This is a genomic window from Chitinimonas sp. BJYL2 (assembly GCF_027257935.1).
In the GTDB taxonomy this organism is placed as follows: Bacteria; Pseudomonadota; Gammaproteobacteria; order Burkholderiales; family Chitinimonadaceae; genus Chitinimonas.
Genome location: NZ_JANZKW010000004.1, coordinates 1 through 230,686, shown reverse-complemented (window position 1 = coordinate 230,686; position 230,686 = coordinate 1). Strand labels below are relative to the sequence as shown.

Genomic DNA, 230,686 nt, shown 5'->3' with positions numbered 1-230,686 from the left:
GGCGCCACGCGCACGGTGCTGAGCGGTTTGGGCGATGCGCCACCCGATGAGCAGTTCAAGTTGCTGCAAAGTGATCAGCAGCGCAGGCAGCTGGTAACGGTGCATGCGCGTTGGGATCAGATGGGCCGGCGGCATACCGAGGAGTGGCAGGTGCTCGATGCGGCCCAAAGTCGCTGACCACAGCATCGCAACAAAAACGGCCATCTTGCGATGGCCGTTTTTGTTGGATGGGGCGTTATCTCAGCGCCTGAGGTGATTGCGTAGCTGCGTGATCAAGGCCTGAGGGGCAAATGGCGGGTCGGGCAGGACCAGGTCCGGTTGCAGCAGTGGCGTCTGTTGCTGGCCCGATGGGCGGCTGAGGATGAATCTCGGTGCCACGATTTCCAGCCCGGTGTGGGGCAGGGCCTTGACCTGGATGCCGCCGCTCTGGCGCGTACGCACATAGCCCCCGGCGCCGACGAGTTGTGCGATGCCGAAATCCTGCACGGTATTGGCAAACAGCACGGCCGACGAGTAGGTGTGCCGACCAACCAGTACATAAGTCTGACCGCTGAAGTGCAAAGGATGCGTCAACAGCGGCTGCTCCCAGGTGGCGATCTCGCCGTGCACCACATCGCCCACCTTTTCGTTGCCGCTGGCACGTCCGGCAATCACCTTTTTCACATAGCTGCTGCCGGTGCGGTAGGGCTTGCTCGCGATGTACTTGAGTATGCCCGACTTCCACATATCGTCATCACCGCCTTCGTTGTCGCGGATATCGATGATCAGCTTGCGGATGCCGGCATCGCGGATGCGCTGGAACGACTGTTCCATGAAAGCAAAGTAGGCCGGTTTGTCGGGCCAGTAGAAGGCCTTGATGGTCAGCACGGCCGTGGCATCGGACAGCAGGTCGAGGCTGAACTGCTTCGCAAATTCGGCATCGGCCTGCAGCACGACGGGCGTGTGTTTGCTGGCGGCAAGGCTGAGCTGGCGGGTTTTCTTGCCCTGTTGCAGGGTCAGCTCAAACGTATCCGGTGCGCCGTGCAGCTTCCAGTACAGATAGAACCATCGGCGGGCGGCGACATGGTTGCGGAAGGCGGCGGTATCGCCGTGCGTACGCGCCAGCACGGCGGCCACGAGTTTGTCGGCCGGCTGGCCGTTGATACGGGTGATCCGGGCGCCGGCGAACGGGCTGGCCGTGCCATCGGCATCGGTACGTATGAATAGATGGCCTTGCGGGTCGATATACACGGCGAACGGAAACAGCGCGCCACCCGCCTTGAGGAAAGCCGCCGTCTGGCTGCGCCAGTCGGGCTGGGTGATGGCGAGATGCGCATCGGCAAACAGCGGGTTCAGCGTGGACCAGCGTTGCCAGGCCTCGTCGCGCGTCATCGGCTGCGTCAGCTGCGCTTCGACTTGCTGGAAAGCCGTTGCCAGCGCAGCGGGATCGACCGAATGACCGACGTCGGGATGAGTCTGGGCTATGGCTTCTTGCATGAAGCGGAAGTCGGCTTGTAGTTGTTCGGGGGGATAGCTGGGCTGTTGGTCAAGGTTATCGGCGTAGCAGAGATGGGCGCACCACAGCAGGCAGGTCAGCAGCAGGGTGCGCAACGGGGTAGGGGTCATGGAGCGGTCGATGTTGAAAGTGGATGCAGCCTGGGTACCGTATCCGCATCCGGATACGGCTCGGAAACGATTGTTATAGCCGGGTTTCAGCCAACGGCACGACCCGATTGCAACAAGCGCCGCATCGCCGCCTCGATCCCCGCTGGCGTCAGCGCAAACATGCGCTCTCCCATCAGCTCGCGCGTCATCCGCAGCGATTCGGTGTAGGGCCAGTACTGTTCCTCGACCGGGTTCAGCCATACAGCGGACGGAAAATGCTTGAGCAGCCGTTCGAGCCAGACCTTGCCGGGTTCTTCGTTCATGTGTTCGACCGAGCCACCGGGGTAGACGATCTCGTACGGGCTCATGGTGGCGTCGCCCACGATGATGAGTTTGTAGTCGGACGGATAGGTGTGGATCAGGTCGAAGGTGGACAGGCGCTCGGTATGGCGGCGATGGTTGCTGCGCCACAGCTGTTCGTACACAAAGTTGTGGAAGTAGGCGTGTTCCAGATGTTTGAACTCGCCTCGTGCGGCCGAGAACAGGGTTTCGCAGACTTCGATGTGGTCGTCCATCGAGCCGCCTACATCCAGCAGCAGCAAGACTTTCACCGCATTGTGGCGTTCGTGCCGGTACTTGAGCTGCAGCCAGCCGGCATTGCTGGCGGTGGCGTGGATGGTGCCGTCCAGGTCCAGCTCGCTGGCTTCGAGGTTGCGCGCAAACTGGCGCAGGCGGCGCAGGGCGACCTTGAAGTTGCGGGTGCCGAGTTCACGGCGGTCGTCGAAATCGCGGAACTCGCGTTGGTCCCACACTTTCACGGCGCGGCGATGGCGCGAACCATCCTGACCGATGCGGATGCCCTCGGGGTTGTAGCCATAAGCGCCGAACGGACTGGTGCCGCCCGTGCCTATCCATTTGTTGCCACCCTGATGGCGTTCCTTCTGCTCGGCCAGGCGCTCCTTGAGCGTTTGCATCAGCTTGTCCCAGCCCATGCCCTGGAGCTGGGCTTTTTCTTCGGGGCTGAGCTGCTTTTCGATCAGCTTGGTCAGCCAGTCGCCGGGGATGTCGGCCTCGATCTTGTCGAGCACGCTCTCGGCGCCCTGGAAGTAGCTGGCGAATACCTGATCGAAGCGGTCGAAGTATTTTTCGTCCTTGATCAGGATGGTGCGGGCGACCACATAAAAGTCGTCCAGGCTGCCGCTGACGGCGCGTGCGTCCAGCGCACCGAGCAGGGTCAGGAATTCGCGTACCGACACGGGGATGCCGGCATCACGCAATTGGTAGAAGAATTCGATCAGCATGGGGGCTCTGGGTGGCGGCTTACAGCAGGTTCAGCTCACGCGCCTTGGCGATCAGCTGCGCGCTGCTGTTGACATCGAGTTTGCGCATCAGGTTTTCGCGGTGTTTATCCACGGTGCGGACCGACAGCGCAAAGCGTTCGGCAATGGCCGCGCTGCTGTGGCCGTTGTGGATCATCTCCAGCATCTGGAATTCACGGGCCGTGAGGCTGACCTGCGCTTGCTGTATCTGCGCCTTGGCCCTTTCGGCCACCACCTTTTCACCGCGTGCCACGCGGCGCAGGGCGTGCAGGATGGCGTCGGCCGAGCCTTCCTTGAGCAGTACGCCATCAGCGCCGGCATCGACCAGTTGTTGCAGCACCGTGCCCGACTGGGCTGCGGTGAGCATGACGATGCGCAGCGCAGGGTGACGCTGGCGCAGCCAGGCCACCACGGCAGCCGTGTCGTTGCCCGGCATGTGATAGTCGAGCACCAGCAAGTCCGGCGTGTGCTCCTGCACCAAGGCCTTGAGCGCGCTGGCTTCGCCGGCTTCGGCCACCACGGTGAACTCGGGCGACTGGCTCAGGAGCATCTTGAGCCCCTCGCGAAATATCACATGGTCGTCCGCTAGAATGATGCGCATTGTGTCGGTGTTCCTGAATCTTTCCCGCAACGTATCACAGAGGGGGTCAGTCCCCTCCCGATGAGAAACCCATGTTGAGACTGTGGATGGCCTGCTGCTGGGTCCTGCTGGCCTGTGCCGGCATGGCAGCAGAATTGCGTGTGAGCAGCCTGCCTGATGCGGCTGCGCTGCGTATGCATACCGAATTTTACGCGGGAGCGACGTCGGCCAGTGATCTGGATACGGTGCGGGCGTCAGATGCGGTGTTCAAGCCGCTGAGCGAGCGCAAGCCCGACTTCTTTGCGCCCGCACATTGGTTGCGCCTGCGGGTACACAACGATACCGCCCAGTCCGGGCAGTGGCTGCTTGATCTGGGTTTGCCGGATATCCAGCGTTTGTCGGTGTATCAGGTCGGTGCGTCGGGTGTGCGGCAGACCGTGGCCCTGGTGCCCGAAAGCAACTACACGGACAGACCGGTACCGCGCCGCGTGTTGGCCGTGCCGGTGGTCTTGGCGGCGGGCGAGCGTGCGGAGCTGTATCTGCATTACCGCGTGCATGGCGATACCCCATTACAGATGCACTGGCTGACGCCGGCGCAGTTTGACGACAAGCTGGCTGCCTGGAATGGCATCAATGGGGTGTTGATCGGCATCCTGCTGGCGCTGCTGGGTTTTGCGGTGCTGCAGTACCTGGCCCTGAGACGGTCTGCTTACCGGTATTACATCGCCATGCTGGTGTTCGTGATCCTGTTCCAGCTGCAGATCGAGGGCTACACCTTCGCCTGGCTATGGCCTGAGCAGGGGCGCTGGAATCTGTTTGCGCCGGTGGTGATGGCCGCGATGATCCATCTGACCCATGCGCTGTTCAGCATCAGCCTGTTCCGTCTGGGCCGTACTGTGCCCTGGCTGTACTGGAGCTATATGGGGTTTGCGCTCGTCACCTTGGCGGGACTGGGCGTGTTTCTGGCCACGGATGAAGTCGGTCCGCTGCTACTGCTTTTCTTGCTGTTCACGCCGCTGCCGGTGGTGGCCGGGGTGATTGCCTGGCGCAGGCAACTGCCGGCTGCCGGGTACTACCTGGTCGGTGCCAGTGGCTTGGCGGTGTTCATGAACCTGCTGTTCAGTCTCAGCGTGGCGGGGGTGGGTGGATTTGCGGATGTCAGTTTGTTTGTTTATCCCAAGCTCGGTTATCTGCTGGAGGCGATCTTGTTTGCCTTGGCGCTAGGCAAGCAGATCAGTCTGCTGCATGCCCGCCATGAGGCCAATCTCAAACACCGGCTGGCCGAGGCCGAGCAGCTGGCGCAGGCCGAGGCCGACAAGAGCCGCGCACTGGAGGCGGCGCAGCAGCAATCGCTGCAACTGGCAGCCGCCGGGCACGATCTGTCGCAGCCCTTGTCATCCATCCGTTTTGCGCTGGCGGCGCTGCGTGCGCAGGCGGGCAATGAGGCGGCTACCCAGCATATCGATAAAGCGCTCAATTACACCGAAGGCCTGCTGCAGACGCTGATCGCCGAAGCGAAAACGGGATTTGCCGAGCAGGGGCACGTGATCCTGCTGGAAGACTTGCTGGTTGAGCTGCACACCCGTCACCAGCCAGCTGCCGCCGCCAAAGGCTTGTTCCTGCGTTACTACCCCAGTGCGTTGGCCGTGAAGGGCTCCGCCCTGGTGCTGACACGCATACTCGACAACCTGATCGGCAATGCGGTGCGCTATACGGAGCGTGGCGGTGTACTGATCGGTGTACGCCGCCGCCCCGGTGCACTGGAAATTCAGGTCATCGATACCGGGCCGGGGTTCGATCTGGCCCTGCAGCGGCAGCTGATGCAGCCGTTCGAACAGACCGGCCAACTCGCCGCCGAGCGGCTCGGTCATGGTTTGGGCCTGCATATCGTGCAGGCCCTGTGCGCTCAATCCGGCTACACGCTGCTGATCCGTTCCACCAAGGGGCGCGGCACCACGTTTGGCGTCTTGATGCCGATCGGGGAGGCCTGGACCTGAGGCGCAGTGGATCAGCCTTGCGCTGATCCACTTTGCCCGCATGCGCTGGCGTTCAACTGCGTTGTGTGGCGGGTGTCAGCAGGGGCATGGTGTTGCTGTCCAGAGGGCTGTACGCGGTCAGCGCATTGCGCTCCAGCACCAGATTGAAGTCATTGACCCGCTTTCCGAAGCAGCACGGCGGCGGCGGTTCGAAACCTGCGTAGGTGAAGGCAGCGGCAACCAGACGGGTGCGGGCTTCATCGACTTCGAACCAGTCGATGTCGGCCAGCTGAGGTTGATCGAGCTGGTGGATCACATAGTGCAGTGCCAACGCCTCGCCAAAGCAGCCGAAGACCACGCGCTTGTCGAGCATCAGCAAGCGCGAGGAGAGGCGGCCCAGCACGTAGTGCAAGTGGCTGGACCACGCGTTGCCGGCGTCTTGACGGACCACGTCATCGCGGACGATCCGGTAGGCGTCGATATCCAGATTGGCCGGTTCGGCTACATCGATCACCAGCAACTTGCGACCATCGCGACGCAACCGCATCACGCCATGCACACCCAGTTTGGCCGATGTGCTGTGGGTGCAGGCCACGACCACATCCACCTGGCCTACCTCGTCGATGCGCGAGGTCACCGGAATCCCGGTTTCCGCGTGGATTTCGGCCAGTGCCGTTTCGTTGGCGCCGTAACCCACCACCTTGTAGCCGCTTTGTACCAGCTTGCGGGTCATGCACGAACCCAGAATCCCGTAAGGCCCCACAACCAGCACGCGAGCGCGTTCACGATCAAGTCTGGCGCGTTCCAGCGCACGTTCCACATCGGCCCAGAGCATCTGCGCCGTACCGTTGTCGCCGATCGTGAACATCAGGTTCGGGAAGCGCTCCTTGAGCACCGCCCCATCGCGGCCAAACAGGCGTTTGGTGGAGGCGGCCAGCAAAACAATCTTGGCGCCGTTCTGTTCGGCCCATTCGCAAGCGGCAATGAACTGGGCGCGGGCCAGGCGTCGGCCTTCCTTGGTGAGCATTTCAGCGGCCGTGCTGTAAATGCCGCGTACACGACCCGCGACGCCATTGTGATAAATGCGCGGGCCGTTGGCATGGCCCAGCTCGGGCACCCGATTGCCGAAGAAACGCTGGCGTTCCGCTTCATCGCGCAGGTTGGTGATGAACACCACATCCACCATGGGTTTGCCTTGCAGCTTGCGCCACCAGGCGCGGTAATCGCAGGCAGCTACGGTAAAACGCCAGATATCGCTCAACATGTTTTCTCTCCCGATTCCTTGCGCCTTGTGGCGCGTTCGTTGACGGAGCGAACTTTAAGGAAGCGGGCAGGGCGCTTGAATACGCAAAACTGCGTAACTGAGCGATTAAAAAATCGTACATCCGTCCCGTTGTTGCGGGTAGGCCACGGCTGCAAGGCAGGCAGCATGCGGCCTCAGGCTGCGCCTGTCGGCTTTTTGCCCGGACACGATCAGACAGGCCACGGGCGACCAAGCGTTTGCTCTAAAATCGGCCCACGTATCTGGAGACCTCCCGGCATGCAGCCCCATTTCGAACCGCACGACACCGCCGCCGAACTCGCGCATCTTGCGCAGGCCTACGCCGCCCAGCGCGAGGCTTACGCTGCCGCACCTTACCCACCCATGCTGATCCGTCGCGACCGCTTGGGTTGGCTGCGGCATATGCTGCTGACGCATGGCGACGAGATTGCCGAGGCGATTTCGGCCGATTTCGGCCATCGCTCGGCCCATGAGACCCGTGTGCTGGAGATATTCCCGAGCCTTGCGGGTATCGATCATGCGATGAGCAATCTGCGCAAGTGGATGAAACCCAAGCGGCGTGGGGTGTCGATCTGGTTCAAGCCGGCCAGCAACAGCGTGGTGCCACAGCCGCTGGGTGTGGTGGGCATCATCGTGCCTTGGAACTACCCGCTGTTCCTCGCCGTGGGGCCGCTGACTGCCGCTCTGGCAGCGGGCAACCGTGCGGTGGTCAAGATGTCGGAGTTCACGCCGCGCTTTGGCGAGACATTCCGCCGCCTGATTACGCAGTATTTCGATGAGGATGAGGTCAGCGTCATCAATGGCGGTGCCGATGTAGCGCAGGCCTTCTCTGCCTATGCCTGGGATCACCTGCTGTTCACCGGCTCGACCAGCGTGGGCAAGCTCGTCATGCGTGCTGCCAGCGAGAACCTCACACCGGTCACGCTCGAACTGGGCGGCAAATCGCCCACTATCGTCCACCCTGAATTCCCGATTGCCACGGCGGCCCAGCGCATCCTGCACGGCAAGTGCCTCAACGCCGGCCAGACCTGCGTGGCACCCGACTACGTGCTCTTGCCCGAGGGTAAGGAAGAGGCCTTTATTGCCGCTGCCCGTGAGGCGGTGAACGGCTGGTATCCGAATCCCGGCAGCAACCCCGACTACACCGGCGTGGCGAGCCCGCGCCATCTCAAGCGTCTGCAAGGCTATCTCGATGACGCCGCCGCCAAGGGCGCACGCATTGTGCCGCTGGCCGAGGTGGATGCCGCCACCGGCAAGCTCGCCCCCACGCTGGTGCTGGGCGTGAACGACACGATGACGGTAATGCAGGACGAGATCTTCGGCCCGGTCATGCCCATCATCAGCTACAAGACGCTGGATGAAGCCTTGGCCTATGTGAACGCGCGGCCTCGCCCCCTAGCACTGTATTACTTCGATTACGACAACACGCGTATCGGCCGGGTGATCAGCGGCACGATCTCGGGTGGCGTGGCCATCAACGAAACGGTGGTACATGTGGGGCAGGACGACTTGCCGTTTGGCGGGGTTGGCCCGTCCGGCATGGGGCACTACCATGGCCACGAAGGCTTCGAGACATTCTCGAAGATGAAGCCGGTGTTTGCCCAGAGCCGCCTCAACGGCACCTGGATGATTCGCCCACCCTACGGCAAGCGCTTCGAACAGTTGCTCAAGTTCATGCTGCGTTGATCTGCCATCTGATGTTTTCACCCCTGTCCGCACCCTTTCCCGGGTGCGGCAACAAGCACGAATCGACACCATGTTGACCCGACGCCAATTCATCCAGGCCGGTGTGGCCGGCGCAGCCCTGTTGGGGTTCTCGCGCCTGCTCTACGGCCCGATCCGGCCTGATCCCGTTTACACGGTACCGGCTGCCACCCAGTTCAAGGTGCTAGACGAAGCTAGCCGCACCGCCATGGCCGCGATTGCGCGCGTGATGCTCAAGGGCGCCTTGCCCACCGAGCCCGCGCAGCTGCAGGCCGCCTTGCTGGCCGCCGTGCAGGGCTGCGACACCGCCATTGCCGGTTTGCCCGGTACGGTGCAGACCGAGGTGAAGGAGCTGCTGACTCTGCTGGGCAACCGCCTGACCCGCCGCTGGGTGGTGGGCATTACCGATAACTGGTCGGAAGCCAGCGATGAAGCCATTGCCCACTTCCTGAGCCGCTGGCGCTATTCCTCGCTGCTCTTGCTGCGTAGCGGTTATCAGGCACTGCACCAGATCGTGTTTGCTGCCTGGTATGGCAATCCGCAATCCTGGGTGGGGATCGGCTATGCCGGCCCGCCCGCATTCATGAAAGGCTACTGGGATGCCGCGTGACATCATTGCCGAAGGCTTGGCCAGTGGCCGCTGGGATGTCCGCGATGCCGCGGGCTTTGCCGAGAACCTGACGCTGGAGGCCGATGTCGTCATCGTCGGCACTGGCGCTGGCGGTGGCGTGACGGCCGAGATACTGGCCATGGCCGGGCTCAAGGTCGTGCTGCTGGAAGAGGGCGGGCTGCGTTATGCCTCGCGCGATTTCAAGCTCAGCGAAGCCGAGGCCTACCCCACGCTGTATCAGGAATCGGCCGGTCGGCAGACCAAGGACAAGGGCATTACCATTTTGCAAGGCCGCACCGTGGGTGGTTCGACTACCGTGAACTGGACATCCAGCTTCCGCACACCACCGGCCACGCTGGCGCACTGGCAATCGCAGTTCGGGCTCACGGAACTGAGCACGCAGAAAATGCAGCCCTGGTTCGAACGCGCCGAGCAGCGCTTTGGCGTGATTGACTGGCAAGTCGCGCCGAACGTGAACAACCAGGTGTTGATGAATGGTGCTGACCGTGTCGGCATCCACTGGGCACCGATCCGTCGCAATGTGAAGGGCTGTTTGAACCTTGGTTACTGCGGCATGGGTTGCCCGGCCAACGCCAAACAATCGATGCTGGTGACGACGATCCCGTCGGCGCTCGACAAAGGCGCCACGCTGTTGGCCCATGTGCGCGCCGAGCGCGTGTTGCATGAGGGTGACCGTGCGACCGGCGTGGAGTGTGTGGCGATGGATTGGGCCGGCATTTATCCGACGGGCCGCAAGGTCACGGTCAAGGCCAAGACCGTGGTGCTTTCCGGCGGCGCCATCAATACGCCCGCACTGATGCTGCGCTCCAAGCTGCCGGATCCGCATGGCTTGATCGGCAAGCGCACTTTCCTGCACCCTGTGAACATTTCCGGGGCCTTGATGCCTTTCAAGGTGGAAGGGTGGAATGGCGCGCCGCAGAGCATCTACTCCGACCACTTCATTGACCAGCGCCCGCTCGAGGGCGACATGGGCTACAAGCTCGAAGTGCCACCGCTGCATCCGGTGCTCACGGGCATCACCATGAGTGGCTTTGGCGAAAAGCATCGTGCCTTGATGGGGCATTTCGATCGCCTGCAAGTGGTGCTGGCGCTGCTGCGTGATGGTTTCCACGAGCAGAGCCAAGGCGGCACGGTGGAACTCAAATCCGATGGCACGCCGCTGCTCGATTACCCGATCAGCGACTATGTGTGGCGGGGCATGCGCGATTCTTACCTGACCATGGCGGAAATCCAGTTTGCCGCTGGCGCGACGCGGGTGATGCCGATCCACGAGGATGTAGCAGCCGATGGCTATGCCAGCTGGGCCGAGGCCAAGGCGGCGATCAAGAATCTGCCACTGGAAATCCTGCGTGCCAAGGTGGTGTCGGCTCACGTGATGGGCGGTGCTGGCATGGCGGCCAAGGCCGAGGATGGCGTGGTGGATCAGTACGGCCGCTTCCACCATCTGCAAGGCTTGTATGTGATGGATGGCTCGGTGTTTCCGACTTCCATCGGTGCCAACCCGCAGCTGTCGATCTATGGCTTGGTGGCGCGCAATGCAAGCGCACTGGCCACCACGCTGACGCGCAAGGATGTGGTCTGGCCGGCGTAAGTCGCTGTTCGTAGGGTGCCAATAAGGCCGAAGACCGCATTGCACCAAGGTGCATCGCACGGCATGCGGTGTATTGCGCTTCGCTTAATGCACCCTACGTCTTGGCCAATCGGTTCTCGATGGCCTTGCAGATCGTCTGCAAGACCTTGATGCGCGCGTAATACTTGTTGTTGGCTTCCACCAGCGTCCACGGTGCATCGTGGGTGCTGGTGCGTTCGACCATATCGTGTACCGCCTCGCGGTAGGCATCCCACTTGGCGCGGTTGCGCCAGTCTTCCTCGGTGATCTTGAAGCGCTTGAAGCCCGTTTCCTCACGCGCATTGAAGCGCTTGAGCTGCTCGTCCGCGTCGATGGCCAGCCAGAATTTGACGACGATGGTGCCGGCCTCGGTGAGCTGCCGCTCGAAATCGTTGATCTCGCCGTAGGCGCGCATCCAGTCGGGCTCGGCAGCAAAGCCTTCGATGCGCTCGACCAGTACCCGGCCGTACCAAGAGCGATCAAACAGCGCAAAGGTGCCGCGCTTGGGCAGGCGTCGCCAGAAGCGCCACAGATAGGGCTGGGCGCGTTCGTCCTCGGTGGGGGCAGCCACCGGAATCACATGGTAGTGGCGTGCATCGAGTGCACCGGTGACGCGGCGGATGGCCCCGCCTTTGCCGGCGGCGTCGTTGCCTTCAAACACGGCCACCAGCGAGTGCTGCGCGAAGCGCGGGTCGCGGCTTAGCTGGTTAAGCCGGCCTTGCCAGCGCTCCAGTTCCTCGGTGTACTGGGATTTTTCCAGTGGCTGATCAAGCTGGAGACGATCCAGCACGCGGATGCCATCAATCGGCGCCAGCAAGGGTGGCACGGCGGGCGGTATCGGCGCGCTGGTCCTGTCCAGGCGGGTACGCAGGGCCTCGAGCAACAGCTTGCCCACGGTGAGGCTACGGTAGCGCTCGTCCTCACCATCCACCACTACCCACGGCGCTGTACCTGTACTGGTACGCAGGAGCACGCGTTCCGAGATAGCGACAAACTCGTCGTAGTGCTTGAAATGCTCCCAGTCGCGGTCACCCACACGCCACCGGGTTAAAGGGTCTTTCTCGAGGGCTTTGAGGCGCGCCCGTTGTTGCGATTTGCCCAGATGGAACCAGAACTTGAGTAGTTGCACGCCTTCGCTGGCGAGCATGGTTTCGAAGCGAACGATGTCGTCCACGGCGTTATCGAGTGCGGTATCGCCAATGGCGCCGCTGACGCGGTCGAGTATGGGCGGGGTGTACCAGGAGCCGAACAGGATGCCGATACGGCCTTTGGCCGGCAGTACCTGCCAGTAACGCCACATGGTGGGGTGGGCAAGTGCCTCGGGACCGGGTTCGCCAAAGGCGTGGGTGTCGATCAGCCGCGGGTCCATCCACTCGTTGAGAAGGTTGACTGTCTCGCCCTTGCCCGCGCCATCTACCCCATTGATCAGGATCACCAGCGGGAAATCGGGCTTTTCCTTGAGCTCGTACTGGGCTTCGAGCAAGGCTTGCCGCAGTGCGGGTAGCTGGGTGCGGTAGTCTTCCTTGCTGATGTGGTGACCGAGTTCTGCGGCTTCAAACATGGGGGTTCTGCCAGCGGGTGGATACTTCATCCTAGCTGCAAACTGCGCGGCAGATGTTGATCACCAGCAAGATGCCGGTCAGCGTTTCCCCAGCGCGGCCTCGATCTTTTTATCGGTTTTGTACTGCGAGAGGGCATAGGCAGCCCAGATTGCGGCGGGTATCCAGCCCAGCACCGTAATTTGCAGGATCAGGCAAAGCAGCCCGGCAAAGGGGCGGCCGATGGTGAAGAACAGCAACCAGGGCAGGATCAGGGCAATCAGCAGGCGCATACGGGCTTCCTAGGTCGTGTAACGCGCTTCCAGTTCGGCGAAAGCGTCTTGATAGGCATCCTGCACGTAAGGCTGGAACAGCGCCAGCACCTGTTTGGCACCCAGTTTGGAGGTGTCTTCCGACAAGGGCTTGTCGGGATGGATGGTCTGCTGGAAGGCGAACCAGAACTTCACCACGATCCAGATATTGGTCGCGAGCGGGCGGATCTGTTTCTGATCCATATTAATGAAGCCAATTGCCGCAAACTGGCCGAGCGCTTGCGCCAGTACAGGCCCCAACTCATCACGCACATAGCGATGGTAATCCTCGCTCAGTTGCGGATTACGGCTCAAGAGGCCGGGCAGATCGTAAAACATGAAGCGGTACTGCCACATGGCGGCAAACGCGGCATCGAGATAACGCCCTAGATCCTCCGGCGCAAGCACGCGGTGTTCCGGGATCTGCAGGTGCGTGCGCATGTACTCCAGATAGTGGCGGAATATCTGGTAGATGATCTCTTCCTTGTTGCGGAAGTGGTAATACAGGTTGCCGGGACTGATGCCCAGGTGCGCCGCGATATGGTTGGTCGTGATCGGGCGCTCGCCATGCTGATTGAACAGGGCGAGGCTTTCTTGAACGATGCGGTCGAAGGTTTTCATGACGGGCTCGGGCCAGTGCGTTGAAACCAGTTTACTACGAGCCGGACGTGACAATGCTGCGTTGCAACATGTTTAACGCGCAGACGCAACAAAAGTGAGGGCTTTTAGGTGCTGAATACAGAGGGGGGAGGGGGTGGCGAGCCCGACCCCCGGCACTTACCTGCATCGCTGTGGCTGCTTCCTTCCGGACCTGACCAGGTTCACGACTTGGCAATGCGGGGAGACCCGCCATGGTTTTTCAACCTGCGCCGCCAGAACGACAACGCAGGCGCATCATACCACTGCGGCTGCGATGGCGTCGAACACCGCTTGGTGCAATCAGCTTGCCGACATTTCGCCCCGCAGGCTGGTTGCTAACAGATCGGCCGGTTCCAGCACTTCGTGCGGCTGCGATAACACGAAGTAGAGCTTGGCAATCGCGGCCTCTGGCGTGATGTCAAGGCCAGATACCAGCCCTGCGCGTGCCAGGATGGAGCCTGCCGCATAATCGCTGCTGGCCTTGCCCGACACACACTGCGTGACATTGAGCAGCACGCTGCCACGCTGGCTGGCATGGGTAAGTGCCGAGATCAGCGCCGTATCGGCATCAGGCGCATTACCGGCGCCGTAGGTTTCCAGCACGACCCCGACCGGAGCGTCGTCGCTGTTCATGATCTGTTCGATCAAGCGTGCCGCAAAGCCGGGGTAGAGCTTGAGGCCGGTGATGGCGAGATCGGCATTGATGCTGTGCGCCTTGAAGGGCTTGGTAGATTTGGGCAGGCACAGTGCCGGATTGAATTCGTAATGGCCCTGTACGCGGCCCAGAATCGGATAGTTGGGGGAACCGAAAGCACCGATCTCCGCCCCCCAGAGCTTGCGGCTGCGGTTACCGCGCAGCAGCTGGCGGTTGAAGGCAACACATACCTCATGCAGACCATCTTCGGTAGCCCAGTGAAATGCATCGACCAGATTCTGCTCGGCATCGTTGGGATGCTCGCACAGCGGCACCATGGAGCCCGTCACAATCACCGGCTTGCCGAGATTTTCGAGCATGAAGCTGAGTGCCGACGCAGTGTAGGCCAGCGTGTCTGTCCCGTGGATGACCACAAAGCCGTCATAGGCCGCGTAGTTGGCCGCGATATCTGCAGCCATCTGGTTCCAGTGGGCGGGCTGCAGATTCGATGAATCGATCAATGGGGCATATTCGCGCAGCGTATAGGCCGGAAAGCCCGGCGTGCGCGTGGCAATGCGCTGCAACTCTGCAGGCAGATAGCCCGGTACCGGGGCGTAACCTTGCGGGGTGGATTGCATGCCGATGGTGCCACCGGCATAGATCACGAACAGACGCTTCTGGGGCATGGTAGCGGGATTCGGTTAAACTCCGCGCTTCTTGAATCCATCGCGCGGCATGGGTTGACCAGTACCGACTTTACCGCGCACTGCCGTACACAGCCAGCCATGAGCATCGTCGACAATCGCAAAGCCTTTCACGACTACTTCATCGAAGAGAAGTACGAGGCCGGCCTCGTCCTTGAAGGATGGGAGGTCAAGGCCATCCGCGCCGGCAAGGTGCAGATCAAGGAAGGCTATGTGGTGTGGCAGAAGGGCGCGTTCTATCTGATCGGCGCGCATATCTCGCCGCTGACCAGCGCCTCCACCCACGTGCTGCCCGACCCTACCCGCAGCCGCAAGCTGCTGCTGAACCAGGCCGAGATCAACAAGCTGATCGGCAAGGTGGAGCGGTCCGGTTACACGCTGGCACCGCTGGACATGCATTACAAGGATGGCCGCATCAAGCTCAGCGTCGGCCTGGCCAAGGGCAAGAAGCTGCACGACAAGCGCGACAGCGAGCGCACCAAGGACGCGCAGCGCGAGATTTCGCGGGCGATGAAAACCCGGCAGCGCTAAGGCGCAGACGGCAGGGCTGAGACCGGTTTCTGGTGTTGCTTGTCGTCAATTTGCACCGGGTCTGGATGGGGATCAGATAATGCTGGATTACCGCTCGCCGGATTGTCTATAACGGGCTAGCCCTCCCGTCGCACCCAGCCTTGGGTATGTGCACGGGCCAGAGGGTGGACAACCGCGCCCATCGATGAGACTGCCCGATCTCGCTACCCTGATACTTGCAGAGTCCCTGATGCTGCTGCAGCTTGCTGCGCTGGTTTTTGTGACCGGCAGGCGGGTGCGCGGTGTGCTCGACGGCCCCTTGCTCTGGTCGCTGGGCTTGCTGGCTTTTGCCTTGACCCAGTTCTGCGTCAGCCTTGAGTGGAATGGTGTACGCCATATCGGCTTGCTGACGGATGTATTGGCGGCCACGGGTTCGGCACTGTTCGTCACCGGGATGCATGATTTTGCGGGTCGGCCGCGGGACTGGCGACCGGTTGGCGGGCTGTGGCTGGCCAATGGGCTGCTCTTTGGTCTGAGTCACCAATTTCTTCCTACCGACTACGCCCGGCCGCTGGTATTCGGGTTGATACAGCTTGCCTATGGCTATCTCTTGATCCGCGCACTGCGCATTCCGGTCAGACCGCAGGAGCGTCTGGGTATCCAGCTGCTCAAGGCGCTGGCGTGGTCTTGGTGTCTGGTCAACGCCTATCGCCTCGTAGTGCGCCTGGCTTACGCGCCCAGTGGCAGCGGCTTCGAGATGCGTGAGCTGGTTTTCTATGTGCTCGTGCTGTTCTTCGGGATCTGGCTCGCCCTGGGGGTCTTGTTGCTGATCCATGAACGGATTGCGGCGGACCTGAGTTTTGCGACGCGGCTGGACCCGCTGACCCAAGCGCTGAACCGCCGTGGTTTTGCCGAGGCCTTGCGTACTGAGAACCGGCGCCTGATCCGCAACTGGGTGCCGACATCGCTGCTGGCAATCGATATCGATCATTTCAAGCAGATCAACGATCGCTTTGGTCACGCGATCGGTGACAAGGCACTGCAGCAGTTTGCCCAGCTGGTACGCGAGGAGCTGCGCGAAGTGGATGTTTTTGCGCGGCTGGGCGGCGAGGAGTTTGCCATCGTGCTGATGCACGCCCCCATGGAAGGCGCCCACGTGGTGGCCGAGCGATTGCGCAAACGGGCGGAGGACTTGGTCTTGCAGTCGGCTGCGGGGCCCGTCTGGTTCACCATCAGCATTGGTATCGCCTCGCTCGGACGCCACGAATGCGAACTTGAGCCCTTGCTCGGCGAGGCCGACAAAGCGCTGTATGCGGCCAAGCAGGCAGGCCGTAATCGTGTCATCGCCGCCACGGTGCTGACACCCGTGCCGGCGTGAGCGGCAGATGACTGACCATACACTCAGGGTGCAGCCGCATTGATGCTTAGCCTGCCCACCCTGCTCCTGTTGCTGGTCTGCCTTACCTGCCTGATCACGGTGCTGCTGGTGGTGGCGGCAACGTTCTCGGATCGCAGTCCCGAACTGCGGCTGTGGGCTGCCGGCAATGTGGCGGTGAGCATTGGCATGGTGACCAACGGTCTGGACAGCGAGTTGATTCCGCCGTGGCTGGGGATCGTGGTCGCCAATGCCTTGCTGGCCGGCGGGCAGTGCGTGATCGTGAGCGGCATGCGGGCGTTTCTGGGGCTGAAGACACCCGCCAGCGTGATCGTGGGTATCAGCCTGTTCTCCGCCTTGTTCTGTGCCTACTACTTTTACCTGGAGCCCAGCGTGCATGCCCGCATGCTCTTCTCCTCGTTCATGTACGGCGCAATCAATCTTTACGGTGCCTGGACTTTGCGCACCCGTATGGAGATGCCGCTGATCGTCGCGACCCGCACGACGGCCATCGGTTTTCTGGTCATGGGTGGTGCCTTGTTGGTGCGCGGCGTGTACTACCTGTATTTCCCCATCGCGCGTTATGACGATGCCGCACGGCAAATGCTGTTCATCACCATCCTGCTCGCGGTGATGGCGCAGATTGCCATCGCCTTTGGCGGTATTCTCATGGTGACTTACCGCTATGCCGGGGAAATGAAGCGCTTGTCCCGCCATGATGCACTGACGGGCGCGCTAAACCGGGCGGGTATCACCCGCCATGCCTTGGCTGCGCTCAAGCGTGGCATGCAAAAGCAGGCGGATATTGGCGTGCTGCTGATCGATGTGGATCACTTCAAGCAGATCAATGATCGCTATGGTCACCCGACTGGCGACCAGGTATTGCGCCAACTGGTCGATGTCATCAATGCACAGATTCGCCCTAATGATCGGCTCGGTCGTTTTGGTGGCGAGGAGTTTCTGGTAGTGCTCGACGGCGCGGGCCCGCGTGAAGTCGAGATTGCCGCGGAGCGCTTGCGTCAGACGGTGGAAGACTGTCCGGCCGTGGCAGAGGGCAAGCCGATTGCCTACACGATCAGCATCGGCACGGTAACCAGCCGGGAAGTGGGTTACGGCTTTGAGCGTCTGGTGGCCGAGGCCGACGCGGCCTTGTACGAGGCTAAACAGACGGGTCGCAACCGGGTCTGCATGGCGCGCTCGCCACTTGTCGGCAAGCGCCCGGCGGATTGAGTCGGCCCCCGCCGTATGCATCGCGCCGGTCTTGGCGCGATTATGGGTTAAAATACAAGGCTTTCTACCCGCCGAAAGCCTGCCGCCATGGATAAAGTCCTCATCCTCGATTTCGGTTCGCAAGTTGCCCAGCTGATCGCGCGCCGTGTGCGCGAGGCGCATGTGTACTGTGAACTGCACCCGTTCGACATGAGCATGGCGGATATCCGCGCCTTCAACCCCAAGGCCATCATTCTCTCTGGCGGCCCCAATTCTGTTTATGAAAGCGACTACCAGGCTGACCCGGCGCTGTTTGCCCTGGGCGTGCCGGTACTGGGTATTTGCTATGGCATGCAATGGATGGCGCAATCGCTGGGTGGCAAGGTAGAGAGTGGCGACAAGCGCGAGTTCGGTTATGCCGAGATCCGCGCACGCGGCCATTCGCAGTTGTTCAATGGCCTGCAGGACCGGACCAACGCCGAGGGCCATGGACTCCTGGATGTGTGGATGAGCCACGGCGACAAGGTCACCGCCATGCCGGCCGGTTTTGGCGTGATTGCCGAAACACCGTCCTGCCCCATCGCCGCCATGGCCGATGAGACCCGCAAGTTCTATGCGGTGCAGTTCCACCCTGAAGTCACTCATACCAAGCGCGGTACCGACATGCTGCACCGCTTTGTGCTCGGCATTGCCGGTTGCCAGCCAAGCTGGACCATGCCCAACTACATCGACGAAGCCGTGCAGAAGATTCGCGAGCAGGTGGGCAATGAGGAAGTCATCCTCGGTCTCTCGGGCGGCGTGGATTCGAGCGTGGCCGCTGCGCTGATCCACCGTGCGATTGGCGATCAGCTGACCTGTGTATTTGTGGACCACGGCCTCTTGCGCCTCAACGAAGGCGATATGGTCATGGACATGTTCGCGCGCGGTTTAGGCGTGAAGGTGATCCGTGTCGATGCGCGTGAGCAGTTCATGGGCCATCTGGCCGGTGTGACGGATCCCGAAGCCAAGCGCAAGATCATCGGTCGTGAGTTCGTGGAAGTGTTCCAGGCAGAAGCCAAGAAGCTGCCCGCCGCCAAGTGGCTGGCGCAAGGCACCATCTACCCCGATGTGATCGAATCGGCCGGAGCCAAGACCAAGAAGGCGCATGCCATCAAGAGCCACCACAATGTGGGTGGCCTCCCCGAAACGCTGAATCTCAAGCTGCTGGAACCGCTGCGTGACTTGTTCAAGGACGAAGTGCGCGAACTCGGTGTGGCGCTGGGTCTGTCCCATGAAATGGTCTACCGCCATCCGTTCCCCGGCCCGGGTCTGGGCGTACGTATCCTTGGTGAGGTGAAGGGCGAATATGCCAGCCTTCTGCAGCGCGCCGATGCAATTTTCATTGAAGAGTTGCGCAATACGGTGGACGAGCACAGCGGCAAGACATGGTACGACCTCACCAGCCAAGCGTTTGCCGTGTTCCTGCCGGTGAAGTCCGTGGGCGTGATGGGCGACGGCCGCACCTACGAGTGGGTGGTTGCGCTGCGTGCCGTGGTCACCAGCGATTTCATGACCGCACACTGGGCCGAATTGCCATACAGCCTGCTGGGCCGTGTATCGAACCGCATCATCAATGAAGTGCGTGGCATCAACCGGGTCGTGTATGACGTGAGTGGCAAGCCGCCTGCAACTATCGAGTGGGAATGATGACCGTGTAGGAAAGGTCACTTTCTTGCCCGCAAAAACAAAGCCCCGATGCGTTGCGTCGGGGCTTTGTTTTTGCGCAGGTCCGTGAACTGCCTGCGGACCTGTTGCTGGGGACCTTGGTGTTAACGTGACCCGGCAATACCCACCGGTGTCGTTGGTGCCGGCAACATGCGCAGAATGGGCTGCAAGATGCGGTCAGCATCATCGTCGCGGTAACCGTTCTTCATGATGCGACGTAGTACCTTGATCGCCAGATGCAACTCATCGGCATTGCGGCACGACCGGATCTGGTCCTGCAGGGCCTGACTCACCGGCCCCGGAATCAATGCCGCCACCCCCAGCATTTTCTCGGCGGCAGTTTGCGACTTGCCGGTGAGACCCACCGATGCCTCTGGCACACTGGGTGCGGCCGGGACCGGCTCGGAGACGCCGGGCTCATCAATTTGTTTACCAACCTCTTCCAGTGCCTGAGCCAGTAAGGCGGCGGTGGCAGCGCGCGCACTGGGCTCGGCCTCGGCACTGATCTTGGTGGCGGACTTGCTGGCAAGAGGGGGCAGCGGGATATCGATATCGAGTTGCGGGGCCGGTGTTTCGGTTCCCGGCACGATCTCGATCAGCCCCAGTTCGGTAAGCTTGTCGAGGCTGTCTTCCGGGGTGCCCAGCGTCTGCATCAGGGCCAGCAGGGCATCGCGATCGCGCTGGCCATCGACTTGCAGCAACAGTGCCCTCAAGCGCGGCGGGATGCGAACACCGCCCTCGCGGTTCTGCAGGGTGTGCTGACCAGCTTCGGTTTTGCGCAGGATGACGGGCATGTCCAGTGAGTCCTTTTGATACGTGAACCGCGCCACATAATGTGGCGCGGCCAGATTATCGCAAGTCTGTGACTGTTTGCGTGCCGTCGAGTTGCTGCACAGGTCAATTACTGACCGGGAACCCTGACCCAGCCTTCCATCAGCACCCGCGCGCTGCGGCTCATGATGGCGCGTTTAACTGTCCATTGCCCATTTTCCAGCGAGGCTTCGGCCCCGACACGCAAGGTGCCTGAAGGATGACCAAAACGCACGGCTTCGCGCGCGCCACCACCGGCCGCCAGATTGACCAGCGTGCCCGGAATCGCCGCCGCCGTACCGATAGCCACGGCGCAGGTACCCATCATGGCGTGGTGCAATTTGCCCATCGATAGCGCGCGCACCAGCAGGTCGATGTTGGTCGCTTCCACCGGTTTGCCGCTCGATGCCTTGTAGCTGGCCGGCGGTGCCACGAAGGCGATCTTGGGGGTGTGCTGCCGTTGCACGGCTTCGCTCAGGTCCTTGATCAAACCCATGCGCAGTGCGGCGTGTGCCCGCAGGGTTTCAAAGCGGGCGAGGGCGGCGGTATCGCCGTTGATATCGTCCTGCAGCTCGGTGCCGGTGTAGCCGATATCGGCCGCATTGAAGAACACGGTCGGGATGCCGGCGGTGATCATGGTGACCTTGAAGGTGCCGATGCCGGGCACGTCCAGTTCATCGACCAGATTGCCGGTCGGGAACATCGCGCCGCCACCCTCGCCATCGTCCTCGTCGGCCGGGTCGATGAATTCGAGCACCACTTCGGCCGAGGGGAAGGTCACGCCATCGAGCTCGAAGTCCCCCGTTTCCTGAACTGCGCCGTCGCTCACGGGCACATGGGCAATGATGGTCTTGCCGATATTGGCCTGCCAGATGCGCACGGTGCAGATGCCGTTCTGTGGCACGCGGCTGGTATCAACCAAGCCATTGCTGATGGCGAACGAACCGACGGCCGAGGTGATGTTGCCGCAGTTGCCGCTCCAGTCGATCATCGGTTTGTCGATGCTGACCTGGCCGAACAGATAGTCCACATCGTGATCGGGCCGGCTGCTTTTGCTCAACAGCACGACCTTGCTGGTGCTTGATGTGGCACCGCCCATCCCGTCGGTGTGCTTGCCGTAAGGGTCGGGGCTGCCGATCACGCGCAGCAGCAGGGCGTCGCGCGCGGCACCGGGCTGACGGGCGGCTTCGGGCAGATCGTCCACCTTGAACAGGACGCCTTTGCTGGTGCCGCCACGCATATAGGTGGCGGGAATCTTGATCTGGGGAGCGTGGGGCATGATCAGGCGGCCTGGTTGGTGGCAAGGAAATCCTGCGCGAAGCGCTGCAGCACCCCGCCGGCTTCGTAAATGGACACTTCCTCGTTGCTGTCGAGGCGGCAGGTAACCGGTACGTCCACGCGCTCGCCATTGCGGCGGTGGATGACCAGCGTAAGCGTGGCACGCGGCTGGCGTTCGCCGATCACATCAAACGTCTCGGTGCCGTCGAGTGCCAGCGTCAGGCGATTGGTGCCCGGCTTGAATTCCAGCGGCAGCACGCCCATGCCGATCAGATTGGTGCGGTGGATGCGCTCGAAGCCTTCGGCGACGATGGCTTCCACCCCGGCAAGACGTACACCCTTGGCGGCCCAGTCGCGCGAGCTACCCTGGCCGTAATCGGCCCCGGCGATCACGATCAGCGGCTGCTTGCGATCCATATAGGTTTCAATCGCTTCCCACATGCGCATTACCTTGCCTTCGGGTTCCACGCGGGCCAGTGAGCCGCGTTTGACGGCGCCATCCACCACCGCCATCTCATTCGACAGCGTCGGGTTCGCAAAGGTGGCGCGCTGGGTGGTCAGGTGATCGCCGCGGTGGGTGGCGTAGGAATTGAAGTCTTCCTCGGGCAAGCCCATCTTGGCCAGATACTCGCCAGCAGCGCTGCCCGGCATGATGGCGTTCGAGGGCGACAGATGGTCGGTGGTGATGTTGTCGCCCAGCAGCGCCAGCGGCCGCATGCCCTTGAGTGTACGCTCGCCGGCCAGAGCGCCTTCCCAATAGGGCGGGCGGCGGATATAGGTCGATTGCGCACGCCAGTCGTATAGCGGCGAGGCGGCCTTCTCGCTGGCGCGTTTTTCGAACATCGGTACATAAATCTGGTTGAACTGCGCGGGCTTCACGGCTTTGGCGACCAGGGCGTCGATTTCTTCATCGCTGGGCCACAAGTCCTTGAGGCGGATTTCGCGGCCATCGACCACGCCGAGCACATCCTGTTCGATATCGAAACGCACCGTGCCCGCAATGGCGTAGGCCACCACCAGCGGCGGTGAGGCCAGGAAGGCTTGCTTGGCATAGGGGTGGATGCGGCCATCGAAATTGCGGTTGCCGGAGAGAACTGCGGTGGCGTACAGATCGCGATCGATGATTTCTTGCTGAATCTTCGGATCGAGCGCGCCCGACATGCCGTTACAGGTTGTACAGGCAAAGGCCACGATGCCAAAGCCCAGCGCTTCCAGATCGCCCAGCAGGCCGGCCTCCTTCAGATACAGCTCCACTACCTTGGAGCCCGGTGCCAGTGAGGACTTGACCCAAGGCTTGCGCACCAAGCCGAGCTTGCGTGCATTGCGAGCCAAGAGGCCGGCGGCGATCACATTGCGCGGGTTGGAGGTGTTGGTGCAGCTGGTAATGGCGGCGATGATCACCGCGCCATCCGGCATCTGCCCTGCAGCTTCCTGCGCACGGGCTTTGTCCAGATCGACGGCAATGCCGTGCTCGGCCAGCGCGCTGGTCGGCAGGCGCTTGTGCGGGTTGCTCGGGCCGGCCATGTTGCGGACCACGGTGGACAAGTCGAACGTCAGCACCCGCTCGTATTCGGCGCTGGCAAGACTATCGGCCCACAGGCCGGCTTGCTTGGCATAGGTTTCGACGAGTTTGAGCTGCGCGTCGCTGCGGCCGGTGAGGCGCAGGTAAGCCAGTGTCTGCTCATCAATCGCAAACATCGCGGCCGTGGCGCCGTATTCAGGGGCCATGTTCGAGATGGTCGCGCGGTCGCCAATCGTCAGGCTGGCGGCACCATCGCCGTAAAACTCCAGATAAGCACCGACCACCTTCTGCTGGCGCAGGAACTCGGTCAGCGCCAGCACGATATCGGTGGCGGTAATGCCGGGCTGGCGGCGACCGGTGAGTTCGACGCCGACGATGTCCGGCAGGCGCATCCACGAGGCACGGCCCAGCATCACGTTTTCGGCTTCCAGGCCGCCCACGCCTAGGGCAATGACGCCAAGCGCATCCACATGCGGGGTGTGCGAGTCGGTACCCACGCAGGTGTCGGGGTAGGCCACGCCCCGGCCACCATCAATCGATTCGGCGTGGATGACCGGCGACATTTTCTCCAGATTGATCTGGTGCATGATGCCGTTGCCAGCCGGGATCACATCCACGTTATCGAAGGCCGTCTTGGTCCATTCGATGAAGTGAAAGCGGTCTTCATTGCGGCGGTCTTCAATCGCGCGGTTCTTGGCAAACGCATCGGGGTCGAAGCCACCGCATTCCACGGCGAGCGAGTGGTCCACAATCAGCTGCACCGGTACCACCGGGTTCACCTTGGCCGCATCGCCACCCTGATCGGCAATCGCATCGCGCAGGCCGGCCAGGTCCACCAGCGCGGTCTGGCCGAGGATGTCGTGGCAGACCACGCGCGCCGGGAACCAAGGGAAGTCGAGGTCGCGGCGGCGTTCGATGAGCTGCGACAGGTAGGCCGTGAGTTTTTCCGGCTCGGCCTTACGGACGATGTTCTCGGCATGGATACGGGCGGTGTAGGGCAGCTTGGCCCACGCGCCGGCCTGGATGGTATCGACGGCTTCGCGGGCGTCGAAATAGTCGAGCGACGTGCCGGGCAGGGGTTTGCGGTATGCGGTGTTCATGGTTCACCTGGTCAGGTTTGCCCGCTAGGCCGAGCGGGCGAGCAATGTTTCGCTCCCTTCCCCTGCAAGCAGGAGAAGGGAGAGTCTGAATCAGCGCTTCTCGATGGAGACAAACGCCAGATCCTCCGGCCCCGTGTAGTTCGCGCTCGGGCGGATGATCTTGCCGTCGATACGCTGTTCGATCACATGCGCGCTCCAGCCACTGGTGCGGGCAATGACGAACAGCGGGGTGAACATGGCGGTCGGCACGCCCATCATGTGGTAGCTGACGGCGCTGAACCAATCGAGGTTGGGGAACATCTTCTTGATGTCCCACATCGTGGATTCAAGTCGCTCGGCAATGTCGTACATCTTGGTATTACGGGCCTCATCCGACAGCGACTTGGCCACGCGCTTGATCACCACATTGCGCGGGTCGCTGATCGTGTAGACCGGGTGGCCAAAGCCGATCACCACCTCCTTGCGTTCGACCCGGGCGCGGATATCGGCCTCGGCTTCATCGGGTGTGTTGTAGCGCTTCTGGATTTCGAAGGCGACTTCGTTGGCACCACCATGCTTGGGGCCACGCAGTGCGCCGATCGCGCCGGTGATGGCGCTGTGCATGTCCGAGCCCGTGCCGGCAATCACGCGGGCGGTAAAGGTGGAGGCGTTGAATTCGTGCTCGGCGTACAGGATCAGCGAGGTGTGCATGGCGCGAACCCAGCTATCGCGCGGCTTCTCACCATGCAGCAGGTGCAGGAAATGGCCGCCGATGCTGTCGTCGTCGGTTTCCACCTCGATGCGCTTGCCGTTATGGCTGTAGTGATACCAGTACAGCAGCATCGAACCCAGCGATGCCATCAGCTTGTCGGCAATGTCGCGCGCGCCGGCGATGTTGTGGTCGTCCTTCTCAGGCAGCGCGCAGCCCAGTGCCGATACGCCCGAGCGCATCACATCCATCGGGTGGGCGGCAGCCGGCGTGGCTTCGAGCACGGCTTTGACGCTGGCAGGCAGGCCGCGCAGCGACTTGAGCTTGAGCTTGTAGCCGGTCAGTTCGGCGGTATTGGGCAGTTTGCCGTGCACGAGCAGGTAGGCAATCTCTTCAAACTCGCAGGCTTCGGCCACATCCAGAATGTCGTAACCGCGGTAGTGCAGATCGTTGCCGCTGCGGCCCACGGTGCACAGGGCGGTATTGCCGGCGGCAACACCCGAGAGGGCGACAGACTTCTTCGGCTTGGGCAGGACTTGCTCGGTCATGGTGTGTCTCCAGAGTTATTTTGAGAGTGCCGACGGTGCCGTCGGGCAGTTGATTTCGAGTCGCAACCCGCAGGTGTCGCGGAAGAAAAGCTGGGTCTGGCCGCTGTGATCGGCAGGCTTGATGTCATAAGCAATGCCTGCCGTATGCAGACGGGCCAGCAGCGGGTCCAGATCAGTCGCCGCAAACGCAATGTGGTTAAGCATGCCGGTGGGGCTGGGGCCGTCGCTGCCACGTACGCTCACATGCACGAGCGGCGCGCCGCCCGCATACAGCCAGTAGCCCGATGAGGACAAACCCGGTCGCGGCCCGACCTCAAAACCCAGCACATCGCAATAGAACGCGCGCACGGTCTCGACCTGATCGGCCGGCACCCAGAGGTTGTAGTGATCGAGCCGGCAGATGCTCATGGCTGGCCTTTGCGCTTGCGGTACAACACATGCGCTTGCAGCGGATGGCCGGCCTCAAGGAAGGGATGGTTGAAATCGTCAGCCGGATTGCGTGTCATGCCGATGCGTTCCATCACGGCGCGCGAAGGTGTGTTCGTCACCGTGGTCATGGCGACGATTTCGTCCAGACCCAGCTGTTCAAAGCCGTAATCCAGGCACAGGCGTGCTGCTTCGCTGGCGTACCCCTTGCCCCAGGTAGCGCGGCTGAGTCGCCAGCCGATTTCCACGCAGGGCGTGAAGGGGGTTTCGTAGCTTGTGCGCAGCAGGCCCACAAAGCCGGCAAAGTCAGCCACGCCAGGGATCTCCAGCGCCCAGAAAGTGAAGCCGTGTTGCTCGGCATGGGCACGAATGCGCCCCGCTTCGCCCAGCGCTTGTTCCTCGCTGAGCGTGCCGTTGAAATAGCGGCGCACCTCGGGGTCGGCATTCATTGCCACCCAGGCGGGCAGGTCGCTATCGCGCCAGTCGCGGACGATGACGCGCTGACCACGCAGCTCGAATGCCATGGTCAAACCTTGCCTTCGGCGGCGAACAGCGCGTCCAGCTTCTGCTCGTAGACGTGGTAGCCCAGGTGGTCGTACAGCTCCATGCGCGTCTGCATGGTGTCGAGCACATTCTGCTGCGTGCCTTCGCGAGCGATATGCTCATACACATTCAGCTGCGCCTTGGCACCGGCGCGGAAGGCGCTGAGCGGATACAGCATCATGCTCACACCCACGCTGCCCAGCTGATCGCGTGTGAACAACGGGGTCTTGCCGAATTCGGTGATATTGGCGAGCACCGGCACCTTCACCGCATCCGCAAAGGCTTGGTACATCTCTAGGCTTTCCATGGCTTCGGGGAAGATCATGTCGGCACCTGCCTCCACGCAACGGCAGGCACGGTCGATGGCGGCTTGCAGGCCTTCTACGGCCAGTGCATCGGTGCGGGCCATGATCACGAAGTCCGGATCGGTCTTGGCATCGACGGCGGCTTTGACACGGTCAACCATCTCTTCAGCCGACACAATCGCCTTGCCGGGGCGGTGGCCGCAACGCTTGGCCAGCACCTGGTCTTCGATATGCACTGCACCTGCGCCGGCGCGGATCATCTCCCGCACAGTGCGGGCGATGTTGAAGGCGCCGCCCCAGCCAGTATCAATGTCCACCAGCACCGGCAGATCGGTGCGATCGGTAATCCGGCGTACATCGATCAGCACGTCTTCCAGCGTGGTAATACCCAGATCGGGGATGCCGCAGGAGCTGGCGGCAACACCGCCACCCGATACATACAGCGCCTTGTGGCCCGAGTGTTCGGCGAGGATGGCGGCGTAGGCATTGATGGCGCCGACAATCTGCAACGGCTTTTCAGTGGCAACAGCCTGGCGGAAGCGGGCACCGGCGGAACGTGCGGACATGGGGGTGTCTCCTGATGAAGTAGACCGAGGTGTTGCAAAAGCCTTGCCAGCAGCACGCGAGCAAGCGCAGACAAGGTGGAAAAGCCTTGCGATTCATCAGCATAGTGTGCGCTAAGGGTGCCATGGCAAGGACTCTCTCAGCATGGCTTTGTTTCATAATGAAACGGTCGCCATGTTACATTGTGAAACATGAAACATGCCGCCATGCCCAGAATTGCCGCTGTTGCCACGCGGGGCCTTGCCGAATTGATACGCCGCCAGCTGCCGGAGTTTCGTGGCCGCGCGGAAGTCAGCCTGATTGAGCGTTCGGGCGACGAGGCTGTGGATGTGATCCAGGGCCTGGTCCGATCCGGTCTTGTCGATGCCGTGATTGCTGCCGGGCAAACAGCCGAGAGGTTGCGCACGCAGCTGGCCATTCCGGTCAGTCCCATCCCGGTGGCTGGCTACGACATCCTCCACGCCTTGGCGCGCGCCAGCGAGCTGGCGCCACGGATTGTGCTGCTCACCCGCAGCCGACTCGCTGAATCGCTGGTTGCGCTCAGGCCGCTGCTGCGCCCGGATGTGAATGCGCTTGTCTACGACCGCGATGACGAAGCACGGCAACTGCTCCGGGATATGGCTCAGCATGATCGGCCGGTGATTGTGGGTTCCAGCCAGATCGTGCATCTAGCCCGAGAGGCGGGTTTGCCGGCCGTACTCGTGTATTCGGCTGGGTCGATCGCTGTGGCGCTGGAAGCGGCGCTTGAACTCGTTCGTGTGGCACGCGCCGAGGAAGCCAAGCGGCGCCGGCTGGATCACATTCTGGAGAGTTTGTCCGAAGGCGTGGTGGCGGTCGATGCCGACGAGCGCGTACAAACGCTGAATCCGGCACTCGCCCGCTTGTTGGGGGTGTCGCCTGCCTGGGCGGCGGGGCGTCGCCTGTCGGATATCGAACCCCTGTTGTCGCTTGCTGCCGTGATACGCGACGGTGAAGCGCGCCGGGACGAGGTCACGCAGCTGGCCGGCCGACCACTGGTCACACAGCGCCTGCCGCTACGTGAAGGGGATGTCACGGTGGGAGCAGTGCTGACCCTCCAGGACGCCACCGCCATTGAACGCGCGGAGCGCAGCCTGCGGGTGGCAGATCGTCGCAGAGCGTTTCGGGCGCGTTACCGCCTTGAGGATGTGATAGGCGAGTCACCGGCCATCGTCGCAGCTCGCGTGCTTGCGCAGAGCTACGCCGAATCAGATGCAGCAGTCTTGATTGAAGGGGGCTCTGGCACCGGTAAGGAACTGTTTGCACAGGGTATCCATCTGGCTTCGCGTCGTGCTGTTGCACCATTTGTGGCGCTCAATTGCGCCGCGTTTCCCGAGCAATTGCTGGAATCCGAACTGTTTGGTTATGAGGATGGTGCGTTCACCGGCTCGCGTCGTGGCGGCAAGCCGGGCCTGATCGAACTGGCGAATCGCGGCACGTTGTTTCTGGATGAAATCGGCGACATGCCGCTGCCGTTGCAGACCCGGCTGTTGCGCGTGCTTCAGGAGCGTGAGGTGCTGCGGCTTGGGGGCGGTGAGCCCGTGCCTGTCGATGTGCGCATCATCGCCGCTACGCATGCGGACTTGCGCCGCAGCGTGGGGGAGGGGCGCTTCCGTGCTGATTTGTACTACCGGCTCAATATCCTGAGCCTGAGACTGCCCGCTTTGGCGGAGCGCGGCGAGGATCTGCGACTGCTTGCCGGCCGGTTGGCGCGAGACGCCATGCATCGAGCGGGGGCGACCCAAGGTGTGGATGCCCTGCTTGCACCTTTGCTGGAAGCTGCGCGCAGTTACCCTTGGCCGGGCAATGTGCGTGAGCTGCAGAATGTCATCGAGCGGCTTGCAGTTGCACTCCGTGGGCGCGTGGGTCTTGACCAGGAGCACATACGCCAGCTCGTACCCGAGCTGGCATTGTCACCGGCGACACCTGTCGTCGCGCAGAGTCGCCAGAGCCGCCGCGCCATGGCTGAGCAGGCGCTGGCGGCGGCGCGCGGCGATCGGGCTGGCGCGGCGAAGCAACTTGGGATCAGCCGGACCACGCTTTGGCGCTGGCTGGGCGAACCGACCTGAGTGGGCCTGCTCGCCATGCAAGGCAAAAGAAAACCCGGCCGGAGCCGGGTTTGCGGTGGTGCAAGGCGTGGACTGGTCAGGCGCCGTTGCGATCCAGATGGGCGAGCTTGTTTTTGACGCCTGCCCACTGGTCGTGATCGGGCAGGGGGTCCTTCTTCTCGACGATGGTTGTCCAGTTGGGGCTCTTGGAGAGTTCCGCATTGATCTGGATATAGGCTTGTTGGTCAGCCGGCACATCGTCTTCGGCGTAGATGGCTTCCACCGGGCATTCGGCCACACACAGCGTGCAGTCGATGCACTCATCGGGGTCGATCACCAGAAAATTCGGCCCTTCGCGGAAGCAGTCCACCGGACAGACATCAACGCAGTCGGTATATTTGCACTTTACGCAGGCATCGGTCACTACGTAGGTCATGAGGCGTATTCCCTAATCAATAAAGCGGCGTAATCGGCCGCATTGTATCAGAAGCACTTTGTCGCTCCCGCCCCGGATGGTTATTTCCAAAGACACCAGCAGCATAATCCCTCCGCGCTATCGCGGACGTTTCGCGCCCAGCCCCACGGGCCTGCTCCACGCGGGCTCCTTGCTCGCCGCAACGGCGAGCTACCTGGATGCGCGCGCCCAGAGTGGGGAATGGCTGCTGCGGATTGAGGATCTGGACCCACCCAGAGAAATGCCGGGCGCGACCGACGGCATCCTGCGCACACTTGCCGCATTCGGGTTCGAGTGGGATGGCGAGGTGGTTCTGCAAAGCCGGCGCCATGCGCTTTACGCTGCCGCGCTGGCCGACCTGCAAGCACGTCACCTTGCCTATGGCTGCGCCTGCACCCGCAAGGAGATTGCGGATACCAGCAGGCCGGGTGTGGATGGACCGGTCTATCCCGGGACATGCCGTGACGGCGTGGCTGTCGGTCGAATTGCGCGGGCAATCCGGGTCCGGGTAGAGGGGGTGGAAACGATTCAATATCTCGATGCGATACAGGGAATGCAATCACAAAACCTGGCGGATCAGGTGGGTGATTTTGTGCTTCGGCGAGCCGACGGTTTTTATGCCTATCAATTGGCGGTGGTCGTCGATGATGCCGAGCAGGGAATTACCCATGTCGTTCGCGGTGCTGATTTGATCGATTCAACACCGCGCCAAATTCATCTTCAGCGCTGCCTTTCATATCCTTCGCTTCAATATGCGCATGTGCCGGTTTTGGTGAATGCCAATGGCGAAAAGCTGAGTAAACAAACCTTGGCGCCGGCGCTGGATCCGGCCGATGCCGGCCGGCAATTGTGGGCCGCCATGCAAGCACTGGGCTTATCGCCACCGCCGGCTTTATTAAATGAAAAGCTGGCCGATATCTGGCAATGGGCGATTCAGAACTGGCAGATTGACAGGGTGCCGTCCTCGCGGGTGTTGCGGGCGGAACAGCTAGATCATCGGCTATCTCATTGAAATAAAAGCCGCAAATGCAGGTGGTTATTTCACATGAGGTGGCACTATAAATGAGAATGCACGTTAGCTTGCGTGTGTAACTCCATGATGTTAATTTACTTATTGAAATTGTGACTCCGCATAAAGGTGGGAGCCGTGCGAATCAAATCAAAACTCAAAGCCACAGCGATGGCCGTAGCCTTGGCGGCACTGCCGCTGTTTGCCCAATCTGCAGGTCTGGGCAGGCTCAATGTCCTGTCGGGTCTGGGGCAGCCGCTACGTGCTGAAATCGATCTGGTGGCCGTACAGAACTCCGAAGTCGACTCGCTGCGCGCCGCATTGGCCTCGCCCGATTCCCACCGAGACGCGCAAATCGACTTCCCCGCTGCGTCCCTGGGCCTGCGTTTCAATCTGGAAAAGCGCAGCAACGGGCAGCATTTCATCTCGATCATTTCGGCCCAGTCCGTCAACGAGCCTTTTCTCGATTTTCTCGTCGAGCTGAAGTGGGAGGGTGGCAAGGTATTGCGTGAGTACACCGCCTTGCTGGACCCGATCGGTTACAACGCTGCCGGTGTGGCACCGGTTGCTGCTGCGCCTGCTGCCCCCCAGCCTTCTCCGTCGCAGGTGGCGCCGGGAAAGCCGGTAGCTGCGCCCAAGCCGGCCGTTGTGCTGGCGCCGCCGCCCAAAGCACCTGAAGCCAAACCGGCGGAGCCGCCGGCCCAGCCCAAGCCGCAACCAAAGCCCGAGCCTGAGCAGGCGGGTGGTGAGCAGGCTTACACCGTCAAGGGTGGCGATACGCTGGTTGGCGTGGCCAATATGAACATGCCCGAGGGCGTGAGTCTCGATCAGATGCTGGTAGGCCTCTATCGGGAAAATGCCGATGCCTTCGATGGCAATATGAACCGCCTCAAGAAGGGCAAAGTACTCACCATCCCCGCCCGTGAGACCGTCGCTGCAATTGATGTTGCCGAGGCCCGCCGCGAAGTGCGCATGCAGGCGGAAGACTGGCGTGCCTATCGCGCCAAGCTCGCCGACGCTGCACCGGTATCGGCTGCGACCGAAACCGGCGCGAGCGGCAAGATTGCGACCAAGGTCGAAGACAAGGGCGCGAGCAAGGAAACCAGCGCCAAAGATACGTTGAAGCTCTCCAAGGGCGACGAGACCAAGCTCAAGGAGCGGGTCCAGTCACTGGAGGGAGAGGCAACGGCTCGCCAGAAGGCCCTGGCTGAAGCGAATACCCGCGTCGCCGAGCTGGAAAAGACCAACAAGAAGCTTGAAGACTTGCTGGCGCTCAAGAACAAGCAGGGCGCCGAGCTGCAGAAGCAGGCCGATGCGGCCAAGGCACAGGCTGCCAAGCCGCAAGCCAAGGTTGATCCCAAGCCTGCCGAGATCAAGCCTGAGCCTAAGCCGGCACCTGTTGAAGTGAAAAAGCCTGTTGAAGAGAAGCCGGCTGAACCCGTCAAGGCCGAGGAGGCCAAGCCGGCAGAAATCGTCAAGGCACCCGAGCTGCCCAAGCAGCCCGCTGCTGAGCCAGAAGCGGCGAAGCCAAAACCCAAGAAGAAGCCGCTTCCACCACCTGAGCCGGAACCCGAGCCTACCCTGCTGGAAAATCCCCTGGTCCTTGGCGGCGGCTTGATTGCGCTGATGATGGCCGCTGGTGGTGCTATCTGGGCGCTTCGTCGCCGCAAGAAGGGCAATTTTGAAGACAGCGTGATCACCGGCTCCGACCTCAAGTCCAACACCATGGTGGGCAATACCGGTGGCGCCGTGATCAGCACTGGCGTGACCGAGAATTCTTTCCTGACTGATTTCAGCCGTGCGGGTTTGGGCACGATTGATACGGACGAGGTCGACCCGATTGCTGAAGCCGAGGTGTACATGGCCTATGGCCGTGACACCCAAGCGGAAGAAATCCTGAAGGACGCCCTGACGCGCGACGGTAGTCGTCAAGAGGTGCGCCTCAAGCTGCTTGAAATCTACAACGCCCGCAAGAATGCCGGTGCGTTTGAATCTGTTGCGCAGGAGCTCTACACGGCAACGCAGGGGCAGGGTGCCTTGTGGGCACAGGCCGCCGAAATGGGCCGGGTGCTGGATCCGCAGAACTCGCTCTATCAGCAGCAGGCGCCCGTTGATACGGGCGATCTCGACAAGACGATGATCCTGTCGGCCGGCACGCTGGGTGAGCTGAGCGAAACCACGCGCCTCAACAGCCCGATCGCCGCTGAAGTACCCATGCCTGCGACTGATCTGGATTTCCAGCTTGATGTGCCCGCCACGGCCGATGAAGCGGCATCGGAGGCAGGCAACAGCCTCGATTTCGATCTGGGCTTTGGCTCTGAACCCGCTGCTGAAGCCGCGCCGGCGGTGATGGATGACAACCAGATTGCTGATCTGGATCTGGATGTCCCCGGCCTGACGGCAGAGGCAGAGTCCCCCGCTCCCGTGGCTGAATCCATGGATTTTGATATCGGCGGTTTTGATCTGGATGCACCTGCGGAGGCTGCACCCGCAGCGGTTGCTGCCGAGCCCGCTGCGGATGACGGTATCCTTTCGCTGGATATTCCTCTGGACATGCCGGCTGAAGCAGCGCCCGCAGCCGAGGTGGCTCTGGACATGCCGGACATGGGCTTGCCGGATCTGTCGGCACCTGCAGCCGAGGCGCCCATGGCCGAGCTGGATGCACCGGACCTGGCAACGGGCCTTGACTTCAATTTTGATGTGGATGCCGACTTGGCCGCACAACCCGCTTCGATGGCAACGCCGGACCTGCCGCTTGACGATATCAGTCTTGATCTCGATATTGCCCCGGAGGCAGCCAGCACCGGTGATGTCATCGACTTCGGTGCTGAACTCGATGACCCGGTTACCACCAAGATCGATCTGGCTCGCGCCTACATCGACATGGGGGACACCGAAGGTGCTCGCGAGATCCTGCAAGAAGCCTCCAGCGAGGGGAATGCCGAGCAGAAGGCGACAGCAGAGGCCTTGCTGGCACAGCTCTGAGCGTCACTAGCTGGTAAAATCAAAAAAGCGTGGATCGATGAGATCCACGCTTTTTTCTTGGGTGTGTCTCAGGGTTCAGCGGGGTAGATCGGCGCATGCGCATCGCAATCGGTATTGAATACGACGGACGCGCTTATCGCGGCTGGCAATCCCAGCCCGGCGGCAACACCGTGCAGGATGTTCTCGAACGGGCCCTCAGTCGCATGGCCGGCGAACCGATTCGTGTCCATGCAGCCGGACGAACAGATACCGGTGTGCATGCCACCATGCAGGTTGCCCATTTCGATACGCAGGCTGATCGGCCCATCACGGCTTGGGTTCGTGGCGTCAATACCTTCCTGCCCGCCGAGATTGCCATATGCTGGGCCCGTGAAGTAGATGACACCTTCCATGCCCGCTTTTCGGCCACCGCCCGGCACTATCGCTATTTGTTGCTCAATCACCCGGTCCGTTCGGCCTTGCTGGCGGGAAAGGTCGGTTGGCACCATGCGCCGCTCGATATGGCGCGCATGCAGGCTGCGGCCCGACTATTGATCGGCGAGCACGATTTCTCCTCATTCCGCTCGTCTGAATGCCAGGCCAAGAGTCCGGTAAAGACCCTGACCCGCTGTGACATTGCCCATGCGCAGGGTTTGTACACCATCGATTTATCGGCTGGCGGCTTTTTGCACCACATGGTCCGTAACCTGATGGGCACCCTGATCCATATCGGTAAGGGGGCCGCCGAACCCGCATGGATGGGGGAGTTGCTGGCCGCGCGCGACCGCACCATGGCGCCGCCGACCTTCATGCCGGATGGGCTCTACTTTGCCGGCGTGAGCTATCCAGACCGCTTTGCCATTGCCAGTGAGCCCTCGTTCCGCCACTATCTGGTCTGATTTGAGACCGGCTTGATGGCATGACCACACGTATCAAAATATGCGGCCTGCGCGATGTCGCCATGGCCAAATCTGCCGCGCTACTCGGTGCCGATGCAATCGGACTGGTGTTCTATGCCCCCAGTCCGCGCAATGTCACCATGAACCGTGCCCATGAAATTGTCGCCGCTTTGCCGCCGTTTGTGAGTACGGTGGGTTTGTTTGTGGATGCCGATCCGGCCATGGTGAACGGTGTGTTGCGTACCGTGCCGCTGGATATGTTGCAGTTTCATGGTGACGAAACGCCCGAGTATTGCCGCTCGTTCGGTCGGCCCTACATCAAGGCAGTCCGCGTGAAACCGGGGGTGGATTTGCTAGAATTTGCCGATCGCTATGCCGATGCCCGAGGTCTGCTGCTGGATGCCTGGTCCGAAGCGGCACCCGGCGGGACCGGCAAGTCCTTCGATTGGGGCCTGATTCCGCCTGAACTGCCCATGCCGCTGGTGTTATCGGGCGGGCTGGATGCTGCGAATGTCGGCGCCGCCATCCAGCGGATCAAGCCTTGGGCTGTTGATGTCTCCAGTGGCGTGGAGTCCAGTCGCGGCGTCAAGGACGCCGGGCTGATCGAAGCCTTCATTCGTACTGTCCAACAAGCTGCCTGAGCAGCCACTCGTTAAGCGGAAATACCGGATGTCCACCCTCGATTTTGCCATTCCCGATCACTACACCTTGCCGGACCTGCGTGGTCGATTCGGTGACTATGGTGGTGTTTACGTCGCAGAAACCCTGATGGCTGCGCTGGATGAGTTGCGTCAGGAGTACGAACGTGCCAAGGCGGACCCGGCATTCATGGCCGAATATCGCTATGAGCTGGCGCACTACGTTGGCCGTCCCAGCCCGATTTATCACGCCAAGCGCTGGTCCGAGCAGCTTGGTGGCGCGCAAATCTATCTCAAGCGGGAAGACCTGAACCATACGGGCGCGCACAAGATCAACAACACCATCGGTCAGGCTTTGCTCGCGCGGCGTATGGGCAAGAAGCGTGTCATTGCCGAAACCGGTGCCGGTCAGCACGGTGTTGCATCAGCGACCGTAGCCGCGCGCTATGGCATGGAATGTGTGGTTTACATGGGCGCTGAAGATGTTCAGCGCCAGGCGGCCAATGTGTACCGGATGAAGCTGCTCGGGGCGACAGTGGTGCCGGTGACCTCTGGTTCCCGCACGCTCAAGGATGCGCTCAATGAAGCCATGCGCGATTGGGTGACCAACGTCGATTCCACCTTCTACATCTTGGGCACGGCCGCAGGCCCGCATCCGTATCCCATGCTGGTACGTGACTTCCAGGCGGTGATTGGCGAGGAATCCAAGGTGCAGATGCAGGACATGCTGGGCCGTCAGCCCGATGTGGTAGTGGCCTGTGTGGGCGGTGGTTCCAATGCGATCGGCATGTTCTACCCCTACATCCAGGTGCCGGGTGTGCGCATGATCGGTGTGGAAGCAGGTGGTGATGGTGTCGATACCGGTCGTCATGCTGCGCCGCTCTCGGCAGGGCGCCCCGGTGTTTTGCATGGTAACCGCACCTATCTGATGCAGGATGACCATGGCCAGATCATCGAGACCCACTCGATTTCTGCCGGCCTGGATTATCCGGGCGTGGGCCCCGAGCACAGTTATCTCAAGGACATCGGCCGCGTCGAGTACACGGCGGCCAATGACGATGAGGCTTTGGCAGCTTTTCATGAGCTGTGCCGTACCGAGGGCATCATTCCTGCTCTGGAGTCGAGCCATGCACTAGCCCATGCCCGCAAGCTGGCCCCCACGTTGAAGCGTGATCAGGCCATTCTGGTAAATCTGTCCGGCCGAGGTGACAAGGATATCCCCACGGTGGCCCGGATTTCCGGCATCGAACTCTGATCATCCATCTTCAGTCAGCGCGAACAGCCTGCCTCTTGCTAGAATAGCGGCCCATTGTCGGCGCCTTCGGGTGCCGGCAGACGGACCTACTGAGAACTATGCCCCGTATCCAGACGACTTTCGAGCGCCTTCGTGCGCAGAACAAGCAGGCCCTGATCCCCTTTGTAACGGCAGGGGATCCGCATCCTGCTGCCACCGTGGGTCTGATGCACGCCCTGGTGGCAGGTGGGGCCGATATTGTTGAGCTGGGCGTGCCGTTTTCTGACCCCATGGCCGATGGTCCTGTCATCCAGCGCGCCTCCGAACGAGCCCTTGCGCATGGTGTCAGCCTCAGCCAGGTGCTGGATATGGTGCGCGATTTCCGCCGCCGGGATGCAGACACGCCTGTAGTCCTGATGGGGTATGCCAATCCCGTAGAGGCCATGGGCTATTCCGCCTTTGCGGCAGCCGCCGCAGAGGCGGGTGTGGATGGCGTGCTGACCGTGGATTTGCCACCGGAAGAGGCTGGGGCACTGTCCGGTACGCTCAAGGCGCACGGTCTTGACCCGATTTTCCTGCTCGCGCCGACCACGCCACCCGCCCGTGTGGCCGAGGTTGCCAAGCACGCGGCTGGCTATGTGTACTATGTGTCGCTCAAGGGCGTAACCGGTGCGGCCACGCTTGATACCAGCGATGTCGCAGAACGCATTGCGGCACTGCGTGGACAATTGAGCCTGCCGATCGGAGTAGGTTTCGGCATACGTGACGCCGCAACCGCACAGGCCATCGCCCGCGTCGCTGACTCCGTCATCATCGGCAGTCGCCTTGTGCAGGAGATTGAGGAGCATGGTGCTGACGCTGCGCCAAGGCTAACGGCGTTCCTTCGGGAAGTCCGTGGCGCGATGGATGCTGCCCGGGACTAAGACAAAAGAGAGGGCCGCCAGTGCGGCCCTTTGAATTTTCAAGCGCTCGCTAGATTTGCATGCGAGCTGGAGACGACAATGAGCTGGTTGCAAAAGCTGCTACCCCCAAAAATCAAAGCCAAGCCCGCGGGGACAAGCAAATCCGTTCCTGAAGGCTTGTGGAGCAAGTGTTCGGCCTGTGAGGCAGTGCTGTATATCACCGACCTTGAGAACAATCTCGATGTCTGTCCCAAGTGCAGCCACCATAACGCCATCTCGGCGCGCCGCCGTTTGGACCTGATGCTGGATGCCGAAGGGCGCATCGAAATTGGCGCTGAAGTCCGTCCTGTCGACTTTCTCAAGTTCAAGGACTCCAAACGCTATCCCGAGCGGCTGACCGCGGCCCGCGAGAGCAGTGGCGAGGATGACGCACTGGTCGTCATGCAGGGCGCCATCCATTCGCTTCCGGTGGTCGTTGCGGCCTTCGAATTCAAGTTCATTGGCGGCTCGATGGGGTCGGTGGTCGGGGAGCGTTTCGCTCGAGGCGTGCAAGCGGCCATCGAGAACCGCTGTGCCTTCATCTGTGTCTCTGCCTCGGGCGGCGCGCGGATGCAGGAAGGTTTGACCTCGCTGATGCAGATGGCGAAGACCAGCGCCATCCTCACGCGCTTGGCCGACGAGGGTTTGCCCTTTGTCTCACTGTTGACTGACCCGACCATGGGCGGGGTGTCCGCCTCGTTTGCTTTCCTCGGTGATGTGGTGATTGCAGAACCGGGGGCGCTGATCGGCTTTGCCGGTCCGCGAGTTATTGAGCAAACAGTACGCGAGACGCTGCCGGAGGGTTTCCAGCGTGCCGAGTTCCTGCTTGAAAAGGGTGCAATCGACCTCATCATTGATCGCAGGGAGCTACGGCAACGCCTTGCGACCATGCTGGCCGTGCTGACCAAACAGGCCAGCCCGGTATTCTGATCGGCAACCTTTCTTGAAGATGGCAATCCACGACAGGATCTGTCCATCGTGGATACGCCATGCGTTTTGACTCCGACAGCCTGCAGGAATGGCTTGCCTACCTTGAGCGCCTGCACGCTACTGCCATCGACATGGGCTTGGCCAGGGTTGCCGAAGTGGCAAGCCGGATGGAGCTCAAGCCTGCATTCCCAGTCATTACCGTGGGCGGCACCAACGGCAAGGGTTCCACCTGCGCTATGCTCGCCGCGGTGTACCGTGCAGCGGGCTATCGCGTGGGTGCTTATGCCAGTCCACACCTGATTCATTACAACGAGCGCGTCTGTATTGATTTGCAGCCAGCTGACGATGCGGCCATTGTCAGCAGCTTCCGTGCAGTGGAAGCGGCCCGTGGCGACATATCGCTGACCTATTTCGAGTTCGGTACGCTGGCGGCCATGCACCAGTTCATGGCCACGGGTGTTGATGTAGCGGTGCTGGAGGTGGGTTTAGGCGGCCGGCTCGATGCCGTCAATGTCTTTGAACCCGATGTGGCGGCGGTGGTGAGCGTGGATCTGGACCACCAGTCTTATCTGGGTGATACGCGAGAGGCAATCGGCTTTGAGAAAGCCGGTATCTACCGCGCAGGCAAAGTGGCCTTCTGTGCCGATCCTCATCCGCCCCGATCGCTGCTTGATCATGCTGCCAATATCGGTGCTGACCTGCAGGTGATCGGCAAGGACTTTGGCTACACCAATGAAACGACCCAGTGGCGCTGGCGTGGCCGCAACGGCCAGAAACCCGGTTTGCCATTTCCGGCATTGCGCGGCGCGTTCCAACTGGGCAATGCGAGTTTGGTCATCGCCATACTCGATGCGCTGAACGCGCGCCTGCCGGTGAGTATCGGTGCCCTCAAGCGTGGCCTTCTGGAAGTAAGCCTGCCGGGACGTTTTCAGGTACTGCCGGGGCGCCCGTCCATCGTGCTGGATGTCGCCCACAACCCGCATGCGGCTGCAGCTTTGGCTCAGAATCTCGCCAATCAGGGTTTTTTCCCTACAACACATGCGATTTTCAGTGGTCTGGCCGATAAGGACGTGGCGGGCATCGTTGCCTTGCTCAAGGACCAGATCGATGTCTGGCATATTGCTCAGCTCGACGTTCCCCGTGCCGCCAGTGCAGACGATATCGCCAGGCAGATTGTTGCTAGTGGCGCACCGGGTCGGGTACAAGTGTATCCGGATGTGGCAGAGGCCTATGCGGCGGCAAGGCGGGCGGCAGGCGAAAATGATAGAATCGCGGCCTTTGGTTGTTTCAAGGTCGTGGCTGACATGCTTGCATTGAAGCCGCGCTGAGATTTCATGGCAGACGCCCCGATCAGCGAAGAACTTACCGTACTGCGCAAACGTGCGCGCCGCCGTCTGGTTGGCGCTGTTGCGCTTGTCTTCATGGCGCTGATCGCGCTCTGGACCGTGATGGATGACCGGCCCCCGCAAAGCCTGGTCAACCAGTCGGTGGACATTGTCAGCTCCTCACCTGGCCTCTCGAGTACCGTTCCTGCCGCAACCAAACCGCAAACTCAGCCTCTGCCTGCCATGACGGTTCCCGAAGCCAGTTCTGTCGTGCCGGTGGACCCCGCGCCAGCCGTGCCGGCCCCGCAGCCAGAGCCTGCATCGGCGCAGCCACTGAACCCACCCCCAGTCCAGCCGGCGCCGATTGCCGATAAGCCTGCGACTGCCAAGCCGGATGCCGCCAAGCCGGTCTCCAAACCCAAGCCCATCGTTGATCCCGCGCGCATCCTGGACGGGATGGATGAGGAGCCGGCCAAGCCTGCCGCCAAACCCGCTGTAAAAGCCGCCGACACCGGTGGTGAGCGTTATTTTGTCCAGCTTGGTGCCTTTGCCGACAAGGACAAGGCAATGGGGCTAGTAAGCAAGGCTCGCCAGGCCGGCGTGAGCATCCAGACCGAAACCGTGAATACCGACAAGGGCGCGCTGACTCGTTTGCGCGCAGGACCGTTTGCGCAGCGTGAGGCTGCCGAAAAAGTGCGTGGCAAGCTCGCCGCTGCGGGCGTAACGAGTACTGTTGTCGGCAAATGACAGTTTTCGATTATGCCGTTCTGATCATTGTGGGCCTGTCTGTGGTACTGGCCGTGTTCAGGGGTGGTGTATCGGAAGTCCTGTCGCTGGCAGCCTGGATACTGGGTTTCTGGCTCGCCCAGCGCTACGCTGGAGAGGTGGCCGCGATGCTGCCGGCTGATGTGCCTACAGACGAGTTGCGTTTGATTGCCGGCTTCGTGGGCATTCTGCTTGGCGTGTGGTTTGTGTCAGCGATTATCCGTATCACGATTGCCCAGTTTGTGCGCGCCAGCGGGCTTGCGCCGCTGGATCGGTTTATCGGCGCACTCTTCGGGCTTGCGCGGGGCGTGTTGATCGTGCTGGCTTTTGTCATTGTCGGCGGACTCACCAGTTTGCCGCGCCAGCCCATGTGGCGGAATGCCATGTTCAGCCCGCCATTCGAGGCGCTGGCGATTGCCCTCAAGCCTTGGCTGCCTGTGCAGCTGGCGCAGCATATCAAGTTTGAATGACCAGTCGAATTGATCGGCCGGTCCACGGTTCGGAACGTAAGGACGCATCATGTGTGGCATTCTCGGGGTAGTTGCAAAATCACCGGTCAACCAGCTTCTGTATGACGGCCTGCTGGTACTCCAGCACCGTGGGCAGGATGCGGCTGGTATCGTTACCGCAGAGCAGAGTGGCGTGATGCATATGCACAAGGGACAGGGGCTGGTCGCGGATGTATTCCGTACCCGCAACATGCGCTCCCTGATGGGTAACCTCGGCATTGGCCATGTCCGCTATCCCACGGCAGGCTCGGCTTCCAGCCTTGCGGAGGCCCAGCCGTTCTATGTGAACAGCCCCTTCGGCATTGTGCTGGCCCACAACGGCAATCTGACGAACCACAAGGAACTCAAGGAGGCGATGTACCGCAACGATCTGCGGCACATCAACACCAATTCCGACTCCGAAGCACTGCTCAATGTATTTGCTTACGAGCTGCAAAAGCGGGCAACTGGTTTCACCCTCAAGCCCGATACCATTTTTGATGTGGTTGCCGCTGTTCACCGCCGCGTTCGCGGTGCCTATGCAGTGGTTGCCATCATTGCGGGCTACGGCCTTGTGGCTTTCCGCGACCCTAGCGGGATTCGCCCGCTTGTGTTGGGCGAGCATGCGACACCCGAAGGCACCGAGTATCTGGTGGCCAGCGAGTCGGTTGCACTCGATACCATGAGCTTCAAGATGGTCCGGGATGTGGCACCGGGCGAGGCATTGTTCATTACCATGGATGGCAAGCTGCACAGCCGCCAGTGCGCCGACAAGCCCAAGCTGGTGCCGTGCATTTTCGAGCATGTCTACTTTGCCCGTCCTGACTCGGTCATGGATGGCATTTCGGTGTATCAGGCGCGGCTCAATATGGGCGATAACCTCGCCGACAAGATTCGCCGCGATCTTCCCGATTTCGATATCGACGTGGTGATTCCCATCCCGGATACCAGTCGCCCCAGCGCCTTGCAGCTGGCCAATCACCTTGGTTTGCCGTATCGCGAGGGGTTCCAGAAGAACCGTTACATCGGTCGGACCTTCATCATGCCTGGCCAGGCCACCCGCAAGAAGTCGGTACGCCAGAAGCTCAATGCCATCGCGGTTGAATTTACGGGCCGCAATGTACTCTTGGTGGACGACTCCATCGTACGTGGGACCACGTCCAAGCAAATCGTGCAGATGGCGCGCGAAGCAGGCGCCAAGAAGGTGTACTTTGCCTCGGCGGCACCACCTGTCCGTTTCCCGCATGTTTACGGGATCGACATGCCTACCCGCGCCGAGTTGATTGCCACTGGTCGGTCGGATGAGCAGATTGCTGCCGAGATCGGCGCGGATGCAGTGTTCTATCAAGACCTGGATGCCTTGGTGCAGGCCGTGTCGGATGCCAGCTCGGGCAAGATCACCGCGTTCGAGACATCATGCTTCTCGGGTGAGTACATTACCGGTGATGTGGATGATGCCTATCTCGACGAGATGGAAGAGCGCCGTGTCAGCCCGCTGTCACGCGAGGGCGATGGCGGTAGCCAGGTGCTCGACATGAATGTGGGTGTCGCGGAACAGAACCTGATTTGATCCGTGTCTGCCGCAACATCCGGCGAGAGCCGCATGTCCTGCGGCCTACCCAATAGAAAAAGCCCGCGATTCAAGCGGGCTTTTTCTATTGGGGGCTGAGTCATCAGCGCGGCCACGACAAGGCCGGTCGTGGCCTTGCGGGTGTCAGGCGAGATCCGGATCGAGTTCTTCCTCTTCCCGTTCGGCGGGCAGCGGCGCACTGACGCCCACAGCCTGGCGGATCTTGTTCTCGATCTCGCGGGCCAGCGCCGGATTCTCCCGCAGGTACTCACGGGCATTGTCTTTGCCCTGGCCGATCTTGTTGCCACCGTAGGCGTACCAAGCGCCAGACTTCTCGACAATTTTGTGGATCACGCCAAGTTCGACGACTTCCCCTTCGCGGCTGATGCCCTGGCCATACAGGATGTCGAAGTTGGCCTCGCGGAAGGGCGGGGCGACCTTGTTCTTGACGACCTTGACCCGGGTCTCGTTACCCACCACCTCATCGCCCTTCTTGATGGCACCGGTGCGGCGGATGTCGAGCCGGACGGAAGCGTAGAACTTGAGTGCATTGCCGCCCGTGGTGGTTTCGGGATTGCCGAACATCACGCCGATCTTCATGCGGATCTGGTTGATGAAGATCACCAGCGTATTGGTACGCTTGATATTGCCGGTGAGCTTGCGCAGCGCTTGCGACATCAGGCGTGCCTGCAGGCCGGGCAGCTGGTCGCCCATCTCGCCTTCGATTTCAGCCTTGGGTACCAGGGCCGCAACCGAGTCGATCACGATGACATCCACGCCACCCGAGCGGACCAGCATGTCGGCGATTTCGAGTGCCTGTTCGCCGGTATCCGGTTGCGAGATCAGCATGTCGCTGACGTTCACGCCCAGCTTGCCGGCATATACCGGATCCAGCGCATTTTCTGCATCGATGTAGGCAGCCACACCGCCGAGCTTCTGGATTTCGGCCACGGCGTGCAGGCACAGGGTGGTTTTACCCGAGGATTCCGGACCATAGATTTCAACAACCCGGCCGCGCGGCAGGCCACCGACGCCAAGGGCCAGATCGAGTCCCAGCGAGCCGGTGGAGACGACTTGCAGATCATTCTCGATCTGCGCTTCGCCCATCTTCATGATCGAGCCTTTGCCGAACTGCTTTTCGATCTGCGCCAGGGCGGCGGCGAGGGCCTTGCTCTTGTTGTCGTCCATGATGTTTTCCTGTGGTTCGTAGAACAATCGTTCACCAAATTGCGATTGGCCGGACTATAGCACAAGTCGCCCGCGTGTCCATCCATCGCATGCAGACAAGAAAAAAGCAGCCCGCAGGCTGCTTTTTACCCAAGCCGCAACGCGATGATCAGGCGCGCTTCTTGAACTCGTTGGTGCGGGTATCGATTTCGATCTTGTCACCGATTTCGATGAAGGCAGCCACTTGCAGCTCGTAGGGGGTGCCTACCAGCTTGGCCGGCTTCATGACCTTGCCCGAGGTGTCGCCACGAACGGCGGGTTCGGTGTACTCGACTTCACGAACGATGGTGGTCGGCAGTTCAACCGACAGCGCGCGACCTTCGTAGAACACCACTTCGCAGACATCTTCCATGCCGTCGACGATGTAGTTCACGGCGTCGCCCATGTTCTCGGCTTCAACTTCGTACTGGTTGAACTCGGTATCCATGAACACATACATCGGGTCGGCGAAGTAGGAGTAGGTGCACTCCTTCTTGTCGAGAACGACGACGTCAAACTTTTCGTCGGCCTTGTAGACCGATTCCATGCCCTGGCCGGTCAGCAGGTTCTTGAACTTCATCTTGACGACGGCGGCGTTGCGGCCGGACTTGTTGTATTCGGCCTTCTGGACGACCATCGGGTTGCCGTCGACCATCGCGACGTTGCCGGCGCGGAGTTCCATTGCGGTTTTCATGCTGTTTGCCTTGCTGCGAGGATAAGCGGTTGAAAAAACGCAGCATTATACCCGGCCCGCTTGTGCGCGTGCCACTTTGTAGCGCGCGTCGGTCGCGGCTGTTTGCCATCGGGTTTGTCCGGGCTTGCTGCGGCGCGTTGTTGCTTGCAGGGTAGTGTGGACCTGTCACGGCCCGCTCGGCCCACTGATCAGTCGTATCTCACTCAAACGCGGGCCAGGCGGGTCAGCAGATCGGGCTGGGAGGCAAGCTGATCTGCCCAGGCTTTTGCCAGGGTGCGCTGTTGTATCAGGCTGTCCTGAATGGCTGGCCAGTGTTGCCGACAAGCCACTGCATCTTCATTCACCCAGGCCGACCAGAAGGCGCTGACGGCGTTGGCCGCATCCGCTGGCCAATCCTGCAGATAGCGTTCCAGGAATGCCTGCAGCTTGATCAGATGGGCGGCATCCTGCTGCGGGTAGATGTGCCAGACCATGGGTCTAGCTGCCCATTGTGCGCGCACGAAAGAATCCTCGCCGCGAACGAAGTTCAGGTCGCACGACCAGAGCAGATGGTCATAGTCGTCCTGACTCAGAAAAGGCAGCGCATGCAGTTGCAAGGCGCCGATAGTCAGGTTGTCGCCACTGTGCAAGGGTTTGCCCAGCCAGTCTGCGACCTGTGTGCGGGCTTTGCCGTCGGTGACGAAGAGTTGCATGGCCGGGCCTGTCGCCCAGGTTTCCAGCAGCGCGGGGAGGGCGGCATTGGCGTAACAGAAGAGGGACACCCTTGGTAGTGCGTGTTCGATGCCAAGCTGATCCAGCCATTCGGCTTGCAAGGCGGGATCGCGCGCAAAGCGCTGTCGCCGCTCGATCAGCCCGGCCTCCCTGAGTAGCCCACCACTTCGTGCGCTGAAGCCGGGGAAGAAAAATTGCTGTGTCAGCGGCAAGCGTGGGTGACGGGAGGGGAGGCCATGGCAATCCTCGGCCCAGATCTCGGCGCTCAGATAGTCCAGATTGATCCAGACGGGCGGCGGCGTCTGGGTTGCCATTGCGTTCAGGTAAGTATCGGGCAGTCGGCATGCAAAGGCTTCGATGACACGATGTGCCGGTGTCTCTGCCGGAAATTCGCTGGGCCAGGCGCGGATATCAACCCCTCTACAACGTTGAACAGCGAGGGATGTATCCAGCTCGGGCACCAGCTGCTGGCAAACGGCCAGATCATCCACCCAGAGACGCACGGTTTCGCCTCGTTCGCTGGCGATTTGCCGGGCCAGGCGCCACGCCACGCCGATATCGCCATAGTTATCAATGACGTTGCAAAAGATGTCCCAGTCGGCTCTCATGGCCGGCATGTTACACGCTCGCCCGGTCTGTGCTGAACACCAAATGGGGTGGTATCCATTTAGTACTGTACAAAACATTGACTAATGTACAGGGTGACTCTACAGTCTGGGCATGAACACGCTAACGCCCCCATTGCCAGAAGGTGCCCGTATCGCCGTGATTGGTGCCGGCATCAGCGGTCTTGCTGCAGCCTGGCTGCTGAGCAAGCGATACCGAGTGTGTCTGTACGAGGCCAATGCCTATTTTGGCGGTCATACCAATACGGTCGAGGTCACGCTTGAGGGCAAGACCGCGCCGGTGGATACCGGATTTCTGGTCCATAACGACCTGACGTACCCCAATCTGATCCAGCTTTTTGCGCATCTTGAGGTCGCAACCCACCCCAGCGACATGACCTTTGCTGTCTCGCTCGATCGTCCCGATGTCGAGTGGGCCGGCACCAATCTGGGCACGGTGTTCGCGCAGAAGCGCAATCTGTTGCGGCCGGCGTTCTGGTGCATGCTGGTAGAGATCCTGCGCTTCAACCGCCATGCCCCGGCTTATCTCTTGCAGGCGCGTGAGCATGGCTGGACGCTTGGTGAGTTACTGGCGCATCACGGCTATGGCAGCACGATGCGTGACTGGTATCTGCTACCCATGGCCGCTGCCATCTGGTCGTCGTCGGTACAGGATATTCTGGGTTTTCCCGCTGAAACCTTCCTCAACTTCTGTCTGAACCATCGGCTCTTGCAGGTGGAGGGGCGGCCCAAGTGGAAAACCGTGCTGGGTGGCGGCCGCGAGTACGTGAGCAAGTTGCTGGCAGGTATTACCGAGTCGCGGGTGGCCTGCCCGGTTCGTTCGGTTCGTCGCCACGTGGCAGGCGTGACGATCGAGTCCGTACAGGACACGCGCGAGTTTGACGGGGTGGTGTTTGCCTGCCACGCGCCGACCACGCTGGCCCTGCTGGATGCCCAGCCACAGGAACGCGCGGTGCTTGGCCAGTTCCGCTACCAGTCCAACGAGGCTTGGCTGCATACCGACCCTGCGCTTCTGCCACGTCGATCATCCGTGTGGGCGGCCTGGAACTATCTTTCCCAAGCTGGAGACAGCGGCGAGCGTCCGGTCGCGGTCAGTTACCTCATCAACCAGCTGCAGCCCTTGCCCTTCACCACGCCTGTGGTGGTGACGCTCAATCCCCATCAGCCGCCTGCAGCGGCGCACCAGCTGGCACGTTTTGATTATGAACACCCGGTCATGGATGCCCCAGCCATTGCCGCACAAAAGCGCCTGCCATCCATACAAGGCCTGGATCGCGCCTGGTTCTGCGGTGCCTGGGCTGGGTACGGTTTTCATGAAGACGGCCTCAAGGCTGCCCTGAGGGTGGCGCGTCATCTGGGCGTCACCCCGCCCTGGGAAGCTGTCTATGACTGACATCACCCAGAACGCGTCGCGCAACGTGCCACCTGCCCAGCTCTGCGTCGGCACGGTCATGCATGCGCGCAGCCGGCCACGGCTCAACCGCTTCAGCTATCCGGTTTTTTTCCTGCGCTTGCGTCTGGACCAGCTCGATACCCAAGTCCGCAGCGGAAGCTGGTGGTTCGGCATCAACCGGCTTGCCGCGGTGAGTTTCCAGGCGGCGGATCATGGTGCGCGAGACGGTAGCGATCTGCTTGCCTGGCTCGATACCCGCCTCGCGGCGGCCGGCTTGCAGCGGCCCGGTGGTGCCGTGTGGCTGCATGCCTTTCCGCGTGTGCTGGGCTATGCCTTCAAGCCGGTCAGCTTCTGGTACTGCCATGATCACGACGCGCAGCTGCGCATCGTGATTGCCGAGGTCAACAACACGTTTGGCGAGCGCCATCAGTACGTGTTGACTGCCCCCGATCAGGGTCCGATTACTGCCACCACCATCCTGCGTTGCCGCAAAGTGTTTCACGTCTCGCCGTTCTGTGAGGTGCGTGGCAATTATCGCTTCCGCCTCTTGTCCGGCAGCGAGCGCCACGTGATGGTGATTGATTATCACGACGATGCCAGCGACCCGCTGCCTTTGCTCAAGACCGCCATGTGGGGCTCGGCGCAGGCCATCAGCCGGCCGCTCGTGCTGGCGACTTTGCTTCGCATGCCATTGCTGACCTTTGGTGTGGTGGCACGCATTCATTGGCAGGCGCTTCGACTCTGGCTCGGTGGCGTGCCCTTCTTCCGCAAGCCGCAACCGCCGGCTTTTGAACTCACTCATAACAACGAGGTGTCGCCATGAACCGGACCGACCTTGTCCTGCCCTATCCGACGACCAAGCTGCCTCTCCCGGCCCGTGCCTTTGTGGCGATGCTGTCCCGATTGCAAAGTGGTTCGCTGACCTTGGTGGACCCGCAGGGGCAGGTTGGTCATTTCGGACAGATGGGGGCGGAGCCACGTGCCGAGCTGCATGTGCATGACTGGCGCGCCGCCGGTGCGATCCTGCGGCAGGGCGATATCGGGTTTGCCGAAAGCTATCGCCAACACTGGGTGGATACGCCCGATCTGCTCGCCCTGTTCAATCTGGCCCTGGCGAATGAAGCCGTGATGACCCAAGCCGTCAATGGCAGCTGGTGGGCCTTGCTGCTCAAGCGCTTGGCCCACTTGCTGCTGCGCGACAACAATCGGCGCGGCAGCCGGCGCAACATTTCTGCCCACTATGATCTGGGCAATGACTTCTACGCGCTCTGGCTCGACCCCACGATGTCGTACTCCTCGGCACTGTTTTCATCGCCGGAGCAGGACATGGTCTCCGCCCAGCATGCCAAATACGACCGCATCCTGGATCAGCTCGGCGCCCAAGCCGGGCAGACGATTCTGGAGGTGGGTTGTGGCTGGGGTGGCTTCGCCGAGCGTGCAGCCCAGCGCGGCATCCGGGTGCATGGCATCACACTGTCTACCGAGCAGCTCGCCTTTGCGCAGGCGCGCATGGCAAGACTGGGCCTGGATGAGCTGGTCCAGCTCTCGCTAACGGATTACCGCGATGTCCAGCAGTCCTACGACCATATCGTGTCCATCGAGATGATCGAGGCCGTGGGCGAGCGCTGGTGGCCGACCTACTTCGCCATGCTGCGCCGCTGCCTCAAGCCGGGTGGCCGTATCGTGATTCAGGCGATTGATATCCACGATAGCCAGTTCGAGTCCTACCGGGCCGGAACCGATTTCATCCAGCAATACATCTTTCCGGGCGGCATGCTGCCCAGCCCGACCCGCTTCGTGCAAGAAACCCGGCAGGTGGGGCTGCTGGTCCGTGCCGAGATCGACTTTGCGCTTGATTACGCCGAAACCTTGCTGCGCTGGCGTCAGCGTTTCGAGGCCGTGCTCGATGACGTGCGTGCGCTGGGCTTTGATGATGCCTTCATCCGCATCTGGCGCATGTACTTTGTTTACTGCGAAGCCGGTTTCCGCGCGGGCCGTACGGGGGTCAAACAATGGACACTCGAGGCCGCCTGATCATGCCCCGCCTCTACCTCGCATGGCTGTGCAGCATGTGCCTGCTGGTTCAGGCCGAGGCCAGCTGGCGCCATGATCTCCCCGATGTGCAGCCAGTGGGGCAGGGTGCCATGCGCTGGTTCGGCCTGAAACTGTACGACGCGGAACTCTACACCCCGACAGGGCGCTTCGATCAGCGTGCCCCCCACGCACTGCGTTTACGCTATGCGCGCAGCCTCAAGGCGGAGCGGATTGTCGAGGCCAGTCTTGACCAGATGCAGCGTCTTGGTGCGCCTGCGCAGTCGTTCCCCACTTGGGCAAAGCAGATGCGCCGTGCGTTTATCGATGTGGATCAGGGCGACACGCTGACAGGCGTACATCTGCCCGGCAAAGGTGTCCGTTTTTATGCCGGCGAACAGCTCACGGCCAGCATCGACGACCCCGAGTTCGCACGCTGGTTCTTTGCCATCTGGCTCGATCCGGCCACCAGCGAACCGGGCCTGCGTCGTCAACTGATCGGCGAAGCGCGATGAAAACATCCGGCCTGCTCGCCTACGGTGCATTGGGTCTGCCGCTCGCCATGGCGGCCTTGCCCGTGTACGTGGCCGCGCCCCAGTTCTATGGGGCAACGCTGGGGCTGGATCTGGCTGTACTGGGCGCAGTGCTGCTTTTTGCCCGCCTGATCGACACTGCACAGGACCCGTTCATTGGCCGCTGGGTGGACCATCTGCAAGCCCGCCCCCGAGGCTGGCAGATGCTGATGGGCGTGGGTGCCAGCCTGATGGCTGTTGCCCTGTATGCCCTGTTCAGCCCACCGGCGCTGGGTGCCGCGGGTTTGTATGTCTGGCTCGGATTCTGTCTCGTCCTTGTCTACACCGCCCACAGCGCGGTGAATATTTGCTATCTCGCCTGGGGAGCCCGCCTTAGCGACCATACTGAAACCCGTGCACGCGTCACTGCCTGGCGCGAGGCCGCCGGTTTGATCGGGGTGTTGCTTGCCTCGGCGCTGCCCGTCTGGCTGGCCCAGCGCTATGGCAACCGTGATGCCTATGGATTGTTCGGTCTGATCTTCATCCCGATTCTGGCCTTGTGCCTGTTCTGGACCTTGCGTGGCGCACCTGCGCCGCATCTGGCTCGCGCCGCTGCCGGGCCTGACTGGCGCAGTGCATTGCGTCCACCTGCCATCCGCAAGTTGATCATCATCTATCTGGTCAATTCACTTGCGGTGGCCATCCCGGCCACGCTCGTTCTGTTTTATGTCGCCGATGTCATTCAGGCACCGGACGCAGCGGGTTACCTGCTGCTTACCTATTTTCTGGCGGGTGCGCTGACACTTCCCGGCTGGGTCATGCTCGCCGACCTGATCGGCAAGCCCTATGCCTGGCTCGTGGGTATGGTGATGGCCTACGGCGGTTTTTTCTGGGCAGCCGGCTTGGGCAGTGGCGACCTTTGGCAATTTGGCCTCGTGTGCGCTTTGTCCGGGATGGCGCTGGGCGCGGATCTGGCCCTGCCACCGGCCTTGCTGGCTGATCTCATCCCGCCTGAGCACCGTCAGGATACGGGCCTCTATTTCGGCATCTGGGCCATGCTCGGCAAGCTGGGGCTAGCCTTGGCGGCAGGCATTGCCTTGCCGCTGCTGGATGCATTGGGTTACCGCGCGGGCGATGCCAGCGCCGCCGGTGTACTCGCGCTCGTCTATGCCGGCCTGCCCTGCGCGCTCAAGCTCGCGGCGGGTTTGATGCTGTATGCCTGGGCTGCAGATCTGCGCCCGATCTCCGCGGAGTCCTCGTCATGAAATCCTTATTCCTGGCCTTGTGCCTGACCCTGCTCACCGCCTGCGCGGGCGTTGATGTTGATCACTACGCGCGCGAGCAGCCCAAGCTTGACCTACCCGCCTATTTTTCCGGTCCGGTAGAAGCCTGGGGCATTTTCCAGAAGCGCAATGGTGAGGTCGCGCGCCGTTTCCACGTGCAGATCACACCAAGCTGGCAAGGGGACACTGGCACTCTGGATGAGCGCTTTGTCTACGCCGATGGCGAGAAACAGCGCCGTGTCTGGACCTTGCGCAAGCAGGCAGACGGGACTTGGCGCGGCACGGCCGATGACGTGGTCGGGGAGGCGGTAGGTCGCATCGCTGGCAATGCGCTGCGTTGGGAATACACATTGCGTCTGCCGGTCGATGGATCGGTCTACGAGGTCCAGTTCGACGACTGGATGTGGCTGATGGATGAGAAGACGATGGTCAACCGCAGCAGCATGCGCAAGTTCGGGGTGGAGCTGGGTCAGGTCACCTTGTTCTTCCGCAAGCAATAGGCGAGATCATGGCTCGACTCAATCCACCGATCACTGACTGGCAAGGCAAGCGCGTCTGGCTGATCGGTGCTTCCAGCGGCATCGGCGCCGCGCTCGCCAGCCAGCTGCTGGCGCGGGGGGCACGCGTGGTCTTGTCGGCACGCGATGGCGACCGGCTCGCCACCGTGGCAGCCGGGCTTCCCCATGCGCACTGCCTGGCGTTTGACGCAGCACAGGCATCGGCATGGCCCGCAGCGGCGACTGCGGCACATACCACCTTGGGCGGATTGGATCTGGTGGTGTTCCTCGCCGCACGCTACGACCCGTGCCGGGCCTGGGAGGCCGATCCAGCAGTGGCGGATCAAGCCTTCCAGACCAATGTGCTTTCGATCTACCGGGGGGTGGCCGAGATCCTGCCCGGCATGTTGCAGTCAGGGCAGGGCGGTATCGCACTGGTTGCCAGCGTATCCGGTTACACGGGTCTGCCCCAGGCAACGATCTATGGCGCCACCAAGGCGGCGCTGATCAATCTTGCCGAGAGCCTGTACTTCGACCTCGCGCCCAAGGGCGTCTCGGTTTACCTCGTCAATCCCGGCTTCGTCGCCACGCCGATGACGGCCGGAAATCCCTTCACCATGCCCGAGCTGATTACCCCCGAGCAGGCCGCCACGGCCATGCTGGCCGGGTTTGCCCGAGGCGAATTCGAAATCCGCTTTCCCCGCCGCTTCACCCGCGGTCTGCGCTGGCTGAGCCGTCTGCCATATCGCTGGCGCTTCCCCTTGCTGCACAAGGTCACAGGACTATGAGCGAACAAGCCCAACTGGATACCCGGTTCAACGAGATCGTTGCCTGGTTCGAGCAACTCACCCCCGCCTCGCTGGCCAGCATCGATCAGGTCTACGCCAGCCAGGCGCGCTTTGTGGACCCGTTCAACCAGCTCATCGGCATTGATCGGGTGGCGCAGGTCTATGCCCATATGTTTGCCACCCTCACGGGGCCCCGATTCATTGTGGATGAGCGGGTGGTACGGGGTCGCACGGCCTTCCTTGTTTGGCGCTTTGAGTTTGGATTGAACGGCAAGCCTCGCAGCATTCAGGGGGGTACGCACCTGACGCTGGACGAGCAGGGACTGATCAGCAGTCATGTCGATTACTGGGACGCAGCCGCACAGGTCTATGAGCACGTTCCCGTGCTGGGCAGCCTGCTGCGCTGGATCAAACGGAGGCTCGCATCATGAATGGACTACCGATTGCCGCAACCGAGCGGGAAACACGAGTCTCCAAGGAGCTGTTGCGCATGTGGGAGCGCCGCTACGGTTTTCCCTCGCCCCAGCGCGATGAACATGGCGATCGCGTCTACAGCGCCGACGAGATCGAAAAGCTCAAACTGGTGCGCGTCCTCATCGATCGCGGCTTCCGGCCGGGCCGATTGGTGGGTATGGACATCCAGGCCTTGCGGCAGCTTCAGGGGGGGCTGGGCAAGCAACCGGGACAGACTGCAGAAGATCCCGGCCATGAGCTGCTACAGCTGTTGCAGCAAGGTGATGTGAAACGGATACATAGCTGGTTCGCCCGCGAACTGAGCAATCACGGGCTCAAGCATTTCATTACCGTGTCCATGCCGGAGGCAAACCGCTGTGTCGGGGAGGCTTGGCGCAGGGGCACGCTGGCCATCCACGAGGAGCATCTTTACACCGAGCAGGTGCAACAGCTGTTGAGACTCGCCATGCAGCCTTTCTATCTTGGCGGTAATCCGCCCAAGATCCTGCTGACCACGCTCCCGGAGGAGCAGCATGGCTTGGGGCTGCTGATGGTGGAAGTCATGCTCCGCATGAACCAGTGCGAGGTGCTGTCTTTCGGGCCAGGCATGCCCTTGGCAGATACGCTGGAGGCCGCCACGGTACACGGCGTGGATATTGTGGGGCTGTCCATCAGCGCCGCCTATGGCGAGGCGCAGGCCCAGCAGGGGGTCAGTGCCTTGCTGGCCGCACTGCCCAAGGGGACCCAGCTCTGGGTCGGCGGCCAGGGGAGCGCCAACCTGCGCTTGCGCGACCCGCAGTTACTGATGATCCGTGAACTGGGCGAACTGGCCGAGGCCGTCACGCGCTGGCGGGCCCAGCGCGTGGCCAGCGCACACTAGACCGGTAAACGACAAAGGCACCCGAAGGTGCCTTTGTCAACCTAACACTGCAACCCGTTGGCCGGGCAGCGGGGATCAGAAGGTATGGAAAATACCGACACTGAAGACATTAACGTCGGTCTTGTTCTTGTTGTCCAGACCCTTGTCATAGCTGTCTGCCGTGTACTCGGTGTACAGCGCAGTTCGCTTGCTCATGGCGTGCTTGAGGCCCAGGTTGTAACGGATGTAATCCGATCCGGCAGCCGTGACGCCGCCGACCTTGGCCTTGCCATTGAAAATGGCTCCGGCCTTGAGCGTGGTACTGCCCATCGCGTAGGCGATGGTGGTAACAACGCTGTTGCCCTTCTTGTCTTGTGCCGCGATGCCATTTCGTACCTCGGCCATCTGGTAACCCAGACCCAGCTTGACGGCATCGATCTGGTAAGTACCGCCCAGCAGCAGCGATTCGAGTCGTGCACCGTTAACGGCTACAGCACCCGTATTGCGCTGATTGCTGTAGGCACCCGCAAGGGTCAGCGGACCGCTGGCATAGCGCACGCTGGTGGCCCAGTGTTGGCCGGCGTTCACCGTGCTGGTCTTGTTCTCGCCTGCGCCATACATGGCGGCGAAAGTGACGCCATCCATAGTGGGCGAATCGTAGCGAACCGCGTTGTCAAAACGGTTGGACACCGTGTTGCCCAGCATCGCGTGCTTGTAGGTGGCAAGGTTGGAACCGGCATCCACGCTGCTGTCGAACAGGTCAGCCACATTGGTGAACGGGGTCTTGCCTCGGCCCAGACCAAACTTGCCGAAACCGCCTTGCAGGCCTACCCAACCTTCACGGTTGGCAAAGTTGCTTGAGGAGGCATCGTCAGGGCCGATGGCGGTTTCCACCTGCCACCAAGCCTTCATGCCGTCGCCAAGATTCTCGTCACCCTTGAAGCCGATACGGCTGGGCGAGTTCACACCACCGGGGGCCTTGGAGGAGTTGTCCACATTACCGATGACAATCTGGTGGCCTGAAGAGGTCGTCACGAACTCCAGAGGAATATTCAGCTGACCGTAAAGCGTCACCGTACCTTCTGCCATCGCCGGAACAGCGGCGGCACCCGTCAGTAATGCTGCGAGCAGGGTCTTGCGCATTCTTGATTCTCCTTGTTGAGGTCTTGGGGGGTGACCTGTCCGGGACTCAGGCTGACGAGGAGTGTGCGCGCGAGGGTTTTGGCTTCGCAATCGGGTAAACCCGTATTGGGCCGATATAACCGGTATTTACTGCTGATTTTGCAACAATGCTGTCATGTTCACGTTGCCCGCTTGCGACGTTTGCCATGAAAAACGGGCACCCGAAGGTGCCCGTTTGCAGACTGTTCAAGACAGTTTGAGGCGATCAGAAGCTGTGGCGTACGCCGAAGCTGATGATGCGCGGATCGCCACCGGCCTTCACCACAGGGGTGTTCGGCGAGGTCGAATTCTCGAACTTGGCTGCAGCGTCGCGATCGTTGCGGATCTGCGTGAACAGGCCGTAAACAGCGGTGCGCTTGCTCAGGCTGTAATCCACTTCGAGACCGTACATGCTCACATCCAGCTGCTTGGTCGGCGCCTTCAGGTCGTCCACCTTGCTGATGCCGTAGATGCCCTTCAGGGTGGTGTTGCCCATCTTGTGTGACACAGCAAACGACCAGTTGTCCGATTCCTTGGTGTTTTCATTCTCGATGGTCGAGTAGTTGGCACCCAGGGTGGTATCGCCCAGCTTCACGCCGCCATTGAGCTTGTAGCCCTTGCGATCCTGACCAGTTGCCACGGCATCGCGCTGGCCTTCGTAGGCCGCACCCAGGAAGTAGGTGCCATCGTCGTATTCACCCGAAAACGAGAACAGGTTCTTGTTGGTGGTCGACGTCTTTTCTTCGTCCGGGCTGAACTGGGCGCGGATCACCATATTGCTGAACTTCGGCGAGACGTAGTGGATGGCGTTGTTGCGGCGGGTATGCAGGCTCATGCCGGCGGCCTTGCCGTTGTTGATGATTTCGTGCTGCTCGGCGTTGCCCCACATGATGTCAACGTACTTGTTGAGTGCCTTGAACGGCGTGTCGTGACGGCCAAGCAGCAGCGTACCGAACTCACCCTTCAGACCCACAAAGCTGTTGCGATCGGCAAAGGTGGTACCCGAACCGGAATCCACATTGACCTTCTGCTCAACCTGCCACAGGGCGCTCAGGCCATCGCCCAACTTTTCTTCGCCCTTGAATCCGATGCGCGAGGCGTAGCCTTCAACGCGCTGTGCGCTGATACCCTTGCTGCCGTCGGTTGCGTCGCCGTTGTTGTAGAACTCCAGGCCCATTTCGATGCGACCGTACAGGGTGACGCTGCTGTCGTTGGCAAAGGCGGGAGCAGAAATGGCGCCCAGCACGGCCAGGGCGATCAGTTGCTTGTTCATGGATGACTCCGTTTTGTGTGAAGGGTGTTCGTGGCCCGAAATGCTTGGGCGACGGACCGCTTTATACGGAGTCTGGATGACAGGTTTGTTACACATCGCCGGCGTTGCAAGCCAGCAACGGTGCGGGTTTGCTGTCATCAAAATGAAACGGGCAGCCACTATGGGCTGCCCGTCTGGTCTGCGCGGCGGATAGGGATCAGGCAAACAGCGAGGCTAGGGCCTTGCCCGGCGAAGGTTCGCGCATGAACGCTTCGCCCACCAGGAACGCATACACCTCATGCTCCAGCATCAGCGCCACATCGGCGGGCTTGAGAATGCCCGATTCGGTGATGACGATGCGGTTGGCGGGAATCTCGTCCAACAGGTTCAGGGTGGTCTTGAGACTCACTTCAAAGCTGCGCAGATCGCGGTTATTGATGCCGATCAGCGGGGTCTTGAGGGTCAGTGCCTGTTGTAGTTCCTTGGCATCGTGCGATTCCACCAGCACGGCCATTCCCAGTTCCATCGCCAGCGCTTCCAGCTCCTGCATGTGCGGTGTTTCGAGCGCGCCCACGATCAGCAGGATGCAATCGGCGCCCATCGCCCGTGCTTCGTAGATCTGGTACGCATCGACGATGAAGTCCTTGCGCAGCACAGGGAGCGCACAGGCAGCGCGGGCGGCCTTGAGGTAATCGGTATGGCCCTGGAAGTATTGCTCGTCAGTCAGCACTGACAGGCAGGCCGCGCCGTGGGCGGCGTAGTCGGCAGCGATCTCGGCGGGTTTGAAATCGGCACGGATCACACCCTTGCTGGGGCTGGCCTTCTTGATTTCGGCAATCACCGCGGCTTCACCGTCGGCGTACTTGCTGCGTAGTGCACCCACAAAATCGCGCAGATCGCGGTTGGCTTCCGCCTCGGCACGCACGGCTTCCAGTGGCCGCGCTTGGCGGGCGGCGGCGACTTCGTCGGCCTTGGTGGCGAGGATTTTCTTGAGGATGTCGGACATGGCTCAGGCTTTGAAAGTGTGGGTCTTGGCAATCAGGGCATCGAGCCTGGCGCGGGCGCCGCCTGTGGCAATCGCGGCATCAGCGGCTTTGAAGCCCTCGGCCAGACTGACAGTCACGCCCGCAGCATAGATTGCCGCACCGGCATTGAGCACGACAATATCGCGGCAGGGGCCGGGCTCATTGGCGAGCACACTACGCACCTTGGTGGCGGATTCCTGCGGGTTGCTGGCGCGCAAGGCGGCGGGTTCGCAGAGCTCGAAGCCATGATCACGCGGATCAAATTCAAACTCATGAATCTCGCCATCGCGCAGCTCGGCGATCAGCGTCTTGCTCAGCAGGCTGATTTCATCGAGCCCGTCGCGGCCGTGGACGACCAGCACATGGCGGCTGCCCAGCTGGTTTAGCACGCGGGCCTGGATGCCCACCAGATCCGGGTGGAATACGCCCATGACCTGGTTATCGGCATGTGCCGGGTTGGTCAGCGGACCGAGGATATTGAATATGGTGCGTACACCCAGTTCACGACGGATCGGCGCCACATTCTTCATGGCCCCGTGGTGATTGGGCGCAAACATGAAGCCCACGCCGACTTCATCAATGCATTCACCGACCTGCTCCGGTGTGAGTGCCAGGTTCACACCCAGTGCCTCAAGCACATCGGCCGAGCCACTGCTCGACGACACCCCGCGGTTGCCATGCTTGGCCACGCGCGCCCCGGCCGCGGCCGCGACAAAGGCCGAGGTCGTACTGATATTGAAGGTATGGGCACCATCGCCGCCGGTGCCGCAGGTATCGACCAGGTGACGACGATCCTGCACCACCACATGGCTGGCCAGCTCGCGCATCACGGTGGCTGCAGCGGCGATTTCGGACACGGTTTCCACTTTGACGCGCAGGCCGATCAGGATGGCGGCAGTCTGCACCGGTGTCATCTCGCCCGTCATGATCTGGCGCATGACCGACAGCATCTCGTCGTAGAACAGTTCGTTGCCGTCGATCAGACGGTTAAGTGCGGCCTGGGGCGTGATCATGGGGGCGTGCTCGGATGAAGGGTTGGCGAGGATTCTAGCGGCTGCAGGCTGGGCCGACCAAGGAAGGGAAGGGCATGCCGTTATGCCCTAGTCGCGATACCAGTGCGCATCGATCCAGTCGCGTAGCTGGAACCAGGCCATGCCCAGCGTGATCGCCGTGCGCGTGAAGCCGGGCAGGTGCGTGGGCAGGCGGTGCTGTGGCAGCGCGGCAAACTGATCGAACCGTTCAGGCCGGCCCTGCATGGCTTCGGCCACCAGTTTGCCAGCCAAGCCGGTCAGCGCCAGACCATGGCCCGAAAAGCCCTGAGCAAAGTAGATGCCCTCGTCCAGACGACCAAAGTGCGGCAGCTTGTGCGGCGTGACATCCACCTCGCCACCCCAGGCGTGTTCAATCGCGACATCAGCCAAAGTCGGAAACACCGCCAGCATGCGCGCACGCGTATCGGCAGCGCGGTCCGTGGCGGTGCCGCTGGCGCGGCCGCCGAACAGCAAGCGTTGGTCGTCACTGATGCGGAAGTAATTGAGTACGCGATGGCAATCGGCCACGGCGGCGCCGCTGGGCATCAAAGCGCGGGCGCGATCCGCACCCAGCCCTTCGGTGGCAACAATGAAACTTTCCACCGGCAGAAAGTAGCGCGCGAGTGACGGCGCGAGCTTGCCGATGCCAGCGTTCACGGCCAGCAAAAGCTGCTTGGCGAGCACGCTGCCCTTGTCGGTTTGCACGCGCCAAGCCGACCCCTCACGCACCCAGCCGGTAACAGCCGATTGCTCGTGACAGCGCGCACCCGCAGCCAGTGCGGCATCGCGCAGGCCCAGCGTGTAAGCAAGCGGATCGAGATGGGCTTCGTGCGGGTCGAACAGGCCGCCCATGTAAGCATCGCTGCGTACATGGTGTTGCAAGGCATGGTGGTCGAGCAGTTGCAGATCAGGGTAGTCGTATCGGCTGGCGGCATCGGCTTGCCACTGCGCCAGCTCGGCAAGCTGACCGCGGTGCGCGGCGGCATACACATAGCCGGAAGTGCTGAGACCGCATTCAATCTGGTATTGAACCACGCGCGACTTGAGGAGCGCCAATGCCTCGCGGCTCATGGCCCAGATGGCTTGGGCTGCCGGCAAGCCCACGGCCGCTTCCACGGTAGACATGCTCGCCGCCAGCCCCTGCAAGGCCTGCCCGCCGTTGCGGCCCGAGGCCTGGCTGCCAATCCGGTCGGCTTCGAGCAGCACGACCTGCTGGCTAGCCTCTACGAGTGTCAGCGCGGCGGAGAGGCCGGTGAGGCCGCCACCAATGATGACCACATCGGCTTGCGTATCGCCTTCAAGCGCGGCGCAAAGAGTGGACCTAGATTGGCGGTGAGCGTACCAGGAGGGGTTGATCAGGTGCATGCGCGCTGTCGCCAGCCTGGGTCAGCGCCGTGCTATGTGGGCGGCACGGCTGGGCTGCTGGCTCAGGCGTAAGTCTTGAGGAAATTGTCGAGCATCTGGTGACCGTGTTCGGTCAGGATCGCTTCGGGATGGAACTGCACGCCTTCAATCGGCAGCGTTTTGTGGCGCACGCCCATGATCTCGCCATCGTCCGTCCAGGCGGTGATTTCCAGGCAGTCGGGGCAGGTTTCGCGCTCGATCACCAGCGAGTGATAGCGCGTGGCGGTGAACGGCGAGGGCAGATCACGGAAGGTACCCACGCTGGTGTGCGTGACCGGCGAGGTCTTGCCATGCATCAGCTGCTTGGCGTGGATGATCTTGCCGCCAAAGGCCTGGCCGATACTCTGATGGCCCAGGCACACGCCCAGAATCGGAATCTGCCCGGCAAAGCGCTGGATGGCCGCGACCGAGATGCCGGCTTCACTGGGCGAGCACGGGCCAGGGGATACGACGAGGTATTGCGGCTGCTTGGCTGCAATCTCGTCGAGCGTGATCTCGTCGTTGCGGTGCACTTCCACGGTCTGGCCCAGTTCACCGAAGTACTGGACCAGGTTGTAGGTGAAGCTGTCGTAGTTGTCGATCATCAGCAGCATGGTGGGACCTGCACGGTATGGGGTGGGCGCGGCGACGCTCGGGCGTCTGCTCAGCGCAGGAAGTTCGGGATTTCGAAGCCTTTGCGGTGCAGCCAGGTACGCGCTTCCTTGCGGCGGATGAACAGCCGGTGGCAGGCGGGGCTCAGCTTGCCGCTGGCTGCCAGCTCGACCAGTGCCTGCTGCGATTCGTGGTGCGTATCGTCGAGCAGGTTGTCCACGCGGCCGGGCCGATCCAGGCAGCGGATCGGGAAGCCCGAATCCAGTGCACGGGCGGCGATCCACTGGCGCATGTCTTCGTGGCTGCAAAAGAAGGTGGGGGCGCAGCGTTCGGCAAACAGCACCAGACCAAAGTCATTGGGCGCATCCGACTCCGGCTCGCGCCACAGGCGCGAAAGCCAGCCCAACAGCCCGCCTTTGCGGGATGGGGGTGAGGCAGGATTGGACGGTGGCAGGCTCATGGCGGGCTAGGGTCTGTCTGCAAATGAACGGTGTTAGTCCAGCCCCTTCTGGGCCAGTTCCGCAGCACGAAGCACAGCCCGTGCCTTGTTCTGCGTTTCCTGCCATTCCGATTGCGGCACCGAATCGGCCACGATACCGGCGCCGGCCTGTACGAACAGCGTCTTGTTGCGGATGACCGCGGTGCGCAGCGCAATCGCCAGGTCCATATCGCCATTGAAACCCAGATACCCGACCGCGCCCGAATAGATACTGCGCTTGGTAGGTTCCAGCTCGTCGATGATTTCCATTGCCCGCACCTTGGGTGCGCCCGATACGGTGCCAGCCGGGAAGGTAGCCCGCAGGATGTCGATATTGCTGACGCCCGGCTTGGCCTTGGCCTCGACACTGGAAACAATGTGCATCACATGCGAATAACGCTCGACCACGCGGTCATCGGTGACCTTGACGCTGCCGATCTCGGCCACGCGGCTGACATCGTTGCGGCCCAAGTCCATCAGCATCACGTGCTCGGCGATTTCTTTCGGGTCGGCCAGCAGCTCGGCTTCGAGTGCCAGATCGTGCTCGCGATCCTTGCCGCGCGGGCGGGTGCCGGCAATCGGCCGTACCGTGACCGTACCGCCCTCGTGGCGGACGAGGATCTCTGGCGAGGCGCCGACGATATGCGTGTCGCCAAGCTGGTAATAGAACATGTAAGGCGAGGGGTTAAGCGAGCGCAAGGCGCGGTAGAGCGCAATCGGCGGTTGCTCGAAACGCATCGTCATACGCTGGCTCAGCACCACTTGCATGATGTCGCCGTCCAGAATGTATTGCTTGGCCTTCTCGACCGCCGCCTTGAAATTGGCTTCGCCCATTTCGGATTTGGCCGTGGTGGTGGGCGTGGGTTCCACGCGCGGCAGGCGGGCCGGATCGCGCAGTTGCATGCGCAGGGCGTGCAGGCGTGAGTGCGCTTTGGCAAAGGCCTGTGGCTGGCTCGGGTCGGCGTACACAACCAGGTAGAGCTTGCCGCTGAGGTTGTCGAAAATCGCGATTTCTTCGCTGAGTAGCAGCTGGATATCGGGCGCGCCAATCGAATCCGGCTTGTCGGCGCGGGCCAGTTTCCTTTCGATCAGGCGGATCGTGTCATAACCAAAGTAACCGACCAGGCCACCGGCAAAACGCGGCAGGCCACCCATGGGCGGCACCTTGAAGCGCTGCGAGTAGCTTTCGATGAAATCGAGCGGGTCGCCCTCGTGGCGCTCGACGACTTCGCCATCGGTGGTCACCACCGTTTCGCGGCCCTGTACGGTCAGCACCGTGCGGGCGGGCAGGCCGATGAAGCTATAGCGGCCAAAACGCTCGCCACCGACTACCGATTCCAGCAGATAGGAATACGGTGCATCAGCAAGACGCAGATAAACGGAGAGGGGCGTGTAGAGATCGGCCAGGCCTTCCTGGACGACGGGGATGCGGTTGTAGCCTTGACGCGCGAGCGCGTCGAATTCGAGTTCGGTCATGGCGAGCTTTCCGGGCAAAGGGGTGAATGAATAAACCGGGAGGACGCGATTAGCGCCATCGCCATGTCAGCCCGAGGTGCCGCCGAAAAGTCATCATGATGTGGTAGGGGAACCGAAAGAATCGCTGCCGGGCGGCAACGGGATTTAAGCCGAGCCCGCATTCTTCACAAAATCGGCGGCTTCGACAAGGCTATCGATATGCCCATTGCACGCCAAATGCTTAATATCGTCATAACCATATCGCAATAGCAGACACGGCGAACCGGCATTCAAGGCCGCATCGCGGTCAAAATGCGAGTCGCCAATCATCAGCAGTTCGGCCGGTGCGATGCCGAAGTACTCGCACACATGCAGCAGGGGCAGCGGATGCGGTTTCTTCTCCGGCAGGCTGTCGCCGCCCAGTACCAGTGCAAAGAAGGGCAGCAGGCCGGTGCGTTCCAGTACGGGTACGGAGAAGCGGTAGGGCTTGTTGGTGACCACGGCCAGCTTCAGGCCGAGTGACAGCATCTGCTGCAAACCATCTACCACACCAGGGTACGGGCGGGTGGTGTTGGCGAGCATGGCGTCGTAATGGCGGCAGAACGCATCGACACCGGCTTCGAGCAGCTCCGGGTGGGCGCGGCCATCGTGGCTGTCGGTGAGGGCGCGGTGTACCAGCTGCACCATGCCGCCCCCGACAAAGCTTTCGAGCCGTGGCTGTGCCAGCGGGTTGAGGCCCAGCTCGGCGCGCATGGCATTGGCCGCAGCGGCCAGGTCGGCAATTGTGTCGAGCAGGGTGCCGTCGAGATCGAGGGCAACGGCTTTGATGGCGTGGCTCATCGGAAACTGCGCACGTCGAGCAGCTCGCCCACGCCCACATGCTGGCTGTGCAGCAGGCCCAGTATCTCGCTAGCACATTGGGCGGCAGGGGTGAGATCACCGTTACGGTGGTAATCCACAAACTGCGCTAGCTGGGGGAAGTCGGCTACCTCGGCCGCCCGGATATCCGCCTGCATGCCGGTATCGATGATGCCCGGGGCAATAGCGGCGATACGCACCGGCTTGGCCTCGCGTTGCTGCTCTACACCCACGCAGCGGCTGTACATATCAAGCCCCGCCTTGGCGGTGCAGTAGGCGCTCCAGCTCTGGTAGGCATTGCGGCCCGCACCGGAGCTGATATTGAGTATGCACTTGTCGCCGGCGTGATGCTGGAAGTGCCTCAGGAAGGCATTGGCCAGCACGATGGCGCTACTCAGGTTCACGTTGAGGCACTGCATCAGCGCCGCATCATCGTAGCGGCCTGCCGGTGCCACGGGTTTCACCAAGCCGGCGTTGTTGATCAGGTAGATGCCTTGCCAGGCCACCGCCGCCAGCGAGCCCATCAGTTCCTCGGCGGTATCGCTGGTTTGTGCGATATCGGCCAGATCGATGGCCACAAAGCGGTAGCCGCTCGCCGCCGCACCTATCGTGGCCAGCTCGGGCGATTCCTGCCGCGCCAGCGCAATCAGCTGATGGCCTTGGGCGGCAATATCACGCGCCAAGGCCAAGCCCAGCCCGCGCGATGCGCCGGTGACGATATAGCAGCGCATGGCTTAGCGGCTCACCTTGGCCAGCTCGGCACGCATGGCATCGATGGTGGCCTTGTAATCGGGCGTGTTGTAGATCGCTGAACCGGCCACAAAGGTATCGGCCCCGGCGGCGGCAATCTCGGCGATATTGTCCACCTTCACGCCACCGTCGATTTCGAGCCAGATTTCCTTGCCGGTTTTGGCCGTGTACGCATCAATGCGGCGGCGCGCGTCACGCAGCTTGTTGAGCGTTTCGGGAATGAACTTCTGCCCGCCAAAGCCGGGGTTCACGCTCATCAAGAGGATCATGTCGACCTTGTCCATCACATGGTCAAGGTAATGCAGCGGCGTGGCCGGGTTGAATACCAGGCCGGCCTTGCAGCCCGAATCGCGGATCAGGCCAAGGCTGCGGTCGATGTGTTCGCTGGCTTCGGGGTGGAAAGTGATGATGTTGGCACCGGCCTTGGCAAAGTCCGGAATGATGCGGTCCACGGGCTTGACCATCAGGTGCACGTCGATCAGCGCATCGGTGCAGGGGCGGATGGCTTCGCACACCAGGGGGCCGATAGTGAGGTTGGGCACGTAATGGTTGTCCATCACGTCGAAGTGGATGATGTCGGCACCGGCCGCGATCACGTTCTGTACTTCTTCGCCTAGCTTGGCAAAGTTGGCCGACAGGATGGACGGGGCAATGCGGAAGGTAGGCTGGGCCATGATCGCGGCTCGGAGAGAGTGGGGATGCGGCGATTTTACCGGAAAGCACCGCACGCCTTGTGAGTGAGCAAGATTTCGCGTGTAATCGCCCCCATCCAACACAGCCGCAAGCCAGTCATGGGCGAATCCCGCAAGCATCACATCACGGTGACCGTACAAACCCGATTTGTGCCGGATCAGTCCGACGAAGCCGATAGCCGCTTTGTGTTCGCTTATGAGGTCACCATCGTCAACACCGGCACCGAGCGTGCCCAGTTGCAGACGCGGCACTGGATCATTACCGAGGCCGACGGCAAGGTGCAGGAAGTGCGTGGGCAGGGTGTGGTGGGCGAGCAGCCAAGGCTGGCGCCGGGTGAGGGTTTTCAGTACACCAGCGGGGTGGCGATCAGCTCACCGGTGGGTACCATGCGTGGCAGCTACCAGTTTGTTGCGGATGACGGAACCCGGTTCGACGCGCCTATCGACGAGTTCGTGCTGTCCGTGCCGCGCGTATTGCACTAAGTATCAACGGGGCCTGCACACGGCCTCAATGTTTCCAGTCATCCAGATGTTCAGCCAGCATGCGGAACCCGGCCAGCAAGGAGACGGTTTCGTCCAGCCATGCGCCTTCGCCATGCTTGACCAGGCATTCATTCCATCGATGCTGGAGGCGGGCATCCAGATGAATGCGCCAGCCGAAGGCGGGGTCGGCAAATACCTGTGCGGCGGCATCGCCAAAGCCCATTAACGCCGCTTGCAATTGCGGGCATACCACCAGATCAAAGTAGACATGCTGAAACGCCGTGTCCGAAACGCCAGGGGCGTCGGCCAGCTGCATCAGCCGTGCCCGGAACGCATCGGGAAAGCCGATAGGCAGCGGGTCGGGCATGCGTTGTGCGCTCAGGCGCTCGCTGTGCCAACCCTGGCCGAAATCAGCCGGTTCGATGGTGTAGTGGGCAAGGTCGTCCATGGGCATGCTCCGGTGGTGGTACACCACCCCAAGCAAGCATCAGGCCATCTTTCCCGGAAAGGCAGCGCCTTGAACGGCCAGATTGCGTGCGTAGCCCGCCCAAGGCTGCTGTTCCACGGCATGTCGCGGCAGCTGTGTGGCATCAAGGCTTTCGTACAGCCGACGCAACGACACCAACTCCATGCCGGCGGCGCGCCAGGCGGCAAATACCTGCCCCAGTAGCGGCAAGGCCTTGCCGGTATCGCGACCAGCCTGGACGGTGAACACATGGCTGCTGGCGCCATTGCCGGCCGCCGCCAGCAGCGTAGCGATCACGGCCTGGTCTTCCGCACCTGCGCGCCCACCCAGCTCGCCCAGCGTGGGCAGGGTGGTGGGCAGCTGCACGACACGTACTGGTTCGCCGTCCACCACCGGCAGGTAAGGATGTGAGCCTCGGGTGTCGCTGCTGTAACACAGGCCCAGGCGCTGCGCGGTGCGCAAGGCCGCGCGGTTGCAACGCCAGCCGGGCAGGGCCATTGACGTCGGCGCAGTTCCCAGCAGGTCTTCAAAGCTGTAGTGACTGCGCTTGAGTACCTGCTCCGCCCAATCCTGTGCCTGAGTGGGCAGATCGCGTATCCAGCCTGCGGCATCCCCTGCGCCCATGCCCAGCTCATAGCCGATCTGCTGCAGCACCTTGATCGCGTCGATGCCGCGTTTGCCTAGTTCGGGCGCAGGCAGGCCGCGACCATAGAAGCGTGCCAGACCGTGCGGCCCGGCGAGGCGGCGATTGAGCCGCTGCTGCTGACGATGGCTACCGACCCCGAATACCGGCTGGCTGCGCAAGCCACTGCGATCTGGCCCCAGGCTCACAAAAAAACTCGCATCGGCGCCATGCTCCTGCAACAAAGCCGCCAGTGCGGGCAGCGTGCGCAGGGCAGCAAGGTGATCGACTTCGATTCTCAGCGCGAGCAGCATGGCTGCAGATCTCCGGGATGGGCATGGCGGGGCGCGTATTGTCCGTGCTGTGCTGCCGGGGTACAAGACGTTATCGTGCGGTGACTCGGCTAGACTGAGGGCTATACCCGTCCATGAAGGACCCGATCATGCGCAAACTGGTGCTGTTCATCGCCTCCAGCCTCGATGGCTACATTGCCCGCCCCGATGGTGGCGTGGACTGGCTGTTTACCGATCAGGATTACGGCTATCAAGTGTTCTACGACTCGGTCGATGCCATCCTGCTGGGCCGCCGCACTTACGACCAGACACTGACCTTCGGCGAGTACCCCTATCCCGACAAGCACGCCTATGTCTTCACAAGTCGCCCACTCACGCTGGATGCGCCCGGCGTGGAGGCTGTCGCCGAACCCGTTGCCGGCTTCATCAGCCAGCTCAAACATGGCGAGGGCGGCAAACTCTGGCTCGTAGGGGGTGCCGCGCTGATCAAGACCTGCCTGGAGCATGATCTGATCGACGAATTCATCGTCTCCATCCACCCGCTCATACTGGGTAGTGGCATCCCACTGTTCCCAAATACCGATTCAAGCCGGCGGTTGAGCTTGGTTGAAACCGTTAGCTACGAAACCGGCCTGGTGCAAGTGCGGTATGAACGGGCACGCAAATCCCCAATGCATGCGGTACCAAGCTAGCAGCTTGAGTCGCTGCACAGTAGCGGGTGTTTGAAGACAATCTTCAGAGAGTGGGGATTGCGAGAGCTGCAGGCGGGATGGGCATGAATATGCCCCACAACCAAGGCGACAGACTCGCGCATGGTGCCTATTGTCCAAAGCCAAGCGAGATCAGTATCGGTTCGCGACGTGATGCGTCACCGCAGTTCGCGCCATGGTTAACAGGTATTGCAAATCAAACCGCAAAGCGGCGTTCGCCCAGACCAATTGCTCGGCTCATCGATTGGGAATCGAGTACAAGAACAGAAAAGCATAGCCCGTTGCGTACAGTATCAGGTTGGCGATAGCAGCAACGATCACGATCAGAATGGGCGCCCGCCGTTCCTCATATTCCCAACTCGCATCGGCCAGACCGAACGCAGCAGCGAACATTACAGGCGGCAACCATAGCAACCTGTTACCCCAGCGGAGTTGACCCGAAACCAGGATGAGCAGGAATAAAGCCCAAGCGCCTAACAGGCTCAGGGCAGCTGACTTTAGGAGCCGTGATTCCATCATAAGAGGTCTAACGTGCGAATTAAGCCGCGCCGCGAAGCGGCGTCGACTTGAATGAATTGTTAGCCCGAACTCTGGCTGAGATTACCATTTAACAATGCCTAGCGTCACCTTGATACCACCGACGAGCGTTGAACCCCCATAGTCCTTCGCAAGGCGCAGCAATGTGTCGTGGAAACCCAAGTTGGGGAACGCCGCCTCGACCTCTTTGATTGCTGCCTTGCTTATGCCCTTGCGGAGTATGCCTTTTGATGCATCAATCCAGTCCGCCTTACGGCAGGCTTCGATGATTCTTTGATGAGGCCCACTATAGGGGAAAATCTTGTGGTGCCAGTGGATCGCGCCGCGCAGTATTTCAGGGTCCAGCCCCCATCCGAATTTTTCGTTATCGGCAATTGCCATGGCCTCGGATGGCTCTAGGTAGGCCAACTCGCGATCTGTCCAGAGACCAATGTCGTGGTATACGAATGCTGCTTCCACAATCCGCTCATACTCTTCAGCATTTTCCAGAAAATGCATTGCGTATGTAATTGTGCGGTAGATGTGGTTGCGGTAGCCGGGGAAGTCTTTTCCAATAAGATTTTCGAATCGTCCCAACAACTCTTCAACATGTGGACGTGCTAGTTTGATCGTAATGTTTGACATTGAATTTGACTCCGCGATTTAGTGGGCGTGGGCTATAGGTTGCCAAGGGCTAACGTTGGAGGTAACGTGCGGCCGGAACGCCGCAGGCGTGGAGGGAACCCAAAGCGCAGCTTTGGGCCGTCACGTTGACCGAAAGGTTAGGCACTTGCCCAACTACAGAGTGCGGTTTGCCAGTTTGGGACTGCACATTTAATTCTTTCAATTAGAGCTACCCCGCCGAAAGTGATCGTTCCTTCGTGTGACCAATATACGATCCAGCTATTCTCAGAATCTACTGCGAAACTTTCTGAATACCCGTAACAAAAATCATAGTCGGCGGCTTTTGTAATCAAGGATGGATCATGTTCCCGCCAAACACTAACTTTTTTGCTTTCAAGACTTTCTATGAGCTTTTGGAAAACCTCTTCTGGTAGTAGAGGTTCAAGCAAGTCTGAATCAAATGCCAAGACATCTGTTCTGGTAGTTGGATGCAACGGAAAGAAGTAGTAGCCCGACCACTCCCATGCTTTACAAACCGAAGTGCGCAATGAGTCTGCTTCATGGGGAGATAGCGTATGAAATGTCATCAGTGCCTAACGTTGGAAGTAACGGGCCGCCGGAGTGCCAGAGGCACGGAGGGAACCCAAAGCGCAGCTTTGGGCGGTCCGGTTGACTGAAAGGTTAGGGTGTACGTGTTTCATTCCCGCTCTCTTTCATGGATATTCTCTGCTCGGCGATTGCTTGCTTAAGGGTTTGATCTATTTTCTCAGGGGAGCTAGAGGTTGCAGCTATGAGTCTGAGTGCCTCAATGTCGCCATCGTTTAGCGTTGCCATAAACTCCCAAGCGGCTTTGCTTTCTGAATTTCTTAGAAGCCTCATTAAATGAAGCCGAACTTTCACGTCGCTAATAAGCCTGGTTTCTAGTGCGACATTATTCTTGGCAACCATGAATTTATTGTCAGCGATCACCCCGGCAACAAACCCTATGATAAGAGTTATCACTGTTAGCAATGCTAGCTTGGCGCGAGTCACGCATAAACCCTAACGTTGGAAGTAACCTGCCGCCGGAATGCCGGAGGCATGGAGGGAACCCAAAGCGCAGCTTTGGGCGGTCAGGTTGACTGAAAGGTTAGGCACTTTTCTCCCGAATTTTGGCAATCGAAAATAATTTCATTGTGACGCCAAAGTAAATAATACTCATGATGCCATATACAAAAGGGCGATCCCAGAAGGAGCCTGTGACTAGCGATACGATTGGAATTAGAGCAAAAACAAGGCCAAACGCTCTAAGACCGGTTGGGTTTATAAAGCTAGACTTGCCCTTGGGATTTACGAAAACCAATCGAAGTGAGAGGTAAAAGACCCACAGGCTGCCGATGAAGAATATGCTGCTAATCGTGATGCTCGCGAACGTGGGAGGTACGTTTGGCGCATATAAAAGTGTAGAGCTTCCGAATGCACAAAGAAAAGTGAATGGTGTAAGCACTAATCCAAGAGGCAGTGTTATCCAGCGAGAGAGTGGCGCTGGTTCAATTTCCGAACGCTCATCCATTTTGCGAGTGCCTAACGTTGGAGGTAACGTGCGGCCGGAACGCCGCAGGCGTGGAGGGAACCCAAAGCGCAGCTTTGGGCCGTCACGTTGACCGAAAGGTTAGGTTTCTGCGTCATTAAGTAGATCCTCATGGGGTTTCTTCTTGTCTACCTCTATTTGCTCTTTCCGCTTATTTTGAATTGATTTTCGTGCGGATTTTATTTGGGACGGTGTGAGTGGTGAGGTGAATGCATTTCGACGCTTGGGCAAAGCTATGCCCCAAATGATTTCAAAACTATTTCGATGATGGTCTGGTATGGTTAGGGTTGCTAACCTATTTTGTAGCGAAGAGGAATGTAACATCATGTTACGTAAAGGAGAAAATTCCGGTGAAATAAGTGCTTGATAGAATAGGTATTTTACTTCGTAAACTGTTAGCTGAGAAACAAGTACTCTCCAATAGGTTTCCTTGCTTCCGTAAGGTGTGGACTCATCCTCAATTAGCACCAGCATGCTTGAAAGAGTTTCAACATATCTGGTTTGCTTACCGAATACCGACTGTATTGTTGAGCATAATATGTATAAATATTCGTTTCTGCTTTTCTCTTCGCTAGGAAGAGTGCGAAGATTGTGCTTGCCCCAGGCTTTGTCAAATTTTGTTAGTAGATAGCTAATTGCTTCTATCCCGTATATCCGTTCACTGTGTTCACTATGGGGCCTGATGGATAGTTCCCTAAGGTTTTCTTTATATAGAGTCAACATCTGATAGAAGGCATCCTCAAACCTTGCTCTGTGAAAGGTTTGGTTTTGAAGCTGAATCTCCTTTCTTGTTTCTTCAAGCTCTTTTCGGTTTAGTTTTAGTTCTTCTCGTTGCAGAAATATAGTTGCCAAAAGACCAGCGACGCCAAGGCCAGAGAACAACGATGTTAATGCCCCAAAGCTATCACCAAAAGTTCCAGATTTTGCAATCGTAAACTCTGAGATTGGCCAAGTTAGATAAATTATTGTTGCGGCATAACCTAAGAATGCTAGGCCCACACCTAGCATGGTCCATTTCAAAAACTTGGTTACGCTGAAATCACTGACCATTGGCGAAACCTAACGTTGGAGGTAACGTGCGGCCGGAACGCCGCAGGCGTGGAGGGAACCCAAAGCGCAGCTTTGGGCCGTCACGTTGACCGAAAGGTTAGGGGCGGCCAATTTATAGAGATTTTGAATTGGCATCCGCAATTTCCTTTCGCGCTATCTTTGGTAAGAATAAAATCGAAAGTGCGACTATCGGAATGAATATGAATGTGTATGAGTTGGCCAAAGATACGCCAAAAATTTTTATGCTTGCCTCTGCGGCGAGAAAACCAATAAAAATCCCAAACCCTAGAGCCATGAAGAATAGCTGAAGGGCAAGAGATTCTTTGGCAATTTTTGATTTATTCATGCGCTCTAATTTATATGAATGTCGGTGGGTGTTTAGAGAAGCGCCTAACGTTGGAGGTAACGTGCGGCCGGAATGCCGCAGGCATGGAGGGAACCCAAAGCCCAGCTTTGGGCCGTCACGTTGACCGAAAGGTTAGCCACCGTTACCCCGCAATGTGGAAATGAAGTTTTGACGAAACTCAGTAGCTCGCTCGGTGAGCTGCATGGCCTCTGCAGCTCGTTCCAAGTCACGCCAGAAGCTGCCTCTGCAAGGGTATTCACTTCCAACCTCTGCTAGCGTGTCCAGCGCCAAGCCGAATTCATTGTGTTGAATGAAGTTTTCGTATTGAGCAAGCGCGGTTGCATCTTCCTGATTTAGATGTGGCGCTGCCTCTAGCAAGCGCCGCTTGGCGCTCACTAAGAGCGATTCAGTGACTTTCCATTGCTTCCACAGCTGCGGATCGTTCATGGTGGCTAACGTTGGAGGTAACGTGCGGCCGGAATGCCGCAGGCATGGAGGGAACCCAAAGCGCAGCTTTGGGCCGTCACGTTGACCGAAAGGTTAGAGCGTATGGTTTGAATATGGATTAGTCGAGCCATCGCGCCAACATACGACTAAGGAAATTAACATTGTTTTCACCATGGCGGCTAAATCGATCTGAGGCGAAGTAGTTCCAAATGCCGATGAACATACAGACAAGAGCAAGTGCTATGGCTAACCATTGAAGCCAATGTATTCGTTTTGCAAAAACTGCTTCGACTATGGGGCGAAACATATTACCGTGCATAGACTCTAGTTGGTTAGTAAGCCACGTGGGTAACAACCAATAGAAGATCACAAATTGAATGGTGCCCAAGATGGCAGCACCTTTCCAGGAAAGACGGTTGGCTATGAAAGCTGTATCAGCTAATAGCTCACCTGCCATGGAGCGTTTTCTGTGGTAGCGACGATAGCTCATAGGTTCGGCAGTACGCTCTAACGTTGGAGGTAACGTGCGGCCGGAATGCCGCAGGCATGGAGGGAACCCAAAGCGTAGCTTTGGGCCGTCACGTTGACCGAAAGGTTAGCCATCTCTATTTTTTTGGAACGAGATAATCGGTAAAGATTTCTGATATGTGTAACATATCTGTTATCAAAATGGCTACAACCAACATCATTAACAATGGGACGCCATAGGGAATGAGGCGGAATGTCAAGGACTTTGACCACATAATAAAACGTGGTATGCCAGTGATAAAATAGTCACGATCCATTTCAAGCATCGCCAGCCAATAGTCTGAGCGATCATGGTTTTCTGTATCGGTGACAATGTCAGAGTACCTCTTGTGATAGTCGGATATTTCCAGCTTTCCAGGAGGGGTTTCTGATGCTCTGTCATTATCAATTGAGCGAATAAGCTCTTTAAGTTTGTCGCCACATTCCGTTAGGTTTTCCGCCCTTACCTCATAGCGGGCGGTTCCAATAACAACTGAATATACAAGCGATGCAACGGCGAGAAATATTTGTAAAACACCAAGAACATTGGCTGGGTATGCCAGAGGAATGTTTGCTGTTTGCATCAACGGAATAAATATTAATCCTAGCGAAAGTGCTGTTGTGGCAAAGAACGCAAATTTTGACTGTTTTTGGAGCCTTACGGCTGAGTTGTATCTGCACTTTGCAGTTACGCGCATGCTCATTTGCAGTTTCTCAGCCGCATCTTTAGGCGGGCGTTCTTTGGGATTCAGTGAAAATAACCAGCAAAAGAATGTAATGACATGTGCTCTCAATTACTACTCCTGATGGCTAACGTTGGAGGTAACGTGCAGCCAGAGCTGCGAAGCAGCGGAGGGAACCCAAAGCGTAGCTTTGGGCTGTCACGTTGACCGAAAGGTTAGAGCGCACGTTCCTAATCCTTGTGGCGTAAATTAGTTATGGTAACGGCAACTGCTTTTGTTTTTCTATTTACGCGAGCTGAGCTGATGACTATTGCGTCGGCTGGTTTCTCTGCTGCTATGTAAAGCTCAAATATCCTGTCGTCACCATCAAATAAGGTGCCGAGTGTTAGGTTTCTCTCCCACTCGCTAGGAATTGGTTCATAGGCTTCTAGCGCTGTCCGTGTGGCGACCCTCGCAATTTCCTGCAATACGTCGAGTTCGGTGGGGGCTGTAGATAAACCTTTGACGCGTTCCATGTGGAGAGCTCTAACGTTAAGTAGAAGTCCTATTTGACGTGATAAATCACGTCGGCGTGATGCCTAACGTCACGCGGCTCTATGGTGAGGCGAGGCTTAGCTGTGTGGTCTAGCATGTTAGGTATCCTACAGCTACGGGAAAATACGTCATGGAAACCAATCCGCCAAGGCTGCTTGAGCTGGTTCGTCAGCGTATTCGTCTGAAGCATTTCAGTATCCGTACTGAGGAAGCCTATCTGGGCTGGATCAAGCAGTTCATTCTGTTTCATGGCAAGCGGCATCCGCAGGAGATGGGCAAGGACGAGATTGAGGCGTTTCTGAACCATTTGGTGGCGGACCGGAATGTTGCTGCGGCTACACAGAATCAGGCCAAGTCGGCGTTGTTGTTTCTGTATCGCGCTGTGTTGGGAATGGAGTTGCCTTGGTTGTCTGATGTGGAGTCCGCCAAGATTCCCAAACGGCTGCCGACGGTGCTGAGCGAGTATGAGGTGCAGACGGTTCTCAACAACCTGACTGGTACGAATGCTTTGATTGGGGATCTGCTCTACGGTGCCGGATTGCGCTTGCTTGAGGCTTGCCGGCTGCGGGTCAAGGATGTGGATTTTGAGGCGGGGCAGATTGTGGTGAGGGATGGCAAGGGCGCGCGTGATCGCATCACGGTTCTGCCGCAGAAGGTTGTTCCATTGTTGCAGTTGCATCTGCAGCGGGTGGCGCAGCTGTTTGCGGATGATGCTAACAAGGGGTTTGCGCCGGTGTATCTGCCTAACGCTTTGTCGTTGAAGTACCCCAAGGCGGGCCGGGAGTGGGGGTGGCAGTATGTATTTCCCGCTGACAGGCCGTCCGAGGATCCGCGAAGTGGTGTGATTCGTCGTCACCATGTAAGCGATCAGCAGGTGCAACGGGCTGTACGGGCTGCGGCGCGGCGGTCGGGTATTGCCAAGCCGGTATCTCCGCATACTTTGCGGCACTCGTTTGCGACACACCTGCTGCAGAATGGGTATGACATTCGCACGGTGCAGGAACTCCTTGGCCACAGCGATGTGCGCACAACGATGATTTATACGCATGTGCTCAATCGCGGCGGGCGAGGAGTATTGAGTCCGCTGGACGCCTTGTCGCCTGCGTGAGTGGGAATATGGGTAGGCCATATGGGGCGCAAGCTACCCGGACTGCATGGTCAGGTCATCACCCATATGGGTGAACAATGCTGATTTTCTGCCTTCTGTCCCGAATCCGATGTGGGTGTTGCGAGTGGCGCAGGTAATCAGGCGGCTTGACGGATGAGTGTGCGAAGCACGAATGGCAGGATGCCGCCGTGTCGGTAGTACTCGACTTCAATGGGGGTGTCGATGCGGCATAGCAAGGACACATCCTGGCTGCGACCGTCGGATCGGGTGATTCGGAGCGTAAGGTTTTGCTGGGCTTGGAGGTTGTCGTGGATGCCCAGGATGCTGAAGGTTTCGTCGCCACGCAGACCGAGATGTTGGTGACTCTCTGCGCCCTTGAACTGCAAGGGTAGTACTCCCATGCCGACGAGGTTGGCACGGTGGATGCGTTCGTAGCTGCGTGCGATGACTGCACGGACGCCGAGTAGTTGCGTGCCTTTGGCGGCCCAGTCACGGCTTGAACCGGTGCCGTATTCTTCGCCGGCGAAGATCAGGGTGGGGGTGTTGCGTTGCTGATGGCGCATTGCGGCGTCGTAGATGGTGAGCTGCTCTCCGTCCATCAAGGTGTATCCGCCCTCGATCGGGCTGCCATCGGGATTGGGTGGCAGCATCTGATTCCGCAACCTGACATTGGCAAAGGTGCCGCGGAGCATGATTTCGTGGTTACCGCGTCGGCTGCCGTAGCTATTGAAGTTGGCTTGGGCTACGCCATGGTTGATCAGATACTGGCCCGCTGGGGTGGTGTCGCGGAATGAACCTGCCGGGCTGATGTGGTCGGTCGTGACCGAGTCGCCGAGCAGCATCAGGGCACGTGCGCCGTGGATTTCACCGATAGGGTCCGGCTGTAGCGTGAAGCTGTCGAAGAAGGGCGGGCGGGCGATATAGGTGGAGCTGGGCCAGTTATAGACTTGGCCGGACGGCGCCGGAATGGTATTCCAGAGATCATGATCGCGCGTGAAATCGCGGTAGCGATCGCGAAATAGTGCGGGATTCATGGCATGGTGCATCAGCCGGCCAATCTCCTGGCTATGAGGCCAGATATCTCGCAGGTAGACCGGCTGGCCATCATGGCCGAGACCGAGCGCCTCCTTGTCCAGATCGATATTCACTCGTCCAGCCAAGGCAAACGCCACGACCAGCGGCGGACTGGCCAGGTAGTTGGCGCGCAGGTTCGGGTGGATACGAGCTTCGAAATTGCGGTTGCCGCTGAGTACAGCCGCGCAAATCAGATCAAGCCGGGTGATGGCTTCGTTGATTGGCGCCGGTAGATCGCCTGCATTGCCGATGCAGGTGGTGCAGCCATAAGCCGCGATGTTGAATCCGAGCTGATCCAGATAGCTTTGGAGTCCCGCTCGTTGAAGGTACTCGGTGACGACGCGTGAGCCAGGGGCGAAGCTGGTTTTGATTCGCGGGTGTACGCGCAGGCCTTTTTCGACAGCGTGCTTGGCAAGCAGGCCTGCCGCCAGCAGCACGCCGGGGTTTGATGTATTGGTGCAGCTGGTGATGGCCGCAATCAGGATGTCGCCGTGGCCAAGGTCGATGCCTGGGAGGCCGCTGGGGTGTCGCTGTGCCATCTCTGCGGCGGGTTTGTTGAAGCCGTTATCGCTGCCCGGCGCGGCAAACAGGTGTTCAAAGCGAGCGCGCATATCGGGCAAGGCAATGCGGTCTTGAGGGCGTTTGGGCCCGGCCAGGCTGGGTACGATGGTGCTCAGGTCAAGTTGCAGTGGTTTGGAGTAGCGGATTTCGCCAGCGCGCGGCATGCCGAACAGCCCCTGTGCCTTGAAGTACGCTTCAAAGGCAGCGATTTCGGCCTCGTCTCGCCCTGTTGCCCGCAGATAAGCGACGGTTTGATCGTCCACGGGAAAAAAGCCCATGGTGGCGCCGTATTCCGGTGCCATGTTGCCCAGCGTAGCGCGGTCTACCACCGTGAGACTGGCGGCGCCTTCGCCGAAGAACTCGACAAACTTCCCTACCACTTTTTCGCGCCGGAGCAGTTCGGTGACCGTGAGCACCAGATCGGTGGCGGTGATGCCTTCGCGCAGGGTGCCAGTCAACTCAACGCCAACGACGTCGGGTGTGAGCAGGTACACCGGCTGGCCCAGCATGGCGGCCTCGGCTTCGATACCGCCGACGCCCCAGCCGACGACACCCACGCCATTGATCATGGTGGTGTGGCTGTCGGTGCCCACCAGCGTATCGGGGAAGGCCACCCCGTCGCGGATCTGGACGCCGCGGAACAGGTGTTCAAGGTTGACCTGATGAACGATGCCGATACCGGGAGGAACGACCTTGAAGGTATCGAAGGCCTGCATGCCCCATTTCATGAACTGATAGCGTTCGTGATTTCGCAGGAATTCGAGCTCCATGTTCATGCGCAAGGCATTGGGGTTGCCAAAATAGTCGATCATCACCGAGTGGTCGACTACGAGGTCTACCGGCACCAAGGGTTCGATGATCTTGGGGTCTTTGCCCAGCTTTGCAGCGACATCGCGCATCGCTGCCAGATCGGCCAGCAAGGGAACGCCCGTGAAATCCTGAAGCACGACCCGGGCAACCACGAACGGGATTTCATCCACGCGGGTGGCATTGGCTTGCCAATTGGCGAGCTGCTCGACTTGCTCAGCCGATACCCTCTTGCCATCACAATGCCGGAGTACGGATTCGAGGATGAGCCGGATCGATACCGGCAGCTGGCTGACCGGGCCGATGCCGGCTGCCTCCAGTGCGGGCAGGCTGTAGTAATGCAGTTGCCGGCCATCTGGCAGGGGCAGGGTACGCAGGGTGTCGTGCAGATTGTGCAGCATGGCAATGCTCCCGCCCGAGACAAGGGCTATCCGGATGAAGCGGCCGAGCGGGGTGATGCCGGCTCGGCCATGTGTCTAATCTTTACCCAAGTCGCGCAGGATGCAAGCAGGCTGGGTCATTGCGTGGCTGCATGGCGGTCGCCCGATGACGGTGGCCGTTCAGGGGGTGGCGGTGCCGGAAAGCCCGGTGTGGCTGGCCTGTTGCTCCAGCCAGCGGGTGAGTACATGGATCGTGGGATCATGGGTGGCAGCGCGGGGGGTGATCCAGCAATAGCCGCGTACCACCACACTGGGTTCCTGCAGTGGGGCGACCAGCGTGCCAGCGTCCAGTTCGGCCTGCATCATCGGCAGCGGACCAAGCACCACGCCGAGGCCGTTCATGGCCGCGCGCAAGGCCAGGTAGAAGTGGCCGAATTGCTGAGTGGCAGCAGGCTTGAGTTCTGGCACGCCGGCCAACGTGAGCCAACGCTGCCAGGCCGTGGGGCGGGTATCGGCTTGCAGCAGGGTGTGCTGGGCGAGATCCTGCGGGGTGTGAATGGGCAAACGCTCCAGCAGGCTGGGCGCGCACAGCGGTAGCTCGCGCTCTTCGAGAAAAGGCTTGCTGACATGACCGGGCCAATCGCCGGGGCCGCGGCGGATGGCGAGATCGAAAGGCGCATCCAGCCGCGAGATATCCCGGTCGCTGGTCATCAGCCGTAGTTCGATATCGGGGTGTTCACGCTGGAATTCACCCAGGCGTGGTAACAGCCAGAACATGGCGAATGTGGGGATGGAGTTGATGACGATGCGGCGCTGCCGGTCTGGCTGCCTGAGCTGCGCCGTGGCGTTGGCGATGATGTCGAGACCATCTTGCACCTGCACCAGATAACGCCAGCCGACTTCGGTCAGTTTGACCCGACCGCCGCTGCGCTCAAACAAAGGCACACCCAGCCAGTCTTCGAGTTGCTTAATCTGTTTGCTCACAGCGCCGTGGGTGACAAACAGCTCACCGGCAGCAGCGGAAAAGCTCTCAAGCCTTGCTGCAGCCTCAAAAGCACGCAGGGCATTCAGCGGGGGGAGGGTGGCGGTCATTATGTGAGTTTAACTCACAGATACTGTCTCGATTACTCGTTTGTGCATTGCTGTGCATGGCGGTAATCTGCGAGCACCTAGAAGAAGTGCCGACAGACTGGTCCCGCAAGCCGGATCAGCAAGTGACTGATCTGCCAGCTAAAATAGGCCTGTTCTGCAGGGTTTGCCGACTAGCCGCCAGGCTGGATGACGGCCCCGGCGCTTCCCGATTACACGCAACCGCAAGCAAAGGTCATCGCCATGTTAGAAGCCTACCGCCAGCACGTAGCCGAACGCGCAGCCCTGGGGATTCCCCCGCTGCCGCTGAACGCACAGCAAGTCGCCGATCTGGTCGAACTGCTGAAGAATCCGCCCAAGGGTGAAGAGCAGACGCTGGTTGACCTGATTACTTACCGCGTTCCGCCGGGTGTGGACGATGCTGCCAAGGTGAAGGCATCTTTCCTGGCTGCCGTGGCCGAGGGCAGTGTGAAGAGCCCGCTGATTGACCGTGCACTCGCGACCAAGCTGCTGGGCACCATGGTGGGTGGTTACAACGTCAAACCGATGATTGATCTGCTTGGCGACGCCGAGGTAGGCGGGATTGCTGCCGAGGGGCTGAAGAAAACCCTGCTGGTCTTCGACTTCTTCCATGATGTGAAGGCCCTGGCCGACAAGGGCAATGCCAATGCCAAGGCCGTACTGCAAAGCTGGGCGGATGCCGAGTGGTTCAAGAGCCGTCCTGAAGTGGACAAGAAGATCACCGTCACCGTGTTCAAGGTGCCCGGTGAGACCAATACCGATGACCTGTCGCCCGCACCGGATGCCTGGTCGCGCCCGGACATTCCGCTGCACTACCTAGCCATGCTCAAAAACACGCGTCCCGATGCAGCCTTCAAGCCTGAAGAAGATGGCAAGCGCGGCCCGATGCAGTTCATTGACGACCTGAAGAAAAAGGGCCACTTGGTTGCTTATGTAGGTGACGTGGTCGGTACCGGTTCCAGCCGTAAGTCCGCCACCAATTCGGTGGTCTGGGCCACGGGTCAGGATATTCCTTACGTGCCGAACAAGCGTTTTGGCGGCGTAACGCTGGGCGGCAAGATTGCGCCGATCTTCTTCAACACGCAGGAAGATTCCGGCTCGCTGCCGATTGAAGTCGATGTCTCCAAGCTCGAAATGGGCGATGTGATCGATGTCTATCCCTATGAGGGCAAGATCGAGAAGAATGGCACCGTGGTGGCCGAGTTCAAGCTCAAGTCCGATGTGATCCTGGATGAAGTGCGCGCCGGTGGCCGTATCAACCTGATCATCGGCCGTGGCCTGACCGCCAAGGCGCGTGAAGCGCTGGGTCTGCCCGCCAGTACCGAATTCCGTCTGCCCAAGGCGCCGGTTGATAGCGGCAAGGGTTTCTCGCTGGCGCAGAAGATGGTGGGCCGCGCCTGCGGTCTGCCCGAAGGCCAGGGCGTACGTCCTGGTACCTACTGCGAGCCGAAGATGACCACCGTGGGTTCGCAAGACACCACCGGCCCGATGACGCGCGACGAACTGAAGGACCTGGCTTGTCTGGGTTTCAGCGCCGACATGGTCATGCAATCGTTCTGCCACACCGCTGCTTACCCCAAGCCTGTGGACGTGAAGATGCACAAGGAGCTGCCCGCCTTTATCAGCACCCGTGGCGGCGTTGCGCTACGCCCCGGCGATGGCGTGATCCACTCCTGGCTGAACCGTCTGCTGCTGCCCGATACCGTGGGTACCGGCGGTGACTCCCACACCCGTTTCCCGATTGGTATCTCCTTCCCGGCCGGTTCCGGTCTGGTGGCCTTTGCTGCTGCTACCGGCGTGATGCCGCTGGACATGCCCGAATCGGTGCTGGTGCGCTTCAAGGGCAAGATGCAGCCCGGCGTCACCCTGCGCGATCTGGTCAACGCCATTCCGCTGTACGCCATCAAGGCGGGCCTCTTGACCGTAGCCAAGGCTGGCAAGAAGAACGTGTTCTCCGGCCGCATTCTGGAAATTGAAGGTCTGCCCGATCTGAAGGTGGAGCAGGCATTTGAACTGAGCGATGCCTCGGCCGAACGCTCGGCTGCGGGTTGCACGGTGCACCTTGATAAGGCACCGATCATTGAATACATGACGTCGAACATCACGCTCATGAAGAACATGATCGCCAACGGCTACCAGGATGCCCGCACGCTGGAACGCCGCATCAAGGCCATGGAGGCCTGGATCGCCAAGCCTGAACTGCTCAAGGGCGATACCGATGCCGAGTACGCCGCCGTGATCGAGATCGATCTGGCTGACATCCATGAGCCTATCGTGGCCTGCCCGAACGACCCGGACGATGTGAAAACCCTGTCCGAAGTGGCTGGCGCCAAGATCGACGAAGTGTTCATCGGTTCGTGCATGACCAATATCGGTCACTTCCGTGCCGCATCCACGCTGCTGGAAGGCAAGCGCGACATCCCGGTCAAGCTGTGGGTGGCACCGCCGACCAAGATGGACGCCGAGCAACTGACCAACGAAGGCCACTACGGCACCTTCGGCACCGCCGGTGCCCGCATGGAAATGCCGGGCTGCTCGTTGTGCATGGGTAATCAGGCACAGGTGAAGGAAGGCGCAACGGTCATGTCCACTTCGACCCGTAACTTCCCCAACCGTCTGGGCAAGAACTCCAACGTGTACTTGGGTTCGGCCGAACTGGCTGCCATCTGCTCCAAGCTCGGTCGTATTCCGACCAAGGAAGAGTACATGGCCGATATGGGCGTGCTGACCGCCAAGTCAGCGCAGGTCTACAAGTACATGAACTTCAATGAAATCAAGGACTACCAGGACGTCGCGGATACTGTAAAAGTCTAGGTTTTGTGAGGTCGGTATCTTTGATGGTCTGTAGCGATACCCCCAAAGATACCCCCAATAGTTTTTACTGGGCCTCGCACTTCGCGAGGCCTTTTACTTTGTAGATCTCACCTGGCTTGTGGATGCGATGACTCTGAATCCTAAGTCGAGTGCGTGTAGGCAGCGTGCTCAAGTTCGAGGTCGAGTAGCTTATAAAGTCAATGCCTCGAATACGTAAGGGTCGTAAGGCTCAGCTCTCGTCGAAATCCTCTTCAACTTCCCCCCGATCCATGTAGACCTGAATCAGGTCATCAACCAGGATCGTCCTAGGCTCGCCTTGCTGGCTGATCCGCAAAATGGCCGCGTTCACCGTTTCGCTGAGATAGCTTGCAATGTCAGCATGGCTATTACCCATCATCGCGTCAGGAATCTGATCAATCAGGTCCTGAGCCACAGGCAGCTTCTGAGCGGCGACCCAGGCTGATGTCATCCGCTCACGCGTCACACTTGATGGCAGTTCAAACAGAATTTGCGTGGAGAAACGCCCGCCGCGCAGCGCTGCGTCATCGAAACTTCGACTGGAGGATAGATGTGGTCGAGTTCAAAGACTGGTTAGGCGCTCTGAACGCCAATCCTGATGACGTGTTACTGAATGTTGGGTGGTGGTAGGTACTTCAACTCTATTTTGATTCCAATACCTCACGGTGATAATGGAAAAGCCGCCGAGTCCAAACACAGCGGCTTTTCTTCTGTCACTCGACCTTACACGGTCTAGCCATAAGCTTTTATTGACTCGCTTCCTATCTCTTCGCTTTCGCCAAGCAGGCCATAGCGCTTCAGTTGGGTTCTCATTACGTTTCTGGTGATACCCAGCAACGCAGCGGCTCGGACTTGATTCTGGCCGCTGTAGGCGAATGCTTCTTCGATCAGCAATTGTTCGAGCTGCTGGAAGAGGTCAGGGGTTTTATCCCGGAACAGCTCTTGGTACGCGGCCTGAATGCGCGTGATCGGGCTGTCGAGTGCGCTACTGCCGCTGGTGGGCATGCCGCCGCTGAGCTTCAGATGCTTGGGCAGGATCTGCTGGCCAAAACTCACCAGTAGCGCGTAATGCACCACGTTTTCCAGCTCGCGGATGTTGCCGGGCCAGGGGTAGCGTTGCAGGGCGATGATGGTATCGGCGTGCAGCGTGGGCAGCGGGCGCTTCAGGCGCTGCGCATACAGACCCAGAAAGTATTCGGCCAAGGGCAGGATATCGCCCACGCGGTCGCGCAGCGGTGGCAGATTCAGCTGGGCGATATTGAGGCGGTAGTACAGATCGAGCCGGAAATGCCCGGCCGATACGGCTTCGTGCAGGTCCACGTTGGTGGCGGCTACCAGGCGGATATCTACCGGGATGGGGCGACGGGCGCCGACACGGACGACTTCGCGCTCTTGCAGTACACGCAGCAGTTTGACTTGCAGATTGAGCGGCAGATCGCCGATTTCGTCGAGGAACAGCGTGCCGCCATCTGCGGCTTCAAACCAGCCCGCACGGCGTGCGGTGGCCCCGGTGAAGGCGCCGGCCTCATGACCGAACAGTTCACTCTCGGCCAGTTGCTCACTGATGGCGCCGCAATTCACCGCCACAAACGGGCCCGATCGGCCGCTCAGGTGGTGCAGATGCCGCGCCACCAGTTCCTTGCCAGTGCCGGTTTCGCCGATGATGAGTATCGGTGCTTCGCTGGGCCCGAGTTGCTCCATCTGGCTCAGCAACTGCTGCGATGCCGGATCGGCAAACACCAGCGCTTTGGCGCGGATGGAGGTGGGTTGCGAGTTGTAGCCCTCCAGCGAGATCAGGGCGGGCTTTCCGGCGGTTTGGCTGAGCATGGTGCACTCCAGGAAGCGGTGGGTCAGAGATCGTTGAGCGCAATGTACGCCTGACTTTATATCTCTAAAAAGAATTACAAATAAGAATAAACAAACAAAAAGAAATATAAAGAATAGCCACTTCCCAAAACAAGATCGCCCGCGATCAACGCGGGCGATGGCGGCACATTCGACCGAAGCGGTTTACAGACGGAACACGATAGGCACGGTCGCCCAGCCATCAATCGGCGTCTGGCCACGCTTTGCCGGCGCAAAGGTCCAACCCTTGATCGCCTTGCTCGCGGCGTCATCGAGCAGTTTGCGACCGCTTGATTGCTGAATCTCCAGCGCATCGACCTTGCCTGTGGCCAGCACGCGTACGCGCAGTACCACCTTGCCTTCCCAGCCTTGCGATTGGGCGAACTCGGGATATTCCGGCGCCGGGTTGTTCAGATAGCCTGCTTTACCGAACGGTTCTGTCACCTTCTCCACTGGCGCTGGTGGTGGGGGAGCGGGCGGCACGATAGCCGCAGGGGCATCACTCACCGGGAGCTTGTCATCAACCGGGATCGCGACCACCGGGGTATTGGCCGGCACTGACTCGGCTTTGGGCAGTGCTTTCTGAGCACGAGGTGGCGGCGGCTCGGCCGGCTTGGGTGGTGGCAATTCCTCGATGACCGGTTTGGCAAACTCCACGGTGACGGGTTTGAGTGCCTTGGGCGGTGCATCAGTCGGATGAGATTGGCTCAGCCGCCAGGCAAACAGCGCGTGCACCGCGAGCACCACGCTGCCAATTGCAATCCAGTGGTGTTTGCGGATCGCAGGTCGGGAGACGCTCAATCGAATCAGTTCGGCGGGGGCGAGCGGGTGCGGCGTGCTGCTCACTAGTGTGAGTTGGCGAACTTGTGGTGCGCGGCGCAAGGCACGGCGGCTGCTATGGGATACATCGAGCGCGCTGGCGGCGAGAGCAGACATGGTGGTTCCTTTCAGAATGACGGGCAACGCACGTTGCTTTGCCAACCAATCAGCAGAGACCGTGCCACTGATCAGAACTCACCGCGGAGATACGTATGATGTCCAGCATTGACGCGGCATGGCGGTGGGCGATTGGCGAATGGCGACGCTGGAGGATCGCGAAAACTCAGGGGGTTGCTGATGCAAAAGCAGCATCCGACGCGACGGGGTTGCTGCATGCGCAGCAGGGTGGAGGCAAGTGCGAAGCCTTCTGGACTTGCAGGCCCTGTCAGTACAAGGGCTTGCGATGCCATGTCGTCGTGGCATGCAAGGTGCTGTAGGCAGCGCTCCCGTATTTCTCTCCAAGGAGCACCTCATGAGCCAGACCCCGCGCATTCTCGTTTTCAGTGGCAGTGCCCGCCGCGATTCCTACAACCAGGGATTGAGTCGCCAAGCGGCCGCCTTGCTAAATCAATCCGGTGCGCAGGCTACCTGGGTCAATCTGGGTGGCTTGGATATCCCGCTCTATCACGGGGATCTGGAAACCGAGCATGGCTTGCCACTAGGGGTAAAAACCCTGCGTAGTCTGTTGTTCACTCACGACGCGCTGGTGATTGCCTCGCCGGAGTACAACGGATTCCCTTCGCCCTTGCTCAAGAACGCGCTCGACTGGGCCTCCCGCCGTCAGGGCGATGAGCCGCCTCGCGCCGCTTTCCTCGGCAAGTCGGCCTATCTGCTCAGCGCCACCCGTGGCGAGTCCGGTGGCGGGCGTGGCCTGCGCCATCTGGCTCAGCTGCTCACCAATCTCAAGGTCCAGGTGTTGCCCGATACGTTTACCTTGCCGCGTGCCGAGTCTGCGCTGGATGCGGAGGGCAATCTGCTCGATCCCACCCGGCGCGCAGCCCTGCATGCCGGCTTGCTGCAACTGCGTGATGCAGTTCTGGCCGGTGCGCCCCTTGCTACAGCTGCTTGAACACTGGCCCGTTTGCAGCAAGCCGAAAGTCGGCGGCGTGTAGAAATCAGCACTTCTCACGCGGTGCTGCGTCATTTGAAAACGATATTTATCCTTTTTATTCAATCATTTATTTGTATTGAGAGGAGGTGGCACAGAGGCTGCTGAACAAGGGGTATGCGTCGCCACCGACGGCGCTCACCCCACCGAAAGGATTGTCATGTCCGTCTCATCCACCGCTACACCGACCAAGCTCTGGTACACCCGCTGTGGCGCCGCCACGGCATCCGGGCTGGCTATCCGCCAGGGCTGGTTGCAAGACGCATTCAGCACGCCAGACACGCAGCTGCAATCGCTGCGCGATTCGCCCGAGCTGGCTATCCGCAACGCGCATTACCACCACGGCCTCAGTGGCTTGTTCCGTGAGGGCGGCAACATTCCGCCAATCTGGGCCAAGGCCGGTGGTGCCGATACGGTGGTGCTGGGCATTACCTGGCTCGATGAATACCAAGGCGTGCTGGTGCGTGCCGACAGCGATCTGCACACCGTGGCAGATCTGCGCGGCAAGCGTCTGGCCGTGCCCTTGCACCGCGGTTCCTTGATCGACTTCCAGCGCGGTGCTGCCCAGCACGGCTATGTGCATGCGCTGGCAGAGGCCGGCCTGAGCGTCAGCGATGTAACGCTGGTTGATATCGAAGCGCCCGCCTACGACGACGAGGACGGCCCGCGCCGTGCCCGTGTGCCGCAAGCGCGCGATCACGTGCTGGCTGCACTCGATGCCGGTGAGGTCGACGCCGTATTCATCCGCTTTGCCCGCGGTTTCCGCGCCTCGCGTGATCCCAAGTACCGCCAGATCATCAACCTCAACGAACTGGGCGACCCGCTCAAGCGTGTGGGCAATGGCGTCCCGCGCCCCATCACGGTAGATCGCGCCTTCCTGGAAACGCATCACGATGTGGTCGTGCGCTACCTGTCGGTTCTGCTGCGCACCGCGCGCTGGGCCGCGCTGCACCGTAATGAAGTTGCTGACCTGCTGATTCCCGAAAGCGGCGGTGCCACCCGCGATGACGTGTTCGCCTCGCACGGCCCCGGCGTCTACCTCTCGTTCACGCCGCAGCTCACACCCGATTACCTGCTGGGTCTGGAGACCCAGAAGAACTTCCTGCGCGATTGGGGCTACCTCGCCCGTGATTTCGACATCCAGGACTGGATCGACCCCGAGCCACTCGCTGAAGCCCGTGCACTGGTCGCCAATGAACGCGATGTCTGGCCCGGCAACTCGAACGCTTTGCAACGCGCCGCCTGATCCGAACTTTTCAACCCAAGTAACGATGGAGTACCACCATGTCTGACGCACTGACCGAGATTGACCTGATTTCCTATGTGGACGAAGCCAAGCAGGACGCCATCCACGCCTTCGACTTCCTGCGCGAAACGCAGACCCTGTCGGCCAGCTGGACCTTTCATGTCACCCACAAGATTCCGGGCCACGACAAGCTACTGCATATCCGATTCCCGCAGCCCTGGGAGCGCAACCGCACGCCGAGTTTCCGCATCACCGGTTTTGAAGACCAGCCACAGAACGTGCTGCACGAAGAGCGCCTCGATGCCGATACGCTGATCCACGCCCACACCAACTTTCTGTCGGCTTGGTCGCTGGCGCACAAGCCGTTTCCCATCTTGTACGTAGCCGCCCAGCGTCACCTGCTGGCGCGCGAGATTCCCAACCATCTCGAACGCAAGCGCAGCGTGCTCGATGTGATCCGCGAGCGTCTCGACAATCACCCCGAACTTGCCCCGCCACCGGCACTGCTGGAGAGCAATGGCGGTGCCAATTTCTGGGGCCGCGGCATTCTCAAGACGGCGCAGAACATCCTGTTCATTGAAGAGGCCGCCCGTTACCAGGCCATTGCCGAACAGCTCGGTGGTGCCAAGGAGTACACCGAGGGTGCGCTCGATCTGCAATGGAAGCGCACGGGCCTGCTCGATATCGTCAAGGCCAAGGGTTACGTAGGCTGATTGCCTGCGCCAGCCACAAAAAGAAACTACTCCCGGACGCCCGGCCATTTGGTCGGGCGTTTTTCATGGGCGGGGCGGCCGCGTAGGGTGCAATAAGGCCCAAAGGCCGCATTGCACCATTGCACCATCGGTGCAATGCGCTGCGCTTATTGCACCCTACGCGTTGCTCGCGCTGTTTGAATTGCAACAATCCACGCTGCTGCTGTGCGCGGTGTGTTGATCACATGCCATTGAAAATAAAGGAGAAAACTGGTTTTTCTGTAGGTGGCACGCTTATCGCAATGCAGTCTGTAACCAGTCAGCCGCAATCCCTGGGGCTGACGTTGAAGTTTCGGACTGCTTATGTGGATTTACCTCATCAAACGTCTGCTGATCCTGATCCCCACCTTGCTGGGGGTGCTGACGCTGACCTTCCTGATTACCCAGTTCGTTCCCGGTGGTCCAGTCGAGCAGGCGCTGGCGCAGATCGATGGCGAAAGCGCCCGCACCGGCACCGATGCCGCCGGCAGCAGTGGTGGCTGGGGCTACGCCGGTCGTGAAGGCGTGGACGACAAGCAGGTCGAGCAGCTACGCACGGCCTACGGCTTTGATAAGCCCTTGCACGAGCGCTATGTGCAGATGCTGGGCAGCTACCTGCGGTTCGATCTGGGCGAGAGCTACTTCCGCAACCAGAAGGTCATCGAGCTGATCCAGGAAAAGCTCATCGTGTCGGTCTCGCTAGGCGTCTGGACCTTTCTGTTCACCTATCTGATTTCGGTTCCGCTGGGCGTGGCCAAGGCCGTGCGCGCCGGCACGCCATTCGATCTGATCACCAGCATCCTGATCCTCATCGGCTACGCGATTCCGGGCTTTGTGCTGGGCGTATTGCTGATCGTGCTGTTCGGTGGCGGTTCGTTCTGGGATGTATTCCCGCTGCGTGGCCTCACATCGAGCGATTGGGATGAACTCTCGCTGGCAGGCAAGGTGGGCGATTACCTGTGGCACGTGGCGCTGCCGGTCACCGCCGCCGTGGTCAGCAGCTTTGCGATGAAGACCCTGCTGACCAAAAACACCTTCCTCGAAGAAATCCGCCGCCAGTACGTGCTCACCGCCCGCGCCAAAGGCCTGAGCGAGCGCCAGGTACTGTGGAAGCACGTGTTCCGCAATGCGCTGCTGCCGCTGGTAACGGGCTTCCCGGCTACCTTCATCGCCGCCTTCTTCACCGGCAGCCTGCTGATCGAGACCCTGTTCTCGCTCGATGGCCTGGGCTTGCTGTCGTTCGAGTCGATCAACACCCGTGATTACCCGGTGGTGCTCGGCACGCTGTACCTGTTCACCCTGATCGGGCTCCTGACCAAGCTGGTAGGCGATATCGCCTACGTGCTGGTGGACCCCCGCATCAAGTACGAAGCCCATGAGGTGTGAGATGACAACCGTTACCCATCCCCCTGTCCCCCCGATATTGCCGCTATCCCCGCAGACCGGTCCGGAAACGGGGCAGCCCGCCGATGCAGCGCGTCCCGAACCGGCACCGGCCAAGGCCATATCGCCGGGCCGGCGCATCTGGCTACGTTTCAAGCGCAGCCGCTTGGGCTACTGGAGCCTGATCCTGTTCGTGGCCCTGTATGTCACCAGCCTGGCTGGCGAGCTGCTCAGCAACGACAAACCGTTGGTGGTGCGCTACGAGCAGCAATGGTTCTTCCCGCTCTTGCAGGACTACCCGGAATCCGTGTTCGGCGGACAGTTGCCGATCGCGGCCGATTACCACGATCCGTTCATCCGCGAGCAGCTGGCCAAACCGGGCAACTTTGCGCTGTATCCGCCCAATGGCTACTACTACGACACGCTCAACTACTTCTCGACTGCCCACCATTACCCCGGCCCGCCCAGTGCCGAGAACTGGCTGGGTACCGATATCGCGGGCTACGACATCACCGCGCGCTTGCTGTATGGCTTTCGCACTTCCGTCACCTTTGCACTAGGGCTGACGCTGGTCGGCACCCTGTTGGGCATCGCCATCGGTGCCGTGCAGGGCTACTTCGCCGGTCGTGTCGATCTGTTCGCGCAGCGGCTGATCGAAGTCTGGGGCGCGATGCCCGAGCTGTACCTGCTGATCATCTTTGCCTCGATCTTCGAGCACAGCTTCCTGCTGCTGTTCGGTCTGCTGTCGCTGTTCGGCTGGATACACCTTTCCGACTACGTGCGCGCCGAGTTCCTGCGCAACCGCCAGCTCGAATATGTGAAGGCCGCGCGCGCCATGGGCTTGTCGCACTGGCAGATCATCTGGCGGCACATCCTGCCCAACAGCCTCACCCCGGTGATCACCTTCCTGCCGTTCCGCATGAGCGCCGCCATCATGGCTTTGGCGAGCCTGGACTTTCTGGGTTTGGGCGTCACCGCGCCGGCACCGAGCCTTGGCCACTTGCTGCAACAGGGCAAAGAAAACCTCGATGCCTGGTGGATTGCCGTCTCGGGCTTTGGCGTGCTGGTCATCACGCTGCTGCTGCTGACCTTCATGGGCGAAGCGCTGCGCAACGCGCTCGATCACCGGCTTGATCACGACGACGCGGAGGGCAGGGCATGAGCGCGCCAGAATCACGCTTACCGTTTTCTCAAAGCGAACCGCTGCTGAGCCTGCGCGACTTGTCGATCCGCTTTGGCCGCAAGCTGGCGGTGGATGGCATCAGCCTCGATATCCACCCCGGCGAGCGCCTGGCACTGGTGGGCGAATCTGGTTCGGGCAAGACGGTCACCGCCTTGTCGATCCTGCGCCTGCTCGAACACGCCAGCCTCAGCGGCGAGCTGCGCTTTGGCGGCCGCAACCTGCTGGACGAGAGCGATGCTGCCATCCGTCGCCTGCGTGGCAGCGAAGTGGCGATGATCTTCCAGGAGCCGATGACGGCGCTGAACCCGCTGTTCACCATCGGCAACCAGATCATCGAAACGCTGCAACTGCATGAAGGGCTCGACGCCCGCAGTGCACGCCAGAAGGCCATCGCCCTGCTGGCCCGTACCGGCGTGCGCGAACCCGAGCGGCGGGTCGATGCCTATCCGCATCAGCTATCGGGCGGCCAGCGCCAGCGGGCGATGATTGCGATGGCACTCGCGTGCCGCCCACGCCTGCTGATCGCCGATGAGCCGACCACGGCGCTGGATCTGACCGTGCGGGCGCGCATCGTGAAGCTGCTGCTTGATCTGCAAGCCGAAGAAGCGCAGCCCGGCGGCAGCGGCATGGCCATCCTCTTGATCAGCCATGACCTGAATCTGGTCCGCCACTTCGCCCAGCGGGTGGCAGTGATGGAGCACGGCAAACTGGTGGAAACCGCCGATACCGCCACGCTGTTCCAGAATCCACAGCACCCGTATACGCAAAAGCTCATCAACAGCCTGCCGCAGCGCCAGATCACGCCAGTGGCCGATGCTGCACCGGTGGTGCTCGATACCCAAGGCTTGCGCGTGACCTATGCCAAGGCCACTCCGGGCTGGCGCGGCGTGTTCCGGCGTGAGCGCTTTGTGGCGCTCGACGGGGCAGATTTGACCCTGCGCGCTGGCGAGACCATCGGCATTGTCGGTGAATCAGGCTCGGGTAAATCCACCCTGGCGCAGGCCGTGCTGGGGCTGATCCGCACCGATGCCGGTGAGCTGGAATTTGAAGGCGCACCGGTCACCCGCCTGTCACGCCGCCAGCAGCTGCAGCTGCGCGCACGCCTGCAGGTGGTGTTCCAGGACCCGTTCGGTTCGCTATCACCGCGCCAGACCGTATTGCAGATCATCGAAGAAGGCCTGGCCCTGCATCGGCCCGAGCTCGATGCCGCCGCGCGCCGCGCCGCGGTGGTGGCAGTGCTGGCGGAAGTCGGTTTGCCGGCCTCAGCACTCGGTGCGTATCCACACCAGTTCTCGGGTGGCCAGCGCCAGCGCATTGCGATTGCCCGCGCCATCGTGCTCAAGCCCCGCGTGATCGTGCTGGATGAGCCGACCTCGGCGCTCGATGTGTCGATCCAGAACCAGGTGCTGCAACTCCTCGTCCGGCTACAGCAGAAACATGGCCTGAGCTACGTGCTGATCACGCACGACCTTACCGTGGTCCGGGCCATGGCGCATCGGCTCTATGTGCTCAAGGACGGTCATATCGTCGAACACGGCGATACCGAACAGCTGATCACCGAACCCCAGCACCCCTATACCCGCCAACTTGTACAGGCATCGTTGTAATGGCTTACTCCTCCCGCTCCCGCTGGCTGGCCGCCCTGGCCGCGCTGACACTTCCGCTCAGTGCTTGGTCGGCCCATGCCTATGCCCAGTTCGGCCAGCCCAAGTACCCGGCCGATTTTGCCCACTTTGACTACGTTAATCCCGCCGCACCCAAGGGCGGCAAGCTCACGCTGTCGGTGGTAAGCCAGAACAGCAGCTTCGACAAGTTCAATCCGTTCACGCTCAAGGGCCGGCCGGCACCGGGGCTGACCGAGTTGCTGTTCGAAACGCTCACGGTACTGAGCCTCGATGAGCCCAACACCCAGTACGGCTTGCTGGCCGAGGATATCGACGTCGCCCCCGATTTCAGTGCTGTCACCTTCCGCTTGCGGCCGCAGGCCCGCTTCAATAATGGCGATCCAGTCACCGCGGCCGATGTGGTGTATTCATTCCGCACCCTCACCAGCAAGGCCGCCAGCCCGCGCTTCAAGTCTTACTTTGCCGAGATCGCCAGCGTGGAGGCGCGCGATGTGCGCACCGTGCACTTCACCTTCAAACGCCCCGGCCGCGATCTGCCGTTTGTGGCCGGCAGCCTGCCGGTGTTTTCGCCCAAGTGGGGCCGTAATGCAGATGGCAGTACCACGGCATTTGACGCATTGCGCCTCGAAACCCCGGTGGCCAGCGGCCCGTACCTGATCGACAAAGCCCAGAGCGGTGCCGATATCCGCTACCGGTTGAATCCCGATTACTGGGCGCGCGAGCTGCCGGTGCGGCGCGGTTTCAACAACTTCGGGCTGGTGATCTACAAGCTCTACAAGGACCGTGACACCCAAGTGGCTGGCTTGCGGGCGCTGGATTACGACTTCATGAGCGAAACGCAGATGCGTTACTGGTGCTGCCAGTACATCGGCAAGCACTTCAACAACAAGACGCTGATCAAGGAAGTGCTGCCGCACCAGAACCCGCCGGCCATGAATGGCTGGGTCGTCAACCTGCGCCGCGAGCGCTTCCGCGACCCGAATGTGCGGCTGGCGCTGAACCATGCGCTGGATTTTGAGTGGATCAACGACAAGATCTTCGCCAGCGAATTCAAGCGCGTGACCAGCTATTTCACCGGCACACCGCTGGCCGCCACCGGCCTGCCCGGTGCCGATGAACTCAAGCTGCTGGAGCCCCACCGCGCCGAGCTACCGCCCGAGGTGTTCGGCCCCATGTTCGAGCAACCCAGCAACCGTCAGCCCGGCGATCTGCGCCGAAACCTTACGCGCGCGCTGGAACTGTTTGCCAAAGCCGGCTGGCATAACCGCGATGGCGTGCTGCGCAACGCCAAGGGCGAACCGTTCGTGATCGACATCTCGGCCGGGCGCACCCAAAGCCCGTTCATGGAGCCGATCTACCTCAACCTGAGCAAGCTCGGCATCCAGGTGCGCAAGGTGGTCGCCGACGCCGCCACCACGCGTGAGCGCACCAACCGTTTCGATTTTGATTACCTCAGCGTGAACCTGCGCGAATCGCGGCTGCCCGCCAGCGAACTATGGCGCGTGTTCAACAGCAAGGCAGCCGATCGCAACGGTTCGGAAAACCTCGCCGGGGTGAAGTCGGCCGCGGTGGATGACCTGCTGCAAAAGCTGCAAGACGCCAACACCCCGGCCGAGCAGCAAACCGCCGCACGCGCACTCGATCGGGTGCTGATTCACAGCCACTACTTCATTCCCTGGCGCTACCTCACCCATCACTACCTGATGTACCACCAGCGGCTCAAGCGCCCCTCCGTGCTGCCGCGCTACTACGGCGGCACCGATTGGGCGGTCAGCACCTGGTGGGATAGCACGGCGACCACGCCGGCCACGCCGCTGCGACAAGCCGGCCGGCCGCAGCCAGCGACACCACGCCAACCCACCTAGTCCTGCCCGATGCCTGCGATGCAGGCATCGGCCTTCTCAATAGATTGCACACCATGAAAAACCTCTGGCGCACCATCCAGTTCATTCCCGAATACCGCCGCCGTGTGATCGGCGTCGCCCTCGTCGGCACGCTCGTCGCGCTGATCGGCACCGCCACACCCTATCTCTACAAGGGCATCGTCGATGTGATTGCTCATCTGCTCTCGGGCAAGGTCAGCCATGCCGAGGCCACCTGGAGCATCACCCTGTTGCTCGGTGCTTTCCTGTTGCTGCGCATCGGCGTGGTGGTGTTCGGCGCCTTGCAGAACAAGCAAGCTGACGACCTGTGGCTCGACACGGTCAGCACCTTCCGCCAGCGCGTGTTCGACAACATGACGCAGAAGTCGATCGACTACTTCGAGAAGACCCGTGTCGGCGAAATCATGGATCGCTTCGGCACCATCACCCAGATCACCATGTGGCTCTCCTCACTCACCGAGAGCGTGCTCGCCAGCATCTTGCAGATGGTGTTCATCACCGTGGTCTTGCTGGTCAAAGCCCCCATCGTGGGCGCGATCATGCTGGGCGTGTTGCTGATCAATTTCTTCGTCTCCTACCGCACCGTGGGCTGGACGCGCCCGTATCGGCGCGGCTGGCAGATGCTGGCGGGCCGCATGACCGGCCTGCTGGCCGAGATGGTCGGCAACATCGCCACTGTGCGCAGCTTTGGTGGCGAAGCGGCGGTGAAGCAGCGCTACGACGACACCCAGGCCGAGTGGCTGGTCACGCGTGGCAAGCTGCACCAGACCGAATGGCGGTCCGAGCAAGGCTTGAACCTGCTCAATACCTTCGGGGTGTTTGTCGCCGTGGTCATTACCGCACGCGGTGCGTTAGCCGGCCAGTTCAGCACCGGCGATATCCTGCTGGTGCTCACGCTCACCCAAACCCTGATCAGCTCCATCCAGCCCATTGCCCGCCAGATCAACCAGGCCGGCGAGATTGAAAGCAGCGCCGAGCGTTTGGTGGAGCTGCTGGATGTCGCCCCCGATGTGGCAGACCGGCACGGTGCCGTGCCGCTGGAGCGGCTCGAAAGCATCCGTTTCGAGAACGTGAGCTTCAACTACCCCGGCAAGGATTCACCTGCGCTGCAACCACTCAACTTCGAGGTCAACGCCGGGCAGACGCTGGCGCTGGTGGGTAGCAGCGGCAGCGGCAAGAGCACCATCGTCAAACTGCTGATGCGCTTTTACGACCCCACCGCCGGCCGCATCCTGATCAACGGTCGCGACCTGCGCGATTACCAGCAGCGTAGCGTGCGCGCCGTGATGGGCGTGGTCTTGCAGGATGTGGCGCTGTTCAACGACAGCATCGGCGAAAACATTGCCTTTGCCCGCCCCGGTGCCCAGCGTGCCGATGTGGAAGCCGCCGCCCGCGCCGCACATGCCGACCAGTTCATCCAGCGCATGGAGGCGGGCTACGACACGCTGGTCGGCGAGCGCGGGATCAAATTATCGGGCGGCGAGAAGCAACGCGTCGCCATTGCCCGTGCCATCCTCAAGAACCCCCAACTGATCGTGCTCGACGAAGCCACCAGTGCGCTCGATTCAGAATCCGAACACCTGGTCCAGCAAGGCCTCGCACAACTGGTCGAAGGCCGCACCGCTGTGGTGATCGCCCACCGTCTGAGTACGGTAATGCACGCCGATCTGATCCTGGTGCTGCAACAGGGCAGGGTGGTGGAGCGCGGTCGGCATGACGAACTGCGCCAGCAGCAGGGGCTGTATGCGCGGCTATTTGCTTTGCAGAGTGGGGAGAAGTTGGCTGCGTAAAGCCTGAAAGCCCCTCTCCCACCGGGAGAGGGGTTGGGGTGAGGGGACGCCGCCCATTCAATGCGTCAGCGCTTGTTCTACCGCCGCTCCCTCACCCCCACCCCTCTCCCGGAAGGAGAGGGGCTTAAACCCCCCTCCTCAGCCCTACAGCCATCCCCCGCCGTATCGCCAGATTCGCATTTCTTTTATTGGAGCTACCTCATGTCCCAACCACCTCGCCAACTCAAACTCGGCGTCTTCTTCACCCGCTTTGGCCACCACCAGTCCGCCTGGCGGCAGCCCGAAGCGCCGCATGCCGGCAACCCGGATTTTGCCTACTGGGCCAAGCTGGCGCTGCTGGCAGAACAGGCCAAGTTCGATACCGTGTTCATCGCCGATTTCGTCGGCCGTTCGCCCAAGGCGCTGCACAAGCAGGCGCGCAGCGACAAGCGTTATGACTTCGAACCCATCACCTTCATGTCGGCACTGGCGGCCATTACCAGCCGCATCGGCCTGGTCGCCACGGTGAACACCAACTTCAACGAGCCCTACAACGTGGCCCGCAAGTTCGCCTCGCTCGATCACATCAGCGGCGGCCGCGCCGCGTGGAATGTGGTGTCGTCCTTGCAGGACAGCGCAGCCCGCAGTTTTGGCCTCGACGACACGCTGAGCCACGCCGAGCGCTATGAGCGCGCCGGCGAATTCCTCGATCTGACGCGCAAGCTCTGGGATAGCTGGGACGATGGTGCGTTCGACAATGCCAACCCCGCCACCGGCCAGTTTTTCGACCCGGCCTCGGCGCACCCGGTGGACCACACAGGCAAGTACTTCCGCTCCGATTCGCTGCTGGATGTCGCCCGCCCGCTGCAGGGCTACCCGGTGCTGGTGCAGGCCGGCAATTCCGATACCGGCCGCGAGTTTGCCGCGCAGTATGCCGAGATGACCTACGCCTCCGCTCAGCGGCTGGATGTGGCGCAGGAGTACTACCGCGATGTGAAGAGCCGCCTTGCCAAATATGGCCGCGCGCCGGAGGACATCGTGATCACGCCGGGCCTCTCGCCCATCATCGGCCGCACCGAAGAAGAAGCGCGCGAGAAACTCCAACGCCTGCAAGACGCCGTCGATTTCTCCAACGGCGTGCAGCTCGGTGGCGTGGACCTGAGCGCTTATCCGCTCGACGGCCCGGTGCCTGATCTGCCCGAAACCGAAAACGGCAAAGGCCGCCTGCAGCAGCTGCTCGACCGCGCCCGCCGCGACAATCTGACCATCCGCCAGGCCGTGCTGCAGTTCAGCGTCTTTCGGGGACACAACCTCGTCGTGGGTACCGCCAGCCAGGTGGCGGATGTGATCGAGGAGTGGTTCAACAACGAAGCCGCCGACGGCTTCAACCTGATCCCGCCGCAAATCCCCACCGGTTTCGAAGACTTTGTGCGTGACGTGGTGCCCGAGTTGCAACGCCGCGGCCTGTTCCGCACCGAGTACACGGGCACGACGCTGCGTGAGCACCTGGGTCTGCGCCGGCCACACAGCCAGCACCGCTTGCCGCAATTGCGGGCTGCCTGAGCGCAGTCGGGCAACCGCATGCCGGATTGCGGTTGCCCCTCGTCCTTTGAGCAGCTAGAACCCTTATCACGGGCTAACGATCGGGGAGGGTTCTGCCATGCGTATTTCACACAAGTTGGCGCTGGCGTTTGCCGCGCTGGTCGCATTTGTCATCGCCATGGGCGTGGTGGGCGTCGGCTCATTGTCGGCGCTGGATCGTGCGGTGGGCGGTGTCACGCATGATGCACTGCCGGGTGTGCGTTACTCGGGTGCCATTCGTGCCGAGGTCATCGACTTCCGTAACCGCGAAACCCAGTTCCTGATCGCCAAAGATGCCGAAGAGATCAAGGAAGTAGCCGGCCGGCTGGGCAAGAACCTCGATAACCTGAAGAAGTTCGAGGACGAATACGCCAAGGTAGTCAGCTCGGATGAAGAGAAGGCACTGTTCGCCGAGTACCAATCGCAACTGGCCAACTACCAGGCTTCGCACAAGGCATTCCGGCAGGTAGTAGAAGGTGGCGATCGCGATGCGGCCATTGCCTTCTTCCGCAACGAGGGCCGCAAAGCCTTCCGTACCTTCCTGCCCACCGTGGACAAGCTGGTCGAATTCAATATCGAGTCCGCGGCCAAACTCTCCAAGGCCGCAGAAGACGACTACAGCGCTGGCCGTAGCCGCCTGATCGCCATTGTGGTGATGGTGACGCTGCTGGCCGTGGTGCTGTCGTTCTTCATCGTGCGCGGCATTGCCGGGCAGTTGTACCGTCTCTCCGGCACCATCCGCGAAATCCAGCGCGATCTGGATTTCACCCGCCGCGTGGGGGTGGATGGCAACGACGAGGTCTCCGAAACCGCGCGTGCCTTCAATAGTTTGGCCGAAAGCGTGCAAGGGGTGCTCAAGAGCGCAGACCGCACCAGTGGCCAGCTGATCAACATGGTGCAAGACCTTACCGCCTCGGCCCAGCAGGTATCCGATGGCTCGCGCCAGCAAAGCGATGCCGCGAGCAGCATGGCTGCCGCCGTGGAGCAGCTGTCAACCAGTATCAGCCACCTGGCAGATAGCGCCCGCGAAGCGATGACGCACTCGGTGGAAGCCGAGCACCATGCCGAAGACGGCGGCAAGGTCATCGAAAACGCCGTGCGCGAAATGACCGCGATTGCCGTGGTGATCAAAGACGCTGCTGCGGCCATTCAGCAACTGGATCAACGCTCGGCCGAGATCGGCAGCATTGTGCAAGTGATCCGCGAAGTGGCCGACCAGACCAACCTGCTTGCCCTCAACGCCGCTATCGAAGCCGCCCGCGCTGGCGAGCAAGGCCGCGGCTTTGCCGTGGTGGCCGACGAAGTGCGCAAACTGGCCGAACGTACCACCGCCGCCACCAGCGAAATCGCCACCAAGATCGCCGGTATCCAGCAATCTGCCCAGCAATCGGTGGTGACGATGAGCGGTGCCGTGCAGCGTGTTGCCATTGGGGTTGATCTGGCGCAAGCCGCCGGACAAACCGTGGGCACCATCACCAGCGACGCCCATCTGGTGGAAGGTCAGGTACAAACGATCACCAGTGCCCTCAAGGAGCAGGATCAGGCTGGTCACCAGATTGCGGCAGCGGTGGAACAGATTGCCAATATGGTGGAGCGCAACAGCACCGCCGCTGCACAAACCAGTGCGCATGCCAACGAGCTGGCCACGATTGCGGGAGCGATGCGGCAAGAGATTGCGCGGTTCCGGGCTTGATTCATCGCTCAGCCAAAACAGAAGGGCCGCTGAATCAGCGGCCCTTTTTTCTGTGCAGCACGATGCGCCTTACAGCTTGGCGATCGAGACTTCCGTCGCTTTCACAAAGGCAATCACCTCGCTGCCCACTTGCAACTCCAGCTGCTTGAGCGAGCGCGTGGTGATGACCGAGGTGACCACGCCCGAGGGCGTTTGTACATCCACTTCCGAGAGGATGTCGCCTTCGAGGATTTCGGCCACGCGGCCACGGAACTGGTTGCGGGGGTTGATGGAGCTGATCTTGCTCATGATGGTTTCCTTGGTCAGTAGGTGAGGGTCAGATGGCCAGTTGTCGGGCCTGGATGCGTTCGCTGAGCACGTGCTCGCCCAGCAGTGGGGGAATGCGCTCGCCCAGGCTCTGGCTGAACTGCGCCAGTGCCCGCTCGATGCGCTCGTCGAGTTCGGCGTCGAGCTCCACGCCGCCGCCGTCTAGCCAGCGGATCTGTTTGTCGATGGCGTACACGCCCTGCAGGGTTTCTTTCACGTTCAGTGCCGACAACACCGGCTTGAGCGCGTAATCCACCGCCAGCATGTGGGCGGGTGAACCGCCGGTGGCGATGGGCAACACCACCTTGCCGGCCAGTGCGCGCTCGGGCAGCAGATCAAGCAGCAGCTTGAGCGCGCCCGAATACGCAGCCTTGTAAACCGGCGTGCCCACCACCAGCCCGTCAGCCTCGGCCACGGCGGCTTGCAGGGCCTTGATGCTGGGTTGGTCAAACCGCGCCAGTACCAGGTCCTCCGGCGGAAAATCGCGTACATCCAGCGTGCGCACGGTGTAACCGCGTTCGCTCAGCTGTTTGGCGGTATGGGCCAGCAAGGCAGCAGAGCGGGATGTCGCGCTGGGGCTGCCGGCCAGAATGGTGATTTTCATAACTGTCTCCATGTATCCGGGTACTTCGAACGAGCGTCAGCGAGGCTCCCTCGCGGCGGCGAGGGCGGGGGGAGTGGGGTCAATCAGAGAGTGCCGCTGCTGATTGCCCACTGCTTTGTAACGCCCGGGTTTCCCGGGCGCTGCGGCCCCGTTGCCTATACGGACATCGTTCTATGTACCCAAGGCACTCACCAGCGAGTGGTGAAGTTGATGCCGTAGCGGCGCGGCTGGGCAAAGTTGGTGGGGTACACGCCACGCTGATTCACGATCTGCGAAAGCACCTTCTGGCTCTGATCAGTGATGTTGGTGACGTACAGATTGGCCGACCAGCTCTTGTTGGGGCTTTGCAGGCTCACGCGGGCATTGCCGTTCCAGTAAGCCGGGGTTTCCTGGTTCGGGTCGGTTTGCACCGTAGCGTTGTGGAAGATGTGGCTGCGGTACGACCAGTCGCTACCCAGCGTGAGCTGGTAGCCGCCTGCCAGCGGTACGCGGTAATCCACATCCAGCCGGTACGACACTTTGGGTGTGCGGTAGAACTCGTTGCCGCTGGCGTCCAGCGTGGTCGGGCCTACCTTGTAGATGAAGTTGGTGTATTCCGAGCGCAGCAGGCCCAGCGCATTGCTCACGCGCAGGCGATCAGTAATCTGCGTGTCCAGCTCCAGCTCAAAGCCCTTGATATTGCCGTCCGAGCTGCCGGCGGCGCTGGTTGTGGTGGTGCCGGGCACCTGCTGCTGGATGTTCAGTTGCAGGTCTTTGATGTCGTAGTAGAACAGCGCGGCGTTGGCGGTGACCTTGCCATCGAGCCAGCTCGATTTGATGCCCAGCTCGTAATCGGTGAGCGTTTCGGGCTGGGTTTCGATGATGGCGCCGTTGACGATGGACTGATTGAAACCGCCCGAGCGGAAACCCGTCGCTACGCGGCCAAAGGCCAGCAAGGTAGGCGATACGCGGTGTTCCTGCGTCAGATCCCAGGTGAACTTGTTGGCCTTGTTGGCCTTGAACAGCGTGAGCGGCGCAACAATGCCCGTACCCGTAGTGCCACCGGCCTGCCACCAGGCGTTGGCGATGGGGAAATCCACGATGCCCTTGTTGGCGGCGGTATCGGTGGCCGTCAGCGTGGTTTCGGTGATGTCCTTCTTCTCATTGGTCTGGCGCAGGCCCAGCGTGGTGGCGTTCTTCGCGTCGATATTGAAACGGAAGTTGCCGAATACCGCCGTGCTTTGCGAGTTTTGCAGCCACGAGCTGCTGGTGTACTGCTCGGTCGTGGTGCCGGCCGCAAAGCGCGCGGTCTGGCCGTAGTTGTCGGCACGCTGGTCAAAGCGGTAAGCACCCAGAATCCAGCTCAGGCGGCCGGTAGCCGGCGAGGTGAGGCGCAGCTCGTGTGTGGTCTGACTGAAGCTGGTGGTGGTGAGCGTGCTGTTGCGGTCGATCACCGTGTTGGCGGGCACGCCTACGCTGCTGTAGGCATCGCTATCGCCATAATCACGCGCGCTGATCGCGGTGAGGGTGTTGGCGCCCAGCTTGAAGTTAAGCTTGATCGTGCCGCCGTGGTTCTGCTGTTCGTTGTTCCCTTCGCCCGCCCAGAAATCGCTGGTGGTGCTGGGGTTGGCGCCATAAGGCGGAATGTAGCTGCCGCCGCCTTGCTTGATGGCACCGTCAGCATTAGGCGTGGTGACATTGTTCACGCTGGTGGCACCCACCAGATAACCGGGCAGGTTGCCGCCATCGCGCTGGCGGGTGCGCAGGCTCACCAGCAAATCTGCGCCATTGCCCAGATTGGCCAGCAACTGCACGCGGGCCGCAAAGTCTTCGAGCTTGGGGCCGTAATCGTCATTCACCACATTGCGCGCCCAGCCATCGAGCTTTTCGTAGCTCACCGAGCCGCGCACGGCCACGGTTTCGCTGACCAGCTCGCTATTGCCCGCGGCCTCCAGATTACGCGTGCCGTAGTTGCCCGCACCCACGCGGAAGTAGCCTTCCTTGTTGAACTGCGGCTTGCGGCTGATGTAGTGAATCGCGCCGCCCGTATTGTTCTTGCCCCACAAGGTGCCTTGCGGGCCGCGCAGCACTTCCACACGCTCCAGATCAAACACGGGGAAGTTCTGGTTGGTTTGCAGGCCGATCACCACCTCATCCACGTAAATGCCCAGCGGGCCTTCCTGGTTGTTGTTCGGGTCGTTGGTACCAATGCCACGCAAGAACCAGCGCGGCTTGGCCGAGCGCCCGCCCGTGGCCTGGCCCGACAGGTTCGGTGCCAGCCGTTCTACATCGGCCGACGACACAATCTGTTTGTCGCGCACCGCATCACCGCTGATGGCGGTGATGGGCACGGGAACATCCTGCAGCTTTTGGCTGCGACGTTGAGCGGTCACCACCACGCTGCCCAGATCGCTCACTTCGGCTTGTGCGCCGGTTTGGGATTCGGCCGTGGTGGCTTCGGTGGCGGCATCGGCCGCGGGGGTATCGGCATAGGCCGAAGGCGTGAGCGACAAAGCACCCAGTGCAATGATCACAGCGCGGGAAAGAGGAGAAAGCGGGAAAGCCATTTAGAACTCCGGATTAATTTTAACGGTACGCAAAATTCTCCTTGGTTCTATAGCAGCCGGCGTGCCAGCCCCGGCTTCATAGCGCTTGGGTATGAAAGCCGCACAGGTTTTCCACTTTGATTACAAGTGCTTAGCGCGCCTTGGCAGGCTGCCAACGTGCCCAGAGGCAGGACCGGAACAACGCCGCCACCTGTCCCGAAAAACACAGCCCCAACACCTGGCATGCTGAAAAGCCAGCAAGCCGCCTGCGCTGCGGGCTAGCGGGCTGCATAGGGTGGCTGCTCAATATATTCAATCAAATCAGTGCCTTGTGTGCCGCAGACAAAGCCGGCGCCCAATTGGCACAACCCATGCTGAAAGAGGCTTGGCAGAAGCCGGTTCACCCGTGGCCGTGCTTCTTGATCTTCGCCAATCCCGCCAACGCCGTTTCCAAGCTAAATGGAGTAACGCATGACTACCCAGCAAGCCGCCAACCAACAGGCCGTCAACGAAATCTGGTACACCCGCTGCCCCGTGCCCACCCCGCTGGGCCTCGCTGCCCAACTGGGCTGGTTCCGCGAAGAGTTCGCCCCCGAGCAAATCGCCATCCAGACTCTGCAAGAAACCAACGACCCGGCCCTGCGCGAATCGCACTACGACCACCACCTGCAAAACTCCTTCCGCCAGGGCGGCAACGTGCCCGCCATCTGGGCCAAGTCGCGCGGTGCCGATACGGTGGTGATCGGCCTGAACTGGATCGATGAATTCCAGGGCATCCTCAGTCTGCCGAATTCGGGCATCAAAACCCCGGCCGACCTCAAGGGCAAACGCCTGGGCCTGCCCGTGCACCACAACAGTATCGATCACGGCCGTGCCGGTGCCGAACGCGGCTTTGCCGTTACCCTGCAAGTCGGCGGGCTCACCGAGGCCGATGCCACCTTTGTGAACATCGACGCCGGCCAACCGGGCCTGCCGGCCTCCACCGGCGGCGGTGGCCGTCGCGGTGGCGGTTACAACGCCGTGATCGAAGCGCTGCAACGTGGCGACGTGGATGCCGTGTTCGTTAAAGGCGCCCGTGGCCTCGAAACCCACCACACCAGCGGCACCCACCTGGTCTACGACATCCGCCAGCACCCCGATCCGGCCGTGCGCGCGAACAACGGCGCCCCGCGCCCCATCACCGTCGACCGCGCCCTGCTGGAAAAGCGCCCCGATCTGGTCAAGCGCTTCCTCAACCGCATCGTCGATATCGCCGACTGGTCCGCCGCCCACCCGGCCGAAACCATCGCCTTCATCGCCAGCGAATCAGGCAGCACCGACGAATGGGTCCGCGCCGCCTACGGCCGCGACGCCCATCTGCACCAAGGCACCACCTTGGATGCCTGGGCGATTGATGCACTGAGCAACTACAAGGACTTCCTGCTGGCCCACGGCTACATCCCGGCAGACTTTGATGTGCGTGCGTGGATTGATCCGCAGCCGCTGGCCGAGGTGCTGGCGGAGCGGAGGAAGTTGGCGGCTTGATGGTTGTTGCTTGTGGATGTGAAGAAGCCCACCCTTTGCGGGGTGGGCTTTTTTTATTGCTGCTAGATTTGTGGGTGTGTTTCACCCATTTGGGTGATGCGGCGGTTGGTGTGCAGCGGATACTCTGCGAGGCATATCTGGTTACAGACACGTTAGGCATTCGAGATGCAGGCAAAGCACAGAGCGTATGCATTCTTTTTTAATGCAAATCACCCAGAGCTGGGTGTTTTTTACGGTCCTCCATGCACGTCGAAGATTGTTTCGTCGGCCCAACACCGTGACTTGGGAATAAAGAGTCAAGTTTTACGCGGCGATTTATTGCCGCACTTGATGGCCTATAAAATCAGCTCAGTATCTACAGAAGTTTCTCCTGTTAAAAATTCCAGGTTTATTAGCCAAAGCATGTCTGCGGACATGGGACTGTACAAGCTAATACTATGTGACTTTGCAGAGTCATTGAGCGATGACTGGCATACCGTTAACACCATAGAATTTCCATTTGAACTAGCAAGAAAGTCTATATGGACTATTGTTCTTCCTTCCATAACGCAAGAAGCCGCCGAGGCAATCGACAACCAAACAAAATCGTTTAGCCCTTATCTTGGCGCCACCCGGATAGATACGGGCAACCCAATACACATAAAGCTTTTTTCATTAATTGATGGCGCATATATTGAAGACGGCAATTTGTATTGCAGGAGTGATTATGATCGCGAGGTAGGCAAATCCATTGCAGACTCATATGGTGCCAACTCCAAGCCGATACTAGTTGATCCAGAAGTATTCCATGCGAACTCACCTCCATCACTAAAAATGAGCCAACCATCTAAACGGGGGCTATTATCCGCATCTCGATTAGAAGGCAAGTCAAAACTAGACCACCGGCAGCAACTAGCCGTCGCGATTCTAGATTACTTGCAAAAAAATCCAGATGTCGAAGGGGTAGAATTCTATGCAGGAGAGAACGCTGAAAAATTGGATTTTCAATGCGATGAAAATAAAGTTAGAAATTATCTTCTCAATCCAGAGCACCCCGATGGCGCCCCCAAAGCAAAATTTTTTACAGAGTCTCTGGGTATCACACGAAATGACTGGAAGTATCTATCTGATCAAATATCGGGGGCCATGTCCAAGGCCTTAATATTTCGCGTAAAAAACAGTAATTTCGGAATAAATTATGGTGCTCTTATAGAGATCCGGGGTCGTAATGATCGAACGGCGATAATCCAAACAGGTTGGATGGTTAAAAGTGGAGAGCCTCCACGACTTGTGACAGCGTATCCTCACTCAGAGCCTGTTGATGCAGATCTTGAGGCGCCACTACAAAACATCGCACCCCCAGAATTAATTGGTGATGCCAAGTGGGCCGATATATATCGTAGAGCGCATGAGGCAGGAGAGAAAGCAGCACATTTATGCACTCCAATACCTATGACTCTAAGTGACAGTCCGCCAATATTCGCAGGCATGTGTGGTTTCGCTTGGGTTATTGTTTCAGACACTAGGCATGGTATGGCGAAGTGGCTGAAGGACAATGGGATAGGCCGGAAAAATTATAAATCCGGATGGGCTGTGCCCGCCCGACCGACACCAAGCAAGGATGACGATTGGGATATACAATCTATCGAGCCTAAAAAAGCGTACGCTGAAGCTTTTGGTAAAGTCCTCTTAGATAATGGTATCGAATGTAAAGTCGATAGTAGGTTGGACTAAATGCCTAAATTTTCAGTCAACCTGACCGCCCAAAGCTGCGCTTTGGGTTCCCTCCATGCTTACGGCATTCCGGCGGCAGGTTGCTTCCAACGTTAGGCATAATCTGCAAGTCTCGAATTGATTTTCTCGAGTTTGCAGATTATGCGTTGTCAGACGGCAATAGCCTCATCTTTGGCAAGGACGCTCGCGTGCTGATTCCCCGGCGTCCGCAACCCCAAATTCTCCCGATAAGTCTTACCCGTATATTCCTTGCGGAACAAACCACGACGCTGCAGCTCCGGTACGACTAGCGTCACAAAATCCTCAAAGCCACTGGGCAGCAACGGCGGCACCACATTGAAGCCATCGGCCGCATGGCCTTCGAACCATTCCTGGATGGTATCGGCCACCTCGGTGGGCGAGCCCACGACCTGGATATGCCCCTTGGCCACGCTGAAGCGCAGTGCCAGTTGGCGGATGGTGAGGTTTTCGCGGCGGGCCAGCTCGATCAGTTGCTGGGTGCGGCCGACGCCGTTGTCGCTCTTGCCCAAATAGGGCGTCAGGTCGGCCGGTAGCGGCTCGTCGAGCGGCAGGCCGCTCACGTCCAGGCCCATTAGCTGCACGCCACGGCTGAAATCCACCGCGTTTTGCAGTTCTTCGAAAATCTCGCGCGCTTCCTGCGCGCTTTCGCGCACCACTACCGAGAGGCCGGGGGTGACGAACAGTTCATCCGGGTCGCGGCCGAACTTGGCCATGCGGCTTTTCACATCGCGATAGTAGGCCTGGCCCACGTCGATGCTTTGTGCCGAGCAATAGGTCATTTCGGCGTGTTCGGCGCAGAACTCCTTGCCTTGTTCCGAGTTGCCGGCCTGCACGATCACCGGGTAACCCTGGATCGGGCGGGCCACATCCAGCAGGCCCTCGGCGTGGAAGTAGTCGCCCTGGTGTTGCACCGGGTGCGCGTGGCGCGGATCAAAGAACTGGCCGGTCTGGCGGTTGGGGTGATCAAACGCTTCGTCGTCCCAGCTATCCCATAGCTGCTTGCTCAGCGTGAGGAACTCGGCCGCGCGGCCGTAGCGTTCCTCGCGCGATGGGGTGGGCAGGCCAAAGTTCTTGCCGGTGCTGGGGTTGAACGAGGACACCACATTCCAGCCCGCGCGGCCGCCGCTGATATGGTCGAGCGAGGCAAACTGCCGCGCCACGTTGTACGGATGGGTGAAGTTGGTGTTCACCGTGGCCACCAGGCCGATGTGGCGGGTTTGGGTAGCAATGGCGGAGAGCAGCGTGAACGGCTCGAACTGGAAGCTGATGCCGGCGCGGCTGCTGCCGGCCAGGCCATCGCCGCTGCGGCCGATAAAGTCGGCCAGGAAGAAGGTATCGAATTTCCCTTGTTCGGCCAGCTGCGCCATGCGGATCCAGTAAGCCGCATCGGGGCGGCCGCTATCGCGCTGGCTGGCGTGACGCCAGGCGGCCGGGTGGTGGCCAAAGCGCATGAAGAAGGCATTGAGGGCGAGTTGTCGGCGGCGTTGGCTCATGGTGCGGGTTCCGGTTGGTGGCATCGCTAAGTGGATGCAATGGCCCGGTGTTTTGCAGATTCCATGCCACGCGCTCCCGCAGCCATCAACCCTTGCTGCCACGGGGTTTGGCGTGGACGGGCCCCGGCCCGGGATGCTGAAAACCCAGCAGCCCGCGCAGCAAGGTGTTGGCGTTTCCAGCATCGATTGAGCGATCAAACCGCACCGCCGCCGCGCGGTTGGCATGCACCGACGCTGCTGCCACAAGGGTTTGCGCAGCCTCTTGTTGCCCACCGACTCGGACGGCACGGATTCTGCAAAGTCTGGCTCACCACACAGCAAGCCTTGATGGCTGGGAGTGACCATGTCTTTGCAATTTTTCTGGCAGGTGCCAACGGCGGGCGATGTACGGCCGGGCACCAGCGCCATTGTTCGCCGTGGCGAGCGCGATGCCGGTGCGCCATCGCCGCTGGGTAAAGGCGTCAGCGACCCGCGCGGCGAGCGGTTCAACCATTTTGATTACCTGCACCAGGTGGCCCGCGCGGCCGAGCTGGCCGGGTTTGACGGCATCCAGATTCCGCATGATCCCGCCGGGGAAGAGAGCTGGATCGTGACCGGCTATCTGGCGCGCGATACCCGCAAGCTCACGCTGCTCACCGAGTTTGAAGCCGCGTGGGGCTCGCCCGTGTATGCAGCCAAAAACGCCGCCACCCTGCAGCGTTACACCGGCCAGCGCATTGCCTGGCAGATCAGTGCCGGGGGCGATGCCGCCAGCCGCCGCCAGCAGGCCGACCCGGTGCCGCAAGACAAACTCACTGCGCGGCTCGATGAGTTTGTCACCGTGGCGCGGGGTGTGGCGACGCAATCGCCATTCAACTTCAAGGGCGAGTTTTACGAAGTGCTCGAAGGCGGCTTCAAAGGCCCGCTGGCGCGTGTGACCGCGCCGCCGGTGTTTTTGTCGGGCGTGGATGAAGCCGCCTTGGCGCTATCGGCCCGACAGGCCGATGTGCATGTATTCCCCGCGCTGCCACTGCGCGAACTGGCCGCCACCGATGGCCCGCTGCCGCGTCTGCGTGCCTTGGCCAAGGCGCAAGGCCGCGAGGTGGCCATTGGCCTGCGTATCGATGTGCTGGCGCGCGATAGCAGCAACGAGGCCCTGCACGACGCGCGCCGCTTCTGGGCGCAAAGCGGCCACACGCCGGGTAGCGACCCGTTCCGCGACGCCAACTTCTGGGCGGGTCTCACCACTGCGCACACAGGCGCCGCTGCGGCCTTGGTAGGCAGCCATCAGGAAGTGGTGCGCCGCCTCACTGAGTTTGCCGAGGCCGGCGTCACCCACTTCATCCTCGCTGGCGTGCCGCGTTTTGAAGAGGCGTACCAGGTGGGGGCACATGTGCTGCCGGTTCTGCGTCAGCAATTCCAGCTACCCCACGGCCGCACCCAAGGTGCCCAGCCACAGCCGAACAAATCCTTGGAGTCTGCTCATGAGCATTGATGTTTTCTGGCGCTTGCCCACCCACGGCGAACCTGCCTCGCACCGCCGCCGCACGCCGCATCGTGGCGACTGGTTTCCCGGTAACGATGCCCGCGTGCAAGCCGGGCTGGCCGGGGGTGATGACGATTACCGTTACGTGGATTACCTGGCCGAGATTGCCCGCGCTGCCGAGATTGCGGGTTTTCAGGGCGGTTTGATTCCCTCGTTCCCGATGACGGACGAGCCCTGGGCCATTTCGTCGGTGCTGGCGCGGGAGACGCGCACCTTCCGCTTCATGATCCCGTTCCAGCCTGGCTTCCTGAACCCGGTGCTGGCCGCGCGCAAGACTGCCAGCCTGCAACGCGCCACGGGTGGCCGGGCGCTGTACAACATCATCACCGGGGGCGGTGGCCCGGCCCAGCTATGGTGGGGCGATGTGGCTCCGCATGATGATCGCTATGCACGCACCACCGAGTTTCTGGACGTGGTGCGCGGCGTGTGGTCGGGCGGGCCGTTCAGTTACAACGGCCGGTTTTATCAGGTGGAAGAGGCCGGCCTGCCTTACCCGCTCAATCAGGAAGATTTCCCGGAGATTTACTTCTCCGGCTCGTCCGATGCGGCGCTGCAATCGGCATCCAAGCATGCCGATTACTACCTGACCTGGCTCGAACCGTTTGCCCAGCTGCGCGACAAGTTCGCCCGCGTGCGCGAACGCACGGCGGCACAGGGCCGGCGCATCCAGTGTGCGGTGCGCGTGGACATCATCGCCCGGCCTACCGAGGCCGAAGCCTGGGCCGAAGTGGAGCACGGCTTCAACCAGGTCAGCCGCGAAGCGCTGGCGCGCTTTCTGGGGCAGGGTGAGGGCGATTCGGTCGGCGCAGCCCGCCAACGCGCCGGCCGCCCGACCACGGTGAACAGCTACCGCGATCTGATCACCGAACCCAATGTGTGGTCGGGCTTCAACCTGCTGCGCGGCGGGCAGACGCAAGGCATTGTGGGCAGCTACCAGCAAGTCGCCGAGCGGCTGGACGACTTGGTACAACTGGGCGCCGATGCCTTCATCCTCGCCAGCACACCGCATCTGGAAGAGGCCTACCGTGTGGGTGAGGAAGTGCTGCCGCTGGTGCGCGGCAAGCATCAGCCTGCGCTGCAACTGGCACGTGCCTAGTGAGCCGGGAGGGGTGCCATGCTGGAGTTCGGGTTGCTCGCGAGTACGCTGCTTCCTGCGACGGAGGGTGACTGGGCGGTCGCCATCCTGACGCGCGCCCGCCAGCGCAAAGGATCTGCTGGCGTGGCGTCCGGGGCGGGTTGCTTGGGCGCGGATGAGGCAAGGCGACTTGCGGCTGCCGGCATTGCGGTGCTTTGCAATGCGGCATTGGGCAACGCCCCTGTGTGGCTGGCCGCCTGCGGGACGCCGGTGGGTTCCGCAGGCGGCCAGCCCTGTACGCTACCCCGGCGCCAACTCAGCGATATCAAGCGGCGATTCTCCCGCCAGGAAGTGTTATTGCTGGCGGGAGATGACTTGCGGCACCTGGCTTGGTTGGCCCGTGCATTGGGAGAGAGCGGCTATGAGTCGGTATTTGTGGTGGACGACGCGCTGCCCTAGCGGCGCTAGCGCTGTCGCCACCACCAGCCAGCCCACAAACCCAATCCCGCAAACAACAGGAACACCCAGCCCGATACCGCGGCCGCCATGATGCCGGAGAGCAGCGTACCCACGGTGCAGCCCAGTGCCAGCATGCCGCCCCAGCCCATCAGCACGCCACCAAAGAACAGTCGTGGTAGATCACGCAGTGCAGGCAGGGTTGGTTTGAAATCGCCAGCGGGCAGGGCAGCCGCCCACGCGCCGGCAATGAGCGCGACCACGAACACGCCGTTACGCGACAACAGCGTTTCCTTGATGACGGTGGCGCAACCCCTGAAACCATCCAGACCTTCCAGGCGTTCCGGGAAGCCCGGTAAAACACTGCCCAAGGTGCGGGCCACGCTGCCGATTTCTGCCGTTACGCCTAATGGTGCGAGCCGCAAGAAAGCCAGCGTACCCAGCATCGCGATCAGGATGCCGCCCACATAGGTTGGCCAGCGAGTGGCAAAGATGGCGACGGCGAGAGATGTCGGCGTCTGGCTGCTGGATGGCTTACCCGTCCTTGTCAGCAGCCAGGCCAGCAATCCAAGCAGACCCAGCTGCAGTAGCAACGAGCCGCCATAACCCAGATGCGCAGGCAGCCAGAGTATGGGTGCGGACTGGATTTGCCACAGGTACAGCGGGTTCCAGCTCAGGAATCCGCCCACAAACCCCGCCAGCACGCCCGCGAGCGAGACCAAACCACCCGTGTGGCCTTCGCCCAACCGGTAGAGCAGGGCACTCACGCAGGAGCCGGCCAGCGCCATACCCAAGCCGAAAGCCAGTGCACCTGCGGCGAGCACGATGCTCACCGGCCCGATATGGGCGCCGGGTGGCAAGCGGCCCGGTGCGGCCTCGGGCAAGAAGGCGCCAAAGATCGCGTGATAGCCGAGCGTACCCACAGCCAATGCGGCAATCACGCCCAGCAGGCCATCGATGCGGCGCTCGGCCAGAAAATCGCGGCTGATGCAGTAAAAGCAGAAGCGGCTGCGCTGGAGCACGACGCCGAATACAAGCCCGAACAGCAGTGACAAGGAAAGACCGGGGTCCTGCTCGGCTCGGCGACCGAGCCACCAGGCAGAGACCAGTGCAGCCATCAGCAGCGTGGCGGAGAGCAACCATGGCCAGCGCTTGGCTGGCCATGCGGCGAGGCTGGAGGAAACGGGCAGGGTGGTGGACATGGTATGGCCTGCAACAAGCATGAATCATCAACAGAAAACGACACCGGTGCATGAAGCCCCGGTGTCGTTGCACATCTCGCCATCAGGCTAAGCGGTGTTTACTTGCCGCCCCACACCGTACCGGCCAGGTTGGTGATGGGTACGCCCACGGCGTTGCCGTACTCCGTCCATGAACCATCATAGTTGCGCACGTCGTAGCCCAGCAGCTTCTTGAGCGCGAACCAGGTGTGGCTGGAGCGCTCGCCGATGCGGCAGTAAGTGATGATGGGCTTGCTGCCATCGACGCCCGCTTCGGCATACAGTTTCTTGAGTTCGGCAGCGGGTTTGAAGGTGCCATCGGCGGCTACGGCCTTGCTCCAGGGCACGTTGACTGCACCGGGCACATGGCCGGCACGCACCGAAAGCTCATCCACACCTGCGGGTGCAAACACCTTGCCGGCATACTCATCCGGTGAGCGGATATCCACCAGCACGGCATTGCTGCGCTTCTCTGCGACGGCGAGCACATCCGGCAGGCGGGCGCGCAGGGAGGTGTCGGTTTTGGCCAGTTTGATATTGCCGGCGGCCGGGGTGCTGGCCAGTGGCGAAAGCGGACGGTTTTCGGCTTCCCACTTCTTGCGGCCACCGTCGAGCAGCTTCACGTTCTTGACCTGATAAACGTCAAAAATCCAGGCGCCCCATGCGGCGAACCAGTTGTTGTTGTCGCCGTAGAGCACCACGGTGGTGTCGTTGCTGACGCCTGCTTTGCGCAGCGCCTGCTCGAAGCGATCGCGCGGGACGATGTCGCGACGTACCGTATCCACAAACTCGGTATGCCAGGGGAAGTTGACGGCGCCGGGGATATGCCCGCGTTCAAACAGGCCCGGATTGACGCTGACTTCAATCAAACGGACTTTGGGGTTGTTGAGGTTCTTTTCGACCCAGTCCGTCGTCACCAGAAAATCGCTGGCGATGGCGGGCAGGGTGACGACGAGCAGCAGGCTGGCGACGCGCAGCTTGCCAATGACGCGAGTGAGCAACATGGTGAACTCCTTGTTTGCGGTGGCGTATTGATAACTTAATCGCATTAAAACAATAATCAAAATAACAAAACGAAATTTAAAATACCGTTTGGTGCTGAGGCGCCAACGGGGCCTGCCGAGCCAGCTGCCGACTGCGGATCGCGATCAGCCCCGCCATGATCAGCAAGCAAGGCAACCAGGCCGGATACAGCCAGCCCAAGCCCACCACGGTGCTGATCAGCCCGCCCAGCAAGGCACCACAGGTGTTCCCCGCCATGCCGGCCAGGTTGTAAAGACTGGCGATCTGGCTCTTGCCGCCGGGCCGCTGGCCCAGATGACGCATGTTGATCAGGTGGTTGATGGCGCTGCCCAGGCACAGCAGCACGGTGCCAAGCGCCAGTACGAAGAAGCCATTCGCAAATCCCAGCAGAATGAGGCTGAGTGCGGCCAGGCCGAGCGACAGCCCATAGCCTTGCCGGCGCGATAGGCCGCTGCAGAGCGCACCGAGTCCGAACAGCGCGGCGACATTGGTCATGCCTTGCACGGTGAGCAGCTGCACCGCTTCCACGCGGCCCAGCCCGTGCACCTGGATGGCGGCGGCCACGATGAAGGTGGAGAACATCGATTGCGTGGCGCTGGCCAGCCATTCCACGCTGCAGCTCTCGGCTACATCGCGATCACGTAACAGCTCGCGGGCGTGCCGCAGCAGGCCGGTGTTGTCGGGCGGCGGGGCCATGCGCTCGGGCAAGACCCATTGCCCATACACGGCCAACGCGGCGAAGCCGGCGGCCACCGCCACATAGGCCAGCACGAAGCGATCACCTGCTACCGTGGTCAGGGCAATGCTGGGGCCGAGCAATCCCATGCCGATCGATTGCGAGGCGCGATACCAGCCGGCTTTGGCATGGCCGATATCGGCCAGCCGCTCCAGAAACGCGCTGTTCATCGACACGATCCGGAACGGTATGCACAGGCCGATGACCGCGCGGATCGCGGCGATGGCGTACCAGAATCCCACCCAGGGCAGGACCAGATTCAGCAGCAGTGGACCCAGACTGGACAGAAAGTACACGCGCCGCGCGCCATAGCGGGCAATCAACCAGCCAGCAGGCAGGGTGACCAGCGCCATCCCGGCGGATTCCACCGCGCCGATCAGCCCGAGCTGCCAGCCGGTGGCGCCCAGGTGCAGGGCAAACAGGGTGGTAACGATCTTGCCGGTACTGATGGTGATGCCGCCGAGAATGGCGAGCACCATGAAGTGCGGCAGGAAGGTGCGGGCCGAACGCATCGGCAACTCCATGACAAAGCGGCCCGGCGCAGGGCCGGGCCGTGGGGTAGGGTGGGACTACTGTGTGGTGAGTACCGACACCCGGCTGACGCCAGTGGATTCGATGATGGCCATCACCTTGGCGACCGGGCCGTAGGGTACGGTTTCGTCAGCCTGCAGGTGTACGCCCAGCTCGGGCCGTGCAGCTTTCAAGTCGTGCAGCAGCTTGGGCAAGGCCTCGATGCCTACATCCACCTGGTCGACATAAACCCGTTTGTCCTTGTCGACCGTGATCACCACCGGCTTTTCATCGCTGGCTTTGTTGCTGGCCACGGTTTTGGGCAGCTCCACCTTGATGGCATTGTTCATGACCGGCACGGTGACCATGAAGGCGACCAGCAACACCAGCATCACATCCACTAGCGGGGTGATGTTGATTTCGCTGAGTACCGCACCGCTGTCTTGTCGTGTGGAGAAGCCCATTATGCGGTCACCTCACGCGGCGATCGGGCGAGGCCTACAACCTTGTTGTCGGCTTGTGCGGCGGGCTGTGGCAAACGGAAGCCGCTGCGCTGGGCGAGGTTGAGGAAGTCGCTGGCGAAGTCGTCGAGGTCTGCCGAGATGAGCTTGAGGCGGCGCACGAAGAAGTTGTAAGCCAGCACGGCCGGGACGGCGACCGCAATGCCGATGCCTGTTGCGATCAGCGCCTCGCCAATCGGGCCGGCCACCACATCGATCGTCGCCGAACCCAGGCGGCCGATGTCCGTCATCGCGTTAATGATCCCCCACACAGTGCCGAACAGGCCCACGAAGGGGGCGGTGCTCCCAATGCTGGCGAGCAGGGTGAGGCCGCTTTCCAGCGTGCGGTATTCCTTCTGGATCTGCTGGCGCAGGTAGCGCTCCAGCCGCTCCTGTCTATCCCACGAATGTTCCAGATCCTCGCCGTGGCTCGGTTCGCTGAGTGCTTTGAAACCCAATGCCGCCAGGCGCTGCAAGGACCCTTGCTGGTCTTCCACGCTGCTTGCTGCTTCGCGCAGATTGGCCGCGCCCCAGAACTGCTTGGAGAAGCGCTTGTTTTGCCGACCGAGCTGCCCGAACTGCCAGCCCTTGATGAAGATCAGCAGCCAGGTGGCCACGGAGAACCCTACGAGCGACCAGAGGGTTATTTCTACTGCGGGAATCTGAGAGGTATCAATCATGGCGATATCGTCCGTGCATGGTTCAAATGGGGTGTCGGTAGCAGCGTGATCACCGCTGCGGTACGACCTGCTTGAGCCCTGTAATTGCACGAAGAGTGCCAGAGAGGATTTTGTCTGGAGTGGTTGCTAAGCTACTGATTTCTAATGAATGTGCATTTTCCGCCAAGGTGGTAGTTGTTGTGCCACCCGCAACTATCAATACATCGCTGTTGGATAATCAGCAGGTTCACCTGCAGGGTTGATCATGTGCTTGGTCGCCGATATCCCGGCTGCCTTGCAAAACAGCCCGCCGTTACTCCGGCGGGCTGTTTTGCTTTGGGGCGCTGCATGGGCGGTGATTTACCGCCTGGTTTTGACTATGGTTCCCGCAGGTGCGTACGAGGTTGCCAAGGTATGTAGTGCATTAATTTGGACTACAGCGGGCATAAGCTGGTAAAAAGCGCGCCCAAACGCCCGGGGCAGGTCATTCAATCAATGGCTTAGCTATCAGGGCACGTGGCTCAAGAGGCCCCGACCAAACTGTTCTGAACCCAGCGCGGCGCACCCGGCCGCTACCAGCAGAATCGAGACTATGTCCAAGCAATCTATCGGCGTGATCGGCATGGCCGTCATGGGGCGCAATCTGGCGCTCAATATCGAGAGTCGCGGTCACGCGGTGTCCATTTATAACCGCTCGCCCGACAAGACCGACGAAGTGATGGCCGAGAACCCCGGTCGCCGTTTGGTGCCGTTCCACACGCTGGAATCGTTTGTCGATTCGCTGGAAAAGCCGCGTCGCATCCTGCTGATGGTGCAGGCGGGTAGTCCGACCGATGCGACCATCGAGCAGCTCAAGGCGCTGCTGGAAAAGGGCGACATCATCATCGACGGCGGCAATACGCTTTACACCGATACGATTCGCCGCAATCACGAACTCTCGGCGCTGGGTTTCAACTTCATAGGCACTGGTGTATCGGGTGGCGAAGAAGGTGCGCTCAAAGGCCCGGCCATCATGCCCGGCGGCCAGCGCGAGGCGTATGAGCTGGTGGCGCCAATCCTGCGGGAGATTGCGGCGCGCGCGCCCGATGGCGAACCCTGCGTGGGCTATATCGGCCCTGATGGCGCCGGCCACTATGTGAAGATGGTCCACAACGGCATCGAATACGGCGATATGCAGCTGATCGCCGAGGCCTACGACATCCTCAAGCGCGTGCTGAATCTGAGCAACGCCGAACTGGCCGAAGTATTCGGCGAGTGGAACAAGGGCGAGCTCGATAGCTTCCTGATCGACATCACTGCCAGCATCTTCGGCAAGAAGGATGACCAGGGCGGCGAGGGGGAGCTGGTCGACAAGATTCTGGATTCGGCAGGCCAGAAGGGCACGGGCAAGTGGACGAGCAAGAGCGCGCTCGACTTGGGCGTGCCGCTGCCGCTGATTACCGAATCGGTGTTTGCACGTTTTGTGTCGGCCATGAAGGCTGAGCGTGTCGAAGCCGCCAAGGTGCTCAAGGGCCCGGCAACGCGTGTGCAGATTGCCGATCGTAAGGCGTTCATCGAAGCCGTGCGCCGTGCCTTGTTCCTCTCAAAGATCGTGTCGTATGCCCAGGGCTTTGAGCAGATGCGCAAGCAGTCCGAAGAGATGGGCTGGAGCCTTAACTACGGCGAGATCGCCAAGATTTTCCGTGCCGGCTGCATCATCCGTTCGCGCTTCTTGCAGAACATTACCGATGCCTACACCAGCAACCCGCAACTGGTGAACCTGCTGCTGGACCCGCACTTTGCCGCGATTGCCAACGAGTATCAGACGGCGTTGCGTGAAGTGGTGGCAACCGCCGTGATGGATGGCATCCCGGTGCCGACTTTTGCCTCGGCGATTGCCTATTTCGACAGCTACCGTGCCGAGCGCCTGCCGGCTAACCTGATCCAGGCGCAGCGCGATTATTTTGGTGCGCATACGTTCGAGCGCACCGACAAGCCGGGGATCTTCCACGCGCAGTGGTTCTAGGCCGGTAGCAACGTCCCATGAAAAGGCCGCCTGGAAAGGGCGGCCTTTTTGTCTGGCGACCTTGTCGGTCAGGCACCGGGGCGAATGCGCAGCGTCAGCCCTTTGAGGAAATTGCGCATGAACTGGTCACCACAGCGACGATAGTTCTTGTGGTCGGGATTGCGGAAGAAGGCACTGAGTTCGGGCTTGGATACGGCAAAGCCCGCTTTATCGAGTATGGACAGCATGTCCTCCTCCTTGAGTTCGAAGGCCACGCGCAGCTTCTTGAGCACCATATTGTTGTAGAGCGGAAGTTGCACCGGTTGAAGCGGGCGATTCTCGTCGCGGCCGCGCTTGTGCACGATCAGGCCATCCAGAAAGTGCGCGAGCATTTCGTCCGGGCAATCCAGATAACCTTCTTCCTCGTCTTTCTTGAGGTAGGCAATCACGGCAGTCTTGTCGACCTCGTAATTGGCGAGCTTGGTGATCGCGGCAATGCGCGTGTCGCTGATGTCGAGCATGTAGCGCAGGCTGCGCAGGATATCGTTGTTGATCATGGTGATGGACCAGACAGGCTATGCGTGTAAGGCCTGTATTGTTTCATGCGCGGCTGCAAGCTGCAGATTATTGCTTGGTGCGGATCAAGGTTTATTCCAAAAGCGCGGGTGCAAATGCCTGAATGCATGGAGGAAAGTTCTAATACTTTGCTAAAATCGCCATCCTTCTCATTGCAGCCCTAGATTGCGCCATGTCCACGATCTCCACCGAACGCGTCCTGAGTGTCCATCACTGGAACGACACCCTGTTCACTTTTACGACCACGCGTGACTCGGGTCTGCGTTTCGAGAACGGCCATTTCGTGATGATCGGCCTGCAGGTGGGTGAAAAGCCGCTCATGCGCGCTTACTCGATTGCCAGCGCCAATTACGAAGAGCATCTCGAATTCTTCAGCATCAAGGTGCCTAACGGCCCACTGACCAGCAAGCTGCAACACCTGAAGGTGGGCGACGAAGTGCTGGTGAGCCGCAAGCCCACGGGCACCTTGGTGATCCACGATCTCAAGCCCGGCAAGAACCTGTTCCTGTTCGGCACCGGCACCGGTCTGGCGCCGTTCATGTCCATCATCAAGGACCCGGAAACCTACGAGCACTTCGAGAAGGTGATCCTGTTCCACGGTGTGCGCTATGTGAACGAGCTGGCCTATGCCGATTACATCCAGGAAGAGCTGCCCAAGAACGAGTTCTTTGGGGAGGTGATCCGCGATAAGTTGGTCTACTACCCGAGCGTGACGCGCGAAACCTTCCGTAATCAGGGCCGCCTGACCGACCTGATCGAGAACGGCAAGATGTGCGAAGACCTGGGCCTGCCGCCTTTGAACCCCGAGACCGACCGCGCCATGCTGTGCGGCAGTCCGAGCATGCTCAAGGATACCTGCGCACTGCTGGATGCCCGTGGTTTCAAGGTATCGCCCCGAATTGGCGAACCGGGTGACTACGTAATCGAGCGGGCATTTGTGGAGAAGTAATGTGCTGCTTGGCCGTCTGAGCAAAAAGCCCGCCAAGCGCGGGCTTTTTCATGACCCAGGTCAAGGATATATCCCTGCCGGCTGAACGTTATGCGCCTATAACCCGAGTCAAAGGGGGCGTAAATGACGATCCGTAGCTTGCGAATGGGTGGCTTGGTGGCGATCTTGTTGCTGATGCCGGCATGGGCCGAGACCCGGCCGGCAGGGCTGACATTCTGCGCGGAAGATCAGGATGCCTTTCCCTGGCTGCTGGATGATGGCCGAGGCCTCAACGTGATCATGCTCAGCATGGTGTCACGGCAGATCGGTATCCCTATCCGTATTGAGCGCCAACCCTGGAAGCGTTGCATGGCGATGCTGCAGGCGGGGCAGTTTGATGGCGCGTTCAAGGCCAGTTTTGTAGAGGAACGCATGGCCTTCGGGCATTACCCGATGCTGGGTAACAAGCCCGATCCGGCGCGCCGCATGATGAGCGAGACCTATCACTTCTATCGTAAGAAGGGCGCACAGGTGAGCTGGGATGGCACTCGTCTGAGCCGCCTTAATGGTCCTGTAGGGGCGCAGTCAGGGTTCTCGATCGTGGCTTACCTGCGCAGCCTGTCCCTGGGGGTGTCGGACTCCACCAAATCCGTGGAACCAATCTTGCGGATGCTGGAGGCGGGACGTTTGGGGGTAGTGGCACTGCAGACGGGGGCAGCCGATGCGGCGCTGCGGAAGAACCCCGATTGGCAGCACAAGATCGAGCGGATGGAACCACCCATCCAGACCAAGCCTTACTACCTGATGCTTAGCGATGCGCTTGTGCAGCAGTCGCCCCAGCTGAGCAAGCAGCTATGGGACACCATCGCCGCCGTGCGTGAGTCTCCCGAGTATCTGCGCGAAGTGGCCCGATTCGAGTAGCGGCGTGGTCACAAGGGGCATGGCTATGTCCCTCATTTCACGATGGATTTTCCATATTCTCCTTGCCCGTGCAGCAACTTTGGGCCAAAATCCGCGCTCATTTTTAGCGCCGCGGCACCTCGCCCGGCGCGGGTATTAGGGCATCGAATGATGCGCCTGGTGCTTGCCCCAAAGGGCCATGAGGCTAGGGAGGTGGGTCTTCGGCCCCTCTCCGGTGCGGTTCTCCACTGCACCGACTCGTAATCCATCAAGGCAAGACGTTCTTAGACCTTCGGGTGTTGGGGCACGTCGATTCTGCCAGTGGTGGATCGCGCCCAACTCCGGCTCTTGGGGGTGTGGGATATGTCCAAGCTGGAATCCAACCAACTGCTGCGCGCAGCTAACGCGCAACTACCCATCTCCGTCTATTTCGACGAAGACTTCTACAAGCTCGAACGCGAAATCTTGTTCGATCGTGGCCCCAAATACGTGGGTCACGAGCTGATGGTGCCCAATGTGGGCGATTATCAAGTGCTCGAAATGTACGACAAGGCCCGCATGCTCAAGCGCACCGATCAGGGCGTGCAGCTGCTGTCGAACATCTGCCGGCATCGTCAGGCCATCATGCTGGATGGTCGCGGCAACAACAGCCATATCGTCTGCCCGCTGCACCGCTGGACTTACGATAACCGCGGCACGCTGATCGGTGCACCGCATTTCCCCGACAAACCCTGTCTGAACCTGCCCAATACCGGTTTGCAGAACTGGCAGGGCATGCTGTTCGAGCTGGGTACCGGTGGCCGGGATGTGGAGGCTGATCTGAAAGACATGGGCGTGGCCCGTGATCTGGACTTCAGCAACTACATGCTGCACAACGTGCAGGTGGATACTTACGAAGGTAACTGGAAGACCTTTATCGAGGTCTATCTGGAGGATTACCACGTCGATCCGTTCCACCCCGGCCTGGGCCGCTTTGTGTCGTGCGACGACCTGAAGTGGGAGTTCGGCGCCTGGCACTCGGTGCAGACCGTGGGCATCAACAATGCGTTGGCCAAGCCGGGCTCCAAGACCTACGACGAGTGGCACAAGCAGGTGCTGGCTTTCAACCGTGGTGAGGTACCCAAGTACGGCGCGATCTGGCTGACCTATTACCCGCATGTGATGGTGGAGTGGTACCCGCACACGCTGGTGATCTCGACCTTGCTGCCCGAAGGCCCGCGCCGCTACAAGAATATCGTCGAGTTCTATTACACCGAGGAGGTCGCGCTGTTCGAGCCCGAGTTCATGGCAGCCGAGCAGCAGGCCTACCAGGAGACGGCGGTGGAAGACATGGAAATCATCCGCCGCATGGAAGAAGGCCGCGAGCGGCTCTACAAGGAGGGCCGCGACGAATTCGGCCCTTACCAGAGCCCGATGGAAGACGGCATGCTGCACTTCCATGAGTTCATGCGCCGGGAGATGGGGGCACATATTCCGCCCATGCGTGGCTGAGTTGAACCCAAGGACAAATGGCACCGTGAGGTGCCATTTTCTTTTTGAGGCGTAATGCTTAGGGTGCAATAAGCAGCGCGCATTGCACCGTGTGGTAGGTGATCAGCGCTTGCAGTGGTGCACTGCGGCCTCTGGCCCTATTGCACCCTACGATGCTGTGCCTAAGCAATCGGCATGACGCCGTCGTGCCGGGCTTTGTTAAACTCCCTGCCTTGTCTGCATCGGTTTGATCATGAACGGCATTGTCGATTTTCCGGCCTTTCTGCTGGCTTCCACTCTGTTGATACTCTCGCCCGGCCCCGGCACCCTCGCCATTCTGGGCTCGGCGACCGCTTCTCGTCGGGCGGGTTTTGCTGCGCTGGCGGGGACGAGCACAGGCGATGCGATCCTCATGGCTGCTGCGGCGATCGGTGCAGCGACGCTGCTGGCGGCGAACCCGTTTGCCTTCTCCATGCTCAAGTACGCCGGTGGCGGCTATCTGGTCTGGCTGGGTATCCAGAGCCTGCGGGCCAAGGAGCAAGGCCTGTCGATCAGCGCGCCCGGCGGCGGCGATCCGTTCCGGCGCAGCTTGTTTGTTACCTTGCTGAATCCCAAAGCCATTGTGTTCTTCATGGCCTTCTTTCCCCAGTTTGTAACGCCTGATTCGGGTGCCGGTGCCTTTGTTACCCTGGGCGTGGTGTTCATCGCGCTCAATTGTCTTTACCAGGCGCTACTGATTACCGGTGCCGGTTTCATCATCCGCCACCTTGATGAAGCACCGCACTATGCGCTGTGGGTGAACCGGCTGCTGGGCGCGGTGTTCATCCTGTTTGGCGTGCGCCTCGCGCTGGGCTGACAGCGCCAGCCCAAACCGTGGCCGCCGTGCCTGTCCGCAGTGCGCGGTGCGCCGTTAAATCCAGATCAATCCATCCAGAACCAGAAGCAGCAGGGAGCGGAACATGAGCGAGGAATTCGAGTACCACCTGGACACGCTGGCCGTGCGCGCCGGCCAGGAACGCAGCCAGTTCGGCGAGCATAGCGAGGCGCTGTACCTGAGCTCCAGCTTTGTGGCCGACAACGCCGCACAGGCCGCAGCACGGTTTACCGGTGTGGAGCCGGGTTTCATCTATTCGCGTTTTACCAACCCCACGGTGAGTTTGTTCCAGGAACGCCTGGCTGCGCTGGAAGGCGCCGAGGCGGCGGTGGCCACCGCCAGTGGCATGTCGGCGATTCTGGCGCTGTGCATGGGCCATCTGAAGGCCGGCGACCATATTCTGGCGTCGCAAGGCATGTTTGGCGCGACCATGCAGCTGTTCAATAACTGGCTGTCGCGCTTTGGTGTGACGGCCAGCTATGTGGATGCGACCAATCCAGCAGCCTGGGCTGATGCAGTCAAGCCCGAGACCAAGCTGTTCTACCTGGAAACGCCGTCGAACCCGCTGACCGAGATCGCCGATATTGCCGCCATTTCCGCAGTGGCCAAACGGCACGGCGCGATCATGGTGGTGGATAACTGCTTCTGCTCCCCGGCCTTGCAGCAACCGCTCAAGCTGGGGGCCGATCTGGTCATTCATTCGGCGACCAAGTACATCGACGGCCAAGGCAGAGTGCTGGGTGGTGCCGTGGTGGGCAGCAAGGCGCTGGTGGAACCGGTCTACCAGTTCCTGCGTACCGCGGGTCCTACGCTGAGCGCCTTCAATGCCTGGGTGCTGCTCAAGGGCTTGGAAACGCTGGGCATCCGCATGAAGGCGCATTGCGATAACGCACTGGCCTTGGCGCAGTGGCTGGAGCAGCAGCCGGCCGTGGCCAAGGTGTACTACCCTGGCTTACCCTCGCACCCGCAGCATGAACTGGCCAAGCGTCAGCAATCGGGTGGTGGTGGCGTGGTGTCGTTCGAACTGCATGGCGGCCAGCCGGCGGCGTGGAAGCTGATCGACAGCGTGCGCCTGATGAGCCGTACGGCCAATCTGGGCGATGTGAAGACGACGATCACGCACCCTTACACCACCACGCATGGCCGCCTGACACCGGAAGCCAAAGCGACAGCCGGCATACGCGAGGGCTTGGTGCGCATTTCAGTCGGTATCGAGCATATCGATGACCTCAAGCGGGATTTGCAGCTGGGTCTGTAAGACATCACTGCCAAACAGAACGGCCACCTCGCGGTGGCCGTTTTTTTTTGTTGCAGTCGTAGCCAGGCGGCTTAGTCGAGTTTGACCTCGGTTTCCGAGGCAATCGCCAGCGACATCGCACCGATACCCACGTTGACGCCCGCGGGTGTCCCCATCTCGCACAGTAGCACCTCTATCTTGCGTGGACGGGCTTCGGCGAGCAGGCGTACGTAACCGGGCATGGCTTCCACCACGCTGAGATCGCCGCCATAACTGATACAGATGGTCGGGGCGATCAGGCTGCCAGCCTTGATCTGGCTGATGGCCGCATCGAACAGCTTGTCGCAGCCATGCTCGAAGCCGCGCACCTTGCCGACCGGGCCGGTATCGCCGCGGTAGGCGCGGACGATGGGTTTGATGTCGAGCGCGCTACCGATCGCGTAAGTGAGAAAGCCCACGCTTTTGTCCCCGCGTGCGCGCGCCTGATTGCGCAGTTGCCCGAGGCCGGCGGGCACCATGAAGGCTTGGGTATGTTGGGCAAGGCGCTCAATGTGCCGGATGATGTCCAGCGAGGAGGCGTCTGCCGCGGCCAGCCGCGCCACTTCGGAAACAATCAGGCCCTGGCCGGTAAAGAGGCTGCCGCTATCGAACACGCGCAAGGAGAACGGCGCCTTGATGCCTGCCGACTCGCGGATGGGGCGGTAATCGTTGAGGATGCGCAGCGATGCGTGGGTGGCATTCTCGAAAATCAGGCTGCGGCTCTTCATCAGCGTGATGCAGAACACGTAATCGAATTCCAGCACCAGCCGATCCAGGAACAGGGTGCGGATCTGATCGGAATCGAAGGGGCTGGAAGAGAGTCCGCCTTCGCCATGCGAGATCACATCGCGGTAGAAATCCAGTGTGGCGACGGGATCGCGCGTATCGATAAAGTCGCCTTTGGGGCCGTGGATCGTGATCGGCATGATCACGATCTTGTGCTGATCGAGGAAGCTACGGGGCAAATCGCAGCTTGAGTCGGTCACGATACCAATGCGCATGGCGGTCTCCGTCGTCGTTTTGGGGCGGCATGATTCGAATGATTCTCGATAGCCTAGCAGATTTGAGCAAGTGCTCGAAATCTGCCTGCCATGCCGTGTACATCCATACAACGCCGTGTTGCGCTGGGCTCAGGGATGGTTTCCCCGCAATTGCGTGACCCGTGCCTGCAAGTCTGGCAGATCGGCCTCGGCTGCCGCGACCGGCGCGCTGGCTGCCAGTTCGATCCGCGACCAGAACCGGCGCGGCATTTTCACCATGGCGCTGCCATCCTTGCGGCTGAAGAAACTGCCCCACAGACCCCGCAGCGCCATGGGCACCACAGGCGCGCCACTGCGCTGGGCCAGTTCGATCACACCCGGTTTGAACGGGTTGATGGCGCCGTCGTAGGTGATCTTGCCCTCGGGGAAGATGCACACGACCTCGCCCTGCGACAGGTATTCCTGCACCTTCATGAAGGCACGCTCCTTCATTGCCGGGTCTTCCTTGGCCGAGGCAATCGGTACGGCACCGGCAGTGCGGAAGATGAAGTTGAGCACCGGAATCTTGAAGATGCGATGGTCCATCACGAAACGCACCGGCCGGCGTACTGCCCCGCCGATGATCAGCGCATCCATGAAGCTCACATGGTTGCAGACCAGGATGGCCGGACCCTCATCCGGGATGTTGTCCAGACCTTCGTGTTTGACGCGGTACATGGTGTGCGTGGCAATCCACACCAGAAAGCGCATCAGGAATTCGGGTTGCAGGCCGTAGACGTAGAGCGCAACCGGTATGTTCATCAGCGCCACGATCAGCAGCAGCTGCGGAATGTTCACGCCCGCCTGCAGCAGGGCAATGCTGACGCCGGCTGAGACGACCATGAAGCAGGAATTGAGGATATTGTTGGCGGCAATGATGCGCGAGCGGTACTCAGGTTCGCTCTTGATCTGGATCAGCGCATAAAGCGGCACGATGAAGAAGCCGCCGAACACACCCAGCAGGGCGATATCGGCAATCAGTCGCCAGTGTGTCGGATCGGCCAGGAACGCGAGCGCACCGATATCGTGACCCGGCACGACCGGATGGGCAAAGTACAGATCGATACCGAACACGCACATGCCGATCGAGCCGAACGGCACCAGGCCGATTTCGACCTTGCGGCCCGAGAGGGCCTCGCAGAGCGCCGAACCCAGACCGACACCCACAGAGAACAGCGCCACCAGCAAGGTGTAGACCTCGGCATTGCCGCCGAGTACGTCCTTGGCGAAGCTCGGTAGCTGCGTGAGGTACACGGCACCGAAGAACCAGAACCAGGAGATACCCATCAGCGAATGGAATACGGTGGGATTACGCCGGCTCAGGCCGATGATCCGCCAGGTTTCCGTAAAGATATTCCAGTTGATCTTGAGGTCTTTGGCCTGCGGCGGCGCAGCCGGCATGGCGCGGCTGGTCAGAAAACCCAGCACGGCCACGAGCACGCAGGCACCGGCGATGACCAGCGCGTTATCCGGATTGTGTTCCACGATCAGCGTGCCACCGATCTGGCCTAGCAGGATCGCGACGAAGGTGCCCATTTCGATCAGGCCATTGCCGCCGAGCAGCTCGCGATCATTCAGGTACTGCGGCAGGATCGAATATTTGAGTGGCCCGAACAGCGCGGAGTGCACACCCATCATGAACAGACACACCATCAGCACAGCCGCGCTGCGGGTGTAGAAGCCGATCCCGGCTACCACCATGATGGCGATCTCCATCAGCTTGATGAAGCGCGCGAGGCTGGCTTTGTCGAACTTCTCGGCCAGCTGCCCGGCAGTGGCCGAGAACAGGAAGAACGGCAGGATGAAGATGCCGGCTGCGGCATTGACCAGCGTGGCGGAGTCGAGCCCGGCAAAACCCAGTCCAAAAAAGGTCACCATCACTAGCATGGCGTTCTTGAACAGATTGTCGTTGAACGCACCGAGGAACTGGGTGACGAACAGCGGCAGGAATCGGCGGGTCTTGAAGAGAGCGAACTGGTTGTGGTCGGACATGCGTCCTCCGGTGTTATTGGTTTTTTGGGGTTGAAGGCAGCGCCATCACCTGGCGCCCGACAAGCTGCCGCTGCTGGCGCAGAAAGGCCTCGATGGATTCCACCGTGACGACATCGATCTTGCCGGCAAAGCGACGAGCAGGGGGATGGTCGTTGAACTCGACATTCTCGCTGAACAAGCGGCCACCCAGCCGCTTGAAAGTATTGAGCCGCAGGGTACTGGGCCGGTAGCCGGCGCCTTGCAGCCAGCGCTGGGCGCTTGCCCGGTCGCGCACCGTACCCTCGGGGGCCATGGCGGCGGCAAGCGATTCGAGCAGCCACTGGTTGGAGTTCTGGTAGCGCGTGGAGAACGGGTAGGCCACCACGTTGTAGTGCGCCTGATGCAGCGTGTGGGGTTGCTGCAGCCAAGGCAGCAAGCGGGCTTGCAAGCTGGTGGGCAGTGTCAGTACCAAGGCCTCGGGCGCATGAATGTCGATGAACAGATTGCCCAGGCCCTCATGGTAGAGCGAAGAACGATCGCCATTGCACTCATTGAGTTCATGAACCAGGAACCAGCGTCCTTTCGGGTGGTCCCGCCAGGCAAAACCCGCATGCGAGTAACGCAGCCCATACTGGCTCATGTCCCGACCAATCCGGGCGATGATCACCACCTGTTCGGTGCTGCGATCAAGCTGATTGCGCACCATGAGGGCCAGATTGAGGGCCTGCGCCAGCTCATCCGGGCCTACCGGCCGCTCATCGCAGCCTTTGCCCGCCTGCGCGGGCAGGGCTAGCGTCAATAACAGCCCAGAGAGAGCGAGACTGCGCTTCATTCGGCCTTGGACTGATGCAACAGCGATTGACCCACCTCGTTAGGGATGAACGCCAAGGCTTTACCGGCTGACGTAAGCAAATGGCCGCTGGCCTCGGTACTGACCGTGATGACCTGGCCTGTTGCCACGGATACAGCGCCGGCGGCCTTGCCGCTGTATTTGACGGTAACGCTGGCCCCCTTTGCTGCACCCCGGAGTACCCAGATGACCCCGTCAGCCACGGTTTCAACCGATTCCACGACCAGTGCGGCGCCCTCGCTGAGGATCAGGGCCGAGCCGCCGACCACGCTGGCGGTGCCGGCGGCAGACAGTTGCGATGAATGCGCACTGGCATTCGGGGCCGCATTGGCCGGCAAGGCCAGCGCGACAATGCTAAGAAACAAAGCAGCAAGACGAGACATGCAGTGGCTCCTGGCGTGCCTGCACGGGCAGGCGGGGGCAGATTAGCAGGCTGATACGGGTTTGCCTACGCATGGCCGTGGTGCGGCGCAGTGCTAGAATCGCGGCTGCTGCCCGTACCAACCGGTGCGGCGCGCACCGACCGGCTTGCGTCACAAGCGTATTGCCCGCACAGGAGAACAGTGTGAATCAGGACTTTCTGCGCCACCTCGACAGCGAGCTGGCTGCCATCCGCGAAGCCGGCTTTTTCAAGCCCGAGCGTGTCATTGCCAGCCACCAGCGTGCCGATATCCGCCTGGCCGATGGCAAGCCGGTGCTCAACTTCTGCGCCAACAACTATCTGGGTCTTGCCGACGATGCACGCCTGATCGCCGCCGCCAAGAAAGGCGTGGACGATTACGGCTACGGCGTGGCCAGCGTGCGCTTCATCTGCGGCACGCAATCGGTACACAAGGATCTGGAAGCCGCGATCTCGGGCTTTCTGGGTACCGACGACACCATCCTCTATTCGAGTTGCTTCGATGCCAACGGCGGCGTGTTCGAAACGCTGTTGTCCGACGCTGATGCGGTGATCTCGGACGAGCTGAACCACGCGTCCATCATCGACGGCGTGCGCCTGTGCAAGGCGCAGCGCTATCGCTACAAAAACAACGATATGGCCGATCTGGAAGCCCAGCTGCAGGCGGCCGATGCCGCGGGCGGGCGCTTCAAGCTGATCGTTACCGATGGCGTGTTCTCGATGGATGGCTTCATTGCCGATCTCAAATCGATTTGTGACCTGGCCGATAAATACCAGGCCATCGTGATGGTCGATGACTCCCACGCCGTCGGCTTCATCGGCCCCAATGGCCGTGGCACGCCCGAGCACTGTGGCGTCAGCGAGCGCGTCGATATCTACACCGGCACACTGGGCAAGGCGCTCGGCGGCGCATCGGGTGGCTATGTAGCTGGCCGCAAGCCCATCATCGACCTGCTGCGTCAGCGCTCGCGTCCGTATCTGTTCTCCAATTCGCTGGCCCCGGCCATTACGGCTGCCAGCCTTGAAGTGTTCCGTATTTTGCAAAGCGATGGCGCGGCCTTGCGTGCACGGCTCAAGACCAATGCCGAGCTGTTCCGCAGCAAGATGGCGGCCGCCGGTTTCACGCTGCTGCCGGGCGTACATCCCATCATCCCGGTCATGCTGGGCGACGCGCGCCTGGCCGGCGAGATGGCGGCCAAGCTGCTTGACCACGGCGTCTATGTGATCGGTTTCAGCTTCCCGGTGGTGCCCAAGGGCAAGGCGCGTATCCGTACTCAGATGAGTGCCGCGCACAGCACCGAGCAGGTTGAGCAAGCCGTGGCTGCGTTTACGGCGGTGGGCAAGGAACTGGGCGTGATTTGAAGCGGCTGATACTTACCCGCGTCGAAGAGGACAGAAAAACATGAAAGCATTGGTAAAAGCTGAAGCCGCACCGGGCCTGACCCTGCAACGCGTCAAGAAGCCCGAGGTTGGTCACAACGATCTGCTGATCAAGATTCGTAAAACCGCGATCTGCGGCACCGATATCCATATCTGGAAGTGGGATGATTGGGCGCAGAAGACGATCCCGGTGGGCATGCATGTGGGCCATGAATATGTCGGCGAAGTGGTCGGCATGGGCTCGGAAGTGCGTGGCTACAAGATTGGTGACCGTGTCTCGGGTGAAGGCCACATCACCTGCGGTTACTGCCGCAACTGCCGCGCCGGCCGCGTGCATCTGTGCCGTAATACCACCGGCGTGGGCGTGAACCGCGACGGTGCGTTTGCCGAGTATCTGGTGATCCCGGCGTTCAACGCCTTCAAGATTCCCGACGACATCCCCGACGACATCGCCGCGATTCTCGATCCGTTCGGCAACGCCACGCATACAGCGCTGAGCTTTGATCTGGTCGGCGAGGACGTGCTGATTACCGGCGCGGGCCCGATCGGCATCATGGCTGCTGCCATCTGCCGCCATGTGGGTGCGCGCCATGTGGTGATCACTGATGTGAACGACTACCGGCTGGAACTGGCACTGAAGATGGGCGCCACGCGTGCCGTCAATGTGGCCAAGCAAGACCTCAAGGCCGTGATGGCCGAGCTGGGCATGACCGAGGGCTTTGACGTGGGGCTGGAGATGTCGGGCAACCCGGCAGCGTTCCGCACCATGCTCGATACCATGAACCACGGCGGCAAGATTGCGCTGCTGGGGATTCCGCCCGGTGATATGGCCATCGACTGGAACATGGTCATCTTCAAGGGCCTGATCATCAAGGGCATCTACGGCCGTGAGATGTTCGAGACCTGGTACAAGATGATCGCCATGCTGCAAAGCGGCCTGGACCTCACGCCCATCATCACCCACCGCTTTGGTGTGGATGAGTATGTGACGGGCTTCGAGACCATGCTCTCGGGCCAGTCGGGCAAGGTGATACTGGATTGGGCGGAAGTCGCGGCCTGACCACGCTGTCTGCAAGCCAAGCAAGGCCCGGTGTGCGCACCGGGCCTTTTGTTTTGTGGCTGCAATCTGCTTGTCACGCTGGTGTCGTCAGACCGTCATCTGGATTCGGTACCTTCCGGGCGGTTCAAAACCCGCTTACCAGGAACTCCCACCATGCAAGTACGCCTGATCGCAGCGGCTGTTGCCGCCGGCTTATTCTCTTTGGCTCACGCAGCCGAACCCTTCGAGATCCAGCCTGTCGAGCACGCCCTCGTCGCCACGGTCGAGCGTTACAGCGTGGCCGTGCCGGCCAGCGAATATCTGCCCTATAAAGGCAAGTTCCAGTCTGCCTTCCCGCAAGGCCTGCACCCGGCTTATGGCTCGGGCCTACGTTTCAAGGGCTATCAGAAGGATGGTTCGCTCGACTTCTGGGCGGTGACGGATCGCGGTCCCAATGGCGATGCCCCCAAGTTCAAGTCGGGTGACAAAGCCTCGCCAGCCAAGGTGTTCCTGTCGCCGGATTTCGCACCGCGTATCGGCCTGATCAACGTACAACTGGCTGAGGTTGCCAAGCTGACGAAGTCGATGCCGCTGACGCAAAACGGCAATCCGATTTCCGGTCGCCCGATCAGCCCTGAAAACACCGGTTCGTCCAAGGAAGTGCCGCTCAGCGATGAGCTCAAGATCCTCAAGTTCGACGACTTCGGCATGGACCCCGAAGGCATTGATTTCGACGCACAGGGCAATCTGTGGATCAGCGACGAGTACGGTCCCTTCATTGCCCAGGTCGATGCCAAGAGCGGCGAGTTCATGCAGCAGTACATGCCCGGCGCCGGCTTGCCCGACGTGCTCGGCGAGCGTCAGCCGAACCGCGGCATGGAAGGCATTGCCGTCACGCCCAAGGGGCTGGTGGTGGGCCTGATCCAGTCCACGCTTGATATCAAGAAAGAAACCAAGGGCACAGCCCAGTTCATCCGCTTGGTCACGCTGGACCCCAAGACCGGCAAGACGCAGATGTTTGCCTACCCGCACGATGTGAGCGAGTACAAGAAGAGCGGCGACGCCAAGATGGGTGACATTGTCGCCATCGACGAAACCCGCTTCCTCGTCATCGAGCAAGGCAAGGACAAGAACAAGAAAATGCGCAATGTGGTGTACCTGATCGACATCAAGGGCGCCGATGAGCTGAGCGACAAGAAGCTCGCCAATGGCAAACCGCTGGAATACGGCGATGCCAAGGCGCTGGCCGAACTGGCTGCCGGTGGTGGTGTGACCGGTAGCAGCAATCTGGTCTCGGCTGGCGCACCGGCCAGCCTGAAGATGGCCAAGAAGACCAAGCTCTTCGATCTGCGCGACCTGGGCTGGACGGCCGAGAAGGCTGAAGGTCTGGCCATTGTGGGCGATGCGGGCAAGTTTGGTGATTCGACCGAGATCGCCATCATCAACGACAACGATTTCGGCCTGAAGGGCAGCATCACCGCCAAGGAAGATGACCCCGAAGAGTATGTGGTCGACAAGGACGGCAAGCTGGCCGATGCCAAGGGCAATGCCGTGAGCGCCAGCTACGTGGTGGGGCAGGGCGAAGAGCGGGATACGCAGCTCTGGCTCATCCACCTCAAGCAGCCGCTGAAGGACTTCTACCCCAAATAAGCGGAAACCCTGACCGCCTGTTTCCAGCCACACAGCATGGAAACCTTGCCCCGCACTGCGGGGCTTTTTCTTGTCTGGACGGTTTGCCGTGCCGGTTGGGCGCAGCCTTCACCGGGCTTGCGCTCTATGGATATGCCATTGCGGCGTTCAGGCGTGAGGCCGCGCCCCGGTTACAATGCATGCACTGTTGAGGAGCGCACTGCATGTACCCCACGCTTGAAGATTTTGTCGGCAACACCCCTTTGGTGCGGCTGCAACGCCTGCCCGGCAAAACCAGCAACATCATCCTGGCCAAGCTCGAAGGCAATAACCCGGCTGGCTCAGTGAAAGATCGCCCGGCCATGAGCATGATCCGCCACGCCCAGCGGCGCGGCACCATCCAGCCCGGCGATACGCTGATTGAAGCGACCAGTGGCAACACTGGCATCGCTCTGGCCATGGCCGCTGCCATCATGGGTTACAAGATGCGGCTGATCATGCCGGAACACCTGAGCATCGAACGCCGTCAGGCCATGAAGGCCTTTGGTGCAGAGGTCGTGCTGGTGACCAAGGAGCAAGGCATGGAGGGCGCCCGCGATCTGGCCGAACAGATGCGCGATGCGGGTGAGGGCATCATCCTCGACCAGTTTGCCAATCCCGATAACCCGCTGGCGCACTATGAAGGCACCGGCCCCGAGATCTGGCGCGATACGCAGGGGCGTGTGACCCACTTCGTTTCCAGCATGGGGACGACTGGCACCATCATGGGCACGGGTCGCTATCTCAAGGAACAGAACCCGTCGGTGCAGATCGTGGGTGTGCAACCGGTTGATGGCGCGCAGATTCCCGGCATCCGCAAGTGGCCGGCCGAGTATGTGCCCTCGATCTGCGATTTCAGCCAGATCGACCGGGTGATGGAAGTGCACCAGCAGGAGGCCGAAGACATGATGCGCAGGCTGGCGGCGGAAGAGGGCATCTTTGCCGGCGTGAGTTCGGGCGGGGCGATGGCGGCAGCACTGAAGCTGAGTGCCGAGCTGGAGAATGCCACCATCGTCAGCATTGTGTGTGATCGCGGTGACCGGTATCTCTCTACGGGTGTTTATCCGGCTTGAGTAGCAGGAAAAAGTCGAGCAGGACACAGACGCAAGAAAGGACGCCATGGCGTCCTTTCTTTTTGTTAGACATCTCGCCGGTATCAGCGGGCGTTGGCTGTCCAGTTGATGCCGGTTAGCAGATTCCATGACGAGTAAGGCACATCCTGCTCCCCCGTGCCGTCGCCGGCTTCTGGCAGTACCCAGATGGAGGCCTCGGCGCCACCGTACTCCATGAACGTTTGCAGGCGCGGTACGGTCATTTCATGTTTGGTGCCGTTGCTGTCGAAGTGCCGTTCGATGCTGGTGATATGGTGGATGGGCTTGGTCGCGCCCAGATTGCGGTATTGCTGGTTCACATAGGCAATCTGCCCGGCCTGGTCTGCCTCGGCGCTGCTTCCCCAATACACGGTGTAGGTCTGGGGCATGTGCCCGTCCACATAGGGATCGATGGCGCTGATCGCGACGCCACTGTGGTAGCTGATATAGCCGAAGGACGTCTCATAGAGCTTGAAGGCGCTGGTGGCGTAGCCGTCGTTGATGGCGCGCTGCCGTGCTGCCGAGAATGCCTGGAAAACAGCTACCTGGTTGGCAACGCTGGCGGTTTCAAACTCGGTTTCGATATCCGATACAAAGCCCACATAGCCACTCTTGGCGGCCTGATACAGTGTCTCGCCCTGACCGCTGGGACTGGAGCGGTTGGCCGGGTAGTTATAGGCCCAGGCCCAGGGCTCGATGCCCTGCGCCTTGTAGGCGGCAGGTACGCGCGCATCAAACAGCGGGAAGGTGTAGCCGTTGCTCAGGGTGGATTTGGTGCCGTCGGCAACCTTGATGTAGATGCGTTTCACGCCCATCGAACGCAGCTTGGCGGCCAGTTGTTCATGCGTGGTGGCCATGCGTGCGACGCGTTCGAACTCGAATAGCCAGACCCCCCACTTGTTCTGCCCGCCACCACTCGTGCCGGGGTAAGTCACCGTGAAGTTGAGGCTGTTGGTGCTCAGCAGCGTACCGCTGGCGTTATAGGCCTTGGCATAAAGCACGCGCGAGCCGGCAATCGTGACGGGCTGACTGATCTTGAACAACGAGGCACGATCCGTGGAGCTGCCCCAGAAGTAGCTGTCCGCGTAGTAGTCCACGCGCGCAACGTTGCCTGCTGCGTTGACTTGCGCCGTGACCACGTCATTGAGGACGAAACTGGCGCCGATACCGGGGTTGGCGAAAGTCAGATTGACCACATAAACCGGCACCTGGCGCTCATCGATCTTGATGCCTGCCGCGTTGAAACCCTGGAACCGGAATGTCCGTGCACCGATGGTGTTGAGGTAGGCCGGCGTGATCACGAACTGGCCATTGCTGTCCCGCGCTGTGGCGGCACCGATCTGGTAGCTGTCGGCCAGCATCAGCACCTTGGTGACCGCGGCGCTGGCCGCAATGCTGGCCGGTGTGCCGTTGGAGTAGGTTGCGTTCTTTGCGGGGTCGACCACCTTGATGTTGACCACGCTGATACTGCTGGTAGTGGTTGAGATGGCTGTACCGCTGGCATCGTAGCCCGTCGCCACGAGATTGCGCGTACCCAGATTGCTGAAGGTGTAGAAGATCGTCCAGTTATTGGCCGCGTTGAGCTCGTTCCCGAACGGAAACCCGTCTGCGGAGAGTTTGACCTTGACGATGTCGGGGGAGGTGACCTTGACCGAGATATTGAACCCGTTCACATATTCCGCGCCTGATACGGCTGGCGACAGGAAAGTGACGTGGCTCGCGGCAAATAGCGGCAGGCAGGCGAAGGCCAAGAGCAGGCAGCTCAACCATTTCCAGCAGAACATGGGCGCAGCAGCACCCCTACGTGATTCACGCATGACGCAGACTCCTGTGAGTTCAGGAAAACCGGATTGACCCGTGAGGGAGGGCGCGCGATGCGTCTTGCATCGCGCTCAAATCAGGAGAAATCAACCACCATACTGATCTGACACGGTGTCGTAGACAGCCGCCTTGATTCGATCGAGCACGGCTGTACTGGATGGGTAGTCGTTGGTATTGAGAGCGACGGATACATTGGCGGCCGGGATGAAGTACACCAGCGCCTTGTAGTTCAGCAGGGTGCCGGTATGGCCGTAATACTTGTAGCCATTGGGTGAGGTGAAGATGATGGTGCCCAGGCCGTAGCCGCTGCTGTTGGCTTGCGGTGCCTTCATGGCCGCCAGCGAGGTACTGCTCAGGAAGCTACCGCCGTAGATTGCGCGGGCATACTTGGCCATGTCTTCTGTGGTGGACACCAGCGCGCCAGCTGCCTTGACGCTGGTGGTGGAGTAGGCATAGGCCCGCACACTCTCGGCGAGATTGGGGATCTTCATGGCCGGGTTGCTGCTTACGTCAAGAAATGTGTTGTTCAGACCCAGTGGCTTGATGAGCCACTGATCAAATGCCATCTCGATGGGCATGCTGAGCTTCTTTTCGATCAACAGGCCCAGCACAAAATAGCCGCCATTCGAGTACTGATAGCCGCTGCCGGGGTAGAAAGCGGCTCCCACCTGGTTGATATAACCGACCACATCGTTATTGGTGTAGATCTTCCCGTATATGTCGGTGGAGTCGAGAAATGCATCGCTGTAGTCCAGATAGTTACCAACGCCGGCGGCGTGGTTCATCAACTGGCGGATGGTCATCGTGCTGCCATAGGCCAGACCCGGTACGGTGAGGTGTTTGGACAGCTTGTCGTCAATGTTCAGATAGCCCGCCTCCTGCAAGCGCAGGATCAGGGCCGCGGTCAGGTTCTTGCTGACGCTGGCAAACCGGTACTGATGCACGGCGGGATTCACCGGCACATTGCTTGGGGCAGCAACCCCGGTTGCAGCATAGACGTAGCCTTGATCCGGTGTGGAAACCGTGACCGACACGCTGGGCAGGCCGCTGCCGCTCCAAGCGGAAGTCAGGTTCTTTCTGAGGCGCTGCTCGAACGCCACCTTGCGGTAGAAGTTGCTGTTCCAGCGTGTTGAAAGGCAGGCATTGCCGCCGTTCAGCAGCTGGCATTTGCTTACCAGGGCGGGCGCAAACCCCGCGTAGACATTGCTGACACCATTAATGGTTTCGGCGCACAAGCCATCTACATAGGACGAGGTGGCCGCCCCGGTGGGGCAGGTGCCGGTACCGCGCAGGTTGCGTGTGAAACTGACGCTCCAGCGTTGCAGGCTTAGCTGAACACTGCCTACGGGATAGTTGTTGACGTTTGTGCAGGCGGGGCCGCCACCATACTTCACACAATTGTCCGTCATGGCCTTGGTAAACGGCCCGTAGGCATTGGTGCCATCAGCACAGAAGCCGAGTGCGCTATCAAAACTGGCGCCATCCGGACAGGCGGCGTGAACCACGACGCCCCCGAACAGCACGATTCCGAGTGCCCATTTGCGAGTTGTTGCCATTTGTCTGCTCCGTTATTGGGTTTTGTTGCGACAAATCTGCTGAGGAAGACACCCGGTGCACGCTTCAATATGCGGTGCGCCGACCTATACCCTGTGCATTCCCCTGGCCTTTCCCGATCTCAGCAACGGCGTCACGCGATGCCGTAGCAGTTGCGTTATAACCCCCGTATCCGGCCCGGAAAGCTGCCTTTTCCTTTTGCGCAATAACTCGCTGTTATGCCAAGAGGTATTGATTTTAAAGCGATATATTGTTGTCACTGTGGTGTGCGTGGCCGGCTGCCACGGTGATGCAGGCGGGAGGTGTGGGGTGGATTGGTCTGCTTGATCACCGTGCGATTCACGGTGAAGGGGGCGGTTACATCGCGCGAGGACGCAACATGTCATCACTCACGTTGTATTTTTGCAGCGATGCGCAGATGGGCCGGCTTCGGCAAACCGAACCGGAAAACCTAGAGATCGAAACTGGTGTAGCGCCGGTTTGCCTCGATCAACCGCGTCGCGAGCAAGGACAGGAACGCTCGGTCAAACTGGCTGCGCAGCTCGACCGGGCTCTCGCCCAGCGTGTCGCAAGGGATCTTGAGTACCTGCAGATCGGTCAGTGCCGTCACCGTTGCACTGCGGCGTCGGGCGCCGGGGAGGATGTAGACCATCTCCCCGAGTGAGTAACCGGCCTTGTCGCGCGATAGTTCGATGCCCTCGCGCTCGATGATCACCTCGCCCTCAACCAGCAGGTAAAAGGAATCCCCCAGTGCGCCTTCATGGATCAATCGCTGGCCGCGCTTGATCTGCGCCCAGACGCCCAGCCGCAGTACGGACCACAGTAGTGGCGGGGGAAAGTCCTTCAGCAGGGGCATGGTACGCAGCAGGGCGATTTTTTCGGCGTCGGTTTCGCCCGCCTGATCCGGTTGTGCGCTGGCGGAGAGGAAGCGGGTAAGGGCCTGGGCGAAAGCGTCCCAGGTGGCATAACGAGCATTCAGATCGATGGCCAGTGCGCGCATGATGACCTCGTCGAGCGCCAGAGGCAGGGCGGGACGCCTCACCGATGGGGGAACAGGACGCTCGTTGCCGATCTTGTACATGAGCGCAAACTCGGACTCAGCCTCGAATGGCATCTCACCGGTAAGGAGCTGATACAGGGTGACGCCAAGTGAATAGATATCCGTGGCCCAGGTCAGGGGTTCGCCCTTGACCTGCTCGGGTGACATATACGCCGGGGAGCCGGCGGTTTCGATTCGGGTGACATCCAGCTGCTGCCAGTCGGCGGTGCCGAAATCCGTGATCTTGACGTCGCCATCCGGCGTGAGGAGCAGGTTGGCGGGCTTGATATCCCGGTGAATCAGTCCTAGTTCCGCAGCGTAGCCCAAGGCATCGCAACACTTGAAACCCAGCGAGAGTACCTCGTTGACTGGTAGCAGGGCGTCTGGTGCGGTGAAGGCAGACAAGGGTTTGCCCTCAACGTATTCCATCACCAGATAAGGGGGATCGTTATCGAGATCGGCGTCCAGCATGGCCACTACATGCGGGTGCTTGAGCTTGCCCACCAGGCTCGCTTCTACCCTGAAGGACTGGATGCGCCGCTTCATGGCTGCAGCATCGGTGCTGGCCTCCTGGCGCAGGCACTTGATGGCCACCTGTCTGCTGAAGAATCCATCCTTGGCGAGATAGACGATACCCGTGGCACCCCGTCCCAGTTCGGCGCTGACTGCGTACTTGGCGATGCGGGCAGGTGGGCTGGGGCGGGTTCGATCCATGGCGGGGGTGTCCATCATGCTTAGCGATGCGGTGGTTTGGCTGGCGAGCGAGTCGTTTACGAGAATACGATTTGCCACAGGTTGCGCACGGCGGCGCAGTAGGGCGCCACTTCCCCCAGTGCTTCCTGCGTAGGGGCAGAGCCGTTGAGCCGCTGCTTGTGCTGCAGCTCACGCAGCAGGCGGTACGCCGCTTGTGCGCCATCTGCCAGTGCAGTGGGAATCAGCCCGGCTTCGGCTGCCGCCCTGAGCAGGGCGATATTGCCGCTGTTGTCCAGCAGGGCGGCGTGCTGCGCGGAATAGGCCAGTATCAGGTACTGAACGATGAATTCCACGTCCACGAGGCCGCCACGGCAGTGTTTCACGTCGTCGGGGTTGGCCGGGTGGGTTTGCAGCATGCGCTCGCGCATGGCGACCACCTCGTCGGCCAGCTTGGGCTTGTCACGACGTTGCGCAAGGATGTCCCGTCGAACGGACTCGAAGGCTTGTCCCACTGTCTTGTCGCCAGCGGCATAGCGTGCGCGGGTGAGGGCCTGGTGCTCCCACACCCAGGCGTTCTCGCTCTGGTACTGGCGGAAGGCGCCGATGCTGGATACCAGCAAGCCGGATGCACCATTGGGACGCAGGCGCAAATCCACCTCGTAGAGCGTGCCGGCAGGCGTGGTCGTGGAGAGCCAGTTCATCAGTTTGCGGGCGAGCCGCGCGTAGACCTCATTGGCGTCGGGATGATCGTCGTCATACAGGAAGATCAGATCAAGATCCGATCCGTAGCCCAGCTCTTTGCCCCCGAGTTTGCCGTAGCCAATGATGGCGAATGCTGGTGTATCGCGGTGGCGTTTGGGCAGTTCGGCCCAGGCGCGTTCCAGCGCCAGCGTGAGGATCAAGTCGGCCAGATCGGACAGGTGGTCCGACAAGGTCGTCAATGACCATTCACCAGCCAGATCCTGTGCACACAGGCGGAACACCTGCTGGTGCTGGAAGTGGCGCAGCACATCCATTTCGGCTTCAGTATCACCGGCATGCAGCACCAGCTCATCACGCAGCTGCGTGCCCAGACGCGGCCAGTCCGGCGGGGCATAGAGGAGGCGGGCATCGAGCAGTTCATCGAGCAGGATGGGATGGCGATGCAGGTAGTCGGCCACCCAGGGGCTGGCACTATGCAGGGCGGCCAGGCGACTCAGTGTTTGCGGGTGTTCGGCTAGCAGTGCCAGATACGATTCGCGGCGGGCGATGGCATCCATGAAGCGCAGCACGCGGCTCAGCGTTTCATCGGGATTGGGCTGGCGCGCACACACTTCCACCATGGGCGGAATCAGCGCGTCGAGCCGACGCCGGCTTTTGTCGGCCAGCGTCTGGTAACGGCCGCTTTGCGCCACCGAGGCCAGCAGACGTTCCATCTCGGCCGGTTGCTGGTACCCCAGCGCGGCGAGCCGGGGCTGGCCCGACTGGCCATCGGCAATGCCCAGCCACAAACCGGCCAGGGGGTGCACGGCATCGCCCTCGGCTTGCGGCAGCGCGAACACCTGCTCGAAGTGGCGCGAAACGGTGGCGCGGTGGGCATCAAGCGCTGTCAGAAAAGCCGGCCAGCCAGCGTAGCCCATGCTTTCGGCAATCAGCGCCTGATCGCCCTCGTTGGTGGGCAGCATCTGGGTCTGGCCGTCGTCCAGATATTGCAGACGGTGTTCCAGGTCGCGCAGGAATACATAGGCGGCTGTCAGCTCGGCGACAACGGCGGCATCGAACTGGCCCATCGCTTCGAGTTCGCGCAGCACCTCGCGTGTGGGCCGCACGCGCAGGGCAGGGCGGCGGCCGCCGCGGATAAGCTGGAAAACCTGGGCAATGAACTCGATCTCGCGGATGCCGCCGGGGCCGAGCTTGATGTTGTCGGCAAAGTCGCGGCGGGTGACTTCGCGCTGGATCTGCGCGTGCAGATCGCGCATCGAGGCATAGGCGCCGTAATCCAGATACTTGCGGTATACGAACGGCGTGACCAGTTGCATCAAGCCTGCGGCATCGCCACCGAGCCCATCCGGGCCGGTAATCGCCCGCCCCTTGATCCAGGCATAACGCTCCCACTCACGGCCCTGGGTCAGCAGATAGTTCTCCATGGCCGCGAACGAGCACACCAGCGGGCCGCTATCGCCATAGGGCCGCAGGCGCATGTCCACGCGGAACACAAAGCCATCCTCAGTCACATCGTGAATCAGCGCGATCAGCTTCTTGCCGGCACGGGCAAACCATTCGTGGTTGGAAATCGGTCGCGGGCCATTGGTTTCGCCGTCTTCGGGGTAGACGAAGATCAGGTCGATATCGCTGGAAACATTGAGTTCACGCCCGCCCAGTTTGCCCATGCCCACGACGATGAGCTTCTGTACCTCGCCCGTTTCGTTACCGATGGGCTCGCCGGTACGCTCGTCCGGGCGGGTAACACAGGCCAGCGCGGCCAGGATGGCGACTTCCGCCAGATCGCTGACGGTGACGATCACCTCATCCAGGTCGGCCAAACCCAGCAGGTCACGACTGAAAATGCGCGCCATCACTGCCTGTCGCAGCTTGCGCAGCGCGGGCTTGAGCATGGCCTCATCCGCATCGGCCGGCAGCATGGCCTCCATGTCGGCTCGGCTGAACGGTTGCTGTAATACAGATAATGTTTGCTCGAACAGAACCGGCTGCGCGCTGAAGAGTCTCTGCAGATAACGGCTATGTTTGCTGGCTTGATCGAGTGGCGTAGTCATGTGGGATTTGTGCACGCAGGGATAAATGTCCAAGACGTTGTCATGCGGGCGCGGATAAAATCCGCCTTCAACGCGCTTTGCGCTTTCAATGATTCTAGCTGCTCGTCGCTTGCCGGGCGCTTTGCCGTGTCGATGTCGCCCGCCCGCCACCCTGTTCAATCCCGCTTTATCTGGTTTCGCCGCAAGTGCCTGGGAGTACTGCACTGGCATGGTCGCGCGCTGATCTGGCTGGGCTTGGCTGTGATATTGCTTTGGGGCGCGGTGGCCGCGGGCTTGCAATGGTGGGTGTTTCCGCGTCTTGAAAGCTATCGTCCGGCCTTGGTGGCAGAGCTGAGCCAGCGCGTGGGCCGCCCGGTCAGCGTGGCCGAAGTCCGCGGCGGCTGGCGCAATGCTTCACCCTATCTGGATTTGCGGCAGCTGAGTCTGCACCACAGCGATGGTCGTCCGGCATTGACCCTGCCTGAAGTGGAAGCCACCTTGTCCTGGTGGCCCTTGTTGCTGGGCGATCTGCGGTTTGCCCGTCTCACCGTCGTAAGGCCTGATCTGGAGCTGACGCGCGAGACCGATGGCTCGGTGCGGCTTGCCGGCTTGCCACTGGATCAAGGCGGGGACGATACCCTCAGTAACTGGGTGCTGCGACAACATGATATTGCGATCGTCGATGCCACCGTGACCTGGCGTGATCACGCGCGCGCTGCGCCGCCCCTGGTGTTGCAGCATGTGGAATTCAGCCTCGAAAACCAGTTGTTTGGCCGCCATCGCGCCAGCCTGAATGCCACACCTCCTGTGGCGCTGGCATCTCCGTTTCGCGCGGAAGCACGCTGGCGGGGGGACGATATGGCCAGGTTTTCGAGCTGGCAGGGAGATATCCAGGCCCGTCTGCAGCATGTGGATCTGGGAGCCTGGTCGCGCTGGGTGCCGTTTCCGTTTGATCTGCGACGTGGTCGCGGCAATCTCGATATTGATCTGGATTTCAGCGGCTGGCGTGCCACGGCCATCAAAGCCCGGTTTGATCTGGCGGGTGTCAGCCTGCGTTTGGCGCCTGAACTGGAACGGCTGGATGTGGATGGTCTATCTGCTGCGCTGGCTTGGCAGGACCATGATGGTGAGCGAGAACTCGCTCTCTCCCAGCTCAAGCTGACGGCCGAGGGCGGCAAACTGCTCGACGGCAGTCAGGCCAGTCTGCGTCTGGACAAGCGGGGCGGGGGTGAATTCAACGCTGCCGGTTTGACCCTGCCCGCTTTGGGTAAGCTGCCCCCCGCACTGCCTTTGCCGCGTGCCTTGCATCGGCAACTCGCCGGCATGCAGCCCACCGGACGGCTCGACCGGGTGCGCTGGACCTGGCGTGGTGACTGGCGGGAACCTACAGAGTTTGGTGGCCGAGCCGGATTTACCGGTCTGGGATTGATCGCGCAGGGCAACATGCCCACGCTGGGGCCTCTGGATGGTGAGGTCGATTTCACCCACGAAGCGGGCAATCTCAGCCTGCGCTCTCAGGGTTTCAGACTGAGCGCTGCCGGTGTCTTTGAGGACGCCTTGCAGTTTGATCGCTTCCGCGCGGGCTTGGACTGGCAACGTGCCGGGCGGGGCTGGGTCGTCAGTCTGCGTGATTTCCTGGCCACCAACACGGATCTGGATGCGACGGCGACCGCGCGTTGGTCCTGGCCCGGTGAGGGCATGGGCGAACTGCGCCTGGATGGCCGTGTTGCCCGACTCAGTGCGGCCAAGGTGGCCGATTACCTGCCCACCGAACTTGGCCCAGACACGCGACACTGGTTGCGCACCAGCCTGTTGGCGGGGGAGGCACGCAATGCGCGCTTCGAGCTGGATGGGCCGCTGGCGGGTTTTCCGCATGCAGACGGCAAGACCGGCGTATGGAAAGTGAGTACCGAAGCCCATGGGCTGACACTCGACTATGCCAACGGATGGCCACCGATGACCGGGATAGATGGGCGTGTCGATATTGTCGGCAACCGGCTTAGTGTGGAGGCAACCGGGCAGATCGCAGGCACTCGGGTGACCCAAGCCAAGGCGCTGATTGAGGATCTGGCGCACAGCACCGAGGTCCAGATCGATGGTGAGGTCAGTGGTGCTACTGCGGATTATCTGAGCTATATCGCCCGTAGCCCGCTGGATGCAAGCTTGGGGCATATCGGCAGTCAGGCCCGTGCGAGTGGTGATGGACAACTGAGCCTCAAGCTGGCGATCCCGTTTGAAGACACGGACGCCACCCGGGTCAGCGGGCGCTATCGTTTTGCCGGCAACCGCTTGCAGATCGGTGAGGACATGCCCGAACTCACGGGTTTCGGTGGGGAAATCAGCTTTACCGAGCAGTCGGTTGGCAGCCGTAATCTTGGTGCCCAGGTTCTGGGCGGCCCGGTCAGGCTAGACCTCAGCAGCGCGACCGACGCGATTGCGAGGGTGAAGGGCACGGGCCGGGTAGACGCCCAGACAGCCCTGCGCCGTTATGGCGTGCCGTTTGCTGAGCGGGTCAGTGGCCAGACGGATTACCGCATTGCCGTCTCTCTGCTGGACCAAGGCTGGCAGATGAGCCTGGAGGCTCCGATGCGCGATGTGCGTATTGATCTACCTGCTCCACTCGCCAAACCGACCGGCGAGGTCAGGCCACTGCGGGTTCAACTGAGTGCAGACGCACAGCGAGAGCAATGGGGCGTGGTGCTGGGGAACACGCTCAATGTGGCTCTGCGACGCACCCAGCAGCAGGGCGTTTGGCGCACGGAGCGGGGCGAAATCTTCCTTGGCAATGGCACGCCCAACGCGGCCAACCGCGGGCTATGGGTGAGCGCCAACCTGCCTGAGCTGGCGCTGGACCCATGGCTGGCCTTGCTGGATTCGCCAGCAGCCAGCAGCCAGGGCGAGACCCTGGCAGGGCTGGAGATCAAGACGGTACGACTGAGCCTGCTGGGCAGCCAGATCGACGACACCTTGTTGCGCGCTTTGCCACAGGCCGATCGTAGCTGGCTCATCACCATGAGCAGCAAACAGATCGAAGGCAAGGGGAGCTGGTCGCCGCAGGGCAAGGGTACGCTCAATGCCCGACTCAATCGCTTGCTGCTGCCTTTGCCCGATGCACCCGATGGCGCGGCCACCGATAACGGGCAGCAAACTGAGTTGCCGGCCCTGGATGTGGTGGCAGAGGACTTTCGCTATCGCGCGCACCCCTTGGGCAAGCTCGAAGTGCGTGCCCAGCAGCAACGGGAAAACTGGCTGATCGATACGCTTACATTGAGCAATCCCGATGGCCGTCTGGCCATGCAGGGCGTCTGGCGCACCGGTGGTGGCGAAAATGCGACAAACATGAAGCTGGATGTCAGCTCCGACAATATCGGCAAACTGCTGGCCCGCATGGGCTATGCCGAAACGGTCAGCCGTGGCAGCGGTGCGCTCAAGGGCGAGCTGGCGTGGCAGGGTTCTCCCTTGGCGCCGCACTATCCCAGCATGACTGGCAGCCTCAAGTTGCAGGCCAGCAACGGCCAGTTTGCCAAGGTCAATCCGGGCATGGGCCGTCTGCTCGGCATTCTGAGCTTGCAGGCCTTGCCGCGACGCCTGACTTTGGATTTCCGCGACATCTTCAGCGAGGGCTTTGCCTTCGACCGTATCGAGGGCGATAGTAAGATCGTGAAAGGCGTGGCCAGTACGGAGAACCTCAGTATTGTCGGGCCTTCGGCGCAGGTGCTGTTCAAGGGCGAGGCGGATCTGGGACGTGAGACCCAGAAGTTGCGGGTCCGCATCGTGCCGACCATCGGCGATAGCGTGGCAGTGGGCGCAGGTGTCGCCCTTGCCAACCCGGCGCTGGCTGTTGGCGCCTTTCTGTTGCAACGCGCCTTGCGTGACCCGCTGGGTCGCCTGATCGCCTACGAGTACGACATCACGGGCGGATGGGATGATCCGCAAGTGAGCAAGGTGGGCGCAGTGCCGGCCAAATAGGCCGAGCAAGCCTGAAACAAACCCGCACGCTGAAGGAGCCCATCATGTCTACCCGAGCCCATAGCACCCAGTCCGCGGCCGCCGTTGCGGCCAGCAAAGGCGGCATGCGCGTCGCGGCCATCCAGATGGCGTCCGGCCCCAGCGTTTCGGCCAATCTGACAGAAGCCGAAGTGTTGGTGACGCTGGCTGCCAAGCAAGGAGCCAAGCTGGTGGTGCTGCCTGAGTACTTTGCGATTCTTGGTCTCAAGGATACGGACAAGGTTGCCGTGCGCGAGAAGCCCGGTGATGGTCCGATCCAGTCCTTCCTGTCCAAGCTCGCCAAGAAGCGCGGTGTATGGATAGTAGGCGGCTCGATCCCACTGTGGACGGATGACCCGGACAAGGTTCGCAACACGACGCTGGTGTTTGACGATCAAGGTCGGCAGGTGGCGCGGTACGACAAGATCCATCTGTTCGGTTTCGAAATGAACGGTGAGAAGTACCGCGAGGAAAACACGATTGAACCCGGCGACGAAGTCGTGGTGTTCGATTCGCCTTTCGGTCGCGTGGGTGTTGCCATCTGTTATGACCTGCGCTTTCCCGAGCTGTTCCGGCGCATGCAGCCGGTAGACCTGATCGTGGTCCCCGCTGCCTTTACCGAGACCACCGGTCGTGCCCATTGGGAAACGCTGATCCGCGCCCGCGCCATCGAGAATCTGGCCTATGTGGTGGCTTCGGCGCAGGGTGGTTTCCACCGCAACGGACGTGAGACGCATGGCAACAGCATGATCGTGGACCCTTGGGGCATTGTGCTTGATCGTCTGCCGCGCGGTTCGGGCATTGTGATTGCCGATATCGATCACGATTACAAGGCGCGTTTGCGCCAGAGTCTGCCTGCATTGCAGCACCGGGTTCTGGCGTGCTGATACGTGGTGTGCTGCTCGCGCTGACCAGTATTGGCCTATCCGCGGCAGAGCGTCTTGACTACGGTTGCAGCAGGCCACTGGAAGTGGGTGTCATGCCGATGGGCGCCTTGTACTTCGACGACAGGGGCATCAAACGCGGTCTGGATGTCGATCTGGTTGAAGAGGTCTCCCGCCGCACTGGCTGCCTGATCGAACTGCGCGAGCTGAGCCGGGTGTTGCAGCTGCGTTTGCTCAAATCCGGCCAGATCGCGATTGGCACTGCCATGGCCATTGATTCGGTGCGGGCGCGTGATCATTACGTACTGCCGCTGATGGAAAGCCGCAATGAAATGCTGCTGGCGCGGCCGGCACTTGATCATGTGCAGACCCCGGCAGATCTGATCAGCGTGCCCGGACATGTCCTCGGGGTGGTGGGGGGTGCTGTGCATGGCGAGCCCTATGACAGCTTGGTCGAATCATTGCGGGCGCAAAAGCGTGTCGTCGTCGCCCCTGATCATGGCAGCAACATGCAGCAGCTTCGTCAGGGCCGCATCCAGGCCCTGATTGCACACCCGTTCATGCATGCATCGTCCTTCATCCCGGCTGCCGAGCTGGAGCAGCGCTTCCGGATACTGAAATGGGGAAAGCGGGAGGATGCGCTGAAAGGAGGCTGGGCCTTGTCTCGTGCCCGATTCAGTCCCCAGCAGGCCGAGCGCTGGCGGGAAATGTTTGCCACGATGCGCACCGATGGCACCTTGTTGAGGTTGCTGACGCGGTATGTCGGCCAGGCCAGAGCACAGGAGATGTTGGTGCGATAATCGCCGCGCACGTTACGATGCCCGTCTCACCTGCAGTTCACACGGATAAAAGCCCTGAATGACTCCCTCCTTGCATGCCCTCAGCCCCGCCCAGCACGCCAGCACGCTGCTGCTTGATCCGTACCAGCTTGATGAAGCGGCGCTTGATCGGGTGTTTGGCGAGATCATGACCCGTGAAGTCGATTATGCCGATCTGTATTTCCAGTACAGCCGCGCCGAAGGCTGGAGCCTGGAAGAAGGTATCGTCAAATCAGGCAGTTTCAATATTGATCAGGGGGTAGGCGTGCGCGTCGTCAGCGGCGACAAGACGGCGTTTGCGTATTCGGACGATATCAGCCTGCCGGCACTGCATTCGGCGGCGCAGGCAACGCGTGCCATTGGCCGTCAGGGGGGCACCAGCCGTGCCGGCGTTGCCGTGGCCGGACACGGGCACCAGCTCTATCGCCCGATCGACCCGCTGGGCAGCCTGGGCGAGGCGGACAAAGTCACTCTGCTTGAGCGTCTGGAGCGCTATGCGCGCAGTCTGGACCCTCGGGTCATCCAGGTCATGGCCAGCCTGGCCGGTGAGTATGAGGTGGTATACATCGCCCGCCACGATGGTCACCGCGCTGCGGATGTGCGGCCGCTTGTCCGTGTGGGAGTTCAGGTCATCGTTGAGCAGAACGGCCGCCGAGAGTCGGCTCATGTGGGTGGCGGGGGGCGCTTCGATTACGCCTATTTCAGTGATGAACTGTTGCAAGGCTATGCCCGCGAGGCCGTACGCCAGGCGCTGGTCAATCTTGACGCCCGCCCGGCACCCGCGGGCGAGATGCCTGTGGTGCTCGGTTCGGGTTGGCCTGGCATCCTCCTGCACGAGGCGATCGGTCATGGTCTTGAAGGAGACTTCAACCGCAAAGGCAGTTCGGCTTTTGCCGGCCGTGTCGGCCAGCGGGTAGCTGCACCTGGCGTGACCGTGGTGGATGACGGCACGCTGCCAGACCGCCGAGGCTCCCTGAATGTGGATGATGAAGGCAATCCCAGCCAGCGCACCGTGCTGATCGAAGACGGCATCCTGCGTGGCTATATGCAGGACAGTCTCAATGCCCGTCTGATGAAGGTGCCGCTGACCGGCAACGCGCGGCGCGAGAGCTATGCCCATATCACCATGCCGCGCATGACCAACACCATCATGATGGGGGGGGACTCCGCGCCTGAGGAAATCATCGCTTCGATCAAGCGTGGTCTGTATGCAGTCAACTTTGCTGGCGGTCAGGTCGACATCACCAGCGGCAAGTTCGTCTTCTCGGCCAGTGAGGCGTACTGGGTCGAGAACGGCAAGATCCAGTACCCGGTCAAGGGCGCCACGCTGATCGGCAATGGCCCCGATGTGTTGACGCGCGTGAGCATGATCGGCAATGACCTCTCGCTGGATGCCGGTATCGGTACTTGCGGCAAGGAAGGCCAGAGCGTGCCGGTGGGCGTGGGCCAGCCGACGGTACGCATCGACGGCGGGCTCACGGTGGGTGGGACGGCATGAGCGTGAGCCTAGTGCCCATGACCGCCGAACACTATGCGGATTTCATGGCGCGAAGCCGGCAAGACTACGCGAACAGCAATATCAAGGCCGGACGCTGGCCCGCCGAGGGCGCACTTGAGCGTGCCCATGCCCAGACCCGGGAAATGCTGCCACAAGGACAGGCTACTCCGAACCATCATTTTCTTGATGTGCATGATGCGGAGGGTGATGCCGTGGGCGTGCTCTGGTTTGCGCTGAATCCAGGGCCTGGCGGCCCGCAGGCCTGGATTTACGAGATCGCCATTGCCGAGTCTCGCCGTGGCCAGGGCTTGGGCCGTGCCACCATGCTGGCATTTGAGCAGGCGGCGCGTGCGCTGGGGGCGCAGACGCTGGGGTTGAATGTGTTTGCCTATAACACCGCCGCGGAGTCCTTGTACCGCAGCTTGGGGTATCTGCCCGTGGCCACGCAGATGAGCAAACCGGCGCTGGCTTGACCCATGGGTCAGATCCCGATGTCGCGTATTCGGTACAGCATGTTCCCGTAGCAACAGGGCGCCACGCAGGTCGAGTAAATGCTCGCTGTGCAGATGGCAACAAGGCGCTTGCCCGCGTTTGCATTTGCGGGTCTGCATGGGTAAAACAGTGATCAAGAACAACGTCGCGACGGGGCTTGCCCGTCAGCGAGCGCGAGCGAGGCAACACGGCACACCCTGAGCAACCGGAGTGCCATATGGTCAGCCATCTCATCTTGCCCGTCAGTCGCCTGTATCGATCCGATCTGGCGGCTATCCATACACATTTTCTCAAGCTGAACGAAGCCGATCGCAGCCAGCGCTTTGGCCTGGCGGCGAGCGATGCTGCGATTGCAGCGTACGTAGATGGCCTGCGCTTTGATCAGGATGCCTTTTTCGGGGTTTGGGACGAACAGGATGACAGCCTGCTCGGCTTTACCCATCTCGCCATCAGTCCGGTGAACCGCTACGCCGAGATCGGTGTCAGCGTGCATGCTGCTGCGCGCCGTCGTGGCTTGGGGAGTGCCATGCTCGATCAGGCCATCGACTACGCGCTGCGACTGGAGCTGACCGAGGTGGTCATGTGCTTTCAGCCCTACAACACCGAGCTGATGCAACTGGCCAGGACACACGGCATGCGGTTGAGCGTCGGCAATGGCGAGGGACTGGCCCGCCTGGGGCTGGTGGCGCGTTGATCGGTCTGGTACGCGGTAGTCCCGTCAGGTGCTGCGTGAGGATTCAGGTGGCGCGTTTGGGGCCGCGCAGCAACACCAGCACGGCACCGGCACCACCATCGGTAGGGCGGGTCTGGCAATAGGCCAGCACTTCATCGCGTTGAGCCAGCCAGTTCCGCAACTTGAGCTTGAGCACCGGCTCTTTGTTCTTAGAACCCAACCCCTTGCCATGGACAATGCGTACGCAGCGCTTGTCGTTGCGGACGCAATCGTGAACATACTGGCCAACGGCCGCGCGGGCCTCATCCACATTGAGGCCGTGCAGATCAAGGTTGGCCTGCACCACCCAGTGCCCGCGACGAAGCTTCTTGAGCGTATCAAGCCGCTGCCCGGCACGCAGATACAGTAGCTCTTCGCCGCTTTCGATCTCGTCCCAAGGCCAGTTGTCGGTCATGGCGTCGTGCATGACTTTGCCGTCATCGGCGATTTTCTGCAGCGGCCACGGGCCGATCTGGCGCGGTGGGTGCGCGTAGGGCAGTGTGCGTTTGAGCGGGCTGACGTCGGCCACGGCCTGGCGAAACAGTGTCGCATCATCAGGCGTGACCGGCTGAACGATGGATCTTGCAGCCACCCGTGCAGCACGTTGCTGCTTGCGCATATCTCGCGCCAGCGGCTTGAGCAGATCGGCAAGGGCGGTGTCAGAGTGCTTGGGGCGAGCCATGATGGCGATTCTATCGCGTGCACGAAAAAAGCCGCCCGGAGGCGGCTTTGTCCGAGTGCCGATGGAGATCAGCGCAGGGTATCGAGATACTTGTCGGCATCCAGGGCGGCTTGGCAGCCCGTAGCGGCGCTGGTAATGGCCTGACGATAGATGTGATCCTGTACATCACCCGCGGCAAACACGCCCGGCACGCTGGTGCCCGTCGCACCGCCTTCGCGGCCGCCCTTGGTGATGATGTAGCCGTTTTCCATGTCGAGCTGGCCGGCAAATATATCGGTATTGGGCTTGTGGCCGATGGCGATGAAGCAGCCGGTCAACGCCAGGTCCTTGGTCGCACCGTCCTTGCTGGACTTGATGCGGATGCCGGTTACACCGGTGTTGTCGCCCAGCACTTCGTCCAGCGTCTGGTTCAGTTCCAGGCTGATCTTGCCGGATGCAACCTTCTCCATCAGGTGATCGACCAGGATCTTCTCGGCGCGGAAGGTGTCACGACGGTGTACCAGGGTCACATGGCTGGCGATATTGGCCAGGTACAGTGCTTCTTCAACGGCGGTGTTGCCGCCGCCAACCACGGCAACCTTCTGGTTGCGGTAGAAGAAGCCGTCGCAAGTGGCGCAGCCGGATACGCCCTTGCCCATGAAGGCTTCTTCGCTGGGTAGGCCCAGATACTGCGCCGACGCACCTGTGGCAATGATCAGGGCATCACAGGTGTATTCACCTGCATCGCCAATCAGGCGGATTGGGCGTTCGTTCAGCTTGGTCGTGTGAATATGGTCGAACACGATCTCGGTGCCAAAGCGGCGAGCATGCGCTTCGAAGCGCTGCATCAGTTCGGGGCCTTGCACGCCATCCGCATCGGCAGGCCAGTTGTCCACTTCGGTGGTTGTCATGAGCTGACCACCCTGCGCGAGACCGGTAATCAGCAACGGTTTGCGGTTGGCGCGCGCTGCGTAAACAGCGGCGGTGTAGCCGGCGGGACCCGAGCCGAGGATGATCAGGCTGCTATGGGTAGTCTTGGACATGGCAATTCCTTGCAGTGGGCAGTCAAAAAAGCTCCGATAGTATAAGTGCACGCAAAGCGAGGGCCTAAATTGATTGTTTCAATACGCCCGATAGGTGGCTGACAGTTTATGGTGAAGGCATGAGCGTATTGCGGCTATATCTCCAGGTTTTTCTGCATCTTGGTGCGTTGCGCCGCTGGCCGGTGCGGCGTGTGCTCATGAAGCAGATCTACTTTTCCGGCATACAGGCATTCCCGCTGATGCTGTTCATTGCGATTGCCGTGGGTGCCATCGTGGTCGGTCAGCTGCACTATCAGATCGGCCAGAGTGGCGAGGGCAGTCTCAGTCTGCTAGCCGGGATTACGCTGACCGAGCTGGCCCCCTTGCTCACAGCCATCATGCTGACCGCTCGCTCCAGTTCTGCCATGGCCAGTGAACTCGCGCTGATGCGGTTGAATGGTGAGCTCACGGCGCTGGAACGCATGGGCATTGACCGGGTGCCCTATCTGATCATGCCGCGGGTGCTGGGGATGATGTTTGCCACCACGGCACTCGGTTTCTACTTTGCAGTCATTACCCTGCTGACGGGTGCGCTCGGCGTGGCAGGCTTCAACTGGCTCAACGAGCTGGGCCGACTGTCCCAGTCCTTGCCGGCATCGGTATGGCTGCTTTGTCTTAGCAAGTGCGTGGTGCTGGGCTCCGTGATTGCGACGGTTGCCTGTGCGCGGGGCCTGCGTGGTGGCAGCACGGGAAACGATGTACCCATTGCCGCATCCAGTGCGGTTATCCGTGCTTTGTTGGCAGTGTTCATGGTGGATCTTGCGTTCATCCTCTTGGGGCAGCTATGAACTGGTTTGCCGAATTGACACTCCATGACGGGGTGTTGTCTGTTTATCCGGGCGTGCGTCTGTGGCATGCCACCAGTGGCGCTGCACGCCTTGACGCCTTTGCCGCGCTGAACCGACAGCGTGCCGGACCACACGGCTGGCTGCCAGGGCAGGGGGGGCTTGTCGCCAACCTGCGTGTCTGGGAGAACTGCCTGTTACCCGCCGCCTATTTCCAGTCGCGCAGCCTGGTCCAAGAGGAGCAACGTTTCCAGGGCTTTCTGGACGACTTGCAGATCGACCAGTCTGAACGAGCCATGCTCAGCCGGGCTACGGTCGCCATGCTCACCCCGCGTCAGCGACGCCAAGCGCTGATGTTGCGCACACTGATGGCAGCGCCCGAAATGATCCTGATCGAAACCGAATGGTTGCAGATGGCGGATGACACTGAAGCCGGCAGCTATGTCGATGCATTAGGTAAGCATTGCCCTCACGCTGCGTGGATCGCGCTTGGGCCGCAGCGTCCAGCCGCGATCTGGCGTATCAACCCTGCCAAGGAGCCGGCCGATGCCGCTATTGCGTGACGACGATCCCCGCTTCAGGGCACTGCCGTGGAAGCTTGCCCTGTTTGTCCTGACTGCGCTGGCAGGTGCGGCCTTGGTCATTGTGTTCTTTGCATGGCGCCAAGGATATTTCGAGGCCAAGACGCCCCTGACGTTTATCAGCGATAGCGGCAACGACTTGCGACTGGGTATGGCGGTCAAGTTCTCCGGATTCAAGATCGGAGACGTAACGGATCTCAAACTGGATGAGCGTGGACGCGTGCGGATCGCCGTGATGGTCGAGGATCGTCATCTCAAATGGATCAAGTCCGATTCGGTGGGCCGTGTGGCCAAGGATGGCCTGATCGGGGACGGGTATATCGATGTGGGTATCGGTAATCCCCGCTTTCCCCCGGTTGACCGGAATGCCGAACTCGAATTCATCCCGGCCAAGAGCATGGATGAGATCCTCCGTGAGGTTCGTGATCGCGCCATGCCAACGCTGGTCGAGGTCGAAAGGCTGATTCAGCGTATCAACAACCCTGAAGGTGACCTGCACCAGACACTGGTCAATCTGCGCCAGTTCTCAGCGGGCCTGTCGGATACCCGAAGCAAGCTGGATCAGGCGCTGGACAGCGTCAACCATCTGGCCGCCAACGAGGTACCCGCTACGCTGGCTAACACACGCCAGGCACTGGAAAGCGCGGATGCATCGTTGCGTCTGCTGGAGAGCCGTCTACCCACACTGCTCGACAAGACGGACCAGACCCTGGGGCACGTGGAATCCATGGCCGGCATTGCGCGCAAGGTGCTTGAACAAAGCGGACCCGACATCGTCGGCTTGGCGCATGAAGGTCACCAGCTGACGCGCAAGGGGAATCAGGCGGTGGATGCCGTAACGGGCGCCTGGCCGTTGAATCGTCTGATCTCGCCTGCACCAGAACAACTTCCTCGCAGCGATAGTCAGGGGCTGACACCATGAACTTGCGACCGGGACTCATGATCATGCTGGTGGCCGCACTGATGGGGACACTGTCGGGCTGTGCCGGGACCAAGGCGGTTGAACCTGCTGAACGTCTGCAGGCGCAGTTGCTGACCCGGGCTGCTGTAGGGGCCGCTACACGCGGTAACTGGCAGGTGGCGAGCAAGAACTGGCAGGAAGCCGCGCAGCGCCATGCCTCGCTGGATGACTGGACCGCTGCGGGACGGGCAACACTGGGGGAGGCCCAGGCGTTGGTGCAGCTGGGCCAGAAAACAGAAGCCATTGCCCGCCTGACCCGCTTGCTCGGGTCGAGCCGCTATGTCCCGCCCGTTCAGGCCGAAGCCCGCTATCAACTGGCACTGTTGGCCGCGGCGGCCAAAGACGCTGCCTTGGCTGCGCAGCATCTCGATGCAATGGATTCGATGGCGGGGATTGAGCCTGCGCTGCAGGGCGCTGTGCTGAATCTGCGCGCCCGACTTGCTGCGGATCAGGGCGATTGGCAGGCTGCTCGCCAACTGGCTGCGCGGGCTCTCGTATCACCTGGCCTGAGTTCCATGGAGGCGGCAAACGCACAGCGTTTGATCGGAGAGGCGGCCATGCAGACAGGTGACTGGCATGCCGCTGAGGCGGCGCTCAATGCGGCGCTGACGCAGGATCGGATACAGGCCCGCTCGGCTGCGATTGCGCAGGATCTGGCCCTGTTGGCAGAACTGGCGGACAGACGGGGGAGTCCCGAAGCAGCAATGCTGCGCGCACGCGCGGACGACGTGTGCAATGCGGTGCGGGACTTGAGCGAAAAGGCAGTATGTGCCTATAATCGCGGGCTTCCCAGATCCGGGAAGTGAATCTCCCGCCTGCGGCAGCCAGGGTGCGTCAACGACGTGTCAAGCTGCGGGCGGTAAGACCCTAACCCTCGCATTGGAGTTTTACTATGTCCGTTAGCATGCGCGATATGCTCGAAGCTGGTGTGCACTTTGGCCACCAGACCCGTTACTGGAACCCGAAGATGGCTCAGTACATCTTTGGTCAGCGTAACAAGATTCACATCGTCAACCTCGAAAAGACCCTGCCGCTGTTCGAGAGCGCACTGACCTACGTGCGTCGCCTCACCGCCAACAAGGGCACCGTGATGTTCGTCGGTACCAAGCGTCAGGCCCGCGAAATCGTTCGCGAAGAAGCCCTGCGCGCTGGCGCCCCGTTCGTTGATCACCGCTGGCTCGGCGGCATGCTGACCAACTACAAGACGGTCAAGCAGTCGATCAAGCGCCTCAACGAACTGCAAGTTACCTTGGCTGATGCCAACAACGGCCTGTCCAAGAAAGAACTGCTGCTGCTGACCCGCGAAGTCGAAAAGCTCGAAACCTCGCTGGGCGGCATCAAGGACATGAACGGCCTGCCGGACGCCATCTTCGTGATCGACGTTGGCTACCAGAAGGGTGCCATTGTCGAAGCCCAGAAGCTCGGCATCCCCGTCATCGGTGTGGTTGACACCAATAACTCGCCCGAAGGCATCGACTACGTGATCCCGGGTAACGATGACTCGGCCCGTGCCATCCGTCTTTACGCCCGTGGCGTGGCCGACGCGATCCTCGAAGGCCGTGCTCTGGCTATCCAGGAAATCATCGCCGCTGGCAGCGAGACCCAGGCTGCTTAATCGCCCGGTCACAGACAGCAAGCAAAAAGGGGCGTCTCGCCCCTTTTTGCTACCCAGATTACCGAATCCCGAATACTGAACGATCAAGGAGTACGAACATGGCAGAAATCACCGCAAAGATGGTCGCCGAGCTGCGCGAAATGACCGGCCTGGGCATGATGGATTGCAAGAAGGCCCTGGTTGAAGCCAATGGCGACATCAAGGCTGCTGAAGAAGCCCTGCGTATCAAGAGCGGCAACAAGGCTTCCAAGGTGGCTGGCCGTACCGCCGCTGAAGGCACTGTGGCTGCTTTCGTGAAGGGCAATGTGGCTGCTCTGGCTGAAATCAACTGCGAAACTGACTTCGTGGGCAAGGACGCCGGCTTCCTGGCTTTCGCCGCTGCCGCTGCCGAAGCCATCGTGACCGGCAACCCTGCTGATGTGGAAGCGCTGGGCGCCGTCAAGACCGCCTCGGGCGAAACCGTTGAAGAACTGCGCAAGGCCATCATTGCCAAGTTGGGCGAGAACATAAATGTGCGTCGCTTCACCCGCATTGAAACCGCCGGCAATCTGGCTACCTACCTGCACGGTTCCAAGATTGGCGTGCTGGTTGATTACACTGGCGGCAATGAAGTCATGGGCAAGGACATTGCCATGCACATCGCTGCCTCCAAGCCCAAGAGCCTGGATGCGTCGGGTGTGGATGCCGAACTGATCGAAACCGAACGCCGCGTGGCCATTGAGCGCGCCAAGGAAGCCGGCAAGCCGGAAGCCATGTGGGAAAAGATCGCTGAAGGTACCGTGCAGAAGTTCCTGAAGGAAGTCACCCTGCTGAGCCAGCCGTTCGTGAAGGACGACAAGCAGACCATCGAACAGCTGCTGAAGGCCAACAACGCTTCGGTGAAGTCGTTCGTGATGTACGTGGTCGGCGAAGGCATCGAGAAGAAGGTTGTCGACTTCGCTGCTGAAGTGGCTGCCGCTGCCAAGGTTTAAGCATTACCTGCAAGACCCATGCAACCGTCCGGGGAAACCCGGGCGGTTGTTTTGCAAGTAGGGTCCGAATCGGGTGAACTTTCCCCTGCCGGGCTGCTACAAAGAATCGATTTGTTTTCCCACACAAAGGTGACCCCATGACGCACACCCCCATCTACAAACGCATCCTCCTCAAACTGTCGGGTGAAGCGCTGATGGGGGAGGATAGTTACGGGATCAATCGCCAGACCGTGGAACGCATCGTGGCCGAGATCAAGGAAGTGGCCGAGATGGGGATTGAAGTCGCGGTGGTGATCGGCGGCGGCAACATCTTCCGCGGTGTCGCCCCTGCCGCCGCAGGTATGGACCGCGCAACGGCCGATTACATGGGTATGCTGGCCACGGTGATGAACGCCATGGCCTTGCAGGATGCCATGCGCCAGCAGGGGCTGGTCAGCCGCGTGCAGTCGGCGCTGACGATCCAGCAGGTTGCCGAACCTTATATCCGCCCCAAAGCCATCCAGTATCTCGAAGAAGGCAAGGTTGTCATCTTCGGGGCCGGCACGGGTAACCCCTTCTTCACTACCGATACCGCAGCGGCCCTGCGTGGCATGGAAATGAATGCCAACATCGTACTCAAGGCCACCAAGGTGGATGGTGTCTACACCGATGATCCGAAGAAGAACCCGGATGCGGTGCGTTATTCCAAGCTGACCTTCGACGAAGCCATCAGCAAGAACCTCAAGGTCATGGATGCCACTGCGCTGGCCCTCTGCCGTGATCAGAACATGAATATCCGTGTGTTCAGCATCTTCAAGGCCGGCGCGCTCAAGCGCGTGGTGCTCGGCGAGGATGAGGGCACGCTGGTACACTGCTGACAGCTTGTTGTTGTGGCAGGGCAGGTTGCAGGCGCTCACCAGGCAGAGCCTGGTGCTTTGGCCGATTTGGAAGGGCAGGCTGTCCCTGAAATTCCCTGCCCCCTCCGCCCCCGAACGCTGCACGCTCAGTTCCAGGCTCCGTTCTCGCCAAGAACTTCGGGCGGCCGCCGGCGGGGAACCTCGCTTCGCTCGATAGCCTTGCCTCTCGCTAAGCGAGTACAGAATACTGTTCCGGGTTCCTGACTCGGAGCCAATCAAGACAAACCCAGCAACTCAGGAGCGAGATTCATGATCGCTGAACTCAAGCAAACCATCGAACAGAAGATGCAAAAGTCGGTGGAGAATCTGAAAACCAATCTGGCCAAAGTGCGTACGGGCCGAGCCCATACGGGCCTGCTCGACCATATCACCGTGGATTACTACGGTAACCCCACGCCGATCAATCAGGTGGCGAGCGTGGGTCTGGCCGATGCCCGTACACTGCTGGTGACGCCTTACGAGAAGAAGATGTCGAGTGCGGTTGAGAAGGCCATCCGTGATTCCGATCTAGGCCTGAACCCGGCTGCCATGGGTGATGCCGTGCGCGTGCCGATGCCGATGCTCACTGAAGAGCGCCGCAAGGACCTGATCAAGGTCGTGCGCAGCGAGTCCGAGGACAGTCGCGTGGCCGTGCGCAACCTGCGTCGCGATGGCAACGATCAGCTCAAAAAGGCAGTCAAGGACAAGCTGATCTCCGAAGACGAAGAGCGCCGCGCTACCGACGATATCCAGAAGCTGACCGACAAGTACATTGCCGAGATCGACAAGCAGCTTGCCGACAAGGAAAAAGAGCTGCTGACGGTATAAGGCGAGTTTCGTGGCCCTGTTCAAAAGCTCGACCCGGGAGATCCCCGAGGTCGCCAAAGTCCCGGCGCACGTTGCCATCATCATGGATGGCAACGGTCGCTGGGCGAAGAAGCGTCTGCTGCCGCGAATCGCCGGGCACAAGCAAGGTGTGGAGACAGTACGCGAGGCGGTCAAAGCCTGCTCGGAACTGGGTGTGCGTTACCTGACGCTGTTCGCTTTTTCCAGCGAGAACTGGCGACGTCCTGAAGAAGAAGTCTCTTTCCTTATGGGCCTCTTTATCGCCGCGCTGGAACGCGAGATCGACAAACTCGATCGCAACGACATCCGCCTGCGTCTGGTTGGTCGGCGTGATCGTTTTTCGCCACAAATCGTCTCCCTGATCGAGGCTGCCGAAGCGAGGACGGCTGGCAATACCGGCCTTACCTTGACCATCGCCGCCGATTACGGTGGCCGCTGGGATATCCTGCAAGCTACGCAAGCCATGTTGATCGCCCGGCCGGAACTTCTCGCCAGCGGTTATGGCGAGGATGATCTCGCCCCGTATCTGGCCATGGCTTATGCCCCGGAACCCGATCTGTTCATCCGTACGGGTGGCGAAGCGCGGGTGTCCAATTTTCTGCTTTGGCAGCTTGCCTACACCGAGCTGTACTTCACCGATCTGTTCTGGCCCGATTTCGATCGTGCTGCGCTGGAGGCCGCTATTGCATCCTACTGCCAGCGCGAGCGCCGCTTCGGTCGCACCAGTGAGCAGTTGAGTTCCCCATGCTGAAAACCCGAATCCTGACCGCCCTGGCGCTCTTGCCGCTGGTGCTCGCTTGCCTGTTCTTTGCGCCTGCCTGGGGCTGGGGGATGTTTGCGTTATTTGCGCTTACCCTGGGTGCTTGGGAGTGGGCACGTTTCTCTCGCCTGGATCGCACTGAATCGGGTGTGTTCATTGTCACTTTCGTGGTGCTGGGTGTCGCGTGGCTGGTGTTGCCACTGAGTCGTAGCTGGGGTGTCTGGCTGGATATGCTGGCTTTGCCATTCTGGCTGCTGCTTGTCCCCCTGTGGCTTGCGCGGAAATGGTCGCTTGCCCGCAAGCCGATCGCCGCGCTGCTTGGCTGGGTGATTCTTCTCGCCGCCTTGGCTGGCGTCACCCGCATGCGCGAGATGCATCAAGGTCCCTGGATTCTGTTGGCAGTCCTGGCTATTGCCTGGGTTGCCGATATTGCGGCCTACTTTGCTGGACGTACCTTCGGCAAACACAAACTGGCCCCTTCAATCAGTCCGGGCAAGACTTGGGAGGGTGTCGCCGGGGCCATCGTCGCGGTTTCTGTGTATGTCACCTTCCTGCATGCCTCCGATCTCTCCTTGTTCGCAACGTTGCCGTTGCCTTTGCTGCTGCCGCTGGCGTGGTTATTGACGGCCATCAGCGTGATAGGCGATCTGTTTGAGTCGATGCTCAAGCGTCAGGTTGGTCTCAAGGACAGCAGTCAGCTATTGCCGGGGCATGGCGGTGTGCTGGATCGCATCGATAGCCTGCTATCGTTGGTACCTGTGACTACGGCCTTGCTGTTCGGCTTGGCACCCTTGGTGGTCTGACCCATGGCTGCCGTTCAGAACATCACCGTCCTTGGCGCTACCGGCAGCATCGGCGTCAGCACGCTGGATGTTATCTCCCGTCATCCAGAACGTTACCGAGTCCTTGCCCTCAGCGCGCATGGTCAGCTTGAAAAGTTGCTGGCCCAGTGCCAGGTTCATCGTCCACGGTATGCCGTGCTGGCGGAACCGGGACGGCTGGTCGAGTTCAAGCTGATGCTGGCTAGTGCAGGCTTGACCGGCATTGAGGTTCTGGCGGGTATGGAGGCGCTGGAATACATCGCCAGCCACCCAGAGGCCGACGCGGTCATGGCGGCTATTGTCGGGGCGGCGGGGATGAGGCCGACGCTGGCTGCCGCGCGGGCCGGCAAACGAGTGTTGCTAGCCAACAAGGAAACCTTGGTCATGGCTGGCGGCCTGTTCATGGATGCGGCTCGGGAAGGTGGTGCGACGCTCCTGCCTATCGACAGTGAACACAACGCGATCTACCAATGCCTGCCCCAACCCTTCAGCGATACGGCCGGGCAGGGCGTACGCAAGATATTGCTGACTGCGTCCGGTGGCCCGTTTCGTTGTGCGTCGGCTGAGGAACTTGCCGTCGTTACGCCAGCCCAGGCCGTCAAGCATCCCAACTGGAGCATGGGGCGCAAGATTTCGGTGGACTCCGCAAGCCTCATGAACAAAGGGCTGGAGGTCATTGAGGCACGCTGGCTGTTCGATTTGCCGCCTGAGCGCATCAGCGTGGTCGTTCACCCGCAAAGCGTGATCCACTCCATGGTGGAGTATGTGGATGGGTCCGTGCTGGCACAGCTGGGCAACCCGGACATGCGTACACCCATTGCTTATGGTCTCGCTTGGCCTGAACGTATAGATGCCGGTGTGTCGCCGCTGGATCTGTTCCAGATTGCGCGACTGGATTTCGAGGCACCTGATCTGTCCCGCTTCCCTTGTCTGGCGCTTGCGTTCGAAGCCCTGCGCATGGGTGGTGCGGCGCCGGCGGTGCTCAACGCAGCCAATGAAGTGGCTGTTGCCGCTTTTCTGGATGAGCAACTGGGATTCACAGCCATCGCCCAGCTCAATGCTGCCAGCCTTCAGGCTGTTGCTGCCGACTTTGACGCCCGATCACTTGATAGTCTGGTCGCGGCAGACGCGGCAGCGCGGCGTCATGCTCAAGGGTGGCTGCGTGACCATGCACACTGACGGGGCGGCGACATGTCTTTGCTGATCACGATACTGGCATTCGCACTGGCGATTGGTGTGCTCGTCTCCGTCCACGAGTTCGGGCACTACTGGGTGGCACGGCGATGTGGCGTGAAAGTTCTGGTGTTTTCGATCGGCTTTGGCCGGCCGCTCGTGACCTGGCAGCGCGGTGAGGTGCAGTGGCAGCTTGCCGCCATTCCGCTGGGGGGCTACGTCAAGATGCTCGATCAGCGAGAGGCACTCGTTGCGGCAGAGGAAGTGCATCGCGCGTTCAATCGGCAATCGCCACTCAAACGTATTGCTATCGTACTTGCTGGGCCCTTGGCCAATTTTGCCCTTGCGATTGCGGTTTATTGGGGAATCTTTCTCGCGGGCGTCGAAATCACAGTGCCTCGTATTGGCGCTGTCACGCCGCAGAGCATGGCTTCTGCCGCTGGCTTCAAGCCCGGCGACACCATTCTCACGATGCAAGGGGAGCCTGTTGCTTCCTGGGCAGAGGCCCGCCTATCGCTGATTGATGAAGCCGCTGCCCGGCGTGTACTGGCCGTGACGGTCCGCACGCAAAGTGGCGTGTTGGCAGAGCGAATGCTCGATCTGAAGCAGATCGACAAAGATGCCATTGACGGCGACATTGCTGATTTTCTCGGCCTCTCGGTCGCTGTTTACAAGCCGGTGCTGGGTCATCTCGTCGCAGACGGGGTGGCTGCCAAAGCCGGACTGCGCCAAGGGGATGCCCTGATCAGTCTGGATGGTCAACCTCTTGCCGACTGGGCATCCTTTTCTGCGGCCATCAAGGCCAAGCCCGATATCCCGGTCAGGTTGCAGGTCAAGCGTGATGGCCGTCTGATTGAAACGGTCATCACCCCGGCGGCCATCATTGATCGTGCCGGTAACCGGGTCGGACGCGTTGGTGCCGGTCCCACACTGGATATGGATGCCATCCGTCTGCTCCAGCAGCCTGTTCACTATGGCCCGGTGGAAGCGCTTGGCAAGGCATTGCTGCAGACCTGGTCAACATCGGCCTTGTCACTGCGCATGTTGTGGCGCATGGTGACGGGCGATGTCTCCTACAAGCAGCTTTCTGGCCCTGTGGCCATTGCGGGCTATGCCGGTCAGAGTGCCCAGATCGGCCTGCGCGCCTACCTGGAATTCCTGTGCCTGATCAGTATCAGTCTGGGGGTGCTCAACCTCCTGCCCGTGCCGGTGCTGGATGGTGGGCATTTGATGTATTATTCCGCCGAACTTTTGCGGGGCCGACCCGTGTCGGAACGCGTCATGGAACTCAGCCAGCGCGTAGGCGTCGGACTCCTCGCCGCGTTGATGATTGTTGCCCTGTTCAACGACATCACGCGCCTGGTGGGCAGCTGACCGCCCCGTCGTTATCCAGCGATTGCCCGGATCTTTTTCCGGGTTATCGGATTCGTCTATGAAACCGACCTCGATCACTCTCGCCCTACTCGCCGCTTTTGGTACTTCCCTTTCCGCCCACGCTTTCGAGCCCTTTGTCATCAAGGATATTCGCGTCGAAGGCATCCAGCGAACCGAAGCTGGTACGGTTTTCAATTATCTGCCCGTCAAGATCGGTGACCGCATCGATGACGACAAGGCCGCTGCATCGGTAAAGGCGCTGTTTGCTACCGGGTTCTACAACGACGTCCGCATGGAGGTCGATGGAGATGTGCTCGTCGTCGCAGTGGATGAACGTCCAGTCATCGCCAGCATCCGTATCGAAGGTGCCAAGGAGTTCGAGGAAGATCAGCTGCTCAAGGCACTGCGAGAAAATGGTCTGGCAGAGAGCCGAACCTTCGATCAGGCCCTGTTGGGTGCCGCAGAGCAAGAGCTCAAGAAGCAGTACTACAGCCGTGGCAAGTACTCCGTGCGTATCTCGACCAAGGTGACCCGCTTCGAGCGCAATCGGGTTGGCGTGAGTTTCGAGATATCCGAAGGTCTGGCGGCAACAATCAAGCAGATCAACCTGGTGGGGAACGAGAAATTTGCCGAGAAAGAGCTGCGCAACAATTTCCAGCTCGACACCGGCGGCTGGTTCAGCTGGTTCAGCAAGAACGACCAGTACTCCAAGCCCAAGATGCAGTCCGATATCGAGGCTTTGCGCTCCTACTATCTCGATAACGGCTATCTGGAATTCAATATCGACTCCCAGCAAGTCGCCTTGTCTGACGACAAGAAGGATATCTTCCTGACGGTCAATCTCAGCGAAGGGGAGCAGTACAAGGTCAGCGACATCAAGTTTGCCGGTGACCTGATCGTGCCTGAGGAAGAGCTGCGCAAGCTGGTCAATATCAAGCCCGGTGAGGTGTTCTCTCGCGCCAAGATCAATGCAGCCAGCACGGCGATTTCAGATCGTCTGGCCGATGAAGGTTATGCGTTTGCCAACGTGAATGCCGTACCCGAGGTCAATCGCGACAAGTTCGAAGCCGCATTCACCTTCTATGTCGACCCTGGCCGTAAGACCTATGTGCGCCGTGTCAATATCAGTGGTAACTCGCGTACCCGTGACGAGGTAATTCGTCGTGAAATGCGCCAGCTTGAGGCAGCGCCTTATGCCGGCTGGAAGATCAAGCGCTCCAAGGAACGTCTGGATCTGCTCAACTACTTTGATGATGTATCGATCGATACGCCGCTGGTTGCCGATAGCAGTGACCAGGTCGACGTCAACGTCAGCCTGAAAGAAAAGCAGACAGGTAACATCCAGGTTGGCGCCGGTTACTCGCAAGCCGATGGCACCGTGCTCTCGGGCTCTATTGCTCAGGCCAATATCTTCGGTAGCGGCAAGTACCTCAAGCTGGAGGTCAACACCAGCAAGAGCAGCCGCGTCTATGCCATGTCGTTTACCAATCCCTACGCCACCCCGGATGGCGTGGCGCGTGGCTTCGATATCTACAAGCGTCGTTACGAGCCCAGCAACAATGTCGTGGGCACCTATCTCAACGACACTACCGGTGGTGGTTTGCGCTGGTCGGTGCCAATCAACGAATATGACGGCATCAATTTCGGGGTGTCGGGCGAACGATCGAAACTGACGGTCTTTTCGTTCAGTCCGGTCAGCTATATCAACTTTGTCAACAAATATGGTGATACCAACCTGACCTTCCTGGGTAATGCCGGCTGGGCGCGAGACACGCGCGATAGCGGTCTTTTCCCCACCCGCGGCAAGCTGATCACGGTCGGTGCTGAAGCAGGTCTGCCCGGCGGCAGTATCAAGTACTACAAGATCACGGCCCAGCAGCAGTGGTTCTACCCCCTGAGCAAGAACTTCACCGCCTTGTGGAATCTGGAAGCAGGCTACGGGGCTGGTTACAGTGGCCAGAAACTGCCTTTCTATGCCAACTTCTTTGCCGGTGGCGTGAGTTCGGTTCGCGGTTACGAATCCTCCAGCCTCGGCCCACGCGCCAGTGTGGTGAACGCCGATGGCACCACGAGCTTTACCACGGATATCGTGGGGGGTAATCGTCGCCTCGTGAACAATTTCGAGTTGATTCTGCCTGTACCGGGCATGAAACAGACCGAGAAGTCGGTTCGCTTGTCAGCCTTCATTGACGGCGGTACCGTCTGGGCTGAGGGTGATAAGGCCCGCTTCGGTGACATGCGCTATTCGACCGGTCTTTCGTTCAGCTGGCTCGCGCCAGTGGGGCCGATGAAATTTAGCTACGCCAAGCCGCTCAATGCCAAGCCGGGCGATCGGGTAGAGCGCTTCCAGTTCTCGCTTGGACAAACCTTCTGATCCTTGCCCGGCCTGAAATGCCGGGCTGGCTTCGTGCGGTGATGACTAGATTGATGAGGTAACGATCATGAAACACATTTTCTCCTGGGTACTTGCCGCTGGCCTTTTGGCACCGGTCATGGCGCAAGATCTGAAGCTGGGTTTCGTCAATATTGATCGCATCCTGCGCGAATCCGGTCCTGCTGTGCGTGCCACCAAGAAGCTGGAAAAAGAGTTTGCGAACCGTGAGACCGAACTCAAGAAGCTGACTGAAGTGGTTCGGGTGCGTCAGGCCGAGCTCGATAAGGGCGGCTTGTCCATGCCCGAGACCGAACGCCGCAACAAAGAGCGTGAGTTGATCAAGCTGCAGCAGGATCTGGCCCGCACCCAGCGTGAATTCCGTGAAGACCTCAATGCGCGCCGCAATGAGGAGCTCTCCGGTATTCAGGAGCGTGTCTACAACACGATCCAGCAGGTTGCTGCCGGTGAAAAGTACGACGCCATTCTTCAAGAGGCGGTGTATATCAATCCCAAGCTCGATATCACCGACAAGGTCATCAAGTCCTTGTCCGACAAGTAAAGGGCATCAGGTGGTTTACCGCTTGTCCGAGCTGGTGGCCCAGCTGGGCGGGGAGCTGCTGGGTGACGATGTGCTTGTCCACCAAGTTGCCACACTGGAGGGCGCGGGTGTGGGGCAACTGGCCTTTCTGGCCAGCGCCAAGTACCGCAAGCAGTTGAATGACTGCCGCGCAGCGGCTGTGGTGGTGTCCCCCGACATGCGCGATGCCACCACGCTGCCCCGTATCGTTGCAGCTAATCCCTATCTTTACTTTGCGCGCGTTTCTACGCTGTTGAATCCGCCTGCCAGGCCAGTATCCGGCGTCCACCCCTCGGCAATCGTCGCGGCGGATGCTCAGCTTGGTGACAACGTGAGTATCGGACCGTTTGTCTCCATCGGCCAAGGCGCAAGGATCGGTGATGGCACAGTGATCGAAGCGGGTTGCCGTATCGGTGATCATGTCGAGATCGGCGCCGATGGCTGCTTGCACCCCAATGTGGTGGTCTACGCCCACTGCCGATTAGGCGATCGAGTGATCATTCATGCCAATGCCGTGATCGGTGCCGATGGTTTCGGTAATGCCTGGACCGGTGAGGGTTGGTACAAAATTCCCCAGATCGGTCGGGTACTGATCGGCAATGATGTCGAGATCGGTGCCTCCACCACGATAGATCGTGGCGCACTTGACGATACCGTAATCGAGGACGGCGTCCGCCTCGATAACCAGATCCAGATTGCCCACAATGTGCGCATCGGCAAACATACCGCGATGGCGGGCTGCGTCGGCGTGGCCGGCAGTACGCACATCGGTGCTTACTGCACATTTGGCGGGAGCGCCATGATACTGGGCCATCTTCAGATCGTTGACCGGGTCAACGTGATGGCGGGTACGCTGGTCGGCAAATCCATACTCAAAGCGGGTACCTATGTTGGCCAGTACCCGGTCCAGTCTCATGAGGACTGGCTCGCCAACGCGTCCCACCTGCGCCGGCTTGATGCCATGGCCAGCAGGCTGAAAAACATTGAACGGAAAGTCGGCCACTCAGACGCCGACCAGGGAGACCCCAAGCATGACCCAAGTACTTGAAACCATGGATATCCAGGGCATTCTGGATCATCTGCCACATCGTTTTCCCTTTTTGCTGATCGACCGCATTACGGAACTGGTGCCCGGTGAGCGGGTAGTCGCGCTCAAGAACGTTTCCTATAACGAACCGTTCTTTGTCGGTCACTTTCCCAAGTATCCGGTCATGCCGGGCGTGCTGATCATTGAAGCGATGGCGCAGGCGGCAGGTGTGCTGAGTTTCCGTACCACGGGCGACAAGCCCAAGGACGGTTACCTCTACCTGTTTGCCGGTATCGATAATGCACGCTTCAAGGCGCAGGTGACGCCGGGTGATCAATTGCTGATCGAAGTCAGCATCGAGCGCAAGATGCGCAATATCTTCAAGTACAAGGCCGTTGCCCGTGTTGGTGGCAATGTCGTGGCGGAAGCCGACTTGATGTGTGCCCAAGTGCCGACGGGCGCTGCGGCAGCCAAGGCCTGAGGAAGCATTGATGGCGACGATACATCCGCAAGCTCTCGTGCATCCCGGCGCACGTCTGGGTGAAGGTGTTGAGATCGGTCCGTTCAGCGTGATCGGTGAGCATGTCGAGATCGGTGATGGTACTCGCGTGGGTCCACACTGTGTCATCGAGGGCCATACCCGTATCGGTCGCCACAATGTGTTCCATGGCTCAGCGCAGATTGGTTGCACGCCGCAGGACAAGAAGTATCGGCAGGAGCCTACCCGCCTCGTGATCGGTGACGACAACAGCTTCTTCCATTTTGTCACCGTGTCGACAGGCACGATCCAGGATCAGGGGCTCACCGAGATCGGCAACGACAACTGGGTCATGGCGTATGTGCATGTGGCCCACGATTGCCGGATCGGCAGCCACACCATCCTGGCTAACAACACGACCTTGGCCGGCCATGTCCACGTTGCCGACCATGTGTTTCTGGGCGGTTTCACCAGTGTTCACCAGTTCTGCAAGATCGGCATTCATGCGATGACGGCGTTTACCGCTGCCGTCACACAAGATGTACCACCGTATGTCACTGCGGCAGGTAATCGTGCAGCCCCTGCCGGCATCAATAGCGAGGGTCTGAAGCGTCGTGGCTTTACGGCAGAGCAGATCACCGAGATCAAGCGTGCGTACAAGCTGCTCTACCGACAGAACTTGCGCCTTGAAGAAGCGATCGCCGAGATTACTGCGCGTGCAGCCGACAAGCCCGAATTGCAGGCTTTCGTGGATTTCTTCCCGACCGCCAGTCGTGGTTTGATCCGCTGATCATCTTTCTCATTACAAGCCCCATTCCTGTCTATGCAGTCCTTGTTTGATGGCCATACCGGCCCGCGTATTGCGATTGTGGCCGGCGAGGCCTCGGGTGATTTGCTCGGTGCAAGCCTGATCGAGGCCATCCAGCGGCGGGTTCCCAATGCCCGTTTTTCAGGTATTGCCGGTCCAAAAATGCAGTCTGCCGGGGCCAAAACCCTGTTTCCGATCGAGAAACTGGCGGTGCGTGGCTATCTTGAGGTCATCAAGCACTTGCGCGAACTGCTCGGCATCCGCGCCAGCTTGCGCAAGGCCTGCCTGGCGGAAAGACCGGATTTGTTCATCGGCATCGATGCACCCGACTTCAATCTGGGTCTGGAAGCCAAACTCAAACGGGCCGGCATCCCTACCGTCCACTACGTGAGCCCATCGATATGGGCATGGCGTGGTGAACGTATCCACAAGATCAAGGCCGCTACCAATAACGTGCTTTGCTTGTTCCCGTTTGAGAAACCCCTGTACGACGCCGTGGGCGCGCAGGCCACCTATATAGGTCATCCGCTGGCGGATGATATGCCGGTGATGCTTGATCGGGCGGCGATTCGTGAAACGCTCGGACTGCCAGATGCTGCATTGGTCATCGCCATGTTGCCGGGTAGCCGCGTAAGCGAAATCGAATTTCACGCGGATCTGTTTATTGAAACGGCGCGCCTGCTGCATCAGCGCTATCCCCACGCCCAGTTCCTGATTCCGCTGGTCACGCGGGAGACCCGCGATCTGTTTGATGCCGCGCGCTATCGTTGCAAGGCGCTGGATTTACCACTGCGCCTGATGTTCGGCCATGCGCAAGAGGCCATGCAGGCAGCAGATGTGAATCTGGTTGCCTCGGGAACGGCAACCCTGGAGGCCATGCTGGCCAAGCGGCCGATGGTGATCACTTATCGGCTCAGCAATACCACCTACAAGCTTGTGCGCAAGAAGATGCGCCTGCCCTATGTGGGCTTGCCCAATGTGTTGGCCGGCAGGTTTGTCGTGCCGGAGCTGCTTCAGGACGAAGCAACACCCGAAAATCTGGCGCAAGCACTCGCAAATCTGATCGAAGACCGCGTGCTGGCCAAAGATCTGGAGCAGCTCTTCACAGAGCAGCACGAGGCGCTGCGGCATGATGCCGCGGAGCGCGCTGCGGATGCCGTGGTGCGCTATCTGGGGGCGAAGTCCTGATGCTGGTTTGCGGTGTGGATGAGGCTGGAAGGGGCCCCTTGGCGGGTTCTGTGTTCGCTGCTGCCGTCATTCTGGGTCCCGATCACGGGATTGTCGGTCTGGCCGACTCCAAACAGCTCACTGCCGCGAAGCGTGACCGGCTATTCGACGAAATCCGCGAGCGTGCCTTGGGCTGGTGTGTCGCCTCGGCCAGTGTGGCGGAGATTGATCAGCTCAATATCCTCAAGGCGACCATGCTGGCCATGCACCGTGCCGTCTCGGGTCTGCAGCCGGCCGCAAACCTCGCCTTGATTGATGGCAATCGCGTCCCGCCGGGCCTTCCCTGCGACGGCAGGGCCATCGTTCGGGGTGATGCGCTGGAGCCCTGCATCTCGGCGGCATCCATCTTGGCCAAGGTATCGCGGGATCGCGAGCTGATGGCGCTGGACGCCGAGTTTCCGGGCTATGGGTTCGCCATCCACAAGGGATATCCTACGCCCGCCCATTTGGCTGCTTTGGCTGAGCTTGGTGCAAGCAAGGCCCACCGCACCACTTTTGCACCGGTTCGGGCGCAAATCCAGGCGCGCCAAGGTGCATTCTGGTGAGACACTGAACAGGCGTGCAGGAAAGTGATGCACACTCAGTCCGTATAGCATTTGTCATTCGCCCTGTCGGGCAACTAATATCCAAGCGTTGCGCCGTCTTGCGGCGCGCCAACCGGCCTGCAGAGCCGACGGGAGCTACACTCGATGTTCGTCATCATCGGCTACGTTTTCATGTGCACCTGTATTCTGGGTGCTTACGCATGGCATGGCGGTCACTTGGCGGTGCTATGGCAGCCCTCCGAAATCGTGATCATTTTCGGCGGCGGTATCGGTGCCATGATCGCTGCCTACGGTTCCTCCCTGGGGCCTATTGTCAAAGCCATCCCCAGCGTGTTCAAGGGTTCATCCTTTGGCAAGGCCTTCTACATGGATCTGTTTGCCATGATGTTCGAGATCCTGTCCAAGGTCCGCAAGGAAGGCTTGATGTCGATTGAAGGGGATGTGGAAAACCCGGATGGCAGTCCGCTCTTTTCCAAGTATCCCGCCGTGGCGAAGGACCACCATGTCGTTGAGTTCCTGTGTGACTACCTGCGCCTGATGGTGGGGGGGAACCTCAACGCATTCGAGATTGAAAACCTGATGGATGTGGAAATCGAAACCCATCACCACGAAGCGCATGTGCCGGCAGAGTTCATGGCCAAACTGGCAGACGGCCTGCCCGCATTCGGTATCGTGGCTGCGGTGATGGGTGTGGTGCATACCATGGGCTCCTTGCACCTGCCTCCGACGGAGCTGGGCAAATTGATTGGCGCCGCGCTGGTGGGTACCTTCATGGGTATCTGGCTGGCATATGGCTTCTTCGGGCCATTGGCTACCGTGCTGGAAACCAAGGTCAATGAAGGCTCCAAGGTACTGCAGACCATCAAGATCACTTTGCTCGCCAGCTTGAACGGCTACGCCCCTCAGGTTGCAGTGGAGTTTGGTCGTAAAGCGATGGAAAGCCGTATCCGGCCGTCGTTCCTGGAGCTGGAAGAGTACGTCAAGAGCAAGAAGGGTTGACGACCTTGCAAGGCAAGGCCCGATCAACTGACAGGCGGGAGAGAGAACAGTGAGTGACGATTCCCAGCGTCCGATAGTCGTCAAAAAGATCAAGAAGGGCGGACACGGCCACCACGGCGGTGCCTGGAAGATTGCCTATGCCGACTTCGTGACGGCGATGATGGCGTTCTTCCTCTTGATGTGGCTGCTAGGCTCTTCCACCAAGGGGGATCTGCGCGGCATTGCCGATTACTTCCAGAACCCGCTCAAGGTTGCACTCAGTGGCGGTTCCGGTGCCGGTGAGTCCCAAAGCATTCTGCAGGGCGGCGGACTTGATCTCTCCAAGAAGGCAGGTGAACAGCGTCGGGGTGAGGGCGGCAAGGAGAAAAAGCGCCTTGATGAGCTGCGCGAGAAGATCAAGCAGGCGATCGACTCCAAGCAGGGCAAGCTGGCTCAGTACAAGGATCAGATCCTGCTTGATGTCACGCCGGAAGGCCTGCGCATCCAGATCATCGATCAGCAGAATCGTCCCATGTTCAAGAGCGGTAGCGCACAGATGGAGAGCTACGCGACGGACATCATTTCCGAGTTGTCGTCCATTCTGAACGAAGTCCCCAACCGTATTTCCCTGTCGGGTCACACCGACGCCGCGGGCTTCTCCTCGGGAGATCGCGCCTACAGCAACTGGGAATTGTCGGCAGACCGTGCCAATGCTTCGCGTCGTCAGCTGATCAGCGCAGGTGCCGATGCGAGCAAGATACTGCGGGTCGTCGGTCTCGCGGACTCCGTGCCTTTTGACAAGGAAGACCCGGCCAATCCGGTCAACCGACGCATCAGCATCATTGTGCTCAACAAAGAAACCGAAGAAAACATCATGAAGCTCGCCGGCAAACAGGCGGGTGAGGTCGAACAAACGAGCGACGCCAGCGCAGCCATCCAGGCTGGAGTGGCGAGCCCGGCACCGTGAGTCCGGGGCCTGCCGGGTTTCTGGTCCAGCTGCTTGCAAGTTCTTTGGCGGGATTGGGCATGGCACTACTTGGGGGTGTGCCATGGGGGGTGTGGGTACTGGTCCAGATGGCTGTTGCGGTGGGTCTTTCGCTTGCACTGCGCCAGCCGCGCTGGTGGTGTTTGATTCATGCTCTGTTTTTGCCGCTGGTGATTTTCTGCCTATGGCTCGCGTTGCCACCTTGGGTTTATCTGCTTGCGTTTGTAATGACTTGGCTGGTGTTTGGCAGGATTGATCGCAGCCGAGTGCCGCTATATCTCAGCAATCAGGCTGCATTAAGCGTGTTGGCGCAGCGTGTTCCCGAGCATGGGCGCCTACTGGATATCGGTGCCGGGACAGCCACTGTTTTGATGGGGCTGCGCCATCGTCGCGATCTGATACTGACCGGTATCGAGCATGCTTGGCTGCCTTGGTTGCTGGGCTGGTTGCGGCTCAGGCTATCGGGTAGCACCGCACGCTGGTTGCGTGGCGATATGCTGGCGCTGGATTACGGGGAGTTCGACATGGTCTACGCTTTCCTGTCACCGGCAGCCATGCCTTGGGTGTGGGAAAAAGCCGTCGCTGAAATGCGGCCGAACAGTGTCTTGGTCAGCAACAGTTTCCCCGTGCCGGGTGTGGCCGCCGACGAAATCATAGAACTCAACGACTGGAAAGGCGCGAAGCTCTACTTATGGCGAATGCGCTGAACAAGCCTGCGAAACCTGTCTCCAGTGCCGAGCAGGATGCCAATGAGGCCTGGCTGAAATACTGGGCCTCACGGCCGCTACCGATCCTGCAGTCCACCAAGGCGGCGCTGACCGGATTATTGAATCGAGCTGCCAGCGTACGAAACGACGAGCTGGTCGAGCTGGCACTGCGGGATCCATTGCTGACAGCCCATGCGCTGCGATTCGTGAACCAGCGCCCCCGCGGTAGCCTCGCCGCGGATGTGGTCTCCATCGACAATGTCATTCTGCTGATGGGTGTTGAGGCATTCCTCACCCAATTCAGCCGTCTCCCCAGTGTTGAATCGGTTTTATTGCCTCAGCACCCTGCGCACTATGTGGCCGTGCTCAAAGAAGTGGCTGGCGCCCGCTTGGCTGCGCGTCTGGCCAGGGATTTCGGTAATTGGCGTTATGACGCCAGGCTGGATGAAATCTTCGTGACCGCACTGCTGGCGTCCCTGCCCAAGATGTTGCGATATCTTGAGGCTGGGCTTCCTGATAAAGCCCCGGCGGTCAATCCGGCTGCGGTGGGTTTATCGCTCTTTGTCCGCTGGCGGTTGCCCGATGTATTCGCGACCCTGCTAGATGACAGCGCTGCAAGCAGCCAGCGCGGCATGTTGCATCAGGTTGCGATGCGCCTCGCTGACAAGCTGCAGTTGGGGTGGTGGCAAGATGGCATAGACCATGATTTGCGGACTGCTGCGCAGACGCTGGGTGTGGAGCAATCGGCGGTTTGGGCGCTGGTGGTGGAAATCCTGTTGCACTTTGCCCGCAAGGACTGGCCTTATGCGCAAATTCATGCACCCGCGCGCTGGTTGGTCATGCAGCCCGGTGAGTGGCCCAAGCCCAAGTCTGCGCAAGCCGCGCAGGACAACAGCAAACCTACGCTCGCGGAAATCCTGCGTGAACTGCAACGCGCCGGAGGCGGCGGTGCCTCTTTCAATCAGATCATGGGGTTGGCGATTCGTGCACAGTCCGAGGGCATCGGCCTCAAGCGGATTGTGTTCGGACTGCTGAGTGCGGGCCAGAATATCCTCAAGGTACGTTACGCGATCGGCATTGCCGAGGGCGATCCCTTGCGCGCCTTGCAGATTGATCTCTCGGCGCCGCATATCTTTACCAAGATGCTGCTCAAGCCACAGTCAGTTTGGCTCAATCAAGGTAATCGGGCCCAGTTTGAGGCGCTATTGCCACGGGGGTTGAGGCAGTCGCTCGGCGCCGGTGATTTTGTGGCGATGTCCTTGTTCGTTGATGACAGACCGGTTGGCCTGTTCATTTCCGACAATGGTGGTACGCCGCTCACTGCAGCGCAATACGATGGTTTCAAGCAGGTTTGTCTGGCCACAGGTCAGTGCCTGACACAACAGGCGCGGCGTCTCGCACTGGGTGGCTAATCCTTGTGCAGGCGTTTTGTTGTTGTCATGTCGTTCAATCAAGTGGTCATGCATGGAAATCATCCAGTCGCGGCAGAATCCGCTGTTCAAGTCTTGTCTCAAGCTCGCCACTCAGCGTCGTGAGCGCCTCAAGAGTGGGTTGACCCTGCTGGACGGCCCGCACTTGCTCGCGGCCGCACTTGATACAGGGTTGCAGCCAGAGCGAACCGTCGTGGCAGAGCATGCCTTGGCCAAGAATGAAGTGGTCGAGCTGTCTGCCCGGCTAGTGCGCCAGCCGGTTGTTTTCTGTGACACCTTGTTTGCCGAACTGACCGAACTGGAATCTGCTAGCGGCTTGCTGGCGATCTGGTCATACCCCAGCTCCCCCAAGCCCTCTCTGTCAGGGATGATTCTTGCCCTGGACGGTGTGCAGGATCCCGGTAATGTCGGCTCGATCCTGCGCACTGCGGCCGCCGCTGGCGTGGATCAGGTCTGGCTCGGGCAGGGTTGCGCTGACGTCTGGTCCCCCAAGGTACTACGTGCCGGCATGGGCGCCCATTTTTGTGTCCCGGTGATCGAGCGCGTGGAGTTGCCCGCACTTGCAGCTGTGTTTTCGGGTCGTCGGGCCGTAACGGTTCTGGCAGAGAGCAGTTCGCTCTATCAGACCGATCTACGTGGCGATCTTCTACTGATCATGGGGAGTGAAGGGCAGGGGGTACAGGCTGATCTCGTGAAGCTGGCCGATCTGCGGCTACGCGTGCCCATGCATCGGGGCATGGAGTCGCTCAATGTGGGGGCGGCGACGGCGATCTGTCTGTATGAGCGTTTACGACAGGTGAGCGGCTAGTCTGTTCATGCCTAGCCGCCGTAGCCAGCTGCTGACATCGTTGAGCATGATGACATTGCCCGCCGCGGCACAGAGTATCCCGAACACGGTGAGCCACTGCCAGTTGAAGCCTTCGAAGAGAGTGGAAAGAACAAGCGCGACTATGGGTACGGCAATCGCGATATAGCCTGCACGGGCAGCACCGATCCGGCCCATCAGCGTGAGGTAGGACGCAAACGCCAGTACCGAACCAAAAATGGCCAGATACGCGAGCGAGAGCAAGTAGGCGGGCCGCCAGTCAAATCGTAGCGATTCGCCGCTCAACAGGGTGTAGGCCAATGAGGCCAAACCGCCGGTCAACATGCCTATACCGATACCAGGCAGTAGCGGGATGTCCAGATTCCGGTTGTGTTGTGCCACGATGTTGCCGGCAGAGGCCACGACGGCGGCCAGCAGTCCGCAGGCGATGCCTGTCCAGTTGGAACGGCCCTGTACATCCTGAAGTTCGGGCCAGAACACCAGCACGATGCCCGCGAGACCCAAGGCAGCGCCGAGCAGTGACTTCCGTTCAATCGGCCGTCCGAATGCGAGGCGCATGCCGATCAGGTTCATTACCACCATGGTGGAGTTAAGCACGGCTACCAAGCCGGACGCAATGTGGGCCTCAGCCGCGTATACGAGCATGTAGCTGATGCCGAACATCAGCGCGCCCTGCGCTGCAGCCCATTGCCACTCCTGTACCCGCAGGCGCAGCCGGTCTCCTCGCCAGGCGGCCCAAGCCAGTACGATGACCGCGGCGATCAGGAAACGATAGGCCACAGAGGCAGTCACCGGCACGGTGCCAAGCTGGAAGGTGATGGCCAACCAGGTGGATCCCCAGATCAGGGTGGCAATGGCGTAGAGCATCAGGTTGGACATGCGATTCCCCGGCGAGTCAGGTTATCAGCGTAGTCCCGATGAGCCTCGCAACACAGTGACGCCTGCCCGGCTGTCAGGGCACTGTGTTGGTGGAAATGGCGTGACAGTCAGTCTGCCGGCATCGTGATCGAAGGCAGGCTGGCACTCCGAGTGCCCGGCACAGGCTGATTGTCCTGGCGGTGATAGCTGAAGACCAACGAGTACTTGGTCGACTGGGTGCGATTCCATCCGGCGGCATGGAATGTCCGCGCATGAAAAAACACCACATCGCCTGGGGCCAGTTCTGGAAACTCGGCGCTATCAATCAACACACGGTTTTCTGGCAGGTCGGTACGCAGGAAGGCACGGGACTCGAATCGATCGTTATCGAGTTCGAGCTGATGGCTGCCCGGCAGAAAACCCAGGCATCCGTTCTCCCGAGTTTCATGCCCCAATGCCAACCACACGGAAATCAGGTCGCTATCACTAAAGCTCCAATAGCGGATATCCCGATGCCAGTGGGTTTCACTTGAGTAAGCCGGCTGCTTGGTCATCAGACTGTTGTGATGCGCCTGAGTCAGCGCCACGCTTGCGCCCCCCAGCAGCTGACTGACGCGGCGGGTCACAACCGGGTTGCATGCCCACTCCCGGAAAACCGGAGCACGCGCATACATTTGCTGGAGGCGCCTGGCCGTGCGCCCACCCTCGGCATCCCGTGAACGGGGTGCGCCGGGATACTGCGTATCGGCTTCGTACTCGATGGGTGCTATGGCGGCATCCAGCTGTCGACGGCTTTCGCCAAGGATGGCATCGCACAAGGATGGATCGGCAAGACCGCGGGCAATAAGGAAACCACGCGTTTCAAATTCTGCGAGCTCAGCGGGAGTAAACGGGGTGGTATTCATGTCAAAACTATGTGCGGCAGGGCATCATGCCGGAAGGGTTGTTCCATGGCGGATATTACCCTGCCGGACGCAGGCATGCTTGATGTGCGGCAAGCCGGTGCCAAATCGAACCGTATAATCCCGACAGGCAGGAGGTCATCATGACGACACCACTTTCAATCAGGTTTGCGATGCCGATCAGTTGGCTCGACAGCCCCCCGGTTACGACCATTGACCCGGTATTGCTGCTGCGTGTGCTGGCCCTGCTGGAGGCATCCCCTGCGCATCTCGATGATGACGACAGTCCAGATGCGCTGCGCTGGCAGTCGCTGGAGGCGCGCGTCGAGCTGATGTTGCAGATGGTTGGTCAGTTGCTCGCGCGCGGTGATTGCTTGCCGCCCCTGCAAGAGATTGAGCTGAGCGGCGCTGGCGTGAGTTGGAATTCGGTTTCCCCAGTGCCGGTTGGCAAGGCTGGTTATGTGGGCATCTACCTCAGCCCTCGCATACCTCAGCCCTTGGTATTGTCTGCGACGATACGTGAGTGTGAACTGACGGGGAGCGGCGATTACCGACTGGATGCGACATTTGAGCAGATAGACGCCGAAGTGCAGGACTGGATTGAAAAAACTGTCTTCCGGCGCCATCGCCGCCAGATATTCGAGAAGAAACATCCGCATGACGATTGATATTCCTGCCAGCTGGAGCACGTTGCTGGGCACCGAGCTGGCCGATCCGTACTGGCACGCACTGCAGCAGTTCGTTCAAACGGAAGAGGCTCAAGGCAAGATCATTTATCCGCCAAGGGCCCGCCGCTTTGCCGCTTTTGAGGCCCTGGCGCCTGAGCAAGTGCGCGTAGTGATACTTGGCCAGGATCCCTACCATGGCCCACAGCAGGCACATGGCCTGAGTTTCTCGGTTCCGCCTGGTGTGGCGATACCCCCGTCCCTGCGCAATATCTTCAAGGAGATTGCGCGTGACCTCGGTATCAGCCCCCCGCAGCATGGCTGTCTGAACCAGTGGGCTGAACAGGGTGTGCTTCTGCTCAACAGTGTCCTGACCGTGGAGGATGGCAAGGCTGGTTCACACAGGAACCGCGGCTGGGAGCGATTCACGGATGCGGTCATCAGTGCTTTGTCTACGCAGCATGAGGGGATTGTCTTCATGCTGTGGGGGGCCTACGCCGAGGCGAAGCGCTCCTTGATCGACACAACCCGCCACCTCATTTTGACGTCTCCCCATCCGTCTCCCTTGTCGGCACACCGCGGATTCATCGGCAACGGACACTTTTCCAGCTGCAATCGTTATCTGACTGAGCGCGGTCAGATGTCGATCAACTGGCTCCTCGATTGAGCCCAGAAAGGACTGCAATGTATACCGTGCACGGCATGGCTCTATCGGGTAACTGCTACAAGCTCAAGTTGGCGCTTGAACTGCTGGGTGAGCCCTATCAGTGGCAGGAAGTTGACACGCTGCGTGGCGAAACCCGCAGCCCGGCCTTCCTGGCCATGAACCCCAATGGCAAGGTACCGGTGCTGACCTTGCCCGATGGTAGCCATCTGGCTGAGTCCAACGCGATCCTGTGTTATCTGGCAGAGGGCACGGACCTATGGGCCGGAGATCGCCGCCAGCGTGCCGAGGTGTTGCAATGGCTGTTCTTTGAGCAGTACAGCCATGAGCCATACATTGCAACCGTACGCTTCTGGGTTCGGTTTGCCGGTAAAGCGGAAGCGCTGGCGGAAGAAATCGCCAAGCGTCGGGTGCAGGGATATAAAGCGCTGGATGTGATGGAGCAGCAATTGGCCACACGGGCATTCTTGGCCGGTACGTCGCTTAGCATCGCCGACATCGCCCTGTTTGCGTACACCCATGTGGCGGAAGAGGGAGGATTCTCCCTGGTGGCATACCCACACATCCGGGCATGGCTGGCACGGGTCCAATCCACGCCCGGTTTTGTGCCGATGGGCTAGCCCGTCATCTAGTCCTGCATCTTGCCGGCGGCCAGACCGCGCCGGTAACGATGCATGATGATGAGCATGGTCACCATGAGCAAGGTGCCGAAGCCGATGATGATGGTGTACATGGGCGGGATACCCCCCAGGCTACTGAAGTAGGACAGCGCCTCGCCGTGCATATTGTCGCTGAGCGGCGAGCTGAAGTACTTCACCAGCAGGGCGTGTGCGCCGACCATCACGAGGATGCCCAGATTCTCGTTGAAGTTCTGTACCGCAATGGAGTGGCCCGCGCCCATCAGCATGAAGCCACGATGCTGAAGCATGGCATTGAGTGGTACGACGAAGAATCCGGCCATGGCGCCCACAATGAACATCTGCACGCCCGCGAGCCGTACGTCGTACACAAACAGCATGCTCACGACCATCATCCCCATGGCCACGCCTGCGGGCAACACCCGGAAGGCCTGCTTGAGCGGTATGTAGCGCCCGGCAATGACTGCGCCGGCAGCCGTGCCGAAAGCAACAATCGCCACCAGTCGCGTAGCTTGCTCCAGATTGAAGCCCAGCCAGATGATGGCCCAGTTGATGACCACCAGCCGCATTGTGGCTCCGGCACCCCAGAACAGGGTGGTCACCGCGAGCGACAACTGGCCCTGTGGATCCCGCCAAAGCTTGACGACGCACTCCCAGAACTCCTTGATCAGGAAGCTGGGGCTGAAGTGGATGGGCTTGAGCGTGACATTGAGCTTGGGGACATAGAGGTTCACCCAGGCTGCAGCCAGATAGATGCAGGCCAGCACGATCAACGCAAACATGGGCGCAGACAAGCCTTGCAGTAGCGTGCTCTTGGCAAGCCATGCTGCCATGGAAGGACCGGTGATCAAGCCGCCGATCACGGTGCCGAAGATGATGGCGCTGACCGTTGCACCTTCAAGCCAGCCATTGGCTGCCACGAGCTTATCGTGAGGCAGGTATTCGGTAATGATCCCGTACTTGGCCGGTGAATAAGCCGCTGCGCCGAAGCCGACGATGGCATACGCCAGGATGGGGGGTAGCCCCACCAGCATGCCCACGCAGCCGGCAAGCTTGATGCCGTTACACAGCATCATGGCTCGACCCTTGTGCATGGAATCGGCAAACGATCCGGCAAAGGGTGCGAGCACAACATAGGAAATCGTAAAGCACCAGAGCAGCATGGACTGGTGCCATGCAGGCGCAGCCTGAGATTTCAGGAGCGCCAGTGCTGCGATGAAGAGGGCATTGTCGGCCAGCGCAGAAAGGAACTGCGCGGCGAGGATGATATAGAAACCGCGATCCATCGGAGGGCGTTGCCCGCAAGGGCAGGGCGCAGAACACAGGAGCGGGCTTTATACCATACGACCGTACCAGTTCGATGACGCACTGCCGCATGATGCTATCCCGCCTGGCCAGCCCATCCCGTCAGCCTTATGCTCCAGCGATAGCCCAGCGTGCCTCAAATATTCTAATTTCGTAGTCCTCTCAGCCTTGTGTTCGTACTGGCCTTTCTTTAGATTCAGTTTCCTTTTCTGAAATGCCCCCGAGGGAAGTAATGGCGCTCATCGTCCAGAAATACGGTGGTACGTCCATGGGTTCGCCTGAGCGAATCAAGAACGTGGCCCGCCGTGTAGCAAAGTACAAATCCCAGGGACACGATGTCGTTGTGGTCGTGTCCGCCATGAGTGGCGAAACCAATCGCCTGATTGCGCTGGCCAAGGAAATTCAGGCGCAGCCCGATCCCCGTGAACTGGATGTCATCATCGCCACGGGTGAGCAGGTCACCATTGGTCTGCTATCGATGGCCCTGCGTGATCAGGGACTTGAGGCGCGCAGCTATACCGGCGCCCAGGTCAAGATTCTGACCGACAGCTCACATACCAAGGCGCGCATCCAGCATATCGACGAAGCGCCGATCCGCGCCGACCTGAAGGCTGGCAAGGTAGTGGTTGTGGCCGGTTTTCAGGGGGTGGATGCCGAGGGCAACATCACAACATTGGGACGAGGTGGTTCCGATACGACCGGGGTGGCGCTTGCGGCTGCCTTACGGGCGGATGAGTGCCAGATCTACACCGATGTAGATGGGGTCTATACGACGGACCCACGAGTCGTGCCGGAGGCGAGGCGACTGAAGACCGTCACCTTTGAGGAGATGCTGGAAATGGCCAGCCTGGGCTCCAAGGTGCTGCAGATCCGCTCGGTAGAGTTTGCCGGCAAGTACAAGGTCAAGTTGCGCGTGCTCTCCAGCTTCCAAGAGGAAGGAGAGGGCACACTGATTACGTTTGAGGAAGAAGACAATATGGAAAAGGCCATTATCTCGGGTATCGCCTTCAACCGCGACGAGGCCCGCATCAATGTCACGGGTGTGCCGGACAAGCCGGGTATCGCTTACCAGATCCTGGGCCCCGTGGCGGATGCCAACATTGATGTGGACATGATCATCCAGAACGTGGGTGCCGAAGGGCATACCGACTTCTCGTTCACCGTGCCGCGTGGCGAGTATCAGAAGGCCTTGGGCATTCTGGAGGGCGTAAAGGCCCATATCGGCGCCAAATCGATCTCGGGCGAGGACAAGATCTGCAAGGTTTCGGTCGTGGGCGTTGGCATGCGTTCGCACGTCGGCATTGCATCAACCATGTTCCGCACGCTGGCAGAAGAGGGCATCAATATCCAGATGATTTCCACCTCGGAGATCAAGATTTCGGTCGTGCTGGACGAGAAATACCTTGAGCTGGCGGTGCGTGTGCTTCACAAGGCATTTAATCTCGATCAGGAACCCTGATTGCTTGACGCATGGGGGGCGCATCGCTATAGTGCGCACCTCTTGTGACGGAGAAGTGGCCGAGAGGTCGAAGGCACTCCCCTGCTAAGGGAGCATACGGGCCAAAACCTGTATCGAGGGTTCGAATCCCTCCTTCTCCGCCAACAAGAACGACGTCGGTCAAATAGCGCGCCCGTAGCTCAGCTGGATAGAGTACTTGGCTACGAACCAAGGGGTCAGGAGTTCGAATCTCTTCGGGCGCGCCAAAAGATGTAACAAGTCGTCGTATCCCAATATATGCGCCCGTAGCTCAGCTGGATAGAGTACTTGGCTACGAACCAAGGGGTCAGGAGTTCGAATCTCTTCGGGCGCGCCATATATCAAGCGCAAAGGCCACGAAAGTGGCCTTTGTCGTAAAGAGACAACAAAAAGACAAATATTAGTCTCTAGTGGTATTGGCAGGTATTTTAGTGGTATTGTCCTGCTTCCAGTGCTTCGGGCAGGTATCGACACAAGGCGATTGCTCCCGGGACGCGTGGTGACTAGACTAGGAGTTTGGTCAGTTTGCGCGGTCAGTTAAAACCGGTGGCGCTGGTCGTCAACTCAGGGTGACAGCCGTAGCGCATCCCACCTGCGTCTGTCGTGTTGCTAATGCCTGCCAGGCAATCTGGTAGGGGTAGAGGGTTAAACATGGATTACGCGCAGCAGCAGAGGAATCCGTCCAAGCACATTGTTGGCTTTGGTCTGGTAATCCTTCTGCACGTTGTTATCGGCTATGCCTTGATGAATGGTCTGCACACCAAGGTGATCCAGATCATCCAGAAGCCACTGGATACGAAAATCATCGAAGAGGCACCGCCGCCTCCGCCGCCGGAGATTCCTCCGCCTCCACCTCCTGATTTCAAGGCGCCGCCACCGCCGCCGTCGTTTGTTCCGCAGGTTGAAGTGCAGGTTCAGACGCCGCCTGTGGCGCCGACCATCACGGCCACAACCAGCCAGGTTCCCGCTGAGCGCACTATTGCGCCTGCGCCTGCGCCGGTGACGACGCAGCCTGCACCGCCGCAGCCGCCCAGCGTGCGTGGTTTGTGTTCCAATGTTCGCGAAGTTGGCGATCAGATGCAGGACAAGTTCGTTGTGCTCGCAGCCCGCGAAGAAATCACCCGCGCCGAAGCTACGGTTGAGGTGGTGATTGGCGGTGGTGGCGAAATCAAGAGCGCCCGCGTCGTGAAGTCCACGAATCCGAAGGTCAACAACCTTGCTGTCGCAGCGGTGAAGCGCTTGAAGTGCCGCGGTCAAGGCCAGGATGTAACAACGTATTACCCTGTTGAGTTCAATCTCACGGAAGAATGATTTTTGGGCGTGTGATCTGCCCGGGAGTTTTCGGGCGGATCACAAGTGTTAATCGGGAAGTCTTTCGGCTCTGCCGAATCCATCTAGCTAAGGAACTGGAAGCATCATGTCTGTAGCCAACCGTTTGTCCGCACTGTTTGCGGCTGTTGCCCTTGCTGCTGCTCCTGCGGCAGCGATCATTGTCTCTCAGGCTGCTCACGCTGAAGAAGCGCCGGCTGCTGCTGCGCCGGCTGATGCCGCTGCTGCCCCCGCCGATGCTGCGGCCGCTCCGGTCGAAGCTGCTGCACCTGTAGAAGCAGCTGCCCCTGCCGCTGAAGAAGCACCTGCCGCCCCCGCCGCTGATGTCACCACGGATAACCCCTACGGCCTGCAAGCCCTGTGGTCCCAGTCTGACTTCGTTGCCAAGGGTACCCTTGTGATCATGGTCATCATGTCCATGGGCACTTGGTACATCCTGTTCACCAAGCTGTGGGAACAACAAAAGTTGTTTGCACAAGCCAAGGCCGCTCGCGAAACCTTCTGGAGCGCTGGTTCGGTCAAGGCTGGTGTGGCCACGCTGGAAGAAAACAGCGCGTTCCGCTTCATCGCTGAAACCGGCCTGAACGCCAACGAGCACCACGAAGGCGCCCTGCTGGAGCAGATCGACAAGAACAGCTGGGTCACCATGTCCATCCAGCGCGCCGTGGAAAACATCCAGAGCCGTCTCGGCGATGGTCTGGCCTTCCTGGCTACCGTGGGTTCGACCGCACCGTTCGTGGGTCTGTTCGGTACCGTTTGGGGTATCTACCACGCTCTGGTGAAGATCGGTATGTCCGGTCAGGCTTCGATCGACAAGGTTGCTGGTCCCGTGGGTGAATCGCTGATCATGACCGCCATCGGTCTGGCAGTTGCTGTGCCTGCCGTGCTGGGTTACAACTGGCTGATCCGTCGTAACAAGACCGGTCTGGAACAAGTACGCGCCTTCGGTGCTGACCTGCACAGCGTTCTGCTGAGCAACAAAAAGGGCTAACCCATGGGCATGAACGTCGGAACGGAGTCCGGCGACGACGAGGTGGTGTCGGCAATTAACACCACCCCGCTCGTGGATGTGATGCTGGTGTTGTTGATCATCTTTCTGATCACCATCCCGGTTGCCATCCACACTGTCCCGGTCACGCTGCCTAGTGAAGAAATCAAGGCAAACGAGACCAAGCCGGAAAACATCAACATTTCGGTCACCAAAGATGGTGACGTTTACTGGAACCAGGTTCTAATTCCTGACCAAGAGGCGCTGGTCGCCAAGCTCAAGGAAGAGTCGCCCAAGATTCCGCAGCCGGAAGTTCAAATCCGCGGAGATCAGGGTGCTCGCTACGAGTTTGTGGGCCGTGTCGTGGTGGCGTGTCAGCGCGCAGGGATCGTGAAGGTCGGCTTTATCACCGAACCTCCACCCAAGGGCTGAACCAGTTTAGCTAATGAGGGATAAGCCATGGGCATGAGCGTAGGCTCTTCTTCCGGTGAACCGGATGTCATGGTCGAGATGAACACGACACCGCTGATCGACGTGATGCTGGTGTTGCTGATCATGCTGATCATTACCATCCCGGTGCAGTTGCACTCGGTCAAGCTGGATATGCCGCCACCGAGCGACAAAAAGCCCCTTCAGGAGCCGATTGTTCACCGTGTGGACATCGACTTTGATGGCACCATCTATATGGATGGCGCGCCCCTTGCCGGTATCGGCGCACTGGAAACGCGATTCACTGAATTCGCGGCCATGCCGGACCAGCCTGAGGTGCATCTCCGCCCCAACAAACTTGTTCCATACAAGGATGTGGCGGCAGTGATGGCAGCAGCGCAGCGTATTGGCGTTACCAAGATCGGTATGGTTGGTAACGAGCAGTTTATGTAATACCCGTGAGGCGGTGATGGCATCATTCAGTTGATGTCATCCCGCTTTTTTTGTTTTCTCCTCGTAGGGAAAAGTCGGAATCATGATGTCTACGCGTTCCTTTTCCGCAGGCCTGTTGCTTTGGGCTGTTCTCGGTTTTCCAGTACTCGTCTCCGAGTCGTCCAGTCCCGCAGCCGCACATGCCGAGGCCGTCAGGCCTGAAATTGGCAAGCCGCTACAGGCTGCTGGCGCACTGATGAAGTCGGGCAAGTTCAAGGAAGCGCTCGCGAAAATTCGCGAAGCTGAATCGGTTTCTGGCAAGACTCCCTTTGAGGCATTTTCCGTTCACCGGATGAATACGTTCGCCGCCGCTTCGGCAGGTGATGCGAACCTCGCCGCCGTCTCGTTCGAAGCGGCATCGGCCACGGGCAAGATGGGTAACGCCGAGAAACTGCAGGCCATGGAGGCCTTGGTCAGTGCGTTTTACCGGGCCAAAAATTACAACGGTACCGCGCAGTGGGCTGCCCGCTACGAAAAAGAAGGCGGTACCAATCCGCAGATTACCGGCCTGATTCCCCAGCTCAAATTCATGAGTGGTGATGTCGGTGCCGCAGCACGTGAACTGGAAGCCCAGGTCCGTGCAGATGAGAAGGCAGGCCGCGCCTCTTCGGAAGAACGCCTGCAACTGCTGGCCAATGCCTACCTGCGCCTCAATAACACAAATGCCTATGTGGCGACGCTGGAGAAGCTGGTTGCCCGCTATCCCAAGAAGTCTTACTGGGCAGACATCATCAATCGTATCCAGCGCAAGTCCGGTTTCTCCGATCGCCTGGCCATTGATGTTTATCGCCTCAAGCTGGCCACGGGCAATCTGAGCACCACGACGGATTACATGGAGCTGGCTCAGCTGTCGCTTCAGGAGGGCTTCAATACCGAAGCCAAGAATGTCGTCGAGCAGGCTTATGCCGCAGGCGTAATGGGTACCGGTGCTGAGGCTGAGCGCCACAAGCGCCTGATGGACCTCGCCAACAAGCGTGTGGCGGATGAAAAGAAGGTCGCGGCTCAAACCGAGGCCGCTGCAGTGGCCGCAGCTGACGGTACGCAAATGGTCAATCTGGGCTTTAACCTGGTGACTTCGGGTCAGCCGGACAAAGGGCTCAATCTGATGGAGCAGGGCATTGCCAAGGGCGGCCTGCGTCGTCCAGAGGATGCTACCCTGCGCTATGGTATTGCCCTGGTGTTGGCCAAGCAGAAGGCCAAGGCGCTACAGACGCTCAAGACAGTCAAGGGTACCGATGGTACCGGTGATCTGGCTCGACTCTGGTCGTACTACGCCCAGCAGCGATAATCGACTTTCGTCCGAGGGGCGGCGAGCTCTTGCCGCCCCTTTTTGCGTTGTTTCATGCCGTTCGGGCGGCCTCAGCGGGTGATCCTCCCTGTGTGCCATGCCGTGCCCCGTTACCAGCGACTTCAGACCATGAAAACTGCAAATCTTGCCGGCCTTGTTGGCGTACTTCTTCTGGCCGTTAGCCCTGTTCAGGCACAATCGGCTGACCCCGCCAAAACCATTCGCACCTATTTCGAAGCGCCCGAATCCGGTTTTGACCCGGCCAAGTATTCAGACCATTACTCAGGTGAGATCAACAGCAGCATTTTCGAGCCGCTGCTGGCCTATGACTATCTTGCCCGTCCCCAGACCCTGATTCCACGTACGGCAGATTTGCCGGAGATACGTGACGAGGGCAAAACCTTCATCTACAAGATCAAGCCCGGCATCTACTTTGCGGATGATCCGGCGTTCAAGGGCAAGAAGCGTGAGTTGGTTGCCCAAGATTATGTTTACACCATCCAGCGTCTGGTTGACCCGGCCAGCCGTGGCGCACCTTGGGACTTCATGTTCAAGGGTAAGGTCATTGGTCTTGACGAGAAGCTTGCCGAAGCTGTGAAGTCGGGCAAGTTTGACTACGACAAGCCCATCGAAGGGCTGAAGGCGCTGGACCGCTACACGTTGCAGATCAAGTTGAAGCGGCCCGATTACAACATGCCCTATATCACGGCGGCCCCGGCGACCGGCGTGGTGGCGCGTGAAGTCATCGAGCACTACGGGGATGCATCCGAGGCCCATCCTGTGGGTACCGGCCCTTACATGCTCAAGTCCTGGCAGCGTCGCAATCGCATCATCCTGGTTGCCAACCCGAACTTCCGAGGCTATCGCTACGAGCCGGTGAAGGCCCCTGGCGTCACCTTTGATGCCAAGATTGCCGCCGAGCTTGCCGGCAAGACTTTCCCTCGCGTGGGCACCATCGATATCCGTGTTATCGAGACCCCTCAGGCTTCCTGGCTATCGTTCCAGAACGGTCAGCTTGATACCCACCCGCGGCTGGGCTTCAACTATGCACGACTGATTGCACCGGGTGACAAGCTGGCTCAGAAATACCAGCAGATGGGCTGGCGCTACTACCGCGAAGCCGAAGCGGACATTACCTACTATCAGTTCAATATGGATGATCCGGTTGTCGGTGGCAGCAGCGTCGAGAAGATCGCACTGCGTCGTGCCATCAACTACGCCTACAACCAGATGGCTGAACTGATGATCATCCGCAATGGTCAGGGCTTGCTGGCCCAGTCACCATTGGCGCCGCAGATCAATGGCTACGATCCCAACTTCAAGAACGTGCTGGGTCGCTTCAGTCCTGCGCGCGGCAATGCCTTGCTGGATCGCTTTGGCTACAAGGATTGCGACGGCGATGGCTGGCGTGAGCAGCCGGGCTGCAAGCCGCTGGCGATCAAGTTGATGATGAGTACAGGCAGCGATGGCCGCGATCAGGAAGAGCTGATGCTCAAGGGCTTCAACGCCATCAAGATCAAGTTGTCGATCGAGAAGATGAACTTCTCGGACTTCCTGAAGAATCGTCAAGGCGGTACCTACCAGTTTGCAGGCGGTGCCTGGGGGCAGGATTACCCCGACGCCGAGAACTTCATGCAGCTGCTGTATGGCCCCAATGCCGGTCCGGTGAATGAGGCTCGATTCCGTAACAAGGACTTCGACAAGCTTTATGAGCAGATTGCTTCGGAGCAGCCTTCGGAGGCGCGCAATGAGCGGCTGCGTGACATGAGCCGCATCGTGGCTGCTCATGTGCCCTGGATCTATAGCGTCAACCGCATCCGTACCCACATTGCCCAGCCTTGGGTCGTGGGCTACAAGCCGCATCCCGACAACATGCCGCACTGGATGTTCCTGGATGTTGATCTGGACAAGCAAAAAGCGGCTGCTGCCAAGAAGTAGCGTCCATTCCTTCACGTCGATTCACTCCTACCGGAGCCGTTCGCATGCGTAAGCTCATCCCGCTCGCGCTGGCGTTGTCCGTGTCCAGCGCCATCGCCGCTGAACGCGGTGCCGTCCGCATTTCCCCTGCCGATCAAGTACCGGCGCTGTGTGATCAGGCGATTGCCGATATCCGCCAGCAAGCTGATCTGATCGAGAAGTTGCCACTGGAGCAGGCAACGGTTGACACCGTCCTGGTGCCGTGGAGCCAAGCCAGCGGCAAGCTGGTGGAGTTCTGGTGGGGAGGCGGTTTGATCGCCAATACCCATCCTGATGCGGCCATCCGGCAGTCTGAGGAGGCTTGTGATCTGCGTGTGTCGGAAGCAGTGAACCGCCTGATGCAGCGCGAGGATCTTTACAAGCGTTTCAAAGCCCTGAAGCCGGCAGATGCGATTGATGCCGAAACTCTCAAGGGCGTGCTGCTCGATTTTGAGGAGCGTGGTGTCAATCTGCCCAAGGCCAAGCGCACTGAGGTTGCACGCCTCTTGGCTCGCCAGGAAAAGCTGCAGCAGGACTTCGCACGTAATGTCCGGGAAAACAAGCAGCGACTTGCTTTCAGCGAAGCGCAACTGAAAGGCGTGCCGGCGGAAACGCTCGCCACCTTCAAGCGAAATGCCCAGGGTCAGTACCTGGTCGGTTTCGATTACCCCGAATACCTGCCGGTAATGGAGAACGCGGAGGACGAGGCGGTTCGCAAGGCGCTTTACGTCGCCTACCAGCGTCGTGGTGGCGCCAAGAATCTGGCCTTGCTGCGCGAGGTCACCGAGCTTCGCAAGCGACAGGCAACGCTGATGGGCTATCGCTCCTATGCTGAACTGGCAACCCGTTCGCGCATGGTGGGCAAGCCTGAGGTGGTGGCAGATTTCCTCAAGCAGGTGAAAGAGAAGGTCAATGCGGTCGAGCGGAGCGAGCTCGCTGCATTGCGTGAACTGAAGGCGACCCACACGGGCAATCCCAAGGCAGTGCTGACACGCTGGGATCAGCTCTTCTACGAAAGCCGACTGAAGAAGAGCCGTTACAGCCTTGATCAGGAAGTGGTGCGTGCCCAGTTCCCCACGGAGCCGACGGTTGCCTGGATGATGGCCGTTACCGGCAAGCTGTATGGCGTGACCTTCAAGCCCAATACCGCGCTGGCTACCTGGCATGAGGATGTAAAGGGCTACGATGTATTCGATGCCGCGTCCGGCGAGTATCTGTCCAGCTTCTACATGGATCTGTTCCCGCGTGATGGCAAATACAAGCATGCCGCAGCGTTCACGGTACGCCAGTCCAGCCTGAAGACGGGCAATACGCCGATCTCGGCGCTGGTCACCAACTTCAGCCGTGCCGGTTTTGATCAGGAAGAGCTGGAGACGCTGTTCCATGAGTTTGGCCACATCATGCATGGCGTGCTCAGCCGCACTCGCTACACGCTCAACGCCGGCACCAATACCAAGCGTGATTTTGTAGAGGCGCCTTCGCAGATGTTCGAAGCCTGGTCGCGTGATCCGGCATCGCTGGCTCTGTGGCAGGCATCTTGCGGCAGCTGTGCGCCCATCGATATGTCGCTGGTACAGAAAATCAATGCTGCGCGCGCTTTTGGTCAGGGTACCAAGTACGCACGTCAATGGCTGTATGCCGCCTATGACATGGCGCTCGCAGGCCCCATTCCGCAAGATCCGCAGAAACTGTGGGTGAAGATGGAAGGCGAAACCGCGCTGGGTCATGTGCCGGGCACCCAGTTTCCCGGCGCGTTCGGTCATATCGTCGGGGGGTATGCTGCGGGCTATTACGGCTATATGTGGTCGGAAGTGCTGGCCCTGGATATGCGTTCAGCCTTCGGTACCAACCTGATGAACACGGATACCGGCCTGCGTTTCCGCCGCACCGTGCTCGAGAATGGCTCCCAAGTGCCCGAGATGGATCTGGTGCGCCAGTTCCTGGGCCGTGAGCCGAACTCGGATGCCTTCTTCCGTGAAATCACGGGCCAGTCCAATCAGGAGAAGCAGCCATGATGGCTTATCTGATTCGCCGTATCTGGCAGATGATCCCCACGCTGGCCGGGGTCATTCTGCTGGTGTTCTTCCTGTTCAACGTCTTCGGGGGAGATCCCGCCGTTGTGCTCGCGGGCAAGATTGCTAGCAAGGAAAAGATCGAGGCCATCCGTGATCAGCTGGGGTTGAATGCCCCGGTATGGATGCAGCTGTGGATATTCACCCAGCAGGTGTTCACGTTTGACTTCGGCAACAGCTGGAGTACCAATGAGGCAGTATCGGCCATCCTGCTGCAGAAGGCGCCGGTGACCCTGACGGTGATGTTGCAGGTCTGGCTGCTCGATGCCTTGATTGCCACCGGTCTTGCCGTGGCCGTGGCTTACCGGCGCGGCTCCTTGACTGACCGGGCCGTGATGGGTATCTGCACCGCAGCCATGTCCATCTCCCTGCTGCTTTATGTGGTGGTGGGTCAGTGGCTGCTCGGCTACAAGCTCGAACTCTTCCCCGTGTTGGGCTGGACAGATGATTTCTGGACCAACGTCACTACCTATGCACCGCTGCCGGTGTTGCTGCTGCTGTTCGTATCGGTAGCGCCCAGCCTGCGTCTGTATCGCTCCTTTGTGGCCGAAGAAACCACTCAGGACTATGCACGTACTGCGCGTGCCAAGGGGGCCAGTGAACATCGCGTGATGTTCGTTCACGTGCTGCGCAATGCTGCCGTGCCGATTGCCACCAACCTCGCTTTGCAATTGCCGGGCTTGTTTGTGGGCTCCTTTGTGATTGAAATGGTGTTCTCCATTCCAGGCTTGGGTAGAGAGATCGTGACGGCCGTGTTGCGTAGCGACTTCCCCGTCATCAAGGCCATTACCGTTTATCTGGCGATCCTGACCATGGTCGTCAACCTGTTGGTGGATCTGCTCTACAAGTGGCTTGATCCACGCGTCGAGCTGAAGTGAGGCAGCCATCATGACTCAAGCACAAGCATCGTATGGCTTCTGGCGTGCTGCAGGCCGCCGCCTGTGGGCCGATAAACTCGCCCGCGTCTGCATGGCCATCCTGGCCCTGTACTTCCTGATTGCCCTAGGCTCTGCCATGGAGCTCATCGCCGCTGACTGGAACCAGGACAAGGGTGTCTCCTACGCGAATCCGTCCTTCCTGGGCAAGGATCATCCGAATCCGCAGGGGCAGAACAGCCTTGCTGCCCAGGAAATCCTGCCGGTGGATGAGAAGCAGAAAGCCTTGGACCCGCTCGCGCCGTATTACGCCGAGATCGACGAGCTGGCCAAGCAATATGAACAGGGTGAGGCCAAGCTCAGCTGGACCTTGCCGCTGGGTGGCGACAAGTGGGGCCGGGACATTCTCGACAAGGTCATCAAGGCCGGTGAGGTGTCGATCACGGTGGGTGTGGCGGCTGCCTTGCTGGCGGTTTTGATCGGCACCATGCTGGGCGCGATTGGTGGTTACTTTGGCGGCAAGCTGGGTGATCTGCTGGAGTGGTTCTACAACATCTTCACCTCGGTGCCTTACATCCTGCTGGTGCTTGCGTTTGCCGCAGTGTTTGGCAAGGGCATTACCACGGTGATCCTGGTTCTGGGCTTCACGGGCTGGACGGGTACATATCGTCTGATCCGCTCCGAATACATCAAACAGCGTGGCCGTGACTACGTCCAAGCTGCCGATGCCATCGGTGCTTCGGACACACGCCGCATGTTCGTGCATATCCTGCCGAACGTGTCGCACCTGATTCTGGTGCAGCTCTCCCAGCTGGTGGTGGATTTCATCAAGGCCGAAGTCATTCTGTCCTTCCTGGGTCTGGGTGTGCCGACCGATCTCGTGTCCTGGGGCATCATGATCAACGAAGTGATGCCGGAGCTGGTACTTGGCAAGTGGTGGCAGCTCGCCACCGTCGCGGTGGTCATGTCCACCTTCGTGGTTGCCTTCGGTCTGTTCACCGACCTGTTGCGCGATGCGCTGGACCCCAAGGCTTCGCGCCGCTGACCCCGAGGAATTGTCATGACGACCAAGAATCTGCTGGAAGTAAAGAACCTCCGTGTGACTTTCCGGATGGGGCAGGGCGAGCGCTTTGAAGCGCTCAAGGGTGTGGACTTTGCCGTGCCTGAACACAGCACCGTGGCATTGGTGGGTGAGTCTGGCTCAGGCAAGTCGGTTTCCTCCATGGCCGTAATGGGCTTGCTGCCTGTGAGCAATACCGAGTTTGGTGAAGGCAGCCAGATCCTGTTCGAAGGCCAGGATTTGCTCAAGGAAACGCTGTTGCAGCGTCGTGCACGCTGTGGCCAGCAAATTTCGATGATCTTCCAGGATCCGATGACATCGTTGAACCCGGTGTACCGGGTTGGCGACCAGATCGTCGAGGCCCTGCGCCTGCACAAGCCGCTGAGCCGCAAGGCTGCGCGCGAAAGGGCGATCGAGCTGCTGCGTGAAGTGGGTATTCCTGATCCGGACAAGCGTATCGACAGCTATCCGCATGAAATGTCGGGCGGGCAACAACAGCGCGTGATGATCGCCATGGCCATCGCCTGCGAACCCAAGCTGCTGATTGCCGATGAACCCACCACCGCACTCGATGTGACGGTACAGAAGCAGATCATCGAGCTGCTCAAGAAGATCCAGCGCTCGCACGGCATGAGCATCCTGTTCATTACCCATGATCTCGAACTCGTGCGCGAGATGGCAGATCACGTTGTGGTGATGCAGCAGGGCGTGATCAAGGAGCAAGGCGTGGCTGCGGACGTGTTTGCCTCGCCCAAGGACCCTTACACTCGTGCGCTGCTTGCTTGCCGCCCCACCATCGACAAGCGCCCCGTGCGTTTGCCTGTGGTGGAGGATTATCTGCAAGGCCGTGAGCATGAGTTGCCAACCGGCGAGCGGGCCCGTGGCGTCAAGGCAGATGACCCCATCATTCTCGAAGTGAAGAACCTGACCAAAACTTACACCATGCGCAATGGCCTGTTCGGCAAGCGCGAGGTGGCAGCGGTCAAGGATGTGAGCTTCAAACTCGCCAAGGGCAAGACAGTCGGTATCGTGGGTGAGTCGGGTTCAGGCAAGACAACGCTGGGCAAGACCATTCTGCGCCTGCATTCCTGCGAAGGTGGTCAGGTCATGTTCGAGGGCAAGGATCTGATGCAGCTCTCGGACAAGGAATACAAGCCCTTCAAGAAGCGCCTCAATATCATCTTCCAGAACCCGTATGCGAGCCTGAATCCGCGCTTCACGGTGGGCGACATCCTGATGGAGCCAATGCGCGTTCACGGAATCTTCGATAACGACAAGGACCGCGCAGACCATGCTCGCGAGCTCCTGCAACGTGTGTCGATGCCGGATAGCACCTTCTTCAAGTACCCACACGAATTCTCGGGTGGTCAGCGTCAGCGCATCAGCATTGCCCGCTGCTTGACGATGAAGCCCGAGATCATCGTCTGTGACGAATCGGTGTCGGCGCTGGATGTATCGGTGCAGGCTCAGGTGCTGAACCTGCTGCAGGATCTGCAGGACGAGTTCGGGATGAGCTATCTGTTCATCTCCCACGACCTCAGTGTGGTCAAGTACATCTCCGATGAAGTGCTGGTGATGAACAAGGGTGAAATGGTGGAGTACGCCAACTCGGACGAGCTCTACCGCGATCCCAAGCATCCCTACACGCAAAAGCTGTTGTCGGCGATTCCCGGTCGCGCCATCTGACCGGTGGGCTGTAGCCGCTTGCAAGGCCGCCTTCGGGCGGCTTTGTTTTGTCCGCACTGCACGGCTGTCACCATCGGCTGTGTGCTTGCGCTATAGTTATGCTGCTTCGCACAACCCGTCTCGTCGGCAAGACGGCATTGCGCCAAGGGTTGATTGCTAAGTCATTGATTCAAAAAAATAATGGAGACAAACTTGGCTGAGAAAGATAGGCGAGTCATCAAGAAGTACCCGAACCGTCGGCTCTACGATACGGCCACGAGTTGCTATATCACCCTTGATGACGTCAAACAGCTTGTGCTCGACAACGTGGAAATCATTGTCGAAGACGCCAAGACCCATGAAGACATCACCCGTAGCGTCTTGCTCCAGATCATTCTGGAGGAAGAAAGCGGTGGTGCGCCGATGTTTAGCTACGACGTACTGACCCAGATCATCCGTATCTATGGCAATGCCATGCAGGGTCTGATGGGCAACTATCTGGAAAAGAACATGCAGCTGTTCAGCCAGATGCAGCAGCGTTTGCAAGAGCAGTCCAAGACGTTCTACAACCAGGACGGCACGCCCAGCAATAACCCGAATCTGTGGGGCGACTTCATGAAGTTCCAAGCGCCCGCCATGCAGAACATGATGACCAGCTACCTCGAACAGAGCACCAATATGTTCGTGGAAATGCAGCAGCAATTGCAGGATCGCACCAAGACGATGTGGAGTGGCTTCGGCTTCCCGCCCGGCGCGACTAACGACAAGAAGTAGGCAGTTGATTTAAAATGGATTTGTAACGACGGGCGTGTCGGCTGACACGCCCGTTCTGCTTTTGTATTCAGGAAAGAACGCACACATGAATTCACCCAAAGTCGGCTTCGTTTCGCTGGGTTGCCCCAAGGCCCTGACAGACTCCGAGCAGATACTTACCCAGCTGCGCGCCGAGGGCTATGCGATTTCGCCCAGCTATCACGATGCCGATCTGGTGGTGGTGAATACCTGTGGCTTCATCGATAGCGCGGTTACCGAATCGCTCGATGCCATTGGCGAGGCGCTGGCCGAGAACGGCAAGGTCATCGTTACGGGTTGCCTGGGTGCCAAGGCGGGAGGCCAGCAGATTCGCGACGTGCATCCCTCGGTGCTGGCGGTTACCGGCCCGCACGCAACGCAAGAAGTCATGGCGGCGGTGCACGAGCATTTGCCCAAGCCTCACGATCCTTTCGTGGATCTGGTCCCGCCGCAGGGTATCAAGCTCACCCCCAAGCACTACGCCTACCTGAAGATTTCCGAAGGCTGCAACCATCGCTGTACCTTCTGCATCATCCCCTCGATGCGCGGCGATCTGGTCTCGCGCCCCGTCCACGAAGTCCTGCGCGAGGCCGAAAATCTGGCCAAGGCGGGCGTCAAGGAGTTACTGGTGATCTCCCAGGACACCTCGGCTTATGGCGTGGATGTGAAGTACCGCACCGGTTTCCACAACGGCCGCCCGGTCAAGACGCGAATGACCGAGCTGGCGCGTGAACTGGGCGAGCTGGGCATCTGGGTGCGGATGCATTACGTCTACCCCTATCCGCATGTCGACGAGGTGATTGAACTGATGGCCGAGGGCAAGGTGCTGCCTTACCTCGACATCCCGTTCCAGCACGCCAGCCACTCGGTGCTCAAAGCCATGAAGCGCCCGGCCAATGCCGAGAATGTCCTCAAGCGCATCGCGGCATGGCGGGATGTGTGCCCCGACATCGCCATCCGCTCCACCTTCATTGCAGGCTTCCCCGGCGAAACCGAGGCGGATTTCCAGCAGCTACTCGACTTCCTTGATGAAGCGCAGCTGGATCGCGTGGGGTGCTTCACGTACTCCCCGGTCGAGGGTGCCACCGCCAATGAATTGCCTAACCATGTACCGGCAGAGGTGGCCGAGGAGCGCAAAGCCCGCTTCATGGAAAAGCAGGCTGCCATCAGCGCCGCCAAACTGCAGGCCAAGATCGGTCGCAAACTGACGGTGCTGGTGGATGAGATCGACGAAGAGGGTGTCGTAGCCCGTAGCTACGCCGATGCCCCCGAGATTGATGGTCTGGTTTATGTGGAGGGCAGCCAGGGCGTACAGCTTGGTGATTTCCTGGAGGTGGAGATCGTTGATGCCGATGAATATGACTTGTGGGCTCAGCGAGTGTAAGCTTTCCCTTATGCTTCACCTGATCGCCACGCCATGACGCTGACTGAACTCAAATACATTGTTGCTGTTGCTCGTGAACGCCATTTTGGCCGTGCCGCAGCGGCTTGTTTTGTCAGTCAGCCTACCTTGTCGGTGGCGGTCAAAAAGCTGGAAGACGAGCTGGGTGTTACCCTGTTCGAGCGTTCGGCGGGCGATGTGTCGGTTACGCCCATCGGTGAGCGTATCGTGTCGGAATCCCAGCGCGTGCTGGAACAGGTCCAGACCATCAAGCAGCTTGCCGAGCAGGGCAAGGACCCTCTCTCCGGTCCGCTGCGCTTGGGTTCGATCTACACGATCAGCCCCTATCTACTGCCTTTCCTGATACCGCGTTTGCGTGCCGCTGCGCCGCAAATGCAGCTGCTGCTGGAAGAGAACTACACCGCCCGCCTGGCTGAGATGCTCAAGCAGGGCGATATCGATGTTGCCATCCTTTCCGAACCTTTCCGCGAAAGTGGTGTGGCGACCCAGGCTGTCTACGACGAGCCTTTCGTAGTTGCCACACCCAAGGGTCATCCCTGGGAGGCACTCAAACGCATCGACGCAGCGCAGCTCGAAGACGAGAACGTGCTACTGCTGTCACCGGGCAACTGTTTCCGTGATCAGGTGCTGCAGACCTGTCCCGAACTCAATCGTGAGGCCCTGCCGGCAGGCAGCAGCCTGCAGCGGACTTTGCAAGGGTCGTCGCTGACCACCATCCGCCACATGGTGGCGGGTGGCATTGGCGTGACCGTGTTGCCGATTACCTCGGTAACTCCTGCTGACGAGCAACTGCTGACGATTCGCCCGTTCAAGGGCGAGCCGCCGATGCGCAGGGTGGTACTGGCCTGGCGCCGCAACTTCCCCCGCCGCGAAGCCGTCGAAGCGGTGCGCCGCGCCATTTTGCAGAGCCAGTTGCCGGGCGTGAGCCTGTTGCCGGACGCCAAGGTCGAATAGACTGCGCGTCTTGCGGGCGTCCGGGTGTCGCCCGCGTCCTGTCCTTCCACGGAAACTGCAATGACTTCGCCGATTACCATCGTGGGCGCCGGTCTGGCTGCCTACAATCTTGCGCGCGAGCTGCGCAAGCTGAGTCCCGATGCCGCTTTGCGGATCATCTGCGCCGATGATGGCGCTTTCTACTCCAAACCGATGCTATCGACCGGACTGGCGGGCAACAAGACAGCTGCCCAGCTGGCGATGAAGTCGGCCGACAAGATGGCTGAGGAGCTGCGTGCAGAGATCGTCAGTCATACCACTGTGACCCAGATAGATCCTGCTGCCCGGACCATTGATACCCCCGCGGGCCAGTTTCATTACGGTGATCTGGTATTGGCGCTGGGCGCCGACCCTGTACGCCTGCCCTTGAGTGGCGAAGCGGCTGAGCAGGTGATCAGTGTTAATGACCTGCAGGATTACGCTCACTATCGTGAACGGCTTGCGGGCAAGCAGCGGGTTGTCTTGTTGGGTGCCGGTTTGATTGGCTGTGAATTCGCCAATGACTTGCTGACATCCGGCCATCAGGTCACCGTTGTTGATCTTGCTGCCTGGCCCTTGTCCCGCTTGTTGCCGGAAGCGGCAGGCCGGTGGATGCAGACCAAACTCCAGGCCGCGGGGGCGGATTTCCGCTTGGGCAGGCGCGTGCAGTCTGTTGACGGACAGGATGGGGATTACCGCCTCACCCTGGATGATGGCACGGTGATCGAGGCCGACCTGGTGGTGTCGGCGGTCGGACTTGCCCCGCGCACCCAGTTGGCTCGCGCTGCGGGTTTGGTGGTTGAGCGCGGCATCGTAGTAGACCGTTATCTGCGTAGCAGTGATCCGCACATTTATGCGCTGGGTGATTGCGCTCAGGTTGCGGGCTGGTTGCTGCCTTTTGTCCAACCCATCATGCAGTCGGCCCGAGCACTGGCCGCCACCTTGGCCGGCCAGGCTGCAATGGTGACCTACCCGGCGATGCCGGTGCTGGTCAAAACGCCGGCAAGCCCCTTGGTTGTCTCCCCGCCACCACCGGGTGCGGTTGGCGAGTGGTTGATCGAGGAGCAGGAAGGGGGCTTGCGGGCTCGTTACCTGGTTGGAGAGGTCTGCACGGGTTTCGTGCTTCTCGGTGCGGCGACTGCCGAGCGGGCCCAGATGGCAGCGCAGCTGCCTGCCTGGCTGGCTTGATCCGGATGCCGGGCATGGAGACCGTAGTCCGTTTTCATTCCGGCATGCAAGAGCTCGATCCGGTTCAGTGGGACGCGCTGGCGGGACCACAGCCATTCGTTTGCCACGCCTATCTGTCGGCCCTTGAAGCGACGGGCTGCATCGGCCCCGGCACCGGCTGGCAGCCACTGCATGCGAGCCTGTCAGGGCCGGGGGGCTTGCTGGCCGTGATGCCGCTTTACCTCAAGCAGCATTCCTGGGGTGAATATGTGTTCGACTGGGCTTGGGCACAGGCGGCGGAACGAGCAGGTATCCCGTATTACCCCAAGTTGTTATCGGCAGTCCCGTTTACGCCAGTGGGTGGCTCGCGTCTGTTGGCGCGCAGCCGGGATCATGCGAGCCACCTGTTGGGTGCGGTGCTGGATAAGGCGAGGGAATCAGGATATTCCGGGCTTCACTGCTTGTTTCCTCCTGATGGCGATACCGCGACTTTTGCCGCGCACGGGATGATGCAACGTCATGGTGTCCAGTTCCACTGGCATAACCGGGGCTATCGGAGCTTTGATGATTTCTTGGCAGCCCTGAATCACGATAAGCGGAAGAAGCTCAGGCAGGCGCGCCGCAAGGTGGTGGAGGCCGGTGTCATGGTCGAGCGCAAGGTGGGGGGGGCAATCAGCGACGCGGACTGGGCGTTCTTCACACGCTGCTATGAGCAGACCTACCTGCAGCATCGATCCAGCCCCTATCTCACCCCGCAATTCTTTACCCGTCTGGGGGAGGTGCTGGGCGAGCATTGCCTGCTGATACTGGCTTACCGCGATGGCGCCCCGATTGCGGCAGCGCTGAACCTGTTTGATGCCGAGCGTTTGTATGGCCGCTACTGGGGTGCAATGGATTTCGTGCCCAACCTGCATTTCGAGCTGTGCTATCACCAGGGCATCGAGTTTGCGATCGAGCGTGGCTTGCAAGTCTTCGAGGGTGGAGCGCAGGGAGAGCACAAGCTGGCAAGGGGCTTGGAGGCAGTGCCTACACGTTCCTGGCACTGGATTGCCCATACGGCCCTGGCCGATGCGGTAAATCGCTTTCTGGTACGTGAGGGCCAGGGTGTTGCGCACTATCTGGACGAACTTGATGAGCGCGCTCCGTTCCGGTCTGAGCCGCCTTGAGTTGACGCCGGATCTTCCCTAGGATGGTCAATCAATCGCTTGCTTGAGTTGCCATGACCCAGATCGACCCCGCCTCTCTACCGCAGTCGTCCCGATTTCTTGATGTGGCACCGGGCGTTCGTGTGCACCTCCGTCATATTCCGGGTGCCGGGCCGGCCGTGTTGATGCTGCATGGTGCCATCGCCAACGCGCGGACCTTCTACAGTGAACGTGGCAAAGGCTTGGGCCCCTGGCTCGCGGCCCAGGGGCTGGATGTCTACATGCTGGACATGCGCGGCCGTGGGCTGTCTGAGCCGCCCATTCGCGCGGGAGATACCCATGGCCAGTTCGAGACGCTATGCGTTGATCTTCCTGCGGCGATGGCAGAAATCACCCGCCTGCGGGGCGGTATTCCGGTGTATCTGGTTGGGCACTCTTGGGGCGGGGTGCTGCTTACCGCTTTTCTGGCAAGGCATCCTGCATGGGCGTCTCGGGTGGCCGCATCCATTTATCTGGGCAGCAAGCGGGCCATACGGGTTTGGAACTGGGCACGTCTGATTGAAATCGAACTGGTCTGGCATCGGCTCGCCAAGTGGGTGGCATGGCGCCGGGGCTACCTGCCGGCAAACCGCTTGCGGCTTGGTGCGGATAACGAAACCCGCCGCAGCTTGCAGCAGAGCCAGCAGTGGGTAAGAGCCCATACCTGGATTGATGATACTGACGGCTTTGACTATCACCGCGCCCTGAATGACCAGCGCTTGCCGCCCACCCTGTATCTGGCGGGCGGAAATGACCCGGTTCGCGGCCATGAAGCAGACGTGCGCCGTTTTGCGCAGGAGTCGGGGGAGCACGATAGGGAGATACGCCTGCTGGCACGCAAGGCGGGGCTGTCGCGCGACTACGACCACATCGACATGTTGACCCATCCGCAGGCCGAGCAGGAGGTCTATCCACAGGTGTTGGATTGGATAAAGCAGCATGGAATTGCTTATCCACAGCCTGCCGATATATGATTCATGCCGTTGGCATGGATTGTATTATTGGATTAATCGATATTAATCATGTGGTTACCATGATTTATTCGCGTGATTTCTGTATCGATTGACGTTAATTTCCATGAAAATTACCATGCACTTATATTCCGTATTCATGCCGAGAGCATGTTATGGAGTGGGCAGGCGAGCAGCCAGATACGACGGATTCATCTGATCACACACCCGGCGGTGAGTGTTCCAGCCGTCGGTTCGCTCCCTTGGTCATGCGCAATCGCCGTGCGGTGCTACCATGCGATCGATGGGGCCCGTTGCGGAGGCTGGAGAACCGCGATGAGTGCAGCCGATTTGAACCTCACTACCTCTCTTCCTGGGGCGGCAAATAGTCGCGTCCGGGCGGCGGGCCAAGCGCGAGCGATGGACCAGAAGCCTGAATCCCTGAACATGTTGATGTCTTGCCGTGATTTGGCAGCCGATTTGCTGTCCAAGTCGCTCAAGACGATGCTCGACCGCATCGAGGAATCGCTGTTCGATCTGGCGGATAAGGCCCTCGATCGCGACTCCTACAATATGTACATGGAAGCGCGCAGTCATGCCCAGACGCGCCGCAGCGAGATTGAAGCAGAGTTCCGCCGCCGCTTTGTCGAGGGCTTCGACCGTGCCATGAAGGGCAACAAGAAAGAAGCTGCCAGCTTTGACAAGCTGGACTTCGACAATCTGGAACTCTCTCTGGTTGCCGAGGACGAGCACGAGGAAGATCTCGCCGCCGCCAATATTGCGACCAAGCTCAAATCCAAGCTGGGCGATGAACTCAATGCGCTGAACTTCCGCATCGGCCACCTGATGCAGCTGCCGGAAGAGAGCCGCGAAGATAACCCCATGAGCCCGCAGGCCGTGGTGGATGCTTTCCGTAATGCGTGCATGAAGATCGAGTCGGACATGAATGTCCGACTTTTGGTCTTGCGCCAGTTCGAGCAGCTGGCGGCCGAGAACGTCCCGAATGTTTACCAGAAGCTCAATAGCTTTCTGGTCCAGCGCAACATCATGCCAGTGTTGCCCAAGGCGGGTTTCCGCCGCCGTGCGCCCAATCAACCTCGCCGCAGCGATCCTGCATCTCCAGGGCAGGGCCAAGGTGCGGCGGGCACAGAGATGGACCCGGCTCAGCTCGTTGCCAACTATGCTTCGCAAGTCGGATTCGGTGCGGGCGGGTTTGCCCAATCGCAGGCGGCGGGCTCCGATCTGCCCGCGTATGCGGTAGGTAACGAGCAAGAGCTGCTGGGCGTGCTGCAGCAGTTGCTCAGCCTGAACCAGATGCAGATGATGCAGGGCCAACCCGGCCTGCTCGGTGGTGGCTCAGCTGCCGCACAGGAAGCACAGCCTGCACCGGTCTGGCAGGGTAATGTCGGGCAAAGCTTTCTTGACACGCTGAACTTGCTTCAGCAGGGCCGTATCGAAAGCGCCCTGAGTGATCCGGGCGAACTGGATGCCCATGCGCTTGCCGCTGGGTCTGCCAATATCCTGCATCAGATCAAGACTACCAACCTGGCGAACTCGCTGGGTCACGTCGATGCCATGACCATCGATATCGTGGCCATGTTGTTCGACAACCTGTTCGATGATCGCAACATCCCGGCGCCCATGAAGGCGCTGATCGGGCGCCTGCAGATTCCGGTGCTCAAGGTGGCGATGCTCGACAGCAAGTTCTTCGCCCGCAAGCAGCATCCCACCCGTCGTCTGCTGGATCGCCTGGCTGAAGCCGCGCTGGGCTGGGACGAGGCTGACGGTCTGGATGATCGTCTCTACCGCAAGATTGCCGCCCTGGTTGAACGCATCGTGGTGGAGTTCGATGAGAACATCGACCTGTTCGATCAGACGTTCACCGAGCTGGAACAGTTTCTGGTCGAGGAAGAGCTGCGCGCCGACGAGAGCGCGGAAGCGGCGGCTGCCGAACTCGCTGCTGCCGAACGCGAGGAGCTGGCGGCCAAGCAGGCCGAGCATGCCATCAGCCAGAAACTGCTCGCGGCTGGCGAGCTGCCCGACCTGATCCGTGATTTTGCGCGTAACCAGTGGCAGATCGTCTTGCGGCATGCCGCCCGGGTGAACGATACCGAGCCCCAGGCTTGGCCCGACGCCATTCAGGCATTTGACGACCTGTGCTGGAGCGTCACGCCCAAGGTTGGCGTGGAAGAGCGCCTCAAGCTGGTCAACCTGCTGCCCAAGCTGTTGCGTCGTCTTGAGCGGGCAACCGAGGATGCGGGCGTGGATCGGGCTGAACGCGAAGCGTTCTTTGCCGAGCTGGTGCATAGCCATGCCAATGCGATCAAGTCCGGCCTCAAGCAAGGCGAGCCGCCTGCCGCGCCGGCGCCTCAGGAATGGGTGCCGGGGCAGGTGGTCATCGGTACTGCTGCACCGCCGCCTGCGCCGACGCCTGCCGTACCTCCGGCTCCTGTGGTAGCGCAGATCAATCTGGCACCACCGCAAACCGGTTTTGACCTCGGGCTGGGCGATTTGCCCGCAGTGGACATGGAGTCTGGTACTTCGGGCTTCGAGCTGTCGAACAGCAACCTTGCCTGGGATGCGGGCCTGGATAAATACCAGGACTACGACGATGTGGTCAGCAATCAGCTCAAGCGCGGTGCGTGGGTGGAGTTTACCGATGAAGACGGTAACCTCACTCGCGCCAAGCTAGCTTGGGTGAGTCCGCGCAAGAGCCGCTTCCTGTTTACCAATCGTCAGGGCGAGAATGGTTTGGAATTCACCTTGCAGGAACTGATCGAAATGTTCCGTCGCGGCGATGCCAGCCTGATCGAAAGCGGACCATCAGTAGAGCGTGCGGTCAGCAGCATGATCGGCATGTTCCAGGCCCAAGCCGCCTGATCCGCATCGGCGGCATCGTTTGCGGGCGCGGATGGTAATCTGCCATCACGCCCAACGCCGATGCCCGCCATGTCCGTCTACACACCTGTCTATCCCGCCACAATCGAATCGCTCACGCTGCACGGCCGCCAGTACCAGTTAAGGCGCTGGGGCCGGCGCGATGGCCCCTTGCTGATCTTGCTGCACGGCTGGATGGACTGCGCTGCGACTTTCCAGTTCATGCTCGATGCCGCGCCGGCCAGCTTGCTCGATTACCAATTGGTGGCGCCCGATATGCGCGGCTTTGGCGGCAGCGACTGGGCGAGCGAGAGCTACTATTTTCCGGACTATCTGGCGGATCTGGATGCCATGCTTGATGCCTTGGGCGGCGATACCCCGGTAACGCTGGTGGGCCACAGCATGGGCGGTATCATTGCCTGCCTGTACGCGGGTATCCGGCCCGAGCGGGTGCGTAAACTGGTATCGCTGGAAGGCTTTGGATTGCCGGCAACGCAGCCCGATGATGCACCGGCGCGCTACCGGCGCTGGCTCGATCAACGGCGTGTCGATGCAGCAATCTGGCCGCGTGCGGATATGGCCGATATGGCGCAGCGGGTACGCCGCAATTCCCCCGGCCTGAGTCCACAGCAATCGCTCTGGCTGGCGACGCAACTGGCCGAACAGCGTGACGGCCAGGTGCATTACCGCGCCGATCCACGTCACAAGTGGGTGAATCCTGTGCTCTATCGACTTGAGGAGGCGCAGGCCTGCTGGCGCGAGGTGCAGGCCAGGGTGCTGTGGCTGGCCGCGCAGGAGACGCCGATGCTCAAGTGGCTCGCTGAAACGCCGGATCAGTTTGCAGCAAGGCGTGCCTGCTTTGCTTCGCTGGACTATGCGGTGCTCGGCCACGGTGGCCACAATATGCATCATGATGCGCCCGCTGAAGTGGCCGAGCGGATTGCCGTGTTCCTGTGCGCGCCATGACGGCTAGCAATGGGTTACTCAGCGGTAGCTGATCTGGGTGTAGACAGGTGTGCCGGCCTGTGCGGCGCAGTAAGGGTCGGCCTTCAAGCCTTCGTCATGAACGCTATCGGGATAGCGATACTCGCTGGGCGAAAGGGCAGCCGGGTAGGTGGCGAGTTCCAGGCGGGACAGGAAATCCACGAAGGCGTGGGTAAAACCGGTAGGCAGGATCATCGTGACGCTCCTTTGAATGACAAGTCATCTCGTGAATGACGTAACCATTCTGGTGTGTAGTTTTGTGCGGTGCAACAACAAAACGCCACCATTTGTCGTGAGCGGCAATCTAAAGTAGATGCTCTATCTGATTGATTTTAAATAACTTGTTGAAAATACGCTGTTTTGCTGTACTGGTGATGTGCTTCAAATGCTGCTAAGCAGCAACTCAGTCGAAGTACGCCAACGCCGCATCCAACCCGGTGTGGTTGATCGCAAAGCGCGCCTGGGCCTGGACCACCGGCTTGGCATGGCAGGCAATGCCGTAACCGGCGGCTGCCAGCATCAGCAGATCGTTGGCGCCGTCGCCCATGGCGATCACCTGATCCGCGCGCAAACCGAGTTCATCGCGCATGCGGACTAGCTCGTCGGCCTTGCGCTGGGCATCCACAATGTCGCCGAGCACCCGGCCGGTGAGCTTGCCATCGATGACTTCCAGCTCGTTGGCGATGGTGTGGCTCAGGTTCAGGCGGGTTTGCAAGCGCTCGGTAAAGAAGGTGAAACCGCCTGAAATCAGCAGGCTGCGTACGCCGACTCCGTGCAGGACGCGCAGCATGGTTTCTGCACCCTGCATCAGTTTGAGCCGCTCGGTGTACACCGCGTCGAGTGCGGTTACCGGCAAGCCTGCGAGCAGTGCCACACGTTCAGTGAGGCTCTGGCGAAAATCCAGCTCGCCCCGCATGGAGCGCGCGGTAATGGCGGCCACTTGCGGCTTGATGCCCTGCATATCGGCGATTTCGTCGATGCACTCGATGGTGATCAGCGTCGAATCCATATCCATGACCACCAGGCCGATATCAGCCAGCGTGGCGTTGGCGGGGAGCAGCGCATAGTCGTAAGCGGCTTCGTCGCAGAATGTCGCCACCTCGGCTAGCTTGGCAGGATCGGCTGGGCTGAGCTTGAAAGCCTGATGGCCCAGTTGGCCGGGGCGCACGGCGTCGATCTGGGTAGCGCCGATCAGATGGGCGAGCTGCTTGAGGTGCTGGGTGGCGATCTCGGTCGCCTGGATGACGAGTTTTTGCATGGCGGTTCAGTGTGATTGCAGATTGCCGTCGGCGAGTGTCAGCACGCGGCCAGTACGGGCGGCCAGTTCCATGTCGTGGGTGACGATGACCAGGGCGGTGCCGAGTCGGGTATTGAGATCCAGCATCAGCTCGAAGATCTGTTGCGCGGTCTTGCGATCCAGATTGCCGGTGGGCTCGTCGGCCAGGAGTATGGCCGGCTCAGTGACCAGCGCGCGTGCCATGGCGGCCCGTTGGCGCTCGCCGCCCGAGAGTTCACCCGGCTTGTGATCGAGCCGGTGGCCCAGGCCAACCTGTGCCAGCATCGCTGCGGCACGCTCATGGGCTACGGCGCGGCTCTCGCGCCGGATCAGCAGCGGCATGGCCACGTTCTCCAGCGCGCTGAACTCGGGTAGCAGATGATGGAACTGGTAGACGAAGCCCATCATCCGGTTGCGCAGTGCACTGCGGCGCGATTCGGACAGTTTGAACGGATCGTCGCCGGCTATGGTCAAGCTGCCGGCACTGGGCGTGTCGAGTGCGCCCAGCAAGTGGAGCAAGGTGCTCTTGCCCGAACCCGACGCGCCCACAATCGCCAGTTGTTCGCCACGATGGATATCGATATCCACACTGCCCAGCACGGGCACGTCGAGATCGGGGTAGGTGCGGCTCAGGCCCCGTGCCGAAAGGATCGTTTCCGAGAGGATCGGCTCACTCATAGCGCAGCGCCTCGGCAGGGTTGATGCGTGATGCGCGCCAGCTCGGGTAAAGCGTGGCGGCAAACGAAAGCAGTAGCGATATCGTGGCGATCAGGCCGACGTCGCCGGGCAGTACCTCGCTGGGTAGCTCGGAAATCAGGTACACCTGCGGCGAGAGCACCTTGGCGCCGACGAGGTTCTCGAAGAATCCGATCACATTGCCCACGTTCATCGCCAGCAGCACGCCCCCCACGACGCCAACCACGGTGCCGACGATGCCGATGCTGGCACCCTGAATCACGAAGATCTTGAGGATGCTGGCCGGGCTGGCACCCAAGGTGCGCAGGATGGCGATGTCGGCTTGTTTGTCGGTCACTGTCATGACCAGGCTTGAAACCAGGTTGAAAGCAGCAATCGCCACGATCAGCGTCAGGATCAGGAACATCATGCGTTTTTCGACTTGCACCGCACGGAAGTAGTTGGCGTTTTCCATGGTCCAGTCGCTCATCCACAGGCCGGGATTGCGTTGCTGGATGCGGGCAGCCATCTCGGGCGCCGCGAGCGGATCGTCGATCTTCAGGCGCACACCGCTGACGGCGTCGCCAAGTCGATATAGGCGCTGGGCATCGGCCAGGTGCACAAAGGCGAGGCCGGCATCGTACTGGTACATATCGATGCGGAAGATGCCCACCACGGTAAAACTGCGCAGCCGCGGCATCATGCCCGCCGGGGTGATGTTGCCCTGCGGTATGGCCATGGTGAGCTTTTCACCCAGGCCTACATTGAGGGCGCGTGCCAATTCCTGTCCCAGTACGATGCTGAATTCGCCGGGTTGCAGGGCTTCAAGCTTGCCGGCCACCATATGTTTACCAATGCCGGCGACACGGTTCTCGTCGGCGGGCAATACGCCGCGCACCATCGCGCCTTGCGTGTTGCCGTTGGCCCAGACCAGTCCTTGCGCCTGCACATAAGGTGCCGTTGCTAGCACGCCGGGTTCTTTGCCCAGGCGTTCGGCAACCTGTGGCCACTGGCTGAGTCGGCCGCCATCGCCACTGGCTTGCACATGGGAGGCCACTTCAAGGATGCGGCCACGGATCTCGCGCTGAAAACCGTTCATGACAGACAGCACGGTAATCAATGCAATCACGCCCAGGGCAATGCCGGCCATGGAGGCTGCGGAGATAAACGAGATAAAGCCATTACGGCGCTTGGCGCGGGTGTAGCGCAGGCCGATAAGCCATTCAAAAGACATCACGCTGAGGAATTCGCTGCGTTTGGGAGCGCGAAGTGTGCCACAGAGCACGGTGATTCTGCCGCGCTGATGTGCAAACTTCTGGCGGGGATTGACGACCAAGTTAAACTGTCACCATTCCGATTTGCTGGTTGCCCATGCTCGATCAATTCAAGCAACTCCTGCCTTTTGGCAGGGAATCCCGTCTAAGCAGTGCCATTGCCACGGTGGAGAGCGCTGCCACGCTTGCGCCGGTGCAGGCTATGCAGTCGGTGGGCGAGTGGTTGCGTCGTGAGCAGCGTCACGCGGAGAAACGCCGCGACGGACTCACGATACTGCGCGCCATTGATCCCACGCTACGCGGCATCCTTGAGGCCGCCATGGCTGGCATGGTGGAGGCTAAACACAACCATGCCCGATTGAACCTGCTGCTTCAGAGTACGGTGCCATTCTGTTCCGTGATTGTGGCCGCCTATGGCGATGCGCTACGCCGTGATCTGACCGAGCTGGGCAAGAAACCGGGCAATGCGCCGTTGGTTCAGGCGGTGGTGGCGAACTGGCTCTATTGGGTAGGCCGAGACCATGTTGTGCGTTTCGTGCGCGAACCCAAGATGGATCGTTTGCCTTGGCATGACATCCAGCCCGCGGTGGAGTTCTCGCTGGGTCTTGGTGGCGGCTTCCGCGCCTGGTTGGGCAAGGCGGATGGCGAAGCCGGCAGGCTGCAGAAGCAATTGGCGCATCTGGTTTTGCTTTCCCGCACCCTGACGCCCGATCTGCAGGGCCGGCAGTTGCTGATTGCCGACCGCGTTGCCGATACGCTGGCGAGCTTCATTCAGGTGAGCGATCAACACTCTGCCAACACCCCGTTCGGTCGCAGTGGCGATGACGACAATCCTCCCACAGTGCTGACGCGTGTACCGACGCAGACCAAGATGGAGGGCAAGGGCCTCTACTATGGGCTTGAGCGCGCAGTGATCGAGCTGGTGGCACTGGAGAACCTGATCGTGCATCAGCACAAGGTCCCGCCCAAGATGGACCCGAATGGTCAGCTTGAACTGGCCGAAACGCTGGCGGTCATCAAGTATCTCAAGAATCGCTGGACAGGCCGCGATGTGAAGCGCCAGGCCGAGCGGACGGCCATCAGTGGTGCAGTGACTCTCTGCTACGACTTTGGCGCGATTCGTCGTCTGGTCATACAGGCGACGCAGCCGAGCAAGACGCGCACCAATGAAACCACGGTGGAACGGGCCATGGTGGAGGATGTGAGCGCTACGGGCGTTGGCCTGCAGATTGCCCGTCATAGCGGCTGGGTCAAGGTGGGCATGCTGATCGGGGTGAAGACTGACCGCGACACCAATTGGCGCATCGGCCTGGTGCGTCGCGCGATTGCGCGTGGGCAGAACGAAGTGCAGGCTGGCGTACAACTGCTGGCCAAAGACCCCGAGTCGGTACGCCTTACCGTTCGCGCCAAGGTATCGCAGTGGGAAATGGTCACTGAGCAACAGGCCTGGGACAACCTGCTGGGGCTCTATCTGCGCCCGGAAGCGCTTAACGGTAATCATCATTTGTTGATCGTTGCCAAACCTCAGCTCGATCTGGGTAAAACCTACGGTGTACCTGCAACCCGCGAAGGTGATTTGGCCTTGCGTGTCATCAGCCAGCAGGAAATCGGTGCCGACTGCGTGATTTACCGCGTTGAACGTGTTGCCCTTGCCGAGCCAGCCGCGCCGGCCAACCCGGCGCCGAATCCCTAAACCGCGATTTGCCGGGCGCGTGCCTTGCGACTTGCCCAGCCAGTGATACCGATGTCCATCACCCTCGTCATTCCCGATCTGTATCTGCCTGCCCAGCCCGGTTTCTCCTGGCTGGACGGCATGGATATCGCAACACTCGCCGCCGCCTTGGGCCGTGCCACCGTGAGCACACTGCCCGGTGCCACGGCAGTCTGGCCATTGCAGGCACTGGGCTTGGCTGGCGCCGGTATGGCACAGGCGGGCCTCGCGATGGATATGCCTGATGCACAGGACGGCCACTGGTTGCGCGCAGATCCCGTACACCTGCGCGCGGATCGTGATCGTGCCTTGCTGTTCGACGCTACCCTGCTGGCGATCAGTCAGTCCGAAGCGGATGCGCTGGTGACATCGCTGAACCAGCTCTACGCCGAGGACGGCATGCGTTTTCATGCACCGACGCCCTCGCGCTGGTATGTGCAGTTGCCACAGCCGGCAGATTGCCTGACCACGCCGCTGCACGCGGTTGTAGGTCAGAACATCCATCAGCATCTGCCTACCGGCCCGCGCGCGCTGCAATGGCACAAGCTGCTCAATGAAATGCAGATGCTGCTGTACACCCATCCCGTTAACGATCTGCGCGAGCAGTCCGGCCGGCCTACTGTCAATTCAATCTGGCTGTGGGGCGAGGGGCCGGTGGTGCGAGTCGGAGCACCTACCTGCCACACATTGCATGCTCGGGCTTTCGATATACGCGCCTTGGCGCACGCGGCCGGCGTAGTGATTTGCGATCTGCCCGATTCGCTGGATCAAGCGGCACCGGACAGCATCGTCTGGCTCGACAACTTGAGCGAGTTCGCGCGTCGTGGCGATGTGACAGGTTGGCAGGCCGCACTGGCCGATCTGCAGACGCGGTGGCTGGGCCCGGCCATGCAGAGTGAGGGGCTCAACCTGATATTGCCGGGGCATCGGCAAGGCTTGAGTGTCCGGATTTCGCGCGCTGATCGCTGGAAAATCTGGCGTCGACCGGTCAACTTGCGCAAGCTGCTGGCTGAACCAGTGGCGGATTGACCAGCCATGCAGATACTGACCCGAGCTGTTCCCGCCGATGCCGAGCAAGCCTTGCTGCAAGCAGGCCTGCACCCGGTGGAGGCCCGCGTCTACGCTGCGCGTGGCGTGCATGATGCAGGCGAACTGGAAACCGAGCTGCGCCACCTGCTTCCGCCGGATGGTTTGTTAGGCCTGAGTGCAGTAGCCGCAAGGCTGGCCGATGCGATTACCGCGCAAGAACGCATCCTGATCGTGGCCGACTACGATGCCGATGGTGCCACTGCCTGTGCCGTGGGTCTGCGCGGCCTGCGCTTGCTGGGTGCCGTGGTGGATTTCCTGGTGCCCAATCGCTTCGAGTACGGCTATGGCCTTACACCCGAAATCGTTGACCTTGCCGCTACGCGCAAACCCAAGCTGATTGTGACCGTGGATAACGGTATCGCCAGCGTTGCCGGTGTGGCGCGCGCCAAGGCGCTAGGCATTGAGGTGCTGGTGACCGATCACCATTTGCCCGGCGATGCCTTACCCGATGCGCCTATCGTCAATCCCAACCAGCCAGGCTGTACCTTTGGCAGCAAGCATCTGGCCGGGGTGGGCGTGATGTTCTACACCTTGCTGGGGCTGCGTGCAGAACTGCGCCGACGTGGCGCATTCGGTGAAGAATCGGGCCCGAATCTGGCGGTATTGCTGGATCTGGTTGCCTTGGGCACGGTGGCCGATGTGGTCAAGCTCGATGCCAACAACCGCATCCTGGTCGATCAGGGTCTCAAACGGATGCGTACCGGCAAGGCCTGTGCCGGCATTGATGCACTCTATCGCGCCGCTGGCCGCGAGCCACGCCGTGCCAGTGCGTTTGATCTGGGCTTCATGCTTGGCCCGCGCCTCAATGCCGCGGGCCGGCTCGACGACATGAGCTTGGGCATTGCCTGTCTCACTACCGATGATGCCGATCAGGCACTGGCCATGGCGCGCCAGCTCGATCAGCTCAACCGTGAACGCCGTGATATTGAAGCCGGCATGCAGAACGCGGCCGAAGCCACGCTGGCCAAGGTGGATGTGGGCAACCAGTACACGATTACCTTGTTCGATGCCGATTTTCACCAAGGCGTGGTGGGGTTGCTGGCCAGTCGCCTCAAGGATAAGCACCACCGGCCGGCCATCGTGTTTGCCGATGCCGGCGAGGGCGGTATCAAGGGTTCGGGGCGCTCCATACCCGGTCTGCACCTGCGCGATGCGCTGGACCTGGTGTCCAAACGCCATCCCGAACTCATCCAGCGCTTTGGTGGACATGCCATGGCAGCCGGGCTCACGCTGGCTAGCGAAGCGGCACTCAAGCCCTTTGCGCTGGCATTCGAGACCGTTTGCCGGGAACTCATGGATGCCCAAGCACTGCACCGCACGATTGAAACCGATGGCGAACTCGATAGCGCCGCCATGACATTGGATCTGGCTGAACGGCTGGATGGCCGTGTCTGGGGTCAAGGCTTCCCGGCGCCACGGTTTGTGGGGCAGTTCCGCGTGGTGCAGCAACGCATTGTGGGCGAGAAGCACCTCAAGCTGTCCTTGGCGAATGGCCGCGGCCAGCAGTTCGATGCCATGTATTTCCAGCACGATGAACCACTGCCCGATCAGGTGGATGCCGTGTACCAGTTATCCGTCAACGAGTGGCAGGGCAGGCGCAGCTTGCAGTTGCTGCTCGATTTTGCTCAGTAAGGAATTCGACTCATGGCCAATAAACGTGTTCTGCATGGCTTCCACGCCGTGACTGCCCGCCTGTCACGCTTGCCCAGCAGCGTGCTTGAACTTTACGTAGCCAAGGAGCGCCACGATCCACGCATGACGGGCCTGCTCAAGCTGGCCGAGCAGCAAGGCATCCGCATCATGCCGGTGGAGGTATCGCGGCTCGATGGCTTGGCTGGACATCTGGGACATCAGGGCGTGGTAGCCGTGATCGACGCCAACAAGCAGGTCGTCGCCCTCGAAGACGTGCTCGAAGACCTGACAGAACCCGCACTGTTGTTGATTCTGGACGGCATTACTGACCCGCATAACCTCGGCGCCTGCCTGCGCGTGGCCGATGCCATGGGCGTCCATGCGGTGATTGCGCCCAAGGACAAATCGGTAGGTATCAATGCCACGGTGTCCAAAGTGGCATGCGGTGCAGCCGAAGTGGTGCCCTACATCGTGGCGACCAATCTGGCGCGTACGCTGCGCGATATCAAGGACGCAGGCATCTGGATTGCCGGCACCGATATGGATACGCAAACCGACCTGTTCCACTTCGACCAGACCGGCCCGCTGGCCTGGGTGATGGGCGCCGAAGGGCAGGGCATGCGCCGGCTCACGCGCGAGCATTGCGATGTCCTCGTCAGCATTCCCATGTTTGGCTCGGTGGAGAGCCTCAATGTCTCGGTGGCCAGCGGCATTTGCGTGGCGGAGACGCGGCGCCAGCGTGTCATGGCAGGTGAAGCCAGGCGTTAAGGTGTTTGCACAGGCGCTGCAGCGGGTGGATCGCCGCCTGCAAAGCGTTCAATCAAGCGGTCAAGTGTTGCCAGGCGCTGATGCTCCTGCTCGATAATGAGCAGGATTTCGCGGCGTTTGTTGTGCAAGCTTGCCAGTAGCGCTTCGCAGTGCTCGGGTGGGGCACGCAACTTATCCAGCGCTGGGCGCACCTCGTCGAGGGTGAAGCCGACGAACTGTGCTTTGCTGATGAAAATCAGCTCGGTCAGGTGGTGCCGATCATAGGTCCGATAACCGTTCTGATCACGCCGGACGGGCGATAAAAGTCCGATCTGCTCGTAGTAGCGAATCGTGCTGCGTGGCAAGTTGCTCGCTGTCTCCAGTTCTGCAATTCGCATTGTTTCCTGCTTGACTGTCAACCCAGCTTGACACTCTAGCATGTGCCTCGACTTGAACAGACGAGGGAAAAGACATGCGAATTACGTGCTCAGACGGTCGGCAGTTGTCGGCATCCTGGTTCGGCGTAAACGGTGCGTCGCGAGGGGTTGTGGTGATCTCCGGCGCACTTGGCGTACGCCGCCAGTTCTACTCCCCGCTGGCAACCTTTTTGGCTAGCAAGGGATGGGAAGTGCTGACATTCGATTTTCGAGGTATCGGGGAGTCGAGTTTCGACCATCCTGCGCGCGATCCTGCAAGGATGAGGGATTGGGGCCGGTACGATCTCGATGCGGCATTGGGCTTGGCGGCTGCTCGTGCCGACGGCTGGCATCGGGTGCGCTTGCTGGGCCACAGTGCAGGCGGACATCTCACCGGACTGGCGTCGGCATTTCAGTCTGTACCTGCCACGCTGCTCATCGCATCGGGAACCTGCTACTGGCGTCGCTATAGCTGGATGCATTGGCCAAGAATGCTGGCGGCCTGGCGACTTGCTGTGCCACTGTCACTGCGCGTATTCGGGTTTGCACCGGCATGGCTGGGTGTGGGGGCTGCGCTTCCTGCTGGCGTAGCCCAAGATTGGCGGGACTGGAGCCTGCGCCCGGATTATCTGTTTGATGATCCTCAACTGGATGTGTCTGGTTATCAGCGCTATCGGGGTTCGGTCCGGGCGCTGACAATTGAAGACGACACGGCCTACGCCCCGGTAGCGCAGGTGGCGCATCTGTTGTCCCACTTCCCGGGTGCCCAGATAACTTGTGAGCACATTGCGGCAAAGCCAATGGGACACTTTGGCTTTTTCCGTACAGCCAATGCCCACCATTGGGCGCGGGTGACCGATTGGCTGGCTGGGACGGACATCGAGGTGGATGCCTCGTCGGGCCATGCCTCGGCTGGTCATGGGGTATAATCGCCGGTTTCCGCCAGCCAGATCCCGTAGCCGCCATGGAAGCCGAACGCCTCAACCAGATCGATAACTCCCTCGCCGACCTCGCCGCCCGTGGCGACGAGCTGCGGAGGTATCTTTGACTACGCAGGCAAGAAAGACCGCCTCGAAGAAGTCAACCGCCTGACCGAAGACCCGAGCATCTGGGAAGACCCCAAGAAGGCGCAGGAGCTGGGCAAGGAAAAGAAGCTGCTTGAAGGCGTGGTGCTCGTACTCGACGAGATCAGCCAGGTCGTGGCCGACAGCGGCGACCTGTTCGCCATGGCACGTGAGGAGTCGGACTGGGATACGGTACAAGCCGTGGCCGACGATATCGCTGGAGCCGAGGCCAAGATCGCCGATCTGGAATTCCGCCGCATGTTCTCGGACCCGATGGACCCGGCCAACTGCTTCCTCGACATCCAGTCGGGCGCGGGCGGTACCGAGGCCCAGGACTGGGCCGGCATGCTGATGCGCATGTATATCCGCTACGCCGAGCGCAAGGGCTTTACCGTTGAAGTGATGGAAGAGTCCGAAGGCGAAGTGGCCGGCATCCAGAGCTGCACGCTCAAGATCAGCGGCGAATACGCTTATGGCCGACTGCGTACCGAAACCGGCGTGCACCGTCTGGTGCGTGTGTCGCCGTTCGATTCGAACGCGCGCCGCCATACCTCGTTCACCTCGGTATTCATCTACCCTGAAGTCGACGACAGCATCGAAATCGAAATCAACCCGGCCGATCTGCGCGTGGATACCTATCGCGCCTCAGGTGCTGGTGGCCAGCACATCAACAAGACCGATTCGGCCGTGCGGATCACGCACAACCCGACCGGCATTGTAGTGCAGTGCCAGAACGACCGCTCGCAACACCGCAACCGTGAAGAAGCCATGCAGATGCTACGCGCCAAGCTCTATGAAGCCGAGCTGCGCAAGCGCATGGAAGCCCAGCAGAACCTCGAAGCCGGCAAATCCGACATCGGCTGGGGCCACCAGATCCGCTCGTACGTGTTCGACCAGAGCCGCGTCAAGGATCTGCGCACCAATGTGGAAGTGGGCAACGTCAAGGGCGTGATGGATGGCGATCTCGATATCTTCATCGAGGCCAGCCTCAAACAAGGCGTCTGATTGCCGCCTTAGTCATTACGCAAAGCAAGATTCGAACAATCCTCGAAGCAAGAGCACATCATGGCCGAACAAGACAGCCCCCTGACCCTAGACGACAACCAGCTGATGGCCGAACGCCGCGCCAAACTGGCTGAAATCCGCAAACAGGGTCCGGCATTCCCCAACGATTTCGAGCGCAAGCATCTGGCTGCTGATCTGCATGCCAAACACGATGGCGCGGAGAAAGAAGCGCTGGAAGCCGATGCGATCGAAGTCTCGGTGGCTGGCCGCATGATGCTCAAGCGTGTCATGGGCAAGGCGGCGTTCGCCACGCTGCAGGATGGTTCGGGCCGTATCCAGCTCTATATCGCGCTCGACAAGGTCGGCGAAGAAGCGCTGGCTGCGTTCAAGCACTGGGATCTGGGTGATATCGTCGGTGCTGTTGGGACGCTGATGAAGACCAAGACCGGCGAGCTGAGCGTGCAGGCTACGCAGATCCGCCTGCTGGCGAAGTCGTTGCGTCCGCTGCCCGAGAAGTTCCACGGCATGACCGATCAGGAACAGAAGTATCGTCAGCGTTACCTCGACCTGATCACCAACGAGCAAAGCCGCGATACCTTTATCAAGCGCAGCAAGATCGTGCAGAAGGTGCGCGAAGTGATGGTGAGCGAAAGCTACCTCGAAGTCGAAACGCCGATGATGCACCCGATTCCGGGCGGCGCTGCCGCCAAGCCGTTCGTGACGCACCACAACGCACTCGATATGCCGCTGTACCTGCGCATTGCGCCGGAGCTGTATCTGAAGCGTCTGGTTGTGGGTGGCATGGAGCGCGTGTTCGAAATCAACCGCAACTTCCGCAATGAGGGGATGAGCACGCGCCACAACCCCGAGTTCACCATGATGGAGTTCTACGAGGCCTACTGCGACTACCGCCGCATGATGGACCTGACTGAACAGGTGATCCGCGAGTGCTCGCGTGCCGTGAATGGCCATGCCGTCATCGAATACCAGGGCAAGATGGTGGATCTGTCCAAGCCCTTCGAGCGCCTCACCGTGGTGCAGGCCATCCTCAAGTACAACTCGCACTACAGCGAAGCGCAGCTCAATGATCGCGTATGGCTCAAGGCCGAGATCGAGAAGTTGGGTGGCAAGAGTTTTGCCACTAGCGGCATTTCGGGCCTCCAATTCAGCCTGTTCGAGGAAACCACCGAGACCAAGCTGTGGGATCCGACCTACATCATCGACTACCCGGTCGAAATCTCGCCGCTGGCCCGTGGTTCGGACAGCCGCCCCGGCATTACCGAGCGTTTCGAGCTGTTTGTGGTGGGCCGTGAGCTGGCCAACGGTTTCTCGGAACTGAACGACCCGGAAGACCAGGCCGAGCGTTTCCTCGACCAGGTCCGCCAGAAGGACGCCGGCGACGATGAAGCCATGCATTACGACGCCGACTACATCAAGGCGCTCGAATACGGCATGCCGCCCGCCGGTGGTTGCGGCATCGGTATCGACCGTCTGGTCATGCTGCTGACCGATGCCCCGAGCATCCGTGACGTGATCCTGTTCCCGCAGATGCGCCGCGAAGATTGATGCCACATAAGGCCAACAGGAAAAAAGGCGCGGTTTTCCGCGCCTTTTTGCATTGCCCACCATGATCGGACTCCAAGCCGCCCAACTCGCGCTGACCAAAGACGGTATCCCGTACTCGCCAGCGTTCGACGATATCTACCACTCGCAATCGGGCGGGCTGGCACAGGCACGTTCGGTATTTCTGGCCGGCAATGGCCTACCGCAGCGCTGGCAGGGGCGGGATCGCTTCGTTATCGCTGAAACCGGCTTTGGCCTGGGCCTGAGTTTTCTGGCGACCTGGCAGGCGTGGCGTCGCGATCCAGCCCGCACGCGGCGGCTACACTTCATTTCCTGTGAGCTGCACCCGTTCACCCGCGCCGATCTGGCTCATTTGCATGCGAGCTTGCTGCAAGCCGAGCCCGATCTGGCGGAACTGGCGGCGCAATTGCAGGCCAACTGGCCCGAGCTGGTCACCGGCATCCATCGCATCGAACTCGATGGTGGTGCCGTGACGCTGACGTTATTGCTGGGTGATGCACTCGACTGGTTGCCGCGTCTGCCGGCGCGGGTGGACGCCTTCTTTCTGGATGGCTTCTCGCCCGCCAAAAATCCCGAGCTCTGGCAGGAGGCCCTCTACAAGCAGTTCACCCGGCTTGCGGCCAGCGAGGCGACCTTGGCGACCTATACGGTTGCCGGCCATGTACGTCGCGGTCTGGAGGCGGCCGGCTTTGCTGTGGAGCGTCAGGCCGGCTTTGGGAGCAAGCGGCAGATGCTCACCGGTGTGTTTCGCGGCCGGCGTACCGATGAAACCTATCAGGGCGAGCGACGCGCGATCATCATCGGGGCCGGCATGGCCGGGGCGGCGGTGGCCGAGCGACTCACCCTGCGCGGTTGGCGAGTGACCTTGGTGGATGGCAACACCGGCCCCGCCCAAGGCGCATCGGGCAACCTGGCCGGTGCATATCGCCCCGTGGTGTCAGCAGACGACAATCCGCAAACCCGATTGGCGCGCGCCGCATTCCTGTATGGATTGCGTTGGTTTAAGCAGCTGGACTTCACAGGCTGGCACCCCAGTGGCGCCTTGCAGATTGCCCGCCATGCCGATGAGTTGGCCCGTTTTGCGGCCATCCCGGTGGAACTGGCTTATCCGCCGACGCTGGCGCGCCATGTCGATGCCAGCGAGGCGAGCGCGCTGGCTGGTGCGCCGGTCAGCCAGGGCGGCTTGTGGTTTGCCCAGGCCGGCTGGGTGCAGCCAAGGGCATTGGTGCAGACGCTGCTGGATCGCTGCGGTGAGCATTTGCAGCACCAGTGGGGCAGGGTGGTAACGCAGATTGAACGCAAGGACGGGGACTGGCAGATTCGTGATGCGCAGGGCGAGCTGCTGGCAGAGGCACCGGTGCTGATCCTGGCCAATGCTGCCGATGCAAGCCGCTTTGCGCCAGCACTGGCATTAGGGCGTGACACACGCTATGTCAGCCATCTGGCTGGCGTGGCGCTGCCAGCCAACCAAGCCGTGGTCTGCCGGGCGGGCTATCTCACGCCGGGCTTTGAAGGCACGGCTTGCCTGGGCTCCTCGCCGGCCTCACCGGGGCAGACGGATGCGGAACTGCACACCGCCAATCTGGCACTGCTGGCGGAGATGGGGGTGCCATTGAACGCCGAATCGCTGGTGGCCGGTCGCCGCTGCGAGCGCCCCGGCACCGCCGACCGGCTGCCTGTGGTTGGCCCAGTCGCGGATGCCGGCGCCTTTCAGTCTAAACATGCAGGCAGCCTCCATCTGGCGCCACGCCAGCCTGGCCTGTATGTGATCAGCGGGTTTGGTGCCCGCGGATTGGTCTGGAGCGGTTTGATGGCCGAACTGCTCGCCAGCCAGATCGAAGGCGAACCGCTGCCGCTGCCGCGTGAACTGGTCCAGGCGGTGGACCCGGCCCGCTTTCTCTGAACCTGCGGCCTTCATCTGCATTGAATTGGCGACTCGCTCCAGAAAAGTGTTCATTCACGCAGCGACGCATGCCCAAGAATCCCGACGCGGTGATTCAGGCCTGCTCGACAGCCACTGGCACAAATATCCAGCCAAAGCCTCGGCTGGTAGAATCGGCCATCGTAAATACAGGTATTGCTCATGTCGCTGACCGTACTCCACCCCCGCTGGCTGATTCCCGTTGAACCCAAGGGCACGGTGCTTGAGCAGCACGCACTGGTCATGAAGGATGAGCATATTGAAGCTGTGCTCACGAGTGACGAAGCCCGTCGCCGTTATGCAGACGCCAGCCATGTGGAACTGGCCGATCACGCATTGCTGCCGGGGCTGGTCAATCTGCATGGCCATTCCGCGATGAGCCTGCTGCGCGGCCTGGCCGATGATCTGGCCCTGATGGACTGGCTTAATCACCACATCTGGCCGGCTGAAAAGCGCCATGTGTCGGACGAGTTTGTGTTTGACGGCACGCTGCATGCAATAGCCGAAATGATCCGTGGTGGCACCACCACCATCAACGACATGTACTTCCATCACGATGCCGTTGCCCGTGCCGCCATCATGGCCGGCATGCGCACGGTGGTCGGTTGCTCGATCCTGGAATTCCCCACCGGTTATGCACTGAATGCCGACGACTACATCGGCAAGGCGCTCAGCGCCCGCGATGCATTCCAAGGCGAGCGGCTGGTTGATTTTGCGTTGGCGCCGCACGCGCCTTACACGGTGGCGGATGAAACCTTCAGCAAGATCATCACCCTGGCCGAGCAACTGAATCTGCTGGTTCACTGCCATATCCATGAGACCCGGGACGAGATCGAGGGCAGCATCAAGCAATATGGTGTGCGTCCGCTGGAACGCCTGCGCAATCTGGGCCTGCTGGGGCCGAACCTGATTGCCGCGCATGTGGTGCATGCCAACGATACCGAAATCGACCTGCTCGCCAAGCATGGCGTACATGTGGCGCATAACCCGGCTAGCAACCTCAAGCTGGCATCGGGTTTTGCACGCATCACTGCCATGCACCGTGCTGGCGTGAATGTGGGCCTGGGTACTGACGGCGCCGCCAGCAACAACAAGCTCGATCTGCTTGGCGATCTGCGCATGGCCGCCTTGCTGGCCAAGGCCGAGTCCACCGACCCGACCGCACTCGATGCTGCAAGCTCACTGGAAATGGCCACGCTCGCCGGTGCCCGAGCCTTGGGCAAAGGGGATCAGATCGGCAGTCTGCTGGCCGGCAAGCAGGCCGACATGATTGCCATTGATCTCGCTGCACTCGAAACCCTGCCCGTGTTCGACCCGATTTCGCAGATTGTGTACGCCGCCGGTCGCGAACAGGTCAGCCACACCTGGGTGGCCGGACGCTGCCTCATGCAGAACCGCGTACTCACCACCCTGAGTGCCGACCAGATTGCAGCCAAGGGCCGCTGGTGGCAGCACCGCATCACCCAGCCCGCGGCATGAAACCGGAATCCGAAAGCCACCGCATGACCACCCAAGACACGAATGTCGACCCGGCCGAGTTGGCCAAGTTTGCTGATCTGGCCCACAAGTGGTGGGACAAGGACAGCGAGTTCAAGCCGCTGCACGAAATCAATCCTTTGCGTCTGGGATTTATCGATGGCTTCGCCACCCTGGCCGGTAAAACCGTACTCGATGTGGGGTGTGGCGGCGGTATTCTGGCTGAGGCCATGGCGCAGGCGGGTGCCACCGTCACCGGCATCGATCTTGCCGATAAATCGCTCAAGGTTGCCCGTTTGCATGGCTTGGAGTCCGGCGTGAAGGTGGAATACCGTTGCGTACCCGTTGAGGTGCTGGCCACCGAGATGCCCGGTCAGTTCGATGTAGTGACCTGCATGGAAATGCTGGAGCACGTGCCGGAGCCGACCCGCGTAGTAGAGGCTTGTGCACGCCTGGTCAAACCCGGCGGCTGGGTGTTCTTCTCGACGATCTCCCGTAACCCCAAGGCATACCTGCACGCCGTACTCGGTGCCGAATACATACTCGGTCTTCTGCCTCGCGGTACGCACGAATATGCACGCTTTCTCAAGCCCTCCGAGCTCACCCGCATGGCGCGCAATGCCGGGCTTGATGCCGTGCAACTCAAGGGCATGGGCTACGATCTCGCCCGCAAGACTTACCATCTCAATGATGATGCCAGCGTGAATTATCTCCTTGCCTGCCGGAGCATGGCAGCGTGATCCAGGCTGTCCTGTTCGATCTGGATGGCACGCTGGCGGATACGGCGCTGGACCTTGGCGGCGCGCTCAATCGTCTGCTTGCAGAAGAGGGCAGACCGCCTGTGCCGCATGCGCTGATCCGTCCGATTGCCAGCCACGGCGCTCGCGGGCTCGTGGAGCTAGGGTTCGGTATCAAGCGCGATGATCCGGGATTTGACGCCTTGCGAATCCGGTTTCTGGACCATTACGAAAACGGCTTTGCAGACCGTACGGTCCTGTTTGATGGCGTCAATCCGCTGATCGAAAAGCTGGTTGCCAAGGGTTTGCAGTGGGGCATCATCACCAACAAGCCCGCCCGGTTTACCGATCGACTGGTGCCGGAACTGGGTTTTGCCTTACCACCCGCCGTGGTGGTATCTGGCGATACTGTCGGTGTACCCAAGCCCGATCCCAAACCCATGCTGCATGCCTGCGAGGTGATCGGTGTACCTGCCAGCGCCTGTTGGTATGTCGGCGATGCGGAGCGGGATATCGCAGCTGGCCGCAAGGTAGGCATGACGACCGTGCTAGCCGATTACGGCTATATCCATGCCGACGAACTGCCGGATCAGTGGGGCGCCGATCTGCGAATTGCCACGCCGCTGGAACTCCTCGCCGTATTACCGGTCTAGGCCGTATAATCACCTTTCTTCATCAGCAGTACATCACCCGGGGACGACATGGCTTCGACGGGGGTTGCAAAGCGGATGGGGGCATGCCGAGATCTCAGCACCTCGTAAAACGCTGAACAAGTTTAGTCGCAAACGACGAAACCTACGCTCTAGCCGCTTAATCCCGGCCAGACGCTGCACTGATCTGCTCATGGGTCAGGCCGGGTAAAACCGGCAGCAGCGTTATTTACATGAGATCGCTGTGTGGCGGGCTACCTGTCATGCGGTTAAATCTAGGTGGCTCGCGGTGTCCAAGCCTGTCGGTCGGCGTGTACATCGTTAAATCCAGTTGGCCAGACTAAGCATGTAGAACCCTTCGTGGAGGACTTTCGGACGCGGGTTCAATTCCCGCCGTCTCCACCAATACCTAGTTCACTGATGTCCAGTGAAATCCAAAAACCCGCGTAACTGCGGGTTTTTCTTTGTCCGCATCATCCAGAGAGAGCTAGTTCGATTCATTGACATCTGGGGGCACGCGGGGGCAGGATAGGGGGCATTGCACCAACATGCAGAGGCGATGCCCCCAATGCCGCTGACCGACATCGTAGTGCGTAATGCCAAACCCCAAGCAAAGCCTTATCGGTTGGCTGACGGTGCGGGAATGTACTTGGAAGTCAGCCCAGCAGGCGGGAAGCTATGGCGCTTGAAGTATCGCTTTGGCGGCAAGGAAAAGCGTATTGCCTTTGGGGCATATCCAGAGGTGTCGATCAAAGATGCGCGAGCCAAGAGGGAAGAGGCGCGCAAGTTACTTGCTGCCGGCATTGACCCGTCTGAGCACAGAAAGGCGAAAAAGCTGGCAGGGGAAGAGCGCGCTGCAAGTAGCTTTGAGGTGGTGGCCAGGGAGTGGCTGAAGCTCCAGCAGGGCGTTTGGTCTCATAGCCATGGTGTCCGCATTGCGAGTCGTTTGCAGAAAGACATCTTCCCTTGGTTGGGCGCGCGCCCGATTATGGAAATCACAGCTCCCGAGTTACTTAAAACCATTCGGAGAATCGTAGATCGCGGCGCTGTCGAGACGGCCCACAGAGCGTTGTCTGAGTGCGGGCAGGTTTTTCGATACGCCATTGCTACCGGTCGAGCTGAACGAGATCCTTCCGGCGATCTTCGCGGTGCTCTTCCGCCTGTTAAGGGGACAAACTTTGCAGCGGCGACGACACCTGAGTCCTTGGCTGAAGTTCTAAGAGCGGTTGAGTGCTACAAGGGCACGTTGATTGTTGCTTGTGCGCTTAAGTTAGCGCCGTTGGTGTTTGTACGTCCTGGTGAGCTCAGAACTGCCCAATGGGCTGACTTCAATTTCGAGGCTGCCGAGTGGAGATATCGGGTCACCAAGACGGATACCGATCACATTGTTCCGCTCTCACGCCAGGCACTGGAAATATTGCGGGAGCTGAAGCCCGTTACAGGAAGCGGTCGGTACGTCTTTCCCAGTGCGCGTAGCAAAGATCGTCCGATGAGCGACAACGCCATTCTTTCCGCACTGCGTCGCTCAGATATCGCTAAGGATGAGATGACGGGACATGGATTCCGAGCGGCAGCGAGGACGATACTGGACGAGGTGTTGAGTTTTCGTCCGGACGTGATCGAACACCAACTGGCGCATGCTGTTAGAGACCCCAATGGACGAGCCTACAACCGAACTGCTCATCTGGCAGCAAGGAAGGAGATGATGCAAACGTGGGCCGACTATCTCGATAAAATTAAGAAATGACAAAGTCATTCATCCTCAATGAGTGTGCTGGCTTCAACTCGCTTTGCATGCCCCGAAGCTGAGCGACTAGATTGTGTCTCGCGACCAAGCCTAAATTCCTCATGATCTTTATTCCTTGTATGCCAACCCACGGTCTTTGAGCCAGGTCATTGCAACTCAAACCTATGCTTAGATTCACTAGTGCAGGTGTGACGACCCGTCCAGGATGTCTCCCTGCCGGCTGGCAAGGTATTGCCCCTGTTCTTGCTCACTAGTAATCAGTCTCTCAATCAATTCATTTCGCTTGATTTGGTGTTTCATGCATAGTTTGTCCAGCATGGAAATTGTGCTGTTCTTCAAGGTGAAATTGCATTGCTTTCTGTCCTTTAAATTCTCCCTGTACTTGTTCTGGCTCCAGCGGCTTTTGGCTTTTATAAGCAAGAGTTCTTTTTCGGACTGGGGGATTTCACACTCTTCCATCCAAAACAGTAAATCGTTTAGTGAGTTAAATGGAGGGGTGTGGCCTAGGTATTTTTTAACAACTGTTGGCAACAGATTTTCAATAATTTCGACTTTCTTCTTGAAATCGCCATCTTGTACCCACCGAAAGGGCTCATCTAATTTTCGTTGTTGTGACCAGAGTTGAGCATGCTGCTTCATGAATCGTACCTTGATCTCGGTAGGGGCGCGCCAGCTATCAATATCGGCAATAATTAGCTCCTTGATAGGTTCTTTAAACCAATGGCTGTAGCTTCTGAAGTGGCCTGTCGGAATTTTCTTGGCGAGCCATAATAGTGCCCTCTTATTGTCTTCTATCCAGCAGAAGTAAGCTTCGTCTATTAGTAATTGACACGCTTGAGAGGCTAGGCTTTCTTGAATTTCTTTATTTCCGGTTAGAATTTTTTCAATTCGCTCTCTATTTGGTGTTGATCCAAATAGGTCTGTGTGTAGAGGTTTGAGGTTTCGTAGTTCTACCCATGTCCAATACTCAATGCGAGTAAGAGAAGCTCGGTCTGCGCGAATGCCAAAGAAAGTTTTGGAGGCAGTGTTCGACATGCCATGATTCTCCAGTTTTGTAGGCTTATTCCTAGCAAATTTCTTGGCCAAGTCAAGATCTATTTTTTGTTTTTTTATGATCGTTAAAGGATATTTGTAGTAGATAAATACATACACTTAGCCCTGATTTTTGTTGGCTTTGTGTGCTCTGCTGCTAGCGTCAAATCCTGCCGTTACCCACTTTCAAGTTTTGCGGCATGTTTAAACTTACTCGCATCGCTGATGATGTGCATGAACTCCGGAGCATCACATCATGGCAATGCGCGTCGTAAAGTTGGTCGAGGTCATCGACAAGACTGGTCTATCCCGGTCATCCATCTATGCATTCATCGCGGATGGTAGGTTCCCTAAGCCACTGCCCCTCGGGGATAGGCGAGTAGGGTGGTTGGAAAGCGAGGTGGAGGACTGGATTCAGGCCAGATTGGCCATGAGAGACCAAGGAATTCAGTAGCGACGGCAAAATAAAAGGGCCGCGACAGTAATGTCGCGGCCCATTCATATGCTTCCATTCTACGGTCGTATTGATACCGTCTCTATGCTTGGCAATGGATGAATAAGTTTGTACAAGTATTTTTTGTGGTGGTAACTAAATTTTCTCGCAACTGTCGAGGGTTGTTGATGGAGGTGGCTATTTCTGCATGATTTTAGTATGGGATATAAGTGTTATTTATGTATTTCATGTTTACTAATTTATGTATTTCGTATTTATTGGTCCTTAAGGTGTTAATGGTTTCCGGTGGTTAATACGCCTCGATGCTTTGAGTGATGGGCAAGTATTCTTCTGTGCTTTGCGTAAATGAGTACTTGGCTATGGGTCTGGATCGGTTAGCCATTCGTCTAGGCCCGTATTGCTTCCAAGTATATTTCTACACGTCTGATACATGGTTTGGCTAGTGGTGTCCCTGACGAATCCTCACCGCTAAGCCACGTACACTTTTTCAAACACCAATGGGCTGATTGCTAAGGCATTCAGCCCTTTTTATTGGGGGTTTACCATGGGTCGCAACGATCATCGCAACCACAAACAGTCCGCTCGTTGGAAGTTCGGATTAGAAAGAAACATGACTAGGGATCGCGTTGCTGGGGAGCTCAAAAAGCTCTGGGCGTTGGAGCGCTTTGCGCGTGACGTGATCACCCGCACTGGTGAGTCTGCCTTCCGGATACGCTCTCGGAGTGAGAGTCAGCTACGGGTTGAGCCTCTGTACTTATCCAAGCACTTCGAGCTGATTGCCGATGCTTCCACGCACGCGGCTCGGCTCCTCCCCCTGCCTGCTTGGCATTGCAACCTCTTTGCGGAGGCAGTGCTGACGGTGCTGGCTAAACGTGGTGTTACGTTCCATTACGCACATGGTTTGATGAGTGATGGGCGTTTGGAGGCGGAAGAGTTCAACGAGATGCTGGATGAGGTTCGTCGCGTGCTGACAGCGGCTGAGTTCACTGCTGAGGTGCAAAGAAGAGGGCGGTATGACGAGCGTACCTACTTGATGATGAGCGCCTACTTCAATCTCCTGCTGGACCGTTACGGCAAGCTCTTGGTCCTTCGGTTGGACCTGTATCCGCCTAAGGAGATGCAGCTCTCTCAGCAGCAGTTGCTTTCCACTTTTCAGCAGATGTTTCATCAGAACCTAAGGCACAACGAACGGCTGAACGAGATCGTTGGTTACGTGTGGAAGCGGGAGGGTGGTGATCAACGAGGCCCGCACTTGCACCTTTTCGTCTTCCTGGATGGGAACACGCATCGGAATGGCTGGTGGTGGGCCAATGAGCTGGGGATGTACTGGCAGTCGATGTTCTCAATGGAGGGAGCACACTTCGAGAACTGCAACGCCAATACCTATGCCCGGAACGCCATTGGCTTGGTCACTCGGCACGACCTTGCAAAGATCAGAAGCGTGTATGGTGCGATTGGATACTTTGCCAAAGTCGAGCAAGACTGCCGTGGTGATGATCTGAAGATTCGTCGTTGGGGGTGTGGGCACGTGTAAAGTGAGCGGACTGGATGTCCGCTTCTCGGCCTTAGCAGACGTCTAGGTCATAAGGCCCTAACGTCTGCTATCGACCCGAAGCAGACCTTCTCCATGAATTCATCCAGCAGCGAGGTTAGTGCTCACCGACAAGTTGCGATGTACCGCCTCTGATCCTTTTGAGAGTCTCAGTGACATGGTTCGGATACTCCCCGCTGAAGTACTCGAAGGTAAGCGGGTTGGCTGCAAAGAAGTGGCAGCAGAACTCGACCCAGTCTTTCGTTTTCAGAGGGCCATTGATCTTGAACACCTTGCTTGATCGAGCCTTGACGTGTGCAGAGTTCTTCATTGTCATGTTGAAGTCAGAGTCCCGCCTCTGAAAATATTCTTCTTCCGTGAAAAGCTGGATGGCGCCATCGAAGTGCCTGAAACAGTTGGCCTGGACGTCGAACTCTGCGTGCAGGTAACGAGCAGGGAAGGAAGGCTGCCCCTCGATCTCGATCCGGATATCCTCAGTTTTCATTTCCAGAGCCTGGAACGACTTGATGCCATTTGATTCGCTCCACTTGATGTCCAGACAATGCGCGCTAGCGAAGAAGAAAGACACATCGTGAAATTCGAGATCCGCGGGAGGGCGTAACTTGATGACGCCAGGTTCGATATTTCGTATGTCCTCCTCGAAGGGAGCGCCATACCAAGTGTCAGCCTCAACATAGTACCCCCCGTCAACATCGATCCGGACTCGGTCCTCATCGAGGGCGATATATTTTTCTATAGCAGGGTCGTCAAATTGCCAGAACAGGTCAATAAACCTCGGGGCCCAGTTGTTGACTGGATGCATTCCACGCCGGTAACAGGGGTGGGCCATCAGAATAAAGTCAGACCCAGCAAAGCATCCTTCGCAGTGAAGGGAAGGAGGGTAGCGGCGCGCGATCTCGTTAAACGACAGCAGCCCGTCGCGTTCTGTCTTTATCGGCCCCAATAACGTCCTTGCGATGCCCTTCGCCTTGGCAACAATTCCGATTGTTCGGATGAACTCGAATGACTCTTCGCCAACGACTACGCCCTTGGATCTGGCCAGAGCTGTGAACTTGGCAATTAAGTCTGTTGCTTCAGTAAGCCGTTTGCGGGAATCATTTTCCCTTTCCGCAAAAACGCGGGCTCTCAATTCATCGTATTTTTGATCAACCATAACGGTATTCCGAGCAAGCAACAGAGTGCCACCAATATACATGTGCAACCCTTACTATTGGACGATCACCCCTGTAGCACGAACTCGAAAGCGTGGCGTGGCGATATACTAGAAAGTGACGGCCGCTATGCCTGCAGGTTTGATACCAGACAGCCCGACACGCCCGTTCATGCAGCTTGGAAGGTATTTCGCGTTTAGCACAGCCATCTGGCTACTTGGGGAATTGATGCATGCTAGGTCCCGCAATAAATTCGTCGCCAACTTTGCACCCCGTAGGACTTACTGATGATGAGATGGCACATCTACTGCAAGAGCTCTTGGCGGCAGGGAAAGAGCCCCTCTTAGTAGTCAATCAATTTACTTGCAGTGTGTTTTCAAGGACAGCCTCGACCGATGTGTGGGCCTTTGAGGGCATCGGTGATCTCGGCGGAGAATCCCTGGCCGCCATCTCTTCCTGCCGGCGCGGGATCGTCAAGTGGGCAGTAACGAGTGCAGCTAACCCAAAGGATGCTGACCTCGCTGCGCTGGCAATCACTGCGGCAACCAAAAGTCTGCTTCAGACTTGGCAGGCCGCCGCACTTAAGATTACCTCCACGAAGGGGCGAACTGGGGACGTGACGCCCAAAACAGCCCAGAAGGTATTCATCTCCTCGGCTTGGCGCTGTCAATTTGAGGGGTGCGGTGAGGACCTTACATCTCATTTTGCGACTGACTCGCATGCCAACTACAGCTATCTAGCTCATATCGTTGCTTCCTCGGTCGACGGTCCACGTGGAGATCCTGTCTGGTCGCCACGCCTAGCCGACGATGCAGAAAATATAATGTTGCTTTGCGACAAGTGCCATCGACTAATCGACCGAGTAGCTCCGGCCTTTTACACAACAGAGAAGCTTCGGGCGATGCGGGCCCGAAATGTAACCAGCATAAAACGCCTTCTTGCCGGCCTTCAATACCCGCCGGCCGTGCCAATCATGCTTATTGGCAACGTCACAGGGCAACCTCATCACTACTCAAAGCGGAACGTCGAAGACGCCATGCTAAATGCCGGCCTAAGGTCCAGCAGAGATGAGCCAGAGTATTTTTGTTGCAACAACTACATCCTACACAACCCGCATTCGACGGCTTATTGGGGCTGCCTTTTTGAGTCGCTCTCCACGGATATTCCTCGCCTAAGAGCTCTCCTGAACGGCTCTGCACGAGGTCAGGCACGACCGCATCTTGCTATCTTCCCCGTTCATAGCACCTCAGTTTTGATACTGGGTGGTCGGCTAATTGGCGATACGGCCGGGGTTTCAGTCTTTCAGTTTCACCGAGACAAGGTGGCTGGCAATCAAGGTGGCCAGTGGGCCTGGCCGTCGGATGCCATCGAACCAAGCACTGACAAGTATCGTTTAGAGGTTCTCAAAGACTTCTCAGGTCAAAACGAGGCTTGCCTGCTGGTATCACTGACTTTCGACGTTGCGCTCGATAGACTAACTACGCAATGCTTCGAGAATGGCGAGTTGCGGTTGCCGACTATCAAGCTCATCGCTGATCGGTTCGGCTCTGATGTTATGGGGCACCCCAAGGACCTAGAGCTGTTCGGCACAAAGCTGGATGAAGCCGTGCGAAAACTTCAGGACCAATGGAAAGTCCAGCGCATCCATCTTATCGTTGGGGCGCCGGCTTCGGCGTGCTTCCGCGTTGGGCAAAAGATGCAAGCGCGCAACCAAGCCACATACGTCTGCTACGAGACCGATCGGGGTATAGGGAGTTCGTTTAAGGCAACCATTGAAATTTCATCGAATATGCTCACAGGCCCTAATGGTGAACAAATAGCGCTTTGATTCTGAATCAGGGAGGTTCTCAGCATGACTACAACAAATAGCTACGCAAAACGCATTCTTGCAACCCTTCAAGCCCGGCAGGAACGGATGCAGTGGGAGGCCTTCATTGTCGAGATGCTTCAGAAACTAGAGCTATCTGAAAAGGAGCGCACTCAAGCCATAAAACGATATGAGGCGCTCGGTCGGCATGTAGCGACAAAAATGGGCATAGCCAATACCGATACGCACGTCTTCGTTCAAGGCTCTATGCGTACCCAAACAACCGTGTCGCCGAGAGGTAGCCAGAAATTCGACCTCGATATTGTGGTGAAGATGACCGGCCCCAAGGTTCATGGCATACGTGACTCCGAGCAATTTTTCCAGAATTTCGGCTCGGCGCTAAAAGGTGTCCCGGACGCAGGCGATCCAGTGGCAAAGCGTCGCTGCTGGCGGCTGAATTATCCTGGAGAACCATTCTACTTCGATGTAACACCTGCCTTACCTGACAGCCGGTCGATGGGCATAACAACCGACCTTCGGGTTCGTGATCCGGACACTCAATGGAGTCCTTCCAACCCGGAAGAGTTTGCCAATTGGTTCTGCAACATCGCAAACAAACGATTCGTGTTTCATCGTGGGTTAGTAGAGACGTTCATCAAAGCTGACACACAGGTCGCTCCGATACCGGTTACTCCCGTTGGCATTGATGACATCCTTCGACGTGGTGTTCAGCTTATAAAGCTGCATCGCGACAACTATTATTGGAACCTTCCCGATGCCCGAAAGGATGCCAAACCGATTTCAGTCATCCTAGTGACATTGGCCGGCCATGCCTACAACCACATGGTGACTCACGAACAAACAGCTTATTCCTCACCTATCGAAGTCCTTCTAGAACTGGTTGATCGAATGCCTCGGGGTATCGCCACCGATGGCCGTAGCTACCGCGTATCAAACCCAGCTTTGAGTACGGAGAATTTCGCCGACCGCTGGAACTCCGATGGAGGTCTTCGCGCTCGTGAGTTCAAAATCTGGCAGCAGCAATTGCGCACCGACCTCGAGGCACTATTTACTGAGGAGTACAGCAAAAAGAGCGAGGCTCGGATTCGTAGCGTATTTGGTCAGTATGGGGTGGATGCTTGGAAGGCATCGATGCCAAGCCCGCTGCAAGGCCTGCTTGCGGCTGTTCCTGGTCAGCAGCAAGCCAACCCGACGACTGTCCGTCCTCAGGGCTCGAAAAACACGTTAGCCTGAAGCAGGTCTGCATGGTCAAACCTTTTGCCGTCGCCGCAAACGCTGTAGAGGCGTGGTTAACGGAGGCTGGAACACAGTTTGCAACCCGGGTAGCTAGTTTGCCAGGGTCGTCAAAACCAATGGCGTGGGAGTTTAAAGTAGCCCACCCAAGGTTGCTGCACGATACAGCGCGGCTCTCACTACCTCGCGATTTCCCCGCAACCCCGGCACAAATCCATTTGCACAGAGACCATTGCTTGGTTCTCCCTCACGTGGAAGAGACAGGCAAGGTCTGTTTGGGTGTAGAGGCCTCACCTCAGGACTACGCTGACCCTGTGCCAGCGGTAGGTCGAGTTCTTAACGCTTTCCAGAATTTCCTTACGCAATGCAACGACGAGGACTGGATTGTTTCCGAGCTCAAACGTGAGTGCTGGTCATATTGGCTCAGATTTTGCGACAAAGTAGCTTCACGCCCCGAGGCCCGACCTACTCCCGGCCAGTTGTATTTGGCCATCCACGGACTGACAAAAATTGAGGAAGGCACATTAGCCGTCTACTACGTGAGTAGCGATCATCAAAAGGCCAAAATAGCCGTTGGCTGTCCAGGAGCAACGGACCCACATACGCTAGCGCGACGGCACGGTTTATCGACCGGTCAGCTGGTTCGGGGACAGGCTCTCTTCATCCCTCTGTCAGAGGACCTAGATTGGCGGCCGGGGGTTTGGCCTATGGACTTCGAGGAACTCGATACTCTGATTGGCCAATTATCGGGCAACATGATGTCCGCTAGTTCATGGCTGCAGCAGTTCGAAGGGACGCCTGCGCAGCCATTCCTTGTGGCTTTTGTCCAAGGCCAGTTCGCCTATGCCTACCAGCTATGCCCGCCATTGGTTCAGGGGTTATCGTCGCTTGCCATCGAGCCGCTCCCCTCTATTCGATTGGACGCTGAATGGTCGTTGACGCGAGGTTATGGCCTGGATGCGTTCGCAAAACGACAGGCAAAACGCGTATTGGTCCTAGGTTGTGGCTCCTTGGGTAGCCCCATAATCGAACTGTTGGCCCGAGCCGGTATCGGTAGCATTACGATTGTCGACCCCGAACTGTTCTTACCAGAGAACTGCTCAAGGCACATTCTTGGTCTATCGTCGACAGAGCAAGCTAAGGCTACGCAACTTGCAGACCGCTTAACTCGTGAAATCCCAGGGGTATCTGTTCAAGGGGTACGAGCGTTAGCCAGCTCCTGGGTAAGCGACCGCGTATCACCTAACATGTTCGACTTGGTAGTCGACTGCACAGGTGAAAGCTCAGTGCGAGCGCTACTGAGTCAATGCCGACAAAGCGCTTTCGAAGGCACACCCATCGTGCATACCTGGCTTGAGCCATACTGTGCAGCTGCACATGTTGCGCTGGTGGGGACTGCCGACGTCTGGCCGATAACGGACCCCGCAGATACCTTGGTCAATGCTGCTGACTGGCCAGAGCCTACTAAGCATGAAATACCCGCGTGTGGAGCTGGGTTCCACCCGTATGGTGTTGCAGACACTTGGCAAGCAGCGGGTTTTGCGGCTGAGCGACTGTTAAGCGCTCTTGACCTAACACCAGGTAGCTCCGTCATTTGGTCGTGGGTACGATCTAAGGCCTATTTGGACGCGCTCAACGTGGGCGCAAAGCCTAGAACAATTGTCCCTGCGACTGGCAGTGTGTTTGACTCGACGATGCTATTAAGGGACTACAACAAGGTTTTGAATCCCAATGGCTGACCAGGGCCTTCGCTTCCGCTTACCAGGCGCCATGTGGAGCCTTGCGATACCCCCGAAAGGATTGGCGGTGCTTGAGAGGCATGCGCAACTCGGAAGGGCCGTACGAGAGTCCGTTGGCCAACTTTACGCTCGAGATCTCACGACTGAGGTTGTTGTAGTCGATGCCGTCACCCAGCTCCCATCGCAATGGTCTACATTCGCTGGCGTGGGTTTCGACCTGCGAGACGCAGAAGCCGAACGAGAACTGCTTTTCAAGCAGGGGCTTCACTGTCTTGGGTTTTGGCATACACACCCAGAATCAATACCACATCCATCTAGAACAGATCTTCAGATGGCTGCTGACCATGCCAATGCATCAAAGGGGATGTTTACTGGGCTCCTCTTTTTGATTGTGGGGAAAGCGCCATTCCCAGAGGGTCTCGGTGTTTGGCTTCATGACGGCAATCAAGCATTGCGAGCCGAACAGGAGAAGCTGTGAAGAGTTCTGCGGATTCTTGAGCAAATGAACGGGGCTCCCAGTGGATGTTGGCGACGTCCAGTACCATCAGGAGATCCAAACCTGCGGTGGTGTTATGTCGACAACGATATTTTCCGATTCATTCCTAAGCGCCTTGGGAGCGTGGCAAAACGGTTGGGGTGAAGATCAGGCACGTCGAGTCGCCTTGGCCGATACGCTGCAGAATGAAGCTCAATCTTTGCCTCCAGAATTTCGAACTGTCAGTGTGGCTTGCTATCGCAAGCGGTTTCTCCTGATCAAAGATGTCATTCCGTTACTCACTCGACGGTTGAATGATGGAATCACGAGCTGGACCACTGATAGAAATTTTGCCGAGGAATTCAAGTATCGAATACGGCCCAACACCATCACGGGCGTCGTTTTCCAGCATGAACCACGGAGCGAAGATGTTGTATTGAACATTCCAGCGCTTTGGACTGACACCGAGTTTGTCAAGGCAGCCGAAAGCTACCGCGCCAGAAATATGTCTATGGCTGACGCGCTTTTCAATTTCCGTGGAAAACGAGATCAGTTCGAAGTTGTGTTGAAGGCACCACTCAACCCGGAAGATGTAGTGACGCTAGGCGGGGAGACGAACACTTCATTCGAAGAATTCTGTAAGCAAACCAACCTTCCTGGGTTGCTAGAAGATAAAGCTTGGAAGGAGCTTCTCACAAGAGACCTGGCACCTGCAGGGCCTGTCTTTCTCCGTGACGAGGCCGCGCAGAATGTTGTACTCAGAGTGATTAATCGGCTCGAAGACCTCCTCGAATCTTTGGGTAGGTAACGCGTCGAGCAATCACATACGAGCTACATTTCAAGTCGCGTCATCAAAATTGGCCGCTCAGGGTCGGTAGCGGACGGTCCGCCCCTGCGCGGTAAGCGACCACTTTGGCCGAGAAGCGGCTGCCCAGTCTGGCCCGCTGGCGATTAATCACCCAACCTATCCGAACTACTTACCTAAACTAGGGTAACTGCTCCTGCGCGAACCAATCATCACCCAAATGGGTGAAAACCCCGCCCAAATTTTCGCCAGACCCCGCACCCAGCCTTACTCTCCGCCCCAATCCCAGATTTTTTCACCCCTATATCACGCTCTTGAACCGCACCCGATAGGTCCTGATCCCGCCGATCCAGACCTGTTCCCAAGCCCGGCCTCGCGCCGGGCTTCGTCATTTCAGGAGTCCGTGATGTCCCACCTCGTCGAAACCATGGCCTTCGCCGGCCAAACGCCCTGGCATGGCCTGGGTAACCCCCTATCTCCCAAGCAACCCCTTGAAACCTGGCTCACCGAGGCCGGTATGGACTGGACCATCGAGCAAAGCGACGTGCTCTACAACGTCTCGGGCGAAGGTATGCACATCCGCGTCAATCCCGATGCCAAGGTGCTGTTTCGCTCCGACACCATGGCCCCACTGTCGGTGGTTTCGCCGCGTTACAAGACTGTCCAGCCCGAGGAGGTCCTGCACTTCTATAAC

204 protein-coding genes, 3 tRNA genes, 2 other RNA genes and 1 pseudogene (1 of these 210 cut by a window edge) are annotated in these 230,686 nt (G+C 60.0%); 135 read left to right on the top strand and 75 right to left on the bottom strand.

Going from position 1 to position 230,686, the window contains the following annotated elements; translation table 11 throughout:
• On the top strand, positions 1-177 hold the 3' portion of the coding sequence (locus O9X62_RS13110; protein ID WP_269533348.1) for a M48 family metallopeptidase. It extends 2,664 nt beyond the left edge of the window; only the last 177 of its 2,841 coding nucleotides appear in the window; its start codon lies off the left edge, out of view; the stop codon is at positions 175-177.
• A gap of 63 nt (positions 178-240) precedes the next feature.
• On the opposite strand, the gene O9X62_RS13105 is transcribed toward O9X62_RS13110, so the two are convergent.
• The 3 genes from O9X62_RS13105 to O9X62_RS13095 all read right to left on the bottom strand — a co-directional run bounded on the left by O9X62_RS13105 (position 241) and on the right by O9X62_RS13095 (position 3,504).
• Positions 241-1,605: a S41 family peptidase gene (locus O9X62_RS13105; protein WP_269533347.1), complete on the bottom strand. Its 1,365-nt coding sequence runs from the start codon at positions 1,603-1,605 to the stop codon at positions 241-243.
• 86 nt (positions 1,606-1,691) lie between these two features.
• A complete protein-coding gene (locus tag O9X62_RS13100; protein ID WP_269533346.1) occupies positions 1,692-2,885 on the bottom strand; it encodes a VWA domain-containing protein in 1,194 nt (397 codons plus the stop codon).
• Positions 2,886-2,904: 19 nt separating this feature from the next.
• The gene (locus tag O9X62_RS13095; protein ID WP_269533345.1) at positions 2,905-3,504 is read right to left on the bottom strand and encodes a response regulator transcription factor; all 600 of its coding nucleotides are present in this window, start codon (positions 3,502-3,504) and stop codon (positions 2,905-2,907) included.
• A gap of 71 nt (positions 3,505-3,575) precedes the next feature.
• Here O9X62_RS13095 and O9X62_RS13090 point away from each other — a divergent pair, with 71 nt between their 5' ends.
• Positions 3,576-5,480, top strand: coding sequence for a sensor histidine kinase (locus O9X62_RS13090; protein WP_269533344.1), 1,905 nt, complete (start codon positions 3,576-3,578; stop codon positions 5,478-5,480).
• Between the two features lie 52 nt (positions 5,481-5,532).
• Here O9X62_RS13090 and O9X62_RS13085 read toward each other — a convergent pair whose 3' ends face one another.
• The gene (locus O9X62_RS13085; RefSeq protein ID WP_269533343.1) at positions 5,533-6,723 is read right to left on the bottom strand and encodes a hypothetical protein; all 1,191 of its coding nucleotides are present in this window, start codon (positions 6,721-6,723) and stop codon (positions 5,533-5,535) included.
• Between the two features lie 276 nt (positions 6,724-6,999).
• Between O9X62_RS13085 and O9X62_RS13080 the strand changes: the two genes are divergently transcribed.
• The 3 genes from O9X62_RS13080 to O9X62_RS13070 all read left to right on the top strand — a co-directional run bounded on the left by O9X62_RS13080 (position 7,000) and on the right by O9X62_RS13070 (position 10,667).
• On the top strand, positions 7,000-8,427 hold the full coding sequence (locus O9X62_RS13080; protein ID WP_269533342.1) for a coniferyl aldehyde dehydrogenase: 1,428 nt from the start codon (positions 7,000-7,002) through the stop codon (positions 8,425-8,427).
• A 70-nt stretch (positions 8,428-8,497) separates the two neighbouring features.
• Entirely contained in the window at positions 8,498-9,055 is a 558-nt protein-coding gene (locus O9X62_RS13075) for a hypothetical protein (protein ID WP_269533341.1), read from the top strand.
• Positions 9,045-10,667, top strand: a complete 1,623-nt coding sequence (locus O9X62_RS13070; RefSeq protein WP_269533339.1) for a GMC family oxidoreductase — start codon at positions 9,045-9,047, stop codon at positions 10,665-10,667. Before O9X62_RS13075 ends, O9X62_RS13070 begins: the two co-directional genes overlap by 11 nt.
• 94 nt (positions 10,668-10,761) lie before the next feature.
• Here the strand turns inward: O9X62_RS13070 and pap are convergent, their stop codons facing one another.
• From pap to O9X62_RS13045, 5 genes are all read right to left on the bottom strand, one after another.
• Positions 10,762-12,246 (bottom strand): polyphosphate:AMP phosphotransferase, encoded by a 1,485-nt coding sequence (gene pap / locus O9X62_RS13065; RefSeq protein ID WP_269533338.1) that lies wholly within the window; start codon positions 12,244-12,246, stop codon positions 10,762-10,764.
• 78 nt (positions 12,247-12,324) lie between these two features.
• Positions 12,325-12,516, bottom strand: a complete 192-nt coding sequence (locus O9X62_RS13060; RefSeq protein WP_269533337.1) for a YqaE/Pmp3 family membrane protein — start codon at positions 12,514-12,516, stop codon at positions 12,325-12,327.
• Positions 12,517-12,525: 9 nt separating this feature from the next.
• The gene (locus O9X62_RS13055; RefSeq protein ID WP_269533336.1) at positions 12,526-13,155 is read right to left on the bottom strand and encodes a TetR/AcrR family transcriptional regulator; all 630 of its coding nucleotides are present in this window, start codon (positions 13,153-13,155) and stop codon (positions 12,526-12,528) included.
• A gap of 132 nt (positions 13,156-13,287) precedes the next feature.
• Positions 13,288-13,385, bottom strand: an RNA gene (gene ffs / locus O9X62_RS13050) — signal recognition particle sRNA small type.
• A gap of 88 nt (positions 13,386-13,473) precedes the next feature.
• On the bottom strand, positions 13,474-14,493 hold the full coding sequence (locus O9X62_RS13045; protein ID WP_269533335.1) for an asparaginase domain-containing protein: 1,020 nt from the start codon (positions 14,491-14,493) through the stop codon (positions 13,474-13,476).
• A gap of 99 nt (positions 14,494-14,592) precedes the next feature.
• Here O9X62_RS13045 and smpB point away from each other — a divergent pair, with 99 nt between their 5' ends.
• The 4 genes from smpB to guaA all read left to right on the top strand — a co-directional run bounded on the left by smpB (position 14,593) and on the right by guaA (position 19,291).
• Complete coding sequence (gene smpB / locus O9X62_RS13040; RefSeq protein ID WP_269533334.1) at positions 14,593-15,042, top strand: SsrA-binding protein SmpB; 450 nt, start codon at positions 14,593-14,595, stop codon at positions 15,040-15,042.
• Between the two features lie 184 nt (positions 15,043-15,226).
• Complete coding sequence (locus tag O9X62_RS13035; protein ID WP_269533333.1) at positions 15,227-16,399, top strand: diguanylate cyclase; 1,173 nt, start codon at positions 15,227-15,229, stop codon at positions 16,397-16,399.
• A gap of 42 nt (positions 16,400-16,441) precedes the next feature.
• Complete coding sequence (locus O9X62_RS13030; RefSeq protein ID WP_269533332.1) at positions 16,442-17,626, top strand: GGDEF domain-containing protein; 1,185 nt, start codon at positions 16,442-16,444, stop codon at positions 17,624-17,626.
• Positions 17,627-17,713: 87 nt separating this feature from the next.
• Complete coding sequence (gene guaA, locus O9X62_RS13025) at positions 17,714-19,291, top strand: glutamine-hydrolyzing GMP synthase (protein WP_269533331.1); 1,578 nt, start codon at positions 17,714-17,716, stop codon at positions 19,289-19,291.
• Between the two features lie 122 nt (positions 19,292-19,413).
• Here the strand turns inward: guaA and O9X62_RS13020 are convergent, their stop codons facing one another.
• The 7 genes from O9X62_RS13020 to prpB all read right to left on the bottom strand — a co-directional run bounded on the left by O9X62_RS13020 (position 19,414) and on the right by prpB (position 27,095).
• Positions 19,414-20,103 (bottom strand): hypothetical protein, encoded by a 690-nt coding sequence (locus O9X62_RS13020; RefSeq protein ID WP_269533330.1) that lies wholly within the window; start codon positions 20,101-20,103, stop codon positions 19,414-19,416.
• 107 nt (positions 20,104-20,210) lie between these two features.
• On the bottom strand, positions 20,211-21,398 hold the full coding sequence (gene prpF / locus O9X62_RS13015; RefSeq protein ID WP_269533329.1) for a 2-methylaconitate cis-trans isomerase PrpF: 1,188 nt from the start codon (positions 21,396-21,398) through the stop codon (positions 20,211-20,213).
• A 2-nt stretch (positions 21,399-21,400) separates the two neighbouring features.
• Positions 21,401-24,019, bottom strand: coding sequence for a Fe/S-dependent 2-methylisocitrate dehydratase AcnD (acnD, locus tag O9X62_RS13010; RefSeq protein WP_269533328.1), 2,619 nt, complete (start codon positions 24,017-24,019; stop codon positions 21,401-21,403).
• 90 nt (positions 24,020-24,109) lie between these two features.
• Positions 24,110-25,255 carry a 2-methylcitrate synthase gene (gene prpC / locus O9X62_RS13005; protein ID WP_269533326.1) on the bottom strand — a complete coding sequence of 382 codons (1,146 nt, stop codon included), beginning with the start codon at positions 25,253-25,255 and terminating at the stop codon, positions 24,110-24,112.
• A gap of 15 nt (positions 25,256-25,270) precedes the next feature.
• On the bottom strand, positions 25,271-25,663 hold the full coding sequence (locus O9X62_RS13000) for a VOC family protein (protein WP_269533325.1): 393 nt from the start codon (positions 25,661-25,663) through the stop codon (positions 25,271-25,273).
• Positions 25,660-26,205 (bottom strand): GNAT family N-acetyltransferase, encoded by a 546-nt coding sequence (locus O9X62_RS12995; protein ID WP_269533324.1) that lies wholly within the window; start codon positions 26,203-26,205, stop codon positions 25,660-25,662. Before O9X62_RS12995 ends, O9X62_RS13000 begins: the two co-directional genes overlap by 4 nt.
• A gap of 2 nt (positions 26,206-26,207) precedes the next feature.
• Complete coding sequence (gene prpB / locus O9X62_RS12990; RefSeq protein ID WP_269533323.1) at positions 26,208-27,095, bottom strand: methylisocitrate lyase; 888 nt, start codon at positions 27,093-27,095, stop codon at positions 26,208-26,210.
• A gap of 204 nt (positions 27,096-27,299) precedes the next feature.
• Between prpB and prpR the strand changes: the two genes are divergently transcribed.
• Positions 27,300-29,180 carry a propionate catabolism operon regulatory protein PrpR gene (gene prpR / locus O9X62_RS12985; protein ID WP_269533322.1) on the top strand — a complete coding sequence of 627 codons (1,881 nt, stop codon included), beginning with the start codon at positions 27,300-27,302 and terminating at the stop codon, positions 29,178-29,180.
• A gap of 76 nt (positions 29,181-29,256) precedes the next feature.
• Here prpR and fdxA read toward each other — a convergent pair whose 3' ends face one another.
• Positions 29,257-29,595: a ferredoxin FdxA gene (gene fdxA, locus O9X62_RS12980; protein ID WP_269533321.1), complete on the bottom strand. Its 339-nt coding sequence runs from the start codon at positions 29,593-29,595 to the stop codon at positions 29,257-29,259.
• 76 nt (positions 29,596-29,671) lie between these two features.
• Here fdxA and gluQRS point away from each other — a divergent pair, with 76 nt between their 5' ends.
• The 11 genes from gluQRS to purF all read left to right on the top strand — a co-directional run bounded on the left by gluQRS (position 29,672) and on the right by purF (position 42,376).
• Entirely contained in the window at positions 29,672-30,625 is a 954-nt protein-coding gene (gluQRS, locus tag O9X62_RS12975) for a tRNA glutamyl-Q(34) synthetase GluQRS (protein ID WP_269533320.1), read from the top strand.
• 135 nt (positions 30,626-30,760) lie between these two features.
• On the top strand, positions 30,761-33,607 hold the full coding sequence (locus O9X62_RS12970) for a FimV/HubP family polar landmark protein (protein WP_269533319.1): 2,847 nt from the start codon (positions 30,761-30,763) through the stop codon (positions 33,605-33,607).
• A gap of 95 nt (positions 33,608-33,702) precedes the next feature.
• Positions 33,703-34,485: a tRNA pseudouridine(38-40) synthase TruA gene (gene truA / locus O9X62_RS12965; RefSeq protein WP_269533318.1), complete on the top strand. Its 783-nt coding sequence runs from the start codon at positions 33,703-33,705 to the stop codon at positions 34,483-34,485.
• A gap of 20 nt (positions 34,486-34,505) precedes the next feature.
• Entirely contained in the window at positions 34,506-35,126 is a 621-nt protein-coding gene (locus tag O9X62_RS12960; RefSeq protein WP_269533317.1) for a phosphoribosylanthranilate isomerase, read from the top strand.
• A gap of 28 nt (positions 35,127-35,154) precedes the next feature.
• On the top strand, positions 35,155-36,378 hold the full coding sequence (trpB, locus tag O9X62_RS12955) for a tryptophan synthase subunit beta (protein ID WP_269533316.1): 1,224 nt from the start codon (positions 35,155-35,157) through the stop codon (positions 36,376-36,378).
• A 98-nt stretch (positions 36,379-36,476) separates the two neighbouring features.
• Positions 36,477-37,280, top strand: a complete 804-nt coding sequence (gene trpA / locus O9X62_RS12950) for a tryptophan synthase subunit alpha (protein WP_269533315.1) — start codon at positions 36,477-36,479, stop codon at positions 37,278-37,280.
• A gap of 78 nt (positions 37,281-37,358) precedes the next feature.
• Positions 37,359-38,228, top strand: a complete 870-nt coding sequence (gene accD / locus O9X62_RS12945; RefSeq protein WP_269533314.1) for an acetyl-CoA carboxylase, carboxyltransferase subunit beta — start codon at positions 37,359-37,361, stop codon at positions 38,226-38,228.
• A 59-nt stretch (positions 38,229-38,287) separates the two neighbouring features.
• On the top strand, positions 38,288-39,556 hold the full coding sequence (gene folC / locus O9X62_RS12940; RefSeq protein WP_269533313.1) for a bifunctional tetrahydrofolate synthase/dihydrofolate synthase: 1,269 nt from the start codon (positions 38,288-38,290) through the stop codon (positions 39,554-39,556).
• Between the two features lie 6 nt (positions 39,557-39,562).
• A complete protein-coding gene (locus O9X62_RS12935) occupies positions 39,563-40,300 on the top strand; it encodes an SPOR domain-containing protein (RefSeq protein WP_269533312.1) in 738 nt (245 codons plus the stop codon).
• On the top strand, positions 40,297-40,788 hold the full coding sequence (locus tag O9X62_RS12930) for a CvpA family protein (RefSeq protein WP_269533311.1): 492 nt from the start codon (positions 40,297-40,299) through the stop codon (positions 40,786-40,788). The genes O9X62_RS12935 and O9X62_RS12930 overlap by 4 nt, the downstream gene beginning before the upstream one ends.
• 49 nt (positions 40,789-40,837) lie before the next feature.
• Positions 40,838-42,376, top strand: coding sequence for an amidophosphoribosyltransferase (gene purF, locus O9X62_RS12925; protein ID WP_269533310.1), 1,539 nt, complete (start codon positions 40,838-40,840; stop codon positions 42,374-42,376).
• 144 nt (positions 42,377-42,520) lie between these two features.
• On the opposite strand, the gene recA is transcribed toward purF, so the two are convergent.
• The 3 genes from recA to earP all read right to left on the bottom strand — a co-directional run bounded on the left by recA (position 42,521) and on the right by earP (position 45,604).
• Positions 42,521-43,564, bottom strand: a complete 1,044-nt coding sequence (gene recA, locus O9X62_RS12920) for a recombinase RecA (protein ID WP_269533309.1) — start codon at positions 43,562-43,564, stop codon at positions 42,521-42,523.
• 148 nt (positions 43,565-43,712) lie between these two features.
• The gene (efp, locus tag O9X62_RS12915; protein WP_269533308.1) at positions 43,713-44,276 is read right to left on the bottom strand and encodes an elongation factor P; all 564 of its coding nucleotides are present in this window, start codon (positions 44,274-44,276) and stop codon (positions 43,713-43,715) included.
• A 203-nt stretch (positions 44,277-44,479) separates the two neighbouring features.
• Positions 44,480-45,604, bottom strand: a complete 1,125-nt coding sequence (gene earP / locus O9X62_RS12910) for an elongation factor P maturation arginine rhamnosyltransferase EarP (RefSeq protein WP_269533306.1) — start codon at positions 45,602-45,604, stop codon at positions 44,480-44,482.
• Positions 45,605-45,707: 103 nt separating this feature from the next.
• Between earP and O9X62_RS12905 the strand changes: the two genes are divergently transcribed.
• From O9X62_RS12905 to O9X62_RS12865, 9 genes are read left to right on the top strand one after another with little or no spacing between them, the layout of a single operon-like run.
• Positions 45,708-47,006: an NAD(P)/FAD-dependent oxidoreductase gene (locus O9X62_RS12905; protein WP_269533305.1), complete on the top strand. Its 1,299-nt coding sequence runs from the start codon at positions 45,708-45,710 to the stop codon at positions 47,004-47,006.
• Complete coding sequence (locus O9X62_RS12900) at positions 46,999-47,829, top strand: DUF1365 domain-containing protein (protein ID WP_269533304.1); 831 nt, start codon at positions 46,999-47,001, stop codon at positions 47,827-47,829. Before O9X62_RS12905 ends, O9X62_RS12900 begins: the two co-directional genes overlap by 8 nt.
• On the top strand, positions 47,826-49,040 hold the full coding sequence (locus tag O9X62_RS12895) for a cyclopropane-fatty-acyl-phospholipid synthase family protein (protein ID WP_269533303.1): 1,215 nt from the start codon (positions 47,826-47,828) through the stop codon (positions 49,038-49,040). Before O9X62_RS12900 ends, O9X62_RS12895 begins: the two co-directional genes overlap by 4 nt.
• A gap of 2 nt (positions 49,041-49,042) precedes the next feature.
• Complete coding sequence (locus tag O9X62_RS12890; protein WP_269533302.1) at positions 49,043-49,552, top strand: chalcone isomerase family protein; 510 nt, start codon at positions 49,043-49,045, stop codon at positions 49,550-49,552.
• Positions 49,549-50,814 (top strand): MFS transporter, encoded by a 1,266-nt coding sequence (locus tag O9X62_RS12885; RefSeq protein ID WP_269533301.1) that lies wholly within the window; start codon positions 49,549-49,551, stop codon positions 50,812-50,814. Before O9X62_RS12890 ends, O9X62_RS12885 begins: the two co-directional genes overlap by 4 nt.
• Positions 50,811-51,332, top strand: coding sequence for a DUF3833 domain-containing protein (locus O9X62_RS12880; protein ID WP_269533300.1), 522 nt, complete (start codon positions 50,811-50,813; stop codon positions 51,330-51,332). The genes O9X62_RS12885 and O9X62_RS12880 overlap by 4 nt, the downstream gene beginning before the upstream one ends.
• A gap of 8 nt (positions 51,333-51,340) precedes the next feature.
• A complete protein-coding gene (locus O9X62_RS12875) occupies positions 51,341-52,117 on the top strand; it encodes an SDR family oxidoreductase (RefSeq protein WP_269533299.1) in 777 nt (258 codons plus the stop codon).
• The gene (locus O9X62_RS12870) at positions 52,114-52,548 is read left to right on the top strand and encodes a nuclear transport factor 2 family protein (protein ID WP_269533298.1); all 435 of its coding nucleotides are present in this window, start codon (positions 52,114-52,116) and stop codon (positions 52,546-52,548) included. The genes O9X62_RS12875 and O9X62_RS12870 overlap by 4 nt, the downstream gene beginning before the upstream one ends.
• A complete protein-coding gene (locus tag O9X62_RS12865) occupies positions 52,545-53,450 on the top strand; it encodes a MerR family transcriptional regulator (RefSeq protein WP_269533297.1) in 906 nt (301 codons plus the stop codon). The genes O9X62_RS12870 and O9X62_RS12865 overlap by 4 nt, the downstream gene beginning before the upstream one ends.
• Before the next feature lie 75 nt (positions 53,451-53,525).
• On the opposite strand, the gene O9X62_RS12860 is transcribed toward O9X62_RS12865, so the two are convergent.
• The 11 genes from O9X62_RS12860 to rpe form a co-directional block, all read right to left on the bottom strand.
• The gene (locus tag O9X62_RS12860) at positions 53,526-54,572 is read right to left on the bottom strand and encodes a porin (RefSeq protein ID WP_269533296.1); all 1,047 of its coding nucleotides are present in this window, start codon (positions 54,570-54,572) and stop codon (positions 53,526-53,528) included.
• 244 nt (positions 54,573-54,816) lie between these two features.
• A complete protein-coding gene (locus O9X62_RS12855; protein WP_269533294.1) occupies positions 54,817-55,863 on the bottom strand; it encodes a porin in 1,047 nt (348 codons plus the stop codon).
• Between the two features lie 196 nt (positions 55,864-56,059).
• A complete protein-coding gene (trpC, locus tag O9X62_RS12850) occupies positions 56,060-56,848 on the bottom strand; it encodes an indole-3-glycerol phosphate synthase TrpC (protein WP_269533293.1) in 789 nt (262 codons plus the stop codon).
• A gap of 3 nt (positions 56,849-56,851) precedes the next feature.
• Positions 56,852-57,880, bottom strand: coding sequence for an anthranilate phosphoribosyltransferase (trpD, locus tag O9X62_RS12845; protein ID WP_269533292.1), 1,029 nt, complete (start codon positions 57,878-57,880; stop codon positions 56,852-56,854).
• Between the two features lie 87 nt (positions 57,881-57,967).
• On the bottom strand, positions 57,968-59,263 hold the full coding sequence (locus O9X62_RS12840) for an FAD-binding oxidoreductase (protein WP_269533291.1): 1,296 nt from the start codon (positions 59,261-59,263) through the stop codon (positions 57,968-57,970).
• Between the two features lie 62 nt (positions 59,264-59,325).
• A complete protein-coding gene (locus tag O9X62_RS12835) occupies positions 59,326-59,895 on the bottom strand; it encodes an aminodeoxychorismate/anthranilate synthase component II (RefSeq protein WP_269533290.1) in 570 nt (189 codons plus the stop codon).
• A 50-nt stretch (positions 59,896-59,945) separates the two neighbouring features.
• Positions 59,946-60,353, bottom strand: coding sequence for a hypothetical protein (locus tag O9X62_RS12830; protein WP_269533289.1), 408 nt, complete (start codon positions 60,351-60,353; stop codon positions 59,946-59,948).
• Between the two features lie 33 nt (positions 60,354-60,386).
• Entirely contained in the window at positions 60,387-61,847 is a 1,461-nt protein-coding gene (gene trpE, locus O9X62_RS12825) for an anthranilate synthase component I (protein ID WP_269533288.1), read from the bottom strand.
• A 144-nt stretch (positions 61,848-61,991) separates the two neighbouring features.
• Positions 61,992-62,666, bottom strand: a complete 675-nt coding sequence (locus O9X62_RS12820) for a phosphoglycolate phosphatase (protein ID WP_269533287.1) — start codon at positions 62,664-62,666, stop codon at positions 61,992-61,994.
• Positions 62,663-63,415, bottom strand: a complete 753-nt coding sequence (locus O9X62_RS12815) for an SDR family NAD(P)-dependent oxidoreductase (RefSeq protein WP_269533286.1) — start codon at positions 63,413-63,415, stop codon at positions 62,663-62,665. Before O9X62_RS12815 ends, O9X62_RS12820 begins: the two co-directional genes overlap by 4 nt.
• A 3-nt stretch (positions 63,416-63,418) precedes the next feature.
• Positions 63,419-64,108: a ribulose-phosphate 3-epimerase gene (gene rpe / locus O9X62_RS12810; protein WP_269533284.1), complete on the bottom strand. Its 690-nt coding sequence runs from the start codon at positions 64,106-64,108 to the stop codon at positions 63,419-63,421.
• Between the two features lie 117 nt (positions 64,109-64,225).
• Between rpe and apaG the strand changes: the two genes are divergently transcribed.
• Positions 64,226-64,609, top strand: coding sequence for a Co2+/Mg2+ efflux protein ApaG (gene apaG, locus O9X62_RS12805; protein WP_269533283.1), 384 nt, complete (start codon positions 64,226-64,228; stop codon positions 64,607-64,609).
• Positions 64,610-64,634: 25 nt separating this feature from the next.
• Here apaG and O9X62_RS12800 read toward each other — a convergent pair whose 3' ends face one another.
• Both O9X62_RS12800 and O9X62_RS12795 read right to left on the bottom strand, forming a co-directional pair.
• Positions 64,635-65,057 carry a hypothetical protein gene (locus O9X62_RS12800; protein ID WP_269533282.1) on the bottom strand — a complete coding sequence of 141 codons (423 nt, stop codon included), beginning with the start codon at positions 65,055-65,057 and terminating at the stop codon, positions 64,635-64,637.
• A gap of 39 nt (positions 65,058-65,096) precedes the next feature.
• The gene (locus tag O9X62_RS12795; RefSeq protein ID WP_269533281.1) at positions 65,097-66,011 is read right to left on the bottom strand and encodes a hypothetical protein; all 915 of its coding nucleotides are present in this window, start codon (positions 66,009-66,011) and stop codon (positions 65,097-65,099) included.
• Between the two features lie 128 nt (positions 66,012-66,139).
• Here O9X62_RS12795 and O9X62_RS12790 point away from each other — a divergent pair, with 128 nt between their 5' ends.
• Positions 66,140-66,682: a dihydrofolate reductase family protein gene (locus O9X62_RS12790; protein ID WP_269533280.1), complete on the top strand. Its 543-nt coding sequence runs from the start codon at positions 66,140-66,142 to the stop codon at positions 66,680-66,682.
• Positions 66,683-67,300: 618 nt separating this feature from the next.
• Here the strand turns inward: O9X62_RS12790 and O9X62_RS12785 are convergent.
• The 7 genes from O9X62_RS12785 to O9X62_RS12755 all read right to left on the bottom strand — a co-directional run bounded on the left by O9X62_RS12785 (position 67,301) and on the right by O9X62_RS12755 (position 72,958).
• On the bottom strand, positions 67,301-67,861 hold the full coding sequence (locus tag O9X62_RS12785; RefSeq protein WP_269533279.1) for a hypothetical protein: 561 nt from the start codon (positions 67,859-67,861) through the stop codon (positions 67,301-67,303).
• Between the two features lie 660 nt (positions 67,862-68,521).
• On the bottom strand, positions 68,522-68,872 hold the full coding sequence (locus O9X62_RS12780) for a hypothetical protein (protein WP_269533278.1): 351 nt from the start codon (positions 68,870-68,872) through the stop codon (positions 68,522-68,524).
• 619 nt (positions 68,873-69,491) lie between these two features.
• On the bottom strand, positions 69,492-70,460 hold the full coding sequence (locus O9X62_RS12775) for a hypothetical protein (protein ID WP_269533277.1): 969 nt from the start codon (positions 70,458-70,460) through the stop codon (positions 69,492-69,494).
• A 112-nt stretch (positions 70,461-70,572) separates the two neighbouring features.
• On the bottom strand, positions 70,573-70,806 hold the full coding sequence (locus tag O9X62_RS12770; protein WP_269533276.1) for a hypothetical protein: 234 nt from the start codon (positions 70,804-70,806) through the stop codon (positions 70,573-70,575).
• Between the two features lie 132 nt (positions 70,807-70,938).
• Positions 70,939-71,253, bottom strand: coding sequence for a hypothetical protein (locus tag O9X62_RS12765; RefSeq protein ID WP_269533275.1), 315 nt, complete (start codon positions 71,251-71,253; stop codon positions 70,939-70,941).
• A 605-nt stretch (positions 71,254-71,858) separates the two neighbouring features.
• Positions 71,859-72,554 (bottom strand): SLATT domain-containing protein, encoded by a 696-nt coding sequence (locus O9X62_RS12760; protein WP_269533274.1) that lies wholly within the window; start codon positions 72,552-72,554, stop codon positions 71,859-71,861.
• A 119-nt stretch (positions 72,555-72,673) separates the two neighbouring features.
• Positions 72,674-72,958 (bottom strand): hypothetical protein, encoded by a 285-nt coding sequence (locus O9X62_RS12755; protein WP_269533273.1) that lies wholly within the window; start codon positions 72,956-72,958, stop codon positions 72,674-72,676.
• A 149-nt stretch (positions 72,959-73,107) separates the two neighbouring features.
• Here O9X62_RS12755 and O9X62_RS12750 point away from each other — a divergent pair, with 149 nt between their 5' ends.
• Entirely contained in the window at positions 73,108-74,085 is a 978-nt protein-coding gene (locus O9X62_RS12750) for an integron integrase (RefSeq protein WP_269533272.1), read from the top strand.
• A 137-nt stretch (positions 74,086-74,222) separates the two neighbouring features.
• Here the strand turns inward: O9X62_RS12750 and acnA are convergent, their stop codons facing one another.
• A complete protein-coding gene (gene acnA, locus O9X62_RS12745) occupies positions 74,223-76,928 on the bottom strand; it encodes an aconitate hydratase AcnA (protein ID WP_269533271.1) in 2,706 nt (901 codons plus the stop codon).
• Positions 76,929-77,087: 159 nt separating this feature from the next.
• Positions 77,088-77,999 (bottom strand): transcriptional regulator GcvA, encoded by a 912-nt coding sequence (gcvA, locus tag O9X62_RS12740; protein ID WP_269533270.1) that lies wholly within the window; start codon positions 77,997-77,999, stop codon positions 77,088-77,090.
• 240 nt (positions 78,000-78,239) lie between these two features.
• Between gcvA and acnB the strand changes: the two genes are divergently transcribed.
• Positions 78,240-80,831, top strand: coding sequence for a bifunctional aconitate hydratase 2/2-methylisocitrate dehydratase (acnB, locus tag O9X62_RS12735; RefSeq protein ID WP_269533269.1), 2,592 nt, complete (start codon positions 78,240-78,242; stop codon positions 80,829-80,831).
• Between the two features lie 229 nt (positions 80,832-81,060).
• On the opposite strand, the gene O9X62_RS12730 is transcribed toward acnB, so the two are convergent.
• The 3 genes from O9X62_RS12730 to O9X62_RS12720 form a co-directional block, all read right to left on the bottom strand.
• The gene (locus tag O9X62_RS12730) at positions 81,061-81,300 is read right to left on the bottom strand and encodes a hypothetical protein (protein ID WP_269533268.1); all 240 of its coding nucleotides are present in this window, start codon (positions 81,298-81,300) and stop codon (positions 81,061-81,063) included.
• Positions 81,301-81,581: 281 nt separating this feature from the next.
• Positions 81,582-82,676: a sigma-54-dependent Fis family transcriptional regulator gene (locus O9X62_RS12725; RefSeq protein WP_269533267.1), complete on the bottom strand. Its 1,095-nt coding sequence runs from the start codon at positions 82,674-82,676 to the stop codon at positions 81,582-81,584.
• 183 nt (positions 82,677-82,859) lie between these two features.
• Complete coding sequence (locus tag O9X62_RS12720; protein ID WP_269533266.1) at positions 82,860-83,630, bottom strand: energy transducer TonB; 771 nt, start codon at positions 83,628-83,630, stop codon at positions 82,860-82,862.
• Positions 83,631-83,985: 355 nt separating this feature from the next.
• Between O9X62_RS12720 and O9X62_RS12715 the strand changes: the two genes are divergently transcribed.
• The 10 genes from O9X62_RS12715 (at position 83,986) to O9X62_RS12670 (ending at position 97,715) form a co-directional block, all read left to right on the top strand.
• Positions 83,986-84,582, top strand: coding sequence for an NADPH-dependent FMN reductase (locus O9X62_RS12715; protein WP_269533265.1), 597 nt, complete (start codon positions 83,986-83,988; stop codon positions 84,580-84,582).
• A gap of 199 nt (positions 84,583-84,781) precedes the next feature.
• A complete protein-coding gene (locus tag O9X62_RS12710) occupies positions 84,782-85,867 on the top strand; it encodes an ABC transporter substrate-binding protein (protein WP_269533264.1) in 1,086 nt (361 codons plus the stop codon).
• 38 nt (positions 85,868-85,905) lie between these two features.
• On the top strand, positions 85,906-86,580 hold the full coding sequence (locus tag O9X62_RS12705; protein WP_269533263.1) for a class II aldolase/adducin family protein: 675 nt from the start codon (positions 85,906-85,908) through the stop codon (positions 86,578-86,580).
• Between the two features lie 342 nt (positions 86,581-86,922).
• Positions 86,923-87,984, top strand: a complete 1,062-nt coding sequence (locus O9X62_RS12700) for a microcin C ABC transporter permease YejB (protein ID WP_269533262.1) — start codon at positions 86,923-86,925, stop codon at positions 87,982-87,984.
• A 1-nt stretch (position 87,985) separates the two neighbouring features.
• On the top strand, positions 87,986-89,143 hold the full coding sequence (locus O9X62_RS12695) for an ABC transporter permease (protein WP_269533261.1): 1,158 nt from the start codon (positions 87,986-87,988) through the stop codon (positions 89,141-89,143).
• Positions 89,140-90,771: an ABC transporter ATP-binding protein gene (locus O9X62_RS12690; protein ID WP_269533260.1), complete on the top strand. Its 1,632-nt coding sequence runs from the start codon at positions 89,140-89,142 to the stop codon at positions 90,769-90,771. Before O9X62_RS12695 ends, O9X62_RS12690 begins: the two co-directional genes overlap by 4 nt.
• Positions 90,771-92,654 (top strand): extracellular solute-binding protein, encoded by a 1,884-nt coding sequence (locus O9X62_RS12685; protein WP_269533259.1) that lies wholly within the window; start codon positions 90,771-90,773, stop codon positions 92,652-92,654. Before O9X62_RS12690 ends, O9X62_RS12685 begins: the two co-directional genes overlap by 1 nt.
• A 53-nt stretch (positions 92,655-92,707) precedes the next feature.
• Positions 92,708-94,462 carry an ABC transporter ATP-binding protein gene (locus O9X62_RS12680; RefSeq protein WP_269533258.1) on the top strand — a complete coding sequence of 585 codons (1,755 nt, stop codon included), beginning with the start codon at positions 92,708-92,710 and terminating at the stop codon, positions 94,460-94,462.
• Positions 94,463-94,663: 201 nt separating this feature from the next.
• Positions 94,664-96,004, top strand: coding sequence for an LLM class flavin-dependent oxidoreductase (locus tag O9X62_RS12675; RefSeq protein ID WP_269533257.1), 1,341 nt, complete (start codon positions 94,664-94,666; stop codon positions 96,002-96,004).
• A gap of 97 nt (positions 96,005-96,101) precedes the next feature.
• Entirely contained in the window at positions 96,102-97,715 is a 1,614-nt protein-coding gene (locus O9X62_RS12670; protein ID WP_269533256.1) for a methyl-accepting chemotaxis protein, read from the top strand.
• Positions 97,716-97,784: 69 nt separating this feature from the next.
• Here the strand turns inward: O9X62_RS12670 and O9X62_RS12665 are convergent, their stop codons facing one another.
• The 3 genes from O9X62_RS12665 to O9X62_RS12655 all read right to left on the bottom strand — a co-directional run bounded on the left by O9X62_RS12665 (position 97,785) and on the right by O9X62_RS12655 (position 101,171).
• The gene (locus tag O9X62_RS12665; RefSeq protein WP_269533254.1) at positions 97,785-98,003 is read right to left on the bottom strand and encodes a molybdopterin-binding protein; all 219 of its coding nucleotides are present in this window, start codon (positions 98,001-98,003) and stop codon (positions 97,785-97,787) included.
• Positions 98,004-98,031: 28 nt separating this feature from the next.
• Complete coding sequence (ssuE, locus tag O9X62_RS12660) at positions 98,032-98,625, bottom strand: NADPH-dependent FMN reductase (protein ID WP_269533253.1); 594 nt, start codon at positions 98,623-98,625, stop codon at positions 98,032-98,034.
• Between the two features lie 188 nt (positions 98,626-98,813).
• Complete coding sequence (locus tag O9X62_RS12655; RefSeq protein WP_269533252.1) at positions 98,814-101,171, bottom strand: TonB-dependent receptor; 2,358 nt, start codon at positions 101,169-101,171, stop codon at positions 98,814-98,816.
• 450 nt (positions 101,172-101,621) lie between these two features.
• Here O9X62_RS12655 and O9X62_RS12650 point away from each other — a divergent pair, with 450 nt between their 5' ends.
• A complete protein-coding gene (locus O9X62_RS12650; protein WP_269533251.1) occupies positions 101,622-102,674 on the top strand; it encodes an ABC transporter substrate-binding protein in 1,053 nt (350 codons plus the stop codon).
• 165 nt (positions 102,675-102,839) lie between these two features.
• Entirely contained in the window at positions 102,840-104,387 is a 1,548-nt protein-coding gene (locus O9X62_RS12645; RefSeq protein WP_269533250.1) for a DUF6883 domain-containing protein, read from the top strand.
• A 149-nt stretch (positions 104,388-104,536) separates the two neighbouring features.
• Here the strand turns inward: O9X62_RS12645 and O9X62_RS12640 are convergent, their stop codons facing one another.
• On the bottom strand, positions 104,537-105,901 hold the full coding sequence (locus O9X62_RS12640; protein ID WP_269533249.1) for an LLM class flavin-dependent oxidoreductase: 1,365 nt from the start codon (positions 105,899-105,901) through the stop codon (positions 104,537-104,539).
• A gap of 343 nt (positions 105,902-106,244) precedes the next feature.
• Here O9X62_RS12640 and O9X62_RS12635 point away from each other — a divergent pair, with 343 nt between their 5' ends.
• Genes O9X62_RS12635 through O9X62_RS12625 form a run of 3 tightly spaced genes read left to right on the top strand, consistent with a single transcriptional unit; the run spans position 106,245 to position 108,960 of the window.
• Positions 106,245-107,375, top strand: coding sequence for an LLM class flavin-dependent oxidoreductase (locus tag O9X62_RS12635; RefSeq protein ID WP_269533248.1), 1,131 nt, complete (start codon positions 106,245-106,247; stop codon positions 107,373-107,375).
• Complete coding sequence (locus tag O9X62_RS12630) at positions 107,365-108,522, top strand: LLM class flavin-dependent oxidoreductase (RefSeq protein WP_269533247.1); 1,158 nt, start codon at positions 107,365-107,367, stop codon at positions 108,520-108,522. Before O9X62_RS12635 ends, O9X62_RS12630 begins: the two co-directional genes overlap by 11 nt.
• An 18-nt stretch (positions 108,523-108,540) precedes the next feature.
• Positions 108,541-108,960: a hypothetical protein gene (locus O9X62_RS12625; RefSeq protein WP_269533246.1), complete on the top strand. Its 420-nt coding sequence runs from the start codon at positions 108,541-108,543 to the stop codon at positions 108,958-108,960.
• Positions 108,961-108,965: 5 nt separating this feature from the next.
• On the opposite strand, the gene O9X62_RS12620 is transcribed toward O9X62_RS12625, so the two are convergent.
• The 5 genes from O9X62_RS12620 to O9X62_RS12600 form a co-directional block, all read right to left on the bottom strand.
• Positions 108,966-110,159 (bottom strand): YeeE/YedE family protein, encoded by a 1,194-nt coding sequence (locus O9X62_RS12620; protein ID WP_269533245.1) that lies wholly within the window; start codon positions 110,157-110,159, stop codon positions 108,966-108,968.
• A 98-nt stretch (positions 110,160-110,257) separates the two neighbouring features.
• Positions 110,258-111,181: a sulfurtransferase gene (locus O9X62_RS12615; RefSeq protein ID WP_269533244.1), complete on the bottom strand. Its 924-nt coding sequence runs from the start codon at positions 111,179-111,181 to the stop codon at positions 110,258-110,260.
• A gap of 76 nt (positions 111,182-111,257) precedes the next feature.
• On the bottom strand, positions 111,258-112,448 hold the full coding sequence (locus O9X62_RS12610; protein WP_269533243.1) for an MFS transporter: 1,191 nt from the start codon (positions 112,446-112,448) through the stop codon (positions 111,258-111,260).
• Positions 112,449-112,505: 57 nt separating this feature from the next.
• Positions 112,506-112,910: a biopolymer transporter ExbD gene (locus O9X62_RS12605; protein WP_269533242.1), complete on the bottom strand. Its 405-nt coding sequence runs from the start codon at positions 112,908-112,910 to the stop codon at positions 112,506-112,508.
• Positions 112,910-113,626 carry a MotA/TolQ/ExbB proton channel family protein gene (locus tag O9X62_RS12600; protein WP_269533241.1) on the bottom strand — a complete coding sequence of 239 codons (717 nt, stop codon included), beginning with the start codon at positions 113,624-113,626 and terminating at the stop codon, positions 112,910-112,912. Before O9X62_RS12600 ends, O9X62_RS12605 begins: the two co-directional genes overlap by 1 nt.
• 571 nt (positions 113,627-114,197) lie before the next feature.
• Here O9X62_RS12600 and gndA point away from each other — a divergent pair.
• Positions 114,198-115,610 (top strand): NADP-dependent phosphogluconate dehydrogenase, encoded by a 1,413-nt coding sequence (gene gndA, locus O9X62_RS12595; RefSeq protein ID WP_269533240.1) that lies wholly within the window; start codon positions 114,198-114,200, stop codon positions 115,608-115,610.
• Positions 115,611-115,678: 68 nt separating this feature from the next.
• Here the strand turns inward: gndA and O9X62_RS12590 are convergent, their stop codons facing one another.
• The gene (locus O9X62_RS12590) at positions 115,679-116,146 is read right to left on the bottom strand and encodes a DUF1456 family protein (RefSeq protein ID WP_269533239.1); all 468 of its coding nucleotides are present in this window, start codon (positions 116,144-116,146) and stop codon (positions 115,679-115,681) included.
• A gap of 191 nt (positions 116,147-116,337) precedes the next feature.
• On the opposite strand from O9X62_RS12590, the gene O9X62_RS12585 reads away from it, so the two are divergent.
• From O9X62_RS12585 to O9X62_RS12565, 5 genes are all read left to right on the top strand, one after another.
• Positions 116,338-117,114, top strand: coding sequence for a ferredoxin--NADP reductase (locus tag O9X62_RS12585; RefSeq protein WP_269533238.1), 777 nt, complete (start codon positions 116,338-116,340; stop codon positions 117,112-117,114).
• A 123-nt stretch (positions 117,115-117,237) separates the two neighbouring features.
• Positions 117,238-118,014, top strand: coding sequence for an ABC transporter substrate-binding protein (locus O9X62_RS12580; protein ID WP_269533237.1), 777 nt, complete (start codon positions 117,238-117,240; stop codon positions 118,012-118,014).
• Positions 118,015-118,356: 342 nt separating this feature from the next.
• Entirely contained in the window at positions 118,357-119,484 is a 1,128-nt protein-coding gene (locus tag O9X62_RS12575; protein WP_269533236.1) for an aromatic ring-hydroxylating dioxygenase subunit alpha, read from the top strand.
• Positions 119,485-119,716: 232 nt separating this feature from the next.
• A complete protein-coding gene (locus O9X62_RS12570; protein WP_269533235.1) occupies positions 119,717-120,319 on the top strand; it encodes a LysE family translocator in 603 nt (200 codons plus the stop codon).
• Between the two features lie 103 nt (positions 120,320-120,422).
• Positions 120,423-121,595: an O-succinylhomoserine sulfhydrylase gene (locus tag O9X62_RS12565; protein ID WP_269533234.1), complete on the top strand. Its 1,173-nt coding sequence runs from the start codon at positions 120,423-120,425 to the stop codon at positions 121,593-121,595.
• A 71-nt stretch (positions 121,596-121,666) separates the two neighbouring features.
• Here the strand turns inward: O9X62_RS12565 and O9X62_RS12560 are convergent, their stop codons facing one another.
• From O9X62_RS12560 to O9X62_RS12545, 4 genes are all read right to left on the bottom strand, one after another.
• Positions 121,667-122,614: a DegV family protein gene (locus O9X62_RS12560; RefSeq protein WP_269533233.1), complete on the bottom strand. Its 948-nt coding sequence runs from the start codon at positions 122,612-122,614 to the stop codon at positions 121,667-121,669.
• Between the two features lie 129 nt (positions 122,615-122,743).
• Positions 122,744-124,624: an MFS transporter gene (locus O9X62_RS12555; protein WP_269533232.1), complete on the bottom strand. Its 1,881-nt coding sequence runs from the start codon at positions 124,622-124,624 to the stop codon at positions 122,744-122,746.
• Between the two features lie 13 nt (positions 124,625-124,637).
• A complete protein-coding gene (locus O9X62_RS12550; protein ID WP_269533231.1) occupies positions 124,638-125,435 on the bottom strand; it encodes a DUF2145 domain-containing protein in 798 nt (265 codons plus the stop codon).
• Positions 125,432-125,836 (bottom strand): hypothetical protein, encoded by a 405-nt coding sequence (locus O9X62_RS12545; RefSeq protein ID WP_269533230.1) that lies wholly within the window; start codon positions 125,834-125,836, stop codon positions 125,432-125,434. The genes O9X62_RS12550 and O9X62_RS12545 overlap by 4 nt, the downstream gene beginning before the upstream one ends.
• Positions 125,837-126,018: 182 nt before the next feature.
• Here O9X62_RS12545 and O9X62_RS12540 point away from each other — a divergent pair, with 182 nt between their 5' ends.
• From O9X62_RS12540 to cysM, 4 genes are all read left to right on the top strand, one after another.
• Positions 126,019-127,215: a glycine C-acetyltransferase gene (locus O9X62_RS12540; protein ID WP_269533228.1), complete on the top strand. Its 1,197-nt coding sequence runs from the start codon at positions 126,019-126,021 to the stop codon at positions 127,213-127,215.
• A gap of 40 nt (positions 127,216-127,255) precedes the next feature.
• Positions 127,256-128,293, top strand: a complete 1,038-nt coding sequence (tdh, locus tag O9X62_RS12535; protein WP_269533227.1) for an L-threonine 3-dehydrogenase — start codon at positions 127,256-127,258, stop codon at positions 128,291-128,293.
• 153 nt (positions 128,294-128,446) lie between these two features.
• Complete coding sequence (locus O9X62_RS12530; RefSeq protein ID WP_269533226.1) at positions 128,447-129,922, top strand: esterase-like activity of phytase family protein; 1,476 nt, start codon at positions 128,447-128,449, stop codon at positions 129,920-129,922.
• 203 nt (positions 129,923-130,125) lie between these two features.
• Positions 130,126-131,013 (top strand): cysteine synthase CysM, encoded by an 888-nt coding sequence (cysM, locus tag O9X62_RS12525; RefSeq protein WP_269533225.1) that lies wholly within the window; start codon positions 130,126-130,128, stop codon positions 131,011-131,013.
• Between the two features lie 83 nt (positions 131,014-131,096).
• On the opposite strand, the gene O9X62_RS12520 is transcribed toward cysM, so the two are convergent.
• The 4 genes from O9X62_RS12520 to glnE form a co-directional block, all read right to left on the bottom strand.
• Positions 131,097-132,848, bottom strand: coding sequence for a hypothetical protein (locus O9X62_RS12520; RefSeq protein ID WP_269533224.1), 1,752 nt, complete (start codon positions 132,846-132,848; stop codon positions 131,097-131,099).
• Positions 132,849-132,938: 90 nt separating this feature from the next.
• The gene (locus O9X62_RS12515) at positions 132,939-134,408 is read right to left on the bottom strand and encodes a serine hydrolase (protein ID WP_269533222.1); all 1,470 of its coding nucleotides are present in this window, start codon (positions 134,406-134,408) and stop codon (positions 132,939-132,941) included.
• Between the two features lie 449 nt (positions 134,409-134,857).
• On the bottom strand, positions 134,858-136,159 hold the full coding sequence (locus tag O9X62_RS12510; protein WP_269533221.1) for a serine/threonine-protein kinase: 1,302 nt from the start codon (positions 136,157-136,159) through the stop codon (positions 134,858-134,860).
• Positions 136,160-136,215: 56 nt separating this feature from the next.
• Positions 136,216-138,891, bottom strand: coding sequence for a bifunctional [glutamate--ammonia ligase]-adenylyl-L-tyrosine phosphorylase/[glutamate--ammonia-ligase] adenylyltransferase (glnE, locus tag O9X62_RS12505; RefSeq protein ID WP_269533220.1), 2,676 nt, complete (start codon positions 138,889-138,891; stop codon positions 136,216-136,218).
• Between the two features lie 132 nt (positions 138,892-139,023).
• On the opposite strand from glnE, the gene O9X62_RS12500 reads away from it, so the two are divergent.
• The 6 genes from O9X62_RS12500 (at position 139,024) to O9X62_RS12475 (ending at position 147,243) form a co-directional block, all read left to right on the top strand.
• On the top strand, positions 139,024-142,839 hold the full coding sequence (locus tag O9X62_RS12500; RefSeq protein WP_269533219.1) for a YhdP family protein: 3,816 nt from the start codon (positions 139,024-139,026) through the stop codon (positions 142,837-142,839).
• 104 nt (positions 142,840-142,943) lie between these two features.
• A complete protein-coding gene (locus O9X62_RS12495; RefSeq protein WP_269533517.1) occupies positions 142,944-143,744 on the top strand; it encodes a carbon-nitrogen hydrolase family protein in 801 nt (266 codons plus the stop codon).
• Positions 143,738-144,541, top strand: a complete 804-nt coding sequence (locus O9X62_RS12490; RefSeq protein WP_269533218.1) for an ABC transporter substrate-binding protein — start codon at positions 143,738-143,740, stop codon at positions 144,539-144,541. Before O9X62_RS12495 ends, O9X62_RS12490 begins: the two co-directional genes overlap by 7 nt.
• 58 nt (positions 144,542-144,599) lie before the next feature.
• Positions 144,600-146,057, top strand: coding sequence for a metalloprotease TldD (tldD, locus tag O9X62_RS12485; RefSeq protein ID WP_269533217.1), 1,458 nt, complete (start codon positions 144,600-144,602; stop codon positions 146,055-146,057).
• Positions 146,054-146,530 (top strand): GNAT family N-acetyltransferase, encoded by a 477-nt coding sequence (locus tag O9X62_RS12480; protein ID WP_269533216.1) that lies wholly within the window; start codon positions 146,054-146,056, stop codon positions 146,528-146,530. Before tldD ends, O9X62_RS12480 begins: the two co-directional genes overlap by 4 nt.
• Before the next feature lie 236 nt (positions 146,531-146,766).
• Complete coding sequence (locus O9X62_RS12475; RefSeq protein WP_269533215.1) at positions 146,767-147,243, top strand: GNAT family N-acetyltransferase; 477 nt, start codon at positions 146,767-146,769, stop codon at positions 147,241-147,243.
• Positions 147,244-147,286: 43 nt separating this feature from the next.
• On the opposite strand, the gene O9X62_RS12470 is transcribed toward O9X62_RS12475, so the two are convergent.
• A complete protein-coding gene (locus O9X62_RS12470) occupies positions 147,287-147,943 on the bottom strand; it encodes a Smr/MutS family protein (RefSeq protein WP_269533214.1) in 657 nt (218 codons plus the stop codon).
• Positions 147,944-148,011: 68 nt separating this feature from the next.
• A complete protein-coding gene (gene trxB / locus O9X62_RS12465; RefSeq protein ID WP_269533213.1) occupies positions 148,012-148,965 on the bottom strand; it encodes a thioredoxin-disulfide reductase in 954 nt (317 codons plus the stop codon).
• A gap of 197 nt (positions 148,966-149,162) precedes the next feature.
• Here trxB and O9X62_RS12460 point away from each other — a divergent pair, with 197 nt between their 5' ends.
• The 24 genes from O9X62_RS12460 (at position 149,163) to O9X62_RS12345 (ending at position 171,710) form a co-directional block, all read left to right on the top strand.
• Complete coding sequence (locus O9X62_RS12460) at positions 149,163-149,792, top strand: ABC transporter permease (protein WP_269533212.1); 630 nt, start codon at positions 149,163-149,165, stop codon at positions 149,790-149,792.
• Positions 149,789-150,352, top strand: a complete 564-nt coding sequence (locus O9X62_RS12455) for a hypothetical protein (protein ID WP_269533211.1) — start codon at positions 149,789-149,791, stop codon at positions 150,350-150,352. The genes O9X62_RS12460 and O9X62_RS12455 overlap by 4 nt, the downstream gene beginning before the upstream one ends.
• A complete protein-coding gene (locus O9X62_RS12450) occupies positions 150,336-151,292 on the top strand; it encodes an MlaD family protein (RefSeq protein ID WP_269533210.1) in 957 nt (318 codons plus the stop codon). Before O9X62_RS12455 ends, O9X62_RS12450 begins: the two co-directional genes overlap by 17 nt.
• On the top strand, positions 151,289-152,137 hold the full coding sequence (locus O9X62_RS12445; RefSeq protein ID WP_269533209.1) for a tetratricopeptide repeat protein: 849 nt from the start codon (positions 151,289-151,291) through the stop codon (positions 152,135-152,137). The genes O9X62_RS12450 and O9X62_RS12445 overlap by 4 nt, the downstream gene beginning before the upstream one ends.
• An 86-nt stretch (positions 152,138-152,223) precedes the next feature.
• Complete coding sequence (rpsB, locus tag O9X62_RS12440) at positions 152,224-152,946, top strand: 30S ribosomal protein S2 (protein WP_269533208.1); 723 nt, start codon at positions 152,224-152,226, stop codon at positions 152,944-152,946.
• 98 nt (positions 152,947-153,044) lie between these two features.
• Positions 153,045-153,917 (top strand): translation elongation factor Ts, encoded by an 873-nt coding sequence (gene tsf / locus O9X62_RS12435; protein WP_269533207.1) that lies wholly within the window; start codon positions 153,045-153,047, stop codon positions 153,915-153,917.
• Between the two features lie 137 nt (positions 153,918-154,054).
• On the top strand, positions 154,055-154,774 hold the full coding sequence (gene pyrH, locus O9X62_RS12430; RefSeq protein ID WP_269533206.1) for a UMP kinase: 720 nt from the start codon (positions 154,055-154,057) through the stop codon (positions 154,772-154,774).
• 288 nt (positions 154,775-155,062) lie between these two features.
• Positions 155,063-155,620 (top strand): ribosome recycling factor, encoded by a 558-nt coding sequence (gene frr / locus O9X62_RS12425; protein ID WP_269533205.1) that lies wholly within the window; start codon positions 155,063-155,065, stop codon positions 155,618-155,620.
• Between the two features lie 82 nt (positions 155,621-155,702).
• Positions 155,703-156,389, top strand: coding sequence for a polyprenyl diphosphate synthase (uppS, locus tag O9X62_RS12420; RefSeq protein ID WP_374708402.1), 687 nt, complete (start codon positions 155,703-155,705; stop codon positions 156,387-156,389).
• Complete coding sequence (locus tag O9X62_RS12415; protein WP_269533204.1) at positions 156,383-157,201, top strand: phosphatidate cytidylyltransferase; 819 nt, start codon at positions 156,383-156,385, stop codon at positions 157,199-157,201. Before uppS ends, O9X62_RS12415 begins: the two co-directional genes overlap by 7 nt.
• 3 nt (positions 157,202-157,204) lie before the next feature.
• Positions 157,205-158,398, top strand: a complete 1,194-nt coding sequence (gene ispC, locus O9X62_RS12410) for a 1-deoxy-D-xylulose-5-phosphate reductoisomerase (RefSeq protein WP_269533203.1) — start codon at positions 157,205-157,207, stop codon at positions 158,396-158,398.
• Positions 158,399-158,410: 12 nt separating this feature from the next.
• Positions 158,411-159,766: an RIP metalloprotease RseP gene (rseP, locus tag O9X62_RS12405; protein WP_269533202.1), complete on the top strand. Its 1,356-nt coding sequence runs from the start codon at positions 158,411-158,413 to the stop codon at positions 159,764-159,766.
• A 58-nt stretch (positions 159,767-159,824) separates the two neighbouring features.
• Complete coding sequence (bamA, locus tag O9X62_RS12400; protein ID WP_269533201.1) at positions 159,825-162,140, top strand: outer membrane protein assembly factor BamA; 2,316 nt, start codon at positions 159,825-159,827, stop codon at positions 162,138-162,140.
• 67 nt (positions 162,141-162,207) lie between these two features.
• Positions 162,208-162,699: an OmpH family outer membrane protein gene (locus O9X62_RS12395; RefSeq protein WP_269533200.1), complete on the top strand. Its 492-nt coding sequence runs from the start codon at positions 162,208-162,210 to the stop codon at positions 162,697-162,699.
• 22 nt (positions 162,700-162,721) lie between these two features.
• Positions 162,722-163,765, top strand: coding sequence for a UDP-3-O-(3-hydroxymyristoyl)glucosamine N-acyltransferase (lpxD, locus tag O9X62_RS12390; protein WP_269533199.1), 1,044 nt, complete (start codon positions 162,722-162,724; stop codon positions 163,763-163,765).
• A gap of 4 nt (positions 163,766-163,769) precedes the next feature.
• Positions 163,770-164,225: a 3-hydroxyacyl-ACP dehydratase FabZ gene (fabZ, locus tag O9X62_RS12385; RefSeq protein ID WP_374708401.1), complete on the top strand. Its 456-nt coding sequence runs from the start codon at positions 163,770-163,772 to the stop codon at positions 164,223-164,225.
• Positions 164,226-164,235: 10 nt separating this feature from the next.
• Complete coding sequence (gene lpxA, locus O9X62_RS12380; protein ID WP_269533197.1) at positions 164,236-165,012, top strand: acyl-ACP--UDP-N-acetylglucosamine O-acyltransferase; 777 nt, start codon at positions 164,236-164,238, stop codon at positions 165,010-165,012.
• Between the two features lie 33 nt (positions 165,013-165,045).
• On the top strand, positions 165,046-166,218 hold the full coding sequence (gene lpxB / locus O9X62_RS12375; RefSeq protein ID WP_269533196.1) for a lipid-A-disaccharide synthase: 1,173 nt from the start codon (positions 165,046-165,048) through the stop codon (positions 166,216-166,218).
• A complete protein-coding gene (gene rnhB, locus O9X62_RS12370; RefSeq protein WP_269533195.1) occupies positions 166,218-166,802 on the top strand; it encodes a ribonuclease HII in 585 nt (194 codons plus the stop codon). Before lpxB ends, rnhB begins: the two co-directional genes overlap by 1 nt.
• Before the next feature lie 144 nt (positions 166,803-166,946).
• Positions 166,947-167,801, top strand: a complete 855-nt coding sequence (motA, locus tag O9X62_RS12365) for a flagellar motor stator protein MotA (protein WP_269533194.1) — start codon at positions 166,947-166,949, stop codon at positions 167,799-167,801.
• A gap of 49 nt (positions 167,802-167,850) precedes the next feature.
• Entirely contained in the window at positions 167,851-168,747 is an 897-nt protein-coding gene (gene motB, locus O9X62_RS12360; protein WP_269533193.1) for a flagellar motor protein MotB, read from the top strand.
• Between the two features lie 59 nt (positions 168,748-168,806).
• Positions 168,807-169,472, top strand: a complete 666-nt coding sequence (locus O9X62_RS12355; protein WP_269533192.1) for a class I SAM-dependent methyltransferase — start codon at positions 168,807-168,809, stop codon at positions 169,470-169,472.
• Complete coding sequence (locus O9X62_RS12350) at positions 169,457-170,884, top strand: hypothetical protein (RefSeq protein ID WP_269533191.1); 1,428 nt, start codon at positions 169,457-169,459, stop codon at positions 170,882-170,884. Before O9X62_RS12355 ends, O9X62_RS12350 begins: the two co-directional genes overlap by 16 nt.
• A gap of 52 nt (positions 170,885-170,936) precedes the next feature.
• Positions 170,937-171,710 carry an RNA methyltransferase gene (locus O9X62_RS12345; protein ID WP_269533190.1) on the top strand — a complete coding sequence of 258 codons (774 nt, stop codon included), beginning with the start codon at positions 170,937-170,939 and terminating at the stop codon, positions 171,708-171,710.
• Here O9X62_RS12345 and O9X62_RS12340 read toward each other — a convergent pair.
• Positions 171,690-172,607: a DMT family transporter gene (locus O9X62_RS12340; protein WP_269533189.1), complete on the bottom strand. Its 918-nt coding sequence runs from the start codon at positions 172,605-172,607 to the stop codon at positions 171,690-171,692. The genes O9X62_RS12345 and O9X62_RS12340 overlap by 21 nt on opposite strands.
• 107 nt (positions 172,608-172,714) lie before the next feature.
• Entirely contained in the window at positions 172,715-173,491 is a 777-nt protein-coding gene (locus O9X62_RS12335) for a phytanoyl-CoA dioxygenase family protein (protein WP_269533188.1), read from the bottom strand.
• Positions 173,492-173,631: 140 nt separating this feature from the next.
• Between O9X62_RS12335 and O9X62_RS12330 the strand changes: the two genes are divergently transcribed.
• Genes O9X62_RS12330 through O9X62_RS12320 form a run of 3 tightly spaced genes read left to right on the top strand, consistent with a single transcriptional unit; the run spans position 173,632 to position 175,437 of the window.
• Positions 173,632-174,156, top strand: a complete 525-nt coding sequence (locus O9X62_RS12330; protein WP_269533187.1) for a PilZ domain-containing protein — start codon at positions 173,632-173,634, stop codon at positions 174,154-174,156.
• The gene (gene ung, locus O9X62_RS12325) at positions 174,146-174,820 is read left to right on the top strand and encodes a uracil-DNA glycosylase (RefSeq protein ID WP_308446483.1); all 675 of its coding nucleotides are present in this window, start codon (positions 174,146-174,148) and stop codon (positions 174,818-174,820) included. Before O9X62_RS12330 ends, ung begins: the two co-directional genes overlap by 11 nt.
• 17 nt (positions 174,821-174,837) lie before the next feature.
• Complete coding sequence (locus tag O9X62_RS12320) at positions 174,838-175,437, top strand: glutathione S-transferase family protein (RefSeq protein WP_269533185.1); 600 nt, start codon at positions 174,838-174,840, stop codon at positions 175,435-175,437.
• An 8-nt stretch (positions 175,438-175,445) separates the two neighbouring features.
• Here O9X62_RS12320 and lplT read toward each other — a convergent pair whose 3' ends face one another.
• The gene (lplT, locus tag O9X62_RS12315; protein WP_269533184.1) at positions 175,446-176,741 is read right to left on the bottom strand and encodes a lysophospholipid transporter LplT; all 1,296 of its coding nucleotides are present in this window, start codon (positions 176,739-176,741) and stop codon (positions 175,446-175,448) included.
• Between the two features lie 251 nt (positions 176,742-176,992).
• Between lplT and O9X62_RS12310 the strand changes: the two genes are divergently transcribed.
• From O9X62_RS12310 to O9X62_RS12205, 22 genes are all read left to right on the top strand, one after another.
• Positions 176,993-178,219 (top strand): aspartate kinase, encoded by a 1,227-nt coding sequence (locus tag O9X62_RS12310; RefSeq protein WP_269533183.1) that lies wholly within the window; start codon positions 176,993-176,995, stop codon positions 178,217-178,219.
• 49 nt (positions 178,220-178,268) lie between these two features.
• Positions 178,269-178,362 (top strand) — tRNA-Ser (locus O9X62_RS12305).
• Between the two features lie 25 nt (positions 178,363-178,387).
• Positions 178,388-178,464 (top strand) — tRNA-Arg (locus tag O9X62_RS12300).
• A gap of 33 nt (positions 178,465-178,497) precedes the next feature.
• Positions 178,498-178,574, top strand: a tRNA-Arg gene (locus tag O9X62_RS12295).
• Between the two features lie 314 nt (positions 178,575-178,888).
• Positions 178,889-179,548: an energy transducer TonB gene (locus tag O9X62_RS12290; RefSeq protein ID WP_269533182.1), complete on the top strand. Its 660-nt coding sequence runs from the start codon at positions 178,889-178,891 to the stop codon at positions 179,546-179,548.
• A gap of 367 nt (positions 179,549-179,915) precedes the next feature.
• Positions 179,916-180,557 (top strand): MotA/TolQ/ExbB proton channel family protein, encoded by a 642-nt coding sequence (locus O9X62_RS12285; RefSeq protein ID WP_374708400.1) that lies wholly within the window; start codon positions 179,916-179,918, stop codon positions 180,555-180,557.
• Between the two features lie 3 nt (positions 180,558-180,560).
• On the top strand, positions 180,561-180,986 hold the full coding sequence (locus O9X62_RS12280; RefSeq protein WP_269533180.1) for a biopolymer transporter ExbD: 426 nt from the start codon (positions 180,561-180,563) through the stop codon (positions 180,984-180,986).
• 33 nt (positions 180,987-181,019) lie between these two features.
• Complete coding sequence (locus O9X62_RS12275) at positions 181,020-181,436, top strand: biopolymer transporter ExbD (RefSeq protein ID WP_308446472.1); 417 nt, start codon at positions 181,020-181,022, stop codon at positions 181,434-181,436.
• An 85-nt stretch (positions 181,437-181,521) separates the two neighbouring features.
• The gene (locus O9X62_RS12270; protein WP_269533178.1) at positions 181,522-182,763 is read left to right on the top strand and encodes a lipopolysaccharide assembly protein LapB; all 1,242 of its coding nucleotides are present in this window, start codon (positions 181,522-181,524) and stop codon (positions 182,761-182,763) included.
• A 129-nt stretch (positions 182,764-182,892) separates the two neighbouring features.
• A complete protein-coding gene (locus tag O9X62_RS12265; RefSeq protein ID WP_269533177.1) occupies positions 182,893-184,701 on the top strand; it encodes an ABC transporter substrate-binding protein in 1,809 nt (602 codons plus the stop codon).
• 44 nt (positions 184,702-184,745) lie between these two features.
• Positions 184,746-186,734 (top strand): M3 family metallopeptidase, encoded by a 1,989-nt coding sequence (locus tag O9X62_RS12260; RefSeq protein WP_269533176.1) that lies wholly within the window; start codon positions 184,746-184,748, stop codon positions 186,732-186,734.
• Entirely contained in the window at positions 186,731-187,669 is a 939-nt protein-coding gene (locus O9X62_RS12255) for an ABC transporter permease (RefSeq protein ID WP_269533175.1), read from the top strand. Before O9X62_RS12260 ends, O9X62_RS12255 begins: the two co-directional genes overlap by 4 nt.
• 10 nt (positions 187,670-187,679) lie before the next feature.
• Complete coding sequence (locus O9X62_RS12250) at positions 187,680-188,711, top strand: ABC transporter permease (protein WP_269533174.1); 1,032 nt, start codon at positions 187,680-187,682, stop codon at positions 188,709-188,711.
• 15 nt (positions 188,712-188,726) lie between these two features.
• The gene (locus tag O9X62_RS12245) at positions 188,727-190,412 is read left to right on the top strand and encodes an ABC transporter ATP-binding protein (RefSeq protein ID WP_269533173.1); all 1,686 of its coding nucleotides are present in this window, start codon (positions 188,727-188,729) and stop codon (positions 190,410-190,412) included.
• A 192-nt stretch (positions 190,413-190,604) separates the two neighbouring features.
• Positions 190,605-191,165 carry a polyhydroxyalkanoate synthesis repressor PhaR gene (gene phaR, locus O9X62_RS12240; RefSeq protein ID WP_269533172.1) on the top strand — a complete coding sequence of 187 codons (561 nt, stop codon included), beginning with the start codon at positions 190,605-190,607 and terminating at the stop codon, positions 191,163-191,165.
• A gap of 85 nt (positions 191,166-191,250) precedes the next feature.
• Positions 191,251-192,567, top strand: coding sequence for a 30S ribosomal protein S12 methylthiotransferase RimO (gene rimO, locus O9X62_RS12235; protein WP_269533171.1), 1,317 nt, complete (start codon positions 191,251-191,253; stop codon positions 192,565-192,567).
• Positions 192,568-192,600: 33 nt separating this feature from the next.
• Positions 192,601-193,539: a hydrogen peroxide-inducible genes activator gene (locus tag O9X62_RS12230; protein ID WP_269533170.1), complete on the top strand. Its 939-nt coding sequence runs from the start codon at positions 192,601-192,603 to the stop codon at positions 193,537-193,539.
• A 60-nt stretch (positions 193,540-193,599) separates the two neighbouring features.
• A complete protein-coding gene (locus tag O9X62_RS12225) occupies positions 193,600-194,745 on the top strand; it encodes an NAD(P)/FAD-dependent oxidoreductase (RefSeq protein WP_269533169.1) in 1,146 nt (381 codons plus the stop codon).
• Positions 194,746-194,759: 14 nt separating this feature from the next.
• Entirely contained in the window at positions 194,760-195,890 is a 1,131-nt protein-coding gene (locus O9X62_RS12220; protein WP_269533168.1) for a GNAT family N-acetyltransferase, read from the top strand.
• Positions 195,891-195,943: 53 nt separating this feature from the next.
• Positions 195,944-196,882, top strand: coding sequence for an alpha/beta fold hydrolase (locus O9X62_RS12215; RefSeq protein ID WP_269533166.1), 939 nt, complete (start codon positions 195,944-195,946; stop codon positions 196,880-196,882).
• 396 nt (positions 196,883-197,278) lie between these two features.
• Positions 197,279-199,738 carry a DUF1631 domain-containing protein gene (locus O9X62_RS12210; protein ID WP_269533165.1) on the top strand — a complete coding sequence of 820 codons (2,460 nt, stop codon included), beginning with the start codon at positions 197,279-197,281 and terminating at the stop codon, positions 199,736-199,738.
• 69 nt (positions 199,739-199,807) lie between these two features.
• A complete protein-coding gene (locus O9X62_RS12205) occupies positions 199,808-200,701 on the top strand; it encodes an alpha/beta fold hydrolase (protein WP_269533164.1) in 894 nt (297 codons plus the stop codon).
• Positions 200,702-200,719: 18 nt separating this feature from the next.
• Here O9X62_RS12205 and O9X62_RS12200 read toward each other — a convergent pair whose 3' ends face one another.
• From O9X62_RS12200 to O9X62_RS12185, 4 genes are all read right to left on the bottom strand, one after another.
• A complete protein-coding gene (locus tag O9X62_RS12200) occupies positions 200,720-200,914 on the bottom strand; it encodes a hypothetical protein (RefSeq protein ID WP_269533163.1) in 195 nt (64 codons plus the stop codon).
• 208 nt (positions 200,915-201,122) lie between these two features.
• Positions 201,123-201,977 carry a phosphoserine phosphatase SerB gene (serB, locus tag O9X62_RS12195; protein ID WP_269533162.1) on the bottom strand — a complete coding sequence of 285 codons (855 nt, stop codon included), beginning with the start codon at positions 201,975-201,977 and terminating at the stop codon, positions 201,123-201,125.
• Between the two features lie 6 nt (positions 201,978-201,983).
• Entirely contained in the window at positions 201,984-202,673 is a 690-nt protein-coding gene (gene lolD, locus O9X62_RS12190; RefSeq protein WP_269533161.1) for a lipoprotein-releasing ABC transporter ATP-binding protein LolD, read from the bottom strand.
• Positions 202,666-203,907 (bottom strand): lipoprotein-releasing ABC transporter permease subunit, encoded by a 1,242-nt coding sequence (locus O9X62_RS12185; RefSeq protein WP_374708399.1) that lies wholly within the window; start codon positions 203,905-203,907, stop codon positions 202,666-202,668. Before O9X62_RS12185 ends, lolD begins: the two co-directional genes overlap by 8 nt.
• A gap of 134 nt (positions 203,908-204,041) precedes the next feature.
• Here O9X62_RS12185 and O9X62_RS12180 point away from each other — a divergent pair, with 134 nt between their 5' ends.
• Genes O9X62_RS12180 through rlmB form a run of 4 tightly spaced genes read left to right on the top strand, consistent with a single transcriptional unit; the run spans position 204,042 to position 209,144 of the window.
• On the top strand, positions 204,042-205,637 hold the full coding sequence (locus tag O9X62_RS12180; protein WP_269533160.1) for a hypothetical protein: 1,596 nt from the start codon (positions 204,042-204,044) through the stop codon (positions 205,635-205,637).
• Between the two features lie 51 nt (positions 205,638-205,688).
• Complete coding sequence (locus O9X62_RS12175) at positions 205,689-206,684, top strand: hypothetical protein (RefSeq protein WP_269533159.1); 996 nt, start codon at positions 205,689-205,691, stop codon at positions 206,682-206,684.
• 6 nt (positions 206,685-206,690) lie between these two features.
• Complete coding sequence (recJ, locus tag O9X62_RS12170; protein WP_269533158.1) at positions 206,691-208,376, top strand: single-stranded-DNA-specific exonuclease RecJ; 1,686 nt, start codon at positions 206,691-206,693, stop codon at positions 208,374-208,376.
• A gap of 12 nt (positions 208,377-208,388) precedes the next feature.
• Complete coding sequence (gene rlmB, locus O9X62_RS12165; protein WP_269533157.1) at positions 208,389-209,144, top strand: 23S rRNA (guanosine(2251)-2'-O)-methyltransferase RlmB; 756 nt, start codon at positions 208,389-208,391, stop codon at positions 209,142-209,144.
• Here the strand turns inward: rlmB and O9X62_RS12160 are convergent.
• A complete protein-coding gene (locus O9X62_RS12160) occupies positions 209,141-209,521 on the bottom strand; it encodes a MerR family transcriptional regulator (protein WP_269533156.1) in 381 nt (126 codons plus the stop codon). The two genes, rlmB and O9X62_RS12160, sit on opposite strands and share 4 nt — an antisense overlap.
• A 74-nt stretch (positions 209,522-209,595) precedes the next feature.
• On the opposite strand from O9X62_RS12160, the gene O9X62_RS12155 reads away from it, so the two are divergent.
• From O9X62_RS12155 to O9X62_RS12115, 9 genes are all read left to right on the top strand, one after another.
• Positions 209,596-210,468: an alpha/beta fold hydrolase gene (locus O9X62_RS12155; RefSeq protein ID WP_269533155.1), complete on the top strand. Its 873-nt coding sequence runs from the start codon at positions 209,596-209,598 to the stop codon at positions 210,466-210,468.
• Positions 210,469-210,503: 35 nt separating this feature from the next.
• Positions 210,504-211,608, top strand: a protein-coding gene (prfB, locus tag O9X62_RS12150; protein WP_269533154.1) for a peptide chain release factor 2 whose coding sequence is annotated in 2 segments (ribosomal slippage) — positions 210,504-210,584 and positions 210,586-211,608 — 1,104 coding nt in all. Because the reading frame shifts where the segments join, the coding sequence is not laid out codon by codon here.
• A gap of 60 nt (positions 211,609-211,668) precedes the next feature.
• Positions 211,669-213,174, top strand: coding sequence for a lysine--tRNA ligase (gene lysS, locus O9X62_RS12145; protein WP_269533153.1), 1,506 nt, complete (start codon positions 211,669-211,671; stop codon positions 213,172-213,174).
• A gap of 61 nt (positions 213,175-213,235) precedes the next feature.
• Positions 213,236-215,095: a bifunctional tRNA (5-methylaminomethyl-2-thiouridine)(34)-methyltransferase MnmD/FAD-dependent 5-carboxymethylaminomethyl-2-thiouridine(34) oxidoreductase MnmC gene (mnmC, locus tag O9X62_RS12140; RefSeq protein WP_269533152.1), complete on the top strand. Its 1,860-nt coding sequence runs from the start codon at positions 213,236-213,238 to the stop codon at positions 215,093-215,095.
• Positions 215,096-215,275: 180 nt separating this feature from the next.
• On the top strand, positions 215,276-216,592 hold the full coding sequence (locus tag O9X62_RS12135) for a TRZ/ATZ family hydrolase (RefSeq protein ID WP_269533151.1): 1,317 nt from the start codon (positions 215,276-215,278) through the stop codon (positions 216,590-216,592).
• Positions 216,593-216,615: 23 nt separating this feature from the next.
• Positions 216,616-217,329 (top strand): bifunctional 2-polyprenyl-6-hydroxyphenol methylase/3-demethylubiquinol 3-O-methyltransferase UbiG, encoded by a 714-nt coding sequence (gene ubiG, locus O9X62_RS12130; RefSeq protein WP_269533150.1) that lies wholly within the window; start codon positions 216,616-216,618, stop codon positions 217,327-217,329.
• Positions 217,326-217,979 carry an HAD family hydrolase gene (locus O9X62_RS12125; protein ID WP_269533149.1) on the top strand — a complete coding sequence of 218 codons (654 nt, stop codon included), beginning with the start codon at positions 217,326-217,328 and terminating at the stop codon, positions 217,977-217,979. The genes ubiG and O9X62_RS12125 overlap by 4 nt, the downstream gene beginning before the upstream one ends.
• A 39-nt stretch (positions 217,980-218,018) precedes the next feature.
• Positions 218,019-218,381: a transfer-messenger RNA gene (gene ssrA / locus O9X62_RS12120) on the top strand.
• Positions 218,382-218,544: 163 nt separating this feature from the next.
• On the top strand, positions 218,545-219,723 hold the full coding sequence (locus O9X62_RS12115; RefSeq protein ID WP_269533148.1) for an integrase arm-type DNA-binding domain-containing protein: 1,179 nt from the start codon (positions 218,545-218,547) through the stop codon (positions 219,721-219,723).
• 177 nt (positions 219,724-219,900) lie between these two features.
• Here the strand turns inward: O9X62_RS12115 and O9X62_RS12110 are convergent, their stop codons facing one another.
• Positions 219,901-220,758 carry a hypothetical protein gene (locus tag O9X62_RS12110; protein WP_269533147.1) on the bottom strand — a complete coding sequence of 286 codons (858 nt, stop codon included), beginning with the start codon at positions 220,756-220,758 and terminating at the stop codon, positions 219,901-219,903.
• Positions 220,759-221,011: 253 nt separating this feature from the next.
• Here O9X62_RS12110 and O9X62_RS12105 point away from each other — a divergent pair, with 253 nt between their 5' ends.
• Together O9X62_RS12105 and O9X62_RS12100 are read left to right on the top strand one after the other, a co-directional pair.
• Positions 221,012-221,209: an AlpA family transcriptional regulator gene (locus O9X62_RS12105; protein ID WP_308446471.1), complete on the top strand. Its 198-nt coding sequence runs from the start codon at positions 221,012-221,014 to the stop codon at positions 221,207-221,209.
• A 544-nt stretch (positions 221,210-221,753) separates the two neighbouring features.
• A complete protein-coding gene (locus O9X62_RS12100) occupies positions 221,754-222,743 on the top strand; it encodes an inovirus-type Gp2 protein (RefSeq protein ID WP_269533146.1) in 990 nt (329 codons plus the stop codon).
• Between the two features lie 115 nt (positions 222,744-222,858).
• Here the strand turns inward: O9X62_RS12100 and O9X62_RS12095 are convergent, their stop codons facing one another.
• A complete protein-coding gene (locus tag O9X62_RS12095; RefSeq protein WP_269533145.1) occupies positions 222,859-223,914 on the bottom strand; it encodes a hypothetical protein in 1,056 nt (351 codons plus the stop codon).
• A 293-nt stretch (positions 223,915-224,207) separates the two neighbouring features.
• Between O9X62_RS12095 and O9X62_RS12090 the strand changes: the two genes are divergently transcribed.
• The 6 genes and pseudogenes from O9X62_RS12090 to O9X62_RS12075 form a co-directional block, all read left to right on the top strand.
• Positions 224,208-225,740, top strand: coding sequence for an SAVED domain-containing protein (locus O9X62_RS12090; RefSeq protein ID WP_269533143.1), 1,533 nt, complete (start codon positions 224,208-224,210; stop codon positions 225,738-225,740).
• A 24-nt stretch (positions 225,741-225,764) separates the two neighbouring features.
• Entirely contained in the window at positions 225,765-226,973 is a 1,209-nt protein-coding gene (locus O9X62_RS12085) for a nucleotidyltransferase (RefSeq protein ID WP_269533142.1), read from the top strand.
• An 11-nt stretch (positions 226,974-226,984) separates the two neighbouring features.
• Positions 226,985-228,712 carry a ThiF family adenylyltransferase gene (locus O9X62_RS16040; RefSeq protein WP_374708398.1) on the top strand — a complete coding sequence of 576 codons (1,728 nt, stop codon included), beginning with the start codon at positions 226,985-226,987 and terminating at the stop codon, positions 228,710-228,712.
• Entirely contained in the window at positions 228,705-229,190 is a 486-nt protein-coding gene (locus O9X62_RS16035) for a Mov34/MPN/PAD-1 family protein (protein WP_374708397.1), read from the top strand. Before O9X62_RS16040 ends, O9X62_RS16035 begins: the two co-directional genes overlap by 8 nt.
• 184 nt (positions 229,191-229,374) lie before the next feature.
• The gene (locus O9X62_RS12080; protein ID WP_269533141.1) at positions 229,375-229,995 is read left to right on the top strand and encodes a hypothetical protein; all 621 of its coding nucleotides are present in this window, start codon (positions 229,375-229,377) and stop codon (positions 229,993-229,995) included.
• Between the two features lie 403 nt (positions 229,996-230,398).
• Positions 230,399-230,686: pseudogene (locus O9X62_RS12075) on the top strand (hypothetical protein); the annotation flags it as partial.

Coding starts and splice junctions, on each gene's coding strand:
- O9X62_RS12770 (WP_269533276.1), bottom strand. CDS start 70,806: ATGAATAAATCAAAAATTGCCAAAGAATCTCTTGCCCTTCAGCTATTC.
- fdxA (WP_269533321.1), bottom strand. CDS start 29,595: ATGACCTACGTAGTGACCGATGCCTGCGTAAAGTGCAAATATACCGAC.
- O9X62_RS12840 (WP_269533291.1), bottom strand. CDS start 59,263: ATGCACCTGATCAACCCCTCCTGGTACGCTCACCGCCAATCTAGGTCC.
- O9X62_RS12880 (WP_269533300.1), top strand. CDS start 50,811: ATGAAATCCTTATTCCTGGCCTTGTGCCTGACCCTGCTCACCGCCTGC.
- O9X62_RS12800 (WP_269533282.1), bottom strand. CDS start 65,057: ATGGACGACCTTGCCCACTACACCATCGAACCGGCTGATTTCGGCCAG.
- O9X62_RS12650 (WP_269533251.1), top strand. CDS start 101,622: ATGACTACCCAGCAAGCCGCCAACCAACAGGCCGTCAACGAAATCTGG.
- O9X62_RS12500 (WP_269533219.1), top strand. CDS start 139,024: ATGTCGCCCGCCCGCCACCCTGTTCAATCCCGCTTTATCTGGTTTCGC.
- lpxB (WP_269533196.1), top strand. CDS start 165,046: ATGCAGTCCTTGTTTGATGGCCATACCGGCCCGCGTATTGCGATTGTG.
- earP (WP_269533306.1), bottom strand. CDS start 45,604: ATGCCGGCCATGAGAGCCGACTGGGACATCTTTTGCAACGTCATTGAT.
- truA (WP_269533318.1), top strand. CDS start 33,703: ATGCGCATCGCAATCGGTATTGAATACGACGGACGCGCTTATCGCGGC.
- O9X62_RS12665 (WP_269533254.1), bottom strand. CDS start 98,003: ATGAGCAAGATCAGCTCCATCAACCCCCGCAACCAGTTCCGTGGCCGC.
- O9X62_RS12210 (WP_269533165.1), top strand. CDS start 197,279: ATGGACCAGAAGCCTGAATCCCTGAACATGTTGATGTCTTGCCGTGAT.
- O9X62_RS12655 (WP_269533252.1), bottom strand. CDS start 101,171: ATGGCTTTCCCGCTTTCTCCTCTTTCCCGCGCTGTGATCATTGCACTG.
- O9X62_RS12815 (WP_269533286.1), bottom strand. CDS start 63,415: ATGCGCTGCTATATCGTCACCGGCGCATCGCGCGGGCTGGGCTTGGCC.
- O9X62_RS12630 (WP_269533247.1), top strand. CDS start 107,365: ATGAGCATTGATGTTTTCTGGCGCTTGCCCACCCACGGCGAACCTGCC.
- O9X62_RS13075 (WP_269533341.1), top strand. CDS start 8,498: ATGTTGACCCGACGCCAATTCATCCAGGCCGGTGTGGCCGGCGCAGCC.
- trxB (WP_269533213.1), bottom strand. CDS start 148,965: ATGTCCAAGACTACCCATAGCAGCCTGATCATCCTCGGCTCGGGTCCC.
- O9X62_RS12520 (WP_269533224.1), bottom strand. CDS start 132,848: ATGCGTGAATCACGTAGGGGTGCTGCTGCGCCCATGTTCTGCTGGAAA.
- O9X62_RS12475 (WP_269533215.1), top strand. CDS start 146,767: ATGGTCAGCCATCTCATCTTGCCCGTCAGTCGCCTGTATCGATCCGAT.
- O9X62_RS12085 (WP_269533142.1), top strand. CDS start 225,765: ATGACTACAACAAATAGCTACGCAAAACGCATTCTTGCAACCCTTCAA.
- O9X62_RS12700 (WP_269533262.1), top strand. CDS start 86,923: ATGTGGATTTACCTCATCAAACGTCTGCTGATCCTGATCCCCACCTTG.
- gcvA (WP_269533270.1), bottom strand. CDS start 77,999: ATGACCGCCACCCTCCCCCCGCTGAATGCCCTGCGTGCTTTTGAGGCT.
- O9X62_RS12530 (WP_269533226.1), top strand. CDS start 128,447: ATGCAAGTACGCCTGATCGCAGCGGCTGTTGCCGCCGGCTTATTCTCT.
- O9X62_RS12515 (WP_269533222.1), bottom strand. CDS start 134,408: ATGGCAACAACTCGCAAATGGGCACTCGGAATCGTGCTGTTCGGGGGC.
- O9X62_RS13100 (WP_269533346.1), bottom strand. CDS start 2,885: ATGCTGATCGAATTCTTCTACCAATTGCGTGATGCCGGCATCCCCGTG.
- ubiG (WP_269533150.1), top strand. CDS start 216,616: ATGACCACCCAAGACACGAATGTCGACCCGGCCGAGTTGGCCAAGTTT.
- bamA (WP_269533201.1), top strand. CDS start 159,825: ATGAAACCGACCTCGATCACTCTCGCCCTACTCGCCGCTTTTGGTACT.
- trpC (WP_269533293.1), bottom strand. CDS start 56,848: ATGTCCGACATCCTCAAGAAAATCCTCGCCACCAAGGCCGACGAAGTC.
- gluQRS (WP_269533320.1), top strand. CDS start 29,672: ATGGTTATTTCCAAAGACACCAGCAGCATAATCCCTCCGCGCTATCGC.
- O9X62_RS12835 (WP_269533290.1), bottom strand. CDS start 59,895: ATGCTGCTGATGATCGACAACTACGACAGCTTCACCTACAACCTGGTC.
- O9X62_RS12135 (WP_269533151.1), top strand. CDS start 215,276: ATGTCGCTGACCGTACTCCACCCCCGCTGGCTGATTCCCGTTGAACCC.
- O9X62_RS12450 (WP_269533210.1), top strand. CDS start 150,336: ATGCCGCTATTGCGTGACGACGATCCCCGCTTCAGGGCACTGCCGTGG.
- ssuE (WP_269533253.1), bottom strand. CDS start 98,625: ATGAAAATCACCATTCTGGCCGGCAGCCCCAGCGCGACATCCCGCTCT.
- rpe (WP_269533284.1), bottom strand. CDS start 64,108: ATGGCCCAGCCTACCTTCCGCATTGCCCCGTCCATCCTGTCGGCCAAC.
- prpF (WP_269533329.1), bottom strand. CDS start 21,398: ATGCCCCACGCTCCCCAGATCAAGATTCCCGCCACCTATATGCGTGGC.
- lolD (WP_269533161.1), bottom strand. CDS start 202,673: ATGAGTGAGCCGATCCTCTCGGAAACGATCCTTTCGGCACGGGGCCTG.
- O9X62_RS12550 (WP_269533231.1), bottom strand. CDS start 125,435: ATGAAGCGCAGTCTCGCTCTCTCTGGGCTGTTATTGACGCTAGCCCTG.
- O9X62_RS12260 (WP_269533176.1), top strand. CDS start 184,746: ATGCGTAAGCTCATCCCGCTCGCGCTGGCGTTGTCCGTGTCCAGCGCC.
- O9X62_RS12575 (WP_269533236.1), top strand. CDS start 118,357: ATGTCCAAGCTGGAATCCAACCAACTGCTGCGCGCAGCTAACGCGCAA.
- O9X62_RS12350 (WP_269533191.1), top strand. CDS start 169,457: ATGGCGAATGCGCTGAACAAGCCTGCGAAACCTGTCTCCAGTGCCGAG.
- O9X62_RS12570 (WP_269533235.1), top strand. CDS start 119,717: ATGAACGGCATTGTCGATTTTCCGGCCTTTCTGCTGGCTTCCACTCTG.
- O9X62_RS12995 (WP_269533324.1), bottom strand. CDS start 26,205: ATGGCATTCGAGCTGCGTGGTCAGCGCGTCATCGTCCGCGACTGGCGC.
- O9X62_RS12345 (WP_269533190.1), top strand. CDS start 170,937: ATGGAAATCATCCAGTCGCGGCAGAATCCGCTGTTCAAGTCTTGTCTC.
- prpB (WP_269533323.1), bottom strand. CDS start 27,095: ATGTCCGCACGTTCCGCCGGTGCCCGCTTCCGCCAGGCTGTTGCCACT.
- cysM (WP_269533225.1), top strand. CDS start 130,126: ATGTACCCCACGCTTGAAGATTTTGTCGGCAACACCCCTTTGGTGCGG.
- O9X62_RS12330 (WP_269533187.1), top strand. CDS start 173,632: ATGACGACACCACTTTCAATCAGGTTTGCGATGCCGATCAGTTGGCTC.
- O9X62_RS12560 (WP_269533233.1), bottom strand. CDS start 122,614: ATGCGCATTGGTATCGTGACCGACTCAAGCTGCGATTTGCCCCGTAGC.
- O9X62_RS12180 (WP_269533160.1), top strand. CDS start 204,042: ATGCTCGATCAATTCAAGCAACTCCTGCCTTTTGGCAGGGAATCCCGT.
- O9X62_RS12480 (WP_269533216.1), top strand. CDS start 146,054: ATGAGCGTGAGCCTAGTGCCCATGACCGCCGAACACTATGCGGATTTC.
- smpB (WP_269533334.1), top strand. CDS start 14,593: ATGAGCATCGTCGACAATCGCAAAGCCTTTCACGACTACTTCATCGAA.
- glnE (WP_269533220.1), bottom strand. CDS start 138,891: ATGACTACGCCACTCGATCAAGCCAGCAAACATAGCCGTTATCTGCAG.
- trpD (WP_269533292.1), bottom strand. CDS start 57,880: ATGATCACGCCCCAGGCCGCACTTAACCGTCTGATCGACGGCAACGAA.
- trpE (WP_269533288.1), bottom strand. CDS start 61,847: ATGACCGAACTCGAATTCGACGCGCTCGCGCGTCAAGGCTACAACCGC.
- acnD (WP_269533328.1), bottom strand. CDS start 24,019: ATGAACACCGCATACCGCAAACCCCTGCCCGGCACGTCGCTCGACTAT.
- O9X62_RS12355 (WP_269533192.1), top strand. CDS start 168,807: ATGGCACTACTTGGGGGTGTGCCATGGGGGGTGTGGGTACTGGTCCAG.
- O9X62_RS12905 (WP_269533305.1), top strand. CDS start 45,708: ATGAACACGCTAACGCCCCCATTGCCAGAAGGTGCCCGTATCGCCGTG.
- rlmB (WP_269533157.1), top strand. CDS start 208,389: ATGGCCAATAAACGTGTTCTGCATGGCTTCCACGCCGTGACTGCCCGC.
- O9X62_RS12705 (WP_269533263.1), top strand. CDS start 85,906: ATGTCTGACGCACTGACCGAGATTGACCTGATTTCCTATGTGGACGAA.
- folC (WP_269533313.1), top strand. CDS start 38,288: ATGCGTTTTGACTCCGACAGCCTGCAGGAATGGCTTGCCTACCTTGAG.
- O9X62_RS12610 (WP_269533243.1), bottom strand. CDS start 112,448: ATGCGTTCGGCCCGCACCTTCCTGCCGCACTTCATGGTGCTCGCCATT.
- O9X62_RS12600 (WP_269533241.1), bottom strand. CDS start 113,626: ATGATTGATACCTCTCAGATTCCCGCAGTAGAAATAACCCTCTGGTCG.
- O9X62_RS12250 (WP_269533174.1), top strand. CDS start 187,680: ATGACTCAAGCACAAGCATCGTATGGCTTCTGGCGTGCTGCAGGCCGC.
- O9X62_RS12555 (WP_269533232.1), bottom strand. CDS start 124,624: ATGTCCGACCACAACCAGTTCGCTCTCTTCAAGACCCGCCGATTCCTG.
- O9X62_RS13090 (WP_269533344.1), top strand. CDS start 3,576: ATGTTGAGACTGTGGATGGCCTGCTGCTGGGTCCTGCTGGCCTGTGCC.
- O9X62_RS12445 (WP_269533209.1), top strand. CDS start 151,289: ATGAACTTGCGACCGGGACTCATGATCATGCTGGTGGCCGCACTGATG.
- O9X62_RS12675 (WP_269533257.1), top strand. CDS start 94,664: ATGTCCCAACCACCTCGCCAACTCAAACTCGGCGTCTTCTTCACCCGC.
- O9X62_RS12785 (WP_269533279.1), bottom strand. CDS start 67,861: ATGTCAAACATTACGATCAAACTAGCACGTCCACATGTTGAAGAGTTG.
- acnB (WP_269533269.1), top strand. CDS start 78,240: ATGTTAGAAGCCTACCGCCAGCACGTAGCCGAACGCGCAGCCCTGGGG.
- O9X62_RS12710 (WP_269533264.1), top strand. CDS start 84,782: ATGTCCGTCTCATCCACCGCTACACCGACCAAGCTCTGGTACACCCGC.
- O9X62_RS12625 (WP_269533246.1), top strand. CDS start 108,541: ATGCTGGAGTTCGGGTTGCTCGCGAGTACGCTGCTTCCTGCGACGGAG.
- O9X62_RS12790 (WP_269533280.1), top strand. CDS start 66,140: ATGCGCAAACTGGTGCTGTTCATCGCCTCCAGCCTCGATGGCTACATT.
- O9X62_RS12230 (WP_269533170.1), top strand. CDS start 192,601: ATGACGCTGACTGAACTCAAATACATTGTTGCTGTTGCTCGTGAACGC.
- mnmC (WP_269533152.1), top strand. CDS start 213,236: ATGATCGGACTCCAAGCCGCCCAACTCGCGCTGACCAAAGACGGTATC.
- pyrH (WP_269533206.1), top strand. CDS start 154,055: ATGACGCACACCCCCATCTACAAACGCATCCTCCTCAAACTGTCGGGT.
- ung (WP_308446483.1), top strand. CDS start 174,146: ATGACGATTGATATTCCTGCCAGCTGGAGCACGTTGCTGGGCACCGAG.
- O9X62_RS12750 (WP_269533272.1), top strand. CDS start 73,108: ATGGAAACCAATCCGCCAAGGCTGCTTGAGCTGGTTCGTCAGCGTATT.
- acnA (WP_269533271.1), bottom strand. CDS start 76,928: ATGCTGCACAATCTGCACGACACCCTGCGTACCCTGCCCCTGCCAGAT.
- rimO (WP_269533171.1), top strand. CDS start 191,251: ATGAATTCACCCAAAGTCGGCTTCGTTTCGCTGGGTTGCCCCAAGGCC.
- O9X62_RS12290 (WP_269533182.1), top strand. CDS start 178,889: ATGGATTACGCGCAGCAGCAGAGGAATCCGTCCAAGCACATTGTTGGC.
- O9X62_RS12855 (WP_269533294.1), bottom strand. CDS start 55,863: ATGAACAAGCAACTGATCGCCCTGGCCGTGCTGGGCGCCATTTCTGCT.
- O9X62_RS13045 (WP_269533335.1), bottom strand. CDS start 14,493: ATGCCCCAGAAGCGTCTGTTCGTGATCTATGCCGGTGGCACCATCGGC.
- O9X62_RS12775 (WP_269533277.1), bottom strand. CDS start 70,460: ATGGTCAGTGATTTCAGCGTAACCAAGTTTTTGAAATGGACCATGCTA.
- O9X62_RS12175 (WP_269533159.1), top strand. CDS start 205,689: ATGTCCATCACCCTCGTCATTCCCGATCTGTATCTGCCTGCCCAGCCC.
- O9X62_RS12875 (WP_269533299.1), top strand. CDS start 51,341: ATGGCTCGACTCAATCCACCGATCACTGACTGGCAAGGCAAGCGCGTC.
- O9X62_RS13035 (WP_269533333.1), top strand. CDS start 15,227: ATGAGACTGCCCGATCTCGCTACCCTGATACTTGCAGAGTCCCTGATG.
- fabZ (WP_374708401.1), top strand. CDS start 163,770: ATGGATATCCAGGGCATTCTGGATCATCTGCCACATCGTTTTCCCTTT.
- O9X62_RS12470 (WP_269533214.1), bottom strand. CDS start 147,943: ATGGCTCGCCCCAAGCACTCTGACACCGCCCTTGCCGATCTGCTCAAG.
- O9X62_RS12200 (WP_269533163.1), bottom strand. CDS start 200,914: ATGATCCTGCCTACCGGTTTTACCCACGCCTTCGTGGATTTCCTGTCC.
- O9X62_RS12160 (WP_269533156.1), bottom strand. CDS start 209,521: ATGCGAATTGCAGAACTGGAGACAGCGAGCAACTTGCCACGCAGCACG.
- gndA (WP_269533240.1), top strand. CDS start 114,198: ATGTCCAAGCAATCTATCGGCGTGATCGGCATGGCCGTCATGGGGCGC.
- O9X62_RS12585 (WP_269533238.1), top strand. CDS start 116,338: ATGTCCACGATCTCCACCGAACGCGTCCTGAGTGTCCATCACTGGAAC.
- O9X62_RS12885 (WP_269533301.1), top strand. CDS start 49,549: ATGAAAACATCCGGCCTGCTCGCCTACGGTGCATTGGGTCTGCCGCTC.
- O9X62_RS12725 (WP_269533267.1), bottom strand. CDS start 82,676: ATGCTCAGCCAAACCGCCGGAAAGCCCGCCCTGATCTCGCTGGAGGGC.
- O9X62_RS12615 (WP_269533244.1), bottom strand. CDS start 111,181: ATGTTGCTCACTCGCGTCATTGGCAAGCTGCGCGTCGCCAGCCTGCTG.
- O9X62_RS12645 (WP_269533250.1), top strand. CDS start 102,840: ATGCAGGCAAAGCACAGAGCGTATGCATTCTTTTTTAATGCAAATCAC.
- O9X62_RS13000 (WP_269533325.1), bottom strand. CDS start 25,663: ATGAGCATCTGCCGGCTCGATCACTACAACCTCTGGGTGCCGGCCGAT.
- serB (WP_269533162.1), bottom strand. CDS start 201,977: ATGCAAAAACTCGTCATCCAGGCGACCGAGATCGCCACCCAGCACCTC.
- O9X62_RS12870 (WP_269533298.1), top strand. CDS start 52,114: ATGAGCGAACAAGCCCAACTGGATACCCGGTTCAACGAGATCGTTGCC.
- pap (WP_269533338.1), bottom strand. CDS start 12,246: ATGTTTGAAGCCGCAGAACTCGGTCACCACATCAGCAAGGAAGACTAC.
- O9X62_RS16035 (WP_374708397.1), top strand. CDS start 228,705: ATGGCTGACCAGGGCCTTCGCTTCCGCTTACCAGGCGCCATGTGGAGC.
- O9X62_RS12495 (WP_269533517.1), top strand. CDS start 142,944: ATGCGCGTCGCGGCCATCCAGATGGCGTCCGGCCCCAGCGTTTCGGCC.
- O9X62_RS12090 (WP_269533143.1), top strand. CDS start 224,208: ATGGCACATCTACTGCAAGAGCTCTTGGCGGCAGGGAAAGAGCCCCTC.
- O9X62_RS12095 (WP_269533145.1), bottom strand. CDS start 223,914: ATGGTTGATCAAAAATACGATGAATTGAGAGCCCGCGTTTTTGCGGAA.
- O9X62_RS12545 (WP_269533230.1), bottom strand. CDS start 125,836: ATGTCTCGTCTTGCTGCTTTGTTTCTTAGCATTGTCGCGCTGGCCTTG.
- O9X62_RS12105 (WP_308446471.1), top strand. CDS start 221,012: ATGGCAATGCGCGTCGTAAAGTTGGTCGAGGTCATCGACAAGACTGGT.
- trpB (WP_269533316.1), top strand. CDS start 35,155: ATGTCCACCCTCGATTTTGCCATTCCCGATCACTACACCTTGCCGGAC.
- O9X62_RS13070 (WP_269533339.1), top strand. CDS start 9,045: ATGCCGCGTGACATCATTGCCGAAGGCTTGGCCAGTGGCCGCTGGGAT.
- O9X62_RS12395 (WP_269533200.1), top strand. CDS start 162,208: ATGAAACACATTTTCTCCTGGGTACTTGCCGCTGGCCTTTTGGCACCG.
- rpsB (WP_269533208.1), top strand. CDS start 152,224: ATGTCCGTTAGCATGCGCGATATGCTCGAAGCTGGTGTGCACTTTGGC.
- O9X62_RS12100 (WP_269533146.1), top strand. CDS start 221,754: ATGGGTCGCAACGATCATCGCAACCACAAACAGTCCGCTCGTTGGAAG.
- O9X62_RS13105 (WP_269533347.1), bottom strand. CDS start 1,605: ATGACCCCTACCCCGTTGCGCACCCTGCTGCTGACCTGCCTGCTGTGG.
- ispC (WP_269533203.1), top strand. CDS start 157,205: ATGGCTGCCGTTCAGAACATCACCGTCCTTGGCGCTACCGGCAGCATC.
- O9X62_RS12280 (WP_269533180.1), top strand. CDS start 180,561: ATGGGCATGAACGTCGGAACGGAGTCCGGCGACGACGAGGTGGTGTCG.
- O9X62_RS12270 (WP_269533178.1), top strand. CDS start 181,522: ATGTCTACGCGTTCCTTTTCCGCAGGCCTGTTGCTTTGGGCTGTTCTC.
- prpC (WP_269533326.1), bottom strand. CDS start 25,255: ATGACCGAGCAAGTCCTGCCCAAGCCGAAGAAGTCTGTCGCCCTCTCG.
- O9X62_RS12320 (WP_269533185.1), top strand. CDS start 174,838: ATGTATACCGTGCACGGCATGGCTCTATCGGGTAACTGCTACAAGCTC.
- O9X62_RS12510 (WP_269533221.1), bottom strand. CDS start 136,159: ATGGATCGAACCCGCCCCAGCCCACCTGCCCGCATCGCCAAGTACGCA.
- O9X62_RS12640 (WP_269533249.1), bottom strand. CDS start 105,901: ATGAGCCAACGCCGCCGACAACTCGCCCTCAATGCCTTCTTCATGCGC.
- O9X62_RS12205 (WP_269533164.1), top strand. CDS start 199,808: ATGTCCGTCTACACACCTGTCTATCCCGCCACAATCGAATCGCTCACG.
- O9X62_RS12690 (WP_269533260.1), top strand. CDS start 89,140: ATGAGCGCGCCAGAATCACGCTTACCGTTTTCTCAAAGCGAACCGCTG.
- O9X62_RS12245 (WP_269533173.1), top strand. CDS start 188,727: ATGACGACCAAGAATCTGCTGGAAGTAAAGAACCTCCGTGTGACTTTC.
- O9X62_RS12860 (WP_269533296.1), bottom strand. CDS start 54,572: ATGCGCAAGACCCTGCTCGCAGCATTACTGACGGGTGCCGCCGCTGTT.
- trpA (WP_269533315.1), top strand. CDS start 36,477: ATGCCCCGTATCCAGACGACTTTCGAGCGCCTTCGTGCGCAGAACAAG.
- O9X62_RS12265 (WP_269533177.1), top strand. CDS start 182,893: ATGAAAACTGCAAATCTTGCCGGCCTTGTTGGCGTACTTCTTCTGGCC.
- O9X62_RS13060 (WP_269533337.1), bottom strand. CDS start 12,516: ATGCGCCTGCTGATTGCCCTGATCCTGCCCTGGTTGCTGTTCTTCACC.
- O9X62_RS12715 (WP_269533265.1), top strand. CDS start 83,986: ATGAGCCAGACCCCGCGCATTCTCGTTTTCAGTGGCAGTGCCCGCCGC.
- uppS (WP_374708402.1), top strand. CDS start 155,703: ATGGATGGCAACGGTCGCTGGGCGAAGAAGCGTCTGCTGCCGCGAATC.
- lplT (WP_269533184.1), bottom strand. CDS start 176,741: ATGGATCGCGGTTTCTATATCATCCTCGCCGCGCAGTTCCTTTCTGCG.
- accD (WP_269533314.1), top strand. CDS start 37,359: ATGAGCTGGTTGCAAAAGCTGCTACCCCCAAAAATCAAAGCCAAGCCC.
- O9X62_RS12415 (WP_269533204.1), top strand. CDS start 156,383: ATGCTGAAAACCCGAATCCTGACCGCCCTGGCGCTCTTGCCGCTGGTG.
- O9X62_RS12730 (WP_269533268.1), bottom strand. CDS start 81,300: ATGACATCAGCCTGGGTCGCCGCTCAGAAGCTGCCTGTGGCTCAGGAC.
- recJ (WP_269533158.1), top strand. CDS start 206,691: ATGCAGATACTGACCCGAGCTGTTCCCGCCGATGCCGAGCAAGCCTTG.
- tdh (WP_269533227.1), top strand. CDS start 127,256: ATGAAAGCATTGGTAAAAGCTGAAGCCGCACCGGGCCTGACCCTGCAA.
- O9X62_RS12685 (WP_269533259.1), top strand. CDS start 90,771: ATGGCTTACTCCTCCCGCTCCCGCTGGCTGGCCGCCCTGGCCGCGCTG.
- O9X62_RS12900 (WP_269533304.1), top strand. CDS start 46,999: ATGACTGACATCACCCAGAACGCGTCGCGCAACGTGCCACCTGCCCAG.
- efp (WP_269533308.1), bottom strand. CDS start 44,276: ATGAAAACCGCAATGGAACTCCGCGCCGGCAACGTCGCGATGGTCGAC.
- O9X62_RS12890 (WP_269533302.1), top strand. CDS start 49,043: ATGCCCCGCCTCTACCTCGCATGGCTGTGCAGCATGTGCCTGCTGGTT.
- O9X62_RS12670 (WP_269533256.1), top strand. CDS start 96,102: ATGCGTATTTCACACAAGTTGGCGCTGGCGTTTGCCGCGCTGGTCGCA.
- O9X62_RS13095 (WP_269533345.1), bottom strand. CDS start 3,504: ATGCGCATCATTCTAGCGGACGACCATGTGATATTTCGCGAGGGGCTC.
- O9X62_RS12895 (WP_269533303.1), top strand. CDS start 47,826: ATGAACCGGACCGACCTTGTCCTGCCCTATCCGACGACCAAGCTGCCT.
- O9X62_RS12225 (WP_269533169.1), top strand. CDS start 193,600: ATGACTTCGCCGATTACCATCGTGGGCGCCGGTCTGGCTGCCTACAAT.
- O9X62_RS12565 (WP_269533234.1), top strand. CDS start 120,423: ATGAGCGAGGAATTCGAGTACCACCTGGACACGCTGGCCGTGCGCGCC.
- O9X62_RS12455 (WP_269533211.1), top strand. CDS start 149,789: ATGAACTGGTTTGCCGAATTGACACTCCATGACGGGGTGTTGTCTGTT.
- O9X62_RS13055 (WP_269533336.1), bottom strand. CDS start 13,155: ATGAAAACCTTCGACCGCATCGTTCAAGAAAGCCTCGCCCTGTTCAAT.
- O9X62_RS12215 (WP_269533166.1), top strand. CDS start 195,944: ATGACCCAGATCGACCCCGCCTCTCTACCGCAGTCGTCCCGATTTCTT.
- tsf (WP_269533207.1), top strand. CDS start 153,045: ATGGCAGAAATCACCGCAAAGATGGTCGCCGAGCTGCGCGAAATGACC.
- O9X62_RS12720 (WP_269533266.1), bottom strand. CDS start 83,630: ATGTCTGCTCTCGCCGCCAGCGCGCTCGATGTATCCCATAGCAGCCGC.
- purF (WP_269533310.1), top strand. CDS start 40,838: ATGTGTGGCATTCTCGGGGTAGTTGCAAAATCACCGGTCAACCAGCTT.
- rseP (WP_269533202.1), top strand. CDS start 158,411: ATGTCTTTGCTGATCACGATACTGGCATTCGCACTGGCGATTGGTGTG.
- O9X62_RS12765 (WP_269533275.1), bottom strand. CDS start 71,253: ATGAACGATCCGCAGCTGTGGAAGCAATGGAAAGTCACTGAATCGCTC.
- O9X62_RS12830 (WP_269533289.1), bottom strand. CDS start 60,353: ATGAGCCTGCCACCGTCCAATCCTGCCTCACCCCCATCCCGCAAAGGC.
- O9X62_RS12605 (WP_269533242.1), bottom strand. CDS start 112,910: ATGGGCTTCTCCACACGACAAGACAGCGGTGCGGTACTCAGCGAAATC.
- O9X62_RS12960 (WP_269533317.1), top strand. CDS start 34,506: ATGACCACACGTATCAAAATATGCGGCCTGCGCGATGTCGCCATGGCC.
- O9X62_RS12580 (WP_269533237.1), top strand. CDS start 117,238: ATGACGATCCGTAGCTTGCGAATGGGTGGCTTGGTGGCGATCTTGTTG.
- O9X62_RS12930 (WP_269533311.1), top strand. CDS start 40,297: ATGACAGTTTTCGATTATGCCGTTCTGATCATTGTGGGCCTGTCTGTG.
- tldD (WP_269533217.1), top strand. CDS start 144,600: ATGACTCCCTCCTTGCATGCCCTCAGCCCCGCCCAGCACGCCAGCACG.
- guaA (WP_269533331.1), top strand. CDS start 17,714: ATGGATAAAGTCCTCATCCTCGATTTCGGTTCGCAAGTTGCCCAGCTG.
- motA (WP_269533194.1), top strand. CDS start 166,947: ATGTTCGTCATCATCGGCTACGTTTTCATGTGCACCTGTATTCTGGGT.
- O9X62_RS16040 (WP_374708398.1), top strand. CDS start 226,985: ATGGTCAAACCTTTTGCCGTCGCCGCAAACGCTGTAGAGGCGTGGTTA.
- O9X62_RS12110 (WP_269533147.1), bottom strand. CDS start 220,758: ATGTCGAACACTGCCTCCAAAACTTTCTTTGGCATTCGCGCAGACCGA.
- O9X62_RS12255 (WP_269533175.1), top strand. CDS start 186,731: ATGATGGCTTATCTGATTCGCCGTATCTGGCAGATGATCCCCACGCTG.
- O9X62_RS12220 (WP_269533168.1), top strand. CDS start 194,760: ATGGAGACCGTAGTCCGTTTTCATTCCGGCATGCAAGAGCTCGATCCG.
- O9X62_RS12680 (WP_269533258.1), top strand. CDS start 92,708: ATGAAAAACCTCTGGCGCACCATCCAGTTCATTCCCGAATACCGCCGC.
- O9X62_RS12695 (WP_269533261.1), top strand. CDS start 87,986: ATGACAACCGTTACCCATCCCCCTGTCCCCCCGATATTGCCGCTATCC.
- O9X62_RS12340 (WP_269533189.1), bottom strand. CDS start 172,607: ATGTCCAACCTGATGCTCTACGCCATTGCCACCCTGATCTGGGGATCC.
- O9X62_RS13020 (WP_269533330.1), bottom strand. CDS start 20,103: ATGCCCGTCATCCTGCGCAAAACCGAAGCTGGTCAGCACACCCTGCAG.
- O9X62_RS12460 (WP_269533212.1), top strand. CDS start 149,163: ATGAAGCAGATCTACTTTTCCGGCATACAGGCATTCCCGCTGATGCTG.
- lysS (WP_269533153.1), top strand. CDS start 211,669: ATGGCCGAACAAGACAGCCCCCTGACCCTAGACGACAACCAGCTGATG.
- frr (WP_269533205.1), top strand. CDS start 155,063: ATGATCGCTGAACTCAAGCAAACCATCGAACAGAAGATGCAAAAGTCG.
- O9X62_RS12335 (WP_269533188.1), bottom strand. CDS start 173,491: ATGAATACCACCCCGTTTACTCCCGCTGAGCTCGCAGAATTTGAAACG.
- O9X62_RS12115 (WP_269533148.1), top strand. CDS start 218,545: ATGCCGCTGACCGACATCGTAGTGCGTAATGCCAAACCCCAAGCAAAG.
- O9X62_RS12795 (WP_269533281.1), bottom strand. CDS start 66,011: ATGCTGCTCGCGCTGAGAATCGAAGTCGATCACCTTGCTGCCCTGCGC.
- O9X62_RS12310 (WP_269533183.1), top strand. CDS start 176,993: ATGGCGCTCATCGTCCAGAAATACGGTGGTACGTCCATGGGTTCGCCT.
- O9X62_RS12820 (WP_269533287.1), bottom strand. CDS start 62,666: ATGAGCCACGCCATCAAAGCCGTTGCCCTCGATCTCGACGGCACCCTG.
- O9X62_RS12635 (WP_269533248.1), top strand. CDS start 106,245: ATGTCTTTGCAATTTTTCTGGCAGGTGCCAACGGCGGGCGATGTACGG.
- O9X62_RS12275 (WP_308446472.1), top strand. CDS start 181,020: ATGAGCGTAGGCTCTTCTTCCGGTGAACCGGATGTCATGGTCGAGATG.
- O9X62_RS12755 (WP_269533273.1), bottom strand. CDS start 72,958: ATGGAACGCGTCAAAGGTTTATCTACAGCCCCCACCGAACTCGACGTA.
- O9X62_RS13030 (WP_269533332.1), top strand. CDS start 16,442: ATGCTTAGCCTGCCCACCCTGCTCCTGTTGCTGGTCTGCCTTACCTGC.
- O9X62_RS12935 (WP_269533312.1), top strand. CDS start 39,563: ATGGCAGACGCCCCGATCAGCGAAGAACTTACCGTACTGCGCAAACGT.
- rnhB (WP_269533195.1), top strand. CDS start 166,218: ATGCTGGTTTGCGGTGTGGATGAGGCTGGAAGGGGCCCCTTGGCGGGT.
- O9X62_RS13085 (WP_269533343.1), bottom strand. CDS start 6,723: ATGTTGAGCGATATCTGGCGTTTTACCGTAGCTGCCTGCGATTACCGC.
- prpR (WP_269533322.1), top strand. CDS start 27,300: ATGCCCAGAATTGCCGCTGTTGCCACGCGGGGCCTTGCCGAATTGATA.
- O9X62_RS12590 (WP_269533239.1), bottom strand. CDS start 116,146: ATGATCAACAACGATATCCTGCGCAGCCTGCGCTACATGCTCGACATC.
- lpxA (WP_269533197.1), top strand. CDS start 164,236: ATGGCGACGATACATCCGCAAGCTCTCGTGCATCCCGGCGCACGTCTG.
- O9X62_RS12865 (WP_269533297.1), top strand. CDS start 52,545: ATGAATGGACTACCGATTGCCGCAACCGAGCGGGAAACACGAGTCTCC.
- O9X62_RS12155 (WP_269533155.1), top strand. CDS start 209,596: ATGCGAATTACGTGCTCAGACGGTCGGCAGTTGTCGGCATCCTGGTTC.
- O9X62_RS12620 (WP_269533245.1), bottom strand. CDS start 110,159: ATGTCCACCACCCTGCCCGTTTCCTCCAGCCTCGCCGCATGGCCAGCC.
- O9X62_RS13080 (WP_269533342.1), top strand. CDS start 7,000: ATGCAGCCCCATTTCGAACCGCACGACACCGCCGCCGAACTCGCGCAT.
- recA (WP_269533309.1), bottom strand. CDS start 43,564: ATGGACGACAACAAGAGCAAGGCCCTCGCCGCCGCCCTGGCGCAGATC.
- apaG (WP_269533283.1), top strand. CDS start 64,226: ATGGGCGAATCCCGCAAGCATCACATCACGGTGACCGTACAAACCCGA.